Genomic DNA, 230686 nt, shown 5'->3' with positions numbered 1-230686 from the left:
ATTCCAGAATGGGCTGGAATAACTGCTTGTTGTAAATATTCATCAGAGGTTCCAGCGTCTCCCACTGTAAGGGGCTGAACAACAGGTTCCGGAAAGGGAACTTAGCCTTTTGCCTGGCAAAAGCAGCCCGCTGCCCTTCTGTATCATAGTCCACGATTGCTACTTTCAGAAGAGACCGGCCGGCATCAAAGGAAAGCAGCCGGGCTTTCCAAAAGATTTCAGACCGCTCATTAAAGTTAAAGGTATTCTTTGGTGGGAAGTTGGTGTGCGCCCATGGAATACAGGCTTCCTTATTGTAGAAAACACCCTCATTGGTAATGCGAAGGATAATATGTTTTTCCGGTTTGCCCATTATTCAAATGTACTCAATCTCAGAACAAAAGCAATATAGCAACCAGTGGATTAATCAAAACTGTTAAGTCCAAAAAATTAGTTCTCACCCCTTCATCACCTCCTGTAGCTTATACAGCAGCTCCACCCGGTTGTGCACATCGAATTTGCCATACATATTTTTTAGATGGAACTTCACGGTATTGATACTGATAAAAAGAGCATCTGCTGTGGCTTGCGCATTTTTGCCCTTGTAGATGCACGAAAGCACCTCCTGTTCCCGGCGGCTTAGGGGGGCAGTCAGGGTGTTGTTGATGCGCTCCAGGTCAAGCTCCGGTGCCAGGGTTTTGGTGCGTTGAGACCAGGCAATTTCAATAGTGGAGTACAATTGCTCCCCGGTGAAGGGCTTGACGATGTACCCCAAAGGAGCCGTTTCTTTGACTTTCGCCAGGGTGCCGGCATCTGCGTAGGAGGTCAGAAAGATAAACGGGATGGCATACTTTTCCCGCAGGTAGGCGGCGATGTCCAGACCGCTGATTTGATCTTCCAGGTTGATATCCAGCAAAACCAGCTGCGGGCGCTCCGACTCAATAAGCGTAAGGGCGGGCCCGCCCCGGTGAGCGATACCGCAGACTTCATAGCCATTGAGCTGGCAAAGGTCGGCAATGTCCTCTGCAATCAGAGGCTCGTCTTCCACAATCAATATCCGAAGTTGGTCTTGCATAGGCGATACAGGCTTGCGGTACGGCGTTTACAATATTGAAATGCCCGGTTCCAAATATACGGTTTAGGATGAAGTTGCCGGATAATGGCTGTGGAGGTTCTCGCCTGCTCCTGTTCACGGATCAGTGTGTCCACTTCCTGCCAGGTGTTCTCCAGCTCGGCCAGTAGCATTTGCTCAAGGGTGTCGGGTGATAGTTGCGGGTGTTGCATGTTTTAGGGTGTTATAAAGTTTAGCACCTGCCGCCGAACGGTATCACAGCGAAGGTTGTGCCCCAGCCCGCTCGTAATGATGGGCTTTACATGCGGCAGGGCGTTCAGGATCGCTTTGGTCTCCTGATGGGGTACGACAATATCTTTTTCATCGGCTACCAGTAGTGTATTAGGCGGGCCGAGCTGCTGCAGGTGCTCAATGAGGCAAAAATAGCTCAGCGGCTTGCCAGTATATTTGGGGATCCATGCCCGCGTGTCCGAGAGTACGGTCTCAGATACGCCCAGGCAGCGGGCGAATTTGCTCATCAGCGCATCGCAGTTGGAAAAGGTACTCATGAGCACAAACTTCCCGATACGGACTTCACGGGCTTGCTCACTCGCACTGATCACCCCGGCCAGGCTCCCCATAGAGTGGGCCAGAACGGCATGCCAATGCGCACGCGAACGGATGAGCTGCCCGGCACAGCGGATGTAGTCTGGTACTGACAGGAAACGACCGGGCGATTGTCCGTGGCTTGGCGCATCCATCACGACGGCCTGATAGCCGGCGCGGCATAGTTCCTGTACATAGGGTGCCCAGCGTGCGCCGTTGCTGCACCAGCCGTGGAGTAGCAATACAGCCGGTCCCTGCCCAAAGGTGTAGGTGTAAAACCGGTGCTTGCCACAGCGGTGCTCCTGCCGTTGTCCACTTTCGTAAAATGCCCGGTCGGCAGCCCTGACTGGCCGGCGGACCGCCACCGAAAGGGCACCCATTGTCAGCCGGCAGCCGGCCTTGGAGTGCACCTGATGCACCGTATTAATGACCTGCCCCACCCGGTGGATGTAGGGAGGGAAAAAGCGGGCCGCCATAAGTTGGGTTTCATTGATAACTGGCGCCGAACCCGACTCCGTGGCCGGCAGCAGCTGATGGGTGGATAGGGATGTTGATGTTGTTTTCATAGGATGGGTCGAATTAGATGTAATGCAATTCTGCTGTTGGTCTTGAAATGCCCGAAAAAGCTCTGCCCGGATCCGCCGAGCCAGCCACCGCTAAGCTCCGCCCGCAGCGGTGCCCAGGCTTTGCAAATCAGCCGGGGCTCCAGGTAAAAGCCTTCGGCGCGGAATTCACCCACTGCCCGCAGGGCGGCTGACCAGTTATAGTTGATTTGCAATTCAGTATCTATCAGCAGAGCAGTTTGAAAAATGTGATCGATCTCGGTGGGCGCGTACGTTCCACTTTGGTGCGGAAAGACCTGCAGGAACTGCGCCACCAGCCTCAGGTGCCGTTCCGGATGCTCAAAGGCCCAGAAGCGGTCCGCTCCTAAGGAGCAGAAGGTGTACTGGTCGGGGGTGATTTCTCCGGTCTCGCCGATGCGTTTACTGTCCACAAAAGCCGCCTCCCCCCAGAGGTTCCACTCACCGGCCCAGGTGCCCAGATTCAGTGCACTGATCATCATGGGCTCGAAGTGGAGCTGCACTTCATAAGGTACCGGGCTCACCATCGGTTCCTGTAATTGTATTTGGCTCAGCGGAATATCGTTGTTGCCATACAGCCAGCTGCCGCGAACCTGCACCCGCCCCACTTCTGTGGAAAGGCTGCCGCTGAGCAGGGGCAGGCGTTTTTGGTAATGCGAAGTTGCGCCCTCATAGGCCATTGCCGCTTCACCACCCGGTACAGCCATGCGCTGTGGCAGATTTATCCAGCGGTTGTCTTCCAGGTAAAGGCGAGAGCGGTTATCGGGATGGAAAGCACGCAGCATTAGCTCCGTACGCCCTTTGCTGTAGCGTGCTTCCAGCCCCCAAAGCCCCAGCCGCTCTGCTTCCGTGTCCAGCACATCGTAGTAATCGTAGCGGTTGGCGAGATCCATTGCGCTGAATCCGGTCAGTGCGCCCCACTTGACCGTTTGCTTGCCGGCTTTGAGGAAGTAATGACCCTGACGGTAGTACACGTATGCCTCATTAGCCCACAGACGGTTGCGGCGGCGTTCGTCCGGGTTGACATTGGCGATCACCACTGCCCGCCCTTTCCAGTATTTGCCGTAGCTCACTTCGCCTTCCAGCTCTGCCCGTGCTTCCCCCTGCCAGCGGTACAGGCCAGCGGGGTTCTGACCGGGATAATACCGGCTTAGTACCCTGGCCTGCCCGTGGAGCGTGGTGGACCAGTTGTTGTCGGCTTCCTGGGCAACGGTGGTCGCCACAATTCCGAAAAGGTATAACCCCAGCAGGGTTTTAAGTATGTTTTTTAGGTGCCTCACGGATTAACGGGTTTCCATCCAGGTAGTCGAAAACATGGCCGCATCTACGCCAGCGTTGATCGCAAAGCCGCTGTACTGCACCTTTGTGGTATTGCCTGTCTGTACATTCTCCATTTTGATTTGATGTGCACGGTGGTGCCCGCCTGAGCCGACTGGCCGGATGTCTGTGGCGGTGTAGGTTTTCAGGTGTTCGCCTTTGTGGCCATAAAAGCGGGTCTGCACCATCAGGTGAGTAGCTTGGTCAATCCACAACAACCGTTTGCCGTATTGGGTACGCAGGCCCTCTCGGGGCAGCGCTTCGAGCTTGTAGGCTGATCGGCCGTTGATGGTTTCTTCCCCCAGCAGGGTATACTGATAGTCGTCGATGGGTTCTGAAAGGTGGCCGGAGAGGTCTTCGTAGGTGATCTCCGTGCCCATAAACCGGTCGGACTTTTTGCTGGGCGAAATGCGCTTACTCATGCGAAGGGCAGGCAGGTAAAGCCACTGCTCGTCATCTTTGCGCTCCTGCTGAATCGTTAGCGTTGCCGTGCCAGCCACGTCCTGCGGGTCTGTAAATTCCAGCAGCAGGTTGTAGGTGTAGTCGCCCTTGTCGGTGCGCAGGATGTACTGCTGCAGGGTGCGGGTCTGTTTTCTGCCCGACTTGCTAATATTGGTGTATGTCAGCTGCCCGGTGAGGTCCTGCACAGCAGTAGCCTGACGGTGGGCTTCCATGATAGCCGCAGCATCGGGCAGTAGAGGTGCGGAAAACAGGGTTACAATCAAAGTGAATGCCAAAATCATCGTATCGAATTTTTGGGGATTGAAAAATGAGGTTATGCTCGGAACGGAGAGGTTTGGGCGTTAGGCACAAACCCGACGCACGAGTGTATGCCGACCCGCCTGCCTTGGCATGTCGGGCAGGCACGAAGTCATGTTTGGTCCCAAACTACTTCGTCGTCGGTTTATGCAAATTCGGGGGTAGCCAGTTGCCGTTCTTTTTGCGTAAGCAGGGCAGGGTACAGCACCATGGTGTTCAGAAATATGAGCAGCATGGACAGGGCCAGCAGCCAGCCAAAGTGCTGTACCGGCAGGAAGCCTGAAAACGACAGCACGCTGAAGCCAGCGATATTGGAAGCGGCATCGTAAGCAATGGCCTGCCCGGTGTGGAGGCTGTTATGAGTGATAGCTTCATCTGCCGGCATTTCCTCCCGGTCACGGAAGTAGCCCACCAGGTAGTGCACAGCAAAATCCACGCCTATGCCCACAATCATGGCGGTAAGCAGGGCAGTGCTAATACCCAGCCGTATGCCGATTACGCCCATCAGCCCAAAGACCATCAGCAGAGAAACGGTAATGGGTAACAGCGCCATCAGGCTCTTGGGCAGGGACCGGAAAATGATCAGGCAGCTGAGAAAAACGATCAGCAGGGCAAGGATGATGTTCTGTACCTTCCCCTCCACGATGTAGGTGCCGAGGGCGATGCGGTGCATGACGTCTCCGCCAAATGTCAGAGGCGTATTCCCTTCCGGGAAAAAGCGGGCTGCATCACGCTGTATATCTTCGTAAAGCGCCTGATGCACTTCGGGGTCTGATGATTTCAGGAAGACCTGAATGCGGGCCTGATTATCGTCTTCGGAGCGGAGCGCAAAGACCTCGCCCGGGGTGGCTGACATCTCGTGGAGCATCAGGTACTGTGCAATTTCGGAGCTGCCGGGCAGGGCATCGGTTTCCCCGTTTAGGTTGGTACTTAAGTGATGTACTACATCCCGGTAGGAGTAGGTATGCCCGACTTCTTCGTAATCCATGAGGTAATCCTGAAAGCCGTTCAGGTTACGGAAAAAGGCTTCGTCTTTAATGCCGCCGTAGGCCGTGGCATCCACCACGATATCCATAGTGCGTACCCCGCTGAGTTTGTCGTTGAAGGTCTCCGCCGCAACACGCCCCTGATGGGATTTAGGGAAGAACTTCAGGTAGTCATCTCCGATTTTCACCTGCCCGATGAAGTAAACCGCACCGGCAATGAGCAGTAAATAGGCCACTGTAATAGCGCGCCGGTGCCCCTGTGCCATTTGCGTAAGCGAACGCAGGAAGCGCTGTAGCCCGGCTGATTGGTAAGCTTTGCCCGCAGGCGGCTTCAGCAGTGCGCATACTGCCGGCAGAAAAGTCAGGCAAATCACCGTGGCTAATAAAAAGCCAACGGAGCCGATAATACCAAACTCCCGCAGGGAGGTGATTTTGAAAATCAGAAGGCTTGCGGAGCCCAGAGCTGATGTCAGCCCGGTAATCAGGATAGGCAATCCGATTTTTTGCAGGGTGGCTTCCGCCAAAGCAGGGCCGGTACTGTGCTGATCCGCCAGCCGGTAGTAAGCATTCATGAAGTGGATGGCGTAGGAAGAGGCCACCGCTACCATAATCACCGGCAGGGCATTGGAGACCACGGTGACCGGCAGCCCGGCGTAGCCCATGAAACCCATCGTCCACAGTATGCTCATGATGACCATGCCCACCGGTAGCAGCACGCCCGGTAGCCTCCGGAAGGAGATGTAGAAGCCAATGAAGATCAGCACAATGGCAATGGGTATGAAGCGGCGGGAATCGCCACTGATTCCACGCTGCACATCTTCTACCAGGATCGGCGCTCCGGTAATGTGGATGCGTTCCGGGCCCGCATAGTGATCCGCGAGCTCCGAAACAGCATCATACACCGTACCTCCCTCGAAGCCCTCTTCAAGGGCAGCTGCAATAACCGTGAGGGATTCGTCGGCACTAACCAGCCGGTCAAGGACCATGGCATTGCCTGCCACATCTGCTTTGAGTTGCTGCCAGGCGGCTTCATCGGCCGGCAGCTCATCCAGAAATCCGCCGGTTTCCAGCCCCCAGTCCCGATGACTGACGTTGGAGAGGGTTGCCAGGCTTACGATTTCATCAGAAAGCACATGGGGAACCTTCGCCAACTCATTGGAAATATCGATGATCTTTTGGGCGGCCTCCGGAGAGTATACGGATCCGGTTTCGAGCCCGATCAGCACGATGCTTCGTTCTCCGAATGTTGCTTTGGCGGCTTCAATGCCCTGATTGATGGGATCATCGGCAGGAAGTTCACCGTCGAAGCTGTTGCGGGTTTCCAGTTGGTTCAGTCCCCCTGCCATTAACAAGGTGATGGCGAAAAGCGCCAGTAAAGTCGTCTTTGGACGGGTGTAACTCAATCGCAGGAGTGGTTGGAATATATGCATGGTTTTGGGTGTAAAAGGTTTGGTATCAGAATACGTCTGCAAGCTACAGGGATATCCCCGGCAGGAAGCTACCCGTTCGGATAGTTTTGAGAGAAGAGCGTGCAAGCTGAGGAGATATGCCCTATCTTCATGGGGTGATTTTGATTTCCAAACCCTCTATAAACTGGAAACCGACCTCCGATGAAAAAACAATTGTTTCTGATGCTTTGCCTCGTTGTTGTGGCTGTTCTGCATGCTCAGAAAAGCGAAGTGCAGCTTACCATTGACTCCTTATTAAACGAAGCCTGGGCACAGGCCCGGTCGCAGCCAGGAGAGAGCCTTCGTATCCTCGGGGATATCGAAAGTTTTTACACGGCAGACAGCAGCCGTTATAAAGAGGACGTGGTTTGGTATTACTATGGTATCTTCAACAAGAACCTGAACCGGTTTGAAGAGAGCAAGGCTTATTTCAATCGTTACGAGGCTTTTCATCGGGCTGCCAAACATCCCCGGCTGGTAGCTGCCGTCAATATGGCTAAGGCCAATTTGTATTCTGATATGGGGGATTTCTCGAAAAGCATGGAGGCCGTCCTTGAAGCTTACCGCGCCTACGAATCCATACAGGATACAGTTGGAATCCTGGATACAGGTAATAAGCTGGGACACCTGTACAGCGAGGCAGACCGTATGGAGGACGCCATCATTACCTTAAATGAGACTCTAGCCTTGGCTCAATTCTCTGGTAATCTGTTACAGGAACAGATTGCTTACACCAACCTGGGAGTTGCTTATGAAAACAAGGGTGATTTTACAGCAGCCTACACTCACTACGAACGGGCTTACCAAATCGGCGAGGCCACAGAGGGCGACTATGACAAAGTCCTCAACCGCTACAATATGGCGCACATTCTTACCCGAATGGACAAGTGGGAAGCTGCAGCTCCTTACGCTGAAGCCTGCGCCCGCCTCGCTGATTCCATCAATGTACCCGACCTGAGTGCGGCCAGCCGCCGGCTGCTGGCTGATTTCTTAATTGAGGAGGGGGAGTATGAACGCGGCATTAGTATGTTGTTGCCACAAACGGATTCCACATACTCCATGGGGCTCAAAGACCGGGCTGAAGCCTACGAACTGCTGATCAAAGCCTATCGGCAGACTGGGGATTACCGCCGTGGCTTTGAAGCGCTGGAGCAATTCAAAACGCTGAGCGACAGCGTTACGGGCATCGAGCGGCTCAACCGTATCAATGAGCTGTCTGCGCAGTACGAGACGGAAAAAAAGCAACAGCAAATTGCTATGCTGGACCTGGAGAACCAAACCGCCAGAGCCGTCATCAGCCAGAAAAACCGGACGATCACCATTGGGATTGTTGGCTTAGTGCTTATCACCGGGCTGAGTATCTTCCTCTATGGGCTGTACCGCAAGTACCGCCGTCAGCAGGAGCAACTGGCGGTTGCACTGGAAGAGAAAGAGTACCTTATTAAGGAAATTCACCACCGGGTAAAAAACAACCTTCAAATCATCTCCAGCCTTCTGCAGTTGCAGGCCCGCTATATCGAGGAGCCCTCCGCCCTGGAAGCTCTGAGCGACGGGGAAAACCGGGTACGCTCAATGTCGATTATCCATCATCACTTATATACTGGAGAAAACCTGAGCCAGGTCAACCTGCCAGAGTATGTTGCCAATCTCTGCAGCAACCTGGAGGCTTCCTACCGGCCTAGAGATAAGACCATTATGCTGCACCAGGAAGTGCCCAACCTACTGCTGGATGTCTCTGTGATGATTCCGCTCGGCCTGATTCTTAATGAACTCCTGACTAATGCTTACAAGTATGCCTTTGAGGGATTACAAAAGGGTAATATCTGGGTCAGCATTGAAGAAACGGGTGGGCGCCTGCTCGTTGAAGTGAAGGATGATGGTGTGGGCATGCACCCGGAAACGGTTCAGAAAGGCTTCGGTTCCCGCCTTATCCGGGCTTTTTTGCGGAAACTGGAAGCGGAAATGGAAAGCAGTCAGCCTGAGAAGGGCACAGAAATTCGGATTTTCATATCACAGTATCTTAAGAATAGTGTGCTGCAGCCCACAGGGTGAATCAGTACGGAAATGGTCATGCTCAAGGAATAAAATAGTGCAGATTAATAAACCAAATGCCTGGATAACAGGTCATTAATTCGGGCATGAGGTCTTCTTGTATGCCTTTATCTTTTTTACTGTATATTGCTGAGAGTTGATCTGAAAAGTGCACAGTGTTTTGCTGTAAATGTTTTGTAAAGGCAACCCAGTGCTGTTCAATGATTGGATAACCTGGGCTGGATATTTCCCATTTCAACGCTAAAAAGGTTAAATTATGGCTAAACCAAAACTAACGGATCTATCCAAAGAAGAGTTGACGAAGAAAGAAAAAGGCCTGAAAACGATGATCGGTATTTTTATCCCGATTATTGTTGCGCTATTTTATTCCGTCACCCGAGATTATATGAATGGAGAAGACTTAAATTGGCCCATCCTGACTATCGCTATTTGCTCGCTGGCCGGGCCCCTGACTTATTATTCCGAATTGAAAGCGGTCCGGGAAGAGTTATTGGCGAGGGGCTGAATCGGGAGCAAGGTAAGGCAGTTGGTCTCAGGCGGCGGCCGTGCCATCGCCGCCTGAGCGGTCAGTGTCTACGGGAATTCAACTCCGTAGTAGTCTTTGACGAAGTTACGAGCGTCTGTTCGGTTATCCAGGAACGTATTGCAAGCCTTAATCGCCAGGTCAATGGCAGCCTGATCTGCAAAATTGCCGTTTGGCATTGGTGCCCCGGTCAAAGTTTCGTATTGTTCTGCGAACCAGTTGGGTACGGGCTGATAGGGCAGATCCGGAGCAGAGGCATAGCCATTTTCGCGCATACGTTCTACTAATTCAAACATGGTATTGACGGTAGATTCGTCAAAATCGGAAGTATTGGGATTATCGCCCGGTTTTTTGGCGTCCGGGTGATTGAAGTACCGGCCACGAAGCTGGTCTTCCTGCGCCTCATCGGGATGGTGGAGGGTGAGGAACAGCCAGGCCAGATTGTCTCTGATACCCCGGTTGGCGATGGATCCGGAATTTTCAGCATCCAGAAAAGAGGCATAGTCATGCATGATGTACAGCGTTTGGAGTAATATTTGGAGGATTTGGGCATTTTTAGACGGAGGGGTGATTTCGGAAACCAGGTAACTGATTTCCGCCGCTTCATTGAACCATTCAGCGCGCATATCTTTTCCATCGCTGCCTTTGAAAAGGCTCGCCCAACTGTACACCCGGCGGTCGATGGTCGTCATGGAAGAACCACTGATCCCTCCGGCGGGGGGATTGTCTGTAATGATTAGCCGCCGGGCGTTTTGGGACAGCATGGCAAATACGGCTTCGGAAACTGATTTTACCACTTCATTAGAGTGGTTGACAGTGGTCAGCAGCAACCGGGCTGTATTGGGATCATTGCTGACTTTAAATTGAAAACCAGGGTCTTGCAATAAAGTGAGGCGTTCCTGTATCAGGTTTTCGGGGACCTGAGCAGCAGACAGCTCCTGAGTAATATTGTCCAATAATGCCGGGTCATCAAATCCTTCAAAGGTAGGATTCTCCAGAGAAGTTGAAACCGTCCACCCGCCATGGAGCATTGAGTTGCTGATTTTGTCGGTGAGGTCAGGGGCAGCAGGCTGATGAGGTGCCCATTTGCTCCAGATAGCGGGCCCGGTGGGGGACGCGGTTTCTTCATCTTTAGTACAGGAGGACAGGGTGGAAAGGCTTAGGATCAGCGCCATACAAGGGTAAAGCAAGTTTTTCATAGCTAATCGTTTTTGGTGTTAACAGGAAGGGCAGCGCCCTTTTTATATGAAAATAGACTCCTTTTAATTACTTTATGTTTCTGTCGGTCAGAAGCTTAACGCATTTTTAAAATTTTCCTTAGCATTTTCTTAAAGGAGGGATGGTCTGATGCTTTGAAAGCGGTATCTTCAAGGTAGAATACAAAAGCGTCTATGTCACGACTATTACTCCCTTTACTGGCCTTGAGCTGGCTTGGAGCTTGCACCCCAAGTGACCCTACAGACTTGTTGATGCCCACTGCAAGCACTATCGAAGTTGACTCCGATGATACGCCTGATTCCATCCTTCTGAAAGCTGCCCATGTGGTGCCTACGCCCAATCAGTGCGCTGCTCTGCGCAATGAGTTCATCGCCTTTATCCACTTTGGCCCCAATACCTTTACCCGGATGGAGTGGGGGACGGGAATGGAAGATCCACAGATTTTCGACCTCAAAAATCTGGATACCGACCAATGGTGCAGGGCTATGAAGGCAGCTGGTATGAAACGGGTCATTTTTACCGCGAAGCACCACGATGGATTTTGTCTTTGGCAAACGCGGTACACCTCGCACGGTATTATGTCCTCGCCTTTTGAAGAGGGGAAGGGAGATGTGATGCGGGCCCTTGCTGAGTCCTGCCGCAAATACGATCTGCAGCTTGGCGTTTATCTATCTCCAGCCGACCTTTACCAGATTGAACATCCGGAAGGTTTGTATGGCAACCTGAGTAAGGCAACCGAGCGGGTGATTCCCCGGCCAGTCCCGGGGCGGCCCTTTCAGGATACCACTACATTCAGGTTTAAAGTGGACGACTACAACGAATATTTTCTCAATCAGCTTTTTGAGCTACTGACCGAGTACGGTCCTATCCATGAGGTATGGCTGGATGGCGCCCACCCGAAGCGCAAAGGCGGGCAGCAGTACGATTACCTGGCGTGGAAGGAACTAATTCAACAACTGGCACCGGAAGCGGTGGTCTTTGGCCGGCAGGACGTGCGCTGGTGTGGGAATGAAGCCGGGAAAACCCGCAATACGGAGTGGAACATCATACCCTACGAAGAAGATCCCCGCCAAATGAACCACTTCAGCGACCTGACCGCAGAAGCCATTGGTGAACGGGAGCAATTGGCGAAAGGGCGGTACCTGCATTACCAAATGGCGGAGACGAACACCTCCATCCGCGAAGGCTGGTTTTTCCGGGATGATACGAAACAGCGGGTACGCAGCGCAGATGATGTGTACGATATGTACGAACGTTCTGTGGGCGGTAATTCTGTCTTCCTGCTGAATATCCCCCCTAACCGGGAAGGGCGGTTCTCTGATGAGGATGTGGCTGTGCTCGAAGAAGTTGGGAAGCGGATTCAGGAAACGTATGGAGCGGATCTCCTGGAGGGGGCTTCAGGTCCGGCAGAGGTGCTGGATAATGACCCTGCGACTTTCCACTTGCTTACCAAAGGCGATAGCGCCATCATCCTCGAAGCCCCCGAACCCATAACTGCCAACCGGTTCCGCATTCAGGAAGCGATTACCACGCATAGCGAAAGAGTGGAGGCTCATGCCCTGTATGCCTGGCAGAATGGACAATGGGAACACCTCGCAGCAGCCAGCAATATTGGTTATCAGCGAATCCTGCGGTTTCCGGAGGTGACTGCGCAGCGGTTTAAGCTTGTCGTATCGGCCTGGCGGCTACCACCAGCTATTGCGACGATTTCCGCTCATTACTACCGGCCTCGCCTGCCACAGCTGGTTATCAGCAGGGACAGCACGGGGCAAGTCCACATCCATCCAAAGCAGCACGATTTTGGGTGGAAGCCTCACGGGGAAGATGTAGTGGGCAACCTCAACCGGGGATATGCCATTCACTATACCACTGACGGATCCACGCCTGGTGAAGAAGCGCTTCGGTATTCCTCGCCTTTTATGCAACCTTCAGGGTTGGTGAAAGCGCGGGCAATCGCAGCCCGGGAGCAGGGGAGTGTAGCTGCCGCTGTGTTTGGACTGCTCAAAACGGATTGGACGGTCCTCCGCGCCGATAGTAAGGAAGTCGGCTATGAAGCCGCCCTGGCTTTTGATGGTGACCCAAAAACTTCCTGGTGCCCGGAGCCCTCCCCTGAGCCCCACTACCTGACGATTGATCTGGGTCGTGAGCATACCCTGACTGGTTTTGCCTACACTCCGCCAGCCGACAGAAGCCTTAGCAAGCTGGAAGGCGGGCAGGTGGAAACCAGCCTCGATGGCAGGTACTTCATGCCGGGAGAAACTTTCCGGTTTGGGAACCTGATGAATGATCCGACTCAGCGGATGCACTACTTCAAGGAACCTGTGAAAGCCCGGTACTTAACCCTCCGCGTGCATCAGGCAACTGATGGCGGGCGGGCGGCTTGTATGGCAGAAATTGATATCCTGGCGGATTAATTTGTGTACATAAAAAATTGCACTACTTGAATAGCCTGGCAGCATTCGTGGATAAGCTGGAGCAGAGCGGGAAGCTCTACCCCAGCAACTATCGCGCTTAAGCAGAGGGTTGCCCCCCTGGTATTGATAGCCGGTAGTCAATTTCTGTTTTGTGCAACTTGTTACACAGTTTCCAGGGGTGGTGCAAAGCGAAAATATTTTCCATTTGCCAAACTCTGGCAAAAGCAATACTTTACTCTTATGAAACCACCACTATCTTCATTGGCTGAAATACGCCAACTGGCCAAATCAGGCGATTTAACTGCTGCTTTTAAAATGTTGAGCCAGGCTGAGGTCCCCGAACGCCTGGAGGCCCACCGGGACACCATCGTCCATAACTTTTTTGCCAATGAGCAATCCTGGAAGACCGGTACGGTTTCCGTAGAGGACTATAACGTACAACAGGCCCGGTCTGCCCGTGCGCTTTTTGATCTGATCGACCAGATTGGAGAAGGGCCAGCGGTGCGCAGGCGTCGAGGTAAGTGGATGTGGGCTGCGGCTGGCCTGCTGATCCTCCTGTTCCTTGGAAGCCTTTGGGCTTATAACCTGAAGACAGACAAAGAAGAACCCGCCGTGAAAGCTGTTACGCACGGTAACCAAAGCCCGGTAGTGACGGGTGATAATGCCACGCTGAACTTCCAAAACACCACTGTTCAGGACTCTTCAAGCCATCAGGAATGAAACGAACCTTACTATCCACTTTTACCCTGCTCGTGGCCTTTTCTTTGTACGGTCAGGAAAACACGGCAACCTACGGTGATCAAAGCCCGGTTGTTTTTGCTACGCAAAGCGCCCTGCGCTATCACAATGAAGTAGCCGTAAATGAGCCCATCCCTGAGGATCTCATTCCGCTGCTTGCCGGCCTGCTGATAACCAATAAGGTAGACCAGAAAAAAAGCGATGAAGCGATCGCAGCCTGGATATCGAGGTACAATCAATTGGCCGGGACGATCAGCGAATTAGGAGATACCCAACGGGCTCAGCGGGCCAGGGCAGCACTTGAGCAAGGCGATTTCCTTGAGGTCGAGTCCTTGCTGGGGATATTTCCGGAACAAGGACAGGTCCGTTCCTATTTCCCAAATGCTTTCGGCAGTTCGGTCAGCACACAGGGGAATCAAAGCCCGGTGGTGTATGCGGAGGTAGCGGAAATATCCTACGTTATGAAAAAAGTGATCCACTACCATCTGCCGGAGCAGTTGTCGGTGGAATTGCTGCGTGAGCTTAAGTTTTCCAGGCAAAAGAACAAACAGCTAACCGGAGTCATCGAAATGCGCGATGAGGCGATTGCCCGGTGGGTCAACAAGTACCGGGAGGTGGAAAAACTACTGGCCAATAGCCCGGATACGCTTACCGCAAGAGCACAGCAGTACTTTGCACAGGGTAAACTGGATAGCACCTTATTGGTCCTTAGTGAACTGGAGGGCACCAAAAAACAAGTAGCTAAGGGCTGCTATCTGCAGGCCCGGATCATGATGCTGCGGTTCAGCCCGGCCCACTTTGACTCCCTGAATGCCGAAATAGGCAAATTGCTCCGGCAATCGGTTACCTTGCAGGAGGATGTGGAGGTGATGCTGCATTATGGGCGTTTTCTGGCAGAGAGTGTCAACGATTATTACAACGCCAACCTTGTGCTGACTCGAACGAAGCGTATTGCTTCGGATACATTAACGCTGTTGCAAATTGAGAGTGAACTGGGTTTTGTGCAGGGTGGCCTGCAAAATACAAGTGCTATGGAAGCTCATGCCCTGGAAGCTCTCAGGCTGTGTGATGCCTATCAGGATCAGCGAGACACGATTTTGTTGAGTATAAGGAACCAGGCTTACGGTTTTTTGGCAAACGCCTATTTCCAAAAAGGAGTGAATACCCAAGGCAATCTTCAGGATAAGGCTGGCTTCAGCCAGGCCCAGGAAAAAATCCGGCAGGCCATCCATTATGACTCCTTGTGCCTTGCCGTTCAGGATACTCTGGACAGGCTCATGCAATCCCCTGCACTATGGCGACTGCCTAACCGGTTTATACTGCTGTCCAATCTGGCCTTAAGGGTCCCCACCGTAGCACCTTTCGCAGAAGCCGATATCGTCTATCAAGAGGTGTTAGGTTACATGCGTGAACATTATGGTCAAAGTCCGCTTAATCTGGTATGGTACTACGCCCAAACATTGCTTAGGTACGGTGGCTTTCTGTTTACGGCGGGACATACTGAACGGGCTGCCCGGGCCTATGAGGAAGCTGCGGAACTGACATCTTACTTTCAGCCTGATCAAAATATATCTTCTTACGGTGCACTTCGCATGGTTTATTCCAGCCTTGTTGGCATACGGCTTTTCAATCATCAGCCTGGGCATGCGCTTTCGGAAACAAATGGTCTTATCGCACGCCTTGATGATTATATTGAAACTGGTATTTACGATGGAGGCAACCTTAGAGCTGAACTTCAACAATTCGCATCGTATCTTGCTTTTCGGACCGGGCAATACACTGAAGGTATAGCCCATGCAGAAGGAGCCTTAAAATTGTTGGAGGCACAACCGGCCCCCAGTGTGCAATTGTTGCAGGGGTACCTTTCCGGGCTCAACCTGATCGCTTTCTTCGGGGCCATGAATGCGATAGGGAGCAAGGACTTAGAAGCTGCTTATCGAATTTTAGATCGTAGCAGCGCTCTGGTAGATCGCACCAATGGTTTGCACCCTCAGGTTCAGCAGCTGGTAAAAGGACAGTTGCTGACCATTGATATTTTCAGGGCAAGAGTGGCCCTGGAACTCGGAGAACTGTCGCGCGCCAAAGGTTACCTCAATTTGGTCCGTGCAGAAGTGGAAGGTTTGTTTTTCCAAAATCCTGCAAATTTCCAGCCTTTGAGCTATCAAATGCATTTAACAGATGCAGAGTTAAAAAAGAAAATGGGGTATCCGGATGCCGCAATGGAGGTACTGGTTGCGGCTATTAGGAATCATTACCAAAATTCACCTCAGGCTTACCGCTCTTCCGTAATACATTATTACCTCCTTTCCCTGACCGGCTTGCTGAAGCTGCAAGAAGGCAGCAAAGAAGACCGGGCAGAGTGGGCAGAAGCACTCAATGAGGTGGTCAAATCTTTCCATCTGACTTCTTCGGAAATTCAGCTTTTCAACCAAATGGGAAGTATGGCGCTGGACATTAACCGCTTGTACCGGTGTGAAGGCATGATTGAACTGGCTGAATACTACCTTGGGCTTCCCAGAAAAAAACGCCCGGACGTGACGGATATTCGTTTTCTTATCAGGGAAACGGAAGCTTTGTTGGCAGAGGACTATAAGGATTACCGGTCTCAAAAAATAAGACAACAATTACGGGAACTGAAAGCTTCCTGCAATTGCGGACTTTAGAAATACTATAAAATCAGCTTGATGAAAACCTATATTTTATCCTGTATTGTCCTGTTGACGGTGCTGTCCTCCTGCACGTCCACAAAACTTCCCCGCCCCATTTCGGGCGACTTTGCCCATATCGTCCTGTTCTGGATGGAAGGGCAGAGTGAAGCGGCCAAAGCCACCTTCCGCAAGGATATGGAGGATTTTATCAGATCTTCTGCTTACGCTCAGAGCATGCATATCGGTACGCCTGCCGGCACAGACCGGGCAGTAGTGGACAATTCCTATGACTTTTGCCTGATTGTTACGTTTGCATCTAAGATTGAGCATGACCAATATCAAAAGGAACAGGTACACCTTGACTTTATTGAAAAGACGAAGGGGTTGTGGAGCAAACTGCAGATTTATGATTCGGTGAGATAACAACTGGCTTTTTTGATTAAGCCGTCAATCAGAATTTCACAGAATTGGTCAAGTCCTTTATCTGGCTATCAATAATTTACCTGTCTCGACGGATTGATGCTTAACCATTATTTTCCAGAAATAGATGCCTTCAGGTAAGTTATCCAGTCTTGCAATGGATGCTGTAGATCCGGAGCGCAACTGTTCACGCTGGACTTCTTTACCAACGGCATCCACTAATATCCATTCTGCGGTTTCATTGAAATGATTAGGATAGCTGCTCACTATGTTGATTTGAGCAGAGGCCGGGTTCGGGAAAATCCGGTAAGCCACTTCCTTAGGTTTTGAGTCATGGGTAGAAGTTGGCATGCATCCCGTTGAGCTTCCATATAACAAGCCTTCAACTGGGTCTGAATAGCAGGTCAGCTCGTCCCATACGAAAGGATCACTAACGTAAAAAAAGGATGGGCTGATAAACATTCTGCAGTTGGGGTTTACGCCACCGAAGCCCTCATAGAGTAGTATATTGTCCACCCACTCGTTGATATTTACCCGTCTGAGTGGTCCATCTTTTTCCGTCACTGTTACAGTTAAAGTGTCGATATCGTTACCTGTCCAGTACTTAGGCACTTCAATTTGCCATGATTCGCCCACATTCTTTTCAAAGTCCATTACAAGCTTGAAATCTGCTGAATCTCTGTCGTATCGGTAAATCTGATGCCCATCCTGGTGCACAATTAAGTTAGGGAGCGGGCTTGAGGTAGCCCACCAGTCCTGTTCAGGAATAATGGTGCAGTACTTACCCTGTATGATGGTATCTTCAGTCACTTTAGCTGTGTAGGAAAATGGGTATCCCGGTGCACAGGGGAACCAGGCGGGCGAACATTGAACATAGCCTCCCCACTCAGCACCTAATGCACAAAAGGGGACTTGTCCAAGCACAGCCGATGAGATGAAGAAACTGAAGATTAGCAGGAGCGGTTTCATTTCACATGGGGTTGGAGCGAAAACAGGGCGTTGGCGTTTTCACTTGAATCCTATAATGCTAAACAATATACCAATAATTTCCATCGTTTGCCAGCAACTCTACGTCTTACAAATTGCAAAAGGCTATTTCTGAGAAATAAGCACTAATTTATACCCTACGCCCCGCACATTGGCAATCTTAACAGCGGGGTCGCCTTCCAGCTTCTTGCGCAGGCGGGAGACAAATACATCAAGGGTACGGCCCACATAGCTGTCTTCGTTGCCCCAAATGGTTTTGAGTAGGAGATCCCGTTCCAGCGTTTCATTAGCATGGTCATGTAGCAGCGCGAGCAGTTCGGCTTCTTTGGCGGTGAGGGAGGTGACTTGCCCGTCTATAGAGAGTTCCATAGCGGTTGGCGAAAAGCGGAAACTGCCGAGCGTACGGTGACCTGCTGTCCCGACAGGCGCTTTTGATCGCCTTTTGCTAAAGTAGAAAACAGTACCAGCCAATAGAAAGAAGAGAAAAGCCAGGGCAGCGTATTTATAATAGTTAGCGATAGGTTCAGCACCCTCTGCAGCCATTTCTATCCTGTCCTCCGGAAAGGTGAAGACCAGGTTGTAGCAATCCGTAGGCAACGCCCGTCCCTGACAGGGAATGAGGTTGCTGTTCGCTTCGTCTCTGATCTCGTAGGCGTAAACGATTTCCAGGGCATCGCAAGCTTCCACTTCCACAATATAATCATTGGGGAAAGCCCGGCCTGTAGTGACCTGTTCCACCAAAGTGGTAAGATGAGTAGGGTCGAGCGGAAATGCCGTTTCAAACGGCACTTTATACCGGTTGCCGACCTGCTGTACGGGCAACACCCTTGAAGTACTATCTCCAACACTAAGCAGTAGCTCATGCCCAATGGCCCGCAGCGTTACGGCTACGTGGCTGTCTTCCTGCAGGAAGGCGGCGTCCGTTCCGCTGGCCCGGCAAAACAGGGCAGGAGCCAGCCCCAAAATTAGAATCCAGTACTTCGCGCTCATAGTTCAAAGCTATTGGTAAATCCCCACATTCGCACTGTTTTACAAGGGGTTTTACACTAATTTACAATTCAAACTGGCAACCAAGCCTCCTTTCCCGGTAGCTTTATGAAAAATAATCGACCAATGATGAAGCAACTGAAAATTGATTTCCCAGCCTTGATTTTGACGGGGCTTGTATTCCTTGGCGCGGCTTGCAGCCCGTCTTCTCCCCCCGCTGAAACGGAAACCGGCAGAGCGGTATTTACCCGTGCAGGCCAGAGTGCCGTTGCAAGTGGCAAGGGCTGTTCGGCCAGCTACGGTCTGGAGGATGCCTATTATGCAGCGCTTGGACAACAGAAACCCGAAGAAATGCAAGTCGGCGAGTATGTGCGCCGTATTTTCCAAGACAAAAATGGCGACCTCTGGTTTGGCACCAATCAGTTTGGGGTGTGCCGCTATGACGGGCAACAGCTCAGGTACTTTTCCACAGCAGAGGGGCTCGGTGGCTCGCAGGTGACAGGTATGGCAGAAGACCAACAGGGGCGTCTCTGGCTGACGACCAATGGTGGCGTTTCGGTCTACGATGGCAAGGCTTTCACCACTTATACCACAGCAGATGGGCTGCCCAGCAATTGGGCCTGGAGTATTCTGGAAGACCGGAACGGGCAAATCTGGGTAGGCACGCTGAAGGAGCTTTGCCGGTTCGAAAACGGTCGGTTTGTCCAGGTTGCTTTACCACCCTCTGCTGCGCCCGAGCCTTTGGAAACGCTGGACGCCAACCGGGTCATGTGCATTGCCGAAGATGCGGCCGGGCAGCTCTGGTTGGGCACGGATGGCAGCGGGCTATACCACTATGACGGTAATACATTCACTAATTATACTACAGCAGACGGACTGGCGGGGAATTCTATTTCCAGCATTGTGCCGGATGAGAAAGGCGGGCTTTGGCTGGGTACGATGTTCAATGGCGTCAGCTATTATGCAGAAGGCAAGACCCAACTGCACTTCAAAGCAAATGACACCATTGGAGACGATGAAGCCTGGAAAGTTTACCGGGACTATCAGGGCGAAATCTGGTTCAGCTCAGAGGGTTTTGGGCTGTACCGTTACGATGGTATTCGACTACGCAATTACAACGAATTGGACGGGCTTGGTGTACAGGCTGTTCAAGATGTATTTGAGGACCGCATAGGCCGCCTGTGGGTCGGTGGGGGCGGCGGGCTCTTCCGGTTGGATGGCGCCCGGTTTACCAATGTAAAAAAAGGCGGCCCCTGGGACAACTGTTAGGCTACAATTTATGCATGAACAGGTCTCCCTCCGGAAGGAAGGAGCCTGTTCTGTTTTACTGAAAGTCCTCAAACCGCCACTGCTTCCCCTGGTAGTCCGTAAAGGAAACGATGCCATACTCAAAATTAAAGTAGACCTGGGATATGGGATTGGTATAATCATTCCAGATTACTTCTGTGAACGTCCGGTCAAATATTTCAATTTCCGGAATAGGTTCATTGTTGAAGGAGGTAGGGTAGGACCGGGTGTCCACCTCATGCCGAAAAACAATTTGGCTGGAGAAGCTGGGTGAATTAAGGAAGGGCAGTGAGATTTCCATAACGTCCGCAACCGCCTCACTTTCGGGGTCTGCGTAGTAAGGCATAGCCCTTAGCCGGAGCCTGAACTGCATGCCGAGTGCGGTGGATTCCAGATTGAAGGTCTTTATCTCTGTATTGAACTCATAAACCACCGTATCTCCTTCTTCAAAGACATCGTAGCGGTAGTAGTTCGAACCATTGGACTCGAAAATATCCTCTTCTTCAATGCTAAAAAAGACTTCTGTTCCGAATGTATCCACAAAAATAATCCCGGATTGGTTAACATAGGGGATTTGGGCAATGCTCTCCGGCAACAAGCTGTAGGAACCGATATCGATGGTAGGAAGGCCTTCTTCCGGGGCTACATCAGTGCCATCGTCCAGATTGCAGCTGCTTAGGAAAGGCAGGGTGAACAGGGCTAATAGTAAGGTGATGGATATTGGAAATTTCATGTGGGTCAGATTTTTTACAAAGTGAAGCGGTTTTGAAGGCCTGGATTCATCAAGAACTAAACAAACAAAGTTAGATTGAAGAAGCTCTAATTTATTACTTTTTTTCTTTCTGGTCTCCTTTTAGTGAAATCCCCTAAACACAATCCGGTTTTTAACCTTTTAAGCTTGCACCAACCTTCTGGAGACCGAAGATTCCCGCCATCCCAAAGGCTGGGGCAATGGGTACGTGATTCAGATTGCCGGTAAGCACGTCTACATTTCAGGCGATACGGAAGACATTGACGAAATGCGAAAGCTGGAAAATATCGATATCGCATTTGTTTGCATGAACCTGCCCTACACCATGGGCATTGAGCAGGCAGCCTCTGCGGTAACTGACTTTAAGCCAAAGGTGGTTTATCCCTACCACTACCGCAATGGAGACGGTACTTTTAGTGATGTGGAGCAGTTCAAAGCAATGGTTAATGAAAAGACTACAGCAACTGAAGTTCGACTGGTGAATTGGTACCCGGAGAAGGGGTAGTGCCTGTGAAGTTTGTTAATCGCTTGAAAAAGCCGGGCTATCCAAATGGAACTGGCTTAATAACTCCTGTTTTTGGGGTTCATGAACTTGACTCTTTTAGTAATAAAACGGTGTATGCCCCTATTCCCGCTGCATTTGAAGTAGAAGTCTTAACGGAAATTCGCCAATACATTGCAATGGGAGGTATCCGAACAAAGACTTTTCAGGTTCCCCCAGGAGATACAGCGGTATGGGATATTGGATTTTGACAACCGCTAATACAAATGCTTAATCTTCATCTTTGGTCCAGGGCAAAGCGCGGTATGGCAGCCCATGCAGCTGTCTACCATATCCTTGAATAATACCTGGGCTTCCGCTACATCAGCTTTTTCCAGTGCTTTTAGGGTTTGAAGGTAAGACTGAGCGTGGACTTTGTACGTGTCAGAGGCGGCTTTCTCTGGTTCAGTAGCGGAGGCGGTTAGGATTTTTTCATGATCCAGCTGGGAAACCGGCTGTTCTCCATTTTCAATGGCTTTCTTCATCTGTGCGGCATCGTCGTACATGGCGCGCATCAGCAGCGCGAGCTCGCTATCGCCATTGGGATTGATAGAGGAGGCGGTCAGTTTGGGCTCGGTGGTTTCGGGGGCGGTTTCGCTGCTGCAGGAAAGGGCATAGAGTGCGATTGCCAAAAGGGAAGCGGATGCGATAAACCGGAAAGGAGATTGTTGCATAACTGATGTGGTATTGTTGTGCGCCAAAAATAACACCTTCCTGCAAAGAAACCGCCCCTTTCCGGAGTTTTCGGAAAGGGGCGGTGGTTGATTTTCGTCAAGGCGTCAGCATTCAATGCTAATCATGCCAGCAGTTGAAGTGGAAATCGCTTTCCTGCAGGCTGCTTGAACGGCCACTTTTGCCAGCGGGCATTTTGCCTTCCTGTATCAGGTCGATACGGGCCAGCAGGTCTTCATAGTGAGCGGTGGTGGCTGCATCTTTGGCCTTACCGCCCTGAGCTTCCAGCAGTTTTTCAATCCTGGACAAGCTGGCACGAGCCATCGCTTTTTGGTCACTGTAGTCGGCGTCCTCGCCGGACTCCATGAGCAATTCGCCCATTTGGTCAACGTAGAGGCGCTGCAGGTTGCGGCGGTAAGGGCCTACGGCATCGCCCTGCCGGACTTCCCGGAAGATGGCATCGCGGGTATCTTTGAAAAGGCTCCCCATGGTGTAAGCGTCCGTACCATTGAGCGCTTCGCTCTCCATCATCCGGTTCAGGCGCTTGCTGCCGAACAGGAGGTTGATGCCATAAGACTGTAAGCCCCGGATAAGGTCCACAATCACCGTAGCGCCTACCCGGGAGATAATGTCCTTATCGATCATCCAGGATGGAGTAGTGAACAGTTGCCGGTCGAGGAAATCCACAGCGGCTTTCTGACGGTCCTTCGGTACGTGGGTGTACACGGGGCCTTCCTGATCGTAGGTTTTGTCGTATTCGTAAACACCGCCTACGTTATTGCCTACATGGCCCACGTAGCGGCGGAATTGCCCGGCGACCTGCTTGTACAGCTCTTCCAGGTCATCGTAGTCTTCTCCTTCGCGCTTGGTCCAGTCGATGAGTTGGGGCAGTATCCGCTGCAGATTTTTGATGCCCAGGTCGCTTGCTTTGACCGGCTCACCACTGAGGTCTTCCGTCTGCGCACTGGGGTCCACTACGCGCCACTGTTGCTGACCGAAACGGTAAACCGGGTCGTCTGCCCGCTCTTTGATCCACTCATTCAGCGTAGCGCGTTCGCCTTCGGCACTGTCGCTATCCGGAATGAGCTTGTAGCCATAAATGATCGACCAGGTGTCGTAAGGGCCAATCGTCGGGAAAAGGCCTGCACCTTCATCTTCGGGCTGGGCCACATAGTTGAAACGGGCGTAATCCATAATAGATGGTGCCACGCCCATGCGCTGCACAAAACCGGCTTTGCGCAGAGAGTCTACCGGGTAGGCTACGCTTGAGCCCATATTGTGGGGCAGTCCCAGAGTATGCCCAACCTCGTGCGCCGCCACAAAGCGGATCAGCTCGCCCATTAACTCATCTTCAAATTTCACGCTGCGGGCAGCCGGGTTAACGGCAGCCGTTTGGATGAGAAACCAGTTGCGGAGGAGGTTCATCACATTGTGGTACCAGATGATATCGCTTTCCAGGATTTCGCCAGTGCGCGGGTCATGCACGTGCGGGCCCATAGCATTCTGAATCTCCGTAGAAACGTAACGGATAACCGAATAGCGGACATCCTCCGGGCTCCATTCCGGGTCTTCCTCCTTGCTCGGTGGGTCTTTGGCAATGATGGCATCCTTAAAACCAGCGGCTTCAAAAGCGCTCTGCCAGTCTTCCACGCCCTGCTTGAGGTAGGGGCGCCATTTTTCCGGTGTGGCTGGATCGATGTAGTAAACGATGGGCTTTTTAGGCTCCACCAGTTCGCCCCGCTTGTAGGCTTCCATATCGGAAGGGTCGAGCCGCCAACGAGTGATGTACCGCTTTCTGGCTGCCTTCTGCTCATCGGCGCTGTAGTCAATCTGGCTCAGGCTGAAATAGCTCACCCGGTCATCGTAGTAGCGGGGCTGCCAGGGCTCTTCGGGTAGTTCGATAAAGGACTGGTTCATTTCAATGGAAAGCGTGCCGGTCAGCTGATTGTCTGGCAGGTCACTGCCTTTGAAGGTCAGTACATGGCGCACCTCTACATTGGACGGGTAGGCTTTCATATGTTTGATAAAGCTGCGGCCGCCATCCAGCCCTTTAATGCCAAAGTTTTTCCGCTGACTGTCTGAAAGTGGGCCCAGCATAGGCACATCTTCTACAAAGAACTTCCCAACCTCCAGGACCACTGCCGTGGAATCCGGGTTGTACGTTTCAATTTTGAAGCGTTCGATAATGGGCTCAAAGTTGTTGTTCTTCACCGACTCGTAGATCGGGTCTTCAAAACTGGCCACGCTGTTGTAGGAAACCGAGCGCAACAGGATGTGATCGTCCTGCTGCTCCCAGCGGATGACCTGCTGCGGGCGGGACTTCATGCCTGCCCCGCCAAAATTGAGCCCTTTCACATGCCCGGAAATCCGGCTGACCACCAGAATTTCCTTGCTGAGCAGCTCCGTCGGGATTTCAAAGTAGTACTTGTCTTCCACTTTGTGCGTGGTGAAAAGCCCCTCATCCGTGATGGCTTCGTCCGTGATAATGTCGTCGTAGCCTTTGTCCTTGTCTTTGTCTTTTTTCTTGTCCTCTTCCTTGCTTTCGGTGCTGGCAGTGGCTTCAGCCGAAGCTTCTGATGTTTTTTGCGAAGTCGCGCAGGCATTGAGGAAAAAAAGCAGCATCAGGCTAAAAGCGAGAATGTTTAATTGCTTCATACGTCTTTAATGGTTACACAATTTGATTAGCGCTTGGCTTGGGGATTGTGCCTAAAGATAGGAATGAAAATGGAAATGAGTGGTGGATTGGATCAATCAGTAGTGGAATTGCTTCTTAAGTGCAATTTAGATTGCCTTTATACAATGTTTTTTCAAAAAACCTTTAGAGATATTTGGAAATATCGCGGGGGGGGTATCTTGCATCTAATTGAATAAGCATTGCGATACAAAATTTCAGAATAGGGTCAGATCGATAAGTTTTATTGCCTGGCTTTGTTGTTCTTTTTTCTTTCTAATAAATGCACGCGCTGGCGCTTAATAAAATTGTATGAAGAGTATTTATTGGGACTTATTAGGCTTCAGTCAGGTTGGCTAAACCCTTGGTTGACTCACTTTTGATATCCTGATAATTTTGTCCGGGAACCGGTCACTAATACGTAGTTCCTTTTAATTAGGAAAGCTGAGCTTAGTGCCCTGAGTTGCCAATGACAAGAATGGCAAAATGCTTTTGTTTTGCCTTAAATCTAAATTTTAAACGTTCTCTAAATACCTATTTATTATGGAATTAATTATTTCTACTAAAAGGACAATAATCCTTTTAGCCTTAGCTCTCTGTTTGCCTGGTATTTCTTACGCAGGTAGAATTGAACAATGCCCATTTGAAGTTGGCATAAAACATCTAGGCAACTCTACTCTTATTGATTGCTCAGAACTATTATTGGAGATTCAAGTTAGAGGTAGCAACGAAGACCCTCTCTTAGGCGTCACTATTGAGATTGCCTTAGAGGAGGAATTTGAAGTGGTGGATAATATGGGGTTTTCTGCTAATGGAACCAACTCATTCGGTGAAAACTTATGGATACTTACAACTGATCTGCCATCTTATCTAGACACTGAAGTATCTTTTTTTTACATGAGGGTTAAGGTAAATGACTTAGTAGGAGGGGTTGGGCTTGCCAGGTTTTCTGCAACAGTATCAGCCTCGGGTTGCGCTTCCGTCGATTCTGATAGCTTCTTTGATCCGGATTACCCAGAAACTACCATCGCCTCAGGCACTTCTGTTGATGTTTCAACCTTAACATTTACTCCTCAAATTGGAGGGATACAGCTTCAAGTAAATGGAACACTCGTTATCGACCAAAATCAATCCCTACCCACAGGAATTGATATTGGACTCGGACCAAACGCAAAAATACTTGTTGAGTCAGGAAACACCTTGAAGGCAGAGGATGCAACCTTTTTTGGGTGTAGTGAACTTTGGGAAACCATAGAACTAGAATCAGGAAGCTCTCTTGTTCTTTCTGAATCCATAATAGAAGATGCCCTGAGAGGAATCACGGCCAATGGCGGCAGTGTAGTTTCACTTAGGTATAATGACTTCATCAACAACCGTGTAGGCCTATACTTCCCTACGTCAAGCACCGGACCAGAAGCCGAGCTTTCCAGTTTTTTTGGCAACAACTTTACTGCACCAGAATTGAAAAGCTCACAGTATAGTATGGGATATGCAGGGGTTGAGGCCCATGATATGAGTGCAGTTGATTTATCTGGTGCCCAAGCTCCCGGTGTAGCTGCTTGGAATACTTACAGTGAACTTGAGAATGGAATTGTACTAATTAACTCAAGTGCTTCAGTCGAAAATTCTCGTTTCTTAAACATGCCTGATGGGCTTGGAATTTTCACAAACTCCGCTTCTCCATATGATTTACTTTTTCAACGAGGGTTTGGCAAAAATGGTACAACCACCTTTGAGAATTGCGACATTGGAATAAAGGGGCAAAAGTCAGTAGTCTTTGCTCAAGAAAACAATATGGAGAATAACCGTATTGGCTTTAACGTCGAGCAGTCTAACCGAATCGTTATCCGAAACAACAGCCTATCTGGAGATCAGCGTCAGTTTATGACGGGTGTATCGCTATCTCAAAACACTCCTGCATTAGTTTTAGTAGGTAATAACGATTTCTCGTTCTCTCCTCAGCAATTCACCTCGTTTATCTTTCCTCCCGAAGCTAGAGGTATAATTGCAAATGAAAATCCATTTGGGGTAGTCCTTGGAGCTTATCGATTAGAAAATAACCTTTTCTCTTCTATTAGTGCAGAGCTCTCAAAAGGCATTACTCTACAAAATGGCAGGTTTATTTCTATCCGCAACAATAGTATTCTTTCTGATGGAAGCAACTTTTCTTCCTCTACGGGCTACGGTATGAAGGTGAATACGTCTCGTGGGTTTATTGGCTGTAATGAAATTGCAGAGTTAGAAGTGGGCACTGTAAATGATACGGAGTTTGGCATTGAAATCAACAGTGATGCCTCTTCTACTTTTATATGTAACGACATGGACCAAACGGATACCGGATTGAAAATCATGTTTTCTGATGCCAATACCGATCTTATTGCTAATACGTTTAATGAGCATCAGGTTGGGCTATTGGTTAGCGATGCCATTGGTGATCAGGTTCATAACGGAAACTTGTGGTTGGAACCTGCTCCATCAGGAGGCTGGCAGGCGTTTCATGAAAGTTCAGATCCGGCTGTGATAATTGATTCTGAATTCATTACAGATGGTTTTGAGAATTCTTTCTTTTTACCAACTCAGGTGAATACCGGCCAGTGGTTTTCAACAGTTGCTGATCCAGCTGCCACCATTACTTGCCCTACATCGGGACAATGCCCGGACGGAATTGGTGCCATTACGGAGAAGATGCTGGAAATTGACTCCACCGACCAATTTGTAGCGAATGGGACCATAGATTTTGACCTGTACCCAAGTGAACAACTATGGAGGGCACAGCGGCATCTGTATGCCAGGATCAAGGATTTCAATGTCCCTTTGACCTATGGCACACCAGAATACAGTTTCGTTCAAACAGCTGAAACTTCCAATATAGGTGCCTTTTATTTGGCAGAGAAGAAAATTGAAGAGACACTTCGCCCAGACGCTGTCCTGGATAGCGTGATTCAGGACTTAAATACAGAAAGACAAGAAACCATGTCTTCTCTTTCACAAACCAACCAATTATTGTTGGAGGCCAGCAACAGTACTGATAGTCTAAATGCGGTGCAACTAAAAGTCAACCAATTAGATACCATCAGAACACTAAAGACAACAGTAGACTCTTTAGGGCTAATAATTGAGGAAAAAAGAGTCTTGTCGTTAGCAAGTGCACACTCGCTTTTGAATAGTATTTCTACCTCTAATTCTATGGAGAGCGACTGGAAGTTTATGTTGAATCTATTTGTAAGCCGCTTGATAGAGGGCAATGAAATGTCAAAAGAAGAGTCAACCTTACTCCTTAGAATAGCTAATATGTGTATCGCCAAGGGTGGTGACGCGACCAGCCTTGCCAGAAGTATGTATGCTGCTATCAACCCTGACATCCAATTTGATGATGCTCTGTTATGTAGCCCTCCACCTGCTTTAGCTGCCCCAACACCTACAGGTAATGCTTTGGTATACCCTAACCCAACATCCGGAGAAGAAGTTAATCTTAAAACCGGCTGGACGGAAGCCAATACGGCAGAAGCCATACTGTTTAATGGCCTTGGGCAGCCGGTTTGGCAACGTACCCTGGAGCTCTTCGGCGGCAATGCCAACTTCCAACTGGGCAACTTGCCGGAAGGCTGGTATCAGTTGAGCCTCCGGGCGGAAGGGGAGCAAAACGTTATTCCGCTTATGATACAGCGATAGAAAATAAAATTTATTGACTTTTTGGGGCTGTCTTAAAAGCCCCTACTGCGCAGGATTTTAATACCAGCCAATGATTTGTATCTTGAGGGAAAGATAATACACCTTCAGATGAGTAACAAGCCATCGGGCCGTGGCGTAGTATTCAAGCCATATGTCCAGGATCAAGGGTGGTTGTTTCCGCCTACTATAGGGGAGCTGATACCTGCACAGCATAAAGTGCGGTTGATTAACGAGGCTATAGACGGTATGGACTTGGACAAGGTACTGTCTACCTACAAGGGAGGGGGTACGAGTTCGTACCCCCCCAAGATGTTGTTAAAGATATTGGTTTATGGTTATGTAGAAAAGGTCTATTCTTCCCGCATGCTTGAAAAAGCCTGCCACGAGAATATCTGCTTCATGTGGTTAAGCGGGAACCAGCACCCAGGCCACAACACGATCAACAGTTTCCGCAAGCACCGTTTGAGCAATACGGTCAAGGACGTATTTGCCCAGGTGCTGCTGTTGCTGGTAGAGCAGGGCTACGTCCAGCTCAAGGACTATTATGTCGACGGCACGAAAATGGAATCGGTGGCCAACCGCTATAGTTTTGTCTGGGCTAAGAACGTAGCCCGTTACAAAGCCTCTGTTTTGGAGAAGGTGGCCCAGATACTGGCGCACATAGATGAGCTGTCCAGCCAAGAGGACAGCCCCCCGCCTGACCCTGGCGGGCCAGGCACAAAGACGGATGTGCTGGCAGAAGGGGAGCAGCCACTTAGCGACAGCAAGGCAGTCCGCGAGGCCATCAGCCGTATCAACAGCCGCTTGGACAGTGAAATGCCCGGGGGTGAAGACACCAAGCCGTCCAAGTCGCAAGCCAAGCAAAAGCGCCTGGCCGGCAAACTGCCAAAAGACCATCTGCCCAAGCTGGAAGGTTACGAAGAGCAAGAGCGGCTGTTGGGCGGGCGTTCCTCGTATTCAAAGACGGATGTCGATGCTACTTTCATGAGGACAAAGGACGACCACTTGGGCAATGGGCAACTGCGGCCTTGTTACAATCTTCAGGTCGGTACCGAACAGCAGTTTATCGTCAACTATACGGTGCACCAGACGGCTTCTGACATAAGCTGTTTTGTAGCCCATATGGATGACACCCTGGGGGTACTAGACAATGCCGGGTTGAAATTGCCGGATAATGTTTGTGCTGACGCAGGCTATGGCAGCGAGCAAAACTACGAGTATCTGGAAGAGAAAGGTATAGAAGCCTATGTCAAATACCCAGGTTACCATAAAGAGCAAAAGGGCAAGCATAAGCATGCGTTCCCCCAGCAGGCGCTGCACTATAATGAAGAGGGGGACTACTTTGTTTGCCCTATGGGCCAGCACATGCATCAAGTGGGCCAGACGAAAGAAAAAACAAAAACGGGATATATAAGAACCATCCATATATATGAGGCCCAAAATTGTGAGGGCTGCCCCTTACGTGGCCAATGCTTCAAAGCCAAAGCTCAGAACCGGGCCATAAAGATAAGCCACAAGGCCCGCCAGTACCGGCAAAAGGCTAAGGAGCGCCTGCAGTCGCTAAAAGGGCAACGAAAGAAGATCCAGCGCAACATCGATGTAGAAGCTGTTTTTGGCCACATCAAGCAAGACCGGGGCTTCAGACGGTTCATGCTACAGGGGCTTAAAGGCGTAAATGTCGAGATGGGGCTGCTTGCTATCGCCAATAATTTCACCAAATGGCACAATTTAAGGAGAGCCAAGAGGATACCTATGCCCGGCCCTCATCAACCAGGCCCAAATAACGCCCAAATTGCATTAGAATACCCCCAAAATGCACTCAAAATGGCCGCTTAGCCAACATCAGGCCCTCTGAGGCCTCACAGGACCGTCAAATAGCCAGCTTAGATCAGACATCCCGAAGCCAGTGTCTGACTTCAGGGTGAATCCTGTCCTCGGGCTTCAGGGCTTTTAAGACGGCCTCACATTAATTTTTGAACATGCGAACTTTTTTGACTTTACTCTGCTGTATGGCCGGATTTACCTCCAACCTATCCGCCCAAAAACACGACTACACCTGGCTGTTCAGTGAACAGTACATCATAAATAATGACTGGGGGGAAGCGTCTATCCTCGACTTTAATTCCAGTCCCCCTGCCATCAGTGCTCCGGACAGTGTACAGATGATTTTCGGGGGCACCAATTTTACCATGAGCAATGCGGAAGGGGAATTGATTTTCTATACCAATGGGTGCGAAATACATAATGCCCGGCATCAGCTTATGGAAAATGGGGATGGGATTAATCCGGGTGAGGTTCACGATTTACATTGTGATGAAAGCCAACACTCTCCAGGTTATACGGTTCCTACTCAAGGGGCACTTAGCTTACCTAAACCAGGAGATAATAGTACATATTTCCTTTTTCACATAAAAAAGACCTATCTACCAGCTCCTAATTCAAATATTTCAAGCCTAATCCAACTTCTGTATACCACAATTGACTCGAGAGCAAATACAGAAATGGGTGCCGTTATTGAAAAAAACTCAATACTTGTTGACAATACAGATAACCTTATACCCTTGGGCGAAATAACAGCGGTAAAACATGCCAATGGACAAGACTGGTGGATAATCTGCCCTGAAAACCAAGGGAACTATTACCACAAGTTTTTGCTAACAAATGAAGGTGTTGTGGAGCAAAGTGGGCAGAATATCGGCACATCTATTTTTCGGTTTACCCAGGGACAATCTGTTTTTTCTCCCGATGGTTCCAAGTTTGCATATATCCTCAATGATGAAAACGAAGGCATTAGGCTCTTCGATTTCGACCGTGAAACTGGATTATTTAGCAATCCTCATTTTTTCCCTATCCCTGATGATCCAGGGTTCCAGGCAGGTGCTGCTTTTTCCCCCAGCGGGCAGTACTTATATGCCAGCTACAATTTTGAGCTATACCAATACGACCTATGGGCAACTGATATTGAAGCCAGCCGCATTCTCATAGATACTTTTGATGGGTATGCAGATCCCATCCCAACCCATTTTGCAAATATGCAATTAGGGCCGGACTGTAGGATTTATGTTTTCTGTTCAAGTTGCACTACGATCCACGTCATCCATAATCCGGATGAAGGGGGCACAGACTGCAATTTTGAGCAAAATGCTATTCAGCTGCCCTTTGGCATGCGGCAGTTTTCAAACTCTATTTACCCCAACTACCGCCTCGGGCCCATCGATAATCCAGGTGAGCCCTGTGACCCTGGTATTGTTAATAGCTCCAATACACTGCTTCCTGCGAAGGGCATTTCCCTTTTCCCCAACCCTTCGTCAGGGGAGGCTATTCATCTTCAAACCGGCTGGACGGAAGCCAATACGGCAGAGGCCATACTGTTTAATGCCCTTGGGCAGCCGGTTTGGCAACGTACCCTGGAGCTCTTCGGCGGCAATGCCAACTTCCAACTGGGCAACTTGCCGGAAGGCTGGTATCAGCTGAGCCTCCGGGCGGAAGGGGAGCAAAACGTCATTCCGCTTATGATACAGCGATAAGGAAATGTCTATCAATAAAGAAACCTTCTGTGAGTCATAAAACTCACAGAAGGTTTCTTCTCTTACATCAAACAATAGTATCTGGTTTGAGCATTAGCCCTTATTATGGCTGCCGTTGGCAATCGTTTTTTGCTTCATTTCTTCACCCATTTGCTGAGCAGTAACGAAAGAAGCGGTCATTTGCGAAAGCATATCGGCACCGGCGCTGGGCGCATTCGGCATCATAATCAAGTTACTGTTGGAGTTCTCGCCCATAGCTTGCAACGTATCGTAGTGCTGTGTCACAACAATCAACGCAGAAGCTTCCTGGGAATTGATCCCCACTTTGTTCAGCACCTCAACCGACTCTTCCAGACCGCGGGCAATTTCCCGGCGCTGATCGGCAATACCCTGTCCCTGCAGGCGCTTGCTTTCGGCTTCGGCACGGGCTTTGGCTACGATGCGGATGCGCTCGGCCTCACCTTCATACTCGGCTGCCAGCTTGATCCGCTCGGCAGCGTTGATGCGGTTCATGGCATTTTTAACCTCGATGTCCGGGTCAATGTCGGTCACCAGGGCTTTCACGATGCCGTAGCCATACTCATTCATGGATTCCTCCAGCTCGCGGCGGATCGCCAGGGCGATGTCATCCTTGCGCTCAAAAACGTCGTCCAGCTTCATCTTAGGCACCTCCGCACGGACGGTATCAAATACGTATGCCGTAATCTGCTCGTGTGAGTTCTCGAGGCGGTAGAAGGCATCGTAAATTTTTTCCGGAAGGATGTAGTACTGCACGGACACCCGGAGTTTGACGAAAACGTTATCGCGGGTCTTGGTTTCGACATTGACATCCAGCTGCTGCACCTTCAGGCTTACCCGGCCGGCGATCCGGTCAATAATCGGAATTTTGAACTGAAGGCCAGACCGGCGGGTACCGTAGTAGCGGCCCAGGCGTTCTACCAGCGCAGCAGATTGCTGACGCACGGTGAAGATGCCGGAAAAGAGAATGATGATGCCAAAGAAAATCAGGGCAATCAAAACAGGTGAAAATCCCATAGTCTATCAGTTTTATTGCGCGTGGTTTCGGGGCTGCGCGGTTTTAAAATACATCATCAAAGTACGAATTTCTCCGGGGAATTGCGTGAAAATGCGATGAATCTGGATGGAAATTCGAGGAACGGTCACCAAGACCAGTTGGTCCGCAGTACCCAGCGTTGTCCGTAGCGCCCGTTGGAGGCTTCTCGTGGGAAACGGGCTTCTATCCCAATCTCCAGCCGGCTACCGGTGGGCAGAAGGGTGCCGGTACCGGTGTAGAGGCGGTGCTCGCGCCCTGTCCAGGCATCGGCCTCGAAGGGTTCTGACAACAATTCGGTCTGATGGTTGAGGTACCATTCGCCGGGGTCCAGTTTATCGCCATTGAGCGGATAGTCCAGTGCCACTCTGAAGCGCCAGCGGTGGCGTGTGGCTTGCCGGAAGACCCGCTGCTCCAATAACAGGCGTTCCCGGAGGCGGTATTTGCGCAAGCGCTGACTGGTGGTAATTTGCTGGGCGAACCGGTTCTCGATATTGGGCACTTCGTCCAATCCGCCCCGTCGCGCCAACCGATAAGTGGCACCGATTTTCCAGTTACTCGCCAGGTCATACGCCAGACCGCCCTGAACATAAAGCTGGGACCAGGCAGGCTGAAATCCATCATCGTCCTCCCAATGCGTCAGGCGCAGCTCCGTCCGCACATCCGCTGACCAGCGCTCTGAAATCTCGATGCCTTTGGCAAACTGGAAGAAAGACTCCACTGTATTCGATTGGGCGTAGGATAGTTGGGCTATGCTAAGGCACAGCAGTCCGGTTAAAAGTCGCTTCATGTGTTGATTTTAAAAGAAAAAGAACGGATTGGGGTCGGATTCGATAGGCTCCAGCGATTGGCGTTTACCATCAGGCGAATATTGTAGCTCAAACTGACCAACCGTATTGTCCCGCTTGCCTCGGATTTCTATTTCGTAGCCCATCAATTGTCCGGAAGGAGCATAGCGCTCCTGTATTTTTTCGATGCGGAAATGCCTGAAGGCATGCCCCAGGTCTTCTTGTACAGCCTGCCGGGCGGGGGAGGGGAGCTGTTCGAATGCTACGATCCGTTCTACATCATACAAGGCCCCCAGGCTGTCGAATTTAACGCTGTAGCGGTGCCCGTCCATTCTGAACTTAGACTCATAGAACAACTGCAGGCTTTCTTCTTTTCCCTGTCGGCTATGTTCCTCGTAGTGTCGGGTACGGCTGCGCTCAGGGTAGGTCTTTGCCAGGTACGTTAATGCCATAGCAGGCATTTCAGAGGCTCTGATGCGGGCTTCGCGCTCGTACTTTTGGGCCTGGGCGGAGACTGCAAAGCCGATGCAGGCAAATAGTGCTATCCATTTGTTTTTTGTCATAAGTTACTGGGTATGTTCTCTTTTATAACGAGGCAGGGTGGTGTTTGGGTCGCGAACACCTACCTTTTTGAATAAGGTTTTCCTACGGGAGGCCAGGTGTGCGTGTAGCTTGAGGCGTTGGTTGTCATGGTCTCACATTCCGCACCTACAGCGCGGGGCTGTTCCAGTGCTTTGAGGGTTACCGACCTGTTGCTCCTAACGGAGCAGCCTGTTAAGTTGCCATTGCCGTTTAGTGAAGTTTGTATGGAGATTAAGCCGGGGCAAGTCTAATGGTGCTGGGGGCTTCGGATTTTACCTTCCGCACCTACGGCGCGGGGCTGTGGCGTTGTTTCTGGGTTACCGACATTATGCCCCTGGCGGGGCAGGCAAGCGAAGTGGCTATTTCTGTGTTGCGGCATCCTGTTTAGGGGTTAAACGAAGGGTACTCTTGTGATGCCAGTTGTTGAAGGTTTACGTTCCGCACCTAGGGCGCGGAGGTTGATCCAGAGCTTTGAGGGTTACCAACATATTGCTCCTAACGGAGCAGGAAAACGGAGTGGTCGTTTTTGTTTTCTGGGTAAGAGATTGAACGATTGTGACTCTTGTAGTGACAGAGTAGAGCTGTTGGTATTGGTTCATGGTATAGTTATTTAGCTTAAAGATGGCAGCCCCGTGAGGGGCTAAATGTGGGTAACTTGGATCCTAAGTACTGCTCCTCCGCGCCGTAGGTGCGGAATGTGTACTTTTATATTTAACTTTTACTCATCCAGGATTTTCTGAAAATTTAAACACTAAAAATACCTGCCAAAAAAGCAAAATACAGACCTTATAAACCTCAGAAGGTTTAGGAAAAAACGCTTCAAAAAAGAAGAATAATAGGGGCGCAGCAACCGGACAGCCACATAATTCTTTACCCTTCTGGCTACAGTCATTGGGGAGTCTAAACTGAACCCGGCATTCAGTTTTGGATCGGCTCCGTTTGCTAGAAGGTATGCCGTGACCTCATGCTGATGGTGCTCAATACTCTCGATAAGGGGCGTGGTTAACAGCTCAGGGTGCTGATAATTAGGGTTGACACCATTGTCAAGGTGGTACCTAAGGAGGCTGAGATTCCCGTCCCGGGCAGCCTGTAAAGTGTCTTTCCAGTCGCCTGCAGCCATGCAAGAGCAGTTTTAAATGAGAATAGAGGAAAGCGCAGGCTGCACCTATAATGAAATGAAAGCAGCCTGCGGTTTTTCGATTTACAAACTTTTTATCTCAGAAGCCAGGTTGCTCAGGGTGTCTTTAGCATCCCCGAACAGCATACGTGTCTTTTCGTGGAAGAACAGCGGGTTCTCAATACCTGCATAGCCCGGGCGCATACTGCGCTTTAGGACAATGACATTCTTCGCCTCCCATACCTTGAGTACAGGCATACCGTAGATTGGGCTGCCAGGGTCGTCCTCTGCAGCAGGGTTGACTACATCGTTGGCGCCCACGATGACGACCATATCTGTGTTTTTCAGAGCATCATTAGCCTCCTCCAAGTCAAGCAGTTTGGGGTAGGGGACATCGGCTTCGGCCAAAAGGACATTCATGTGCCCGGGCATTCGGCCCGCTACGGGATGAATGGCGTAGCGGACTTCCACGCCGTTCTTCTCCAGCAGTTCATCTACTTCCTTACAGACTTTTTGGGCCTGGGCTACTGCCAGCCCATAGCCAGGTACAATAATCGCGCTTTGGGAGTAAAACAGCTGAATGGCGGCATCATTGAGGGTGACTTCCTTTGCCACCTGTTCGCCATCGGCTCCTTTTGCGGAAGCACCACCGCCACCAAAACCGCCGACAAGAACGTTTATCAGGGAGCGGTTCATGGCCTCACACATGAGTACAGTGAGGATCGTGCCGGAAGCGCCAACCAGGATGCCGCCCACAAGCATAAACTGAGAGCCGTAAATCAGGCCGGTCACTGCCGCGGAAAGCCCGGTGAAAGAGTTCAGCAGAGAAATGACCACCGGCATATCCGCACCACCAATGGGCGCTACGAAGGAAAAGCCATAAACCAAGGCCAGCACCATAAAGACAGAGCCCATCAAGAGCCCGCCTTCCACACCGCTCGCCACGAGGTAGCCACCCATACCCAGCGTGATCAGGAGCAGTACCATATTGACGATGTCGTGCCGGGGCAAGGTGATGGTGCTGTCCCAGACCAGCCCCTGCAATTTGGCGAAAGCCAGCATGCTACCGGTAAAGGAAATACCACCGATCAGCAAAGCCAGCAAAATAATGATGAGCCCGGCCATGTCCAGTTCCTTGATGCCACTGTAGTAAGGCACCAACTCGGCGTAAGCCAGCACCACGGCACAGGCACCACCCAGCCCATTAAAGATGGAGACCATTTGGGGCATAGCGGTCATCTGCACTTTTTTGGCAGAAACCAGCCCCACGATAGCGCCAATAACGATGGCACCGATGATCCACAGGTAATTATTGGAAGCCCCTTCAATCGGCTGACCGATAGCGGCAACGATAGCGATAACCATGCCTACACCGGCAACGATGTTCCCTTTGCGGGCGGTATCCGGTGAGCTGAGCAGGCGCAGGCCCCATACAAATGCCAAAGCGCCGATCAGGTAGGCTATATTGATGATGAAGTCGATAATCATGATGGGTTACTTTTTCTTTTTGAACATTTCCAGCATACGGTCGGTAACGGCAAAACCGCCGGCTACATTAACCATTCCAAGAATAACGCCCAGGAAGCCAAGCCCAAGGGTCAGATAGTCATCAGGATCTGCCTGACGGATGAGCAAAATGGCACCAATGATGACCACTCCGGAAATGGCATTCGCACCTGACATCAGGGGCGTATGGAGTACAGTGGGTACTTTGGAAATGACTTCAAAGCCCAGAATAATGGTAAAGAGTAGCAGGTAGATGAGCAGCAAATTGCTCTCATCGTTGAAGAACTGAATGAAGGTATCCATGATTATTCATTTTCGTTGGCCTCCGGTGCAGGCGTGATGTAAGCGCCCCGGATGATCTCATTGCTGAGGTCGAGGTTGAGCGCACCGTCTTTGACCAGAATTTTCAGGAAATTGACCACGTTGTTGGAGTACAGTTGACTGGCATTCTGCGGCATTAAGGCTGCCAGGTTGGAGTTGCCCAGAATGCTGACTTTGTTGTGCACGATGGTCTGATTGTCTTGCGTAAGCTCGCAGTTGCCACCGGTGGAGGAAGCCAGGTCTACGATGACCGAGCCGGGCTTCATTTGCTCCACCGTGCTTTTAGGCACAAGCAGCGGCGCCTTGCGCCCGCGCACCTGAGCGGTGGTGATAATGACATCTGCCTTCATGGCCCGGTTTTGGACTTCCTCCCGTTGCCGCTTCAGGAATTCTTCGGACTGCTCCACGGCGTAGCCGCCGGCACCGGTATCCTCCTTCGCGCCTTCGATCTCGATGAACTTCGCACCGAGGCTTTTAACCTCTTCCTTAGCGGCAGAACGGGTATCAAAAGCTTCTACCTGAGCACCCAGCCTCCGGGCGGTGGCAATAGCCTGCAAGCCTGCTACCCCGGCACCAAGCACCAGTACCGTAGCCGGGCGTATACTGCCCGCAGCGGTGATCATCATCGGGAAATAGCGGGGAAGGAGGCGGCTGGCTTCGAGCACCGCCTTGTAGCCTGCGATGGAGGCCATGGAGGAAAGGACGTCCATGGATTGCGCAAGGGTGGTCCGCGGGATCATATCGAGGCTGAAAGCTTTGAGTTTGTACCCTCTGAGCCTGTCTGTGATTTCCGCGTCTGCAAAAGGCTTGAATTCGGCAATGACGACAGTTTCGGGGGAAAGCTTGGCCAGGTCTTCATCTGGTAGCGGGTGGATGCTCAGCACCATATCGGCGCTTTTGAGCAATGCCTCCCGGTCCAGGACCGTTCCGCCATCGTAATCGTCGTCCGCGTAGAAGGCACCCTGGCCGGCACCTTTTTCCACGCACACTTCAATGCCCAATTCTGACAGCTTAGCCACTGCATCGGGCGTAAGTGCTACGCGAGGGTCGTTGACCTCTCTGGGGATCGCTAGTTTCATAAGTTAAAAGTCGGTTTCTACGGAAAGGTAACACCAAATCTGACAACTGCCAAAGTTTGGGGTTCATGAAAAAACTACACCTTTACGATGGGCGAAAAGTAAAAATGTAATTTATTTTAAAATCAAGCAGGGTGCTAAGCTATGGTTTCCAACAACTTAGGTGACTAGTTACTGCTTTCGAAGCTCAGCAAAACGCTCCCGGAATTTTTTCACCTTAGGCGTAATGATAAAGGTGCAGTACGGGTTTCGGTTACCGACTTTCCGGTAGTAATCATGATGGCTGACTTCGGCAGGGTAGAAGGCTTCGAGCGGTGCAAGTTGCGTAACAACCGGATCGTCCCAAAGCTGAGGAGCGGTTTCTGCTATTGACTTTTCTGCTTCGGCTTTCTGTGCCTCATCGTGGTAGAAGATGACAGAGCGGTACTGCGGGCCCCGGTCATTGCCCTGCCGGTTGGGGGTTGTCGGGTCGTGGATGGTCCAGAAAATATCCAGGATTTGGTCAAAGGAAACCGCCTGCGGGTCAAATTGTACCTGCACGACCTCAGCATGCTGTGTTGTACCGGAGCAAACGGCGCTGTAGTTCGCATTCTCCTTTGTCCCTCCAGCGTACCCGGAGGTGACTTTATGGACACCTTTAACTTCCTGATAAACGGCTTCGAGGCACCAGAAACAGCCTCCGCCGAGGGTTGCATATTCAAAATCAGAGCTCATAAGGTTGGGTTTTGTATTTTACAATCCCGCTACACTGATGGCGGGTGTTTTATCGGCAATCGCCGCCAGGAAATGTTTTAAAGCCTGACGCTTAGCGGCATCAAATTCGTAACTGATATATTTAGTGAAGTATTCCTCCACGCTGAAATCAGGATGTGGGGAAGGCAGCAAATACTTTAGCTTCTCTATCTGCGCCACCCCGGAAGCCAGGGCCTTGTTGAACCGCCTGACAAAAGCAGCAGGCAGCGGCCGGTTACTAATCCATGCTGCGAAAACGAAAGGTAGGCCCGTATGCTTCATCCAGATAGCGCCCAGGTCGTACACGTATTTGAATTGTTGTTCCAGCCCGATAGTGCGGTCACCAATAACCAGCCCTGCAGTGCGTCCGCCAATTTTTTTAATGTAGCCTTCCTTTGCCGGTAAGAGGGCGGGTGAGAGGCTCCAATAATCCCTCAGCAGCACTTTGGTGAGCTGAACAGAAGTACGGGAGTGATGGTCCAGATAAACCGTTTCCACCTGTTGGATGGGTACATCGCTGTAGATGCATACCGTTTTGACTGCACCCACGGTACCGATGCAATAGTCCGAAATCACATGTGGGTTGTCAAGCTCGGGCAATACGGCTACCGGAACAAGCGCCAGGTCTGCTTCACCCCGTGTCAGCTTTTCTGCGCAAACAGAAGGGATATTCAGTTCCAGGTCCAGCTGAGGGGCCAGCGTGCTATTGAGCAGTCCATACAGCAATGGCTTCGTGTTGAGGTAAGAAACCGCGGTAAGGCGTATTTTATCCATCAATGTTGATTGATATTCAGGTGCTGCAGATGAGCGATGTCATTTTCGAGCAGGAAAGTATACTGCTGCGACTCATAAGCGGCTTTGTACAAACCGGTGTTATGGTGCTTGAAACTGTCCATTTCCCGCAGGGATTTCCCACTCAGGATACACATCAGGGCGCGCATTGCCCGGCCGTGGCTGCAAACGAGAATCCGCTCTTCCGGGCGCTGACTGAGCATGTCCACAAACTGAGCCAGCCGGTCGCCCATTTCCCGGGCGCTTTCGGCTTCTTCCAGGCGGGCATCGAAATCTCCGGATGCCCAGGCTTCCGTAACTTCTTTGTACTGCAAGTGCATGTCCGGTGTGCTGATCTGCCCCTCATGCGTGCCCCAGCAAATTTCGTTGATTTCTGAGTGCTGCTCCCATGTTAGCCCTCTTTCAATAAAAGGCGCCATTGTTTCATGTGTGCGCTTCAGGGTAGACGTCAGGACGGTATCGAATCCGGCAGTATAGTAGCTTTTGTAAAAGGCTTGTGCCTGCAGTTTCCCCACCTCATTGAGTGAAGAATCCACACCGGAGCCCTGCACAATACCTAGCCGGTTGTATTCGGTTTGACCGTGGCGGACGATATAAACGTGTTTGTCCATGTTATCGGTTTACAACGGGTAAAGCAGTGTACCCTTTGAATTGTTCATCTTCTTCAAAAACGTGGTCGGTATAGTCCTGGATCACATTGTAAAGCGTATCCCTTTCTATGGGTTCTCTGCCTACACGGCGGATGAGGTTGACCAGGTCCCGAGTGCTCATAGCCGGTGTCTGTTCCTCTGAGCCAGCCATGCTGTAGATTTTAGTCGTGTCGTCAATGGTGCCATCGATATCGTCAACGCCAAAGCTGAGCAGCATTTGGGCAACGTTCCGGCCGATCATCGGCCAGTAAGCCTTAATGTGGTCGAAATTATCGAGGTATAAGCGGCTGATGGCGTAGTTGCGCATATCCTCCACAACCGTAGATTCCGGTACATGGCTCATTTGGTTGTCCTGATTGCGGAACTTCAGCGGAATAAAGGTTTGGAACCCTCCGGTTTTGTCCTGTAACTGGCGGAGTTTCTCGAGGTGGTCGATGCGGTGCTCAAACCTTTCGATATGCCCGTACAGCATCGTTGCGTTGGAGCGCATGCCCAGTTCATGCCAGATCTCATGAATGCGAAGCCATTGCTCGCCCGAGCATTTACCGCCGGCAATCTGATCCCGGATTTCAGGGTGAAAAATCTCTGCGCCTCCGCCCGGCATACTGTCCAGCCCTGCTTCTTTCATGATGCGCATGCCTTCCTCGTAAGTCACCTTGTCTTTTTTGAAAATGTAATGGTATTCTACCGGCGTGAGCGCTTTGACGTGCAGGTCAGGGCGGTGCTTCTTAATGGCTTTGAAAAGCTCGGTGTAGAACTTCACATCGTACTGTGGCAATACGCCTCCCACGATATGCACTTCAGTTACCGGTTCGCCATCATACTTTTTGACGATATCCAGGATGTCCTCCAGACTGTATTCCCAGCCCTCTTCCCGCTTTTTGATCAGGCGTGAATAAGAACAAAAGGTGCAGGTGTACAGGCAAACATTTGTTGGCTCCACATGAAAGTTGCGGTTGAAATAGGTGCGGTTGCCATGCCGCTTCTCCCGCTGATAGTTGGCCAGTGCACCGAGATAGCCCAGTTCACCTTTTTCAAATAACAGCTGCCCTTCTTCGGGCGTGATGCGCTCGTCGTTGAGGATTTTTTCAGCGATGGCTTGCAGGGGGGCGGACAGTGTTTTGTCCTGTAGGATGTGGTCGATTCTTCTTGCAGTGAGGGTCATATCGTTCAGTTCTTAATCAAGGGAACAGTCTTTCTAAACTTTCAGTTTTAATTGAAAGTGTTAAAATTTAGTGTCAAAGGTAAAGGATTATGCCTTATTCCACCCTACCCATTACCGGGAATCTGCTGCGCGGCGGTAGCCTGTCCTGGGGTGGCCCGCTATCCCAAGAGGTAGGCTTGGGAAGAAACAAGAAACACGGCGCAGTGTTTTTTGTGCGGTTATTACAGCGTTGATTTTTCGTCATATCAAATAAAATTGGCATTTTTGGAATGAGAAACCCCTTAAAACCCTAAATGAAATGGCAAACACTACAAAGCTGTGGGCGTTACTGATCGGTATTAATGATTATCCGACCAGCCCATTATCCGGCTGTGTTCCGGACGCCCGGGCCCTTCAATCCTACCTGGAGAGCGACCCCCGACTCGATACCAACGGAAGCCTTAAAGTACTATTCGATAAAGCCGCCACCAAAGCTGCTATAGCTGATGGTATTCTAAACCATTTAAGCCAGGCTGGGCCCGACGATGTTGCCCTGCTCTACTTTTCCGGGCATGGCGCCCAGGAAAAAGCCGATACCAGTATTTGGACGGAAGAGCGGGATGGCTGCCTGGAATCGATTGCCTGCTATGCGCCTCCCGGGGCACCTTTGTCACTGATGGCGGACAAGGAACTGCGCTACCTGCTTAACCAGGCTTTTTACCGGTCCGGATCGGACTCGCCTCACCTGCTAACCATTTTTGACTGTTGCCATTCGGGAGATAATGTCCGGTCTTTGGGGTTGGACGAGGAGGACGTTCGGGAGCGGCGCTTTACACACGTATTCCCACAGCGGGATTGGAGCGATTTCCTCTTTGCGAATGCTTTTCAGCCGGATCAGCTATCTGGTCCCGGATTGGGTGCACTGCTGCCCAGCCCGCCGATGGTACAACTAGCTGCTGCGAGGGACGATCAGGCGGCTCTAGAAGTTGGAGGGCGTGGCGTTTTCACTTCTTACCTGATTCAGGTGCTGGAGCAGACGGGCGGTGCTATCGATTACACCACCCTGCATCAGCTCTTATCCAACTACATCCGATTTAAACATGCGCAAAACCCACAGATACTAACCCTGGGCGCCGGCATGGATCTTGTCTACCGGGGCTTTCTTAACCAAAAAGTAGATCCGGAAGGGAAACGCTATGGCCGGGCTAACTACAGCACGACCGAAGGCTGGCTCCTAAATATGGGTATGATGCATGGTTTGACAGACGGAGCAGATGCCCGGCTACATTTAAAAGATGGCACGTCGTTAGATTGTAAGATCGGTGAAGCTATGGATGTAAGTAGCACCCTGGATATCGATTTTGAGCAGCGCAGTGTGTTGGATAAAAAGAAAAGCTATCAGGTGTCGGTGGCGTCGATGCAAAACTATCCCATCCATATATTCATAGAGGATACGATGGGAGAAGAACAGCTGCGAAAGCGAGCCATCACTGCACTTAAAGCCCTGCCTGACCCGGTCCTGGTTACTTCATCCGAGGTAAATGCGGACTTTGTGGTGCACTTCAGGGATGGTTTGGCTTACATCACCCGCAAGTTTGACCCCTACCGGCCGGTATTTGGGGAGGTTTTCTCTTTTGATTCGCTGGAAGAAGATGTTATCCTGGAGAGGCTGATCGGGCAGGTACAAATGGCGGCCCGCTGGACTTTTGCGTACAGCCTTCACAACCCAAAGCTCAAAGTACTGGACCGGCCGCCAATCGGAGTGGAGGTTCTTCAGGAAAAAGCCGGCGGTTGGTCCGTCATACAGGCTAAGGGAGAGGACTTTACCATCGATGCATTTGAAGAAAATAAAAGCAACGGGAAGCTACAGGCCCGGATTAAAGTCAAGCTAACGAATCAATTCGACCGTCCCCTATACTTTTGCCTGCTCATCCTAAGCGATCAGTGCAAGAGTAACCTTTCGGTAGACCGCAAATACACCCCCGGGCTCGTGGAACAACCGGTCACCCGTCTGGAGCCCGGCCAAAGCATGTGGCTGTTCGGACACAGGAGCGGTATCATCCCTTACACGATAGGGGAGGAAGAACAGTTTCAGAACCGCCCTTACGGACAAGGCTGGTTTAAGCTAATCGTGAGTACAGAATCAGAGATTGCCTATGATCACCTAATCGTGCCCCGCAGCCGGATGATGCCAGACCTCGGTGGTGAGCCCGTGAAGGACTGGACGACTCAACGCATCGGGATCCGCTTGCAGAATCCCAATTACAATACCGTAAGAGAGGAAGCCCTGAAATCCTGGCTGGCAGACCCGGAGCGCGCGCCTCTGGCAGCCGGGCTCTACCTGGATACTGATGCCCTGGAATCCAAGCTGGTGCTAAAACCTGAAATACAGCTCATCACAGCCGGTCAGGAACGTACGCGCAGCAAAAGCCTGTTTTGGAATACCCTGTTGGGCGCTGCCAATTCCTGGGCCCGGTATCAGCGCAGCCGCAATTTCAAGCGCCGGCTCCGTAAGTACTACCACCGCCCGCTTATCGTCTCAGAAGGGGATTCCTGGTTTCAGCACCCGACCATTATGGAAATTATCGACCATCTGAGCCTGAGCTATAATATATTTAGCCGGGGCGCTGCCGGTGACGAAATGCGTAATTATTTAATGTCAGGCGAATATCTCGATGCCTTCAAAGACCTGCAGGATATTGTGGAAGAAGTGGCAAATATATTGGGAGAAAAACCAAAAGCACCCACTTTTTTCCTCATCAGCGGCGGCGGCAATGATATTCTGGGCGATCAGTTTAAAGACTTTTTGCTACCTTTCGCAGAAGTAGCCACAGCGCCTCCGGGTGAACAGCCGGAACGCTTCCTGAACCAACGCCTTCAGGATGAGCTTGATGCCATCATGGCGCTCTACCGGCAGGTGTTTCAACGGTTGAAAGTCGAACAGCCGGAGGTCAGAATCATAACCCACGGGTACGATTATGTCATTCCTAAGGGGGTAAATGAAGAAGGCATGAGCTGGCTCGGCAAGCCGATGACGGCACAAGGTATTATTATACCGGAAGACCGACAGGCCATCGTTCGCTACCTTATCGACACCTTCAATAAACGGCTGATGGAGGTTGGAAGTGCTTTTGAGCAGGTCACGCACGTAGACCTTCGCGGTGCGGTCAAACCTTATCAATGGGCCGATGAGATCCACCCGGACCAGGAAGGCTATCAGAATGTAGCATTGCGCTTTAGCGCGGTAATCGATCAACTTTTGTAAAAAACTAAATCATGGGCTTTTTCAGAATTTGCAAAAACGATATCACCGACCTCCTGCGGGATACTTTTAATGCTTTTCCCCTTAGAATTCCCGAAACCCGCATGCAGCCACTGGTTGTGATGGGGCAGAAAGGCAGCAAGATGGACTACCGGGGAGAATTGCAGTATCTTTTATCCGATGGTCAGCCCATTGAAATTGACATCCGGGAATCCGCTATGGCCAATGCAGCTTTGGACCGTTCGAAGTCCATCAGCCTAAACTTCGGGCTGAAAATCCTGGAAGGGTTCCTTTCCGGGTTTGGCATGTCGCCCGCACCTATTGGTGCCAGCCTGAAAGGGGTTAAAGAGATTAGTTTTAGTTTTACCAATTGCAAGCGGCGGTTTATTGATCCCGCACAACTAGGCAGTGTACTTCGGGGGCGAAATATTGACCTTGGGCATGGCTCACTAGGGGTTTTCAAAGGCGAGGACCCTTACCGCATGTTGCTGGTTTCCGATGCCATTGTCAGCAAAAGCTTCACCATTAATATAGAGAAGACCAACGACAGCGAATTTGATGCTTCGCTGCCCGAGCTGCAGCCCTATCTGGCTGATGTCGACGCTAAGGTCAAAGTCAATACCCAAAGCGGCAAGTCCATCACTTTTGAAGGGGAAGACTATCTGACTTTTGCTTTTTCCTGCCTGCTTTTGGAAATGGATCAGCAAAGCGGTGCACTGGCAATCGGAGAGACTGTTCGCAGTAAAGGCGCCGGCGGACAGGAAGAAGCGACGCCCTACGCCACAATTGATGAGGATGTGTTTGAGCCTGGGATGGTGGAGATTGAATAAGAGTTTTATGTCAGATTCACAACTTATACTTTTTTGCACTGCAAATGATGGGCATTTACCTGCTATTAGCAAGGAGCGTGAGTATATTTATGATGCTACTTTCCGAGCTCAACAGCGCAATATCGTTGAAATAGAGCCCCTTGCCCAGTTTACATTTAAGGTTTTATTTGATCGTTTTCATCACTTGGACAAAGCTGCCCGTATCCGTGTGCTGCACTACTCCGGGCACTCCGGTCGGCACGGGCTGATTTTGCAAGACGCCAGCGGCCAGCCCCAACTGCTGCATAAAGACCGGTTGTCGGCATTTTTGGAAGGGCCCGCTCGTGAGCTGCGCTTGGTATTCCTCAACAGCTGCTACAGCCAGCCGGTTGCCGATCAATTGCTGGATGCCGGAGTGCCTGCTGTACTGGGCACGGGGGAAGAAGTTTCGGATGCGGATGCCGCTAAAATTGCTGGCAAGTTCTACCAGGCATTGGGCAACGGGGCGAGGCTTCGGGAGGCATTTCAAAGCACCCAGGATTTTTTCCAGTCAGAAAAGGATAACGCCAATAGCCTATTTGGGGGGATAGACCTGGGAGGGGCCGCTTTTCCCTGGGCGCTAAAGTCTCAGTCAGTTTCGGATAAGGAATGGCAGTTAGTCCCTGTCAATGTGCAGAATCGCCTGGAAGCAGCCGGGGCGGGCAGCCGGAAGTTACTTTTCGTCCATGCCGATGAAGACCAAGCCGTTTGCTACCGGGAGCGCCTGCTGAATTACCTCGCTGGTCAGAATATCACGGCTTATAACGTTTGGGAAATTGACGAGCTGCGGCTCGATGAGCGGCAGGCTGCGGTAGATGCCGCTGATGCCATCATTTACATCATTACCAGTGCCTTGCGGCGGCATATTGAGGAACGCCTTAGTTGGCTGCCAGATTTCGTGAATCCACAGAAGGGTAAAATTGTCGTAGTCGGAGATGAGAGCTTGGACGCGGGCATACAATTTCTGAAAGAACGGCAGATGCTCAGGGAAGGGGTTTTTGAGAAGCTTGGTGAGACCTACATGACTTTTTCTTTTTTGGAAGCAAACAATAAGCTCATACCGCATATCGAACAAGCATTCGGGCCAGCCTTAACGGAGCAGCTCGGATTATCCGTAAAGAATCTACAACAGATTTTTGAATCTTTTAACTTCGAGGTGCAGTGGGAACAGCTTCGGAACTGGGATGTAAAGACCAATAAATTGTTTTTTATACTGCAGGGCACACCACGCTGCGGACAAGAGTTATTCCTCAAACACCTCATTCGCACCTACACCGGGAAAGACCTGGACCTGCAAAGAGATTTGTTTGAAGTCAAATTGGGCCCGCAGTACTCAGAATATTTCAGCTCCTCCTTTGCCTGGCAGAACATTTACCCGTTTCTGGATCCAGCTGTTCTGAATGGTATACCAGTAGACGCTGCAAAAGCTACGGCTGCCCTGCGGGAGCGCTTGGAAGCGAACCCGGTAGTTATTGTGCTTAACGACCTAATGGACAGCCTGCCGATCAATGCTTTGCAGGATGCTGCTCAGTCGCTTTGGCAGGATTTGTTGGCTATGCCACTGGAGCCGGCTACGGCAAACCCATTGATATTTTGTTTGGTTAGCAAAAGCCTGGACCCCGGACAGGCCAGCAATAGCCCTTTGCCCATTCATCTGCCACCGCCGCCCGCTGGAGCACAGTTCGCTCACCTAGTCTTCCCACCCGTTGAGCCTGTGAAGCCAAGCATTTTGAGGGAGTGGCATCTGAAGCACCGAGGGCAATTTGCCTCAGACCATCCCTTCCGACGCCTGCTTACGGAGCATCAGCAAGCCATCGTCAACCGCCGAGTGCAAGATGCCATCGACCAAAGCTGTTGTTTCCTGCAAGCCCAGGAATTGATCGACGAATTATTTGAACTTAAGCAAAATCAGCTATGACCGGAGAAACCAGCTACAAAAAATACACAGGGGAGGGTTTAAAGTCGGGATCCAAAGCCTGGAGGGCCCGCATGGGAGAGTTACCTGAATCAGAGGCAGCTGAATTCGCCAGCCGGCGCGCCTTGGCTCCGTACCGGCCTAGCCCCAAACTGGTCGCTGCGGTGGAATATGCCCGCATACTGCGCCGGCCGCTGCTGCTGCGGGGTGCCCCGGGTTCCGGAAAGACTCGCCTGGCGGAGGCTGTGGCCTACGAACTGTACGCGGAAGACTGGGAAAGCCACTTTTTCTCCTGGTACATCAAGTCGACTACCAAAGCCCGGGAGGGCCTTTATGAATACGACCACCTGGGGCGGTTGCGCGATATCGAAGCGCGGCGGGGTGGGGGAGATTCCGCTCCTATGCCTCCCAAAACGAAGTACCGCACCTTTGGGCCGATGGGCGAAGCCTTTCAAAGCAGCACGCCTGGCCAACCGGCTGTTCTCCTGATCGACGAAATCGACAAGGCGGATATTGATTTTCCCAACGACCTGCTCCGGGAGCTGGAAGAGCAGCGCTTTGAGATACCAGACACCAAGGAGTCCATCAAGGCTGCCCATCCGCCGATAACGATTGTGACCAGTAATGATGAAAAGGAGCTGCCTAATGCCTTCCTGCGGCGTTGTGTGTTTTTCTACATCGATTTTCCCGGCCCGGAGCTGCTTTTGGAGATTGCCCAGGTGAACGCCCGCCGGCTTGAACTAGAGCACCAAAAGCCCCTGCCAGACGGCTGGCTCGAAAAGGTAGTCGAGCAATTCCAGGGACTCTACCAGCGCATGCAGGCCAATCCCAATACCGAAAAACTGCCATCCACCAGCGAGTTGCTGGATTGGCTGCGGGTACTCTACTATTATTTCCTCACCGGGCAGTCGGCTGCACCGCCGCTGACGGATGGAGAGCTGCCTCATGCTGAGGTCCTGCTCAAGAGCCTTTCCGATTTGCAGTCTAACCGTCAACCCGATGCCTAATGGAAGTTGCTGCTCCTTTTTTGCATACCTTTTTTACCCGGCTCCGAAGCGAGCTGCAACTGCCCCTGGACGGTGCTCAGTACGCCGATTTTCTAATGCTATATGCCGCCGGGCATGGCCAGAGCAGGGAAGGATTACTGGATCTTTGCAAGGCCCTTTGGTTGAGCCGCCCCGCCCTGGCGCCACGGTTTGAGCAGCTTTTCCACGAGTGCTTCCAGCTATCAACGCCGTTACCCGAACCAGGGGTGGTCCCCAAGCCTACCCCTAAACCTGAGCCAATACCCAGCCCCGGGCCCCTGCCCCCTATGCCTCCGCCCGGAGCGGAGCAAAATACTGACCGCCCAGCGCCAAATCTGTCCAGAGCACCCGCCCTTGCCGACATCGAATTGGAATTTGGAGCAGGAGAGGGCAACGGTACGGGTAGTGCTCCGCCCGCTGCCGCTTCTATTCTGGAGACCCCCTTTGTATTTGGAGACCACCTTAGTTTGCCCTTCCGCCCCCGCTACGCCCGGCAACTGTGGCGAAAACTGCGGCAACAACGCTACCGTATGCCTTCCCGTCAGGTCGATGTCGGAGGCACGGTGCGCAAGCTGGCTCAGCAGGGTTTTTTAGCAGACCTGGTTTGGGAGGAGTCGTGGCGCTTCGCGCAGCGGTGGGTCGTGCTATTGGATGTTTGCCCAGGCATGGTACCTTTCCGGCAAATGCGCGAAGCCTGGGTGGATTTGCTTGAACAGCCTGATGCCAACAGCCAGGTTGAGCTGCTGTATTTCTCCAGTGCGCCCGGCCAGCGCGGCGAGCGTTTCCGGCTTTTCCGGCAGGAGGGGCTCACGCAGGGCGTTTACCTTGACACCTTGGCTAAAGCCTGGCCGTTCGGTCAGCAGGTACTGGTATTTAGTGACGGCGGTGGGGCCTCAGCTGGCTACGATAGCCGAAAAACAGCGGCAATGCTGGCTTTTTTGAACGCATTAAAAGCGCTGCAAACCCGGTTGGCCTGGTTTAATCCCCTGCCGGCCGCCCAATGGGAGGGGACAACTGCCGCCCTCTTCGCCCAGGCTGCCCCAATGTTTGAAATTACCGAAACCGGCATGGCTCAGGCTGTGCGCAAAGCGCTGCGCTGATGGCTGCACCTCAATTCCAATCCCCTTCAGCCCAACGCCGCTGGCAGCGCTTTACCCAGCAGCACACTGCCCCGGCCTGGCACTTTTTTGCCGCTCATCTGGCTTTTCCGGTGGCACTGACGCCCCATCTGGCCCAAAAGTTATGGCTTAACTGCCGGCAAGACGAAACGGGGAAACCCCTCGGGTTGCCCCCCTCCGCTGCTGGGCTGCTGCTGAATAGCCCGCTGTTCCAACGCATGAGCTACAGTCAGTACGAGTTATACGAGGGGCTGCGTGACCCCTTACTGTCCTGGCTGGGGCAATCGCCCTACTTCGGCCCGGACCGGTTGATGCGGCTGGCCCGGTTTATGAAAGCTTATTTGCAGCATTGCCCCGCTCAGGTCCCCTCTGCCATTTTTCGCGAAGCTCAGGATTGGAATGCTGATGCCTGGCTGTCGCCCCACCGCGCTGCTGCCCGCATCCTGGATGCCCTTAGCGATACGGTGCTGACCGGTAAGGGGCAGAACCGGGTAGGGCTGATGCTCAGTTGGGCAAAAACCCAGGAAGCGCTGGCGGAAGAGAGTAGGGGACCGGCCCCTACCCTTGCTGTAGTGCGGCAGCTGGCTGAAGGCATCAACCGCCTGCAAGCAGCAGACAAGGCCGGGGCCCGGGCCGCCCTGGAACAAATCCGCCCCTACATCCGGGAAGGTAGGAGTAACCAGGCTGATGCACTAAGGGCGCGGGTGCCGAAGGCTGTGCTTGAACTCCTGCGCCCGGCCGATCCCGAACCCCGGGAAGTAGCAGTTACTCTGGAGCAAGTAGCAATTTACCTAAACTACCTGCCCTGGCACGAGGCACAGGCAGCTGAGCTGCGGGTCGACCGGCAGTTGCAGGAAGCGGGCGTGGTGTGGGCAGAACAGGAAGTGGAAGCCGACTATACCCTGCACTTTACGCAGGCGCATTTCTACTTGAGCCCAAGCCTGAACCCCAATCAGCCCTTAACCGCGGTTTGGCCCATAGCCACCAATCGGCTGAGCGCCAGGGCAGTACTTTGGCAGGTCGCCCGGGTAGAGGAACTACGGCAGCTGCTGGTCGAATCAGAATCGCTCCTCGAATTACGCTTTTTCTACCAAAAACAGGTCCTGCGCATCGAAGAAGGAGTGATTAGGGTGGCTGATTACCAGGAGGAAGAGCCGGAGATTTTTCTCGAAGTGGAAAACTTAGGCCCAACCCAACTCTACTTTATAGTTTGGGTTATTGATCAACGCTTCGGGGTCACAGGCTATACGGCACCGGCTGAAGAAAGCGGCAGGGGCAGCCTCCAGCCCGGGCAGTCCGTGGTGCTCCGGCTCCCCATTGAATTTGAAGCGTATAAAAAGGCATTCAACTGGGGGAATTCAGAAATGCATCTTAAGGTGATGACCGCTGCGGAACCTTTCGATCAGGTTCACCGCCTTGAGGAGCCAATGCCCGCACCCGCTCAGCCAGAGGAAACAGGCAGCGGGACCTGGACTGCTAAAGTAGCTGGAAGTAGTGCTGACAGTAATTCTGCTGTCTGCGCTGCCGACTTCCGGGTGTTGATTGGAAATTTGGATGAGAACCGGCTTTCGGCTAAGCAACTAGTAGCACTATTGCAGGCGCCCTCATTGGAGCCGTTTGGCCGGGCTTTATTTTTTGAAGCCCGTGGGCTGGAGCCTAACTACCGGCTGCGGGAGGCATTTGAAGTCCTGCGGGACATGCCCCCACGAAAAGGGAAGGACTGGATAGACCAGTTGACAGAAGAGGGTAAGTACGACCCGCCATCTTTTCACTGGTTGCGCTTACTCCGTGGTCAGCTTGAAGCTTATGCGGATAAGGGAGCTTTTTTGTCAAATTCTGTCGTCATCGCCTTGGGTGAGACCTGGCTAAATCCGACTGAAGCATCGGAGGGCTTATTGTCAGCGCTGCGACACCAAAGGTCCGTTTTTTGTGCACCTTTGGACGATTGGACAGATGTGCCTGAAACCGCCAAAATACTGCCTGAGGGATTTCCGCTGAATCAAGTCACATTTGTGATCAGTCCTATGGCTCACATCCTCTTTGACCATTTCCCTAATTTCATTAGCAATGCAGTTGATAATCCTATGGTGCGGGTCGAAGAAATGCTGGACACCAGTTTTTTTGACACCCTAAATGCATTGGAACAGCAGTGGCTGATGGGCATTGTCTCTATCCTTGAGCTAGACGAGCGGATACAGGTTTTGATTATCGGGTATGACTACTTACCCTTCACCTCAATAGCTCAGTCTTACTTTCAACAGACTCCCCTAACTAATGAGATAATTGAAGTGGGACAGAAACTGCTGGATTATACCGTCGACGAGGTAAACTTTCGCTTGCATACATTACTACTGGGGCTGGAAGATATTGCCCGTTTTGTGGATATTCGGACTGAGCCTCGAAACCGCTCTGAGATTTACCCCTTGTTAACCCCTGAACAAATTACTGAGTTTAGCCATAGGATTGGGGAGGCAATTGATCGACCCTCCCGTACCGTGAATTACCAAGCTTCCCCATTTTTCTATTGGCAGCAAGTCCTGAAATCCAACAAGTCAGTTTTGTACAGGGAGTTTGCACTACGATTCAAAGGTCACTCCCTTGCAGAAGTTGCACTTCAACAAGTGGAGCAGTTGGAATCACGTGGTACATTTTTAGGAGGTATAGATTTGAGCAATTATCAGCCAAGGGGCAAGAACTACCTTTACATAGTGGCAATTGATCAGTATCTTAATATGCCTCGGCTTTATAATTCTCGCATGGATGCTGAAAAAATCAAAAGGGTTTTGGAGGAAAAGTACCAGTTTGATGCTGATTTTACTCATTGTCATTTCGACGAGGAAGCGACTATAGCCAATATCACTCAGCATCTCCGGAGCTTGGTAGATGTGATCGGTGAGGACGATAACTTCCTGATGTACTTTGCTGGGCACGGCGAGTACGACCGGACTTTGGACGTTGGGTACTGGATTCCCTATGATGCTAAGATCAATCAAGCTGCTTCCTACATATCCTTTGATGTGATCACTAGACTGATCCGTGCCATAAAAAGTAAGCACACTTTTATTATCGCTGATTCTTGTTATTCGGGTAGCATTTTTACCCAAAAACGTTAATGAAATATCTCATCTTATTTATACTTTAGAGGCATTATTACCCTTAATCTTGAAAAGTTGTTAGTCTACTCGTCATAATATTAATCAATGCATATCCTTTTCGAGGAAATCCTAGTAAAAGATCAAGTTATTACAGTAGAAGTTTAATGAATTTCAATTTTTCACAATTGGTATGTCGAATTCTTATAAAGATCGCTTGGAAAGTATGCCATCACGGTGGTTACTCACGGCTGGGCGCAACGAGCCCATTTCTGCTGATGGACGTCCAGGTCAGCATAGCCATTTTGCGCAAGCAGTATTAGCAGTGTTAAAAAACAACCAAGACAAACGCCTGCGGGTGTCCGAATTTTGCAATAGGGTCCTTTATGCAGTAGGGCAAAATGCAAAAGACCAGCTGCCACGTGGCGCAGCTTTGTACGATGTGGGCGACATGGGCGGCGAGTTCATGTTCCGTCTCAAGGACTTCGCTTATGAACCGGTGGAGGAGAAGCGTGGCACAGCGCCGGATGGTGCTACGTCAAGCCGTGGAAGTAGCTTCGATACTCGCAGAGGTTCTGATGATAAACCCGCTCCAAAAAAAGCGAAACCCACCACCCTTAAGGGATTGAAAAAACAACTCAAAGGCTTCCTGGCTGCCGGAGAATTCGAGCGGGTGTTCGATACGCTCAATGACCTGATTTCCGATGATTCTTACCGGGGGACCGATATCATCATGCAGCAGGCCCGCTACAATCGGACTAAACGGGAACAAAATCAGGGCACGATCCGCAGTGAGTCTGCTCAGTTGACCTTCAATCAAATCCAATATGCTATGATTGATTTGGTGGATAGTCTGGAGGAAGAAGACCTGATTCTCGGCAAAGTGCAGGAAGAGCAACCTGTCAATTCAGGTAGTGATGGACAAGTTAATTCCTTGAGTGACTTGGAAAGACAAGGGCTGGAATATCAGGCGGCACTACTACAACGCAAGCTAAACTCCTTTAATGAGGCTTTAATTAAGGTTTTTGATCCATCTATGAAGTTCAACCTCGAAGAGCAAATTAAAGAAACCAGACACCAACTTGAGGAGGTCAGGAGGAAGTTGGGAGAAGCCAGATCTACTACGGAAAGCAGTGAAAGACTTCAAAGCACTGGCGTAGACAACATAGACACCCTCACCTCAAAAGACCAGTTAGACATGCTGGAGCGCCAACTTGTCTATTTTGAAAAATCCCTTTCTGAGCGTGCCGGTGAGGTTCAACTTGCCCGCCTTGAGACCTTGGTGAAGCGTACACGGGAGCGGATTTCTATGATTCAGTCTCGGATTAAAGCTTAAGGACGAGTTTAAGTGTATGTTTGGAAGCAAACATACACTAAGTGGATAAAGGAAAGCTGATGAACTGGGCCTGTCCACTCAAACCGCAGTAAAACAAGGCACTCCCGCTTGGAAAACCGTCCAAAAAGTGTTAAATTAGCAATGAATTAATTAAGCCAAAGGCTGAATTAGTCTGTCTTTTCCTTTCTATTTTATCCTTCCTTAGTTATTTCTATTTTTTTTTGACTTTTCCGCATATGCGGAGGACTAATTTTTTGTTATGAATATTTTTGTTGCGAGACTGAACTACGACACCCGCGAATCTGATTTGCAGTATGCATTTGAAGAATTCGGCGCCGTTGATTCAGCAAAGATCATCATGGACCGCGATACCGGCCGTTCCAAAGGCTTTGGTTTTGTCGAAATGCCAGATGATGAAGAGGCTCGTGCAGCCATTAATGCACTAAACGAACAAGACCTCGACGGTCGCTCTATTGTAGTCAAAGAAGCCGAACCACGAGGCAACCGTGGTGGTGGAAGGTACTAATCATTTGAGGGATTGCCTCAGTGCGCGATATATTCTGTTTTGGAAAGCCCGGGAACTTGCTCAGGACTTTTCTCATTCCTGAAAAGAGCTTCCTAAAGCAGGTTAAAGGGTTTTTTAAAAAAAATTGTGCTGTTTTGTCAACTTTTTTTTGGAAAAACGAGCATCATAACAAAATATATTGCACCTTTGTGACGGAATTAATTAAGTAAACAGATCTAGTGTTCAGGTATTCTTCCGCTCTACTTTATCCTTTCCTTAGTTTTTTTCATTTTTCACCTTATTTTTAGTTTGCTGTGCCAGTCACAGTACCAATTTTGTTTTATGAATATTTTTGTTGCTAAGCTCAACTACGACACGCAGGAGTCTGACCTGCAGTACGCATTCGAAGAATTCGGCGCTGTCGATTCTGCCAAGATCATCATGGACCGCGACACAGGCCGTTCTAAAGGCTTTGGTTTTGTAGAAATGCCAAATGACGATGAAGCCCGTGAAGCAATCCGCCAACTGAACGATCAGGAGCTGGATGGTCGTACCATTGTTGTTAAAGAAGCTGAACCACGCGAAAACCGTCGCGGCGGTGGCGGTGGTGGTTATAACCGCGGCGGTGGCGGCGGCTACAACCGTGGAGGAAGATATTAATCGATTGAGGCTTTGCCTCACCGTATGATATATTCTGCTTTGAAAAGCCCTGAGTAACCACCCTCAGGGCTTTTCTTATGCCCGGTAGTGACTTTCCTGCCTCAATAGAATACATTCTCTAGATATCCTGCTGCTTTTATTATTCTTTAAAGCACTAAAACACTGAAGTTTTCTTAGTTGCAAAAGCATGGTTAGGGCGTTGTCTGCCCCAGTATCAGCCTAGCCAATAAGGAGCCTGACTACGCTTGAACAGTAAGTAAACAGTGCATGGCATGCGCGGATGGGATGGCTGTTTAGGAAATAACTCCTTCTCTGCAATGAATACTGGCAAGAGATCAAAATACGACACGACTGCTAAAGTAGTCCCTCTATATCGATGGACCGTCCCCCCGCCCGGCGGTTAAGCTTATTGCAATTGGTAAGGGACTTAGGGGCAGAAAACTCTGGCGAGTAGTAATTCGATCTAATCACAATTGGTAACTAAGTTTCAATTCTGTACAGAGACGTAAGAGCGTAGAATAAAACCAGAAAGGCCGGGCGCCCTTTCGGATGCCCGGCCTCCCGGTCTGCCCACTGCGGGCGCCGCCTAAGCAGCGCCCGCCGGGCTATATCTCAAAGAGATGGTTACTTGACGATGACCATCTTCTTCGTTGCTGTGTAGTCACCAGTCTCAACAGTGTAAGACACTACGCCGGTCGCCGCAAGCTCAGAAGACTTAACCGTGATGTGGTTGTAGCCCTTAGAGCCGTCCTGGCGGTACAGCTTCAGTACCTTGCCTGTTACGTCGCTGATGGTGATTGTTACCTGTGCTGCCTCTTGCAGGTTGAAGCCGATCACAGTCTCGCCCTTGAATGGGTTTGGCTGGTTCTGGTACAGCTCGAACCTGTCCGCCGAAGCTGTAGCGGAGGCGGAGCCAAACTCGATCGCTACGTCCTGGAAGCTGCCGTCTTTGCCGTAAGCTTCTGCCTTCGTAACTGCTGAGCTTACGCCCAGTACTTCGCTCAGCATCACGTCGCTGTTTGCGCGCAATACCAGGGTGAACAGCTCTGCATCAGATGCTTCGCCGTTCCAGCTTGTCGTGATCATGCCTTCGCCCAGGTAAGTCAGGCCGAAGTTGTCTTCAGTCGCTACACCGCTCACGATGTCTACCAGCTCTACGCCGTTGCTCAGCGTCAGCGTCGCCTGGTAGCCCTCGATGCGTGCAAGGTCAGCAGCTGTGAAGCTTACGCGGTACTCATTGCCCGCCTTCAGCTCCTGCTCTGCTGTCTGCAGCGCGAATGTGCCTTCGTAGCTGCGCTCGTCAACCACTGCAAAGCTGTTCGCCGTAGCATCGCCGTTCACATCACCGATCTTAACTGCTACGAAGTCCGCGCCGTTAATGCCTGTGGATGGAAGGTCGTTGATGTTGATCACTTCCGGGAACTGCTCTGCCCATGGGTTAGATGGGTCTGGGAAGACGTAAGCCGTCTCCACAAAGCGCCAGCTCGTGTTGTTAGCAAACTCTGTATCGATAGACAGGATCAGCTTGCGCAGCTGGATCAGGTCCAGAGTAGTGATAGAGCCAGAGTTGTTAACGTCCGCTGCGATACGCTGGTATGGCGTGCTCAGCGGGCCAACGCCCAGGATGTGCTTGCTGATCAGTACCAGGTCGAACGTAGACACACCGTTGAGGTAGTCGCCGTCGCGCTGTGGCGTGATCGTGTAGTCAAGGCCTGATGTCAGGTTCGTGAATACGTAAGCGCCGTCGTTCTGAGTCGTCATCGCTGTAGAAGCCTGGCCGGAAAGGCTGACCTGTACATCTTCTACCGGCTCGTTGTCCTCGGTATTGACTGCACCGGCTGCCATTGGTGCTGCTGCACCGCATACGCCCATGTTGTCCTGTACCAGGATGTAAGTCTCGCAGAAGTCGCTGTTGCCAGCTGCGTCGTACGCCCAGATCTCGATCACCAGCGTGCCTTCGTCGTCGCAAGTCAGCACAAGGCCGGCCTGGTCAGGGTCGTTAGGCTCGCCTACACGGTTGATAGAGTACTTGATCGGCTCAGAGCAGTCAGTGATCGGAGAAGCGATGAAGTCGCTCGCCCAGATCTCAGCCATGCCTGCACCCGGGTCCGGCAGGTTGTCGCCGTCCTCGTCTACTGGCATCAGCTCGATCGCAATGCCGTTGATGCAAATTGGCGCTGGCGCCTTGCAGTCGATGATGTCGAATGGCAGGATCGCAAGGTCTGAGTTGCCACAGCCGTCCAGTACATGCACTTCGAACGCGTGGCTGCCGATTGGCAGGTCGTTCACTGTGATCGTGTAGTCTGGGTAAGAACCAGATACCACGCCTGTCAGCTCCACAAGGTCGCCGCTCAGGAATGGGTCAAGGAACACCTTGATCGTCAGGCCGTCTGGCGTACAGTCCTCATCGATGCTGAACGGATAAGTCACGTTCGCATCACAGTTCACGTTGTCCAGTGAGCAGAATGCGTCTGCCTGCGTGAAGCTGATCTCAGGAGCCGTGTCGTCGTATACCTTGATGATCTGAGTGTACTGGTAGTAGCCAGTCTCATCGTAGTCAAAGTCGTAGTAGTCGTTTGACGTACCACAGAAGTTGATGCCTGGAACGTTGTTGTCAGGCGACTCGTCTGTGTCCTCATCGAAGTAGATTTTGCCGTTCGGGCGCGCAAGCAGCCAAATGCATTCATCACCTGGCGTGCCGTTACAGTCTTCGTCGCGGCCCACGATGTAGGGGTCGCTCTCGCCGTCATACTGGCACCAGTTGATCACCTTCCACGTACGGAAGATCTTGTAGCACTCGTCGCCGGATGCAGAGAACTGCTCGTCGTTGCTTGTCACTGCAAGCAGGTCGCAGCCAAGCTCGTTGTAGATTACACTATCTGGTTCTGCTACTCCACAGTCCGCCTCAGCGTCTTTCGGGAACTTGATCTCGTAGTTGTGCACCTCATTGATCGTGATCACCTGCACACAGCTGTTCGTGCTGCTCAGGCCGTTCACGTCAGTGACGCGGAAGATACGAGTGATGGAGCCGTAGCCGCACTCCAGGTCAGCGTTCGATGCTACCTGCTGTACAGATGCTACGCCGCAGTTGTCTGCGCCCGTCGCCATGCCGAACAGGTCTTCCAGCTGGCCTGCGTCAGATGCGTCGAAGCCGTATGGCAGGTCGTCGCAATCCACAACTACGTTGTCTGGCGCGTCACAGAATGGGTTGATCTTGTCCTCTGGCGTAACGCTCAGCCAGCAGGAGTTCTGGTTGCCGTACTGGTCGGTCACAACCAGTGTGATATCAGATGTAACGCCTACGTCACAGCAGAAGAAGTCGACGAAATCGCCGGTTACGCTGTTCTGCGTGCCGCAAGTGTAAGTGACCGGGTTGAAGTTGTTGCGGAAGATCGCGATAGATACATCACCGCAGTTGTCCCATGAGCCTTCGTCCACGTCAGATGCGAACACCCGTGCAAGCGCTGGCTGGCCTGGCACGATGTTGCCGCCGCCGATGCTTACGTTCAGCTGGTCGTCGCATACTGCCACTGGCTCGATCTGGTCGATCACGGAGAATGGGCAGTACAGCTCCGTCTCATTGCCACAGTCGTCTTCTGCCACATAGCGGAAGAAGTGGTCGCCGAATGGGATAGAGGATACGAAACGGTTCGCGCCAGGCTGGATTGTGCGCACCACTACGGTGTCGATCACAAACTGTCCGGTTGGCAGGCCGTACTGGTTGATCACCTCTTCCTCTGTTGTCGTCACGATCTCAGTGTATACCGTTACGTTGGAGCAGTTGTCGCTCACGCCTGGCATTGGCACCTCGAAAGATGCACCACAAGAGAATGGGCTTGTAGAGTAAGCAATTGGTGTGTCTGAAGGGCAGGTTACCGTAGGAGCAGTGTAGTCGCCAACTTTGATCAGCTGGTCGATGATCACTGTGCTGCCTGGGTCGCACCAGTCAAATACGGTCCACTCACGGCGGAACTTGAAGCGGCCTTCGCACTCGTCTACTGTTGGCAGGTCTTCGTAAGAAGCGCCGATGTTGCAGTAATTCGGAGCAATGTCAAAGATGCCGAACGCTGTGAAGATGAACGGATAGCCCGTCAGCTCTGGAGCCGGGTTGCCGTTCGCCAGCGTTGGGAAGTCCTCGTCGCACTCTACCACTACCGTGATCGGCGGGTTCGTCACGTCAGCAAGCGTTGGCTTGCGGAAAGTGATCTGCTGCTGGCACTCGTCTGTCAGGCCCTGGTCGTCAGTAGCCGTGAAGGAGCGCGTGATTACTACGTCGCCGCAGTCGCCGGAAGCTGTGAAGCTGTCCGTCGCTGTGATGCCTACGTTGTTGTCGCAGTTGTCCGTCGCACTTGGCGCGCCTACCCACTGGTAAGTACCGCTGATGAATGCAGTCTCCTGTGCTACAGAACCTGCGTCGCCGCCGTAGATCTGGCCGAAGTCATTGCAGAACAATGGCAGTACCAGCTGCTCGGTAGTCGATGGCAGGGCAGAGAACGTCGTGTCAAACTGGGTCGTCCAGTCTGGCAGTGTCGTCTGCGTGAAGTTCCACGAGCCTACAAGGCCGTTGCCGTCGCTGAAGATCGTGTGCGTGTAAGGGCCTACCTGCTCCGCATCTACTGAAGATACCAGTACAGTGTAAGTCTCGTATGGGCGCAGTGGCAGCGTCATACGGATTGTCGGGTTGATACCGCCGCCCACAGGGCCGAGGTTCGCGCTGTTCAGGTCCGCTGTTGACGCCGTGAGGATATTCTCACATGGGCTGTCAGGGTTGAAGCCGCCCTGGAATACCGCTGTCGCTGCTCCGCCGTTCCAGCCGGCTGGCGCAGTCAGGTAAATTGTATATACATCCTCTTCACTAACCTGGAATTCGATCAGGTCGTAGTACTGTGGGCCCGCCAGTGGCGTGGTTATAGGGCCGAAGATGTTAAACAGGTAGTCGAGGAAGCAAGAGTAGTCCGCCAGCTCGATCTGTGGGTCAGACGCTGTCAGCTCGCCGTCGATCGTTTGTACAGGCACACTGACAGTCGCTACGTCTGTGTCGTCCGGGCACTCGATAACTGGTGCCGTCTTGTCTTCGCCGGTAACATAGCCCCAGCATGGCTCGAAGCCTGCTGCGTCTGGTGTCAATGGAGAGAAGACGAAGTTGTCGACTGTTGCAACGCCTGGGCCTAAGGTACAATCTACAGATGCAACTCCAATAGCCAGTACGTCACCAGCTGCAACGTCTACGTTTACAGTACCCGCTGCATTAACACTGTTGATCGTATTTACTAAGACTGTTACATTGCCATTAGCATCAACGAGTGCGATGAACGCATCCCAGCCAGAACCGAATATATCGAGGCTAGTGTAATCGTAGTCAAAAGTGACATTTCCATCATTAGGCATTGCAATGGCAATAGATGCCTCGGCACCCGTTCCGAAACAGCCAATTCCATCAGGGCCGTCAAAGTCAACAGAAGCGCCATTAGCAGCAAAGGATACAGAACCATTATTCTGCTGAAGGATGCTCCAGTTACCCGGTGCAAAATCACCAGTAAAGCCAACCACAGGCTGAGCAGTTGTTGCAAAGTCAATTTCATAGATGAACTGGCCGTGGCCGTCCAGGATATTGCCGTTCGCAGGGTTGTCGTCGTTTACGATGTTGACCGCAAAGTCAGACTCCTCGAAGCAGCCGAAGTTGCCTTCCAGTACCATATCCGCAGTGATTACGCGTGAGCAGTTGTCGTCAAGCGTAACGTTGATGTTATCGTTGCAAGCCAGATTCTCCTGTGGTGCAGGCGCCTGAGTTACGTTGATAGCGAAGGACTCCGTGCGGCTGTTGCCAGCTGCATCAGTCGCTGTAATTGTGATCGTGTGCACGCCAAGGCCGCCCATGAATACATAGCCGCCTGGTACTGCAGTAACAGAACCTGTACCTGCAGAAACAGATACAGTTGGGTCAAGGTCGCCATCGCAGTTGTCAATCGCTGTGATCTGGAAAACCTGAGAAGCTACTGCGTTCTCAGCACATGGGTCCAGTGCAATATTGATGTTCTGTGATGGGTAGATGATGATCGGAGCAGAGTTGTCAGGCTGGTCTGTTACCGTGAAGGTAGCAGTGCCTTCTGATAGTGCACCGTTGCTATCTTCAAATGTAGCAACCAGTGTGTAAGAGCCCGCTGGGATACCAGCAAGGTTCCATACGTAAAGGCCATTTGCCTCATCAGAAGCGGCTGCGTCAACTGCAGGTGCAGCACCGCCGTTCAGTGTGAAGGTAGCACCGCTAAGGTCTGCATCACAGTCGTCTGTGATCTGTACCTGGAAGCTCAGGTCTGCTCCATCAGCACACAGTGGCTCAAGGAATGCAAGGTTGCCGGGCATCGTGACCGTTGCAGGCTGGTTCGCATCCTGGATAACAGAAACCGCGTGGTCTACAGTTACGCCCTGGTAGCTTACTGAGATGAGGTAATCACCTGGCTCAAGGTTGCCGGTAGCCTCGAAGTATACATAGTCTTCCTGTGGCAGGAAGTAGCTGATCGCTACATCTGCACCACTAACGGTCAGGTCCGCAGGATTGAAGTTGAATACTGTCAGGTCACAGTCATATACGTTGCCAGAGAACACAACCTCTGCGTTGTCCTCACAAGCTGGTACGTTGAACTGGCCATTGCCTGATACGTCTACAATTGGAGCCGGGCTTGCTGCCTGCGTCACTTCGATATCGAAGCTGTAGGAAGCAGTATTGCCAGAATCGTCAGTAGAAGTGTAAGATACCGTGTAAGTACCTGCTGTCAGCGTGCTGCCGGAAGATGGGCCAGCTGTCTGTACCAGATCTGGTGTAATATCACAGTCATCAACTGTAGATACTGTCCAGTTTACAGGCACGCCTTCATCCTGGCAAGCCGGGATTTGAACCTGCATGTCGCCAGGGCCGTAAATCTCAGGGATACGCACATCCAGTACTTCGATAGTGTAAGTCAGGGTCGTGTTGTTGCCATTCTCATCGGTTGCGCTAAGCGTAACAACGTTCGTGCCCACTGCAGCGAAGATATTCACAGCGTAAGCCGCGTCTACTGCATCCTGAGTTACTGAAGCTGTTGGGAATACGCCAAGGTTGTTATTGGTCACACTCGCTGTGAAGTCAATATCAGATGGCCCACCGCAGTTGTCGAATGGGAACACAGACCAAAGCAGCTGTACGCCACACTCGCCCTCTGGCGGAGTGTAAGTAAGTACCGCGCCTGAGCCCAGGTCAACACCACCGGCTGCAGTCACGTCCATACCTGGTGCCTGGCTGTCGGATGGCGTCAGCGTCTGAGTTGCTGAAACAGAAGAAACACAGCCCGTCTGGTCTGTGTTAAACTGGCAGCCGCCTGCTGAAGACAAGGAGAGGTTCACCGTGTAAGTCGTACCGCCCACTGCTGCGTTGAGGCCACCGAAAACAATTCCAAAGCCTGCTGGCACGTTGAAGAAAGTGGTCCCGCCTACAGAGATATTGTAGGAAGCGCCACAATCATCATTCACCGTAACAGTGAAGCTGCCGGAGAACTCGTCGCCCGGGCAAACTGGGTTGTTCACGTTGGTGATAGAAATCGTTGGCTGGCGGTCCTGAATGTCCGCGCCATCGATTTGGCCAGTTGCAGATGAAACATTGGAAGCTGCACAGTTCGCAGTAATTGCGTAGTTGTAAGTCGTGCCTGGTGTCAGGGTACCTGCAACAATAGTCAGCTCAGTAGAAGTCATGTTGACAAAGTCGACAACCGGCTGATTGCCATTCTCGATGTCAACGGTGTAAGATTGTACCAGGCCGCTTGGGTCCGTAATGTCCCAGTCCAGTACAACGACTCCATCACAGTTGTAGCTCACGTCTACGTTCGATGGTGTTGGACAATCCTGTGCAAAAGCCTGTGGAAGGCCCAGGAAAGTCAACAGCGCGAACGCAAATGCGCCTGCCAGCCGCGACGGAGAAACGAAAGTAAACTTCGTTTTTTCCATAAGATCACGATTTGTTTGAAAAAAATTAGGTCGTTAATAATTACATGCCAAGCTGTCTGAAATAGAAAAGGATCAAGAACAGGTCGTTATAAAGCAAAAGTAGGATGAAACACCCTTAGAATGATCACAATCTGAAACACCAGATAAAAAAAAGCATGTACACAATTAGGACTAAAAGTACAGAATAAAGTGCAGAAACGGCTTTTTATTCAAAAGCTTAAATTTGTGGAAAAACAAAATCCCTCAGTTATGAACGCTTCACTAGCCTCCTTTGGGCAGCGACTGCTGGCCTACTTGATTGATGCATTGCCAATTACACTCATTGTAGCTGCTATTTTTTACTTTTTCTTCGGATTCGATGCCTTGCTGCACAACTATTTAGAGCGTGCACCCAATGACCTCGAAGCCCGGAAGGCCTTCATGTCTCAGCGGACCTTGATTAGGAATATTAGTTTTCTGCTCTATGTGGTCTACGCCGCTTTTATGGAGTCTTCACCTAGTCAAGGGACCCTTGGGAAACGGGCATTGGGCTTAAGCGTTGGCGGCTACACCGGGCAGCGGCTTAGCCTTAAAGCATCTTTTATCCGCAACTTTGGTAAGCTTATCTCCATCTCGGTTTTTGCCCTTGGCTTCCTTTGGGTGCTGTTTGATAAGAACCGGCAGGGGTGGCATGATAAGATGGCGAAAACGCTGGTTGTCAAAAAATAAAACACCGGGCTGCCAACCACAGCAGCCCGGCGTACAACCATCAATACTTTTTCTTAAAAATTATACTTCAGCAGCAGCGCGAAATTGCGGCCCGGCTCGTACAGGATACCCTGTTCCGGCATATTGCGGTAGGCCCAGCTCAGGTGCTCGTAGTAGTTGGCATCCAGAATATTGAGAACGGAGAAGCCGAGATTCAGGCCCGGCAGCACTTCCGCGCCCATCCGCAGGTCATACGTCTGGAAACCAGGCGTTGTAGTTTCGCCGAAGGTGGGGGAGACCCGGTTCTGCTCCGCTACAAAGCGGCTGCGCAGGTCGGCCCACCAGCGGCCGCGCTGATATTTGATGCCCAGGCTCCCTTCCAGGGGCGTGACTTGCGCCAGCGGCTCGTCCCAGTCCTGATTGTGGGCGTGGGTGTAGGCACCGAGGGTGTAGACGCTTAGCTGATCATTGAAGCGGTAAGCTGCATCCCATTCAAAGCCAGCCTGCATCGCCCGGTCGATATTCGTGAAGCGGCGGGCGAAGCGGGGCTCGCTCATTGGCATATACTTCCGGGGCAGGGTGCTGTCTACGGCTGCCGTGATGTAGTCGGTCAGCAGGGAGTAGAAGACGTTCCCTCCGGCCTGCCAGCGCTCGCCCTCACAGCGGACGGAAAGCTCTGCCTGATGATTCGCTTCGGGCTTCAGGTTGGGGTTACCGAGGTACTCGAAGGGGTCGACACCTACATTGAAATGGTAGATGTACCGCTCAATCATATTGGCGGAGCGGGTGCCCCTGCCTATTGCCAGCTGCAGGCTCCACTCGTCCGACAATTGGGCATGCAGGGAGCTGTTCAGGCTGAGGTTGAGGTCGTTTTGCGCATCAAGAAGGCCGTACTGTTCCGTGAATCCGGGGGCGGGGGCATTACTATTAGCGTTTACCCAATCCAGCCTCAGGCCGCTGTTCCAGCTCAGCCGGTCGCTGATAAGTAAGCGATATTCGGCATAGGCCCCCACGTCATTGATGTAAGCATCCTGCCAAATGGGGTCAGTAGAAACCATAGGCTGGGGGAGAGGCTCACCGGTCATCATGTGGCGTTTGATGGTCCGTACGCGCTCCCCGCTGCGGCTGATGCGGCGGTAGTCGAGCCCGGTGTAGAGGATGCTCTTTGCGCCGGGCAGCCAGTTAGCTTCCACTTTGCCGCCAAGCGTTTGGGACTGTACGGTAGCCACTGCTTCCACCATCATGAAGTTGGGGCGGCGCGCATTGCTCATCACATGGTCTACCTGCGATCCGTAGGCTTTTGCAGTCAGTCCGTACAGCTTTGGGCTCAGGTTTTGCACTTTGTAGTCGAGGGAGAATACGCTGGCATCGTCGGAGTCGGTGTCCATCATCAGGCCCGCGTGCAGGATGTCGCGGCCAAAACTCTGCCGCCAGCTCGCCTGTAGCCGCTGATTGGCATTTGGCGAAAGCCCTGCGCTCAGGCTGTAGTCGTAGGCCCGGAATGCCGAGGGTATTGTGGTGCCATCCCCGCTTTGGTAGTTGCCAAAATCCTTCCATCCGCCGCTCACGGAGAAGTCGGCTATGCCAGTGCTGTACTCAAGGCCGGCTTGCGTCAGGCGGGAATCGCCATTGCTTTCGTAGCCCACTTCCGCAAAGCCACCCCAACCGGGTGCCGGTGCCTGATCGTCGGTTACGATATTGACCACACCGCCCATCGTCTGTCCATGCCGTACGCTGAAAGGGCCCTTTACGATCTCCAGCGCCTTGATTTCGCTGGGGTTGACGTGGGTGGAAATGGGGTCCATACGGCCGGGGCAGGCATGCACGACCTGTACGCCCCCATCATAGATGATATTCAGCTGCTCGGCTTTGAAGCTGCGGAATACCGGGTCCAGCGCATAGCCACCCCGCTTGATGAGCCCGAAACCTGGCTGCTCCCGCAGGAGGTCGCCGATGTCTACGGGCTGGCTGACCAATTGGGCGTTATCCTGCACTACGGTTGAGAGTGGCGTGCTTGCCCCTCTGTCGCCTTCCACGGTGATGGTCGACAGCTCCAGCGGCTTGGGCGGGAGCGCAAGGAAGACCATGGTTTGGCTGCAGCTCGTCATTTCTTTGTGCGCTTTGCCGTAGCCCATTTGGGAGGCGCAAAGCTGCATGGGCATTTCGTGCCCGCTTAGTTCAAACTGTCCTTTTTCGTCGGTGTATTGATAGGTGCCGTTCACTTCTACCACGGCGTAGGGAATGGGTTGCTGTGTGTTTTGGTCGATGACCTGCCCGCGGCAGTTGCATTGGTGATTTTGGGCAGACAGGCTGCTCAGGGCAAGGCATAGCATTGCCAGGGTACTGATGATGGTGCGTTTCATTGCAGTAAGTTTTAAGTATGTGAGTACGTGAGTATGTAAGGGGTGAGGGATGGCTTACTGCGGTGGTTTGAGTGGCCTCTGGTGGTAGGAATGGCTGTAGAGAAAGGCGTAGTCAAACAAACCATCAATTGTTTCTTCAAATCCGGGCTTGTCGATGCCATGGATTTCTGTCATGGGGAATGCACTGTAAAGTTGTAGCAATTGTATCCACTGTAGCAGGTTGTTATTTTGTGGGTTGGGCTGTAAAGGGTCCGATTCCACCATTTCCTCCAGCTGGCACTTTGCATGGCACTCCAGCTGTGGTTCGTCAATGTTTTCACAAAAGCGCTGTTCAAAACCGGACAGGTTGTAGTGGTACCAGGCAAAAAGTAAAGCCTCCCTGCCGGTCTGCAGGACCAGGGCCAGTAACATCAGCGGCAGGAAGACTTTTTTGATCATGGCACAAAATTATGCGGTCAGTTGCGCTTCCATTTTCAGGGCGCGGGGGAATAATACGTTATTTTCCAGATGGACATGCTGATGTAAGTCACGCTCGAACTCTTCCAGCATTTTGTACAGCACACGCACGGTATTGCAGGCAAAGTCCGGTGGTGTGAAATCATCTGTGGCGGCGCGGATTTTGCTCATCATTTCCCCGGCGAATTCGTGCTCCAGCTCCATCTGCCCGATGGGGCCACTCACGCCTTTGAACGCGCTTCGGTCCGCAGTGGGTTGTTGGATAGCAGCTTCCAGCCGTTTGATATACGGGAAGAGTACACGTTCTTCTTTTTGTAAATGATCCAGCAACTCTTCGCTGAGCGCATCCAGGTAAGTTTTGACCTCCTTCGAAGCCGGAATACTGTCTTTATGTACCTTGGCTACCTTGGCTGCGTACTGTTTGAGCAGTGGAACCTTCTCCGTCACGTATGTATGGTGGACATTAACGATGTAATCAATTAAAAAGGACGGCTGCCAGGATTTGAAATTATGTGCCGGCGCATCGCTGCGTTGCTTATCCAATTCCAGGAACTGCCGCTCAAGGGCGGTATAGTCCACGCCCTTTGCCTGGCATACCTCTGCTACTGTTTTACCTCCACCGCAGCAGAAGTCGATACCGAAGGACTTAAAGACTTCGGCAGCCCGGTAGTTGTCCGCGACGATTTCGCCCACGGTTTTTGCTTTGTCAAAATTCATAGTTCTAATGGCTTTTGATATTAATCAATACTGCTTAACGGCGCGCCGGCGCTTCCTTCCATCTGAAGGATGTAACTGGCGACCTGTTGAATATTTTTTGCGCTGAGCTGACTCTCCCAGGCGATCATCCCTTTTTCCGGCACTCCATCGCGGATGGTCGTAAATACATCGGTGATCGTGCCACCGTGTATCCACTCCTCATCAGTTAGCATCGGGCCAACTCCGCCTTCCCCTTTCGGGCCATGGCAGGAAGCACAGGAGCTGTCAAAAATGGACTGCCCAATGGCGAGGGACTGCTCATCGGTCAGCATAGTGACAGTGGTTTCATCGATAATTGGCGCGGTAGGGGGCACCTCGGTTTCAGCTTCCGCATTTACATTAGAGATATCTTCTGCTGTACCGGCCCCGGTTGGTATATTCATCAGCCCAACGATGGCGAGCAAGGTTGCACCAATAAAGCCCGCATAGCGCAACGCCATGCGCCTTGTACGTTTTTGCTGAAAGCGCTTGTAAGCCTCCGCCCCCTCTGATTCGAGCTTGATGAGGCCAGCGGTACTGTCGTAAAGCGCTATTGTCTGTACCATTAGTACCAGCGCTACCAAAGCTCCTATGCCTGCCAGGAAGATTTCAAGGCTGCTCCAGCTGCTTAGTATGCTGCCGTTCGGCTGCGCCTGCGCTAAAGCCGGTAAAAAGATGATCGCTATTGAAAAAATACGTTGCATGATTTGTGTTTTTTAATATTTCCTAATTCCCACGCCCTAAAAGTCTTTCTGCTTCGCGGCCCGCTGTATGGTCCAAACCGGCAGACCGGTCCAGAGCGCCAAAGTGAGGAGCGACAGGCCCATGCCAAGCGCGGTACCCAGAAACTTCTGGAATACGGCTCCGGTATAGCCCATCAGGGCAGAGATATCGAGTTTTAACAGGATCATGATCCGGCTCAGGTCGATGGGGTTGAGAACGGTAGCGGCCAGCGAGAAGCCCTCCAGTGGATACTCTTTGAAAAGGATGAGCGACAGCAAAAAGAGCCCATCGTACACTACCGCAAAGAAGAGCCAGAGTACGATAGCCAGGCCGAAGCCGCGGATTTTATTCTCGTTTTTCAAACCGATCAGAAAGGCCAGGCCCGAGAAGATAAAGGTGAGCAGAACGCCGTTGCTGATCAGTGTGAAGAAGTTCCAGGTTTCCGGCCCGTGCAGTATGCCATACGCGACAAAGGGGATGCCAATGCCGATGACCAGGCTTACTGAAAGCGAGATTGCCAGCCCGAGGTATTGCCCCCAGAAGATGGTACGCCTCCGGATAGGCTGCGCCAGCAGCAGCTCGGTGAACTCCCGGGAGTTGTAGTAGTACATCACGCCGAACATGGTAGCGATAAGCGGGCAAAGGATAAGGATGACATTCATCAGACTGATGACGACTTTGGAAACATCACCGCTTAGGTAGAGCAGCCCGCCGCTGAAGAGCAGGAAGAATGCCAGGTAAAGGTATGCCCAGCGGCTTCTGAGCAGGTCGTAGGTACTGTATTTGAGTATTTTAAGCATGATGGGTGGCTTTATGCGGTTTGTAAATGGCTCATGATGGACTGCAGAGCGGATTTTGGTGCTACCGAGCGATTAGCAGTGGCCAGCTGGCCTTTCAGGATGCCGGCAATCGCTTCTTCCAGGCCCTCTGCCTGATGCTGCGTTTTGATTTCTGCCACGGAGCCACGGAAGTAGATTTTGCCATCGAGCAGGAATACGATTTCATCCGCCATCTCCTCCACAAAACTCATGATGTGGGTGGTGATGAGCACCATCTTGCCGTGCGCCTTCTCCTGCCGGATCAGCTCCTTAAGCTGTATCATCGCCACCGGGTCAAGCCCGGAGGTCGGCTCATCGAGTATGACGATGGGGCTGTCGTACATCAGCGCCAGGGTAAGGTTTACTTTCTGTTTGGTGCCGCCGGAAAGCGTGCCGAGCCGCTTGTCGAGAAAGGGCTGTAGCCCGAAACGTTCAATCAGTTCTTCATCCCGGGAAGCCCCCCCGCGGATATCCTTGATCATGCGCAGCAACTCCGCCACGCGCAGGTTTTCCGGGAAGCGGGCAATCTGCGGCAGGTAGTCAATTTGATTGCGGTAAGCCCATTCTCTGCGGATAGGCTGACCGTTCACTTCGATGCTGCCTTCATCGGGGAGCACCATGCCGAGCAATGACTTAATGAGGGTTGTCTTCCCGGAGCCATTCGGGCCGAGGACAGCTGATATGCGGCCCGTTTGCGTAAAGCGGAGGTCGATGCCCTGCAGTACCTCGTTTTTGCCGAAAGCTTTTTCGATATTTTTGAATTCAATCATAGTGATAGCGGTTGCATTGATGGTTGATGGTCGAGTACGTCAGCCGGGGTGAAGACCGGGCTGACCTTTTCTGAGAAGTTCATCAGGCTGACGAAGAAGCTCCGCAGCAGCACGATGGCTTCCGGCGTCTGGTCCAGGATGTAGGAGAAGAGTTTGACCGGGCGGTAGGGCACATCTCCTGTGCCGTCGCGGTCCAGGTCATAGCCGTTGTATTCGCTCCAGTAGTTGCCGGTGAAAGTATTGTTGTTGACGTTACTATTGACGACTAAATCCAGGGTATTGGACCGGAAGTTATTGGCTGTAATGTCATTATCGAGGCAGCCACCCGCCATTTTGATGGCCCAGCCATTGCGGCGAAACTCATTGCGCTGATAGACGATGCGGGTAGAGCCTTCGATGTTGATGCCGATGGTATTCTGGATGAAGTGGTTGTCTTCTATCCGGGTGTCGTAGATTTCTTTGAGCAGCAGCCCGTACGCTGCACGGCCCCAGTTGTGCTCAAAGGTGTTTTCCCACATGTTGATGAACTTGGAGAACATCACCGCTACGCCTGCGCCGTTGTCGGCAAACCGGTTGTGGTGGTATTCATCATGGTTGGAAAACATGAAGTGCAGCCCGTAGCGCTGATTGCCCACGCTCTCGTTACCCACAATCTTACTGTTGTCCACAAACTCGAAGTATATGCCATCGCGGTGGCCGGTCACCCAGTTGTCACGGATGTCCAGCTTCTCGCAGTGCCAGGCGTGGATGCCGTTGCCGGAAGAGGCTTCGTCCCGCAGGACGCCGCTCAGCTCATTGTTTTCGATCACGGCCTCGTGCACCCGTTCCAGGTAGATGCCGAAGAAGGTATTCACCAGCCGGTTATTGCGAATGACCGCCCGGCTGCGCTGCCGCACCCGTATGCCGGCGTGGTCTTTGAGGTAACTCACGCCCACATTCTGCAGCTGCAAGCCCTCCACCGTCACATCGTGTGCAATGATGGTCAGTATCTCGCCCTGCTCCTGTGCGTCGAGTACCGGGTAGCCAATGCCCCGTATGTACAGCGGCTTATCGACTACCAGGCCATGCTCGTAGTAGGTGCCGGCATGGATTTCCACTACATCTCCGCTATCAGCCGCCGACAGGGCAGCAGCGATGCTGGGGTAGTCTTCTTCCGGGCCAACGCGCAGCGTTTGTGGTTGAGCCGCTGCTGTGGTGGCCAGGAGAAGGGTAGTGGCCAGTAATGAAAAGTATTGAAGTATTGCTCGCATGATGGTTGTGGTTGGCGGAAGCTTTAGTCCGCAATTAAGCCAGATAACTCTGCGTGATGCTGCAGGGCTTTCCAGTGATAAACATGGCCTCCTTTTTCCGCTTGCATCTGATCTGCTGCCTCAGCACTCTCAAAGGCGGAGAGGTAAGCCCCCATCGGGCTGGGTACGGCTTTGCTGATCAGGTAGTGGCTTTCCTGTGCCGGCATGAGCACGCCCGGTTGCTGGTAATCATTGACCAGCAGGTGGGCAAATTGCGCTTCGCCACCCTCGTCCTCCACATAATTGAGCAGGCATTCGATGGCATCGAATTTGTACGCCCGGCCCTTATTCGTGACGGCTTGTGCTGCGTGCTGCCGGTCAACGATGGTCATTTTACAGTAACTGCACATGTCTTCACCGTAGTGGATGTCCTGCGGCTGTGGGGAGCAGGCGCTTAGCGCGAAAAAGCTGGCTATTGCAATCAGGTATTTCATTTGGATAGTTGTTTTTTACGAGACCACCAGGCCGCACTACCGAAGAACATGGACAGGCCAAAGCCAATCCCGCCGATGTGGGGCCAGGAGTCCGCGATAAAATTGATAATTTGCTTACGGCCAATGAGCGGTGGCTGGAAACTCGCCCCCGGTATTTTGATGGGGGCGGTATCGCTCAGGTTGTGGCCGTAGTCGTATTCCCAGAGATAAAAGTCGTACATGCCCAATATGCCCAGGACGACAAGGACAATGGTCCAGGACAGGTAGCCCCACTTTTTGTTGATCGCCAGCGCTATCAGGCCCAGCAGCCCCATGGCGCCGATGATATAGGGGAAGTATTGGAGCTCAGGGATATCATCGGGTTCAATGTATTGCATGCCAACGTAGTGGTTAAGGATGTTGACATTCTGTAGGGTGCCCGGGCTGCTGCCGCCGATTTTGTCAATGTAGATGTGCATCTCCACGCCATCTGGGTACTGAGGCGCGTACAAAATGATCTGCCACATCGGGAAAACGAACAAAGACATCAGGCAAACAATACCCAGCAGCATAAGACGCCTCGGAAGCTGTTTCATATCAATTTTGGATTAGGGTGCGGGAGCCATGCCCCCGCACCTTGTGGTTGAATGCTTATTGTACAGGCTCGTCGTAGCCAAGCCTCCAGTCCAGCGCAACCTGTGAGTTGGCCGGAGAAACGCGAAGGTAGCCTTGCATCTCCTGGTGGAGGGCAGAACAGAAGTCCGTGCAGTAGAACGGATAAACGCCTTCTGCTTTCGGCTCCCAGACCAGCGTCTCTGTCTGTCCGGGCATCACTAGCAACTCCGCATTTTGAGCGCCTAAAACAGCGAGTCCGTGCGGTACATCCCAGTCCTGTTCGAGGTTGGTCAGGTGGAAGTAGACGCGATCGCCTACCTTGATCCCTTCGATATTGTCGGGGGCAAAGTGGCTGCGGATGCTTGTCATGTAAATGTGAACGTCCTTGCCTTCCCGCTCTACCCGGGCATCCTTCTCGCGTACCGTGCGGTAGGGGTGCTCGTTTTCTTCGATGGGGTAAAACTTCTTGGAGTTCGGCATTACCTTGTCGGCGGCAATCGCCTGTGCATAGTGCGGCTCGCCGATGGTTGGAAAGTCGAGCAGCAGCTTCATTTTGTCTCCGGAAATATCGTACAGTTGTGCAGAGTGGTTCAGCTCCGGGCCGGTAGGAAGGTAACGGTCTTTAGTGATTTTGTTCAGCGCAACCATGTATTTACCATCCGGTTTGCGGGAGTCGCCGCCGGGGATCATCAGGTGGCCTACGGAATAGTAGGTTGGGATGCGGTCGAGGACCTGTTGCGTCTCGATGTCCCACTTCACAATTTCAGAAGAGATGAAGTAAGTGGTGTAGGCGTTGCCCTTGCCATCAAACTCGGTGTGCAATGGGCCCAGGCCGGGCTTTTCTACGATACCCGCCAGGATTTCTTCGTACTTCAGGACAGGTACGCCGTCAATCGTGGTTTCGAAAGATTCATTGGCGATAGCCTCCTGTATTTTGGTAAAGGAGTGGACCGCCATGTCAGCAGACAGCTTGCCGTTCCCAACGATGTACTCGCCACTTGGGTCTACGTCTACTCCATGAGGGGACTTCGGTGTCGGCAGGAAGTACACGAGGCCCGGGCATTCTTCCGGTATCAGCACCTTCACTTTGTCCTTCATTTCAGAAGTAGCAGTGTGGGTCTTTTCGTTATAAATATTGTGGGCGTACTTAGCCGGCATTTCCCTGTACTTGCCTTGTTTGATGTACTCCTCCGCTTTCTTCCAGTTGATAGCCGCGATAAAGTCCTTGTCATTCTGGGAAGCGTTGACTTCCAGGAGGGTGCTCTTTTCTTCCGTATTGTAAGTGGTGAAGAAGGTCCATCCGTGGGATTTGCCCTTTCCAGAGTGGGCCAGGTCGTAGTTGAAGGCAGGCAGCAGGACCTGAAAGGCAACGTCCATATGCCCTTCTTCCGGGTCTACGCTGATGAAAGACAGGGTACCCTTAAACTTTTCGGCATAAGAATCGATGGAGACATCCTGCTGTGGATAAGGCACGCCAAAGCGAGTGCCCGCCACAACGTACTCGGTGTTCTCGGTGGTGAAAGGCGAGCTGTGGTTGCCGCCGGAGTTGGGGATTTCGATGATCTCCGCAGTTTCGAAAGTCGTCAGGTCAATCCGGGCGATGCGCGGCGTGTTGTTGCCGTTAATGAATAGCCAGCGGCCGTCGGTTTCGCCATCGGTTTGAGAAAGCTCCGGGTGGTGGGCATCATCCCAGGGGATAAAGCCGTGAGAGGTTTCCAGCAGTGGTTTGGTCTCCTCGTTGAAGCCATAGCCTTTTTCTGCATCCAGCGAGAACACCGGGATGACCTTCAGCATGCGGCCGGAAGGCAGGCCATAAACGCTTACCTGCCCGCTAAAGCCACCGGACATAAAGGCGTAGAACTCATCGTATTCCCCTGGCGGGACGTAGACCTGCGAGGCAACGTCATCAGCCAGTGCGGCAGAACTGTTTCCCATATCAGGCGGCCCTTCACAGCCAGTGAAAATCGTCGAGCCGGCACCCAAAAGTGCCAATGCGATAATTGATTTAATTAATTGATGGTACTTCATGACAAAGTGTTTTAAAAGATGGTTTGTGATTGGGCAACCGCCCGGTTTTATAGAGATTAAAAGATGTTTTTATCTTTTATTGCAAAGGAAAGGGCAATCCCGGCTTTCATAGATGACTTTTGTCAGCTTGGTTGGATGAGGTTTGTCAGTTTTTGAAACCGCATTTGCCCGTTTGCCTTTGAAATAAAGATTTTAAGATGCTTTTGTCTCTTATTGGAGCCTCGTCCTTTTAAGGAACTTTTTTTCCTGCGCAGGATAGCTCCCAATCGCAAAGCAAAGATAAAAATAATCAAGATTAAAAGATGTTTTTATCTTTTAAAATATATAGATTTGTACCAGCGGTTTAGCAATAATGACCTGAAGCTATTCTCAAGCATATATATGCTGCATACTTGAAAAGCTCAGGCAAAAACCTTATACTATGTTTAGCAAATCCTGCAAATACGCGATCCGGGCCGTCCTCCACCTGGCTGCATTTACAGCGGAAGACCGGAAAATTGGCGTACAAGCTCTAGCAGATTCTTTGGAAGTGCCCAAACATTTCCTCGGAAAAATCCTTCAAGAGCTGTCCCGGCAAGGAATAGTTTCTTCTGCCAAGGGTCCTACGGGCGGCTTTTTCCTTTCTGATGCTGACCGGCAGGCGCCACTATCAAGAGTAGTGGAAGCCATTGACGGCCCCGAGGTTTTCTCCTCCTGTATATTAGGCTTACCAGTTTGCGGGGCAGACAATCCCTGCCCGCTTCATTTTCAGGCGCTTGAATACCGGGAAGCGCTTCAGGAAATTATTGAAGACCGCAGTATCGCGCAGGTAGTGGAAGGCGCGCTGGAAAAGGACCTCAAGCTTTAATTGCTAAGCCCCGGGTAGAATTGGCTGGCCGAACCAGCCAGGCCAAAATTGAAATTACTCATCACCATCTATAAACGAATAAAAAATGAAAAATCTATTAATTCTATCGGTATTAATTGCTTTTTTTGCCTGGTCCTGTAGCGGTGGAGGCGAGCCCTCAGGCACAGCTACCAGCCCTGCTGCAGAGCAGGAAGCTCCTAAAGCGGATGCGTCTGCTGATGAAGGCTCCAATAAAGGCATAGGCGAGGTGAAAACCGTTGACCTCAACGACCCGCTTGCCAAAAGCATGGTCGAAGCAGGCGAAAGTATTTATGAAATGAAGTGTGCGGCCTGCCACAAACTAACCGATCAGCGGGTAGTAGGACCTGGCTGGGCGGGCATTACAGAAAAACGGGAGCCGGAGTGGATCATGAATATGATTACGAATGTCGAGATCATGCTGGCTGAGGACCCTACGGCTCAGGCCCTTTTGGAAGAATGCCTGGTACGCATGCCTAACCAAAACCTTTCTATTGGTGATGCACGCGATGTGCTGGAGTTTATGTATGCCAATGACGGAGGCACGGTAGGAGAGTAGTCTCTTGCTCCAAACTCTTGCTTTGCAAAACCTATGGATATCTGTAGCAGGCGGAGCTGGCTCTTCCTGCTCAGATACCTTTGTTTATCCATCCCAAAAGAGTACAATGTATGAAAATCCGCTGGCTACGTGTAGCCCTGCTCAACTTGTTTCTGGCAGCGGTCCTCGGCGCCACCCTGCGTTTGGCATTTGTGGTAGAGCTTGAATGGATGAATTTCCGCTATGTGCTGCATGCCCACTCACATGTAGCCATGCTGGGCTGGGCATACCTGGGGTTGTTCGCGTTGCTGGCACACTACTTTTTACCCATAGAGGCGCAACAATCGCGATGGCTGAGCGTGCTTTTTTGGATGACCCAGGTTAGCGTAGCGGGCATGCTGCTTACCTTTCCGGTAATGGGGTATGCTGGTCCTTCCATTACTTTTTCTACCCTGCATGTTTTGTTTTCCTATGCGTTTGTCTGGTATTTCTGGCGTAAACTGCCGGTCTCAACTGCTTTTTCGCATCGCTTCGTTCGGGCGGCGATTCTTTTCATGGTCGTATCTACCCTGGCGCTATGGGCAACAGCTCCGATTATCCTTTTCCAACTGAAGGGGTCTGCGCTTTACTATGCCTCTATCCAGTTTTTCCTGCATTTTCAATTCAATGGCTGGTTCCTCTTTGCGATACTCGGCCTGTTTTTCAAATACGCCGAACGCAGGGGCGTTGCTTTGCCTTCAAAGATCGGTGGTAGGTTCTTCAGTTTGCTGGTAGTCTCCTGCGTATTGACCTATGCTCTTGCCGTTGCCTGGTCTAATCCGTTACCTGTTGTTTATTGGATCAATAGTGCGGGCGTACTCCTGCAGCTTGCTGCCGCTTTGCTATTTATAAAACTGGTCTGGCCCATACGGAAGCAACTAAGCTTGCCGGGGTGGGGCGGCTTCCTGATCAAACTGGCTTTTGTCTGTTTTGTTGGCAAAATTGCAATGCAGTCTGTTGTAGCCGTGCCGGTCATTGCGGAGGCTGCCTACACCATCCGGAACTATGTGATAGGGTTCATTCACCTGATTCTGCTGGGCGCGGTCACGCCTTTCCTGATTGGCTTTGCTGCCCGGCAGCAGCTCCTGGCATCCGGAATACTGCCACGTATCGGAATCACTCTCTTCCTGATTGGTTTTGCCGGCAGCAAATTGATTTTATTCCTCCAGGGGACGCTGTTTTGGGCTTCCATCGGTTTTATGCCTTATTATTATGAGGGGTTATTCGCCATATCTCTTTTGCTGCCCATAGGCATAGGGCTGTTGCTGCTTGGACAAATCTGGTTGAAAGATGGGCGCAAACTCGAAAATCATCAGCGCTAAAATTCTGGAAATCGCCCGTCAGCGTGGGCCCTCCAAGACTTTCTGTCCTTCTGAAGTAGCCCGGGCACTCTTCCCGTCGAACTGGAGATCGAAAATGGAAGCGGTAAGGAATAGCGCTTTTCAGCTCGCCGCGAAAGGAAAAGTCCGCATCCTGCAGGGTGGGGCAGAGGTGCCGGAACCAGAGCAGGTAAAGGGGGCTATCCGGATTCAAATTGTGCTGTAAAAAATAAAAAGCCTGCCTCAACAAAGGACAGGCTTTCCAAGCTAAAAGTAGCCAATCTGAATCACGCTATTGGATATCGATAGACTTAATTGTTCCGGCATCATCAGCATTGGTCTTTACCGGCACAACAATCTCCAGCATGCCATTTTGATAGCGTGCATCAATTTTATCTTCTATAGCTGTTTCCGGCAGGGTAAAACTGCGGCTGAGCCGGGAGTAATTATGTTCACGGCGGGTGTAGGTGTCATTGTGGCTCGTGTGGTGATGAGCTGCCTCCACATACAGATTCCCTTTATTCACGGTGATATCGAAGTCAGACTTTTCAAAGCCTGGTGCAGCCATTTCGATCAGGTATTCTTTTTCATCGTTATTCCGGATATTGACGGAGGGCACGGTAAAGCCTTCGTCATCGATTGGGCGCCCCATGCGCCTTCTTGCCTGACGGTTTAGGAATTGGTCGGAGTAGCGCGTGTCATCGTCGTTTGGCAATAGTCCTCTGAAGTTTCCAAAGGTTCTCATAAGTATCGGTTTTCTTTTGAAAATCTCTATTTATAAAACTGGAAACCAAGGGGTTGTGTTCGAAAAAGGTACGCTGGCTGCTTAAAGAGGACTGCCCTAACGATTACACCGGAAAAATCATTTTTAATTCCTTGCTCTCTCATCGGAACAGGAGAATAAGTCACTTTAAAAGGCAAAAGAGACTTCCGAGCCGAGAAAGTCAGCCTAATAGAGCGGTTATTGCAAATTGAAAACGAAGCCCTATTGCTAGCTATCAAAAATATGCTCAACTTTGGGTTCCTGCGGCAGGACAATCCATCTTTAGATTTTTGGGATGAACTAAGTGACGAACAAAAAAATCAGATAAAAAAGTCCATTCAATTTCTGGAAGCGGGGGAGGCGGTGCCTCATAATACAGCCATGTAATAATTTAGAAAAAAGTATGGTTAATGAGCTTATCGGTAGTATGATCTCCTTTATCTGAAACTGACATAAGCTAATTTCAAGGTTTTTGTCTTTTTATAATTTCAGTCTGCTGTTATGATTTGAACCCGAACTCTTCTGTTTTTTAGCTATTTACCTTGCTTCAAACATTTTTGACACAGCTGATTGCTGGTATTTTTTCTTTACTGGCAAACTCAAATTTTTTGCTATGAAAGGTCCTCTGTCTTACCTTCTAATTCTTAAGATTAAGCAAATAGATCTATTAGTATTTTTACTATCCATTGTCTCCTTACCTACATTCGCGCAGGCTCAGTCACCATGCGATGTTGGCGACTGCTCTTGTATTCTTGAGAAAGCCTACATAAAGGCGCAAGCGCCTAACACCTATCGTGAATCGATAAGATTATTCTTTGCCGCCGCTAAATGTGATGCGAGCCTTAGCCATGAGGCGGAAAAAGAGGTGCAAGCTTTGTTTGAAAAACTTAATAGACTGAGAGTTGCCTCCAAAAAAAAGCTTCAGACCGTGAGAGACAGTTTGATTGAAGCATTACAGGCACAATATTTTGTTGATAGTCTTTACGGAGTCATCGAGCAAGAACGGCAAAAAGCGGAGCAGATCCTAGACCAAATTTACTTTTATAAAGGTCGCTATGGTTTAGCCCTTAAAGGAAATAGATATGGCTTTACAGATCGGGCCTTAAATACTAAAATAAAATTCGAGTATGATGAAGCGCTACCCTTTGATGAATCTGGCTTTGCTAGGGTAAAAAAGACTAGTTCTGGTCGGTTTGAACACTATTTAATTGATACTACAGGAAGGGAGTATCCAGTAGCTTATGACATTTCTCAACTTGAAAAAGGAATCGTTGCGCTAGACCTGCGAAACAGGGGACTGAAAAGCCTGCCGAATGCTGTTTACGAGCACTCACCTCTACAAGTTTTATTGGCCTCTGACAATAATATTGATAGTCTGCCTTCAGAGATCAAAAACTTAAAAAGTTTAACAACGCTTGATCTACGGGATAATAAGCTCCGCCGCTTGCCAAGCGAGATCGGCAGCTTAAAGAATCTTTCAATAATTGATCTTTCTAGCAATAATATCCATTACTTACCTGCCGAAATAGGTCAGTTGCAAAACCTGATAGGACTCAACCTTTTGGGCAATAATCTTCGCACTTTACCTCCGGAATTCGATAAATTGAAGAGCCTTACTTGGCTTAATCTTTCTAGCAATTCGTTTAGCACAATTCCGCCAATAATCTATCATCTTGAGAATCTGACTGAGCTTGATTTAGCCAGTAATTTTTTTTACGAATTACCCTTGGGGATTGGTCGGTTGCAGAGCTTGGAAAACCTTAGCCTTAACAGTAATAAAATTGCGGTTTTACCTAGTGAAATAGGCCGATTGAAAAATCTTAAAGTGCTCTATATTGGGAACAATGAACTTACTGAACTGCCCATTGAAATTGGTGAATTGCAAAAACTTTTTCATCTTTCCCTCTTTGATAACAACCTTCTCTCATTACCTCCCGAAATAGGACAATTGCAAAACCTTGCAAAGCTTAATATTTCTAAGAACGACCTAAAGAAATTGCCTGTAGAATTAAGTGAACTCAAGAAACTAACCCGGCTTGAAGTGGCTGAAAATAATTTGCAGGTACTTCCAAGCGAAATAGGTCGATTGCGAGAGCTTAAAATGCTTGACCTTTCCAAGAATGACCTGAGTATTCTCCCAGATGAAATATGTGAGTTGCAAAATCTTGCCTATTTATTTATTTGGGATAACAATCTGCACTTCCTTCCTAATAATATAGGAAAACTGAAGGACCTTGAAGTACTTGGAGTTCCCAGGAATAATCTTAAAGAGTTACCGGCTAGTATCGGTCGTTTATCTAAGCTAAATTCACTCAGGCTAGAGGGCAATGACCTCCGTGCTTTGCCGAAGGAAATCGAAAAATTGGAGAAGTTAACTGAGTTAGATTTACAGGGAAGCTCCCGACTACCATTTAAAGAGATTTGCCTTGCTTTTTCAGGCTACCCCAAAGAAATAATCATTTCTTCTAATAGCGGCTTCTATAATCTTAATGATAGTCTATTGTTAATAAAAATAGATAAGCAAGAAAGTCTTCCTGCTGAAATTGGGCAGTTGAAAAACTTGTTTCAGTTAGATTTCACGTTTAATTCTATACTAGAGAAAATCCCTAATGAATTTTGGCAACTACAAAACCTCACCAAACTGAATCTTTCTGGGAATCAAATGCATGAATTACCTCGTGAAATTGGCAATTTAGGAAACCTTACCTCCTTAAGCTTCGGCATGAATGATTTGGAGAAGCTGCCGGCTGAGATAGGTCAGCTGAAGAAGCTCGAAATGCTCTTTCTTGGACGGACTAAACTTAAAAAACTCCACCCAGCCATTTGGGAGTTAAGCAATCTAAAGGCACTAGACCTTGAGGGCGCAGCCTTAATTGAGCTGCCTGATAAAATCAGTCGATTACAAAACCTCAATTGGCTTAACATCGCTGATAACGAATTGTCTGATTTGCCAGTTGAAATTGGACAATTGCATAAGCTTACTGATCTTGACGTTTCGAGAAACAAGCTACGTAGTTTGCCTGTAACGATTGGTGAGGTACAAGACCTAAATTTGCTAAACCTTGCGGATAATGAACTGTCTGACTTGCCAGCTGAAATCGGACAATTGCAAAACCTAATGGAGCTTAGTCTTGGGAGCAATAAATTTGAGGATTTGCCACCTGAGATATTTAGCCTGAAAAACCTTTCTAGGTTAGATGTTGGCGGAAATGAACTGAGCGAACTGCCTCCGGAACTAGGTCAATTGAAAAGATTGACAACATTAGATTTGAGGAATTCTACCCATCTAAAACTGAAAGATGTTCTTCTTGCTGCGGCAGGTTTGCCCAAACCAATAAAAATTAGTACCAATAAGAATTCTAGCAATCAAGATACTACGTCGCTGTTGATAAGAATAGATAAAGTATCTAAACTGCCTGCTGAGATAGGTCAGGTTCAGAACCTCACGGAACTCTACTTATATGGAAACGACCTCACTGAGTTACCTGTTGAAATATGCCAATTGCTGAATTTGACCAGACTCGATCTCACTAAAAATCAACTTCAAAAATTACCCGCTGAAATAGCTAATCTAAAAAAGCTAGAAAGTCTATATATTGGCAGAAATGATTTTTCAGAAGACTACAGGCAAGAACTGAAAAAGTCAATGCCTTGGTGTAGAATATGGTAGGAATAAAACCGAGTGATGCAGCCTGATTTTGAGTGAAGTAAGACTTAAGGCATAGGAAATGAAAGACAGGGACAAAATACAAAAAGACCACCTCAAACGAGATGGTCTTTTAAAGTCGGGGCGGCAGGATTCGAACCTGCGGCCCCCTGCTCCCAAAGCAGGTGCGCTAACCGGACTGCGCTACGCCCCGATCTATTTTAATCCAGCGGTGACGGGGGGATTCGAACCCCCGATACCCGTGAAGGTATGCCAGTTTAGCAAACTGGTGGTTTCAGCCACTCACCCACGTCACCGGGTAATCCTGAATTGACCCAGCTGCCAGAGCTGGTAAGTTAGAAATGGGTTAATGGCGTCTGCCATTTTCTGAGCCCCAAATCACTTGACTTTTTTTGAAATATCCAAGCGCTTTTGCCCGAATTTTTTTGGCTCTTTCGAACAACGTTTCTGTGTGTTTTTCTGAGCGATTGCAAAGGTAAGAACGCCAGTCAAAAAATCAAATCTTACAGAGAGTTTTTTCTAACTTTTTTGACTAGCATCCTCTATTTTGCTGATTTACAATGGGAACAACGCTAAAACTTTTTTCAACGTTCCCGCCTATCGTTTTTTATTGGTCGTGCAGGCTTAGTTTGATCTTCTTTTCAAGTTCCGACACCGTGTCCTTGAAGATCATGTCGGTCTCCATGAGGTCAGATACAGTCTTGCAGGAATAAATGACGGTGCTGTGGTCCCGGCCCCCGAAGTTCTCTCCAATGGCCTTGAGCGACTTGTCCGTCAGGTTCTTGGCCAGGTACATCGACAACTGCCGGGCGATGACAACCTGCCGCTTGCGGGTCTTGCCCTGCAGCTTCTCTACCGGCAGGCTGAAGTGCTCCGCCACTAGGTTTTGGATGTAGTCAACCGTAATCTCTTTATTGATCTGCCGGACGAAGTTGCGGATCACCCGCTTGGCCAGCTCAATATCTACTTCCTGACGGTTGAGGGAAGACTGGGCGATCAGAGAAACCAATACGCCTTCCAGCTCGCGGATGTTGTTTTGGATGTTGTAGCAGATGAATTCTGTTACATCAGCCGGGAGCTCAACGCCTTCCTGATTCATCTTGGCCTCCAGGATGGCAATGCGCGTCTCCAGGTCAGGTGCCTGCAAGTCTGCCGACAAGCCCCATTTGAAGCGGGAGATCAGCCTTTCCTCCATCCCGTCCAGGTCCTTAGGGGCCCGGTCGGAAGTCAGAATGATCTGTTTGCCATTTTGGTGCAGCTGGTTGAAGATGTGGAAAAAGATTTCCTGGGTCTTCTGCTTATTGGCCAGGAATTGGATATCGTCCACGATCAGTACGTCAATCAACTGATAGAAGTTGACGAAGTCATTCACCGCATTATTCTTGATAGACTGAATAATCTGATTGGTAAACTTTTCGCTGGACACATATAATACCGTCTTTGCCGGAAAGCTTTGTCGGACCTCATTGCCTATGGCATGGGCGAGGTGTGTTTTTCCCAGCCCCACGTCCCCGAAAATCACCAGCGGGTTGAAGGAAGTCGCCCCAGGTTTTTTCGCTATAGCTACACCTGCTGAACGGGCAAGGCGGTTACAGTCCCCTTCAATATAGTTATCAAAAAGGTAGTTGGGGTTAAGCTGGGGGTCCACCTTAATTTTGCGAATCCCCGGGATCACGAAGGGGTTTTTTATGGTTTGGCTGTCCAGCATGCCAGGAGCGAATGCGCCAGACTTGCCTCCGTTTTTCTTTCCTGGAGTTCCGTTTGTTGTACTGTAGTTTGGTTTTCCGTTTGGAGCAGCTGCCACTGCACTCTTCGTAAGAATTTGGTATTCCAGCCGGCCATTTTGCCCAAGTTCACGGCGGATGGTCGTCTTCAGCAGCTTCACGTAGTGCTCTTCGAGCCACTCGTAAAAAAACTTGTTCGGTACCTGAATCGTCAACGCATTATCCTCAAGCCGCACCGGCTTGATTGGGTCGAACCAGGTCCTAAAGCTCTGCTGATTCACATTCTTGCGAATCGTTTGCAGACAGTTACCCCAGACTGTAGCATGATCCTTTGTCATTCTGCAGGTTTAAAAGCATTAATAAAAGTGGGCTGTTAAGCCTAGAGTATCAGCAAGTTAGGTTTTGAAAATGCAGGGTGGCGGCTTTTACAAAAAGTAAAAAGCCAAGTCGCATTTAACCGATGTTTTGATCTGTGCCCTTAACTATCGGAGGACTACAAAGTTGGCAAAAAAATGCCGGTTTTAAAACTGATGTTGAAAAGTTTTGATGGGGCTGATCCTGCATAAATCGCCTAGCGGCTTAACTGGCAAGGGCTTGCGCGGAACAAAAAAATATCTGCCTCTCTCAAAAGCCTTTCCACATAGGGGGTGAAAAATGTGGATAACAAGGTGTTTGTTGTTGAAAGTCTTATAAAATTCTGTTTTTCAAATGATTAAACTATTTGGTTACGCTCCGTAAATGTTAAGCTAATGTAAAACAGCATGCTTTGCAGCGTTTTTTTCTTAATTTTAATGCAATCAAAGAAATCACCTTATGCAGCGCTCAGGCATCATTATTCTGGTAGCCTTTCTTGGGCTTTCCGGACTGGCAGGCTGGTACTTCCTCTCCGGGCCTACTTCCACCGAGCAGGACAAGGAACTCCGTTACGAACTCAAAAGGCAATCTTTTTCCATACAGGTTACAGCAACCGGCGAACTGGCTGCCAAGCGATCGGTCAAAATCAGAGCCCCGCAGGGCATGCGCGCTGCCGGTATCTACGAGACCACGCTTTCTGACCTCATCCCGGAAGGAAGTGTAGTGGAAGCAGGCGATTATGTGGCTTCCCTCGATCGTACCGAGCTGGCAGGCAAGATGAGCGATGTACAGACGGAACTCGAAAAGATACAAACGCAGCTCGAACAAGCCCGCATCGACACAGCCATAGAAATGCGCGGGCTCCGTGATGAACTCGCTAACCTGGAGTTTACCAAACAGGAAAAACTGCTCGCTGTGGAGCAGAGCAAATTTGAACCCCGCTCCGTGATCCAACAGGCGGAGCTGGACCTCGAAAAGACGGAACGGGATTACAAGCAGCTGCTCAAAAAATACGAGCTCAAACAACAGCAGGCCGTCGCCAAAATCCAGGAAATCGATGCCCTCCTCCGCCAAAATCAACGGCAGCTCAAGGTCTACGCTGACCTGTCGGAGGAATTCCGCATCAATGCTCCCGAACCCGGCATGATGATCTACGCCCGCTCCTGGCGGGGCAAAAAAGAACCGGGATCGCGCATCAGCGCCTGGGACCCCATTGTGGCAGAGCTGCCTGACCTCAGCGATATGATTTCCCAAACCTATGTCAATGAGGTCGACATCAGCAAGGTGCAGGAAGGGCAGGATGTAGCCATTCAGGTGGATGCCTTCCCGGAACGGAAGTACACAGGCAAGGTGATTAAGGTGGCGAATATTGGCGAACAGCTTAGCGGGTATGACGCCAAAGTATTCGAAGTCATCGTGCAGGTCAATGAATCGGATTCTATCCTCCGACCGGCCATGACCACAAGCAATGAAATCCTCACCGGCACTTACGATGATATGCTCTCTATTCCTCTTGAAGGGCTGCAGTCCGACAGCCTCTCCTTTGTATATAAGGATAGCGGTTCCGGAGTCGTCAGGCAGGAAGTCATCACCGGCTTGTCTAACGCAGATGAAATCATTGTGGAATTCGGCCTGTCGGAGGGGGACCAAATCTATTTGGTACCGCCCCCCGGTGCAGAAGACGCTAACTTTGTGCCGCTTGACCCAGCCATAAAAGAAGACATCCGCAAAAAGCAAAAAGAAGCAGAAGCCAAACGGCAGGCAGAAGCCCTGCGCCGGAAGGAATCTGTAAAAGACATTGAGCCGCCCAGCAACAGCAGAAACAGCGGAGGCAACGTCATCATCTTTGACTAAACCAGACAGCGGGCAAAACCTGATTCTATGCAGCGTGTACTATTCAATTTCCTGCTGGCGGTGGAGGGCGTCAATGCCAACAAGCTTCGCTCTTTTCTTACGGCTCTGGGCATCATCTTTGGCGTGGGTGCCGTAATTGCTATGCTTGCCATCGGTACGGGGGCCAAACAGGCGATACTCGACCAGATGAAACTCATTGGCACCAATAACATCGTCATAGAGGCAGTGGTGCCGGAAACGGGGGACGAAATCAGCACAGAAAATGAAGAGGAAGAAGAGAAGAAGCCTTATTCCCCGGGGCTTAGCCTGGCAGACCTGGCATCCATTCAAAAAACAGTCCCCACCGTAGACCGCCTCAGCCCTGAAATCATCCTCCCGGTGAGCGTAGTCCGGGCGGGGCGGCAGGAGAAAGGGCGCTGTATCGGGGTGGAAAATGCCTTTTTCGAACTCAACGGTCTGGAAATCGGCCAGGGCATCGCCTTTCAGCCCGTGCATATGGAAAAAGGAGAAGCCGTCTGTATTATTGGCACGGAAGTGAAAAAACGCTTTTTCAGCGAGGAGGAACCGGTCGGGAAGCTTATCAAATGCGGTAAAACGTGGCTGCGGGTCATTGGCGTACTGAAAAAACGCAACGCTTCCGAGGAAAGCCTGGCTCGTCTCGGAATCCGGGACTATAATTCGGATGTCTACATCCCGGTAAGTACCGCACTGCTGCGGTTCCGTAACCGGGCGCTCATCACCTCGGATGACCTGGGGAATAACGACGAAAATAAAGCCAAAAACTACCACCAACTCGACCGCCTCGTGGTGCGGGTGGACGACAGCAAGAAGCTCCGTGCCAGCGCAGATGTGATTGCCCGGATTTTGCAGCGCCGCCATCTGCAGGTACCGGATGTGGAAATTGAAGTACCGGAACTGCTCCTCGAGCAGGAACAGCAAACCCAGGATACCTTCAACCTCGTACTGGCGGTCATTGCCGGCATCTCCCTCCTTGTGGGCGGTATCGGCATTATGAACATTATGCTGGCTTCTGTTCTGGAGCGGATCAAGGAAATAGGCGTGCGCCGCTCCCTGGGCGCCACGCAGCTCGATATCATTTTACAGTTTTTATTTGAAGCCGTATTCATTAGCCTGATTGGTGGGCTGATCGGCGTGCTGCTGGGCGTAGGCGCAGCAAAAACCATCGCCTCTTACGCGGAAATCCCGACCATCGTCTCTGCCTGGAGCATACTGCTGTCCTTTGGGGTTGCAGCGAGCATAGGCCTGGTGTTTGGGCTCTTCCCGGCCCAAAAAGCCGCCAAACAAGACCCGATTAAAGCTTTGCGCTCTGACTAAAACAAATCCCGATGAAGAAGTACTTTTTTGTTGTACTGCTGGCCCTGTCCGGCAACCTTGCCCAAGCTCAGCCCGATACCCTGCGGATGGGGCTTGAAGAAGTGGTCCGGATGGCGCAGACCGGTGCGCCGGATGTGCAGATTGCGGAGACGGCCGTCAGGAATGGCTTTTGGCGTTATCAGTCTTTCCTGGCAGATTATCGCCCGCAGATCAGCTTTGGGGCCACCCTGCCCAATCTGAACCGATCCATTCAGACCATTACGCTGCCCAATGGCTCCGATGCCTTTATCGACCGGGCCCTGATGAGCAACCTGGCTAATCTGAGCCTGGAGCAGGATGTCGCTCTTACCGGTGGTTCCATCTTCGCACAGACCGCTTTGGAGCGGATTGATATTTTTGAAACTGATAACAACCCGGGCTCCACTTCCTACCTGAGCACGCCTTTTGCAATTGGGTTTCAGCAACCGCTCTTCCAGTTTAATGCCCTAAAGTGGGCGAAGGAGATACAGCCTTTGGTGTACGAAGAAGCCCAGCGGGCCTTTTCGGAAGATCTGGAAGATGTCGCCTATAATGCTGCACTGTTGTTCTTCGATGTCCTGGTGGCTCAGCTCAATCTCGAAGCCGCCCAGCGCGACAAAAGGGATGCCGATACCCTCCTGGTCATTTCCCGCGGCAGGTTTGATGTGGGGCGTATCGCGGAAACGGAGCTGTTGCAGATTGAGCTGAGTGCCATGAATGCGGACGCTTCCCTCGCCGCCAGCCGGCTCGATTTGCAAACCAGTACCGAAGCCCTGCGTAATTTTCTAGGCATTCAGGAAGCGGTTTACTTTGAGCCTGCCACGCCCGGTGAAATTCCGGTTTTCGATATTGATGCGGACCAGGCCCTCAGCCTTGCCCGGCAGAACCGCAGTGAGTCGGTTGGTTTTGAACGGAAATTGCGGGAAGCCGACCGGGAAGTCGCCCGAGCCAAAGGCACTACCGGGCCTTCTGCGGATATCAATGGCTACTTTGCCCTTTCTCAAACGGCCAATATGTTTGGCGATGCTTATGTCGACCCGCTGGACCAGGAGCGGCTAAACATCCGCCTCAATGTACCCATCGCGGATTGGGGCAAAGCCCGGTCCCGAATAGAAATCGCCCGCTCCAATCAGGAACTCACGCAGCTGCAGGTACAGCAGAACCGTGTCAATTTTGAGCAGGAAATTCTGATCAAAGTGCAACAGTTTAGCCTCTTGCGCAATCAGGTGGATCTTGCCCTGCGCGCCTACGATGTGGCCCGCCGGCAACTGGAGATCACGCGGCAACGGTACCGTATTGGCAAGATAGCAATTGCAGACCTGAATATTTCCATCGGTCAGGAAGCAAGCGCCCGGGCAGCTTATGTAAGTGCGCTCCGCAATTTTTGGTTGGCCTACTACGACTTACGCCGCCTGACACTTTATGATTTTGATAATCAACAAAGCCTGAAGCGGACCCGGGAGTAGGGATGTCTTAGCTAAGCTTGGCCAGCAGCCAGTCCCGGTTGTTGAGTGGTTGGGTGGCTTCCACCTTTGCCCGCAGTTTGGGATAAGAGGCTGGCAACTGCCGCAGCAATGCAGCAGTCAGCTGTATGAAGTTTGCGTAAGGGGTTTTGACCTTGGTGGAGATTGACCGGTTCCGTCTCAGGAATACCTGAAAAGCCTTGAGTGCTGCTTCGAGGGCATCCCAGGCGCCCTGTTCGTAGTAGATTTTGGCCAGCAGCGTCCGGCTGCCCAGGTTGTAGTGGATATCCGTAAACTCCACCTGCCGGAGTTGATCAAGAGCAGCCTCGTAGTCTGCCCTGAAAAAGTAGAGCTCGGCCAGATTGTAATGCAGCGCATCTTTTTGCTGATCAGCAGGCAGATAGTCGGAGTAAACTTTGACAAAATCCTCCACCCAGTCGTATCTTTTCAGGTTCAGCCCCAGCTTGACCATGTTTTTATAAGTCCAGGGTGACAATTGCTTTTCCTCAATCAGAATTTTCTCGTCGATTCCCTGCTGATATAAACCTAGCAAATGTGGTGCAAAAGACCGTTCGCCCTCACGTATCCTGCCGATGCAATAATTAATGGCGTAGTAGAGTAGGGGGCGGGCGGTTTCCTGGCTCAGCCGGTTACTCCACCCTCGGAATAAGTCAACATAACTGAAAAAAGTCTCCTGATGCCGGTCGGGTGCCTGCAGCATCTGATAAAGGTACAGGTAAAGTTGGTGCAGCGGTTTTGAGCTCAGGTCTTGTCCGGACAAATGGTTGATCACGGACTCCACCAATGTGGGATCAAAAGCCTGATCAATCAGGCGCTGCCGGTTGAGCATCTCGCAGGTGTACTGTAGCTTCTGTAGCATAAAGAAATCATCCAAGGCGCTGTTGGCTGCCTGTAGAAAGGGCGTGGGCTGCCGCGTATTTTGCCGGAAAAACTGCTGTTCGGCCAGGTCGAGCAATTGCCAGCTTTGCAAATGATGCGTAGGGCCTAGGGGTGCCTTTTCCAGCGCATCTTTGGCTTTTCGGTTAGCTTGCCGGTAGTGCTTGCCCAATTGGAGCCGGACCAGTTCCTCCGCCTTGATTTGTTCGGCAAGGGCGGTGTCCTCCTGCAGGCGCTTCCAAACCAGCCAGACTTCTGCCAGTTTCAGCAGGTCGCTCATCAGCTGATTGAGCATTTGGTAGCGGTAAGGCTGCTTCGGGAACAGGGCTTTAAATACCACTTCCCGCTCCAATGCCTCGGGTTTCCACCCCTTTGTCCAAAGAGCGTGCAAATGATGCAGTAAGCGGTGGGCATCCGGATTGGGGTTGTGGAAGGGGCGCTCCACAAAAGAAAGCAGGCTACGCCAGTCGTAGCCGTCAAGGGTTTGGAGGAATTGGAGGAGCTTAGTGTTTTTCATAGATCGGATATGCCTTGTTTTTTAGAGAATCCTCAGTTGTTTTTACCGAAGGAGTAGAACATGGCCTTGCCGGGCTACCGTATGCCCGCTTGCCAGCTCCCGAAATTGGGTTACATAGGTATATAGGCCAGAAGTTGCCGACTGTCCGTTCATTTGCCCATCCCAGATTGAATGATTCCTGTTTCCCTCAAAGACCATACCTCCCCAACGATCAAATACCCTCATAATAATGAGCTCGAACCCGTCCCCCTGTGGGAAAAAGTAGTCGTTGATACCATCGCCATTTGGGCTAAATGCCGTTGGGAAATAAATTTTAGCGGCGCAATCTTCCACTACAATATTAATAGTATCCGATACTAAGCAATCCTGAACCTGAGCAGAGACAATATAGGTGCCTGCTGTCTGTACACTTCTAACAGGTTCCGTTGCTCCATCCTGCCACAACCATTGAGCAGCCTCCAGGTGGAGGGCATTCAAGGTCAGGGGAGATTGCAGGCAGATTGTAGTGTCTTCTCCAAGATAAAGGGGAGGTTCAGCGTGAATTTCATCAAAGAAGCTAACCTCAATATCAATCGCCTGCTCGCCGCAAAAGCGGTCCGTAATGGAAAGGCGGTAGTTGCCACCGCTAAGGATTTCCCGCCCGGCTGAGGTGCTTCCGTTTTCCCAAAGGTAATTGACTGCACGAGGATGCGAAACATCTAACACGAATGGCGGAGGATCGCAAAGGGTGGTGTCTTTCGGCACTCCATAATTTGGGGTATCAATCACAACAATAGTTCTGGAAAAAGTGTCCGGACATGTATTGGTGTTGATGATACGGCTTATGGTGTAGGTACCTGTCGATTCATAACATAAATCATCAAGAACAGGAAAAAAAGAGGAATCAGGCGAAGTGCCGCTCATAAACCATGCATAGCCCGAGGCTCCGGCATTGCAGGGGATTTCCGGCTGAAAACAATTGCCTACGCAAAGGGTATCAGGTGCTTCGAAGAAAGAACTTGGGAATGGGCACTCCGGGCAGAAGTCGACCAATGTTGCAGTATCCTCAACAAATGAGATAGGAGAAAAAGGAGGAAAAGTGATGATGGTATCAACCAGCTCAATTGCAGCGTCCTCAAAAGTAATAGGGCACTCCTGAGTCGAATAGCAAAGAGATTCAAACCTGCATTCTTCAAGCTCTCCGAATGCATTGGTACGAATAATTGGCGAGACTGGCGTAAATAGCTGGTTTTGGAGCAAGAATATGGACTGATCGTCTGTCTTGGCAAGGTGATTGAAGTGCCGGGTAGAAAAATCAAAAAACATTTTTATCCACGCTGCATTTCCGAGCGCGTCGATTTTTAAAAGGCCGCCTTTGAAGTTCTCCGTATTTTCAATGCTGACCAAAACTGAACCGTCTTCAAGAAGAATGGGATTGGCCAGATAGCCGAGATCGTAAGGGGCATCAATTATTCGGGACCAAACAATGGTACCATCGGGTTTGCTCCTGACAAAGCAAGTGGCAGCAGTTTGACTGTCCATTGAGCCCCCCCCGTACAAAAGGTCTCCATCGGCATATTCCAGGTAAGGAGCCAAACTGGCCGAAGGGGCATTTCTCACCCATTGCAGAACGCCGTCTCCATTGATCTTAATAATCACATCCTTACCGCCAAGGGCAAAATACTGAAATACCATGCCTCCATCGTCAGTGCGTACTAAATTACTCCCCCGGGTAGCCAAATCATTTTTAATGCATTTTGACCAAACGGTCTGCCCGGATGAATCTAACCTTACCAGGTATTGATCGAATGCATTCGTTGAAGCATGCAATAGTATTACATCGTCATCAATTGCAATGATATCCGGAGGGGCAACCGTGTACTCCATTATTCTGATGGACCACTGAGGCGTACCATCACTACTAAGCCTCATAAGGTGATAATCCGAATAGCTATTGGCTAAATTGTCATAAATGCTGTACAATGCAGCCAGGTCTCCGTTGTCCAGTTCGGTTACTTCCCAAATATGCCCCTTAATATCCGGCACTTTTGTCCAGAGGTGCTGTCCCTGAGGATTAATGCAGGTGATAAAGGGCTGAGGGTCATCGTTGCTCCATCGACTGCCTGCAACCAGGATGTTGTTATTTTTATTTGCAATCAGAGTGTTAAGATGATGCTGCTTTCCTTCAGAGCCCAAAACCTTGATCCAGTTTTCCTGCCCACCCATTATTGCCGGGAGTAAAGAGCAAAAAAACAATATCAGCGTAAGCCTAACCGGTGAGGTGTTCATACTATAGTCATTTTATCTAGTGCCCCAAGCCATACATCCTTGAAGAAAGCAAAAGGACAAAAAGCCGACAAATCAGGGCAGGAAAACTCAGGTCTTAATATTTTTCAAAATCTAAATATATGATAAAACACTGATAACCAGTATTTTTATTTTGATTGGCTTTGGATTTATGCACGTACAAATATAAAAAAATGTAGTTGTACCCCCATCACCTTCCCCTTACTTTTGTAATGTGAGAAAAAGCAATCACCCATGCGGAAGATATTTTGGATAGCAACTTTCTGGATTTTCGTTTCGGGCCTGCAGGCGCAGGTTTACCCGGGCGATGCCAACAACAGCGGCAAAGTCGATCAGGCGGATGTGCTGTACACCGGTTATGCCTATGGCAGTGCGGGTCCGGCGCGTATCGAAACGGGGACTATTTTTGAGGAAATGCCCATCTCCATCAACTGGATGCAAAGCTTCCCCAACGGTGTGGGCTATGCACATGCGGATGCCAATGGCAACGGGCAGGTCAACCTCTCGGATATGCTGGCGGTGGTGACCAATTTCGGGCAAAGCCACTCCACACCGGTCCCGGTTGTTTTCCCTGCCGCTGTACCGGGCATGGATGCTGCGCTTGCCTTTACGCCTGATTTGCTGAACCCTCCGCTAACTGCGGGATCCATCGTCAATATCGCCCTGGATTTGGACTACCCCAACCTGCCCACCGAGGTGAACGGGCTGGCATTTGAGATCGCTTTCAACAAGAACTACATCCAAAGCATCTCGCTCAGCTACGATGAGGAATGGCTGGGCGGCACCTCGGAATCCTTCCGCTTCCAAACCATCAGCACGAGTCAGACGGACCGGCTGAAGACAGCTTCTACGCGCTACGGGGTCAACCCCACCGCAGCAGAAGGAAGGGTAGGGGTTTTGTCCATCGTCATAGAGGATGATCTCATCACCTTTATGCAGGCCGATAGTGCCAAGATACTCCTGGAAATCAAGGAAGTCATGCTCGTCAACGACAGCCTGGAACTGCAACCGGTCGTGACTGACAGCCTGATGCTGACCGTATACAACCCCAACTACTTGGTCACCCAAACCCTGACGGAGGAAACAGCCGATATGCGCCTCCTCCCCAATCCTGTGCGCAACGGACGGGTATTGGTGGAAGCCCCCAAAGGCATAGCGCGCGTTGGTGTCTTCAATATGCTGGGGCAACCGCTCTACGAGCAGGAACCCCTGACGCCCACCTTTGAAATGGCTGTGCCCGGCAGCTGGCCAACCGGTTACTACCTGGTGCGCGTGCAGCAAAGCGATGGGCTGCTAAGCGAAAAACTATTGTACATCATTCAATAAAATCACCCGACTTTATGAAAAACCTGACTGTTTTATTATTAGCGTTCTGTAGCTTCTTCAATAGCTATGCTACGGAGCTCAGCGTTTCCGGCAGCCTGCTATTTGGGACCGATCAGGACCCGGTGCCTGGATTTGAGGTGGAATTGCTGCTGCCCTCCCTTGATGAGTACCTGTTTGCCATTACTGAAGCGGATGGAAGCTACACGTTTACCTTCGACCACGATTTCAGTAGTATGCCCACGCTAACGGCCACTGTGAGTACCATCGATTTCTGTACGGGCGTATTCCTTACGGAAACGGTAACGCTGCAGGAGAGTGCCCCTTCGGCAACGGGAGTAAACCTGATCGTCTGTGGCGATATTAACCCACCTCCACCACCGGAGCACTGCGAAGCCTTCTTCTTCATGGAGCAGATCAATGCTGACCCCTACGAAGTGCAGTTTTATGACCTATCGAGCACCGCCACGCCTGTGGAATCCTGGTTTTGGGATTTTGGGGATGGCAACACGAGCAACGAAGCTTCCCCCCTGCACACTTATGCTGCTACGGGAGTGTATGATGTTTCATTGACCATCACTGCTGATACCTGTACCGCTATCTTCACCAACCCGGTCTATGTTGAAGATTTCGTGCCCTGTGACTGCGACTGGAATGAGTACGACCCGGTGTGCATTGAGGTGGCGCCTGGTATTGTGGAGCTTTTTGAAACCCTCTGCTATGCCGAATGCGCAGGGTATAGCGCCGATGATATCGTGGATTGCAGCGACAACGGCTTTGACCTTTGCGAAGCCTTCTTTACCTACGAACAAGGCGCGGATAGCCTGACCCTGGATTTTACGAGTTTTTCTTTCACTTTTGGGGACAGTATCATGGGCTACAACTGGACGTTCCCGGATGGCGGCACCTCAACGGAAGCCAATCCCAGCTACACTTTTTCAGAGACAGGGTCGTTTGATGTCAATCTCACCATCGTCACAGAAAGCGGCTGTGTCAGCTCCTATTCCCAACCCGTATATGTGGGGGACAACGGTGGCCCTTGCAACTGTGATGATGTCTTCGACCCGGTTTGCGTGATCAACGAAGCTGGCGTGATCATCACGATGCCAAGTGCCTGCGTGGCCATTTGCTCCGGCTATGGGCCGGATGAAATTTACGACGATTGCAACTTTGACGATTGCGACTGCCCGCTGGTTTTTGAGCCGGTTTGTGTGGAGCTTTTCCCGGGGCTGATCTTCGAATTCCCCAATGCCTGTGTGGCAGAGTGCGAAGGCTTTACTGCAGCTGACTTTGTCGACTGCGAAGGGGATGACAATTGCTATTGCCCGGCTATTTTCGATCCGGTCTGTGTGGTTGAGAATGGCGACACCCTGACCTTCCAGAACCCTTGCTACGCGGAATGCGAGGGCTTCGGCCCCGATCAGTTTGTGGACTGCGATATCGACGCGCCCTGTGGCTGCGATGATGTCTTCGACCCGGTTTGTGTGGCGACGCCTTCCGGGCAGATTCTCACCTTCCCTAATGCCTGCTTTGCGGAATGCGAAGGCTATGATTCATCTGTGTTCTTTGAGTGCGACGACCCCAGCGACTGCAACTGTTATCAGGTCTACGATCCGGTATGTGTAACCCTTCCAAATGGCGTTGAAATTATCTTCCAAAACGACTGTTATGCCGAATGCGAAGGCTTTGGCCCGGATGAGTATGCGCCCTGTGACGGTGGAGGCGCCTACTGTGAAGCCTATTTTGAGGTATCCGAGACAGATGTGCCCGGACAGGTGCAGTTTTCAGATTTTTCCTTTGTATTCAATGATACTGTAACCGAATGGTTCTGGGACTTTGGTGATGGCAACAGCAGCACGGCGCAAAACCCGGTACATACTTATGCGGAAACAGGTATGGTGGAAGTTTCCCTGACCATCACAACTAGCGAAGGCTGCACCAGCACTATTGTGCACCCGATATTCCTTGGTAGTGGCGGTGGCGCAGGCAATGGCCCGGAATGCCAGGCGATGTTCTCCTTCGAGCAGGATGCAGACGACCTGTTGTCCTTTACCTTCATGGATATGTCCATGGGCAATGACACAGATTCCTGGTTCTGGAGCTTTGGGGATGGCAATAGCAGCACGGAGCAGGATCCGACCCACACTTATGCTGCACCCGGGCTTTACCTGGTCACGCTGACCATTACCAGCGGCGATTGCATGAGCAGCATGAGCATGATTATCCTGACCGACTTCGATATCCTCTATGATGAAGACTGCCTCGCACTTTTCCTGCCATTCAAGACCGATAGCCTGACCTACGCCTTTCTGAACCTGTCTTCCGATTTCGGGGCAGACTATCAGTGGGATTTTGGCGATGGCAATACAAGTACGGAAGCCATGCCCGTGCACACCTATACCGCACCAGGCAACTACGAAATCTCGCTGACGATGACGACACCGGATGGCTGTGTTTCTACCTTTACCGTGACCATCAATCCGGTCATCAATGGCTTTACCGGGCAGCCTTCCTTCCTGATGGCAGTCGACACGGACGACAACTATGAACAACCACTGGGCCAGATCAAGGCCTATCCGAACCCCGCCCGCGAACAAGCCACGCTTGACCTCGACCTTCAGCAGGGAGGCGCCTATGAACTGCGCCTGCTCAACCTGAACGGGCAGGCCCTCTGGCAGCAGCAATACAACTGGAACGCCGGCCGGCAGCAGATCGATCTCGACCTGTCGGACGTGCCCGCCGGGATGCTGATGCTGCAGGTGCGTGGCGAGCAGGGCACCGAAACCCTTCGCCTGATTAAGCAATAAACCGACTGTTGTAAGAATTTCACCCGTACTCCAATCATTTAAAACCCGCCTGCACGGTTCAGTCCGTGCAGGCTTTTTTGTATCTTTGCCCCCCGAAAATCCTAACATAGTCTAAAACCAAATCCATGAAAAATATCGCAGTAATCGGCGCCGGCACTATGGGCAACGGCATCGCCCACGTTTTCGCCATGAATGGCTATTCCGTCAACCTGATCGACATATCTGAGGAAGCGCTCGACAAAGCCCTCGCCACTGTCACGAAGAACCTCGACCGCATGCTCAAAAAAGAGCGGATCACCGAGGAGGTGAAGCAGAAAACGCTTGGCAACCTGACCAAACAAACGGACCTGAAAGCCGGTGTGGCCGAAGCTGATCTGGTCGTTGAAGCCGCCACCGAGCGGGTAGACCTCAAGCTGAAAATCTTCAAGGATCTGGACGAGGCTGCACCGAAGTCTGCCATCCTGGCCACGAATACTTCTTCCATCTCCATCACCAAAATCGCGGCAGCAACCACACGCCCGGCGCAAGTCATCGGCATGCACTTCATGAACCCCGTGCCGGTCATGAAACTGGTAGAGGTCATTCGCGGCTACGCCACTTCAGATGAGACCACTAAGACCGTCATGGACTTGTCCCGCAAGCTTGGGAAAGTACCCGTAGAGGTTAATGATTACCCAGGCTTTGTCGCCAACCGGATTTTGATGCCAATGATCAATGAAGCGATTATCTCCCTGCACGAAGGCGTGGCCGGCGTGGAGGAAATCGATACGGTCATGAAGCTCGGCATGGCGCATCCTATGGGGCCGCTGCAACTGGCGGACTTTATCGGGTTGGACGTGTGTTTGTCCATCCTGAATGTCCTGTTTGAAGGCTTCGGTAATCCGAAATACGCTCCCTGCCCGTTGCTGGTCAATATGGTGACGGCCGGCAAGCTGGGCGCGAAGTCGGGTGAAGGCTTTTACACCTATGGTCACGGTACCAAAGAACTGATCGTGGCGGACGCATTCAAAAAATAGCAATCAATTTGTTTTGTAGTCTTGTTTTTAAATATTTTTTGTTTTACATTTGTGTTTGTACACATTTTTGAAACAAAAAGGGGCAAGACATGGAAAGCAAAAGTACCCACCAAAACACCCTGTCCCTTCAAGCTCTGGCGGACGCCCTTCACCGCAACTGGTTCAACGGCGTCCTCTTGGGCCTGGGGATATACATTCTGTTTTTTAAAAACATTAGCATTCAGTTTAACCTGAACAGCATCGAGCAGCCGGTTGCGGTTGCGGAACAGGGCCTCGTGCCATCGTTTGGGCAGGCGCTGCCCGCCAATTATAAAGCTGAAAAGCGCACCAATACCCAACAAAATGTCTCACAAATCAAGTGGGATACCCGTCAACCGGAGGATTTCCCAAACCTCACCTTCGTGCTGAATGACAACTACGCCGAGCGCCACCACGTGCGTCCGGAGGTCAAGGAAGCCGTCAATGCTAAAGTAGAGGCTTATCTGGAGCAGTACAAAATGCTGGCGATCAGTGAAATGGAAGACTATGGAGTCCCGGCAAGCATTACCCTCGCGCAGGGGCTGCTGGAATCCAACGCCGGAGAAAGCCTGCTGGCCAGGGAGTCCAACAATCACTTTGGCATCAAGTGCAAAAGTAAATGCCGGGGCTGTACCTGCCGCAATTACTCAGATGATGACATCTACGATATGTTCCGAGTGTTTGGGGATGCTAAAGAGAGCTTCCGGGCACATTCTGAACTGCTCAACGGCGAACGGTACCAACACCTCCACCGGCTGCGCATTTCCGATTATAAAGGCTGGGCGCGAGGGCTTAAAAAGGCAGGCTACGCCACTGACAAGGCTTATGCCGATAAGCTCATCCGCATTATTGAGAAGTTGGACTTGACTCGGTTTGACCGGCTGGGGGCGTAGCAGTCTTCTCAGTGCCAGATGCATTAAGCCACAGATGTTAGATTGTTAAGCACATAATAAGCAACCAAATAATTCGGTTATTCATATAGACCGAAACGGCTATTGACACCAACAAACGCATTCGGATATGAATGGCCGAATAGTAAAATCGTTTGAGCATTTAGGGTCATCAGGCTTTGATGTCTCAGACCTTACTAATGGGCTTTATATAGTAAGCATCTGGGAGGACGGAAAGAGGTTGCTAACAACCAAACTTTCAGTAGTAAAATAGTTTTTTTCATTGGTGGATATATCTGTTTATTCAGGTATATCCGCTATATTTTATTGCTATGAATAAAATTGTTTTATTTGGAGATGTGTTCAGTGATTTTCTTAGGGATATGTGTGCACCAGTAAATCCATACAGTCTATTACTATTACTATTCATATTCTTTTCTACTGAGAATTTATCATATGGAAGTTGTCTAAAAAAGAATCGTGGTGAAATCGAGATGGTTTGCACAAAAAGTTGCAAAAGGAGATATTTGGAAATCTCTAAACTTTTCCAAACTCCTTTCGCAACTATGTACGTAAAATTAACCAAGAAATTCATCACACACAATTTGATGCCCTATTTGAGCACAACAAATCTAGGGCGCAAGCCAAAAGTTAAGCTTTGGAAAATGGTCAAAGCAATAATATACCGCCTAAAAACAGGTACACAATGGCGAGAGTTACCCCTGCGCCAGTTTTTTGGATTTGCCATAAAATCCTATAAAACAGTGTTTTATCATTACAATAAATGGGCTAAAGATGGTTCTTGGCATCGCTTATGGACGGCATTATTGAAAGCAAATAAAGCTGCCTTGGATATGTCCACCGTAGCTTTAGACGGTAGCCAGACCCGAGCTAGAATGGGTGGTGAGGCAGTGGGGTATCAAAGCCGGAAATCTGCAAAAACAACAAACATGCTGTTTTTGACTGACTCCAACGGAATCCCGTTAGCGATGTCAAAACCCGTATCAGGTAATCATCATGACCTCTATGAAATTAACAAGGCATTCAAAAATATCTGCGAAATTTTAGAGCAGGCCGATATCGACCCAAGAGGTTTGGTAATGAATGCAGATGCTGGTTTTGACAGCAGGAGCTTTAGAGAGTACTGTGATGGGCTGGAAATCCTTGCCAACATAGACATCAACAAAAGGAATGCAAAAAACACTGATTATGAATACCTTGTAGACCCTGAGTTGTATAAGGAAAGGTTTGCTGTTGAGCGGACCAACGCTTGGATTGATGGCTTCAAATCTCTTTTAGTCCGGTACGAGACATCTGCTAGAAATTGGATGAGTGCTCATTTCCTAGCCTTTTCAATCATTTTGTTGAGAAAAACTAAACTCCATACAAATCATTTTTAGACAACTTCATGGTCAAATTAATCGAATCACTAATCCAAGTTTTGAGAATTTAACGAGTTGCCCCTTACCGATTATTGATGGTCAATTAATTCTATGTCCAGGATGGATTAACGCAATGTCAAGTCCCGATATATATAATAATTGTGCAGGTAGTAATGCTGGAGTTTTTGGTGTCCCGCTTAATTCTTTCAATTGTTATCAATACCCCCGAACAGGAAGTGGATATGCAGGCTTTGTAAATTTTCTAACTGTACCTCGTACTACTGAATATTTAGGAGTAAAATTGAAAGGAAAATTGACAAAAGGAGAAAAATACTTTATAAGGTTTTTTGTGTCTTCTCGTAACTGTACCAGTTCTCAACCCTGCCATTCCGATGCAATGGGGTTAGCGTTTTCGGACACCCTGTACCGTGAAGCGGTAATAGGAGGAGCTGAGCAAGTACCGCCCTTTACTCCAGCTGTTCAAAATCCGGCAGGGAAAATATTAAACGATACCCTCAACTGGATGGAAATCAGTGGCTGCTATACGGCTACCGGAACGGAGCAATACGCGATTATCGGCAGTTTCAAAACCAGTGCTAATACGCAAAGTGAGGGATGCTTTGGTGTAACCGGCTCCTATTACTATGTAGATGATGTAGGCGTGTATGATTTTGACCCGTTGCCAGATACACTGGTTTTATGCAAGGGCGAATCGCGAACCATCGGGAAATCATTTTTGGACGCAACGTACTCATGGAATACAGGTGCGGCCGATAGCATTTTGACCATCAATCAGGAAGGCCGGTACATTGTGAATGCGACCCTGGGCAATTGTGTATTTAGCGATACGGTTGTGGTTTTAGAAAATGACAAGCAGTTAAGCTTGCTGCCAGCTGACACCTTGCTTTGCGAAGGCGAAGAACTTGACTTGAGCATACCGCTGCCAGGCACTTATTTATGGTCAGATGGCTCAGGCAGCAATCAGATTTCAATCGTTGAGGATGGGACATATACGGTTGAGATTCAAAATAATTGTGGCGTTTTTAATCATTCATTCGAAGTAACCACTGAAATCTGTGGCTGCAATGTATATGTACCGACTGCTTTCTCGCCAAATGGCGATGGCAATAATGATGTTCTGCAATGCTATGTTAGTTGTGATTTTCCATATCAAGCTATTCGCTTTGAGGTTTTTGACCGTTGGGGAGGCCTTGTCTATTCCAATAAATCGTCAGACATACAAAGCATCATTTGGGACGGCACTTTCAAAGGCAAAGCGCTTGATCCGGGTGTGTATGCTTGGTTTTTTGAATACGAATACATCCGGAATGGCACGGTTAACCATAAAACCATCAGTGGTGAAGTACACATTTTTAGATAGTGTTTACTTACCAACAAATCTGACTATTCCTAACCAGCCAAACCTGGATTTCTGACCTGCTGTCAATTTTTTTTGGCAAACCTTACGGGTAGCGTTCGGCATTGATTATCTTTCGTCAGCAATCAAAGCAAGAAAAATCAACAAAACCCTGGCTGATGATATCTACGCTCCGGAAAGTTGCCCAGGCTATCCACACCCTGAATGAGCAGGTGGGCAGAGCGGCAGCATGGCTGACTACGCTGCTTATGCTGCTGGTCTGTTTCGATGTAGTCGTCCGTTATTTATTTAATGAAACCCAAGCCTGGATTATGGAACTGGAATGGCACCTGTTCGGGCTTATCTTTTTGCTGGGGGCCGGGTATGCTTTCCGGCACGACCGGCATGTCAGGGTGGATCTGTTCTACGCTAAGTTTTCGGCTAAAGACAAAGCGCTGGTCAATCTCATCGGAGGCCTAATATTCCTGATTCCCTGGACAGCTATCTTGATTTACGTTTCCTTTGAGTATGCCACCATTGCCTACAAAATAGGAGAGGGGTCGCCCGATCCCGGAGGGCTGCCAGCCCGGTACATCATCAAATATGCGATAACAGCGGGCATGGTATTGCTCTTCCTGCAGGGGCTCGCGAGTATCATCGACAACTGGTTGATCTTTAAAGGTAAAGCCCCTTCCCATTCCAGCACCTCTGAAACCGAATAGCCATGGCCATCCTTGCGATATTACTGTTCATCAGCATCTTTCTGCTCATTTTGTACGGATATCCTGTAGCCTTTACGCTCGGGGGGATTTCCATCCTGTACGCTATCTGCTTCCTGGATCCGGGCAGCTTCATTGCACTGTCTCCCCGCATGATGGGCGTCGTGAGCAATTATGTGCTGATGGCGGTGCCTCTTTTCATCTATATGGGCATCATGCTGGAGAAATCCGGGCTGGCGGAAAGTCTTTTGGAAACCATGGCGATGCTGTTTGGGAAAGTCCGGGGCGGGCTGGCGATTAGCGTAGTGATCGTGGGCGCTTTACTGGCCGCTTCCACCGGAATTGTGGGCGCAACCGTAATCACCATGGGCCTGATCAGCCTGCCGACCATGCTGAAGCGCGGTTACCGCACCGAACTGGCGACGGGCACGATTGCCGCATCCGGAACCCTCGGGCAGATCATTCCGCCTTCGGTTGTGTTGGTGCTCCTGGGCAGCGTGCTGAATGTTTCTGTGGGGCAGCTGTTTGCCGCGGCGCTGATCCCGGGGCTGCTGCTTGTACTCGTTTATATTGTGTACATCGCCATCACCGCCTGGGTGCGCCCGGGGTATGCGCCAAGTATGCCGAAAGAAGAACTGGAGGCTTTCTGGGCTTCAGGGGCTACCCGTAAGGTGCTGCAGGCTTTTGTCCTGCCTATGCTCCTAATCGTGGCCGTGCTGGGGTCCATTTTTGCAGGCATTGCTTCGCCTACGGAAGCTGCTGCCGTAGGGGCAATGGGCGCTACTCTGCTCACCATTAGTCAGGGCAAATTCAATCTGGAAGTCCTAAAGTCCGTCATGCGGGAAACGACCCACCTGACAAGCATGGTCTTTGTGATTTTGCTGGGCGCTACTGTCTTTTCCTTCGTCTTTCGGGAAATGGGCGGGGACACCTACCTCGTCAGCCTGATCGAAGAAGCCAATCTGTCGCCCATGGCGTTTCTGGCCCTGGTTATGATCGTGGTCTTCGTCGCCGGCTTTTTCATCGACTTTATTGAAATCATCTTCATCATCGTGCCGGTAGTGGCTCCTATTTTCGTGCAGATGGATATTGATTTGATCTGGATTGGCGTATTGCTGGGGCTGAACCTGCAAACCTCCTTCCTGTCGCCCCCGTTTGGGTTTTCCCTGTTTTACCTAAAAGGAGTAGCTCCTCCGGGTGTGACAACCCAGCATCTGTACCGGGGTATCCTGCCGTTTGTGATTATACAGCTGGTCTTTCTCAGTACGGTCATTCTTTTCCCGGAGGTGGTGTACTTTTTGATTGATTAAGCAGAGATGAAAAGACTGGTACTGATTTTCTTTGTTTTGCCCATCTGCCTTTTCGCCCAAACCGACGAGAGTGACACCCTGAAACTGCAGGCCCGTCTATCGTTAAGCGGGATTTTCCAGGGCGGGAATGTGCAAACGGTCATTTTCAGGGCCAATTCCGACCTGAGCTATAAGCTGTGGGAAAAGTGGGTGTTCAAAACCCAAAATTCCTTTGTTTATCAGGAATTTGGGAAGCAAAAAGCCGATGAAGATATCCTTAGCCTGAACTTCCTCTATTTCAATCCCAGGAAAAAAATATACCCACTTCTTTTGGGCTTTGTAAGCACCAATTTCAGAAGACAGATTGATGTACGCACCCTTTTGGGCGGAGGCGTTACTTTTCAGTTGCTGAAAAACGATGGGAACTGGCTGAAAATAGCGCTCTCCAGCGAATACGAGCAGACTGAATTCAATAACGACACCTTCAATCGCGCAGCTTACAACGGCACCCAATCTATCGACACTTTTCGGGGTACAATTTGGATCAAGGGCAAATATCATCTCTTCAAAAGGAAGCTGATCGTCGGCCATGAGAGTTACTATCAGCCTTCTCTGGAAAGGGGCGATAACTATCGCTGGAGGGTAGATTTGGGGTTAGAGATTCCTCTTACCAAGTACCTAAACTTTAGGACCAACTTTCTGCACACCTTCGAGAGTATAGTGATCGAGGGGCAACGGCAGGAGGATAGCCTGCTGACTTTTGGGTTTACGGTGAAGAATTTTTGATAGAAAACCTACCCCAACCGAATCCCCGCATCCACCTGAATCCGGTTATAATAAGCCTTCTCCGTGATCGCCGCATAATCTGCCGCCTTTTGCTGGAAGCTGCGGTAGGACGCGTACACTTTTTTGCTCTTGGGGTCCCGGGCGGTGATTTCGTCAATCGCTTCCGCGGTGTAGGTGCGCATCTGACTAATGACTTCATCGGGGAAGCGCCGGATGTTGATGCCTTTTTCCAGGAGCTTGGCGAGGGCAGCGGCATTATTGGCTTCCATCTGGCTGAGAATCCAGCCGGAAAGCTCGCCCGCTACGGTCTTGATGATGCCCTGCAGGTCAGAGGGCAGTTGCTCCATTTGCTCCTTGTTGACGAAGAACTCCAGCATGGTGCCAGGTTCGTGCCAGCCAGGGCTGTAGTAGTATTCGGCGATCTCGTGAAAGCCCATTAGGGTATCGTGGAAGGGGCCCAGCCATTCCGTGGCATCGATGACGCCCCGCTCCAGCCCTGTATAGATTTCACCGCCTGCCATGAGCACCGGTGCGCCGCCCGCCCGTTGCAGTACCTTACCACCCAGGCCGGGGATACGCATTTTGAGCCCTTTAAGGTCTTCAACGCTGTTGATCTCTTTATTGAACCAACCGCCCATCTGCACACCGGTATTGCCGCCTGGCATAGGGATGAGGTTGAAATCCGCGTACAGCTCCTCCCATAGCTCCAGCCCTCCGCTGACCATCCACGCATTGAGCTGCTGTGCGTTCATACCAAATGGGACGGAGGCAAAAAACTGCGCGGCTTCTGTTTTGCCCGCCCAATAGTAGGCAGCTCCACAGCCCAACTCGGCTCCGCCTTCCCGCACCGTGTCAAAGGCTTCCAGTGCCGGCACCAGCTCATTGCCACCGTAGACTCTGATGTCCATACGCCCACCGGATAACTGCCGTACGCGGTCGGCAAAAAGCTCACAGGCTTCGCCCAGTATCGGGAACTTAGGCGGCCAGGTGGTCACCATCTTCCAGCGGTATTTTTTGGCGGTGATGATGTTGGGGCTGCCATCGCTTTCTTCCTGCGCATGGCTGACGCCGCCCAGCCCTTTAATCACAAAAGGGAGGGAAATGGTGCCAAGGGCTAAGCCTTTGAAAAAGGTTTTACGGTTGAGCTTCATAGCGTGCCAGGGTTAAAATGTGATTCGGTGATAAATCTGTCGAAGTGGAATGCGGTGGTCAAGCCTGGGGATAATTAGCTCGTCAGATGCTGTTGCAAGAGGCGTCATCAGCCACTGCCCGTTGGGGGCTCGTTCGAAAGATTCTACGGCCAGCTGATGTTGGGCAATGAATACACACTGCTCCACACTTGGAATACGCTGATATTGGAAAAACTTTTCGGTCCGGTCGTACTGTGCGGTACCCTGGGAAAGGATTTCAATGATCACGCAAGGGAATTCAATAATCAGAGGATCCTGATCTTCAGGATTGCAGGTGAGTACGATATCCGGATAAACATACCGCTTTTTAGACTGGATTTGAGTCATGACGTTTTCGTCAAACAATTCACAGCCTTTGCTTTCCAATATTTGCTGAGGGATTTGAGCGATAAGGTTCCGCTTGATGCGGTTATGGTTCTTGGTAGTAGCTTCTAGTTCAATGAGCGTCCCATCCCAAAAGTCAAAACGCTGCCCTTCACCTCGCTGTGAAGCCAGGTACTCCTCGAAACTGACGGGCTGTAATCGTCTTGCCAGGCTCATGACCAAAATTTTAAACAAGATAGTGGAAATTTCAGAACGGAGGAAACCTGATTTTGTATATTTTGTTTTAATTTTACAAAACACAAAACAAATCAATGTCAAGTCAACCCGCAAAATACAATCAGGGCAGGGGCGCCCAAATCAATCCGGCCAACCGCTTTCATGAGCACGACTACGGGCTGGAGCCTTTGCAGCCGGATGCCAGGACGCAGTACATCCCGGTTTACCCCAAAACCATCCTCAACCGGGTGGAAAGCCCGGACATCGGCATGGCCTGGTCGATGAACCCCTATCAGGGCTGCGAGCATGGCTGCATTTACTGCTACGCCCGCAACACCCACAATTACTGGGGTTACAGTGCCGGGCTGGACTTCGAACAAAAGGTGCTGTATAAAAAAGACGCGCCCCAACTGCTGGAACAACAGCTGAAAAAGAAAAACTGGAAGCCCGAACCCATTATGCTGGCAGGCAATACGGATTGCTATCAACCAGCAGAGCAAACCCTTGGCATCACCCGGGAAATCCTCAAAGTACTGTGGAAGTACCGCCATCCGGTAGGCATTATCACCAAAAACAGTATGGTGCTGCGCGACCTTGACCTGCTGCAGCCCATGGCAGAAAACCGCTTGCTGCGGGTATCCATTTCCCTGACCACGCTAAACGAAAAGCTGCGGCGCCTGCTCGAGCCCCGGACCGCATCCGTGAAGGCCCGCCTGAAAACCATCGAAGTGCTGGCCGAGAAAGGCATCCCGGTGAATGTCATGATGGCGCCCATTATTCCCGGGTTGAATGACCACGAGATTCTGGAGATGGGGCAAAGGGTTAGTAGCCTGGGCGCGGTTTCTATGACCTACACAATGGTGCGCCTCAACGGAGATGTCGCTGCCATTTTTGAGGACTGGATCCGCAAGACGATGCCTGACCGTGCAGACCGGGTGCTTAATCGCATCCGGGATGTGCACGGGGGCGAACTGAACGACAGCCGTTTTGGTACTCGTATGAGAGGTGAAGGGCAGTTCGCGGAGGTCGTGAAACAACAATTTCAATTGGCGCGTCAGCGGTACTTTGCCGATAAGGTTAAGCCAGACTACAACCTGGATTTGTTTGAGCAGGGTCGCAACCCTCAAATGTCCCTGTTCTGAACTTGCATGAGTGGCAAGCGTTCCAGAAATTAGCCGCTCATTGGCTTTTTTGCAAACACAAAACCACTATGCCCGAAACCTCATTGCTTGCTGCTGCTGAAACGGCCGTTTACCAACATTTAGCGGAACATCTGCCGCCCCGCTATGTCTTTCACGATTTCAACCACGCAAAAGCTACCGCAGCTATCGCCACTGAGCTTACCGCTGAGGCAAATTTGCCAGAAGCAACGCGCAATGCCCTGATTATTGCAGCCTGGTTTCACGATGTGGGCTACACAGAGGGCGAAGAAGGGCATGAACAACGCAGCGCCGAACAGGCGAAGCAATTCCTTAAGGCATTCCCCGATGCAGTCATCGACCACGCGTTGGTGGAGCAGTTGATCCTGAGCACCATGCCCGGCCAAAAGCCCTGTACCAAACTGGAACAATGGCTGCACGATGCCCACTATTCCTTCCTGGGCCGGAAACGCTTTGAACGGCGCGGGCAACTACTCCGTCTGGAAGAAGAAGCCATCTCCGGTAAGAACTACACCACCCACGAGTGGGAAAGGCGCTTGCTGGAGCTTCAGTTGGATACGAAATTCCTGACCCCGGAAGCCCACGAAGCTTTTGCCAGTCGAAAAAACAAAAATATAGCCGAGCAAAGGGATAAAATCCGTAAAGCCCGGAAAACAACCGTCCGGAAAAAGACCGGAAAAGACTTTGGCCGGGGCGTTGACACCGTCTACCGGGTCACCCTCCGCAACCACATCAACCTGAGCTCTATTGCTGACGGGAAGGCCAATATGATCATCAGTATTAACACCTTGGTACTGTCTATCCTTATCACCGCAGGATCAGCGGGTTTCTCTATCAGCCCTGCTAATTTTGAGGAAAACCTGGAGTATATCCTTCCCGTGCTCCTGCTTATGGTCACCTCACTGATGGTCATTACCTTCGCCGTATTCTCAGCCATACCAAAGGTGTCCGGACAGGATTTTACCGATGAGGACGTCAAAAAACATAATGTGAGCCTGTTGTATTTCGGCAACTTTCTGAGCCTGCCCAAGGAGCAATTTGTAGGCTACCTGCGCGACCTGAAAGAAGATCAGGAGGTTCTGTACGATGACCTTTCCCGGGACTTGTACAATCTGGGCCTCGTACTAAAGAAAAAATACCGCCTGCTCACTTACGCCTACCGGACTTTTGTAGGAGGGCTGGTACTGAGCTTCCTCGTCTTCGTATTTACTTTGCTGCTCAAATAACCTGATACTGCAAGCCTTTTTTGCCTTCTGTTCAAATTGTTGTAACGGAGTCAGTTCGCAGCCGTCCGGTTTTGGCTTTCTGACCCCCTTCGGATGTATTGAAATAATACACCACGCCAACACTTAGCAGAAAATAGGCGGCAAGGGCATAAGTCGCTATTGGGGAAAGGCTGTTGAGCCCAAACCAGTCTCCGGTAGTCCAGATCAGGACGAGTCCAATACCCGACTTCACCAGCTCTACCGCCCAGGCATAGCGGCTTTGGTCCATCAGCATGCTGTAACTGAAAATGCAGAGGACCAGAAACAAACCATACAAAATAGCCTGCTGCGCACCGATTTCCGCCAGGTTATTAAAGAGGTACATCATCAGTAAGAACACGGCGGTGAACTGCACCCAGGACCACCACTGCATCGCTTTGGAGAGCTTGGGGTCGTACTTTTCGTAAGCATAAGGGTCTTCAATTCCGGAAAGCGGATACTTTTCCTTTACATCAGCCGGGCGCCATCCGGTAGGTTTGAACCAAATGGTGAACTTGGCTTTCCAGTCCCGGGTGCGCCAGGCATCCTTGATGAGCTGCCAAAGGTGCACAAAGTTGATAATGATGGGGTTCCAGGTGCGTACCGGGCGGGTGACACCGTACACAGGCGGCACATCCTCCAGCTCTTCCTGGAAAGTGCCAAATATTTTGTCCCAGACGATGAAAATCTGAGAGAGGTTCTTATCCAGATATTCCTTGTTGATGGCGTGGTGGACGCGGTGATGAGAGGGTGTGACAATAAGGTGCTCCAACACGCCCATTTTGCCGATCAGGCGAGTGTGGTACCAATACTGTGCAAACAAGTGGAGTGGGGCGACCACCGCTACCACTTCTCCCGGCACGCCCAAAATGGCGATCGGCAGCAGGAAAAAGACCGTGATGGCTACAAACCCGGAGATCGACTGCCGCAAAGCACAGCCCAGGTTGAACTCCTCGCTGCTGTGGTGGATGATATGCCTGTTCCAAAAGTAGTTGACACTATGCGAAAGGCGGTGCACCCAGTAGCCGGCAAAATCGAGCCCAATGAAAGCCAGGGCGTAAACGAGCCAAGTGGATTTGATTTCAAACAGCCCGATTTCTCCTGCGAGCCAGTCGTAGGACACCACCACAACGGTGAGCCCAAGCACATCTTTAATCACATTGGTCAGGCCGGAGCTCAGGCTGGATAAGGTGTCCATACTTCGGATCACCTTTTCGCCTTTCCACCAGGCGATACCAGCTTCCAAAAGGAGAAGAGCCATAAAAAACGGGATGGCATAATTCAGTACGGCGGCGTAGGATTCCATGTTAATTTAGTTTGGCGAAATTTCGCTATAATTTGCAAATATATGGAATCCGCTACAAAAAAAGTACCGGCAAACGACTGTATGCCGTCTGCCAGGTACCACTTTTTGGGGTTATAATTTGTTAAACTTCACGATTTCCGGGCCTGCCACAGAGTGCAAATGGCAGAAGTAAGTACCCGGTGGCAGAGCGCTCACATCAATTTCGGTTTGGTGGTGCGCTTTTGCCTGATTTTCCCAAACCAACTGACCGGTAGCCGCAAAGACCTGCACCGTAAAATCTTGATCAGCCCACCTTAGGGTCAGGGCCGCAGCAGTAGGATTGGGGAAAAGGGTAGGGGGGCTGACTGCTTCATTCCAGCTGCTGCTCAGGTGGTGGTGTGCCCAGTTTGTACCCCCTGATGCGAGGCTGCTGACCGGTACTCCGGCCGGGAAATCACCATCGCAGAAGCGGTTGATACGGGCCCGGAACTGCCCAAAATTGCCCGGAGTAGCAGAGAAACCCGGCTTTAGCATTACGGCATCCTCGGCTACGAATTGAACCTGAGCAAAACCGGTTGCTTCATAATCGGCAGCGGTGATAGTTGACAGCGCCGCTTCATGCACAAAGCCGGAAAGCACGGTTGCGCAGCACAGATTCAGGTTGGCATTGGTAACCAGAATGTTGTTGGCCACGGCGAAGGGGCTGGACAAAATACTATGCATCCGCTTCTCCTGCATGGGCGTGAAAGCCCCCCGGCATTGGAATGGGGCGTAACTCATCGTATTGGTCACATCGGGGCTGTAAATGTCCCCGTTCCCATCGGTTTCTGTGCCGATAAAGGTACAAGTCACATCGTCTACATTGCTTCCCAGGCTGGGATCGGCGGGGGTGTCACAAAGTTTATCGCCTGCGCCTCCGCAATTGCTGCCGTCCACCAGTTCGGCTCCGAACGCAGTTTCATGGGTGTGGTACAGCCCCAGGCAATGCCCCATTTCGTGCGCCAGGTGCGGAGTGTTGAACCGGCCGGCGTAAATGGTGGTATAGGTGTTGGGAATGGCGTAGGCGGTGCCCCGGAAGAAGGTGTAGTCAGGCAAAATATTAATGGTGATGACGTCATTTAATGGCGGATAGGCGGCAATGAGGTCATCGGCAGTATCGCCATCAAATCCATCAGTGGGGCTGGCGAAGTTGGAATCATTGATACTGTAGATGCCCATCAGCGCAAAGCAGATGTCGTGGGGCGCATAGTAGGCTTCCAGGCGGTCAATTTCATCCAGGACTTCCTGCCGGGTGGGGCCTCCGGTGCCATTATCCTCGTTGATGACCCGCACGGCTATTTTTACCGTGTAGGATAAATTGGCGGGCGCTCGCTGTGCTGCCGGATACCGTTCCAGGTAGTCGGGCGAAGCGGGTGTCAGGCAGTCAGGATTCTGCCCAAACAGTGCTACGCCCAGCAGCAATAGGGTAGTGGTAAGGATTAAATGTTTCATGTCGTTGGTCTTTTGGGCTTATTGTTGTTCTAATTGTGCAATGCGGGCCTCCAGGGCTTCGAGCTGCGCTTTTAGTGCTTTGTTCTCCTGATCCGCGGCGATAGCGTAGAGGGTCAGTTCCTCGACTTTTTCCACCAGCAGCCGCTGTGTGCTGCCAATCTCAAAGCCGCCTTTGGCTTCTATCGCCCGAGCGGGCTGAAAGCCGGGGAGGTGGCGATGGCGGTCGATGAAGTCGGCGACCTCCTTTAGCTCAGGCAGGTGGTAGCTGTTGCTAAATACATAATCCGGCCAGTTGGCTTCCAGCTTGACGGTCACTTCCTCCGCTAGTATGGATCCACCAACGTACAGGCGATGGCTGCCCGGGGTTGCGGTGGTGCCCACGGTCAGGGTTTGGTCGACCGTAGCGGTATTGCTGCCCAGGTGGCCCGTGACGGTTGCATTATCGGTTACGGTAAGTGCGCCCCCAATTTGAGTAACGCCACCTACCTTGAGCTGATCGCCAATGACTCCATTACTGGCTACGCTAAGGTCTTCGCCAACGAAAGCATCGGTGCCCACTTGCAGGTCCTGCTGTATGATGGCATTCTTGGCGACATCAAGTGCTTCGTTGACCAATGTTCGGCCAGCGATTTCCAAAAAGAAACCCGCAGCAGGGGCATCTGTACCCAGCCCAACCTGTGTGCCATCATCCCAGAGCTGACTGTCGCCAAGGCTGCTTTCTCCCGTGAACTTCGCCAGACGATTAGGCGTGCCGCTGATGTCTTCGCTGGTCAGCATTTTGAACCAGCTTGCCGTACCCCAGTCCGGCGCATCGCCCTGCCAGCTGCGGTGGAAAATGCCCTCTTCGGCGAAAAACAGCTGATGGTCGAGACTGCTACCTCCGGGGGCCAGTGTCAGCAGGCCGCCATCGGCTGCCGTCGTGACCGGAAGCACACTAAATGCGGTGCTGGCATGGCGCTCCAGGTAAAGTTCATCTACGTAAGTGTCTGGTGCACTGTCCATTGAGCCATTGTCATCCACGTGCAATCGCCCAAAGAAGTCGCCCGTAGTATGAGTATGACCGACCGTGTGCAGGTCGAACGATGGGGTAGTGGTGCCAATGCCCACCTTTCCATTGGCAGTGACCGACATACGCGGCATCAGTTGCGGGTAGCCCGTCTGAAAGCGGAGGTCAGCCGCAAAGCCATCGGGCTGTACGGGGCCGGAAACGTAAGCGCGCATTTCAGCACCGGTGTAATAATCGCCGCCCGTCACCCAGCCTTGTAGCTGTACAGCGCCCAGGCTGTCGTCGTCTACAACGGGGAGTTTGCCAACGCCAAGCTGAAAGCCATTGTTTTTGGCGGCAAAAAGTGCAGGGTCATCGCCAATGATCTGTGCATTCAAAAGGGTAGTAGTGCTTCCTGCTGCAAACAGGATAGCCAGGATGATTAGTTTTCTCATGGTTTTTTAGTGTTTTTGGTATATATTTAGTCCTTTATCAACGCTCTAAAACAAGTGTTACGAAATCAGTTGAATTTTTTGTCCAAATTACCTTTACATTCAAAGAACTTGTGACGATCACCGAAGGTCATGTTATAATGCGCGATCTTAACCCGGGACGATCCCGGCAAAACAAGTCCTTTTTAAATTCCGCCCCATGTTAAAGAAATACATAACCCTTTTGCTTATAGCTTTTGCTGGCTTTGGTTTGAATGCGCAATGCCCGCCGGGGGATGTCACCCTCAGCTCACAGGCGGAGGTAGATGCCTTTGTGGCTGACTATCCTGACTGTACGGAAATAGCGGGAAGTATGCTAATTGGCAGCTTGTCTGACCCTATCGACATAACCGACATTTCTGGTCTTAGCAATCTTGCTTCCATCGGCGGAAACCTTGATATCTTAAACAACGATAGCATAACGAGCCTGGCTGGATTGGAACACCTCATCTCAATCGGTGGAGACCTATCAATTAAATATCACTCTGGCTTAACGAGTTTGACCGGATTGGAACAGCTCACCTCCATCGGCGGAAGCCTCTTTATTGAATCCAACGCTGGCTTACCGAGTTTTGCAGGGTTGGGTCAGCTCACCTCAATCGGTGGAGACCTATCAATTAAATATAACTCTGGCTTAACGAGTTTGACCGGATTGGAACAGCTCACCTCCATCGGCGAAGAACTTCATATTCGCTTCAACGCTGGCTTAACGAGTTTTGCAGGACTGGAACAACTCACCTCCATCGGCGGAAATCTCAGGGTATTCAACAACCATAGTATTTCGAGTTTGGAAGGGTTGAACCAGCTTGCCTCTATCGGCGGAAACCTTTCTATTGGCTTCAATCAAGGCATAACCAGTTTGATGGGATTGGACCAACTCACCTCAATCGGCGGAGACATTGTTATTGAATACAATAATAGTTTAACGAGTTTGATGGGATTGGACCAACTCACTTCCACTAACAGCAGACTTAGCATTTACAAGAACCATAACTTAATAAGTTTGGCAGGATTGGAACAGCTCAACGCTGTTGGTGGAAGACTCGTTATTTTCGATAACCCTGCCTTAACCAATTTAGCAGGATTGGAACAGCTCACATCCATCGATGGAGGTTTTACCATAGGACACAACGATAGCTTAATGAATTTGACAGGATTAGACCAACTAAATTTCATCGGTGGATATCTTGATATTGAATTCAACCACGGCCTAACCAACCTAACAGGATTAGAACAGCTCACCTCAATCGGTGGAGAACTGTCTATTTGGTACAACCATGGTCTAATCAGTTTAAAAGGATTAGAGAATCTAAATGCGGCAACAATCGCCGATCTCAGAATTGAAGAAAACCTGGAGCTATCTATTTGCGCTATAGAGAGTATTTGTGATTACCTGGGCGTAGAGACGAATACAGCTAATATAAGTGGCAATGCAACGGGCTGTGCCACACAAGAGGAAGTAGAAACGGCATGTATGGTCTCTGCCACGGATATATCCCAAGCCAATATCAAGCTATTCCCAAACCCGACCAACGGGATGCTACAGCTGCGCAATATTACTGCCAAAGAAGTGGTGGTCTACACTGCTCAGGGGCAGCGCATCGCTCGCTACGACAACCCTGGGCAGGAACTGGACCTGAGTACTATGCCAGCTGGCGTGTATCATCTTCACCTGATTACGGCGGATGCTGTTCATGCAGCGAGGGTGGTGAAGCGGTAAAGAAATAGAAACTGAGAAGATGAAATTTTCATTTTGACAATTATCCACGAAACCTCCAGAAAACGGGTCGCATGCTAAAATACTGTTTTACATTTTTACTTTCCGCTTTTGCTTGTTGTGGCCTAAATGCACAATGCCCGCCGGGCGATGTCATCCTCAGCTCCCAGGCGGAGGTAGATGCCTTTGTGGCTGACTATCCGGACTGTACGGAAATAGCGGGAAGTATGCTAATTGGCAGCTTGTCTGACCCTACCGACATTACCGACATTTCCGGTCTTAGCAACCTTACTTCCATCGGCGGAAATCTTGATTTGTTAGACAACGATAGCATATCAAGCCTGGCTGGGTTGGAGCTACTTGTTTCCATTGATGGAGATCTTAACATTAAATCTAACGCTATCTTAACCAGTCTATCTGGGTTTAACCAGCTTACCTCGATTAATGGAGTCTTTTCGATTATCGGCAACACTCATTTAATGAGTTTGTCAGGGTTGGAACAGCTCACTTTCATCGGTGGAGACCTTTTGATTAGCGGCAACCCTGACTTAACGAATTTAACTGGGTTTGACCAGCTAAACTCCATTCACGGAGATCTTGAGATTTCTGGTAACCCTAATTTAACGAGTTTGACAGGGTTGATCCAGCTAACTCTCATCGGTGGAGACCTTTATATCCGTTTCAACAGTGTTCTAACGAGTTTGACGGAATTGGAACAGCTTACCTCCATCGGCGGATTCCTTGTAATTAGCGGCAACACTGAATTAATGAGTTTGGCGGGATTGAAAAACCTTGATGCGACAACGATTGACAACCTTTTCATGTCATCAAATTACCAGCTATCTTCCTGCGCTATAGAGAGCATTTGTAATTATCTGAGCTTGGAGACGAATTCGGCCAATATAAGTGGCAATGCAACGGGCTGCGCCACACGAGAGGAAGTGGAAACGGCATGCATGGTCTCTGCCACCGAAATATCCCAAGCCAATATCAAGCTATTCCCAAACCCCACTAATGGGATGCTGCAGCTGCGCAACATTACAGCCAAAGAAGTGGTGGTCTACACTGCTCAGGGGCAGCGCATCGCTCGCTACGACAACCCCGGGCAGGAACTGGATTTGAGTGCATTGCCCGCCGGGGTATATCATCTTCACCTGATTACGGCGGATGCTGTTCATGCAGCGAGGGTGGTGAAGCAATAGCGCAGGAATCACTCTTTTTCCCTGAAGTCTAGATAAATAGTGCCGTTCAAAAAGAAATGAGGCCGATCCCGGTTGGCAAAAAACTCATTGGCATAGCTTTGCGGCCCCAGATTTTCCGGTTGCTTGAATTTGGTGCCGATGGGGCTTATCGCGTGAAGTATGGAGATGTTTTTGCCGGGGAATTTGCCATCTGTGTTGGTGTTGTAAGCGCCCTCAGGCTCATCTGGGGTGAAAAGGTGGAGGAATAAATTGTTCGAGGCGATCATCAAAGTAAAGGGTTGGTCTTTAGTTTGAATTTCCGCCCAATAGACTTCATCGTGGTAGCCTTTGAATTCCGGATAGTTCCAGCTTTCCCCGGTTACCGTATTGTTGTAGGCTTTCTCCCAGACCCCGAACTGCAGACCTTTCCTGCGGTTTTTCCAAACGCGGTAGGGGCCTCTGCCCAAATACTTCACTCCGGTTACCTGATCTTCGGGGTAATCAAAGCTTACCCCAAGGAAATCGTAGGTGCCATTTCCTGGAAGATAGGCGTAGCCGATTTGGAGGAGACCGCTGCCCAGCATCCTGTAAACCACCTTTCTTAAAACGCCTTCAAATTCAGCCTCAATGACATAGTCGTTGCCATCGGAATAGTGCTTGATGGATTTGAAGGTGGAGGCACCGATGAGGGTATCGGGTAAGGGGCCTCCTGAGAAGGGAAAATTGCCTTTTTCGTTGGTCACGGTCTCGATCAGACCGCTTGCCAGCCCAATGCCAATTTCCACTCCAGCAGCAGAGGTAAGAATGTTGCCATTGTCTTCTTTTGCGATTGCTTTATTGGTGGCAGTAGGGGGGAGGAGGGTTTCGACGATTTGCGCTTCCGTTTGCAAGGCCCAGGACCAGGTGAAGATTTCCCTGTCGTGCGGGTCCGTTGCGGTGAGCAGCAATCCTTGGTATTGCCGCCAGTTATCAGGAAGGCCTAATTCCAATTTATCCCATTCCCACGGTTCGATGTTTCCTGCTGTGATTTCCTTCTCCTGCCGGATAATCGGGGCTATCTCCGTTGCACCTGCTGCCGGGAAATCCACCAACTGCCACTTAAATTGGCATTGGCTGAGATTGGTATAATGGAAGCGGTTGTGGACAGGAATGACGCCATCAAACGAGGCCGGTATGTGCTGAATATCCAGGTACACCGGCGACCAAATCTCCTTAATCGTAAAGAAACTCGCTTCCTTTTCCCGATAGGGCCCTACGATGCCGTCCGGTGCGTTACTGCGTTGACAGTCGAGTTCGCCATCCCGGTCGGAGCGTTGCACACATTCGTCCACCAAGGCCCAGAGAAAGCCACCTGCCGATAGGGGATGGTCTACCATCGCTTTCCAAAAATCATCAAGCCCGGCCCCGTGCCCGCCATCGTACAATCCGTGGAGGAACTCTGTAGGAAAGAAGACGTCGTCTCCATGGAATAAGCCATCGGCACAACAGCCAAAGCTTTTGTAATGCTGTGTATCGGTGTCCCGGAATTTCGCCCAGGGATGGATTACTGGCCTTTTTTGCGGGTCATAAAGATGGAAGTCATCATCGAGCGCAAAGTTATTGCCGCCTTCGTTGCCATTGTCCCAAATCACGACGGACGGATGGTTGACATCCCGTGTGACTAATTCCTTTACGAGCTGACGGCCCACTACGGTATCATAAGCTGTCTGCCAGCCGGCCAGCTCATGCAGCACAAATAAGCCGAGTGAATCGCATACTTCCAGAAAGTGCTTGTCTGGTGGGTAGTGCGCCATTCTTACGGCGTTCATATTCATGTCCTTGATGAGGTTGACATCGTCCACGCTGATCTGAAAGCTTGTTGTCCTGCCAGACTCGGGCCAGAAACTATGGCGGTTCACACCTTTAAACCTGATTTTTTGCCCATTTACATAGAATCCATCGTGGGGGCGGAGTTCTACCGTTCTGAAGCCGAAGGTCTCCGTAACCGTGTGCAGAGGTATCCCTTTAGCCATCAGGCTGAACTTCACTTGATAGCGATTGGGGAATTCCGGCGACCAGGTTTTTACGCCACTAAGCTTTTGGGAAACCACGACCATATCCATGCTTTTCTCAGTAGGAGAGGAGAAGGCGTTTCCTACCGGGTTGCCGTCCATATCTGTCACCTGTGCTTCCACGGCATCTGCTTTAGGTGTATTGCTTAGGTAAACATTAGCCCTGAATGAGCCGTCCGCTTTGGCATCAATCGCTGTCCACTCAATGTGCGCCTGAGGTTTAGCCTCCAGGTAGACGGGCCGGTAAATACCCCCAAAAACCCAGTAATCGGCTTCCCGTTCTGCAGTATTGACAGAGGGGTTGTCCGACCAGTTTTTCACCACAACTTCCAGTTCGTTTTCAGCCCCATACTTCAGCAGGTTGGAGATATCATATTTGAACCGGTAGAAACTGCCCTGATGCGTAGGGCCAGCAGATTTGCCATTAATGAACACCTTGGTATCCGTCATAACCCCCTCAAAAACAATATGTACAGATTTATCTTTCCAGGAGGCAGGCACGGTAAATTTATGCCGGTAAGTTCCGGTTTCGTTAGACTCCGGCTGCTTACCACGGCCATAATTGTACACCCCGAACCCTTCAGTTTCCCAGTTAGAGGGCACAGGAATTGTAGTCCATTTCCCGCTGTTCATACCGCGGTCAATATGGAAGTCCCATTCAATCGTACGGTCTTTATCTACACCCGAAAGATACTGTATTTCAGTGGATTGTGCTATAGATTCAAATGTGCATCCCAGGATAAAACAGGTGAAAAAGAGAAGTGGCAGGAGGGTGGTATTGGATCTCATACTCAGTCGATATTGGTGTAATTTGAGAGGGAAATCTGATAATTATAGTTTGTAAGCGACCTGCGGAAAGCAGATTCGCACTAAATAGATAACACTGACGGATGTATTATGTAACCTACAATGTCATTCCACAATGTTTTATTGTAGTCAAAATAAAGCAAATCAGGGTAGGAGTAAACAAATTGTTTATGCTGAATAAGAAAAAACGGGTTGCATTTTAAGCGCGTTTTTTAATTCAGGCAAGTCATGTTAATTGAGCCTGGAATTTACGCGAAATCACTTAGTTTGATTTTTTGGCGCAAATTGACATCTCAGCCGATGGACAAGCTGGAGACATGCAGAGAGGTCTGTACAGTAAATTTAAGCAAAGCTCTATGGACAACTTATCTAATGCAGAAGACAGTAAGCTCTGATGTTCAGGGGCATCATACTTCCACAGCTTGGTTTCAAAGCACTGTAGACGGCTTTAAGCCACTATTTTTCGCTTATATTTTACCCTATAATTTATATTATGTTAAATAAGGTTTTGAAAAAGCGGAATCCCTGTTCTATTTCTTCCTCAGCTCCACAATCTACTCTGCCACATATTTTTTATCTTTTCGCATTATTTCAAAACAAAAACCATCACCTATGCAAGACCGGCGTAAATTTTTGAAGCAATCTACCAAGGCAGCTGTAGCAGCAGCGCTACTCCCCTACTATGGCTGTAGCAGCGAATCGGCAAATGGGGCAACAGGAAACGAGGATGCTGCAGCAGCGGCGGAGAAAATGGCAGAAACAGGCCATAAGCTCGATAAATTCGGCATACAGCTTTGGACCCTTCGTGATATCATTGCCGAAGACCCTAAAGGCGTACTGAAAGCGCTCTCTGAATTCGGCTACAAACAAATTGAAAGCTACGAAGGCAAAGACGGCATCTTCTGGGGCATGACTAATACGGAGTACAAAGCCTATCTGGATGAACTGGGCATGGACGCCATTTCCTCTCACTGCGACATCAACAAAGATTTTGAGCAAAAAGCACAGCAGGCCGGAGAAATCGGAATGCCTTATCTGATTTGCCCTTACATCGGGATGAAAGAGTCACTCGATGATTACAAGCGCGTAGTAGACCAATTCAATGAATGTGGCGCTATTGCCAAGAAATATGGCCTCCGGTTTGGCTACCACAACCATGATTATTCCTTTCAGGAGCTGGAAGGACAGATCATACAGGATTACATGATGGAAAATACGGATCCTGATACTGTAGACTTTGAAATGGATATTTACTGGGTAGTAACCGGTGGTGCGGATCCAATAGAATATTTGGAGAAATACCCCGGCCGCTTTAAGCTGTCTCACGTCAAAGACCGGATGAAGGATGTGCCTGCTGAAGAGCGCGCGGCTTCCTGCGTCCTTGGCAACGGCACTATCGATTATCCAAAAATTTTGGATGTCGCTGAGAAGCAAGGCATGGCTTATTACATCGTAGAACAGGAACGCTACGATGAGTGTGCACCGATAGATTGCGCCAAAGCGGATGCAGACTACCTGAAGGAGATAAAAATCTAAACACTGGATGAAGCTATTGAGCAGAACTGCGGTGGGCCGGGAAACGGCCCACCCTATTCGTGTCCTTCAGTTTGGAGGCGGTAATTTTTTGCGTGCTTTCGCAGACTACCTGATTCAAATCCTGAACGAGGAGACGGCTTTTGATGGTGGTGTAGCTTTGGTGAAACCTACGGCTCGTGGTGACTACGCAAGCCTTCGTCAGCAAGGCGGGCTCTTTCATGTACTGACGCAAGGCATACAAAATGGGCAACCGGTCCGAGAGATCAAACGGGTGGAATGCATACAGCAAATCATACACCCGTACCAAAACTGGGCAGCTTATATGTCTTCTGCTACCCTGCCTGAAGTTCGCTTCGTGCTTTCCAACACTACTGAAGCCGGCATTACCTTCCGCGAAGAACCTATGCCCACAGATGCTCCTGCAAAAGAATTCCCCGGCAAGCTCACGCAATGGCTGTTCCATCGCTTTCAGCACTTTGAAGGTTCGAAGGACAAAGGGCTGATCTTTTTACCCTGTGAATTAATCGAGCAAAACGGGCAGGAACTGAAGCATTGCATCCTGAAGTACAGTAAGCATTGGAACCTTGACGCGTCTTTCGAGTCCTGGATTGAAGACCACAATACTTTCTGTAACACCCTCGTGGACCGGATCGTCCCGGGCGCACCGGCTAATGCAGCAGGTATTTGGTCGGAAACCGGATGGGAAGACCGCGAATTGGTCACCGCCGAGCCCTACCTCCTTTGGGCTATAGAAGCTGCTGAGCAGGTGAAGCGGGAACTCCCCTTTGACCAAACCCGGCAAAATGTTGTCTTCACGGATGATTTGGACCGCTTCCGCACGCTCAAAGTCAGGTTGCTGAACGGCGCGCATACCGCTATGGTGCCTATCGGCCTGACAAACGGTGTACAGACTGTGCGTGAATTTGTAGAGCATCCACAATGGGGCGCCTGGCTTACCGATTTGCTTCAAAAGGAAATCGCCCCTACCCTGCCGTTTGGCATTCAGGAAACAAAGAATTACATTGTGGCCATCCTTGACCGCTTCCGAAACCCCTATATTCATCACAAATTATCAGACATCGCGCTGAACAGCACTTCCAAATTCAGGGTCAGATTACTGCCAACTGCCATAGCCTATCATCAAAAAATGAATACATTGCCTGAGCATATTGCCCAGTCCCTGGCAGCGCTTATCCTGTTGTACAAAGGCGATATTGCGGGTTTGCCCAGAGACAGCGAAGAGACCGTCAACTTCTTTGAGGCGTGCTGGGCATTGGAAACACCGGATTTTATAGTGAATAAAGTATTGTCTAACAAAGGTTTATGGGGAGAGGATATCCGGTTCTTATCAGCAAGCGTACACCAATATTTACGGTCGATGCAGGACTAATTTTTCCGGTAAACGCCGTAGATAAAGTCGCTTTTATGGTCTTCCAGATAGGCATCTTCCGCAGCAAAAATTCGTTGCAGTACCCGTTCTGATTCCGGATGAGTATCAACAAAATGGTGCGCAATATCCTTAAGCACAAGCATCAGCAGGTTGCCCCCGTAAGGGCGTTCTTCCACCACCTCAAAATGCCGGTGCAGAGTCGGGATAATTGATTCTGAATCAACGCACTCTGAAGGGTCTGCCAGGATCATCCGCCAAAGCCCCGGTCCGGAAACCCACCGCTTAAGTATATCAGTTTTGAAGCGGCGGCGGTAAGCCTCCGGGATGAGCTGCAGCGCTTCATTGATCGCCCGGATTTGAGCCTTAGGATACTGCAACCGGTTAGGGCCTGCGTACTCGTTTATCAAAACGAGCCCGCCCTGCTTTAAGGTGGTTTGCACTTTGGTCTGTAAGAGGTCTTCTACTGCTTCAAAGTGATGAAGTGAGGCGTGAAAGAACACCACATCGTAGGTTTCCTCAGGCCAATCCATTTTATACAGGTCCACTTCCCGGAATTCCATATTGGCAAGCCCAAGCTCCCGGGCTTTGGCTGCTGCCGCCTTTAGCAAATTGCCGGCAATGTCCACACAAACCACCTGACTGAAGTGCGGGCTTTGAGCAAATACCATTTCGTGGCTGCAAATCCCTGATCCTATAGAAAGCATGCGCAGCCCTGTCTTTCCGTTTAGGTGCTGCTGCATAAAATAAGGCTCATAGGGCAATTCCGGCTGCCCTGTAATAAGGCTATTCCAGCGTTGCCGGACGGCAGGGACAATCCACCAATTGGCCGCCTGCAGCCCTAAATCATCAAAGGCACTGCGCGTACGGTCCCGGGCTGCCCAGGAAAACTTGGAAGCTAAAAAGGCTAGCCCCCGCTGATGTAGCTTGGAGTAGGCTTCTGAAAAATCGTCGGTAGTGATATACGGCATTTAATCGATAACTAAAAGATTTACAACCAGCAATAGTCCGTGGGGAAAATGACGCATAGCCATAAAAAAGGGGAAAGTTGTAATTTGGGAGTTCCTACACACTCAAACCAACTTTGCCCCTATGAGCGTCAAAGCACTCACAGAACAAATATTACGAAAAATTTCTACAAATAACCGTTGGCAATACCGATTTATGCTGCACTTGTTTCCATTATGGCTAGCCGTGCGAGGCCGGTACAACTTCACCAACCTTTCGCGCTGGGGCGAATACGGGGAAGATACCTACCGTCAGAACTTCGCCCGCCCCTTCGGTTGGCTGGAGTTCAATGCTGAGCTGGCTTCGCAGCAGCTTGGGCAGCACTTGGCTATTGCTTTTGACCCTTGCTTTGTACCAAAGAGCGGCAAGCATGCAGCGGGCATAGGCTACTTCTGCTCTGGCTGCGCTGGCCGCGAGCTGCGCGGCCTGGAGTTTTCGGGTATAGCTGCTGTGGACCTGGCGGACAAAGCAGCCCTCCATCTCGAAGCCGTCCAGACAGTAGGCCTGAAAGAGGGGGAATCGCAGCTTGCTTTCTATGCCCGTATCCTTTGTGAGCGCAAAGAAGCCCTGCTGAGGCTCTCCAGGTATGTCGCTGCGGATGCCTATTTCGCCAGGGAGCCTTTCGTGAATACGCTGCTTGGCGAAGGGTTCCATCTGATCACCCGCCTGCGAAAGGATGCAAGGCTGCGCTACCTTTATAATGGGCCAAGGCTGAAAAGAAGAAGGGGGCGCCCTAAAACATATGACGGGCGGATCAATCCTTACGCCCTGCGCGAAGACCATTTCACGCCATGCTAAAGTTGTCATCGTACATCACTTGGACAATCAGGGGCAAGTAAAATCCGCGAAGATTTATGCCTGCACCGATATGGGCATGGATGCCGCAGAGGTACTGCACGCTTATCAGTGCCGCTTTCAGATTGAGTTCCTGTACAGAGATGGCAAGCAACATGCAGGGCTGGCCCACTGCCAGGCACGCAGTCCGCAAAAGCTGTACTTCCATCTCAACACGGCCCTCACAGCCGTATCGCTTGCTAAAGCAGCATACTGCCTCAGCACCCCGCCGCAGGAACGCAAAGCGTTTTCTATGGCAGACGTTAAAACCCAGTATGCCAACGATTTATTGCTGGACCGATTTATTGCCACGTTCGGCATCGGCGCACAGCTTTCAAAAATTAATTCCATCCGCGAGCGCTTCAGGGCTATAGGCAAAATTGCCGCCTGATTTGCCACGGACTATTGAACCAGGGCAAACGCATTAAAATGAGAACATGCCACGGAACACGTAGCGGAACACGTTAAATTGGGTGGCGGCTGCCGAAATTGCATGTTCGAGGGACGAGTTTGCAATTTCTAGCGTTTTTGCTTCCTTTTTTGGCGATGAAAAAAAGAAGAGCCCAGCCGGCTTGAGGCGAGGAACAAGCTAAATCTTCCCTTCTAAAGGCTTGTATCGCCCATTTTAGTGGAAACTACGTTTGGTGCGTTTGCCCTATCCCCCGTGAGTAGGGGTATAAAAAGTAGTGAGGATTTGGCATCTTTAAGGTGCTTAATCAAAAAAAATGACAGACCTCACTACTGGATCAAAAATACAGAAGTTCTTTGAGCAAACCGTAATCAGCCGGATAGAAAATTGGCAAAAGCAGCTGTGTGACGGCGACCTTCATGGTTTTGAGTCGGAGCTGTCGGCCCAGCTTAGCGCACTCCACGACCAAGTCTGCGAAGTGGTTTTGCCGGCGGCGGCAGAGCAAGTATACGAAGGACTGGCATCTGTTGCCAAAGCAGCTGGCTGCCGTAAAATCACGAAACGCCTAATGCAGGTGCGGCTGTCGACCGGGAGTCATGCTGAAGTGTGCAGCCCATATGTCAAAGTACCTGCACCAGGTTATAATCAAAAGCGCCATTTGCTCTCGGGGCACTGGAATTTAATCGGCAGTGCCAGCCCTGCGCTGTATGACAAGGTAGGATTCTGCGCTGCACTATGCCCTTCTTACGACACTGGCCATGAGTTACTTACGAAGTTTGGTGTACAGCTTGGGCTTAGCTCCGTAAGAGAAATCAGCAACCGCTTGGCTCAAGCCTGCCATGCAGCAGGCGAAGCGGAATTGTCCATTCAAAGTGACGAATCCTTAGCGGGAAAGCGGGTGGTCATAGCGCTTGACGGCGGCCGCACGAGAACCCGTGAATACAACGGTAAGTATACGGAAGAAGGCTATGGGCAGTACGACACCGCTTGGCGCGAGCCGAAACTGTTTGTCATTGATACCCTGGACGAAGAAGGTAGGCTGGACCGCAGGACGCTGCCCATATACGGCTGCCGTTTCGACCAAAGGCACTTATTCAGTTTGCTAGGGAGCTATTTGTCAAGGCTGGCAATAAAGGAAGCCAAATCCGTCCAGCTATTGGGCGACGGAGCACCTTGGATATGGAACAACGTGCCAGCCTTGTTAAAGAGCTTGGGGGTCAGCGAGGATAAAATTATTGAAACCCTGGATGCCTATCATGGTACCGAATATGTCCACAAAATCGTAGAAATGATGAATAGCAGGGTAAGCGAAAAAGAAAAAACAAGCCTGCTAAAAAGGTTTTTGAATTGGTTTTGGGATGGGCAGGCGGGAAAGATTGCGCAATATTGCCGGAAAATATTCAAGTATTCAAATGAGCTGGCCGACCGGTATATGGCATATTTGGAAAAGCACGAAAACAGAATGCAATATGCTGACTGTAAGGAACATAACCTGATGTGCGGAAGTGGGATAGTAGAGTCCGGTGTCCGGCGTATTATTAACCTGCGATTCAAAAATACTTCGGCATTCTGGGATGCCCAGACAGTCGAAAAACTTTACTTCCTCAGGGCTGCAGTGCTCTCCAAAAGGTGGGATATTGTCATTCAAAACTTGGCTCGGTAGGGGGACAAATTACAACTGCGCCCTCCGTCATCCTGGGTACGCCATAGAATGGTGTGCGCTGATATTGCTGGTCTATGAGCTTCATCAAATAGAGGTTAAAGGCATCTTCCTCTTTAGGCTCATAATACTTTTTTGTTGCGGCTGACCTGGAGTAGCGCCGACTGTTTTACGCAGGCTAAGAGCGTGGTCTCTATCCAGTAGCTCCTGCCGTCTGCCCCTGGGCATCATGAGAGCTTTTTTTTAAGAAAATCCAGCTCTACTTGTAACTGCCCTATCTTAGCAAAAAGCCGGTCGGTATCAACACTGTCTTCCGTTTTGCCCTGCTTGTTAGCAGACTGCATGTAATGGGCGGCGTTATCTAAAAAGCCTGTCTTCCATCTAGAAATCTGATTCGGGTGAAGATCATATTCCTGAGATAATTCTGATATTGTCTGCCATTCCTTAAGAGCCGATAAGATGACTCTTAGTTTGAATTCTGCGCTAAATATTCTACGTTTCTTTTTCATAATCAGTGGCTAATTTACGGTTTTTACCAACTAACCCGGATTATTCACGGCATGGAGTTGAAATTAAATTTTAACTCCATGCCGCGCTGATTTTATCAAAACTACTCCTTGGCTCCCGGTTGGAATAGAATTAAATTTTCCTTCGCCAAGAATTTTTTCTCATTTTGCCGGAAAAAAGCCGAAAATGATGAGCCAAGGGCATAGCCTTCCCTCCAGGGCTTGCCCCCTGTAGAAAAAACCCCCTCCTTGTTGACACCTGGCTGGCGAGCCACTAACACTGCATCATCACTTCTCGGAACAGGTTCTGTTGGGAAAAGGCTCGCGAAAAACGAATGTGTATCCTGCGAACCGTTTCATGAACCTGGGCAGCTACTTTTAGCAGATATAGCCGGATAGACTGTACCGACCAGGCCCAGGCTTTGGCATGAGCCGTTTTTCGGATCAGTCCCCGTAAATTGCGCAACAACTCATAAGCCAGGCACGACAGCATAAGCCGGAAGAAGTTGGCACTGAAACGATGGCAACTGAGCCGGTCTGAAAAACACATGTTCTTCACTTCCTTGATCCGGTTTTCAGAGGCCTCTCCGCGTTGCACATAAAAATCTTTGTATAGCTCTTCGGCATCGTCGTCGGCAAAGTTGCTAACGATAAAACGCAGATTCATGCCTTTGCCCGTCGATTCAATTTTGGCATATACTTGCTGAGGGTTATCCCAGGAATCAGCCTGGTAACTGAAGGGCCCTACAAACTTTTGATGCCGGGCCCCCTTTTGCCCATAGTGCTTATTGACCCAGTCATAAGATTTCCGGACCGCCGCTTTCAGGCGGGGGTTAGATGTAAGGCCAATGCAAAAATCAAGGTCTTGCTCCTCCACTACCTCATAAAAACCAGGGCAGGAAAAGCCGCCATCAGCCCGGACGATGATTTGAATATCCCCAAAGCGCTGGCGGATTTTCCTGGCGATTACCCGCAAAAACCTGTCATTCCATTTATTGGAGTGTACGTTGCCGGGGCGCAATACCGGCAGGATGATTTGCCCCGTTTCCCCATCTATATAAAACAGCTCATTGAGCATCCACTGCCAGTAGTAGCCGTGAAACAAACTGCCCTGCTGATCTCCATGGGTAGGGTCGTCGGTACAATCCACATCAATGATCACATACTCTTTATCAGTGGGCAAACTAGCCACATACCGGTCAACCCACCACTCAGCCAGCCGGTACACGGCGCCCATGTTCAGGCTGTTTTCCAGGCGGCTCAGCGTTGGTTGAGAACACAAGCCGTTATCCATTAGAGCTTTCAGCAAGGGGTCTTCCTTGAGGTAATCTACATCATTACAATCTTCGTAACCGCAAGCCAGCAGCATTACCCGTTGCATTATCAGCTCTTCAACACTGTAAGTGATCAGCTCAGGGTCGCGCCGGTCGGGGACCTGCTCACTGAACGCTTTGATCAATTTTGATCTTCTCGCCAGTTTGTACAGAAGGCTAAAGCCTCCATCTGAGCTGGTTTCCTGGCCCGAAAAATCGAAGGTGTATTGTTTTTTATTCTGATAAAAAGCCGTATTTTTATTACTCATTTTTGGGTATGGAGTTTTTATATTTTTTGAAGCCTAAGCAACTCTAATATAAGAACTTATACCCTTTTTTTATGCCTTGCCGTGAATAATCCGGGCTAAGCCACTGGCTCGATTTTTGGGGGGTAAGCATAGAATTACAGTCACTGCTCATCCTCAATTTTCAACTTTTGAGTCAATAAAGCTGTGTAGTAAACCAATTTGTTTTCTACATATTTTAAGGTGCGCTACTTTTACAACAGGCTACGTTAAGGTTGTCATCGTACACTACCTGTACGAACAGAGGCAGGTTAAATCCGCAAAGATCAATGCTTGTACCGACACTACCATGGATCTAAAGCAGCATACCGCCGCCGGAACGCAAAGCGTTTTCTATGGCATACGTTAAAACCTAATATGCCAAAGATTTATTGCCACGTTTGGCATCTGCGTACAGCTTTCAAAAATTAATTCCATCCGCGAGCGCTTCAGGACTGTCTGCAAAATTGCCGCCTAATCCGCCTCGGAGTATTGTAAAGGAAAAATGACAATGTATATTTATTTTCCGTATCTTTAACATTTAAAAATGTCAATAGGAGATGCATTGAATCCATTATGTCTTCCAAAAAAGTTACATGTCGATTATGGCACTGGATCTAAACCCTGAAATAAATAAACGTACAAATCATTTTCTCGGAATAGGCATCGACGAGTATATACACTGTGAAAACCTTCATTGTGCTGTTAAAGACATCAAAGACTTCAGAGCCATTCTGGAAGAAAACTTTTATTTCGATGCGGTCAATATTTGTTTGCTCCTGGACGAAGAGGCCACGAGGCTAAATATCATCAAGGCTCTGGAGGGTTATGCAAAAAAGTTGACGAATGATGACAATCTGATCATTTATTTTGCGGGGCATGGCACAGTTTCCAGCAAACGAAATGGAAAAGGTTACTGGATTCCGGTAGATGGAGGAAAAGACTCTACGGGTATGTATTTGTCGAATTCCAGGATTAAAGAATTACTGGAGGAGATCAGTGCACATCATATTCTACTCATTTCAGACGCTTGTTTTTCTGCTTCTATTGCTTTTCGGAATTTGGACCATGGGAAAGATACTTTTGAGTCGCTTGACAGGAGGCCTTCACGCTGGGTAATTGCCTCGGGTCAACACGATGAGCCTGTAGTCGACAAAATAGGTGCCAACAGCCCTTTCGCGCGCGGACTACAAACATCATTATTAGATGCTGATGTGGTTAAAATAAATACTCAGCAGCTCGCTGATAAAATTTTCCATCACACGAATTCCCAAACTACCCAAACTCCAATTGCAAAAAGATTAAATGGGGATAAAGGCGGGCAATTCATTTTTGAGAAACGGATAAGCCCGAAAGACTACTGGCAACAAACAATTGCGGAAAATACATTAGATGCATATCGGAAATACCTGTCTCTTTTCCCGGAAACATCTTTTGCTGTAGAAGCTAGAGAGCAGATAAATAAAATGGAGGAAGCGATTGAATGGAAACAGGTTTTAGCCCTTAACAGCATAAATGCTTATAATGAATATCTTGTCAATTACCCTAATGGCAGATTTTATTCAGAAGCATTAAAGAGATTGCGCAGTAAAGAAGATGATGCAGCCTGGGCTTTGATACAGCGGACCGGGAAATTTTTCCTATTGCATCAGTATCGGGCTGATTTTCCGGATGGCAAATATACAGAGCAGGTGAACGAGATGCTTAAAGCCCAGTTAAGTGAATCAGACGAAGCTACCGCCACAAAGCCTAAAGAGTTGATCAAGATAGAAGGCGGTAGTTATTGGCGGGGCGGTGGTACGCATTTTAAGCGGTCACGACCTAAGCATCTGGTGCAAATAGACAGTTTTTTATGCGCACCATTTCTGGTCACTTTTGAGGAATATGACCGTTTTTGTCAAGAGCAGCAGCAGCCATTACCGGATGATAAAGGATGGGGGCGCGGGAACCGCCCGGCGATTCAGGTAAGCTGGTATCAGGCAATTCGTTACTGCAACTGGTTGAGCCAAAAGAGCGGTTTTGTACCTGTTTATACTTTAAACTCCAGAAAAGAGGTCATTTGGTCAACAAGCGCCAACGGTTATCGGCTGCTCACGGAAGCTGAGTGGGAATACGCTGCCCGGGGAGGGTTGAAAAGCAAAGGATACCCTTTCGCAGGAGGGAATCAGCTTAATGAGCTAGCTTGGTACGAGCATAATTCCAGTGGACAAACACAGCCTGTAGGCTTAAAGCAGCCTAATGAACTGGGGCTGTATGATATGAGCGGGAACTGCTACGAATGGGTGTACGATCGCTGGGAATATAGGCACTACAAGAATTTTGCTGATAAAGTAGCAATCAACCCAACCGGGCCTGAGGAAGGACCCCACAGAGTGGTCCGCGGCGGAGCATTCAATAGCGACGATGACTTCTGCCGCTCAATATATCGGGAGGACTACCATCCTGGACGAGGAAAAAAGAATATTGGCTTCCGGCTAGCCCGCACGGAATAAAGCAGGCATGCTAATGGACAAAGGAGTTGTTAATAGCCATGACTAGCAACTGACGAATTATCCCAGAAGCAAGTGCTACCAAAAACATGAAGCCTATGTACTTCCCCCACCCAACTCCCCAAAACCGGCGGTTGGATCTCAAGAAGACTAAACTAAAGTAAAGAAGCAAGAAGGAGAAAATCAGGAACAGTATCCCTGCAATTGTTGCTCCATCAGACCCAATTTGTGAATTAGCCGTCTTTTTTATAAACACCATTAGCATTAGAAACCACAATCCGGTGTAAATGATTATAAACCCTTGAGTCAGCGAGGCAAGCTTAAAAAACTTGGTAAAGGACCTTTTATTTTTTTCAGAACGGTTGAATATTTGGTAGGTCAGCCAGATGGTAACAAAAAACGGTACGACCAAAAGTAGCGTAGTCAGTATCGGGAAATCAACATATACCCCATTTTGGTACAAGCTGTCCACTAACTCCTGCCGCATATAGTTGTCTTCTTCAAAAATATTGGAAGCGAAAATGATAAGCCCCAGGTAAATCACTATGCTATAGCCAAAAAATCCGAAAGGGCTGACTTCTTCCTCCCCATCGGGCTGTTCAATCAAACGAAGTATTTTGGTAATAGGCTGGAAGTGAAGGTTAAAAAATGCCCTTGTATTGCGGGTAATCCCCGGAATAGGTATAGCCTTATCAAAGAAGTCTCCTACTACTGTATAAGTCAGTACAGTTGGTTTATGCGCTGGCTCACCGGGAAGTGGCGGAGACGGAAACGGTGGCTTTTTACGCTCGTCGCTTTCCTGTTGCTTTTTGTCAGTCCATGAGGTATCAGGGCGCGGTTTGGGAGGAGGCTGTGCCGGCTCGCGGTTCATTTTTTCAGTTCCCCTACCAGTTGGATTGCCTCTTAAGGAGGCAGCCTCCCCTCGCATTTGAGCAGTCTGCCTGTCTTCCTTTTTTAAAAGGCCTAGAACATGAGCCTCCCATTCCAGCTTTAATTTCCGGGCCAGCATTACCTCATCACCTTGCTGAAGGTGGAATTCAAGGTTTGGCGGTAGCAGCCTGCCATTCACAGCAGTTCCATTGCGGCTTCCTTTATCCATGATAGTACAAGAACCATCGGGGTAAATTCGGAGTACTGCATGATTCCGGCTTATAAGCTTCTTATCATTATTAAAGACTATTTGGGAGGCTTTAGACCGGCCTATGGTCAATTCATGCATGGCAGCGTTTTTATAACTTAGGGTTGAAGCTATTTCGAGTAATAAATGGCAGGGCAAATAGTTCTTCGCTTTCCTATCCGGTCACCAAATTAATCCCTATCACTCAAATTTCCAACTAAAAATGGGAGCTTTGTACTTAAACAGTGTCAAAACTTTCCCCTTTAGTGAAATATTTCTATATTGTGCGAGTGGACAGGTATAGTCTGACAACTTAGGATTTGTGAAAATCATGACGCCGCTATTTTTTTGGCTATCGAGTCAAAAAACGCAGGCATAGCCTAAGCTACGGCGAGGCTTTTTGGCGAAGAGAGGCAGAAAAAGAGCAAGTCAGGATTCGCAAATCTTGGGTTGTCAGACTATAAAAAGCTTTATTGGTCCTTTATAGGATTCCGTTTAAGATTGTCAAACCAGAACCCCTGTTAATCATGCGTTGTAATAATTGTGGCTGGCAGAACAAGTCTGAAAAAGTACGTTGCGAAAAATGCAACTATCCCCTGGATGGGTCTTTAAACGCCGGAGATGACAATAGTTCTCTTTCCCCTCCGGTTTCCAAGCCTTCTAATGACCCGGCAGCTAACCTTTCCTCAACGATTGCCGGCAGCCAGCCGAATATTGATCCCTGGGATGCTCCAAATAATGGTCCGATGGGTCAGCCCGAGCCTCGGCCGAATTCAAATGAACATCGCTCAGGGAGTAATGATTTCAGCCCTGAGGACAAAGGTGACTTTCAGCGTGTAAGTTTTCAGCGTGTAATTGAATCATTTGGTTCCAGGGTCGGCGATGGCGATGAAAACCTCTCTCCAAAGCCTATAAAAAGCCCCTCTCCCCCACCATTGGCCAACAATCTCTCCAAAACCTTTGACCCCAGCCGCATAGCAACTAATAACGGAGGGTTTCGTCTTAAACTGATAAACAAGGAAGGAGAAACCGTTGAACGGGAACTTGACTTCTCCGGAGAAACAGTAGAGCTCAACCGTGATAATGTAGACCCTGAAAACTTTAGCATTACAGGTAAAGTACAAGCGGTAATTGAGTTCATAGATGGCGACTGGTACTTGGTTGATAAAAGTAGTCTAAAGACGACTTATATACAAGCAAATTCACCTTTTAAGCTCAGCCACGGAGACATAATTTTATTAGGAGACCGAAAAATCATCTTCGAAGAGTAACAAAAGCATACCCCCCTCGTATTCAGTGAAAACCCTAGTTATACTACTGCAGAGTTGAACTTATGCATAAGGGGTCTCTGCGTTTAAAAACCCCTAACATTATGAGCCCTATGTTAGCTGATAGATTCGAGTTAAACAATGGTAGCCCACTCGGGCCTAACTATACCGTTCTTAACAAACTTGGAGAAGGTACCTACGGAATAGTCTATCGTGTGCGGTCGAACGACCAGCATGGTGCAGAGCGTGCCGCCAAAGTACTTAAGCTGTATAATAATCCGTCGAACGTCCGGGAGGACATTGCGCGCCGTTTTGAAAGAGAGTTTGAATGCGCACGGATCAAGTCCCCCCACCTCGTGGCCGCTACCGAGAAAGGAATGATTAAAGGGAACCCTTTCTTTGTAATGGAGTACTGCCCTAACGGTAGCGCCAAAAATTGGGTGGGCCGCAACAAGCCTTTTTCAGACATAGATCGTTTTGCCCAAGAGACCCTTTTAGGGCTCAAAGCCTTACATGAGAACGGCGTAATCCATCGGGATTTAAAACCGGATAATATTTTGTTGGACGCATTGGGCAATGCAAAGCTTACAGACTTCGGCATAGCAGGTTACCAAAACTCCCGCATGACCCGGGTAAATCTCTTTGGGCAGGCTAAAGACATCTTCGGTACTTACGCATACATCGCTCCGGAACAAGCTAATTCAAGAGTCGCTTACAAAGCACTCGGCCCAGCAGCCGACATGTGGTCTTTCGGAGTTACAATGTATGAGATTATTACCGGTTACCTTCCTTTCGGTGCTCTGGAAAAAGATGCGGACCTCGGCGAATATATGAAGCGGGCTTCGCAGGGTACTTACCCGCCCCTTAGCCGATATCGGGGGGATGTTCCTCCGAAATGGGAGGAGCTTATCCGGCAGTGCCTTGACCACGTTTACCGAAAACGGATCAGCAATGCGGAAGATGCGTTGAATATTCTTGGCTTTTCTGGCGTTGAAACTCCAGATAACACATTCGACTTTTACCGGGACATGTTTGGGCTGCAGGTTATGCATGGTGAAGAACCGGGGCGCATATATAATCTTTCCAGAGCAGTACCTGGTGGAGGCGGTGAAGCTACTCTTGGCTGGTTCGATGACGGTAATCCTTACACTAACACTTTGACAATTGTAGAGCGGCAAACAAAGTTTGTTTCCCGCTATCACGCAACTATTGTAAAAGACCCCATCAAGCAATGCTGGCTCATTAAAGATGGGCAGTTTAGAGAGAAAAATGGGATCCAAGCATGGCATCCCTCCACTAACGGTACCTTAGTGAACAGTGAATTTGCTGATCATAATGGTTTGCCAATTCTTCCGGGAGATATAATCACAGTGGGGGATACTACACTTAAGGTAGTGACGAGAAGCAGATACTAAAACCAGTGAAAAGGCGAGATCTAAATATTTTTAGCGTAAGCTTCCTTGATTTGCTCAGCGGTGCCCTTGCTGCGGTAATTATACTATTTATAGTAGTCCCCAAAATGACCGTAGAGGAGAAGGCTGCTGTTGAAACCATGGAAGAGCTGGAACTGGAAGCTGAAAAACTCGAGGAAATGGTAGAACAATTAGAAAACAGTGTAGATTCCTCTGTTTTTCAGCAAATACTACAACAGGTAGCCGTAATGCAAAATGCACTTGCTCAGTCCAGGGCTGAAGTGGCAGAAATGTCAGTACAGCTCGAGCGCTCACAGCGTCAGGTGGAAAACCTGGAACAAGATGTAGAGCGCTTAGAAAGCAGTTTGGAGGCCTACCGCAGAAGCGCAGAGGAGGCTAACCAGCGTGCAGAAGAGTATAGCAAGCTCTTTGGTATCGAAGCTGCTCTGGCAATTGTTTTCCAGTGGGAGGAGAATATGGACATCGACCTTTTTCTCTACAGTTATGAGTACGACGATTGGTGCTCTTACCATGCAGATGACCAGCCATTTGCAAGCCTTCTTAAAGATATACAAGAGGCTACGGACGAGAGCTATGAAATGATCTATCAAAAGGAAATTGTTCCTGGAAAATATGACTTATACATCAACATTTATGATAACAAGACCGCTGGCACCATTGCTAATCCGAGCGGTTATATCATCATGTTTCCGGGAACGGACGAGGAGGCGCGATTGGACCTTGGACAACTACGCCTGACTTATCAGTCAGGAAGCAATAGCGAGTATAGCAACGCAACCCTGGTACGAACCTTTACCATAACGGAAAACAGCATTAATTAGTCCATGAATAAACATTGGGAAAACCTGCTCATTGCTTTGGTACTAGCTTTAATTACAGCTTTCATCGTAGTAGCTGCAGGAAAAATAAGTGCCCCGGGCACTACCATGAACAGGATACTGCAAATTATGGGAAGTGGACTCCCCTCGGGTGTAGTGCAGTTTTTTACTTTCTTGCTCTTTTATTTCGGTCTGGCCGAAATATACAGTGCATCTAAAAAGATTGGAGACGAGGAGTTTGCCTATAGTCTTCATCTGCTACCCGAACGCGAACAGTATGTACTTAGCCCTAGAGATGTAAATGACATTAAGCTTGATGTAATGAAAAAAGAGGATGGTTACCGGAAATATGTGCTGACTGAGCTCATCAAAAAGGCGTGCACCAAGTATCGGGCCAATAAATCGACTTCCGAAGCCCTGGAAATCGTCACTGCTACAGTCCGGATCAATATGGCTAATTCCGAGAGTGAACAGTCAATGATCCGATACGTTGCCTGGGCCATACCCTCAGTAGGATTTATCGGTACCATAATCGGAATCGCCGGTTCTCTGGGCACTGTAAAGGCTAATATGGGTGAAGATGATATCGCTTTGGTCACTCAGGCTCTTTATGTAGCATTTGACACTACCCTGCTGTCGCTGGTACTCAGTATCGTACTGATGTTTGTGTTTCACGTAACTCAGGAGAAAATAGAAAAGTTTCATGCGAACATGGAATCCTATGTAATTGAAAACCTTATTAACCGTATTTACAAAAACTGATTTATGGAAGGCGGACGGGAAACCATAGTCAAGAATAAATTTAGCAAGTCCATTGGTTCCGGGATCAAATCACTGACCTCCGGAGGTAGGGACTTCTTTATTCTTGAGCACAAAACAAACTCTACCAATTTCAGGGCAGGGAGCCAAAAAGAGATTATAGTTGGCTATATCGAACTTGGGCGCGACCCAAACTGTGCCATCCGCTTTTCCGAACAGGAAAAAACAGTAAGCCGGCGACATGCTGCCATCAATAAAGAAGGGGACAATTATGTGCTGCTCAATTTATCCAATATCAACCCTACCCTACTTAACGGCCGCCCGGTAGCCAAAAAGTATTATTTGAATAGCGGCGATGAAATACAATTGTCTGTAGAAGGTCCCCGGCTGGGATTCATTGTACCTAGCAATAACAAGACCGGTTCCCTATCTATAGGCAAGCGTATGAGCCTTTTCCGCGAGCAGGCGCTACGTCCTTATAAACGGGCAATTGCCGGACTGGGGGTCGCACTGGCACTGGTGATGCTGGTAGGTGGTTACTTCCTTTTCCAGCTAAACCAGGAGAACAGAGGCCTGGAAACCGATTTAGAAGAAGCTAAAACATTGCTCGAAGATACCGTAGCTATCACTACCGAACGTGCCGACTCGCTGCAGCAAGTAAATGAGCAACTGGCAACCGAAAAAGAGGAAGCGCAACGCCGAGCCAACCGCCTTACCCGTCGATTACGCAATGCAGAAAGCGCTGCTCCTGCTGCTGGCTCTGCGGCGCCAGCCAGGCCGGGCAGCCAAACCGCTCAGCCTAACGATGTTAATAGTCTTTACAAAGATGTTTATTATGTGAAAGTCACTCAAGTGACAGTCAGGATGTCGGATGGCGAAGAACGAAGTACCAATGAGCTAAGCTGGACGGGTACCGGTTTTCTCACCAACGACAACCGCTTCGTGACCGCCCGGCATGTTATTGAGCCTTGGTTTTACCCAATCAACTCCGGCAGCGAAGGCGGTGCAGACGAAAACTTGCTGCTGATCAATATCCTGCTCCATAACTACGGAGCAACCATAGAAATGAAGATTGAAGCAATCTCTTCCTCCGGAGAAAAGTTGGTCTTCAGTTCTTCTGACTTCACCATCGACCGCACACAGGATAAACCGGAAGAAATCGAAATCGAAGACCAGCCTCACGTAGTGCGCCTGGCTATTGAAAGCCCGAATGATATTGCTTTCGCAAGGATCAATAAAGAAGGAGGGCTGTCGACTTCTCCGCAAATTGCCGCTAACTTGCAGGCTACTGAAAAGCTCTACCTTTTGGGCTATCCGCTGGGGTTTGGTGCTACGGACCTGAATGACATCTCCCCTATCTACAGCACGGCTACGGTGGCACGGTCCGGCTTGGAAGCGGGCAGCATTATCACCACAGATGGTAGTATTGAAAGCGGTAATTCAGGTGGGCCCGTATTTGTCAAGCGCAATGAATCCTATCAGGTTATTGGGGTAGTTTCCGGAGGATGGGGCGAAAATATTGGCAAAATTGTCCCAATTTCTCTAATTTACTGAACAAACAATTAACTATGAGAAAGTTAGTGATTTCCGGTCTGTTTTTTTTAACTTGTACATTGCTGAGCGGTCAGGACTGGGGGCTTTCTATTGGAAAAGAATGGTCCTCTCACGCCGAAGAAGCCATCTCAGGCTGTTTCTATGTGGTCCGGGTAGACTATGTGCTGGAAGAAATAGCGACAGGGGACAAATATGGCAGAGATGGAAAAGAGTACTTTAGCAGGCTATACACTACAGGTGTAGCCGTGGATGGTAAAATCTGGGTAGATGGAGAGTGGGCCCTGCAGCCCGATAAGTCGGATGAAGCATATAGTGTTGCAGAATATGGTCAGGGATACATTCCCCGCGTTTCAAAGTATGGATTTCGTTCTGTCAAAGAATTCCGCTTTTCGGAACTTTATCCAACAGACATAACCGACACCCTGACAGTTGATGGCCAGACACTTGTAGCTTTTTCATTGCCCGATGGCAGCCCCAGCTTTGAAGCTACACAGAAATTGAGTGGCAAAGGGCTATTTGTGCATCTGGAAGCAGCACCGGCATTTGCTAATAACGAATTAGCACCTATTGAAACGGAACTAACCTGGCAGGAAATTATAAAGCCTACCCCTTCTGCCCCAAATGGCAGGGTGCGCCTGACGGATTCGAAGAAAAACGCCGCTTCTTTTAAAAGTGGTGTTGTCCTGGAAGTAGCAGCAGACTCAACGCAGCGGATCGTATTTAAGGCTTATGGCTTTTCTCTCCCCTCAGCGCGAGCCGAGCATTGGGAGGTAGTGCTTTTCCCTCAGCTGAGCAATACTTCTGCAAGGCTCACTCCTTTGGCCAACGAGCCGGAAGAGGCAGAAGCGGATAGGCAATCCGAAATAAAGGAGGAAGAAGAAGCAGTGGAACAACCGGATGGTGAAGAAAAGGAAAAAAAGTTCCTGGGTATTTTCAAAAAAGGCAATTGATCAAAGCAATATGAAACTACAAATCGCTGTACAGACCCACGAGGGTATGATCCGGGAACACAATGAAGATAACTTCGCTGTATGTCCTGATCTCAATCAACCCGAGAAGTGGGGGCTTACCCCTGAAGAGCCGAACAAAATCTACACACCCGGCCAAATGGGTACCCTGTTGGTAGTCGCCGACGGAATGGGAGGTATGAATGCCGGAGAAGTGGCCTCGCAGATTGCCGTTGAGTCTGTAAAAGAATACTTTGGGCGATCTCAGGGAGTTAGCGTCGAGCAGGTCCCGGACTTCATGAGTCAGGCCTGTTTGTATGCCAATGAGCGGATCGTAAAATATGGCAGGCAAAATCCTGAATCTGCTGGAATGGGTACCACGCTTATTCTGGCCTGGTTGCGGGAAGATATGGTGCATGTCTGCTGGGTGGGCGACAGCCGGGCCTACATTCTAAGATCTGGAGAAGAGGCAATGCTTAAACCCATCTCTAAGGACCATTCCCTGGTACAGCAGTGGATCGACAAAGGAGAACTCGACGAAGAACAGGCTTTTTACCATCCCAAAAACAACATCGTCACTCAGAGCCTTGGAGACTCCAGTAATGTGCCCAGCCCGGATTATCAACGGCATAAGCTAAAGACCGGCGACCGGGTACTCCTTTGCAGCGATGGGCTGAATGGCATGCTTCAGGATTACGAGATTAAAGACCTAATGCTGCAATTGGGCGGCGACAACCTCAGAAGTATGTCGGAGCAACTTGTAAAAGCTGCAAACGACAAGGGAGGGCATGACAATATCACCGTTGTGCTGGCGTATATGAGTGCTGCCGATGGGAAGCTGCAATCGATCACCCCGAATACCGCCTCTGCGCCCAGAGGTTTGGGAAGGCGAACTAATTTGCTATTGGGGGTAGCTTTGGGAATTGTAATTGTATCTGTTTTTTTTGCAGGAAAATACTTTATTATTGATTCTTTTTCTGGAAATGATGTAGAAGAGCAGCAGTTTCCTACTTTATATAAAGATGAAAAATCCAATTTGTATGGTTACGAGGATGAGAACGGAAATGAAATTATAGAAGCAAAATATAAGATGGCTTTCCCATATAGCGAAGAAGGTGAAGCCAAAGTTATAACGCGTAGTGGAGACACTCTGGTTATAAATACAAAAGGAGAAAAGATAAAAGAAAGTAAAAAATCGTCTTCCGTTGCCCCTGAAGAAGAGACTGATACAGAAGAGGAAGTCCCGGTAGAAAAAAGAAGAGATGAAACCCCATCTACTCCTGGCCCTGAACCAGCTGAAAAAGATACAAGTAATACAGACCCCCCTTCTTCCAAAAAGAACCTTAATCTTCTTGGAAGTGGCGAGGAAGAAAGTGAAAGAAATGAAGTAAGAAACATGCTAGCTGAAGAAATGAGACGACCGTATCGTCCTCATCTAGACCCCAACACAGGAAAGTATGGATATAAAAATAATGAAGGGGATTGGGTCATAGAACCGCAGTATGAAAAAGCCAGTGCTTTTAACGAAGATGGACATGCAACGGTAACAACTACCAATGGCCAGCAAATCACAATAGACCATAATGGTCGAAAAGTTAAGACAATTCCTTCTAGCTTGAATAATTAAAATTTGAATTAAATGCTACACCTAAGACCTCAGACCATATTCGCCCACCGCTACCGCCTATTGCAGCAGCTAGGTCAAGGAGGATTCTCTGAGGTCTGGTTGGTCTATAATGAGCGCGCCCGTTTTCAGCAAGCTGTCAAAATCTACACCGGCCTGGATCAGCAAGGGGGCGAGGTGTTCCGACAAGAGTTCACCAAAGTCTACCATTTGACCCATCACAATTTGCTGCGAGCCACAGAGTTTGATATTTTCGAAGGCCATCCCTATCTGGTCATGCCTTATTGTAGCCAAGGCTCAGTCCTCAATCAAGCAGGAAATGCCAGCGAACGGCTTATCGCCAAAGTGATGAGCGATATCGGTGCTGCGCTCCACTACATACATGCCCCTGCCCGCCGATTGATCCACCGGGATATTAAACCCGATAATATTATGATCGGAGAGGATGGCGACTACCTACTGGGCGACTTCGGTATTAGTTCCAATCTGCGCAATGAGCTGCGCTCACAGCTGGCCCGGCATGGCTCCATTGCCAACTCTGATGCTGGCATCACCCCTATGGCCTACCGGGCACCGGAATATTTTAATGAAGAAATGGGGAAAGAGGCCGTCATTGCCTCCGACATCTGGGCGCTCGGTGCCACCCTTTTTGAATTAGCTGAGGGCGAGCCTCCCTTTGGTTCTATGGGTGGCAGCTTGCAATATGCCAATTCGCAGCCTCCTTCTCTTTCCGGGCGGTACTCCCGTGCCCTTAGCCGCATCATTGAGCAATGCCTCGCACAGCAACCCTGGGACCGCCCAAAGGCAGAAAAATTACACCAGTACGCTCAGCACTACCTTAAATCAGGGCATTGGCCAGAAGTGTTTGGGCGGATAGACCCTAACCCTGCTGTTCGCCCTCCCGGAAATACCGTTCCCGGAAAGGACAAAGTAAGGATAACGCCTAATATATTTAATTATGCCAGGAAAAAAGCTGCTTACTTGGGTGTGGCTGCCAGCCTTATAGTCGCTTTAGCAGTTTACGGTATAGCCACCTATCCAGGTTGGAATAGGGAAGCGGATACAAATTCTACTTCTGGTACAGGTAGTGTAGTTGAATTAGATACTGTTGGCGAGGGAGATTCTAGTGCTTATGAAGAGATTACTTTGAGCCCTACGACACCTCCAGCCAGAACTACTATAAAACCTGTAAAATCGGAGCAACCAAAGGAAGCGGAGAAGAAACCACCTCCTCGTGAGGAGCCCGTAAAGACTAGCCAAAATGGCTTCTACTCAGGAAGTAATATTTTTATTCAGAATCCCCCCAGAAGATCTGAGCATTGTAAGCCTGCCCTCAAGAGCATTGAGCTAACCGAAAGCGCTACAATTGTAAAAATGCAAGTCAGTGATTGTCAGGGGGGTAATGTTTACGGTCCTGATCACGTAGGGGCATTTCACTTAACTGCGAACGGCCGGGACTATGACTTAGTCGATCTTAAAGGCGTAGTCGGAGGGCAAAGGTTCAGTACTGCCGGTACTGTTTCATTTACGCTGATTTTTGAACCATTACCGCTTTCGGCCCGAAATTTCGACCTGGTAGAGGGGAAAGACCAATTTGCAGCAGAGGTTCAACATTTTTGGAATTATAAAGGAATAGTTTTAAATGACTAAGTTATGAGCATCAAACCCTTCGGCCTGATAACGGCACTGCTGTTTTTACTGAGCAGCCCTGTACAATCTCAAACTAATAGTATTTCTGCAAAAGCCTTGATTGGGGATTTGCAGCAAGCCATTGATGATGCAGCTGATAAAGGTGAACGGGTCATTCAGGCGAGTATTGGGAATATACACCAGGACAGTGTTCGCAACATATTCCGTTTTCTCACCTTGGGTAAACGGTACCGCATTCTGGCTTTTGCTGAGGGCAATGAAATTGAAGACATTGATCTGAGAGTCTACCGCAGTATTGACGACAAATGGATGATGGAAATACAGGATCGGGGAGATAGTTCAAAGGGGCAAGTGTATTTTGAGCCTCCTGCTACTGCTATGTATCGTATAGTAATTGATGCCTATGGCTACCAGGAAAGTATAGAGTATGGAAAGTTTGCCATGCTAATCTCCCTTACTGATTAACTTTAACTCTAGCACCATGAGATGGTATACCATTATAACTACAGCAACCATAATACTCAGCCTACTCAGCGGTGCAGTATCCGCACAACAGCCCATTAGGCAAAGAGTCAGTGAAGCATCCTCCTTTATACAGCAGGCGGAGAATCGGGGGGAGCGCTTATTGCATATGCAGTGCGATATCCTGCCTAAAGGAGGAGAGGATCCAAGGCTTTCCCTTTTTAACCTTCGTGCCGATCAGTCTTACCGGGTATGGGTCTCAATTACCCGGGATATTCAAGAGTTGACAGTTCATGTTGTGAGAATTGGCGACAACGAAACAGTCCGCACGAAAACGGTTCGAAATGGCGGAGAAGGCAGCATCCTGATCAATGGCCTCAGTGGCGATTACGCTATCGGGCTTGAACCGCTGGAATACAGTGCGCAGGTGATGTCTGGCTTTTTCTCGCTTGTAGTTACGCACCGCCCCAACCAGGATAGGCAATCTGATAATCAAACAACTTCCGAAACTGACAATCCACAAAACGCTTCAACTTCTGCTAATAATCAATTAAGCCCCGTTTCCGGGAACACTTCTCCAGTTAGTACCGACTGCGCTTTTAGCAATATCGAAGGTATGAAATTCAAGACTTCCACTGCCACCACAGTAAGGTCAGATAACAGAAAAAGCCAGCGAAGGGTAAAGTCGAAAGTAGAGTTTGACAGCCGCCTTCGGAAAATCGAACAGAAAATCAAAGGCGGCAATAACGTGGTCTACAGCATCCGTTCCAAAGGCTGCGAACCAGGCGGCGTATTCCGCTTTGAAGCCGAAGATGGAAGAATGAACGCTGTCACCGTATTCCTTAACCTGAACACCCGGACTTTCACCATCCTCCCAAAGGGAAGCCAAAACAGAATTAACTACAATATCGAAAACGAGAAATACCAAAACTAACTTGAACATGCCAAAGCAAAAAACTATAAAACTGCTGAGCATCCTGTTACTCACTGTGGCAACTACCCTCAGTTCTTGCGTCTCCGAGACACCCCAGGAGGATGATACTATAGGGTTGGATAGCAGATCCAAGGTGCCAGTAGACGGAGTCCCCTTACCAGAGGTTGACGAAAATTCACCTGGTGAAGGCCAAGGGGGAACGGATACCGATGTAGAAGAAGCTGAAGAAGTGACAGTAGATGAACCGCAAACAGGGAATTCCACCTCTTCTGGATCAGAAAACGGATCTGGGCAAACCCCAAGAGGAGGCCCACAAGAACCTGACGACATTTCTGAAACGGAGCCAGTTAACTCTGGCCCTTCCGCTGCGGACCGGGACAGGCTGATGAATAGTGTAAGCGTCAGCCCTTCTGTAGCCTATCTGGATGAATCTACTCAATTTTCTATGGGTGCTGGCAGCAACGTGTTGAACCAATGGCAATGGAAGTATAAGTTTTCCAGCGGTAGCTGGCGCAGTGCGCCCAACGGGCAGATTAGCACCACCTTCAATCAGCTGGGAAAACAAAGACTATATCTACAGGCAAGCTGGGATAATGTGGAAATACCCTTCGAGCATAGTGTGTTGGTGACGGTAAGCGAACAATGGCTCAACAAAAAACTTACTGCATTGATCAATGCAGTGAAAAGCGCAGATGCCAGCGGGAACTGGAGTGAACCTGACCGGCTGGTCGACGAGCTGAAACCCTATTTTACCAATAATCCTTCTTTTTCTATTCCAGAGGAAGGAGGCGGTAACAACTGGCAGACATTTATAGACATCCTATACGCTGATATCCCCTTTGAGGACCGCTTTAGCAAGGTAGCAGACTACCAATACGACAATGCTACCGGACTGGTGTCTTTCATGAAAGTCCGGTGAGAGGAATACAAAACCCTATGAGAAAACTTCTAAAACTGTGGAGCCTGATATTGCCAGGCTTGTTGATCCAAATACAGCTACCTGCGAAAGCCACTACTTTGGCCCCTATACCTGATACACTTATTACAGATATCACAAAAGCAGCAAGCCATGCAGGTCAGCCCTTCTATCCATCCATCCCAACCGAATCATTCTGTCTTGATGAAAAAAAAGGCGAATTACTGCCCTACAAAAAGCAAGCGGCCAGTCAGCTGAAAAGGATCAAGGAGTACTTTGAAGTGCTGGTTGCTCCAGATTCTGCAGTAGGCAGTAGGCGCAAACGGGCAGTAGAAAGACGGATTAGGAAGTATCTTGGAAGCCTGGAAAATGATGACTTCATTCCTTATGAAGGCTTTTTTCTGGATGAAAACCTGGAAATCAAAAGTAAAACTACCTCAGTTGGAGAGTATATCCGGCAACTCCAGCGCTATCGAGAAGAGCAGGCTGGTTTGGTAAACGTTTGTTGGTCATTGAATGATACAGATACCATTCAGCTGGAGGCTACAGGCTTCAAAGACAAAATTGGGCGCATAAATGGACGTGTACCGCCATGGGCAGAGTTCACTAAAGAAAATAAGCCCCGTGACTATTATTGCGTATACTACGGTGAAGGATATATCAGAGAGGAAGTTACTTTTTTTAAAAACAACCTGATGCGCCGGCACATCGTCTGTAAGAAAATGTCTTTCTACCTCCGGTATTTAGAAACAAAGGCTGATGATGGCAGCAAAACCTATGGCTGGAGGGTTTATATTGCCCGAATCACCGATTCAAAAAAAGGGGAGTGTAAGGATATTAAGTCCGGCGAATGCCCACCACCGCTAGGCGTATGCGACAGCTCCATTGTATACACGCCGGTGCCCGCCTGGACCTATCTGGTGCCTGGCAAAGGTTGGGACCATTTTGCTGCCAAGGAGCGAAAAGTTAAACCCTGGCATTTCATTACTGGTATTACAGCGGCAGGGTTTGGATACGGAGTTTTCAAAAAGATCAGAAGTAACCGCTCCTACAATAAGCACCTCGATGCAACCACCCTCAGAGAGCTTGATATTGAGTATAAAGCGGCAAATAATGACCACCATGATTTTTTGATCGCTACCGGAGCAGCGGCTCTGGTATGGCTGACCAATGACTTGCTTATATTTAAGAAAGACCGAAAACAAAAGCGGCTCTTTGATGAACGCTTTGGCTGTGAAGACAGGACGGCATCCCTCATTCCGGAAAAACTGAGAAATCCTTCACTTGCAGACCGAACACAACTGACGTTATCTCCAGTTGTACCAGCATCATTTCCAGCGCTTGGATTGCATGCTACAATAGATTTTTAACAATATGGGAAAAACAATTGCCTGCACGTTAATCGTTTTACTTCTCGCGGCCTGCATACAGATCAACCTGGATCGCAGAGAGTTGATTACCTTCAACCGGGGGTTGAACTCAGCTTTTCCGGACCCGACTCCACTTCGCAACCTATTTTATGCTACCCAAAATAATAAGGAGTATCTGTTGGGCGGCAGCGCAGTAGAAGGCGATATGATGGTCTTATCTACGGATGAATTAGGTGATCTCCAATCCACTTTTTCGATTCTTTCAGCTGGCATTGCCCAGTCTATTATCCCTCTACAAGAGGAACAGTTTTGGTTGGTTGCTGGCTATGATGCAAGAAACCCTCTTTTAGTGTGGCTGAACGCTCAGGGAGAAGCAGAAAGAATTGACTCGTCCTTGTTCGCAGATTTTGAAGAGCAAGTTGGTGCAGTAAAATATGTTAGGTTTCATGACATCGTCCAAGCTCCTGATTCAAGCCTCTTTGTCTGTGGCAGCCTTCGGCAAAGCCTGGGTGGAGATTGGGTGCTATTGTCCCATCTTGACCCGGCTGGCAACCTTTTGTGGCAACAAAGATACGAGTACCGCGCAGCTGCTTACGACCTGATGCTTTATGACGAAAACACCATACTGATGGCGGGTCTGGTCAATAATGGGCAAGTCATCCTCTATAATGTAGATTCGAATGGAAAATTCAAATGGCGCGAAGCATTGCCTAACGCCTACTCTACAAGAGCCCCAAATATTTCTCTCACTAAAGAGGGGGAGATTGCCATCGCTGCTACCAGAATGGTGCAAGGCCAGGAAGATATAGTTTGCTTTATCTATGACGCAGCAAGTGGTGATGTGTTAGACAGCCGGGAGATAGGTTCTCCTTTTCTGAATGAAAAAGGACAATTTGTCACTACAACCAGAGACTCAGCACTCATTGTAGTCGGAGGCGTGGATGGGGGTACTGACGCGGAACGGTATGCTGCTTTTAAATACCGGGCTCCTAGTCTGAGTACAGAATGGGAACGTTACTACCAAGGGTCCGAGAAGGCTAACACGGCTGTTTTTTCCTGTCGCCAAGTGAGTAGTGACAAAGGGTTTATTATAGCTGGAATTGAATCTTCTGAAAATGGAGAATCCCAGTTTCGGCTAATAAAAACTGACGAAGAAGGGGCCGTAGAGTGAGGTTGTTGTGCTCTACCTTCATCGTTTGATGACCTTTCCTATACTCGTCCTGTTTAATTGTAAAGTGTACACCCCAGCAGGCCAATGCCCGGTATGAATACCCTTCATTCGGCTTGAGCCAGGCAGAAAACGCTGCCGATGTATAACTCTTCCCAATAGATCCACTATAATTAAATTCAGCTCTTGCTTTGGTAAGGAGTTAAACTTAAAATCAAGGTTTAAAAAGTCAGCTACAGGATTAGGCCACACATGCACCTCCTGCAAGGCTAATGCTAAATCAGATGTAGAATTAGCAAAATCTACGTAGATCGTATCACTAGAGCTACAGCCGCTGGCATCATCGATCACTGTGAGGAGATAAAACCCAGGGCCATCTATTTCCTTTTCTGCACCACTTCCTCCCCCACTCCACTCGTAGGTGTAATTTGCATTATCTACAGCGTTTTGAAGTGTAATTGATTGACCAGATAATATTGATGTGTCCGGACCAAGATTGGCTACAGGCAAGCTATCCACCCTTACTTCGAGTGAGAAGGTATCACTACATGAGTTACCATCTTCGTATCGGTAAGTTACTGTACTCACCCCGATTGTATTGGGTATGAAAATCGCTATAGAATCGCTCTCCACTTCATCAATGAGATATGGGTTGTTGCCTAGGTAAGCGCCACCAGCAGGAAGATTAAGGATAGTATCCACCAAATCGCCTTCACAATACTGCATATCCAGGCCCTGTAATGTAACTTCCGGGGCTGCAAATACATTATCTATTGACTGAGAGCTGCTTTGGGTACACTGAAATTCATTCGTTATTTCGTAGCTTATCGTGAGGTTCTCACCAGGTATGTCCGGAGTAAACACCCCCGTTCCATCGCCTTGCATCTCGACACCGGGCCCGGTAAAGGTTCCGCCTGTCTGCTCTGGAATTAGTGGGAAGGGAGGATCATTACTACAGTAAGCTGATGAAACATCATTGAAAGAGGGGTTGGGCAGTGGGTTGACCTCCTGGTTAAAACTAAGGGTGTCAGCACACCCTTCCGTAGTCTCTGCAATGAATACAAACGGATAAGAGCCAACTGCATCGTAATAATGCCGAAAATTGGAAATATCGGAAGAAAGGTTATCAATGATTGTTCCGTCTCCGAAGTCTATACTCCATTCGCACGGTACCAAGTCGCAAATGGTTGCAACTACAAAACTACTCGTATCTTGAAAACATGTCGCATTGGCAACAATATTTGCCACAGGTGTGAAGAATACATTTTCTATTAAGTGTGTGCTTTCATCCGAGCACCCAAATTCATTTTCAATTTGATAAGCGATGATTATATCTTCTCCAAAGTCTTGTGGGCTGAAAAAAATCTGCGAGCTATCTGCTGAGTAGCTAATGTTCGGCCCGGTAAAAACTCCTCCCGTTTGCTCCGGCATCAGCTCTACAGGTGGATCATTCTGGCAATAACTATCTTCGAGGCCTGTGAATACGGCACTGGGTACAGGAAACACCTGGTGCTGCATTGTGGCAGTGCTAGTACAGAAATTGCTGGTTATGACCTCCAAGGACACATTAAAACTGTCAGGGTTACCTGTATAGGTATACTCATAATTAAAATCACCTTCCGGACCTATAAATTCCACTTCACCTCCGTCTCCCAAATTAAGATAAAGTGTACATTCACCTTCTGCACAATCACTCCCGATCTCAAATACGCTTTCTTCCATAAAACAAGCATCGTCGCCTTGCAGGCTTACAGATGGAGTAAAATAAACGTTATCCACTGTCTGCTCTACTCGTGAAGAACAGCTAAAAGCATTAGTCACTGTATATGAGATCGACAGATCACTGTCTTCTTCCGTTGGGCTAAAAAAAATAGAGGTATCATTAACGGTCTCCAGGTAAGGCCCCTCGAAAACTCCACCCGGCTCTACAGGGATTAACTCGGTGGCTGGATCGCCTTGACAGTACTCAGGCAACAATCCAAAAAAGTCAGCATCAGGTATCGGAAAAACAATTTGCTCCAAAATTTCCGCATTAAAACAGCCGCCTGCACTTTCCACATAAAGCTCTACCTGAAAGGTATCAGGGGTACCGTAAACAAATCTATACTGCGCTGTGTCCAAATTGAGCGCAATGTTTGAGCCATCTCCTGGGAAAAGGATGGTTGTACAGTCTGATCCTGTAGGACAATTAATTGCGTAACTGAAAAAGGTGGTGTCCTGGAAACAGTTGTCCTCTACATTCAATGCAACTTCAGGCACGCCTAATACTACAGCAGATACAGAATCTACGCTCCGGCATCCTGCACTATTCATGGCTGTAAGTGTTACATCATATGTCCCTGCCTCATCGTAGAAGTGTGAAATCTCAGCGGTTAGCCCGTGCTGTTCCGCTTCGTCGCCATCTCCAAAGTCCCACGTAATGATGGCAGAAGTGTCCGCCTGAAGGACAGCAGTAAAGAAGGTGGAGTCGCCTTCACAGCTGGTTGAGCTACTTAAATCTAAGATTTCCGGTATTGGGGAAAAAGTTACATGGACAGTATCGCTAATAGAGCAGGTGTCGGTATTCAAAGTCACAATATAGGTACCATCAGTGCTTACGTTAATCACCGAATCCATGCTCCCGGTAGACCAGATAAGCATACCCCCTGGTTCAGCAACAGCGGTTAATTGAAGCGTATCGCCCGAACATAAAGTAGTATCCGGGGTGCCTGGCAATATTTGAACATTGCAGTCTTGGCTGAAAGCCGGAACAATGCTGACCAAAGTACACAGGGCAACAACAATTAATTTCAAGATTAGGTGCTTATCCATTGAAATAGGTGTTTCTGATCTTAATGCGCTTTCAAATCTTCTAGTGCCTTTCGGACCTCGGGGTCTTCCACAAACTTCAACGATTCTTTAAAATTGCTTTCAGCACTTGCATAATCTCTGTTTTTTACATCGCGGTTAGCAAGGTGTTTATACATATCCGCTTTAATGACTCGCTCCTGCCGGTCAAGATCTTCTGGTTTAAATAAAGCAGGGGCGAAGAACTTCATAGTGTCTAACTTTGTCAAAGCTAACTCAAACTTATCGCTGTCGTGGAGTAATTCCTTTTCTTGTTTAAGCTGTAGTGCCTTTTGAAACAAACGTTCCTTTAATTCTTCACCCCTTATATCAGATCGCCATGGGGGTACCGACGTAGCGGCTTTCTTCGCTATAGTGTAAGCAGTAGAATACATATTTGCTTCCTTTGCCTGATAGGCCTGCTCAAGCAATGACTCATGAGTGCTTTCCTGATGGGTTTTAAAGGCATACCCACCAGACGACAGAAGTGCAATGAAGAAGATCCCTATCATATAGCTTCTCATCCGCACCACCGATGCTTTGCGTTTGCCTCGAACAGTTTTTCCGGGAGGTTCGGCTCCAGGCGGTTCCTTTTCTTCCTGTTGCCACCTTGGTGGCTGCGGCGAGGGACTAGGCGCCGGTTCCGGCTGTGGTTCCGTTTTAGGTATCGTGTAACGGCTGTTGCCAATAGCTGGCCAGTGCCCGGATTGGCCCCAAAAGTTGCCATATTCGACCAGATTTGTTGCAGTAATCCGCTTGTTCGGATCAGCATCCCAGCAATAGTCAATAATTTGTTGAAGCCGGTTGGTGTAACGATTGGAGTCTATCTTTGGCATCTCAAGTCCCAACTTTACCAACTGGTGGGCAGGGATAGAACGTTCTTCCCAAAAACCTTGGCACATTTCATATAAAATGACTCCGATAGAAAAAATATCGGATGCTGGGCTTAGCTCCTTTCCATCTTTATGCTCCGGAGACTGATGCACAGGCGACTCTGCCAAAAGCTGAGCCCTTGAATCGCTTTTATCATAAACTCCCAAATCGCACAAATAAAAAGAGTGTCTTTCATCTAAGAGAATGTTCTCAGGCTTCAAATCCCCGTGTATGTTTCCATTCTTGTGCAGGGCTTGGAGCGCGCTTCCGATTTGTTGCAGGAATCGGGCAATCTCAGCTTCTCCCAAGCTGTGCTGCCCTCTGAGCATTTCTGACAAGCTGCCATTGCGGATGTACTGCAATACAACATAGCGTGGTTTGTGAGAAAGGTTCATATCCAGAGCACTTACCAGATGAGGGTGGTTAATCTGGGAAAGTATCCTGTATTCGTTACGGAGAACCTTGTTATACAGATCTGAAAATTCGGGGGTTGGCTGATAAAACTTAATAGCGACTTCTCTATTATGCCCACCATTTGACCGGGTATCATCTGCCAGCCACACCTCTGAGAAACCACCGCGGCCCAGCTGTCTGCGAAGGACATATCTGCCAGCTACAATTCTTTTATGATTAAGAGGTTCCATTTTTTAGCTTATCTCTATAGTGTTTTTTTTAAGATCTGGGCTGAAAAGAAATAAAGGCAAAAAAATATAGTACAGAAGTATAGATGCCATGAGGGGTAGGTCTCAAAGTTTCTAAACCGTAAGGTAGTGTTTTTATTGCCACTGCGCAAAAAGTCCGTATGAAAAATTCTGTTGTTATATTTCAATCGCCTATCAATTAGTTGGTCACTATCTACTTGTCCTGAGTGAAACTAGAAAGGGGTATCCTTTACCAAGTCGGTTTACAAACCCTTCACTTTAAACGCCTCGACAAACTCCTCAAAATTTTTGTAATACTTATCGTCGTTCAGTATCTGAGACAAATGTGTTACCTTTTCAAAGGAATCCCGGATCAGGTCATTGGCCCCAGTAATGTAAACAGTAATCCCCCGCTTTTGCCAATCGGTGATGACATCTTCCAGTGTGACCATCCCGCTTTGATCCATAAATGGCACCCTTTCCATCCGGATGATGACCGCATCCACGCCTTTGATGTCGTGGCAGTGCTCGCGGTACCGGTTCGCAAATCCAAAAAACATTGGGCCGTCAAAGGATTGAACGTAGACCCGCTCTGCAAGTTCTCCCGGAATAGCCTGGCTCTCCCCCATGAAATCCTGAAGGGTCTTTGACTCCTGCGAGGACGTCAGGGACCTGCTCATTTTATTCATGAAAAATATAGAGGATGCCACAAATCCGATTGCAACGGCATTGAGCAGGTTATCGAAGAGGGTCACGAGAAGGACAATGGCCCAGGTCGCTGCATCCGATTTTGGGATCCGGAAGAACATTTTGATTCCCTTGGTGTCAATGATACTCGCTCCAACGGTGACTAAAATGCCCCCCAGCACACTCATTGGGATGTACTGCACATAATCCGCGGTCGTCAGCACAATCAACAGCAAGATGACACCCTTCAGCAGGCCCGATCGCTTGGTTTGGGCACCGGCATTAATATTGGTGACTGTGCCCATTGTGGCGCCAGCCCCAGGCAGTCCTCCGAATGCAGCAGACAGGAAATTGCCTGCCCCCTGCCCGATTATTGTCCAGCGGCTGTTGTGCTTGGTTTTGGTCAGGTTGTCCGCGACCACTGAAGTCAGCAGGGAGTCAATGACGCCCAGCCCACCCAGCATGACCGCCGGCGTGATGATGTACTGCAGGTCTCCAACTTCCAGTTCCAGCAGCCGGTTGAGTTGAAGAGCGGGCAGTTGCGTTGGAATTTCGCCAATCACCGGCACATCCAGGTTGAAACTCAATGCCAAAGCCGTACAGGCAATAAGCGACACCAGTATGGAAGGTACCCGCCGGGTAAGCTTGGGAAAAAGGTAAACGATAGCGATGGAAAGCAGGCCCAGCCCAATGGCCTGTGTATTCACCATCTCTACCCCACCCAGACTGGTCATAATAGTTAAAAATCCGCCCGGGTTGTCCAGGCCAAGGATGGGGAAGATCTGCGCCGCAATGATGATCAACCCGATACCCGCCATAAACCCCGATAAGACCGGATAAGGCATGAACTTCACAAAGCGGCCAAAATCGAAAATACCAAACAGCAACTCCAGCAGGGCAGCAAGGAGAAAAGTCGCAATAATGAGCGGTACAGCGTTGCTCAAATCGCCACCGGATTGCACCAGGCCGGTAGTAACCACTGTGGCAGCCACCACAGTCATAGGACCGGTCGGATCGGAGATCAGCGTGTTCGTGCCTCCAAAAATACCGGCAACAATAGCCAGGATAATGGCGGTGTACAAGCCTGCTTCCGGACCAAGCCCGGACTGCACACCGAAGGCCAGTGCCATAGGCAATGCGATGATGGCAGCCAGGAATGCTCCCGATAGGTCACCTTTAAGAGAAGGGGCAGGCGGCCGTTTTCTAAACAAAGGTCTGAATGGCATGCTGGTCTGAAGTGTTTTTATTGATGGCAGTTCCTGCACTTCAATATGCAACGGTAAAAGTAGACCATTGCACCAGAAAGACCAAATGCCACGAAAAAATCGCTGCCTAATTGCTTTTCTAAGCTTAAAAGCGGGGCATCTTGCCTCTGCTCCTTTTTTAGAATCGTTTTCCTACGCCTAAGCCAAACGTGAAGGTGGTAAAAGCGTCAGCTCGCATATCGTAGAATATAGTAGGATACAGGTCCCAGTGGTGCTCGAGCTCCAGTTCGTATTCCACACCGATCCGGAATAACATAAACTGTTCGGTAATGTCAAACTCCAATCCCGGGCCGATAACAAAAACAATCCCGGAATTAAGGTGATACAACAAATCTAAAGTTGTCACAATTGGAAAACGGCGCTCTGTGAACTCATTGTTTTCCCGTTCCACGATGAAAGTCTCCAGTTCAATATCGTTGTGTAAGCCTACTCCCCAACGGTTATTGAACCAATACTCCAAATCCACACCGTAGGAAGGAATGGCAATCCTGCCGCCATCTGAAAGGCCCGGAATAAAAGTATGGCTGATAAATGAGGCAAACCGGAAATGGGGCTCATCAGAATAGGCCCTGGGCTCGGTATGGAGCGCCGTATTGGCTTCATGGTGCTGTGCCTGAACGTTTTGGGCAAGCAGAACAGCTACTGCTACTGCAAGCATAATTCGTGTTACCGTCATGTCTAATTGCTTTTTGACAAAGCAAAGGAAAACAGCCTTAAGGTTAAGTGAAATGAATCACATGGAGCGCAAAAGGCGACTAAGACTATGTTTGGAGCTTGATACTATTGCAAACCAAGGAATTATGAACCTGGCGTCATCTTTTTTAGCTTATTTGGCCCGCCAAACGCGCCAAAAAAGATTTAGCCAGAACCACAATTCCTTGATTTTCATGACGAATCCGCTCCAAACATAGTCTAAAGGATGGCGTGATTTTGGGCAAAAAGGTAAAAAACTCAATAATCGAATTGTTTTTTGTCACAAATTGATCTAGCTTTGTCGCGTTAAAACATTTCAAATGAATCTGTTTCATTTTTGTTTCCTGGTCTTGCTTAGCCTGTCCCAGTCTCTTGGGGCAGACACCAAGCCTGTTGCCACAGTTGCAGGAATACAGATTGCCGCCTCGGCAGACGATGAATATGCAGCTACAGCTTCTGCCTCCGATTGGCTCGCTGTAGTTCCCTTCTTTTCGGAGTCTGTAGAGGAAAAAGACGAAGAAACGCATACCGGCGATGTCGCTGATTGCGCTATCTTCTCTCTGAGCAAACGTGAACCTTCATCAGCGTTCACCAATTTATTGCTCTCCGAAAGCACCTTAGCTTTTTCCCTCTCCACTCCCCTTTTCATTCTATTTCAGGTATTTCGAAATTAGGCCGATCAACGGCTATGGCCCACATTGTGCAGGTGCTCCCAAGGCTCCGGTATGGTTTGATGCGTGCATTGGCCCATTAAGCCAGGATCTTTTATGGTCTATTTCAAACATTGTTTGAAATGGAAACAGACAGGCGTACCTGCTATCGATCTGTCGCTGTAGTCAACATACCCGCTTTTGCTTAGAAAATTGAGCCGCCCTCCGGATGGAAGATGCGGGTGGCGATGTATTTCCACAATTATAAGTTTGAAAATCATGAATACAAAGATTGTTTTCCTGTGCCTGCTTGTTACGGTAATAGCCCTAAGCAGCTGTGAACATGAAACGCATAAGAAACACGAGATAGGGACACTCGAAGTGACTAACCCTATGATAAAGGACACCCTCTACTACAAAAACTACGTCAGCCAGATTCATGCTTATCAGCATATAGAACTCCGGGCCCTGGAGAAGGGGTACCTTCAGAAAATCCTAGTTGATGAAGGACAGTACGTGCAAAAGGGACAACTGCTCTTTCAGATTCAGCCCACCATTTATCAGGCCGAGATGCAAAAGGCGCAGGCAGAAGTTGGAAGGGCAGCCATTGAGTTTCAAAATACAAAGGTGCTGGCCGATAGCAATATCGTTTCTAAAAATGAATTGGCGCTGGCAAACGCCAATCTTCAAAGAGCCCGGGCTGACTCCGCTCTTATGCAGGCTCACCTCAACTTTACCGAGGTTCGTGCGCCCTTTAGCGGCATTATCGGGCAGTTTGAAGATGTGCGCCTGGGCAGTTTGCTGGATGAAGGTGAATTGCTGACTACACTTTCTGACAACAGCAAAATGTGGGTCTACTTCAACGTTCCCGAAGCAACCTACCTCGATTATATGAAGCAGGTCAAATCCTCCACTCCCACTTCACTAAAACTGAAACTGGCCAACAACGAACTGTTCGAACACGAAGGCATGGTTACCGCGATTGAATCTGACTTCAATAATGCAACCGGCACTATCCCATTCCGGGCGACCTTCCAAAATCCGGACAGATTGCTGCGGCACGGGCAAACCGGAAATATCCTGTGGCCGGTGGAGCTCAGTGAAGTCGTTATTATCCCGCAGAAAGCCGCCTTTGAAATTCTGGATAAAAAGTATGTCTTCCTGGTCAGTCAGGATGGTCATGTCAGCTCACAGGAAATCAAGGTCGGTGCGGAATTAAATCACCTTTATGTCGTGAAAGATGGCCTGAGCCTGGACGATCAGATCCTTATTGAAGGGTTGCGGAAAGTGCAGAACGGTGACCATATCGAGTACGAAAAGAAAGCTGCTGCAAAGGTATTTGCTGAACTGGAGCTGCACGCGGAGTAAATAAACTGAGGTCAAAAGTATACAACCATGTTTCAAAATATATTGAAGAGGCCCGTATTGGCCATTGTATTATCGGTAACGATAGTTTTTGTGGGGCTGCTCTCGATTTTCCAGCTCCCCATTTCACAATTCCCATCTATTGCGCCTACAACAGTCAATATCTTTGTCGCCTATCCGGGGTCAAGTGCGGATGTGCTGACCAAGTCCACGCTTATCCCACTGGAGACGGCAATTAATGGTGTACAAGGCATGCGGTACATCGCCTCGGATGCGACGAGCGCTGGTGAGGGGACCATCCGCATCGTATTTGAGCCCGGCACCGACCCCAATCAGGCGGTAGTCCGTGTCAAAACACGGGTAGACCAGGTGATGCCTAACCTGCCGCCCCTGGTACAGCGGGAAGGGGTTATCATCACTCCTATTCAGCCCAGTATGTTGCTGTATGTCAACCTCTACAGCGACAAAGGCAGCAACATTGACGAAAAATTCCTGTACAATTATGCCTATACCAAGGTCATCCCGGAACTTCAGCGGATAAAAGGGATTGCCCGGGCCAATATTCTGGGCTCCCGGAAATACGCCATGCGGGTGTGGCTCAAACCCGACCGGATGCGCGCCTACAAAATATCAGCAGAGGAAGTCCTGAAAGCCATGGAGGAACAAAGCCTGATTGCCCGGCCTGGCCGGCTGGGACGCAGTTCGGGCAAAGCAGCGCAATCGCTGGAATATGTGCTCACTTACCCTGGCCGCTACAACACCCCTGAACAGTACGAAGAGATCATCGTCAAAAGTACGGAAGAGGGTGAGCAGATAAAACTTAAAAACATTGCTGAGGTAGAACTGGGCAGTGAGTTTTTTGATATCTACTCCAACCTGGACGGCAAGCCCTCTTCTTCCATCGTACTTAAGCAGACACTGGGGAGCAACGGTAGCGATGTAATTGAAGAGGTCAAAGCCAAAATAGCTGAACTGGAAAAGGAGTTCCCTGCCGGTATCAAATACCAGTATAGCTATGATGTATCCAGGTTTTTGGATGCCTCTATCGAGCAGGTCATACATACCATACGCGATGCTTTCTTCTTGGTAGCACTTGTGGTATTTATTTTCCTGGGCGACTGGCGCTCCACCCTCATTCCTATTCTTGCTGTGCCGGTCTCCCTCATTGGGGCCTTCTTCTTTATCAACCTTGCGGGCATGTCCGTTAACCTCATTACACTTTTTGCCCTTGTCCTGGCCATTGGGGTGGTCGTGGATGATGCCATCGTGGTAGTGGAGGCCGTGCATGCTAAAATGGAGGAAGACCCTTCGCTCTCTCCTTACAAGGCTACACAAAAAGCAATGGGGGAACTAACCGGCGCCATTATTGCTATCACCCTCGTTATGGCATCGGTATTCCTGCCGATTGTTTTTATGACGGGGCCGGTAGGGGTCTTCTACCGGCAATTCGCCATCACGATGGCAAGCTCTATCGTAATCTCTGGTCTTGTGGCCCTTACCTTAACGCCCGTCCTCTGTGCCATTATCCTCAAAAACAACCATGGCAAGCGAAAGAATTCACTGTTTGACCGCTTTATCAATGGCTTCAACCGTTTGTTTGACAAAGGTACAGGCTTCTACGTTCGCGTGCTCAACAAGGTAGTCGCCAGGCGGGTGGTCACCTTTGGCGTGCTGGCCCTGTTCATTGCCGGTATTGTTTATGAAAACAAAATCCTCCCTGCCGGCTTTGTCCCCAATGAGGATCAGGGGACTATCTATGCGATTATACAAACCCCTCCGGGCTCCACACTGGAAATAACCAATGAGGTGGCCCGTAAACTTCAGGCTATTGCTGAAGAAGTTGACGGAATTGAATCCGTAACCTCACTGGCTGGGTACGAAATCATGACGGAAGGCCGGGGCTCCAACGCCGGCACCTGCCTTATCAACCTAGAACCCTGGTCAAAGCGGGACAAGAACGTCCATGAAATTATGGAGGAACTCGAAGAGGAGACAAAGGACCTCGGCGCTATTATCGAGTACTTTGAGCCACCGGCAGTACCTGGATTTGGCTCCTCCGGGGGTTTTTCCTTCCGCTTGCTGGACAAAACCAACTCCACTGATTATCAGGAGTTTGATGAGATCAATCAAAACTTCCTTAAAGCGTTGAAAGAGCGGGAGGAACTCTCTGGTTTATTCACCTTTTATGCGGCCAATTATCCGCAGTATGAACTGGAGATCGACAATCAGGCAGCTATGCAGAAGGGCGTGTCTATTGGCGCTGCTATGGAAAACCTTAATATTCTGATTGGCAGTACCTACGAGCAGGGGTTTATCCGTTTTGGGCGTTTCTTCAAAGTCTACACGCAGGCTGCACCGGAATACCGCCGCTACCCCTCCGATATGGAGGAATGGTTTGTGAAAAATGAAGCCGGAGAAATGGTCCCCTACTCTGCTTTCATGAAGCTCAAAAAAACCCAGGGTCCCAACGAGATCACACGCTACAACCTGTACAACTCTGCTGCAATCAGGGGGCTGCCCTCTGCCGGATTTACCACAGGTGACGCCATTAAAGCCATCTCAGAAGTGGCTGAGCAAACCCTGCCCCGGGGTTATGATATTGCATGGGAAGGATTATCCTATGATGAAGCCAGCCGGGGGAATGAAGCTTTGTATATCTTTCTGGTGGTCATTTTCTTCGTCTACCTGGTCCTTGCAGCGCAGTACGAGAGCTTTGTGCTTCCGCTTGCCGTCCTGCTTTCCCTGCCTGTTGGAATCTTTGGCACCTTTTTTATGCTCAAAGCGATGGGGCTGGCCAATGACGTCTACGCACAGATCGGTATGATCATGCTCGTAGGCCTGTTGGGCAAAAACGCCGTACTGATTGTAGAATTTGCAGTACAGAAGCACAACGAAGGCGCTTCCATTTTTGATGCTGCTGTGGAAGGAGCTAAAGCTCGCTTCCGCCCCATTCTCATGACCTCTTTTGCCTTTATCGCCGGATTGATACCACTCGTGCTTGCGCATGGTGCTGGCGCGGTAGGCAACCGCACTATTGGTGCTGCCTCCCTGGGAGGAATGTTCTTCGGTACCATCTTTGGGGTCCTAATAATCCCGGGGCTTTACTTCGCTTTTGCCAAACTGATGGAAGGAAGAGATCTGATCCGCGACGAGGCGCACTCTTCTCTTTCAGAGGAGTACATGGAGGCGCATTCTCAGGCTTCGCTTTTGAAGAAGCTGACCAAACTGGATGTCTTGCTGAAGGCACGGAACCGAAAAAACAATAAAAATGACAACTAATAATATCTTTTACAGAATCGCCATATTTTTGGTGCTGGCCAGCATTGCATGGAGTTGCAATGTACCAGAAAAGGTACTTCTGCCAGTGAGCCAAACGCTTCCTGATCAATACGAGCCGTTGCTTGCTACAGATAGCACGAATATTGCCACCATAAGTTGGCGGGCTTACTTTGACGACCCCAATCTGATTGCTCTTATTGACTCGGCATTGCAAAACAATCAGGAACTGAATATCCTGCTACAGGAAATTCAGGTCAGTCAGAATGAGGTACTGGAAAGAGAGGGGGAATACCTTCCTTTTGTCCGCCTGGGAGCCGGTATAGGCGCGGAAAAGCCCGGGCGTTATACCAGAGCCGGCGCGGTGGAAGAGCAATTGGATATTGAGCCTGAAAAAGCATTCCCGGAACCGCTCGGTGACTTTCAGCTGGGCGCTGTGGCTACATGGGAAGTGGATATTTGGCGAAAGCTGCGCAACGCAAAGGATGCAGCTCAATTGCGCTACCTTGCTGCTACTGAAGGTCGTAATTTCCTGGTTACCAATCTCGTCGCAGAGATATCGGAGACCTATTATGAGCTGCTAGCCCTGGATAATCTGCTCAAAATCATTAACGACAACCTGTTACTACAGCAGGATGCACTTAGTAAGGTGAAGCTCCAAAAGGAAAACGCCCGCGCCACCCAGCTTGCTGTAAACCGTTTCGAAGCACAGCTACTCAATACCCGGAACTTGCAGTACGCTATTAAGCAGCAGATTACGGAAGCTGAAAACCGGATTAACTTTCTGGCAGGGCGTTACCCTTCTGAGGTGGCCAGGAACCCCCAGTCCTTTATGGATATGCCGCTCGACAGTATTCAGGCAGGTGTCCCCGCTGAGTTACTGGCAAACCGGCCGGATATCCGTCAGGCAGAATATGAGCTGGCGGCAGCAAATCTGGATATTGATGTAGCCCGGGCCGACTTCTACCCCAGATTGGACATTACTGCCGGGCTCGGTTTTCAGGCATTCAATCCCAAGTTTCTGGCCAGCCCGGAGTCTGTCGTTTTTAACCTGGCTGGAGACCTCATGGCGCCTCTGATTAACAAGAAAGCCATTCAGGCGAGGTACAATATGGCAACGGCGAAACAGATTCAGGCCGTTTATGCCTATGAACAAACCGTCCTGTCTGCCTACACCGACTTGCTGAATCAGCTTAACAAGCTTAACAATTACTCCAAAAGCTTCGATACCAAAACGGCTGAAGTGGACATTCTGAACAAATCAGTAAACATTGCGAACAGCTTGTACCGCAATGCCCGTGCTGACTATGTGGAAGTACTCCTTACTCAGGAGGAAGTATTGGATGCTAAAATGGAATTGATGGAGACAAGACTGGAACAGCTGCAGGCTAAAGTGGCTATTTACCGCACTTTGGGCGGTGGCTGGCGTTAAATGAACTGCTTGTCTTAAAGAACAGCCTTAACCAAATCACGGAGTGCGTCATTCCCGGTAAAGGGAGCGATGCCTCTTTTTTTAGGCGTTAGCAGTCAATACCGGGAAGTCTAAAATGATTTTAAATCTTAACGCGTTCCTTAAGGTAAGCATGGACACGCGGCAAGTTTAACTTTACAAACTGCTGTACTTTCTTGGAGCGGGTCAGCAGGACCGCAAGGATGATACTTGTAATCATGGGATTATTCAAAGGATGTTCATGGAAACAACTATAGAACGCCGACGACACCCGAAATGTTGCTACTACCACCCCAGCAAAAGCTTTAAGGAAATTATAAAAGTCATCACGATTACAAAGTAGCGAAAGGCCAGCTCCGGGATTCGCTTGACAATTAAGATGCCAACAAACACGCCCAGCACAATGGCAGGCAGCGCCAAAAGGTTGGCCCGAAAACTGTGCCAGGTGATGGTGCCCCACACGAAAACATGAAAGGGGAACTTGAAAAGATTGATGATCATAAAGAACCAGGCCGTAGTGCCGATGTAGTTGTTCTTAGGTATCCGGGTGGACAGCAGGTAAACAGCCATCACCGGCCCGGCGGCATTCCCAATCATGGTGGTGAACCCGCCCAGCCCGCCGAATACACCCGCAACGTATTTATTGCTGGCCATGAAAGAGGAAAAACTCGTACGTTCCTGCAAAATCAGCAGCACCAGGCTCCCGATGATAATAACGGCGATCATATCTGTAAATACCGCATCATTTACGTAGTAGCCTACCCCGATTGCAATAAGGACGCCCACTACGGCCATGGGCAACAACCGTTTGATATAGTGCCACTCGGCATGCCGGTTGTAGTAGCTGACCGCAAATACATCGGCCATGGAAAGCATGGGGAGGACGAGACCCACAGAGGCTTTACCTCCGAAAGCAGCCGCCATCATAGGCACAATAAACATGCCCAGCCCTTTAATGCCTGCTTTGGCCATGCCAATCAGCAACGCGGCAATAAATAGCACCATCCACTGATCGGAATCGAATTGCTGCCAGATCTCACTCATCATTTTCACTTTGGAATATACCTTAAACAACAAGCCGGTCGCTTCCCGTCAGGGAAAACAACCGGCTTGGTTTTTTCGTGCCGCGAGGGCTTATGCGTTGATGTAAAGGACTTCTTTGGCGGCCTTTACGATCTTATCGGCATTAGGCAGATAGGCCTCTACCAGTGTGGGCGCGTAAGGCAGAGAGGTGTCTGCCGCGTTTACCCGGGTCACCGGTGCATCGAGGTAGTCGAAGGCATACTTTTGGATTTCGTAGGCGATTTCTGCTGAAACACCGGCAAATGGCCAGCTTTCGTCAATCACGACCAGGCGGTTGGTCTTTTTAACGGACTCCACAATCGTAGCGTGATCAAGCGGGCGGATGGTCCGCAGGTCAATCACTTCCGCAGAAATGCCTTCCCCTTCCAGTGCTTTGGCGGCTTCGAGTGTGGGCAGCAGCATTTTGTTGAAAGTCACCAGCGTAATATCGGAACCTTCACGGTGCACTCTGGCCTTGCCGATCGGGATGAGATACTCTTCCTCCGGCACTTCGCCTTCGTAACCATATAGCATCTCAGATTCCATCATACATACCGGATCGTTATCACGGATAGCAGACTTCAACAGCCCCTTGGCATCAGCAGGGTCAACACAGGAAATGACTTTCAGCCCTGGGACATTGGCCATCCAGCTCTCGAAAGTTTGGGAGTGCTGCTGCGCCAACTGACCGGCACTGCCTGATGGGCCACGGAAAACGATGGGGCATTTGAACTGACCGGCAGACTGAGAAAGAGTCTTGGCGGCGTTATTCACAATCTGATCGAAAGCCAGGACTGCAAAGTTCCAGGTCATGAATTCAACGATGGGGCGCAGCCCGTTCATAGCTGCACCAACGCCAATACCTGCAAAACCCAGTTCGGCAATCGGCGTATCAATAACCCGCTTAGGGCCAAACTCGTCCAACATGCCCTTACTGACTTTATAGGCACCATTATATTCGGCTACCTCCTCTCCCATCAGGAAGACAGTCTCGTCTCTGCGCATCTCTTCAGACATCGCTTCGTTGAGTGCGTCACGTAATGCCAGTGTTTTTGCCATTTTTATGTTTTAATTGAGTGATTTTGTGTGTTGTTAATCCGGGCTAATGTTCAGGCATCATCCCATCGGTCCGGCAAAAATAAGCAATCTGACGAAACTGCAAAAAACAGCTGCAACATCTCAGAATTACCCCACTTTAACAATTATACCGCAGGCTTGTTCTCTTAAAGAATCGGATAACCTGACACAGGTAAGGCTAATAAGCTAAGAAATTCTTAATTTTGCGGGCGTTGGAATAATAGCAATCTTTGCTTTTCCGTTCCATCCCATGAATATTAAAAATCAATCGGAAAACAAGAAGCCATGAAAAAAATCGTCAAAAACACCGCCTTTGCAATTGTTGCCATTTCGGCTCTATCTTCCTGTAACCGCGGATACGGATGCCCAAATAATTTTTCCTTGAACGATGCCCTCTCTACGGTTGTTGATACGGTTATTACCGTTATCAACTACATAGGATAAATGAGCAAAATCAATTGGTTGCAATTGCAATCCCGCAGCCAGATCGAGGAAATTATTGAGCATTCAAAGTCTGTCCCCTGCCTGATCTTTAAGCACAGCACGCGCTGTTCGATAAGTTCGCTTGCGCAAAACCGCCTGAGCAAAGGCTGGTCTTTGGCTGATAATGATGTTCTGCCCTATCATCTCGATCTGATCGCCCACCGAGATTTGTCCAATGCCGTAGCGGAGCAATTCGGCGTCAGGCATGAGTCCCCACAGGTCCTTTTAATAAAGGATGGCAGGTGTGTCTATGATGCCTCCCATCTGGGCATTAGCGCTACCGATATTGCATCACAGGTTGGAGCCTGATTCGACTTTGAGTATTAAAATTGCGTTGCAAGGCTATGGAAGAGTTATCAATTATTAAGACACAGGACGGCTCCGACTCTATCTTTTCCGAACGGTTCGGCGTTTCTTACCACTCCAGGTACGGGGCTATACAGGAATCCCGCCACGTTTTTTTGCAATCCGGGTTATATCCCAGGCTGCAGGCGCTGAAACAGGTCGCCGTACTGGAAGCCGGGCTGGGAACCGGGCTGAATGCCCTGCTAACCTGCCTTGAGGCGGAAAAAGTGCAAAAGCATATTCGTTACGTAGCGCTGGAAGCCTTTCCACTCAGCACAGCTCAGGCAGACACCCTAAACTACGCAGGCCATCTCGGAGAAGCCGCCGCCACTATACTCCACCAAATCCATCATTCTCAATGGGGCCAACCAGTGGACATCAGTCCTTGGTTTACATTCGAAAAGCGCCGGATTGCTTTTGAGGATTTTGAAGAAGCCGCCGCCTTTGACGTTGTCTACTTCGACGCCTTTGCACCCAATGCCCAACCGGAGCTCTGGGAAGCAGAAGTGCTGGGGCGCATGTACCGCGCACTTAGGGAAGATGGCGTTTTTGTGACATATTGCGCTAAGGGAGCCGTCAAACGCTGCCTGAAAAGCCTTGGGTTCACTATCGAAGCACTGCCCGGCCCTCCGGGTAAGCGGGAAATGACAAGAGGGCTAAAAGTTACTCCGGCGTAGCATCATCGGTACGTTCCCGGTTACGTTTGGGCTTTATGATATTTATCTTGCCCTCTTCGCCGTATAATTCCTTTGATTTTTTGTTGTAAGCCAGTGCAGCTTCTTCGGCCGTATCGAACATGCCAATATGTACCGATTTCCGGTTGATGGAAATGACCGCCCGGAACCGGTTATTCTCCTGATAGACGCCAGTGTAGCCGGCTTTGCTGCTTGTCTTGCGCTTACGGCTGGCCACACTCCTGGAACGGTATTGAATATTGGCCAGCCTGCAATCGAGCTTATTGCCATTTTTGGTGCCTACCAGATTAGATGTGGAGGTTTTTTCGTGAACCAGAAATCGCTCCGCGATGAGTTTATGGAGGTAAATGGTTTCCGTTTTATACTTCCCGTCTGCCTTTTTCCAGGTTTTCTGGAAGACCGCGCAACCACTTGAGTGCTTTCTCAGGTTATTGATGAAGTTGACCTTAACCAGGTAAGTGTCCGTGGTCAGGTATTCATAGACTTGAGCATCAACTAACACCGAGTCATCTGAGTTTTTCAGTTTGACTTTGTACAGCAAAACAGATGGTTTTTTGGTCTACAAGTGCACGTCATTTTGGGGAAAATGCGAGCGTGCAAATATAGTTTTAGTAATCAGGGAGTTTCCAAAAGGTTTGAGACTAATCTTTACATCCTCTAAAATAAAGCAATTCTCCAAAAACTAAAAAGCCAAAGCCGGATTAATTCCTCTAAATACAGGATATCCTTACTTTTGGCGAAAAATCAGCCTTCATGGACCACCGCGATGAGCATTTTATGCAGCGTTGCTTTGATTTGGCCTGGCTTGGAGCGGGCTCCACCTCCCCTAATCCAATGGTTGGGGCGGTAATCGTGCATGAGGGGCGGATTATCGGAGAAGGCTATCACCGGGCATACGGCGAAGCTCATGCCGAAGTCAATGCCGTTAAAAGCGTCGCACCGGCTGACCGGTCTTTACTCCGGGAATCGACCCTCTATGTTTCTCTCGAACCCTGCAATATCCACCGCAATACCCCCCCCTGTACCCTGCTGATCCTACAGGAAGGTATCCCAAGGGTGGTCGTGTCAAGTGTAGACCAAACCCCCGGCGTCAATGGCAGCGGGCTGGACCGGTTGCGCAAAGCAGGCGTAGAAGTGAAGACCGGTGTGCTTCAGGAACAGGGAGAGCGCCTCAGTCAGGCGCGGAACACGTTCGTCACAGCGCACCGCCCTTACATCCAACTCAAGTATGCCCAATCCGCCAATGGCATCTTTGCACCGGAAGACAATCAGCAGCTTTGGCTGACCCACCCCTACACCAAACGCCTCGTGCACAAATGGCGCAGTGAGGCTTCCGCTATCCTTGTAGGTGCCAATACGGCATTAGCGGACAACCCGCAGCTCAGTAACCGGTTGTACTACGGGCGCTCGCCTGTACGGGTGCTAATCGATCGGAAAGGTAATCTCCCTTCCAACCTCCGGATTTTTACCGATGGCGCCCCTACCCTGCTCTTCCGGGCGCAGGGCCTGCCTGAAATAGCGAATTTGCCAGAAACGGTGCAATGTATTGAGATACCGGGAACAGCAGCCTCCATCCCCTTTCTGTTGCGTCAACTCCATGATCTGAAACTGAGTACACTTATGGTGGAAGGAGGTATTCAGACCCTGCAAGCCTTTATTGATCAGGGGCTGTGGGATGAAGCCCTCGTTCTGACAGCAGTATCCTATTTGTCATCAGGGCGGCGGGCACCGAACCTGCCCGTCGGACCCGTTTCCACTTATCAGCTGGGAAGTGATAAGGTAAGCCTGTTTTATCGCCCGCCAATTCGTTAAACTTCCTTTAAAGGCCCGGGCTGTCGACAGAAGAACCGGGCAATTTTTGTTTGTTTGTTGTGAAGTTTGTCACGGGTAAACGCCAAATTATTGACATCTATGAGTAAGTATCGGAGCATTATTGTCTTCTTCCTGGCCTTCGCTGCCATGAGTTTTGCACCGCAGCAGGCTGCTGCACCGGGCGATAAGGTCAGGTGGATGCGCTGGGAGGAGGCTGTTTCGCATTTTGAACAGCAAGACAAAAAGGTCCTGCTGCATATTTATACCGATTGGTGCACCTGGTGCAAAAGAATGGATACCATCACATTCAATGCTGCTCCGATTGCGTCTTATATCAACGACCAATTCTATCCGGTGCGCCTCAATGCGGAGCGCAAAGCGAGTATTGAGTATAAAGACAAAACCTATGAGTTCGTGGAAAATGGCAAACGCGGCTACCATCAATTTGCGGCGGAGCTGTTGCGTGGCCGAATGAGCTTTCCCTCTGTGGTATTCATGGATGAGCAGGGGGAAGTCATTCAATCTATTGTTGGCTACAAATCCCCGGAAGAATTCGAGCGTATCCTCACCTACTTTGCAGAGGACTACTACAAGGAAACCCCATGGTCGGCCTTTAAACGCGACTACGCGCCTAAGCTGATCAAAAAGGAGGATTAACTACGATATTCTAATCCTGCGCTACCGGCGCTTTTTAACCCCCAATACGCCAAGTATCCCTCGTGTTAGCTCCCTTGCAACCGTCCGCCCAATCTGCCGCGTAGTCGGGCTGTTCAGGATTTTCTCAAACATGCTTTTCTGCGCCCGGCGCGTGGAAGTGCCAGCGGCTTTCTTTTGCTGCGATTTCAGCTCTTCCTGCCGCTCTTCTGTCTGGGCGGCTTTGATTTTCGCGGTCAGGATTTCATGGGCAGACTCCCGGTCTATTTCCTCGTTATACTTATCAGCAATTCGTGATTTCCGGATGATGCTGTCGATTTCTTTTTCGGTCAGTACATCCATCCGGGACTGTGGTGCACGCAGCAGGGTGTGTGCCAATGGCGTAGGGATGCCCTTTTCGTTCAGAGCAGTGACCAGGGCTTCTCCGATTCCTAACTGGGTCACCACCTCTGCCACGTCGTAGTAATCCGACTCCGGATAGTTCTGAGCGGCAAGCTTGATGGCTTTGCGGTCCTTGGCGGTGAAGGCGCGCAAGGCGTGCTGTACTTTCAGTCCCAGCTGTCCCAGTACATCGTCTGGAATATCGGCAGGGTTCTGCGTGACAAAGAACAATCCTACTCCTTTGGAACGGATCAGCTTGACCATGACCTCGATTTGGTCCAGGAGCGCATCCGAGGCTTCCTCAAAAACCAGGTGAGCTTCATCAATGAAAAGCACGAGTTTTGGGCGGTCCATATCTCCCTCTTCCGGGAAAGTGGCATAGATTTCAGCCAGGATTTGTAGCATAAAAGTGGAGAACAGCTTCGGACGGTCCTGTATGTCAGTCAGGCGGAGTACAGAGACCATGCCTTTGCCTTCTTCATTGATACGGCAAAGGTCTTCCACATCAAAGGAGCGCTCTCCGAAGAACCGGTCTGCCCCCTGCTGTTCCAATTCTACAATACGCCGCATGATCGCACCAACGGAAGCTGTGGAAATGAGCCCGTAGAGGGATTCCATTTCGTCCTTGCCCTCATTGGTGGAATACTGGAGCAGCTTCTTGAAATCCTCCAGGTCAACCAGCGGCATTTGGTTGTCATCGCAGTATTTGAAGAGGACAGCGGTGATGCCACTTTGGGTGTCGTTCAGCCCCAGGATTTTAGAAAAAAGAACAGGGCCAAACTCATGTACGGTAGCCCGAAGGCGCAAGCCTTTTTCTTCTGAAAGCGAGAGGAATTCCACCGGGCTCTGACCGGGCTCAAATGGGAATCCGATCTGCGCATGGCGCTCGTCAATTTTGGGGTGCCCACCGCTGGGTACTGCAATGCCCGATAAGTCGCCCTTGATATCCATGAGCAAAGACGGTACACCTTCAGCCGATAACTGTTCCGCAATAATCTGCAGGGTTTTGGTCTTGCCTGAGCCCGTAGCGCCCGCAATCAGGCCGTGCCGGTTGAGGGTTTCCAGAGGTACGCGGACCAGAGCGTTGGTCAGGCATTCCCCATCCAGCATGGCACCGCCCAGGGTGATGCTCGCCCCCTCAAAAGTGTAGCCTTCTTCTATAACTTGTCGGAATTGATCTTGCTTTGACATATTGCTTATCGGTTGTTCCAGTTTTCGATTCGTTTTCTGAATTTGTCTTTGTCCAGCGGCCACAGGTCAATGTCCGCTTTGGCTTCCAGTTCTGTTTCCACCTCCTCCGGCAGAAAACCGGCAAAGAAGTCCAGCCCGGTCATCGCCTCCACTTCATCTACCGTTGCCACAAATTTATACAAAGGCTCGTAGGAAATGGTATTCGGGAGCACAAATCCGATAGCTTTAAGCTGTGGCTCCTCAAGATCAAGCAGCACTTTGAAGTATCCGCCAGGGATGGTGACCTCGTTGTTGCCAATAACGCCCTTCGGCTCCATGTCCAGCAACGGGCCCGTTACGACGTACAATTCGCCAGCATCTTTGGCCCACTCCCGGGTCAGTTCCTCGAGCTCCCGCCATATACCGCCATTGAACTGACGGGCCTGAGGAGAAATATTGCTCATCAGAAAGGTTTCAGACATAGCCAGCTTGCTGTAAGCCCGGTCCGCTGCCGGTATCAAGTGTCCGCGGTCATAACCGGAATGCCGGTAGTCATTGGGGTGAGCAGAGCCGGTAGCGATGGCAGGGTCAGGCCGGAAGTCGTCTGTGCGTTCCACGTAGGGTTCGCGAAGGGTAGCGCCGGAAAGCTTGTAGGCCACCCACTCCGCCTGTTCGTGCGCCTCATTGTAAGATAAGGCATAAGTGGTTTGCTCCACCACGACTCCCCTACCGCCTTTTGGCAAAAAGTAGGATAGCTCAGGGTCCGCAGAGTTGGTTTCAAAATGCTCTCCGGTGAATAAGTTGAAGATAAAGAACAGCCCGGCAATCAGCGCACTGAAAATCCCTACCTTAGCCACCATGCCGGTGCTACCCTTGCCACGGCGCTGATGATTGCTCCTGAACTTTGCCATGTTTTGTTTTTTATTCCAAAAGTAGTAGTTTCAGGAATTATTATGTCCTGGTTCCCTGAAAAATGTCCTAATGCCGCTGATTAACATTTTAAAACGCTCAAGCGATCTTGTCGCGAGCTTTGACAAACGCTACCGGATTATTCATTGGAACAACAGCATTGAAGAGCATACCGGTATTTCCAGAGCAGAGGCTTTAGGAAAGTCGATTTACGATATCCTGCCGGGGCTGAAGGAACATTTGGGCTCCATAATAGAAAAGCAGGTTTTCGAAGAAAAAACAGAGGTAGAATACCTGCATGATTTAAAACTTCAGCTGATTAATGGGGTCATGCTTCATGCTTCCGCAGCCGTTTTCCCCTATCATTACATTGGTCAGACCTCTGCCTCGGAAATAACAGGTGGTGTCCTGCTTCTTTATCCTTTTGAAAAAAGTGCGCCTTACCCACCGAAACTTTCTAAGCTGCTCCTGTCGATCCCCTACTATTCCAGTGAAGCCATAATCATCACTGAAGCCAGCCCTTTGGATGTACCCAAGGGCCCCTCTATTGTTTATGTCAACCGGGCCTTTACAGAAATGACGGGTTATGAAGAGTACGAAGTACTGGGCAAGACTCCAAGAATGCTGCAGGGGCCCAAAACAGACCGTACCGAGCTCGATCGTATCAAAAAAGCGCTTAAGGAAAAAGTAGCCGTACAGGCAGAACTCCAAAATTACCATAAAGACGGCTCTTGCTATTGGGTTGGGATCAATATCGTGCCCGTAAAAAATGAGGCAGGCTGGACCACTCATTTCATTGGGGTGCAGCGGGATATTACCGATAAAATTGAATCCCGCCGAAACCTGGAAAAAACCGTCGAGGAGCGGACCCACCGCTTGCGTCAGGCAGTGGAGGACCTCGAAGCCTTTGCCTACAGTGCTTCCCACGATTTAAAACAGCCGCTGCGCTCTGTGACTTCCCACCTTGGCCTGCTGAAACGGAAAGCCAAAGGAAAAATTGATGCCGAACTGCTGACCTATATTGATGAAGCAGTAGACGGCGCCCGACGGATGTACGGGCTGCTGGAAGGCGTACTGCAATATTCACGGATTACTGCTGTAGAGGATGAGTACGAAATGGTGGATCTTCAACAGCTGTTTGCCCGAAAGATCAAAGAGCTGCAACAGGCCTACCCTCAGCAGCGCGTCGAGGTGGAATTGCCGGAACAGCCCTTACCGGTTGTGGAAGGCTATGAGGTCCATTTGGAACAGGTCGTGCAAAACCTGCTTAGCAATGCGGTAAAATACTGTGATGCGGCTGTCGCCAAAATTCAGATAGCAGCAGGTACGGCAGAGGGAAAGTACTGCATTTCCATTACCGACAACGGCCCCGGTATCCCCGAAGAGGACCGGCGGAAAATATTCAACCTGTTCAGCCGCAACCACGAGCTTGTGGAAGGCACGGGCATCGGGCTCGCCATCTGCAAAAGAATCCTTCAACGGCACGGCGGCACCATTGCTATCGCACCCTACGAAAAAGGGAAAGGCGCCACATTCACCTTCACCCTCCCGAAGCCGAAAGCACCTGTTCCACAGCCTTCGCAGGCTGAATAAGCTTACCGGTCTGATCAGTCTGCTGAGTGGATTTTCCCGTTTTGTTTAGGATTTGATACGCCTGATCTGTGGTCAGCCCGGGCTTGAAGCTTTTCATTAACCCGATAAGCCCTGCAACGTAAGGCGTTGCCATAGAAGTCCCGTTATACGTGTCGTACTGATTGCCGGGAATGGTGGAGTAAATACCTACACCGGGCGCAGCAATACCGCGTTTCAGGTCGGTTACGTAGTTGGAAAATACCGCTTTGCGGAGCTCATTGTCCACTGCGCTTACGCTAATCACGCCGTCTACAGCAGCGGGCACATAGTTTTTGGCATTCCGGTTGGCATTGCCGGCCGCCGCCACAACGATGGCCCCCTTGTCATTGGCATACTTCACGGCTTTGCGGTAAGCCCGTTCCTTGCTTTGATTGGACAAGCCCCCCAAAGACATGGAAATAACGTCCGCTCCGGCATCTGCAGCCTTGATCATGCCATTGATGATGCTTTTTTGTGTCCCCATCCCGGAGGCATTCAGCACCTTAATGCTCGTCACCTGTACGTAGGAAGCGCCCGGCGAAAAGGAAGCAATGCCGATGCCGTTGTTGGTAACAGCCGCTGCAATGCCTGCACAGTGGGTGCCGTGCCCTCTTGGGTCATTATCGTCCGTTGAATTCAGTGATTTGTAATTCGCGGATAAGTCTTCATGATTGGCATCAACCCCCGTATCCAAAATGGCAATGAGCGCGGTTTTTGCAGGTTTGCCAGATTGCTGCCGCAAAAGCCGGTACAAGTCATTGACCGCCATCGCCTCAAAACCCCACAATTCCGAAATACCAGGGTCGTTGACGCCGAATTTTTTATTCACCCCCGGCAGCTTCTCACCCGTTACCGGGCTGATGCTGATGCGCTCGTTAGGTTCCACCCAGTCTACTTCAGGCACCGCGCGTAAGTCATTCAGGATGTCCTCCAAGTCGGCCAGATGGCTTTCCGGTATATTAACGACGAGGTAGTCATCCAGCTCTGTGAGATCAGCTTCGCCAACCTCAAAAGCAGTGGAAAAAGTCAAATCGTACTTATAAGCCGGCGTGCTCAGCACATCCTGATCTGCCCCTTCCGCCAGTTCCAGCAGCAACTCTCCATCCGGGTCATAGCTTACCGGCGCGGCTTCCAGTGTGCGCAGGCTGCCGCTCATCTGAGCCGGCACAAACCATGCCAGGAAGACCGTAGAAGCCAGTGCTGCCCCCATGAACCAAAGCCGCTTGTGGGTAGCCAATTGAAAAACAGTACCCAACAGCCCCAGAACCAGCAAGTCCCGGAACAACACCCACAGCTTTACCCCGAACTTCACATCAGCGGTAAAAACCACCAGCGCATAACTAAGGAAAAGGCCAAAGAAAATCCGCTGCAGCCAGCGCTCCCGCTCTTCGTCCGAGCGGTATAAAAACCAGAGGGCAAGGCTTGCAGTCGTAGCAATATATAAGGTTGGGTACAACATCTTTTTGGCTTTGAGTCAAATTATGAACGAACAACCTAAGCTACCTATTTTCTGTGTGGTGCACAAAAGAATCCGACGAAAGGGGGTGATGGGCAGGTGGAAGGCCCAATCTTGGCTGAGGGTGGCACGGAGGATGCGGAGCTGAGGTTGAGGTTGAGCGCCCAAGCGCCGTGGTTCAGCCCCCTAAGAATCGGACAAAATTCTATTAGTGAATAATAATCCTTCGTGATGGTATTATCTTTGCTGTGCGAGAACACCAACGGTGACGATTGTACCGAAGGTAGTAATGCGTAGGCCTACCATTACGTTTTTAATAATGAGGCCCCATCGAGGGAACCTCATTATTGCGAGGAACACCTGCTGGTTCTGATTACCCGAAGGAACAGTCATAGCGGTGTATCTCTTTCCAAGATAAAACATCCTGAAGACTTAGCCTCAATTTGAACCGAAGCTTTCTTTTTATCGAAGGTTTCCATTTCGATTTGGTTATCCTCCCAAAGTGCCCAAAACATACTCGGACTGAGCATCGCTATAGAGCTATGCTGGCGATGGTTGTTGTAAGTCTGGTAGAACTTATTCAACCGGTTTTCCAAGTCTTTGAGCGTATGGAAACAGGCTCCTTTCAAAGAGCTGCCTAAGGTCTTGTGAAAGCTCTCTACGTGGGCATTTTCCTCGGGCGTGTAAGGATGAGTAAAAACCTGATTAAGGTGATTGTCCCGAAAGTATTGTTGGACCATTTTACTGCAAAATTGCTTGCCATTATCATTGCGTATTTCGACGTTGATCTGAGCTTTGAGCAAGTCCGCTGGCTGCAGATATTTCACGATGACCTGATCCCAGGCATCCTTGATCTGTTCCTGCTTCATGACGTAGCCTACAGCCCAATGTAAGGCAAAGCGGGTAAAAGTGTCTATAATCGTCAGAACGTAGGCGTAGCAGGACTTTCCAGCTACCCAGACGTACTTGATATCCATCTCAATGATCCTTAATGGGCCTTGCGGGCATACTCTGCGGTACTGGACAAAATTACGCCCTTTACGTTTTCTGGCCTTACACAACAGGCCATTTTCCTGTTCCAGCCGGTACACTTTTTTATGGTTGATATACCAACCTCGGACTTGTAAAGTAGCACTCACCAAACGATACCAATTTGGCAAATCTTTATCAGCCAAAATAGAGATAATACCGGTGACTACTTCCTCGTTACTACGACGCGTTAAGAGTTGAGTTGCCGGGTCTTTGAACAGTGTCCAATGGGTGGCTTGCTTGCCTACTTTTCGGCCCGTTGGCTGATAGTATAAAGCATGGCGGGTCAGCCCCGTTATTGCTAACACTTCCTCCCGCATCAAACCCAGCGACATGTATTGTTTTGCTAACATTACTTTCTCAACTCTGGGTACTTTTTTTTCAATAGCTCATCCTTTAACCGGCTTCTCAGCTGCTCTTCTGCAAGCATGAGCTTTTAATGGACCAGTTCGTTTTCCAGCTCTCGTATCCGGCTCCGGTTGGCCTTAGCTACGCTATGGTCTAAGCCATCAGCACCATCAGCTTGATACTGATTTTTCCAGTAATAGTACGTCGCAGGGTACACATCATACTTCGCCAAAGTTACTTTGACCCCATAAGCTTTAGCTTCATCCAGAATCTCCAGCTTCTCCTTTTTGCTGAATTTCCGGTTCCCGTTTGCTTGTTTTTCCATATCTAAATCTCTAAAAAAGTTTTTAGACTTTTGTCAGAGTATTTAGGGGGCTGTTACATTCGGTTTGAGGGTCTTTACTACAATACAGAAAGTAGTAAGCCACCTCACCTGTTTGAGGGTTTCTATGAACAATAACTTCTGAAGGAGAATAAAATTGACCTAAAGATAGCTGAGGAGGACAATTTATATAATATTCACTTACGAAGGTTTGCTCATCTTCCAATACATCTGTGGCTACCCAAGCATCAAAGAAAGGTACATCAAGCAGGGTTCCTTCACCTGTTTCATTGTTGGGGTTTACCAAAGGGGACAATCTAACTTGCCTAACCATAACCCGTTGACAACTAGCTAGCTCCTCATCTGATGTACTCGGATATAGTGAACTAATAATCCCCAATAGTACCTCGTGATTTGTTTGTGGAAGAATCACTTCAGCAGTATAGGCAGGTCGACGACTATCTGAATAATAGCCAAGGAAATAATCTTCTGCTGTTGGGTCAAAGTAATCCCTAACCATTCCGGTGTAGTAATAAAAATTGTTATCTAAAAAACCGGTGAGTGATCCTATGGGCAACTTATACTTGAAGTTCGTAGAAGGATTAAATCGGGGAATACTTCCTTGGTCTAACTGTAGGATCACTCCAGAAGGTGTAACGTAATTAGCAATTGCCGAAGGATTTCCGCAGGGATTTGATTCCTCCGGCTCCTCTCCTTCAATTGATGTGTGACTATTCAACAAATGGAACATAGCTCCATACAGCGATTGAGTCGCATTCGAATTAAAATCACTGGTAGATGGGTCTGAAATATTTCTAATTATACTTTGATCAAGTCGTTGTCGGTGTGCTGTAGAAGAAGGCAGGTTACCACTTGCACCCGGCATGTTGGACATTAGATAAAATTTATCCTGGTCTGAGCTTTCGACATCCACAATATGGATCCAAAATGCTGCTTCCGAACTACTGAAGGCTGAGAAAACTTGATCTAAGTATCCTCCGGGGCAAAGGCAAATGTCATCATTTCGAGTGATAAATGCTTTGATATTGCTGTAGCCAAACTCGCTTGCGAAATAATTTAAGTGATCCGTTACTTCGCTTTCCAAGTCAGGCATTAATTCGCCCGCAATCCTTATGGCATAATTTGCATGATCCTTAACACAAACTCCAGTAGAAGAACCACATTCTATGTCATCACAAACATTAACAGGGTTTCTTGATTGGACATCTTCATCAGACAACTGTTCTTCTCCCATTACCGTCACCTGTATAGAAGACGGATATTGATAAAAACCTATCGATTCGAGGTAGTTCGCTATTCCCTCACCATCGCTCCCTGCATCGAGTACTTCGGCTGTTGAAATAGTTTGGCACTGATTACTGTTTGTAGCAGTTACAGTGTAGTCCCCCGGGCTGTTTACTTCAATTGAAACAGTTTCTTCACCAGTTGACCATTCATATGAATAACCAGCTGTAGGAGCCACTTCAAGAGTTGTAATCTGACCGGAACATAGAACGGATTTAGCCGGGGTTACATTGATATTAGGTGCTGGCTTTATTGTCACCGTCACTTCCTCCTCCACAATCAACTCCCCCTCCGAAGTAGTCACATAAACGGTGTAGGTAGTCGTTTCAGAAGGCGTTGCAATAGGCATAGCAGATGCAGGGTCATCCAGCCCATCTGTAGACAGCCAAGCATAACAATAATCCACGCCATCCACCGGGTGAGGCGCTGGCAGGCAGCCCGTACCCAATTGTACGCTTACTCCTTCACATACATTCCAATCCGGCCCAGCTACACTAGTACACGGCGGCTCCACCCCCACCCCAAAGCTCATCACTTCCTCACCATTTCCATCCGTGAGTTGGAACGTGTACGTGCCGGCAGTGGTGTCCGAGGCCGGCGAAAGCTCGAAGCACACCTCGTCAGTACTGCCTGCCTGGAAGGTCAGCGGCATAGTGGTGAAACCACTAAAGTGCGGGGAGCCGTCCCCATCAATACTAAGCGCTAACGCCATATCCTCAGCAGGCGCGCTGTCTGGCGACAGGCATAGCGTGAACGAGGTGCCGGGCTCGGCCTCTATGCTACTTGTTATTGGGTTGCCATCATTATCTGTCAGAGACAAACTGGGCATTGGAGCTTCTTGCAGGGCTTCGACCATGAAATTGTCCAGTCGTGCAAATACATCGGAGAGATTCGCACCTCCATGCTCCGCAGCCACCCAGTAGTTGCCATCAGCCGTGACCGAAAATGTATCGCTTTCTACTGCCGCGCCGGGGTCTTCATAATGGATATCGGCAAGCGGTACACCCTGCGATATGAAGGTAACTTGTTGGGGGTTCGACGTTGGCACATACCCAAAGTTAACCGCCTGCCCGGTTCTGTTCACCTTCCCATTAATGGATACCCGATAGGTTACACCTGCCGGTCTGCATAAACGCAGGTGGGGCGCTTAGCCCCACTTGCCGTTTTATGCCGTGTTATGTCCAGTTCATTCCATGCTTCACCAGGTGTATCCTACGGTCAAGTCAAAACGTAATGGATTATACCACTCCCATGTTTGATCCGTTCTGGGGTCTTTGATAAGAGAATTGAAAATGATCTTATCGATTTTTTGAAAATTGAATGCTCTCATATTAAAACCAATCAAGATATTATTTAATTTGTAAAAAATACCTAGAGTGCCATTTATATCACAAAATCCAAAAGTACCTTCTCTGTAGGGTGTAGGCTCAGAATAACTATCTCTGCCGATACTTCTAAAGAATAAAAAATTAGCGCTAAAAGCTCCATTAACAGACCACCGTTCATTAATTTCAAAAAACAACCCATAAGATATAGGAACTTTATATTTTTTGTAATCATTCTGATGTCTTAAAATTAAGAAATTATCTACGTCAAAATGCAAATGATTAAAGGGCCTGTCAAATGTGGCTTTTTCAAATGTAAACCCAACACCTAACATTCCAGCTAAGCGCCCTTTGTTAAATAACTTTCTTTGAATGTGAAAACCCAAATGGTAAGTACCCCAAAACTCTGGCTGCATTCTCAATAAGGCTTCCCTTTCTGGCCTTGCATAGTCGAACAGTCTTTTGTCATGTGCTTCTATTCCGACATTTGCACTTAATATCCAATTGCTAATGGACGCTGTTTGGCCAAATGCCGATTGGATAAGGAATAAGACGCCGAGCGATAGCATTATCTTTTTCATAGCTTCACTATTTTTTCGTGATAAATCACTCCATCTGTATTCAATTGCAGAACGTAAAGTCCGGATGGCAAATCAGCCATATCTACTTTGAAGTTTTGGGAGAATTCTTCAAGCTCTCTTACCACTTTTCCATCCGTAGAAATCAGGCTGGCGGCTATTCTTGTGCCAGGTACATAGCCCGAACATGCTACCTCAATAATCTCATTGGCTGGGTTAGGAAAAACATCCGCTTTAAATTCCGCTGCACCTGACTTTGAGCTGGAATTTCTAAAGCCAAACCCACCACCACAATCTTTAACAAGAATTCGGTCACATACCTCCTTTGAGCCACAATCATTGGTCACCGTAACACAGACATAGCCATATCCTGTTGTTATGCCTGCATATCTTCCCTTGTTATCGTACCCATAACCTGAAATCGCTCCATAAAAATCCCATTCAATAGATGAATAATTACCCAGGCAATCCTCAAAAAGGTTTAAAAATGTCTCCCCTTGTTCGCCCACACATATTTCAGTTGGAAATGAGTGTAATTCAAAAGTGCACGGCCTTCCAACAAATAGATCGTACCCTACTTCGGCATCGTTACATCCCTCGGCTGATAGTGTATAAATAAGAGTTGCAGGCCCTGAAGAAGTATTATTTCCCCAAAGTGAAGCTGTGACTCCGTTTCCACTACTCGGTGACGCAAATAAATTCGCTGGTTCGACTCGCCAAGTGACTGTTTTGGCACAAGGCATGTTGTTCATCAAGGTAAAAGTTTGAGGATCAGTGCATAAAACTTCTGGGCCTTCGATAAAAGGATGCTCCATGCAATCTATGGTATTCGGATTTGTTGATGCCCCTAACCAGTCTATCAGTCTTGAATTTGCTGCTCCACCTCCATTCCAAGAGATGCTTAACTGCCCATATGTATTATTATCTACTAAACCATGATCTCCATCACATCCTAAATTCCTGTCACCGCCCGACAGATCACCAATAATTAATTGATTTTCATCAAACAAAGGACTACCTGAAGAACCCGGTTCTACTAAACCTGCATCAAATTGTTGAATATTCCAAAAGTTTCCTTGTATACCAACGCCATCAGAATTTACCGCAATCTTCTTCACATCTCCAGATGGATGATGGATGCACGTCACTTCGTTTGTCGGAGGGTTAACTTCTCTATTCCAACCCGAATATGATAACCCTTCAATTCCATCTTCAAATAATTCTAGTAGCCCAAAATCAGTATCATCCCAACTTGATCTAAATTGGCTACCATTAAATACAATCCATTGCGATGGGTTCGGTTCTTGGCTTGGGTTACATTGAGGACTTTGATAATTAAACCTAAAAGAATAACTTCCCAAATCGTTTAAGTTTTCAAATACATCTCTTAAACAATGATCAGCGGTTAAAACATATGGAGTAAGGTCACAACAATCATTGTTAACTAATGATCCAGTACAAGCTCCATCTCCAGTAATTATCTTACATACAGAACTTATTTGATAATCCCAGCCAATGCCCTCGTCGCATGCTACATTGATGTTGCAAGGTAATGATGTCCCAAAAGCGGAATCGAAAGCATAAGTTGTTTCAAGACCTATGTAAATGTCATCTACTCTAATGTCATCTTCCTTGACCTCAATTTGCTCGTGTGGCAAAAATAAAATTATTGACACTTGATTCCCAGGGATATAGTCACTAACGTAACTATTATTTCTAAAATTCTTCGACTTTATAGGACCTGCTAAAAAATTGTACTCATCATTAAAATAGAACAGAACAAAATCACTAGGAATGTCTTTTATACATAATTTAAATCTTAACGACTTGGCATTATCATTAGCTAAATTCCATTTCCAAATTGTGTAGTTACCTGCGTGAATTAATTTCCCATCTGTGGTATTGTATTGAACCTCTTGCTTTATTCCTATTCTAGGTAATTGTCTATTAGTTTGGACATCTTCTTGCAATACTGCTTCCAAATCTACAACGGGTGTTTTGGAAACTGGAGTCTCTTCATCCGGACTATACCAAGGAATATAGTTCTCGATTTTGTCCTCTGGAGATAACACTCTGGTGATCACTTGACCAAAAGATTCCGAAATGCTTGTCAAAGCAATCAATCCAATTAGGATCAAATGCTTGAAGTCTTGATTTACAATTTTCATAATATGACCGTTTTTGATTAAAAATTAGTTTCAATCTTGTCCGTAATTGGACATAACAGCAGGGATACGCGCATTCGCATACGGTCCTGAGCACTAAAGCTGCTTGTAAACGCGCAAAGGTCATTGTAACTTCCGGAAGCACCATTGTTTCCCTTTTCAAAGCCTTGTTGAGCAAACCCCTGAACCCCGGTAAGACTATCTGTAAAGGAAGGGTTTGAAAAATCAACCATCCGCACCGTATCCCAGCTTTGAGCGGAGGTGAGGAAGGGCACTATAAACAGGGCAGCCAACAGGACCAGTTGCCCCAGCCGCTTACTGAAAAACGTACCGGGAAATACCGTAGTTAATGTACAGGAAGGAGTAGCACGATGTTTTTGCATTTTAATCTAAGTTTTAATGCCCGAATCAGCATGAAATTGACACCCGGGCAAAGGGATTTAACCCTTCCAGCGGTACGCTTTGCCGGAAGCTGTGAAAACGAATATTATGTCAGGTATGCACCAACTTGTGCATACAGGGACGCATTAACAGTTCAGTCCTTAAGGAAGACCGTTTCTGAACCTTATACTTAATTTTTGTGCCGGGATTGCCGCACAAATAATGCTAATCTAATTCACCATTTGACAACCAAAACATTGGTGCATGTCTATACATGCAAGAACCCAATTGTTAAGGTTCCAGGCATAGAACTCCTAATCTTAGACTTGAACGGCCAAGCCCTGGCAGAAAGGTTCGAAGTAGGGCATCAACGGATCAAACAAATATCGTACCCAGAGGCACGCTATTGATGCTTTATTCCAAACCAATCTAACCATCAAGACAGCTTCTAAATGCATCAGCCAAAAGGATAAGCTTTATACCTGCGAACAGGTAATCCTATCTCTTATTGAACGAGCAGACATTTATCAGACATAGTAAACCATGCTGACGACAGAAGCCATACCCTTTACCGATTTTGTTCCCCAGATAAAAATGTGCAATAGATGATTAAGCGCTTGCGCGAATATGCGTTGTGCATACAGGAGACAGAAGCTTCTGTAACTCTATATAGTTTACTAACAATGGTAAATTTACCCCCCCCCCCGCGAGATTCCAAAATTTTTGAGTGTTTTTTTCAAAAAAACATTGTGCCATAATAATTATTCCAATACTAGTCTGCGCTCAACTTGAATAGTTTAAAGTTTACTGCCCACACTGCTCTGCTCCGAAAGGCAAAAAAACCAAATAAAAGAAACCCAGCGCAATTTCCCGGCCCACACTCCATTATTAAACCTCGCTTGACTACCTTTGCCGCCAACGCAAACCTGACCTGTTTATGACGCACACCCGGTATCACGACGTTGTTCTATTGCTCCTCCGCCTTATGTTTGGGCTCAGCATGGCCTATGCGCACGGCTGGCCTAAGCTGCAAAGGCTTACAGGGGGCGAAGAAGTGAAGTTCCTCGATTTCCTGGGCCTGGGGCCCGAAATTTCACTTGGGCTGGCGGTTTTTGCCGAACTGTTCTGCGCACTGTTGCTTGCCGTGGGGCTATTCACCCGGCTGGCGGCCCTACCGCTGATCATTACCATGTTTGTGGCGGTCTTTGTGGCGCATTGGGGCGACCCCTATTCTGATATGGAAGGCGGGCTGTTGTTTTTGGTGCCCTATGTTTGTATTTTACTGGCAGGCCCCGGTTGGTATTCGATTGATGCTCAAATCAGAAAGTCAGCTTAACCAAGTTACCATGAAAACGCTTCTGCATTTTGTCACCCTGGCGCTTTTGACCGGACTCCTCAGCGGTTGCGGCAGCCCCTCCGGCAATGCCATTTCCAGCGATTACCAAATCCTGGAAGGGGAAACGATGGGGACCTACTACCGGGTTACTTTTGATAATCCCGGCATTGAGGAGGTGCAACCGAAAATAGACTCCATACTGCGGCAGCTCAACCTGGAGGTTTCCACCTACATACCGCAGTCTACGATTTCGCGGTTCAACCGGGCGGATAGCTTGTTCAATCTGAACACCAATCCGGTGGACGGTGCCGCAGATACCTACCCGAATGACCACTTTATCCGGAATTTCAAGGCAGCTCTTGAAGTATACCACGAAACGGAAGGTTACTTCGATGCCACTGTTATGCCCCTGGTCAATTATTGGGGCTTCGGCTACACGGAAAAACGGAAGGTGGCCCGGGTCGACAGCCTTGTGATCGATTCTCTGCTGCAGTATGTAGGCATGGATAAGGTGGAACTGCAGCGCTTTGACGATACCGATCTCCTGATCAAAGCACTGCCTGGTGTTAAGCTGGACTTTAGCGCGGTAGCCAAAGGCTATGGTGTGGACCTGGTGGGGCAGCTGCTTTCCAGCCTGGGGGTGCAACATTTTCTGGTGGACATCGGGGGGGAAGCCCTGGCTAAAGGGAAAAGCCCCAGAGGGGACATTTGGAACCTCGGCATCAACGTGCCCAAAGAAGGCGCTGCAGTGGATGAAATACAGACCACCGTGCCTCTGAAGGACCGGGCGCTGGCCACTTCCGGCAATTACCGGAATTACTACGAGGTGGAAGGGCAAAAATACAGCCACACCATCAACGCCAAAACCGGCTACCCGGAGCGCAATACCCTGCTAAGCGCTTCCGTTTTTGCAGACGACTGTATGACCGCCGATGCCTACGCCACCGCTTTCATGACCATGGGCATTGAAAAAGCAAAGCCAATGGCAGAATCCCTGGCGGGCATTGAAGCCTATTTTATTTATGGCTTACCGGACGGCGGCATGGCCGTGACCTATACGCAGGGGCTTAAAGAACTTTTTCAATCAAACGACGAATAACCATTACTATGGACTTCAATCTGGACCGGGACTTGATTTTTTTTGATTTAGAAGCCACTGGGCTTAGCGTGGTCAGAGACCGGATTATACAAATCGCAATGGTCAAATACCCCAAAAAGGGAGGGGAGCCTCAGGAACTGAGCATGCTCATCAACCCGGGCATCCCGATCAGTGAAGAAGCGATGGAAGTCCACGGGATCACCCCAAAGGATGTCGCCAACAAGCCTACCTTTCAGCAGGTGGCGGAGGAGATTTACAACTTCATCGGCAATGCCGACCTGGCGGGCTACAACTCCAACCGCTTCGACATTCCCATGCTGATGGAGGAGTTCGACCGTGTAGGGATCGAATTCAATATCGACAACCGCCGGTCCATCGATGTGCAGCGCATCTTCTACAAAATGGAGCCCCGTAACCTTAAGGCTGCGGTGCGCTTTTACTGCAACAAGGAGATGGAAAATGCCCACGACGCCCTCGCCGATGTCTACGCGACTATCGATGTCTTCAAAGGACAGCTGGAAAAATACAGAGGCGTGGACTACGAAGACGACGATGGCAACATCACCCCTACCCCGGTGACCAACGATATGCAGGTGGTGCACGATTTTACCAATGATTTGCGTTATGTGGACGCGACGCAGAAAATGAAGTATGATGTTGACGGCTCTATTGTGTTCAGTTTCGGTAAATACAATGGCAAGCCGGTCGGCGAGACACTGTCCAAAGACAAACAATACTTCAATTGGATCCTCAATAAGGAATTCAGCTCGCAGGTGAAGCAAATTGTGAAGAGATTGGTACGCGAATATGAGAATCAGTAGAATTATTGCGGGTATAATATTGCTCCTGACGCTATGGAGCGGATGCTACGAGCCTCAGGACGGGTGCCTTGACCTGGAGGCCGTTAACTACAATTTTGCGGCTGACAACAATGCGCCGGAGGATTGCGAATATCCGGAGATCAGAGTGCAGTTCACCCACGTCTACAGCACGCCGGATACGGTTTATACTTTCCGGTTGCGCGACAGCGTCTATCTGGATGAAGCCGGCAACCCCTTCTCGGTGAATGCGTTCGAATTTTTTATATCCGATTTCGAACTGCAGCGTACGGATGGGGCCTACCTTAAAATAGAAGAAGAGCTCGATCTATACCTGTTCGACAACAATGGCAACGTCGTGCTGCAAATGGTGCCTGACAATTTCGGCTTCGTCCGGGCAGGCAACAGCAGCAGCATTAGTCTGGGCACCCTGCGGGAAGCCGCTGATCTGCAAAGCCTTCGGTTTTTTGTGGGGGTGAACGGGCAGGCCAACGTCGCCATTGCCGATTCCATCCCGCTTAGCCACCCCCTTGGGCTGACCGATAGCCTGCTCTACTTCAACCAGGACTCGGGTTATGTGTACCAATTCATAGAGCTCTTCCGGGATACCACTGCGGCCGATACCATCCCTGAGCAGCTCCGCATCGGCACTTTTGCCAATCTTCAGCAGGTGCAGTTGCCCGTAGGTGGGGAGAAAATTCCCGGCTTCAACCTCAAAGTTGTGATACAGATCGATTACAGCAAGTGGCTGGCGGGCATCAATGTAGCGACAGATTCCAATGCCGAATTGCAGCAAATAATTGTCGGCAATACAGCAGAGGCCTTTTCTTTGCAGGAAATCGTACTGGAATAGCGTTGAAAAGGACAACAGCTTTTGTGGTAAACCTGTTATGTTTACAGCTAAAATCAATTAGAAGCTGAATTTATGAAGCAAATACTATCCCTTTTTGCGCTTGCCGTTGCCGTCTTTGTGGCTGGCTGTGGCAACTCTGATGACAACGGTGGACCCGCCACCACAGAGCTTACCCTCCTGGCTACGGGCACCTACGGAGACGACCCGCTCGTGATGTTTGAGCGGACCTATGAGTACGAAGACAATATGGCGCTGCAGATGCAACTGCTGCAGACTTACCTTTCTGACATCGCGCTGGTCTACGAAGAAGACGGTGTCGAAAAAGAAGAATTGCTGACCGATGTTGCGTTGGTCAGCTTTGGCAATGTCTTCACGGACGAAGATGCCGCCGAAGGCGTGGAAGTTGTTAAGATGGAAGTGCCCGTCCGCAACTACACGGGGTTAAAAATCGGGCTCGGTGTTTCTCCCGTGCTTAATGCTACTATTCCACCTGACTACGACCTGACGCACCCGCTGTCTCAGAACTACTGGGAAGATGCCTCCAGCTATATCTTTTTCAAAGTAGAAGGCAATGCAGATTTGGATGCCGATGGGCAGTTCCAGGATAAGCTCACCTACCATGTCGGGGGTGACAACAACTACAGCACGGTCCAATTTACCGGAGCAATTGACCTGGAAAAAGGAACGCCGAAGACCCTCGCTCTAAATATCGACCTTCAGAAAATTCTCATCAAAGGAGACGGGACGTACTGGGATTTCCGGGAAGGGCAGTTTGCGCATTCCACCACTTCTCCGGCTGCTGTTTTCATGGGTGAGAATTTCCCGAATGCAGTCCGCCTCGAAACCCGGTAAATGACAAAACGCCCCTGGCATATGATCGGGGCAGCTTTACTGTTGTTCAGTCTGCCTCAATGTACCACTGATCCGGCTCCTTCAGTGAGGGAGGCTCCTTTGCAGGGGCCAGCCCACTTTGTACAGTTGGTGGAGGATGCAGCGAACCCGTACAGCCCGGAAAAAGCGGCGCTGGGGCAAATGCTGTTTTTCGATCCTGTCCTTTCCAAAGATTTCAGCCTTTCCTGTAGCAGCTGCCACCTGCCGGAGCGAGCCTTCACCGATGGCAAAGCGATCGCAGTGGGCGTTGACAACCGCGAAGGCATCCGCAATGCACCGTCCCTGGTCAATCTGGCCTGGATAACCGAAGGGTTGTTCTGGGATGGCCGCTCCCCCACCCTTGAGGAACAAGCCGTGCATCCGGTCATTAATCCCAATGAACTGGGCAGCGACTGGGCTACGGTGTTGTCCCGTTTGGAAGCGCATCCGGACTATCCGGGCTACTTTGAGAAGGCGTTTGGAACAGGCATCGCACAGCAGACAGTTGTCCATGCCCTGGCCCATTTTCAGCGAAGCCTTATGAGCAGCGAAAGCAAGTACGACAGCGTGATGCGGGGGGAAGCAGCTTACACGGATTTGGAGTTGCATGGCAAGCATATCTTTTTTGATTCTTCAGAAGACCTGCCGGATGGCGAATGCGGCCATTGCCATACGCCACCTCTGTTCACCGATCAGACCTATATGAATAATGGTGTGCAACAGGAGCTGGCTCCTTATCATTATCCGGATGCCGGGCGGGGTGCCGTAACGGGCGTAAAATATGACAACGGCCGCTTCAGAGTACCCAGCCTGCGTAACATTACCCTTACGGCGCCCTACATGCACGATGGGGGCTTTGCCACCCTTGAGGAAGTCATTGAGCACTACAACAGCGGAGGGCACCCTGGGCTTAATGTAGACCCAAAAATCAGAAAATTACATTTCAGTGACGAGGACAAGCGGGCTTTAATCGCTTTTCTGGGAACCCTTACCGATACTTCGTTTGTTCGTAAATTGTCCGATCAAAAAGTTTTGCTACAATGAAAATACCTGCGCTACCCCTTTTTCTTGCTCTGCTCACCCTGACCCTTTTCAGTGCCTGTCAGGAAGATAACACCGGTGATCCTACCGTATGCGATAACTGCCCGCAGGAAGAACCGATACTGGCGGATTACAACCCGACGGACTATTCCTTTGACTATCTGCCCGATCATTTCCCCAATCCTATCCTTCCGCCGGACAACCCGATGACAGAAGAGGGCATTGCACTGGGCCGCATGCTGTTTTATGATCCCATCCTTTCACGAGACAGCACGATTTCCTGTGGCAGCTGTCACTTTCAGGAGTTGAGCTTTACGGATGGCGTAGCGGTGAGCACGGGTATTGACGGTCAGTTGGGCGTACGGTCTTCTATGCCTTTGGTGAACCTCGCCTTCAACCCACGGGGCTTTTTCTGGGATGGCCGTTCCGCCACGCTGGAAGAACAGGCCCTGGTACCTATCGAAGACCACCGGGAGATGGACGAGTCCTGGGACGTAGTGGAAGAGAAACTTCGGAACCACCCGGATTATCCGGCAAAATTCCGGGAAGCCTTTGGTATTGAATATGCGAGTGAAATTGACCGGAATTTGGCCGTAAAAGCCATTGCTCAGTTTGAGCGGACGATGGTCAGCTATCAGTCCCGTTTTGATCAGGTGGTATGGGCACAGCAGGGCTGGCCTACCGAGGAAGAGCAAATGGGGCGTGACCTGTTCTTTGTAGAGCAAGCGTTACCTACTCAGGAGCACCCGGGCTGCTCGCACTGCCACGGTAGTTCCCTCTTTACAGAAAACAACTTCTTCAACAATGGTATCTCTAATGTGGAGGACCTCGAAAGCTTCCCGGACAAAGGCTTCGGAGAAGTGACTGGAAATATCTACGACAATGGTAAGTTCCGGGCGCCTACCCTACGTAATATCGCCCTCACCGCACCCTACATGCACGATGGGCGCTTTGCCACACTTGAGGAGGTACTGGACTCTTACGCAGCTGGCGGGCACGGTATCGCCAATGAAGACCCAAACATCCAACCCTTCGCCCTGAGCGACGAACAGAAGCAAGCCATGATCGCCTTTCTAAATATGCTGACAGATACAAGCTTTGTAAATAATCCGGCGTTTAGTAATCCGTTTGGGGAGTGAGTGACGGTAACATGAGGTGGATGCTTAGGTGATCCACGAGGCACATTCCGCACCTACAGCGCGGGAAAGCGATAGCAGATTGGGGTTACCCACATACAGTCCCTAACGGGACTACAAGGGGTTGCCTACACGTTCGCCTGAGCAAAAAAACGCACTAACCGTAGCCCCCGCTACCCTTCGGCATGACGAAACTCCACCAGCGCAATGCCCCGCTAGGGGCAAAATATGGGTAACTCCAAGGGAACCGCAATGGCTCCGCGCCGTTAGGTGCGGAATGTGATTTGCTCAAGGCGTCTACACGATAAACAAGGCTCTGTTGATAGCAGGCCTTTGTGGGAGGCACATGCCGCACCTACGGCGCGGGGAAAGCGATAGGCAGATTAGGGTTACCCACATACAGTCCCTAAAGGGACTTCAATGGAGTGCCTACACGTTCGCCTGAGCAAAAAGGCGCACTGGCCATAACCCCCACTACCCTTCGGTATGACAAAACGCTAACAGCGCGATGCCCCGTTAGGGGCAAAATGTGGGTAACCCCAAGACATCGCAATAGCTCCGCGCCATTAGGTGCGGAATGTGATTTGCTCAACGCACTATGCCATATGGCTCTGTTGATTAATCCTTCATAGATCTGAACTCCAACGAAGGCACATGCCGCACCTACGGCGCGGGGAAGCGGCAGCAGATTGGTGGTTACCCACATACAGCTCCTAGCGGAGCTTTGGGGCTTTGCCTTCATGTCTCATCAGAAAGTAAAAGAGTATTACTGGACAAAAAGCCGGCAGCACGGGAAAGCGGCAATAGGATTAGGGGGGCTACGGACGGTCCTTGGCGGGACATCAAGGCCTTCAATACTTGTTCCCTGAGTTCCAAAAGAGGGCTTAGACTAGAGCCGCTATGGTTTAGCTGTGGCCGAGCGCTGCCCGCCCCAATGCCCCTTTAGGGGCAAAATGTCGGTAACTATAAAGTGTCGCACGGCCTCGCGCCGTAGGTGCGAAATGTGAGCTGCTGGACGCTGCTGCAGGCGATTACGGTAAGAACTCCACCACCTTACTCATGCTTAGCACCAGACCTTTCGACAAAGGCACATTCCGCACCTACGGCGCGGGGAAAGCGGTTGCAGATTGGAGGTTACCAACATACAGTCCCTAACGGGACTTGAAAAGTTTCCCTTGAGTTTAAAAAGCGAATTGAAAATAAGCACTGCTTGGTGTTCAACTCAGCTATGCCATTTCAATGCCCCATTAGGGGCACAATGTGGGTAAACCTAAGGCATAGCACTAGCTCCGCGCCATAGGTGCGGAATGTGCGTCAGGACAAGTATAAAATCAAAAAGAAAACAGCACAATCCCAGCCCAAGCCTACTTATAATCCTCCCGCACCGGGTGAAAAACATCAATCAGGTAACAATCCGTAAGCGCCTCCGCTGAATGTGGGGTGTTACCGGGAATCACCACAGCATCTCCGGCTTCACAGATCTTTGTTTTACCGTCCACGGTCATCGACAACTTCCCGGAGATCACGTTGGTAACCTGCTGATGCGGGTGCTGATGCTCAGGCAGGACACTCCCCTTTTGAGCTTGTACATGACCGATGGTCACCTCATCCGTATGAATCAGGCGCGCATTGAAACCGGGCACCAGCTCCTTTTCAAGGATATCTTCCTTCAGGCGTAGGAAACTATTGCTGCTCATCTTCAGTAACCGGGTTGGCAGGTGGTTTTTCAAAGAAATACAGCAGGTCGGAAATCACCTCTTTCAAATCCTTGCGGTCCACGATGAAATCCAGGAAGCCATGCTCTAAAAGGAACTCCGAAGTTTGGAAGCCTTCCGGCAACTCCTTTTTGATGGTCTCTTTAATGACCCTGGGGCCCGCAAAACCAATCAGTGCTTCCGGCTCCGCAAAATTGATATCGCCAAGCATGGCAAAAGAAGCTGTTACACCACCCGTGGTCGGATCCGTCATCAAAGAGAAATAAGGCACTTTAGCCCTCGCCAGTTGGGTAAGCTTAGCCGAAGTCTTCGCCATTTGCATCAGCGAAAATGCCGACTCCATCATACGGGCACCACCTGACTTGGAAATCATCAAAAAAGGAATGCGGTGCTCGATACAGTGGTCAATCGCAAGCGCGATCTTTTCCCCCACTACGGAGCCCATAGACCCGCCGATAAACTTGAAATCCATCGCCGCAATCACCAGAGAACGGCGGTTGACTTTTCCTTTCGCTACAGCTACCGCATCCGTGAGGCCAGTTTTGTCTTTAGCATCCTCCAACCGCTCGGTATAGGGCTTGAGGTCAGTAAAGTTCAGAAAGTCCTTAGAGCGCAAATCTTCATACAGCTCCTCGTACTGCCCATCGAAAATCAGGCCGAAGTAATCGTAGGAACGCAGACGGACATGGAAGTTGCAATGCGGGCATTTGAAGAAGTTGTCCTTCAATTCCTTAACGGTAGACGTTTCCTTGCAGCGCCGGCATTTGTACCACAGTCCTTCAGGGGTGTCCTTTTTATTTCGTGTGGCGGTTTGAATGCCATCTTTGAGTCGTTTAAACCAGCCCATTCAGTTGCTTTTTGGATGATGATTATTTTTCGCTGTAACAGCAACACAAAAGGTTTTCGGGGGTCGCACCACTGTTGAGCAACGGTAAAAGCACCATGCCGCAAACAGGCAGTGTATTGATTCTCAGCGGTATACGATCATAAAAAGCCTGTTTATCCGGCTTTGCCTGTCGTAAAAACGCATCCAAAATAATGCGCACGGGGGCAAATCTAATAAAAAACCAGATACTTATTTGTACTGATAGGCCCGGACAGCGTTGACAAATGCCTTAACACCTTCAAGAGGCGTATCCGGATAAACGCCATGCCCCAGGTTAGCAATATGCCCCCTGCCATAGCGGTCCAGCATGGCTACAGCTGCCTTCGCCACTTCCTCGGGCGGCGCGTACAACTGACAAGGGTCCAGGTTGCCCTGCAATACTTTGTCAGGGCCTACCCATTCACGGGCAAGCTCAGGGGGCGTGTTCCAGTCCAGCCCAACTACCTGACAATCCACCTGCCCAAGGTCTTCGTAGACAAACCAGGCGCCCTTCGAAAATACAGTAACGGGAACATCGGTAATGGATTCTGCGATCACCTTTATATAAGGCAACGCAAACTCCCGGTACTGCGCCGGGCTAAGAATACCCGCCCAGGAGTCGAATACCTGCACGAGCTGCGCGCCGCTTTCGACCTTCAGTTTGAGGTAAGCAATGACGGTTTCCGAAATCTTCTCCAGCAATTGATGGGCGAGCTTTGGGTCTGTATAGAGTAGCTTCTTGGCTTTTGAAAACGTCTTGCTGCCACTGCCTTCCACCATATAAGCCAGCAGTGTCCAGGGCGCGCCCGAGAATCCGATGAGGGGCACCCGGCCGTCCAGTTGCTGCCGTGTGAGCGCCACGGCATCGTAAACGTACTGCAGTTCAGCCGCTGCGTCGGCACCGCTTGTCAGCTTTTGAACGTCCGCCTCGCTTTTGATCACTTCCGGAAAAAGCGGCCCGCGTTTCTCTACCATTTCATAGGTCAGCCCCATCGCCTCGGGGATAACCAGAATATCAGAAAAGATGATCGCAGCGTCCACATTGAGCTCATCTACCGGCTGAATGGTCACTTCGGCGGCAAGCTCCGGTGTTTCCACCAATTCTTTAAAGCCGGAAAGCCGGTTGCGGATGGCGCGGTACTGTGGCAGGATGCGCCCTGCCTGCCGCATTAGCCATACCGGCGGGCGTTCCACCGCCTCTCCACGGGCGGTTCTTAGAAAGAGGTCATTCTTTGTGCTCATGCGGCAAACTTAGCCAAATTTTTATTTTGCTTGCTATAAAATGTCTAATTTGGGGGCTTCAACTACCTGACCTTACACGATTATGATAAAAAATTTACCGCTGCACTGGAAAATCATCATCGGTCTTATTGCCGGTATCATTTACTCTCTCGTTTCCAGTTCACTGGGATGGAATAGTTTTACACAAAACTGGATTGACCCCTTTGGCACCATATTTATCCGCTTGTTGAAATTTATCGCTGTACCACTGGTATTGTTTTCCATCATTGGCGGCGTCGCAGGGCTTCCTGATCCTGCAAAGCTGGGCAGAATGGGGGCAAAGACCCTGGTGGCCTATGTTGTTACCACGGTAGCAGCGGTTACCGTAGGTCTGGTGGTCGTCAACCTGTTCCAGCCAGGTGACTACATCGATGAAGGGCAGCGGGTCAAGAACCGGCTCAAGTACGAATTATGGGCAGAAAGCACCCCCGGTGGACGTATACTGGACGGAGAGCGCTACCTTTCCAAGCCAGAGTATGCGGATCTCGTTGCTGAGGCAGAAGCTGCCATGAAAACTGAAATGAGCGACGAAGGCGTAGAAGCCCGGATGAAAGCCGCTGAGCAATTTAAAGAAGCCGGCCCGCTGCAGTTTTTGGTGGACTTTGTGCCCGATAACATCTTCGCAGCACTGACCGATTCAGGCCGAATGCTGCAAGTTATCTTCTTTGGGATTTTCTTTGGCATTATGTTGTTGCTCATCCCTCAGGAAAAGGCACAACCGGTACGACAGCTAATAGATGGAGTCAATGAAGTCTTCCTCAAAATGGTGGAAGTGGTGATGGAGGCCGCCCCATTTTTCGTTTTTGCTCTTATGGCAGGGGTGATTTCCAAAATGGCCAGTACGCCGGCAGAGGTTATCGAAATCTTTAAAGGCCTGCTCAGTTATTCCATAGCCGTACTGATCGGTCTTCTGTTTATGATCTTTATCTTTTACCCTCTGGTTGCTTCCTTCTTTGTGAAGAAATTATCCTACAGCGGTTTCTTCCGGCGAATTAGCCCGGCGCAGTTTCTGGCTTTTTCAACGAGCTCCAGTGCGGCAACGCTACCCGTGACGATGGAATGTGTCCGGGACAACATCGGAGTCTCCCAAAATGTCACCAACTTCGTACTGCCCATTGGCGCAACCGTTAATATGGATGGCACGAGCCTTTACCAGGCTATTGCGGTGGTCTTTTTGGCGCAGATGCACCTGGTAGACCTTACCCTGGGGCAGCAACTGACGATCGTGCTCACCGCCACGCTGGCTTCCATAGGCTCAGCCGCAGTACCGAGTGCAGGGCTGGTTATGATGATCGTGGTGCTGCAGTCCGTAGGGCTTAATCCCGCATGGATTGCAATCATCTTTCCGGTGGACCGCATCCTGGATATGTGCCGGACGGTGGTAAATGTGACCGGAGATGCAACAGTTTCCACCCTGATTGCCCAAACGGAAGGCGAACTGGATGTGAAACGGCTGGAAGAACTTGAAACTGTATAATTCTAAATACCCATGGCTGAACAACAATTGCTTGGAATTGGCTCCCGGGTCAAGCACCCGGCTTACGGTGATGGCGTCGTCATCCGATTGCACAAAGTGGCCTACGATGTATGCTTCATGGTTTATGGCATCAAACAGGTCGGTAAGGAATACGATAAATGGGAAATCATTGATGCGGTCCCGGCTGAGGAAGGGGTCTCCTTCAATGAAATCGAAAAGTCCCTGATCAAAGTCCTGCGCAATTTTTCAGATTTACAGGAAATCACAGAGCTGGGCAACCGCTGGGAAGGCGGGAAACTCATACTGGAGCCGGGCGATCCGGCAAAAGCCAAGGAGATGCCCATCGAGAGTTTCTTCCATAAAATCGTGATGGTCCGCGACCGCTTGCGCGTAATGGAACAACGCATTAACAGCAGCAATCTGAACGATGAAGAAAAAGTCAATCTGCAGCAGTACATCACCCGTATCTACGGCAGCCTGACCAGCTTCAATGTGCTGTTCAAGTACAAGGAAGACCATTTTAAAGGAACAAAATCCTAAATCGGAGGAAACTTAAGGCAACAAAATGGAAAAATTCACATTTGAGCCTTAAAAATGCATCTTTTGACCGATTATGGAGTATAGTATTAGAACCCGCAAATCTGAATATTGCATGAACAACGCTTTCCGGCTCATCGCTGTGCTTTTGCTTGCCGCTTCGCTATTCCAGCAGACTGGCTGTATCGTTGTCGAAAACGAATTTTCGGCATTGCCTCCCGGCCCATGGCGTGGTGTACTGGAGTTGGAGCCCAACCTGGTAACCCCTAATCCCGATGGAGAGCCACTGCCGGAAAAGCTCAACCTGGAATTCGAAGAAGTGACCAATGGCGAACTGCCCTTCAATTTTGAAGTCGTGTATACCAATGACACCGACTTCTACATCGAGCTGATCAACGGAGCGGAGCGGTTCCGGGTAGATGATATTACAATTGGGCTGGACCGGTCTACTGCAAAAGATACCATCGTGATCAATTTCCCGGTCTATGATTCCCGCATCGAAGCCATCTATGAAGAAGATGTCATGGAGGGCGAATGGATCGTCAACAACCGGGGCGAGGACTATCGTATCCCCTTCAAGGGCTATCACGGCAAAGGGCATCGTTTCACCACGCTGCGCAAAACGCCCAAAACGGACCTGAGCGGCAAGTGGGCAGTTACCTTTGGCGTGGAGGGAGGTGAAAGCGAGCAGTACCCCGCTGTTGCTGAGCTAAAGCAGGATGGGAATGCTTTGACCGGCACTTTTATGACCGAAACGGGCGATTACCGCTTTTTGGAAGGTAGTGTACAGGCTGACAAAGTCTACCTCAGCTGTTTTGACGGGGCTCATGCCTTTATGTTTGAAGCCCGGATCCGGGAAGATGGCAGTTTGTTGGGCTCTTTCCGTTCCGGTAAGCACTTTCAGACCCTTTGGACGGCAAAAAAAGATTCAGAGGCGACCTTGGCCGACCCCGACAGCCTGACCGGGCTCAAAGCAGGCTACTCCACTCTTGAATTTGCCTTCCCTACCCCTTCCGGCGACACCCTACGGTTCCCGGATGCCCGGTATGAGGGCAAGGTGGTCATTGTACAATTGCTTGGGACCTGGTGCCCCAACTGCCGGGACGAAACGGAATTCCTGAAAGCATACCTGGAAAACCATCCGCAGGCTGACCTGGAGGTTATCGGCCTTGCTTTTGAACGCTACGAAGACCCGGAAAAGGCTATGGCGGCCATCCGGCGTTTTAAAGACCATCTCAATCCGGGGTACGAGATCGCACTCGCCGGGCCTGCTGACAAATTAGCAGCGGCAGCAGCACTACCGATGCTCTCCGAGGTCATTGCCTATCCCACGATGATTATCATCAACAAAAACGGAGAAGTAGAGCGTATACATACCGGTTTCAATGGCCCTGCTACCTCTGCCTATGTGGATTTCAGAAAAGAATTTAATACATTTATAGCTAGCCTGCTGGAGTGAGTAACAGAGAAAAATTGTATCATTTATTCCTGTCTGCCCGTGAAGCCACGGCCAGGCAGGCAGGTCCGTCAAACTGCTAAGCATAACACCCAAAAATCATCAACAATCATGAGTACGAATAGTATTGCACTGGCCTACTGCGCTGATAATGAGTCTACTGTTGCAGAAGTTCAGGAACATTTGTCTGCCTCTGCTTACACCTTTCACCATTATTCCTGCAACCGGTCAACGGATAACAACTTCCTAACTGATCAGTTGCTTGGGCAGTCAGACCCTATTTTGCTTTTCATTAGCGACAATTACCTCAAATCAGCTCAATGCATGAGCCGTGGGCTGAAGCTGCTGCAGGAAAAGCGGCATGATATTCTGCCGATCATCATTGACGGCATAACCGAAGATCCGGCTACAGGGCAGAAAAAAGCTGTACATACCGATTTTGAACGGGTGAGCGATATTATTCAGTATATCAACTACTGGCAGGACCAGTACCTGGACCTGCGGCGACAAAAGCGGCAGATGAACGAGCTGGATGAAGACCATTTCAATACGCACCTCAAGGTAATGCGGGAAGTGTCGAGTGAAGTGGGTGAATTCCTCCGCTTGCTCCGCAGTATGAACTACCTGATCTTGCCTCAGTTCAAGGCTAATGCCTACCAGCAATTTTTCATTTTCACAGAAGACGAAGCCAGCTGGACTTCCTTCAAAACGGGCTTCAATCCTCCTGTTCCGCAGCCGGAACCCACCGCACCGGAGCCGGAAGCCCTTGAAGTGGAAACCGAAGCAGAGCCGGATCCCGACCCTGAAATCATCGCCAACATCCCGGGCATTGACAAACTCTACCCGGAACAAAGCGAAAGCAACGTCAGTCCGGAAATGGACGAACCTGTGGAGGATGTGCCTGCAGAGGCCCCTGAATCCAATGAGCAGGAAGACGAAGATATTGTCGCTGATACTCCTACTCCTGAACCGGAAACCGGGTTTAGCCCGGAAGATGAAGAGACAGAAACTCAATCCAAGGCTGCTGATATGGAAGATGGCTCGGAGTACTGGCAACAATCTGGTGAGCAGGATCATGAAGAAATCTTCGAGCCTGTGGCTGAAGAAACCAGTCCTGAGGAGGAAGTTTCAACCGAAATACAGGATCAGGACCGCATTGAGCGTGCCCTAAGCCTGCTCAACAACGGGCAGGTGGAGGATGGGCTGCAAACTATGGCTGATGCCATTGAAGCACAACCTGATAATGCCACCCTGCGCTACCATTATGCGTTGATGCTCGCCCGGTCCCGCAAGGATTACCATTCCGCCCGTGAAGAGCTGTTGCCGGTTATTGAGCTGGACCCGGAAAACACCGATGCCCTGTTTTTGCTTGGAGAACTGGAAGAGCTGGAGGGCGACTTTGAATCGGCCCGCAGCCATTATCTGATGCTGCTTGATGTGGATGAAGATTACCCAAATGTGTACTACCGTCTGGGCATGATTACTGCCGCTCACTTTGAAGAGGAGCGTGCCGAAGCGGCCAAATACTTCAGGAAAGCGGCGAAGCAGGACAGAAGCAACTACGATGCGCTGTACCAGTATGCACTACTCCTGAATGAAGCGCTTGGCAAGCCCGAAAAAGCAGTGAAGTATTTCAAGAAAACCCTGAAAGTCAATGCTTTCCACCCTTTTGCGTACTACGATATGGCACTGGTATACCATCAGCTGGGCGAATACCGGAAAGCAGCAGATGCTTATCAGAAAGCTATTCAGATCAATCCGGAACTAAAGACGGCTGAAAATGACGAAGCCTTTGCTATTGCCGCCGCTCAGGCAGAAGGGAATACACACGAAAAGCAAACCTCCACATCGGCTTCAGGTACCGTCAATATGAGCGCAATTGAAGCACTTAAGGACAGTATTGTACAACTCGAACAGTTGCTCCGGGAAAAAGAAGAAACGGTCAATGACCTAGAGGGGCAGCTCGCTGCCCGCCCGGCTACCCCCCCGCCCCCACCCCGCCCAAAGGTCGATCAGACCGTCTTGATAACCGGGGCGACTTCCGGTATCGGCAAGGCAACAGCTTCTCTGTTTGCAGAAAAAGGCTATCGCGTAATTATCACCGGACGGCGCAGGGAACGCCTGGACCTCTTCCGCTCACAGCTTACGGAGCAATTTGAAGCAGAAGTAATGCCCCTGACTTTTGATGTACGCAGCGAGCAGGAATGTGAAGCCGCACTCCATCAACTGAGCGGGCAATGGGCAGAGATTGATATCCTTATCAATAATGCCGGGAAAGCTAAAGGGCTGGCTCCTGTGCATGAAGGGGAGCTCCGCCACTGGGAAGAGATGATCGATACGAACCTAAAGGGGCTGCTGTATATGACGCGCCTCGTGGCTCCGGGTATGGTCGCACGCGGCACAGGGCACATCATAAATGTCTGCTCAACGGCAGGTAAGGAAGCCTACCCCAACGGAAATGTCTACAACGCTACTAAGTTTGGTGTGGATGGCCTGACAAAAGCTATGCGTATGGATTTGCACAAGCACGGTGTGCGTGTAGGTATGGTGAGCCCTGCTCATGTGGAAGAAACGGAGTTTGCTCTCGTTCGCTTCGATGGGGACGAAAGCCGTGCTCGTATCTATGAGGACTTTAAGCCTCTGGCCAGCCATGATGTGGCAGAATCCATCTATTTCATCGTTAACCAGCCGGCACATGTCAATATTCTTGATGTGGTCCTGCAGGGTACGCAGCAAGCCAGCAGTACGATCATCGATCGTTCCGGCAGAGACCGGTATGAAGAAGAGGAGTAAACGCCTAAATAATTGGAAATGAGTTACAGGGCTTCGATGATGACCATCGAAGCCCTGTCTGCTTCATACTATTGCTTCAGAAATTTGACCTGATGGATCTGTTGGTGCATTTTCACTTTTGCGACGTACCAGCCGGCAGGCCAGCTTTGAATGTCAATCTGATGAACAGCCCTACCCTGCTGCTGCCCTTTCATCAACTCTACCAGCTGCCCGCTAGCATTCAGAATAGCAATTTCATAGGCCCGCCCGGGATAAATATTTGAGAAAGAAAGGTTGACAAATGCCGTGGCCGGATTCGGATGAGCTTCCAGTGCAGATTGAAGTTCCAGTTCATTAACCTGAACCACCGTGGTGTCTTCCATTTCCTGTTCAATAATCAGGGAGTCAAGCGGATAGGAAAGAATAGAGCGGGCAAATGTCCCCACCAGCAAGCGGTTGTTGATGCTGTCGTATTCCAAGTCGTATACCGGAACGAATGGAAGATCGGCCCCAAGCCTCTCCCACTGCATACCGGCATTCATAGTGCCATACACCCCTCCGTCAGTACCTGCGAAAAGGATAGAATCCTGATGACCCGGCAAAATGTATACGTCATTGACGGCCAAAGGCGGCAGGTCTCCGGAAATATCTTCCCAGGTTTGCCCGGCATCCGTGCTCCGGTGCAGGTGAGGGATGAAATCATTGTCCTTGTAGCCGGAATGAGCCGCATAAACGTAGTCTTCGAAATCAGGGGAGGGCTTCACACTCGTTACATAACGCTCCGGAAGCCCGGCGCTGATGTTGGCCCACTGCCCACCGGCATCATCAGAACGCCAGACGTTGGCGTCTACTGTGCCCACATACAATCGCCCTTCAACCACCGCCGACTCCTGAATGCTCGTGATAGCATGATAGCGGGGATGGAGCATCAATCCATCTGTCAGGTCTTCACTTATGGGGGCCCACTGCGGAACAACGCCAGCCGTACTTTGGTAAACCCTGAAGGTGCCGGTGTACATCACATCCGGATCATGAGGACTGATGATGTAAGGCATATCCCAGTCCCGGCGGTCAGTAGGGATAATCCCTTCAGTGGCACTAAACCAGGACTGCCCTTCGTCAGAAGAGCCCACGATGTTCCCTCTTTGAGTCTCTGCGTAAATCACCTGCGGCAAATCCGGACGGAAAGCCGTCTGAAAGCCATCACCACCGTAAATGCGGGGCCATTCGAATTCGAGATTGGGCCCACCAGACGTTCCATTGTCCTGAGCCCCGCCGTACACCCAATCGGGCCGGTGAGGGTTCCAGGCTATCCGGTAGTACTGACTGGTGGGTATACGTTCCATATCTTCCCAGTTAAGGGCGCTGTAATCCGAACGGTACAGCCCACCATCGGTAGCCAGCAGGATATTTTCCTGACTGTCAAACACCAGGTCGTGCTTATCGGCATGGACTTCGTAGATAAACCAGGGAGGGGACGCCATCGCCCAGTTTGCGCCACCATCCGGCGACCGCCACAGGTCTACGCCAAGCAGAAAGATATCGTCTTCGGAAACCGGGCTTACCCGGAGCTTGCCAAAGTACCAGCCAAAGCCTCCCAGAGCGTCTGTAGGCAAGCCATTGATGCCCAAATTTTCGGTAATCAGGCTCCACGTATCCCCTTCGTCTTCCGATTTATAAATGCCTTGCAACTGGCTATTCAGTCCTACGTACATGGCATAGATATTTTCGGGCGCGGCAGGGGTAACGGCCAGCCCCACTCGTCCGGTAGGTTCCATAGGGAGCCCTCCGGAGAGCATTTCCCAGGTCAGTCCGCCATCGGTAGACCGGAACACTTTTGCGCCAGGCCCGGTAACCAGGCTCTCGGTATTGCTCCGGATCCTGTCCCAGCCACTGGCATAGAGCACCTCCGGATTGGTAGGATGGCGCACCAAATCAATGGCGCCCGCCTGATCACTGATGAACAGGGTTTGAGTCCACGTCGCCCCACCATCTATAGACTGATAAATGCCACGCTGGGTATTGCGTTCAAAAGGAAGCCCCATCGCCGCTACCGTTAGGATATCGGGTTGATCAGGGTGGACGAGGATGCGCGGCAGGATGCGTTGTGCCTGTAGCCCGAGCTTTTCCCAGGTTTGCCCGCCGTCTTCGCTTCGGTACAAGCCATCCCCTATCCCGGGGTGCGAGCTGATATTCGGATCGCCGGTAGCTACGTATACGCGCTCAGGATCGGTGGGGTCTATTTCGATATCGCCAATAGCCAGGAAGGGCTGATCGTCAAAAATGGGAGCCCAGGAGGCTCCGTCATCGGTGGTCTTCCAAACGCCTCCTCTGGAAAAGCCAATATAAATGGTCCCATCATCCTGAGGGTGTACAGCAATAGTATTGATGCGGGCACCAAGATTCCCCGGGCCTCTGACTGTCCAGGGCTGATCGAAGCCGGGAAAAGCCCCCGACCGCAATTGCAGCGCTGCCCTGGCTTTGGAAAGGGCTTTTTCATACCCTTTAAGGTTGAAATGGTCATCCGGATAAGAGCGTTTAAGGAAGAAGTCCTCTGAGGGCTGATGCCTGGCGTCAAAGGAGGAAGGACCGGAGTCATTATCCTGCCCGCATCCCCACAAGCATAGGGATAACGCGGCAAGAAAGAGCATGTTTTTCATACGGCAGATTGTTGTTACTGGAAAGGTACAGCATCTGCCGGTTAAAGTTGGTTGCGATGAGCTGAAAAAAAACGTGTTTGGCACCATTCAGACAGAATGCAGGCCTACTGATGCCGTGGCATATCGTCAAAGAAAGAGCGGATTTCCGTGGATTGCTCTGGCTTCATCCGGCCACTTAGGATCAGGCGCACTTCCCGGCGGCGGGGCGCGCTGTCGTAGCGCTGCTGCTCAATCTCTGTAAGTGCCAGTACAGGCGGGACGGGTATGGGCTCGTGATCGTCATCAAGGCCGACAAAGGTATAATAGGCATGATTGCACCGCCGGGCGTCTCCACCCTTAATATTGTTCGCGAAAACCTCCACGTAGACTTCCACAGAGGTACGGAACGCACGGGTGACAGAAGCCTCCAGTGTAACCACATCCCCAACCATAATGGGCTTTTGAAAAGACACATGGTCAACAGATGCCGTCACCACATGCGCTTCGCAATGCTTGCCCGAACAAATACCGGATACAATATCCATCCAGCGCAGGAGGTTCCCGCCCATAAGGTTGCCCATCGGATTGGTATCGTTAGGCATGACCATTTCCGTCATTACGGTACGGGATTCGCTTACCCGTTTGGCTTTGCGTTCGCTCATGCTATTATCGGATCATTACCCCTTTGAGGTTGATAAAGGGGATGGTGGTGAAGTTGTTCTCCTGAATGCTGCCTTTGACGAAGACGTACTTCTTGTCGTACATATGCCCTTTGTAGGTAAAGCTGATCCAGTATTCGTTAGTCAGGTCAAAGAGTTTGACCTGAATAGGCTCAATCTTTACGATCTGCAGTGGGCCGATTTCTTCAAAGAAATGGCGCAGCACGGTGGTTTTCATCTTCTCGCCGTCAAGCTCGCCGTAGCCACGGCTGTTGATCAGCACATTGGAGATCGGCTCCTCTTTTAGATTAATCAGATAGCTGTCCCAAAGTTCTTCTTCTGTGGTTTGGGCTGCCCGAGGTGCCACAGCGATGGCTACGTCCTCCACTTTCAGGTTAGGAATATCTTTTATCATAGTTGGGTCGGTCATACCGTTATAGGATTTCATAGGATTCAGCAACTGGGGTTTTTAATGGGTTTTCGTTGTGGGCTGTTTCATAGCCCTGGCATCCGCATATTCGTATTCAAAGAGCTGTGCAAAGGTGGTTCTTAATTTTGTCTTGACTTCTTCAATATCCACCGTGTACCCCAACTCTGCTTCCATGGAAGTGACCGCTTTGTCATCATCGGCTATACCGCAGGGTATGATGTGCTCAAAGTGGCTAAGGTTGGTATTGACATTGAATGCGAAGCCATGCATCGTCACCCACCGCTTAAGATGGACACCGATCGCACAAATCTTTCGCTTAGGCTTTTGCGCTGTTGCCTCAAGCCAAACGCCGGTATACCCTTCCTCCCGCATACCGGTAATACCGTAAGATGCAAGGGTAAGGATTACGGTTTCCTCCAGATAGCGGACATATTTGTGGATATCGGTAAAGAATTCATCCAGATCAAAAATAGGATAGCCAACAATCTGGCCTGGACCGTGGTAGGTGATATCCCCACCCCGGTTGATCTTAAAAAACTCAAAGCCCTGCGCTTTCAGATCAGCTTCCGAAAGTAAAAGATGCTCCAGAGAACCGCTTTTGCCCAGGGTGTAGACCGGGGGATGCTCACAAAACAGCAGATAGTGTGACTGTGGAATCTCAGGCTTATCAGCTTTGCGCTGAGACCGGTTGTGGAGTTTGCGCCCGACAACTTCCTGCAAGCGCGCTTCCTGTAGGTCCCACGCTTCCTGATAGCGGATGCGCCCCAAGTCTTGAAATACAACTTTCTGCATGCTTTTCAAAATGTGCCGCAAAGGTAACGGGATTAGGGCATAAATCAAGTTTTTCCGGGCATTATTCTGATATTTAGTCCTTTAGCTGCCTATCTTTGAGCCTGAATTATCCATTGACCGGTCAGTCATCCGGTTGCACGCCTTTGAAGGCAAACTGTTTCTGAACGACGAACTGCTGGCCGAAAAAGAAGGCACCCTGATGCTAACTTATACGAACGAGCTTCGTATACATTTTGAAGGCTCCAAAATGATCATCAACATCAATGGAAATATCATGGAGAGCCAAAAACTGCAAAAATGATTTATCCAGCCTTGAATATAGCAACAGCATCATCTGATAAAAACCACTGATAATATGCGAACCTATCTGCTTGCCACCTGCCTTTTTCTTTTCAGCTATCCGGTCCTTCTTGCGCAGCCTGCTCCTGATTTTAACATTACTGATAGTCAGGGCAACAGCCATCAGCTCTACGCGGATTACCTCGATCATGGGAAAACGGTAGTGCTCAAGTTGTTCTTTACTTCCTGCCCGCCCTGTAATGCCATCGCCAGTGCCACAGAGCAACTCAATCAGGAGTGGGGCGGCGGCAGTAACGATGTTGTTTTTATCAGCCTGAGCATACTGGGCAATGACACAGACAACCAAGTCAATAATTACAAAGCCAACCATGGCATTACTTATCCCGGCGCAAGCCCGGCTGGCGGCAGCCTCGCCGCCACCGCTCCCTACCAAAATGGCACCTACGGCTTTTTTCTGGGCACCCCCACATTCGTGGTCATCGCTCCCGACGGCACCGTCGATTATGATCCAAGAGGGCCTAATCAGTCCGCCACCCTTATGGAAGTGGATGCTGCCATTGAGGCAACAGGTGCTCAGCGCCCCTTGGTTAGTCTGGCGAATAACGGAAGCGCTGTGGACCCCCAAAATGACGGGGTAGCTGGCATGTCGCTGGAGATTACAGAGTTGGACTCTATAGTAGCGCAGACCAACAGCACCGGCTCTTACAGCTTTAACCTGCAGGTCATGCCGGGACAATCCTACACCCTCCGGGCTACCAAAGATATTAACCCTACCAATGGGGTAAGCACCCTAGACCTGATCTTGCTGAGCCAGCATATCCTTGGTGTTCAGCCCATTACCGATCCCGAGCGCCTCCTCGCCGCAGATGCTAACCGTAGCGGAGGAGTCAGCCTCCTGGATCAAATCCGGATTCGCAAATTGATTTTGAGCATTGATAGTGACTTTGGAGAACAACCCTCCTGGATTGTTATTCCTGCAGATTATGACTTTCAAAATCCGGAAGACCCGTTTGATGAAGTGTATAACGGCAACCTCAACCAGGCCATACTTACTCCAGGCAGCCTGCAGTCCCTGCAATGGAAAGCCATCAAAGTTGGCGATCTCAACCTGGACGCTAACCCCCGGGATTAAGTATAGGGATACTATGACCATTTGATGACGCATTGGCGATGAGGCTACATTTTGAGAATTCAGTCTGGCGAGTATCTTTGCAGGAAAAATTGAGCATGAAAATCCAACTCTTTGGACTCCTCGCTGTCTTGTTGCTGCTTTCCGCATGCGGAGGCGCCGGGTCCACTGATCAAACCACTCAGGACGAGGCGGGTACTTCCGAAAACGCTTCAGTTGCTGACACCCTGCGCTATGAGCAGGAAGCCAACCTGAAAAACCTCCGCCAACTCACCTTTGGCGGCGATAACGCTGAGGCTTACTTTAGCTTCGACAATTCCAAGCTTGTCTTTCAGGCAGCCAATGAGGCATGGGACGCCCCCTGCGACCAGATCTTCTACATGCCCCTAAGCGGCTATACCGGCGAGCGCCCTCCTATGCTCAGCACAGGCAAGGGCCGGACCACCTGTTCTTACTTCATGCCGGGCGATACCACCATTCTCTACGCCTCCACTCACCTTGGAGGAGACGAATGCCCGGAATCCCCTCCCGTTGTCAATGGCAAGTACGTTTGGCCGATTTACGAAAGCTATGACATCTTTGTGGCAGACCTTGAGGGCAATATCAAGCAGCAGCTCACGGATCATCCCGGCTACGACGCTGAAGCGACCCTGAGCCCGGATGGCTCCAAAATTGTCTTCACTTCTACCCGCTCGGGCGACCTGGAACTCTGGACAATAAACACAGATGGTTCTGAGCTGACACAGGTAACAGATGAGCTAGGCTACGATGGTGGTGCATTCTTCTCTCCGGATGGGACCAAGCTCATCTTCCGGGCCTCCCGTCCAAAAACGGAAGAAGAGCAGGCCACTTACAAGGCTTTGCTGGCACAAGGTGTGGTACAGCCTACCGAGATGGAAATTTTCGTGTGCAACGTTGATGGCTCAGACATGCAGCAGATTACCGACCTTGGCGGTGCAAACTGGGCTCCTTATTTCCACCCTTCCGGTGAAAAACTGTTGTTCTCGACTAATCACCATGTAGAAGGTGGGCGGCAGTTCAACATCTTTTCCATCAATCTCGATGGTACCGGGCTGAAGCAGGTGACTTTCGATAAGACCTTCGATGCCTTCCCGATGTTTTCCTACGACGGCAAATACCTGGTTTTCTCTTCTAACCGCAATAACGGGGGCACGCGCGATACCAATGTGTTCCTTGCGGAGTGGCAGGATTAATAAAGACAGCCTTTCTGCAGTTATGGAAAGCCGGTATATCCTTTTGGGGTTATACCGGCTTTCCCGTATTAAATCTTAATTTTAGGGCCTGAAAAGCACCCTATGAAGTACCTACTGACCCTGTTCGCTGCATTATTAGCCATTTCTTCTCTTTTGGGGCAGAATGGTACACCTCCACCGGGGGGCGCCCGGGGCATTGGAATGGGCTTTACCGGCCTGACCTTCCATGATGTCCACGCGGTATTTAGTAACGCAGCCGGTATCGCCAATCTTGACCGCACTTCGGTAGCTGCTTTTGGAGAACAGCGGTTTCTCCTTGAAGAGTTGGGCGCCTATTCCTTTGCAGTGGCTTTGCCTACCAATGCGGGCAATTTCGGGTTGGGCGTGCAGCACTTTGGGTTTGAAGGCTATAACGAGCAGCGTATAGGGCTTGCCTATGCACGCCCGTTGGCTGAAAACCTTTCCATTGGCGGGCAATTTCTGGCGCTGAACACCCAAATTGAAGAGTATGGCAGCCGGCTGGCTTTGACCTTCGCCCTTGGACTGCAATATCAGGCATTGCCACAACTGGAATTTGCAGCCCATATCAACAGCCCGGCGCGGGTGGAGGAAGCCAATGGAGCCTTTCTGCCTACCGTTCTCAGTGTTGGCGCACGGTATACGCCTTCCGGGCAGGTATCCATTTTGGTGGAAGCAGAAAAAGATATTGACTATCCGGTACGCACTAAAATCGGTATCGAATACCAGGTTGCCGATCCTTTTTACCTGCGGTTTGGCGCTGCTACGCACCCGGCAACGGTGACAATGGGTATTGGCTACCAAATTGCAGACCGGCTCTGGTTTGATGTAGCTTCCGGTTATCACGAAATCCTCGGCTTCTCACCCGCCGGGGGCATTCACTATCAGTTCTAAAAACGCTATTGCTTTGAATATACTTATCGTCGCTGCCACGCCATTCGAAATCGCGGCTCTCCGCGCTCACTTACAATCTGCATTTGTACAGACGGCTGAGCATCAATTTCAAAAAGGGGATGTCAAAGTAGCTCTTTTAATTACCGGTGTGGGCCTGCCGCTTACCGGTTATGCCCTGGGGCGGGTGCTGGCACTGGAGGAATGGAACCTCGTGATCAATGCCGGTATTGCAGGCTCTCTGTCTGCTAAGTTCAGTCCGGGCAGTGTGGTACAGGTGGTAACAGAACGTTTTGCGGACCTGGGAGTGGAAGAAGCGGACGGGCGCTTTACCTCCGTCCATGAAATGGGGCTCATCGAAAAGGGGCAGCCTCCCTTTGACGAGCAGGGGCGTATGCCTAATCAGCACGCGCAGGAGTTTGACTTTCTGCCTCAGGCACATGGCATTAGCGTCAACCGGGTGCATGGATCAGCGGCTTCCATTGAGCAATTGAGGCAACAATATCCGGATGCGGAGATCGAGTCTATGGAAGGCGCCGCTTTCTTCTACGCCTGCCTGATGGAGAAAGTACCATTTCTGGAAATCCGTTCCGTTTCCAACTTTGTGGAGCCGCGCAACCGGGACAACTGGAAAGTGGAAGAAGCACTCTCGGTACTGAATAAAACACTTATTGAACTGCTGCAATCGCTTTTTACCAGCTATTAGCTTTTCACAGCGCTTAGCATCCGGATTTTGCCACTCATGTCCTTCTTGAGCCCGGCCTCTGCAAAGCGCTGGCCTTCAATAATTTTAAGCACCTCAGCTCCATTGAATTCATTAAGCTCATAGTAAAGCATACCACCCGAGGAAAGATGGATTTTCGCAAAGCGGGCAATGGCTTCGTAAAAGACCAGCGAGTCTTCGGTAGCGGTGAATAGCGCCAGATGAGGTTCGTGCTCAAGTACGTATTGGGGCATCAGCTTTGCTTCCGAGGGCGGGATGTAGGGCGGGTTGCTGACGATGATATCATAAACAGGGAATTGGGGCCAGTTTCCTTCGTCCAGAATATCGGCCTGCAGAAAATTGACAGCGGTTCCCAGCTGAGCTGCATTTTGGCGTGCGACCTTCAGTGCGCTCTGACTAACATCCAGCCCTTCGACTGACCAATTTGGGCGGTGGTGCTTAAGGGTAAGCGGAATACAGCCAGTGCCGGTGCCTATATCCAAAGCGGAGCGTACCGGTCCTGCGGGATGGTCCTGCAATATTTCGTAGACCAGTTCTTCCGTTTCTGCTCTCGGGATAAGTGTATCCCGTGTAACCCTGAATTTCAGCCCGTAAAAATCAGCCTGCCCGAGGACGTACTGCAAGGGCTCACCATCGGTTAGCCTTTGTGTAATCTCCTGCAGCTTGAACACTTGCTCTGGTGGAAGGCCATCATCCCGGTTCAGGTTACGGACTCCGAAAGCATCCTCGAAAACCAAACGGGCGATGTTGCGGGCCTCCCGTTCATCGTATACGGCGGTAATCTGACGGACAAGCCCCCGGTAAGCATTGGCAATTTTCATTGCACAAAGGTAAGGATAAATGTAGAGCCCAGGCCCGGCTCGCTTTGTACTTCAATAGAGCCGCCGAGGGCTTCCACCTGCTGTTTGGTCATAAACAGCCCCAGGCCTTCACCCCGGCTATCCTGATGCAGGCGCCCGCCCAGTTTGAAAATTTTATCCCCGTAGCGGTCCAGGTCAATACCGATGCCATAATCCCGGACCCGTACCACGATCTGACTCCCTTCCTGCACGCCGATGATATCTACGGTTTTCTTGCGTTTAGTGGTGCCATATTTAATGGCATTGGTGACCAGATTGTGAAATATGCTATCCAGGTAAGCCGGTACAGATTGAACGTACAGGTCATCGGGCACGCCCACCAGAAATTGAATGCCTTCCCGGAAGATACTTTCGTTATTGAGCTCAATGACACGAGTAATGGTCTCCAGCAGATTGCACGGCACCCAGGTTGTCATATCAAGGCTCTGTTCAAAGTTCAGCAGCTCATTGACGTTGGAGATGGTATTGTTGAGCCGGTTGACTGTCAATTCCATCATATTGAGGTACTCCTCATTAGAGGGTTCTGAGCGGACCATTTCCAGTAGCCCCATAATATTGGCTACAGACGACCGGATGTTATGGGAAACCATGAAGGAAAAATCTTTGAGCCGTTTGTTTTGGTTGGTCGCAGTGCGGAGTAAATTCTGGTGCGCTACAGCAGCCGATTTCTGCTCGGTCACATCCTCGAAAATCCCGTACCATACCAATCCGCCATCAGCTTTGAGCTCAGGGCGTGCCCGCAGCCTGTTCCACCGGTGCTGCCCAGGCTGCTCTGATTTAACCCGGTATTCTATATTCAGCTCACTCAGGTCTCCGTTGGCGGCATTGGCAATTGCAGCCCTCAGCTGCTGTACATCATCTTTATGAATAGCTTCGAAGCCCGGTTCTGCAGACTCCCTGAGGAGTTCCGGCGTCAGTGTGTGCTGCAGGCGGTTGATTTCCCGGCTGATGTATGGAAAATACAATCTGCCGTCCGGTGTCAGTTCCATTTGGAATACCGCTCCCGGTACATTTTGCATCAGCTTACCCAACTGCTCTTGATGCCATTTTATGCTTTCCTGATGTGCTTTCTCTTCCGATATATCCTGCACAGTCGCAATAACGCCTACGGTTTGCCCAACGTCATTGACAATAGGGCTGTCGATGACTTTAACCGGGAAAATACGCCCTGATTTGTCTTTATGGATTTGTTCACCGCCCCATGTTTTGCCCGCCATTAGTGCCGACCGGGCAGCTTCTGTATCATCCGGCTTTTCTTCATGCACTGTAATATTGATCTGCCGTCCGAGCATCTCCTCCCGGCTGTAGCCATAGATTCTTTCGGCGGCTTTGTTCCAGTAGGTCACGACACCTTGCAAATCAAATGCCATCGCTGCCTGCCCTATAGTATCCAGCAGCCGGCTTTTAAACTCGACCTCTCTTTCCAGTTTTTTGTGAGGGCTCAGGTCGTAGCCAATGCACAGGACCTGTACAGGCATCCCGGCTTCATCTACCACAGCCTGAAACTCCCAGAGCGAAACCATTGTACCCGTATCTGTTTCTAATGGTTTGCGTAATTGGCCAATCACACTTTCGCCCGGGTTTGCCAGACACTCCTGCACCATAGCAATACAGGCAATCCGGTCTTCGCCAACTATCGAAAGCATGGAATCTTTGCCAATAGCTTTTTCCGGATCTACGTTAAATTTTTCGCAAAAGTGATGATTGAGATAAGTGTACTTTCCCTGCAGGTCTGTAGCAATAATGTAGATATTGTCGCTTTCTAGTACTTTTGCCGCGATAGCGTCAACTAAAATCTGCTCTTCTAACATTTTCGTGCATATTTGCGGGAGAAAGAAGGACAACGGAGGCTATATTCATCCGTCTGAATCCGAATGCAATATAATTGATTTTTTCTAATTTCTGACAACTTCGGATAATGCGAAAGGTAGCTGTTTACGCTCTTTGGGGGCTGGTCCTGATCACTGCCCTGCTCTTGTATTCAGGCCACCCGGTACTGAATTGGCCTGGCCCTTTTGGTCTGCCATTGGGCAACGGTATAGCATGGGCGGGTCTTGTTGCGCTGCCAACCGCGCAATTGCTCGGCCTGTTTCACAAGCACAATCGGGAAAAAGACCCCCGGATAGGTGTTTTCTACATAGCGTCTCTGGGCGCCCTCACGCTCAGCTTACTCTGGGGGGTGCTGAGTTATGGATTAGCTGGCAATTGGTCTTTTGTGTTCAATCAGCAGGAGGCCTCATTTGTCGGTGGCGCAGAGGCAGCAAGCTATTTCCTTTATCTCTCAGCAGCTACGGCAGGCATACCGCTGTTGATCTTATTGCTCTATCTCATTTACCGTTCTTTGTAACCTTGCGCAGGTACCGGGATTGCCTGTTGGCGAAAACGCTGCGTGAGTACGCCGGTGGACGGAGAAAACAATACTGCCAAAAGCAGAAAAACACCAGAGCTGACTGCCATGGCCCCTGCTACAGACCCATCAATCCATACGGCAAGGTAGTATCCGCTGACTGCGGTGAGAATACCGAGCCCAACGGTAAGCAGGAGCATATTGTGTAGTTTTTCAGTAAGTAAATAAGCAGTTGCCGGAGGCACAATCAGAAAAGCAACCACAAGAATAGCACCCACTGATTCGAAAGCAACTACTGTAGTAACGGAGACTGCGCTCATCAGGAGATAGTGCCAAAATACCGTGGAAATCCCAACAGCCGCAGCGTACTCGGGGTCGAAAGTCGTAATCTTTAGCCCGCGGTAGCCGAGTATGATGATGAGTAGAATCAGAGCCAGCACCCCACTTAAGATCCAGACCGGCCGTGGCCCAAGTAAACGGCCGCTTTCCGTAATCCACAAGTCAAGTGGCACGTAGGCAATTTCCCCGTACAGAACACAGTCCTGATCAAGGTCAACCTGCCCGGCATAGAGCGAAATCAAAATAATGCCGATGGCAAATAGCCAGGTGAAAGTAATGCCAATAGAAGCATCAATCTGCAAACGGGCTTTCTGATAAAGAAATTCAATCATGAAAGTCGTGAGCACGCCAAGTGCAGCTGCACCAATGAGCATAGGCAAGACATCCCGGGATTCTGATAAAAGATAGGCAATCACAATCCCGGGCAGCACCGCATGGGAAATCGCATCTCCTACCATGGCCATTTTTCGGAGAATGAGGAAAGTGCCAAGGAGTCCGCAACTTGTTGCCACGAGCGCACCGGTCAAAATGATCCAAAAGGCATTCATGAAGCAGAAGGTTTTGAAGGGTTCTGATATGGAATGACTGCATCGTGCGGGTCCAGGATGGGATGGTCCAGCTCTCTGAGCAGCGCGGCTTCCACCTCAGGTGTAATCACATGCTCAATAGCCTCTGCGGTATTGTGTACGTGGTCGGCAGCGTAGTTCATCCGTTCGGTAAGGTATAATTCCCACAGCCGGTGGAGGCGGACGACCCGGCGGCTCTCCTGTAGCCCTGTGGGCGTGAGAGCGTAGGAACCGGGCTTGTGTTTATGGAGGAGCCCTTTTTTTACCAATTCCCGAAGCCCCAGCTGCAGAGCGATGTCTTCAAAGGGACGCTGTTGCCGAAGCATATCCACGGCTACAGTAGCAACAGGTGCATCCGCGGCTTCGCCAATACCGTAGAAGGCTTTCAGGATATTCTCCTGCCGGATTTTTCGGGCGTTGCTTCGCTGAAGCCGAAGCCTGGCCCAGATCCCACGCTTTGGGGCGACCACCACCGAAACCACGGCAATCATGGAAAGCAGCACTACAATCCAGGGCCCGGTAGGCATAGAAGGCGCTGTGTAAGAAATCCAGGAGCCAAACAGGCCCGAAAGCAATCCAAATGCTGCAGCCAGCAATATCATCACCTGAATCCGGTCGGTCCAGAAGCGGGCAGCTGCAGCTGGCGTAATCAGCAGTGCTGCCATCAGCACTACGCCCACTGCCTGTATACCGGTAGCCACAGCCAGCACGGTAATTGTAGACAGCAAAAACTCCAGCCTGCGTACGGGCAGCCCGATACTTTTGGCGAAAGCCGGATCAAAGGAGATGAGCTTGAAGGAACGAAAAAAAGCCAGGACCAACCCCAGCAGCACCACCGCTACCCCACTGAAAACCCAAATGTCCCTTTGGGTCATGGCGGCAGCCTTTCCAAAAAGAAACTGGTCCAGCCCAGCCTGATTGGCACTGCCGGAATGCTGTATGGACGTAAGCAGGAGAATGCCTGCTCCGAAAAACACACTCAGGACCGCCCCTATCGCAGTGTCCGTACTCAGCTTCGTTCGGGAAGACAAGTAGTCCATCACAAGCAGAGATAGCCAGCCTGCAAGAACTGCTCCGACCAGAAGGTAGGCCGGATGTTTTTCTCCTGTGATCATAAACGACAGGCATACGCCCGGCAAAATAGCGTGGGCTATGGCATCGCCCACCAGCGCCCGCTTGCGCAAAAAGGTGAAAGTGCCTACAATAGCCGCACTAATACCCAGCAGGATGGTGCCGGCAGTGACCAGGCGTACATTCGGATCAGAAAAGGTGAAAAAGTCACTCATAGCTACTTGGGCTGGTCTTTAAAGGAGCGCTCCCTGATCGGGAAATCCCGGGCTTTGACTAAATCGCTAACCTGAGAAAGGATGGTCAACTGCCCTCCATAGGCTTGCTTCAGATAGTCGGCTGTGAAAACAGAGCTGGTTGGGCCACATTTGATAAGCCGGGTGTTCAGCAACACCATCCAGTCAAAAAACTGATGGGCGGTATGCAGGTCATGGTGAACAATCAACACTGTTTTCCCTGCCTGTTTCATCTCTTTGAGCAGGGAGAGGATCGCTTCTTCTGAGGCGGCATCCACTCCGGCAAAGGGCTCGTCCATCAGGTAAAGGTCAGCTTGCTGTGCCAGTGCGCGGGCCACGAAGACCCGCTGTTGCTGTCCGCCGGAAAGCTGGGCAATCTGCCGGTCAGCAAAGGACAGCATGCCTACTTTTTCGAGCGCTTCGTCTGCCAGCCGGTGGTCTTCCTTGTTAAGCCGGCCCAAAAGCTTATGTTTCCGGTAACGCCCCATAACAGCCACTTCCCGGACGCTGATGGGGAAATCCCAGTCCACACTTTCCCGCTGCGGCACATAGCTTATCCGGGAGCGCACCTCATCCAGGCTTTGCCCAAACAGGCGGACATAACCACTGCTGGGCTGTACGAGCCCCATCAGGCTTTTTAGCAAAGTGGTTTTGCCGGACCCGTTCGGCCCGAGTACACCGATCAGCTGCCCTTCCGGTATTTGAAAGTCAATATCCCAAAGCACCGGCCGACGGTTGTAGGCTACCGTTAAGTTGTGTGTTTCAATTGCAGTTTTCATGATTCCCGATTTACCTGAGCGCTTCTACAATGGTACGGACGTTTGCCTCTACCATGCCCGGATAAGTGCCCGCTGCTGTTCCTTCAGCGCCCATCGCATCAGAATAGAGCGTACCCCCAATTTTGGTAGTGTGCCCACGCTGTTTAACGCCCTCCACAACTGCCTGCAGCGACTTTTCCGGTACCGAACTTTCCACAAACACGGCTTTGATGCCCCGACCGGTGATAAAATCCACCAGCTCTGAGACGTCACGCAGCCCGAATTCTGATACGGTCGAAATGCCCTGTAGCCCTCGCACTTCGATATCATAGGCTTGCCCAAAGTATTCAAAGGCATCATGGGCCGTGATCAAAACACGCTGCGTTTCCGGTATCTTCCGGATTTCAGCAGCTACCCACAGGTGTAGTTCACTGAGTTTTTCCTGATAAGCTTTAGCATTGGCCTGATAGAGCTTCGCATGGGGTGGGTCAATTCGTCCCATCTCCGCTCCTATTATACCTGCTGCTTCTGACCAAAGGCTTACATCAAACCATACATGCGGGTCATGGGCACTTGCATAATCGGTGGAGTTGATCAGTCTGGCTTCCGGGAGCTGGTCCGCAACAGCGACTACAGGCTTCAGGCGCGCCAGCTTTTCAAGTACTTCTCCCATTTTACCCTCCAAATGCAGCCCGTTGTAAAAAACAGCGTCCGCATCGGTTAGCCGTTTCAGGTCGCCCTGCGTGGCTTTGTATAAATGAGGGTCAACACCTGGCCCCATCAGCGCAGTGACCTCCGCCTGATCGCCAACGATTTCCTCCAGCGCATCGGCAATCATGCCGGTAGTGGCAATGATCTGAAGCTTGCTGTCATCCGTATTAGCCGTGGTGCCGGGGGGCTCACACCCACAGAGAGCAAGGAGGCAGAGTAAGAACATTATGGATTTGACAAAGCTCATAGATTTATCGCTTTTTACAGTTTGATGCTATGTTTACATTGCCGCCGACCCTTTTGTTTTAGACAAATCTAAAAATATTTTTCGATCAGCCAGGTGCGACAATTAGGGAGATTTGTGAAGAAAATTTTGCTATTCGTTTCGTATCTTTCTGACAAGGGAAAGCCGTCATTAAAAAAACAATCCTCAATCATGCAGCAGCGGGAAGGACAACTGGTCGACCTACACCTCCGGAAAATATATCCTGCCCGAATCACCTAGGCATCAGGCAGAATTTTGGACATCGAGCCGACGAAGCTTACCTGATCAATTTGAATGATTTTAGCGTCGCAGCAGTCATCCCCACCGGTGCTCAGCCCACCAAGGCACGCATCAGCCGGGACGGCAGCACAGCAGCCGTAGCCTGTGATGAAGCAGACGTGCTGGAGGTGATCGACCTGGCGACCCTTACCAAGCAAATGACCATCCCTGGATTCAATAATTACCTGTACAGGTTCTCCCTTATTACCTCCAATCCACGGAACACGCTTTTCTGGAATGGGTTTGAGCTAAGCCCGGATGGCAGCCTTGCTGTTGTTGGTGGCGAAGATGCCCTGCAGTTTTTTGATACCCAAACCGGGGATTTGGTGGAGTCCATCCCTGATGTCCCAAACGCTGGTCAGATCAGCCTGAGCGGCGATGGCACGCACCTCGTAGCGGTCAGTACAGGCAATGAGGGGCAACTCTCAAGAATAGCACTGGAGACCCTAAGCCTCGTGGGGCAATTGTCGCCCCCGGGCAGCATTAGCAGCAGCTACAGCTCTGTGGCGGTCAATATGGACGGTACTCGTGCCGCTGTGACTGGTCTCTCCGGCACTATTTACCTGGCCCGTTTTGATGAGGGGGATGTGGTTGATATCAGTGTCACGTCTTCTCCCAACTGGATCTTTTCTTCTGCCGATTATCAGTATGCGATTGAGGGGCAGTTTTACCTCAGTGTCATTGATTTTGAGACGGCAGAAATCGTTGGCTCCAGTCAGGGAATCCCTATCCAAAACGGTGCTGTTTCTCCGGCTAACAACCGGATGGTGGCGACTGACCCTCTGCGGTACGAGGGGCTGGATTATTATGAATTTGAAGACCCCACCAGCCTGAATTATCTGATGCGGAAGCCTACAGGTTCGCCAATCGAGGCAGATGCCTCCTACTCGGCTACGCTTACCCCTGATTTAGACCGTGTCCTGGTTGCCAACCCGCTTTCGGGCTCTCTTTCGGTCATCAATCTTGAGGAGGAGGCACTGGAAGCCCTGGTACCCTTCAGCAGTGAAGAGACCTACTTTGCTGCTACAGATGGTGCCTATGCCTACGTGGCTAAGCGTGGGGAAGACCAGGTGGAAGTGATTGACCTGGAGACTTTCGAAATTGTCAAAACCGTCAGCAGCGGTGGCGACCGGCCCGACCAAATTTACGTACTGCCGGGCGGAGACCGAGCTTACGTGCTGAATGCCGGGGGCGTGGACAGGATAGGTGTATTGCAGCAGGCAGGTGCAGGTACGTCACTGGAAGGCAGCTTCGCCTCAGGCAATACTGGTATCAGCTGGATCAACTATGGACTGAGGAGTAATCTGGCTATTGCAAAGGAAGGCGATTATGGTGTACTGGCCACTCCTTTCGACGATGCAGTGCAGATTATCGACTTGGGAGCTAATGAAATTGTAGCCTCTGTGGAGCTGGAGAACTTTCCGTTGCGGAGCGCTATCTCCGATGAAGTTCCAGGTATTGGGCGCTTTGCAGCCGTAACCCTGCGTAATGGTGAAGGCATTGCCATCATCACACCAATTGGCCCAAATGCAGGGCTGCTTGACACCTATGATATTGGGGGTATTCCAACCTGGATTACCTATGACGCCACCCGCCGGGCTTTCCTGATCTGCGACCAAACCAACAAGGTCGTTCGGGTTTTTAGTATTGACAACCTGAGTTTTGAAGCCCCGATGAGCTTCAGTGGTGGGCGTATCCCCATCTCGGTAGCCGTGGACACCTTTGGGGTACAGCATACGCTGCTGCGGGGCGATAATCCGGATCAAAGTAATCAGTTGCAGATTGGCGAAGAGGTCTTTGAGCTGCCCGGAATACCTATTCACAATATGGCGGTGGCACCGGATGGCAGCGTTGTTGCCGTGCCCCTGATTGCCAATGACGCGGTTTTTGTCGTTAAGCGCACCGTGGTGGGGACCAAAGCTTTCTCCCTGCCGCTAGCCGCGCCTTCCGGGTACAGTGTTTATCCAAATCCCGTCACTTCTATCGCTACCTTTGAGTGGAGAGACGGAGCCAAAGTGCCCAACGGGACGGTAACGCTCCGGTTGTTTGATGCCACCGGCAAGCTGGTGCTGCAACAGGATAAGCTACCGGCCGGACAGTTTACAGTCAGGAAGGGAGGATTGCCTGCCGGCACTTATAGTTATTAGGTGATGAGCACTAACCGCCTGCAGGGTTACGGAAAACTGGTGATTCGTTAATTAGGGCTTACAAGTTGCAGAAAGCTAAATGGGCAGGGTGTTGAATAGTACCCTGCCCATTCTGTTTACCAGAAGATCGCATACAATGCCGTCAGAATAATCATGATGGCAACAGCACTGATATTGAAGACCGGACCGGTAGCAAAATAGCCCGGTGCCAGCTTCAGCCCTTTCTCATCTGCTGCGCCTTTATTTTCGATCTGGCTTACAATCATAATGATGCCGATAGTGAGCAGGCAGGTATACAGCATCTGCTGCAGGAAAGGCAGGGATATGAACAAAACCTCCATAGCTGAGCCCTCTGCCCAGCCTTTGGGCCCCACCTTGAAGTACATCGCAATGGGAATCGATAGCAATACGCCCCAGATGGCAGCATTATTGGTAGCCTTACGCCAGAAGAGCCCCATAAGGAATACCGCAAGGATGCCAGGCGAGACAATACCCGTGTATTCCTGAATATATTGAAAGACCTGGCCCAGGTTCGCCAGCTGAGGGGCTACCAGGACTGCGATGACGAGCGCCACGGCTACCGTAATCCGGCCCACACGCACCATAGCGCTTTGACTGGCGCCCGGGTTGATGTAGGGTTTGTAAATATCCATCGTGAAAATAGTAGAGGTGGAATTGACCATAGAAGCCAGAGAAGAAACAATTGCGGCGGCCAGTGCGGCCAGCACCAGCCCTTTAAGCCCGGCGGGAATGAAGTTGCTGATCAGCCAGGGAGCAGCATTATCATTGACAACTGTTCCTTCTGAATTAATGAAGCTCGGATCTAATGAAGCTGCCGTTACCGCTCCGTCCGGCCCCATATTGAGCACATAAGCAATGATGCCGGGAATGACCACGATAAGCGGGATAATCAGTTTGAGGAAAGCTGCAAAGGCAATGCCCCGCTGTGATTCTTTCAAGCTCTTCGCAGCCAGCGTACGCTGTATGATGTATTGATTGAAGCCCCAGTAATAGAGGTTGGCCACCCAGAGGCCGCCAATGATTACGGCTAGCCCGGGCAGGTCGAGCCAGGCGTCTCTTCCGTTGGGCGTAATAATCTCTCCTTTGGAAACGATCATAGAGAATTTTTCCGGAACCACTTCGTAAATGTAAGCCAGCCCACGGAAAAAACCACCTTCGGGCGTCACCTGATCCAGCGCCAGGTAGGTCATCACCAACCCGCCAATGATCAGCAGTGCCACCTGCACCACATCGGTCCAGGCAACGGCGGCCAGCCCGCCCCAAAGGGAGTAGGACGCTGCAAAAAGCGAAAGCCCCAGAATGCTGTACATGACGAGGCTGCCATCACCAGTGCCAATGATAGTATCCAGTGCCGTGGCGCCCAGGTAAAGAACGGAGGTCAGGTTGACGAAGATGTATAGCCCGATCCAGAAAACGGCGAGTATAGTTTTAAGGTTGGTGCTGTAGCGTTGTTCTACAAATTCGGGAATGGTGTAAAGCCCTTTTTTGATAAAAACAGGCAGAAAGTACTTTCCAACGATGAGCAGCGTAAGAGCCGCCATCCACTCGTAAGAAGCGATCGCCAGCCCGATCGCGAAACCGGACCCGGACATGCCAATAAACTGCTCTGCCGAAATATTGGCTGCGATCAGCGACGCTCCAATTGCCCACCACGGCAGGGATTTACCCGCCAGGAAGTAATCTTCAGCGGTTTTAGTTTCTCCTTTTTTGGTACGGGACACCCAAAGCCCAATGGACAGAATCAGCGCGCCGTAGGCGACGAAAATGACGTAGTCGATGTACGCGAATCCCATAGTTTGGTTTTTCGTTATTTGTTGGTTCCGAAACCTCTGTAGCTTGCTCAAAAGGCTCCTCTTCTATCTTGATCGTAAATTAGGAATCTTTTGCTGCTTTGCGACAAGGTCTCAAAATATAATTTGTCAGCTGTTCTATAGTATCCTGCCTAGACGCCCGAAAAAGCACTAAACCCTCCGTCAACGGGGACGACAATACCTGTGACAAACCGGGAAGCATCGCTGCACAGCCACTGCACAGCACCGATCAGCTCCTCCGCTTCCCCAAAGCGTTTCATCGGCGTTTGAGAGACAATCGTTTGTGCCCGGGCGGTATAGGAGCCATCCTCATTGAGCAGGAGGCTGCGGTTTTGCTCGCCGATAAAGAAGCCGGGAGCGAGGGCGTTAACCCGGATGTGCTCTCCGTATTTTTGAGCCATTTCCACAGCAAGCCAGCGGGTGAAGTTATCGATCGCCGCTTTGGCAGCGCTGTACCCCATGACCCGGGTCAGAGGCAACTGCGCGGCCATAGACGAAATATTCAGGATGACACCGCTCTTTTGCTGATGTGCCATGACTTCTCCAAAAACCATGGAAGGCAAAAGCGTACCCTGCAAATTGAGCTGCACCACCTGATTGAAATCGGGGATGGAAAGATCAAAAATCTCCTGATCGGGCTGTACCACTGCCCCGGGCTTGTTGCCTCCTGCTGCGTTGATGAGAATATCAATACGCCCCCATTCGCTAAGGACGCGCTGCTTGCTCTCCAGCAGATTTTCCCGGTCCAGGACATCAGCAGTTAGTGGTAAGGCCTCAAACCCTTCCTCCTTCAGTTCTTTGACCCTGCTATCCACTGTGGACGCGGTTCGCCCCAAAACAGCCAGCTTGCATCCCAGTTCTCCCAACCCCTTTGCCATGGCTCCGCCCAATGCTCCGCTGCCTCCTGTGATGAGCGCAACCCGACCGGAAAGATTAAATCGATTCATAACTAGGTTTTTTGGTTCCCAATAAGAAAGAGGACGGGGCTGCTGTGTTGTAATCCCCGCTTGTCTCAAGAAAGCAATGGCCAAGGCCTCATTACAGGCTTCGGGCGCAGCGAAATCCGGTATGATTAAGCCCCGTATCCGGGCTGGAGCTCATCCGCCGGGCATTACGGTAGCCGGAGCAATAGCTATCGTTGCACAGAAAAGACCCGCCCCGAAGTACTTTTTCTGCCTGGTAGGGCTGCATAGGGTTCCAGGCTCTCTGCGACTCTGCGTTTGCCTGTTTAGCTTCCGGTTTTTTGTAAAAGTCATAATCATACCAGTCGCTGCACCATTCCCAAACGTTGCCGGCCATATCGTAGAGGCCGTATCCGTTTGGCTCGTAACTTCCTGCCGGCGCCGTCAGGAAGTAGCCATCTGCTTTGGTGTTTTCGTAGGGGAAAAAGCCTTCCCAGTAATTGGCCTTAGGCCCACCCTCTCCTACTGGTTCATCACCCCAGGGATAGATTGCGCCTTCCTTTCCGCCCCGGGCAGCCCATTCCCACTCTGCTTCCGTTGGCAACCGCTTGCCTGCCCATTTGGCATAAGCCTCGGCATCTTCCCATGCAATTTGTACAACGGGATGATCCATGCGGTCTGCTATTGAACTTTGAGGCCCTTCCGGATGCCTCCAGTTGGCACCGATGGTCCATTGCCACCATTGCCCGACGTTATCGAGAGGCACCGGGCCATCTGTAGCCTGGAAAACCAAAGCACCGGGCTGCAGCAGGCTGTCGGGTGGCTTTGGCGTGCCTGGGGGTACCGTAGATTTCAATTCCTCCCAGTCAATAGCCCTTTCAGCAACCGTTACATACCCGGTTGCTTCCACGAAAGCCTTAAATTCCCGATTGGTAACTTCTTTTTTGTCGATGTAAAAGGAATCGATATGTACAGGGTGCTTGGGATATTCGTTAGGGTCTGCCTGCTCGTTGTCGCCGCCCATTTGCAGGGTTCCGCCCGGAATGAGGGCCATACCTTCTGTGCCTGAATTATGATTGGTAAGGGTGGTAAAACCCGTTGAAGCAGAGGGGGCTGAATCCGCCTCCTTCGGTGAATCCGGGCTGCAAGCTTGAAAAAGAAGGGCTAAAGTCAGCCAAACGAGCAAACGATTATTCATATACAGTGGTTATTTTTTCAGTATTGTCCTTTTCGCACATAATAACTGGCGCGAGCGTTTCATTCAAGGTGAAATCAAAATTAGCAAACAAAAATAAAACCAGCGATGCAGCGGCACCTATACCTATTTGCCCTTCTGTGGATGACCACAAGCTTGTCTGCTCAAATGCCTGACCTCCGTTTTTTTAAAGAAGTCGAAATGCGGATTGATACTTCTGTTTTCCGCTGGACGGAGCATCAGTTGCAATGGCAGGGCGAATCCTACCTCGGGTTTAATTACCGGGAGGAAACTCCCGTAGTGGAGTTTCGGTTCTTTCCTATTGGGCGCAGCGTGATCGAAAATGTAACCTTGTTGCCTTCAGGTGATTTCGAGTTGGTAGACAGTATCCGGCTGGTTAATGATGATCACTACAGATTTAAGGTACACTTTAAGTCTATTACTAATTTAGACTTCTTACAGCTCCCCCTGGAAGTTACCTCCATTTACGCCAGGCAACCCTACTTGCTGGAGTTCCGGCTTTTTCCGTGGACACGCACGCAGGTCAGCTTTCAGTCTCCGGTAGAGGAACTGTTTATCGGTGAGGAGCGGGTATTCGAGCTACAGACCAATAACCTGGATAATATCAGGGAGCAGCTCAACTGGTCTAAAAAAGGTGAAATTCCATACCGGATCACTAAAAAGGATGGCAGGTTGCTGCTGCACCTGCTTCCGGATGCCGTTGGGATGCGGTTGCTAAGCGCTACTTTCGAAACCCGGAAGCCTTACCTGGATTCACTGCGAATGCCTCATTATGCCCTACCGCCTTTGGAGCGGGACTTTACGGTCAAGCCGGCTAAACTGGGCTTCCTGAAGGTCCGTCCCGGCCAGTTTGTGCTGAATGATGATATTCGGGGCAAGGGCATCGAAGTAGAGCTGGATTATGACGCCGGGCTGGAGCTGGAAAAAACCTACCGTATGGAAGCTCAGGAACGGCCCGGCGGAGCATTGGTCGCTGAGCTCTTTACCCGTAGTATTCTCGGCAACGGCAAACTGCTTTGCTGGCTACGCCTTTATGACTATCACCGCCGCAACAAGGGGTACCTGTACATCAAGGATGGGGATTTTGCCCGGTTTATAACGAATATGGATATCATGCCAGAAATGAAGATCGATCAGATCAGCCTGCAACGGGAAGGCCAAAGCTGGAAGCCCGGCAATCAGGTCTATCCGGGAGAGCGCGTTGGCATCCGCATAGAGGGACAGGAGCTCAATCGCGGCAGCTTCAGGTTTGAAGGGCTAAAGCAGGTAGAGCAGGATACCATCGCGAGTACTGCAGAGGCACAGGTTTTTTGGGCAAGAATACCACAGGATATTATTCAGCAGCAGGTACAAATTTTCAACCATGATCAGCCCACCGGTCGGGCACTTCAAATCAGGGAATATGACCGGCCCCGGGCATTGGACTTCATTACACTACAGTATGGCGATGAAGAGGTAGGGCTCAACGCTGCCGACAGGCTCCTGTTTGTGGAGGAAAACATGGATGATATTTTGCTGTCCTTCCACCCCGGGCGTATCGATAGTGGCATGCTGCATGGGCCACAACACCTCAAAGTGGAAGTGGAAATAAGAGATCAGCGCAATCAGCTGGTAGACCAGCGGGAACTACCAGGCTTTGTTGTCTGCCCCTCACCCAAATCGCCCCGGGCCAGCTTTTACAAGGAGCAGCAGTGCCAGACCTTCGATATGAGCCTCAACAAATTTCTGCGGAAAAAAATCTATACACTTGACCTTTGGTCTACGATACGGGTGACGATCCGACACGATGAAGACCATTACGGGCGGGGTAAGGGCTATAGTCATACTTCTGAGTTTGTACTCTACCGGAGCAGTAGTTTTGATATTGATGTCTCTTTCCCGGCAGGCTTGGTCATAAAGCGTCTGAATGAGCCAGGCTTTGGCAACCTTGGTGGTATCAGCATGGCTATGATTGCCCAGTTCAGCTTTTACAAAGACAAAAAGATTAATACCCCTAAGCCCTACAAATTTGGTGCGGGCTTCCTGGCGTTCAACGCCTTTAATTTTAGTGAGAACAATACCAACCGGGATGTGGGGCTCGTTGCACTGGCCAGCCTCTACCCCATCAAGACCAAGTACTCCAGCCGTTTGTCCTTCCCGCTGTTTGCCGGTGGGGGGTATTTTTTGTCCGAACAGAAGTGGTTTTTACTGTTCGGTCCGGGTATAAGGGTACGATTGTAAAGAAATGATTTTCTTTGTACCATGAAACGTCAAACCTGCTACCGGCTCCTCTGGCCGCTGCTGCTGCTTTCGGTGCTTTCAAGTTGCAATAAGCTGCGCAACTGGAAGTACAATCCGCCCAATGTGCTGCTGATCTCAGTGGAAGGACTGAGCCGCGCCCTGCCCTGCTACGGTGATACGGTTTTCCAGGCACCTAACATCGACCGGCTGGCGATGCGGGCCATAGTTTTTGAGGATGCGCTGGCGCAGCACCCTTTAGCAGAGGAAGCCATGACGAGCATTTTTACCGGGTGGTATCCCAATCTTTTTGGGACCATTCCCGGAGAGGGACCTTATCTGAATTCCCTGTTCCCGGGATTAGAATCGGGCGACTACCGTATTGCTTTTCCAGGGCTGAAGTCTCCGGGTAAATCTGCCTACGATCCGATCAGGGTAGCCCACTTTGCGAATAAGGCCGCATTGGAAGCACCAAGTGCAGACGGGAACGCTGGTGTTACAGAGCAGGTATTCAGTCTATGGTCAAAATACGGGGGCGACCCGTTTTTTATCAACGCCCACTACCAAATGACTGCCTTTTTGCGAGACAGCAATCAGGTGGCTTATCAGGACGCCCTAACGGAAGCAGACGTGGAAGTAGGCCGCCTGCTGGACCAGCTGATGGACATTCAGGAGGCCAGCAACACCATCGTCATCCTGTTGGGCGTAAACCCTATGGGTCTCCCAGCTGGAGACCTCGAACGGGAATACTTCAAACCACAATACATCAAAGTACCTTTCCTTTACTATGATTTCAAGCAGGATAGTAGCCACCGCGTACCCCAACTGACGGAGTTGCGCAGCCTCTTCCCCACCCTGGTGGAACGCTGCTTTGTGGATGGACAGCAAACGCATGCCTGTAATGCGCCTACGGTACAACAGATTTTGGATGGTGACTTTGGAGGAATAAAATATGCTGATTACGGGCGTAGCAGTAGCCTCAAGTATCATTCTTTATACACCCCAAACCTGCTTTACCTTTCTGATTATGAAGGCAATAGAGAACTGTTCCGCCTGAATGGTTTACAGACAGAACAGCTCCCCTCAGATTCCGTTTTGATGGATAGCCTTCGGTACATTTCCCATAGGAAGTACACCCTGTCTACGGTCGATTAACGATTAACCAAAATCCGGGTGTAAGCCACGTTTTCCTTCCCTTCTGCCCGGAGCAGATAAACGCCCGGCTGCCAGTCCGCAACGGATAGCCTTTGTACGCCTGTCCGCAATGGGGCACTCCAAATCAACTGCCCGCTGGTATTAAATACGGTAGCCATAGCCGGTTCATTGGTTTCCACAAAAATCTCCCCCTGAGCGGGTACCGGATAAGCCCTTAGTGCGAGCGCATTGGAAAGACTGGTCTGATGTGTGCCTGTAATGGCTGTTGGTGCCACGTCGCCTGGCAAAGCAAAGACATCCCCATCTGACTGCAGGAGAATCCAATCGGAAATCGTGAAATTGGGGTTATTGGCCAATAAATCACCGATATAGCCAGTGAGTTCGACGCCCTCCTGATTGGTCCGGACAATAGAGACAATCGCTTTATCAGTTTCCACTCTGACCAGGTTCAGCAAGGGGCTATGTGCCGAGTGGAAGGCGCCTTCCTGCGCTTCAAAATGTAAATGGGTAAGCGTGCCCGGCTCAAAGCGGAGGGTAAAGGACAAGCCATAGGCATCCTGTACAGGCTGGCTGATTTCACCCAGGTAGACCGGAATACGATACTGCCCGCCTGATTCGGCTACCGGGCCAAGTGATTTTGGCTGCTCTTTTTCCGGGAAGCTGAAGGGGACAATTGGCGCTAATGGATGCGTAAGCCCCCAATTTTGCTCAATGGCCTCCATATCATCTGCCGTGATGAAGCCATCCCCGTTACAATCGCCATATTTGGCATTAAATTCATAGGCAAAGGTGATGGTGCTCGGCCAGTTGAGCGCATATTGCCCCACCCAGTCAATACTGGCGTTCGCCCGCACAATACCTTCCCGGCCATATGCCAGCCCGATCGCCCATTGGTCCATCTGATTAACGATACCATCGTTGCCTACATCGCCCGGCCAAACAAGATCGCACTGCCCTTCGGTTTCGTCGAGGAAGAGGAAAACAGTGGCCGTATCACAGCCAATGTCATTGCAAATTGCATAGCTGAAGGATTCTTCCTGAAGACAGGTGCTGAGATCGGGCTCGTAGAGAATGCTTCCATCCGGGTTCAGCGTAGCTATGCCAGTCTCAGGGAGGCTGACAAGGTACTGATCGGTAAGCGTAGTGCTGCTGATCCAGTCGTTACTGAGCACATCAATGATTTTGCTTTCATCATAAGCAGTGGTATCGTAGTCGTCTACTGCGTCCAGCAAATTCGTGAAGACACTCAGCACTAAGTAAGTGGTGTCGCAAAGCCCTGTATTGCCACAGGCGAGGAAGCAAAGGGTATCCTGCCCGGTTTGCAGGCCAGTATAAGTTGCGCATGCCGTGGTGGGATCAGTCAAAAGGGTGGCGGTTTGGATATTGCCGCAGGCTTCCGTGAAACTATCAACACTCTGGAACAAATCCGTATTCACACAGAGGGTGCCTTCCTGTCCTATGGCAATGGAATCGGTCAGCACTTCAGCTATCGGTTTTACCAGCAAGGTTAGCTGCACAAGGCTGTCGCATCCGTTAGCGGCGGTAAAGGCTTCTTCATAAGTGCCAGCGGCGGTCAGGTTTTGATTGGCGAAGAGATAGGACTGCCCTTCGTTGATGCTGACCGTAATTTCAGATTCCAGTGGCGTCACGAATACCGTATAATCCTGCGTACAAGTGCCCACAGCATTGCCGTAAGTAAGCGTGTAGGTGGTGGTGGTAGGAGGATTCACTTCGATGGAGGCTCCAGTCATGCCATTGCTCCAGGAGAAATCGAAATCGGCCAATAGGGTGGAATCATGGGTTGCCGTAAGAGTCACAGGGTCCCCGGCACAAGCCGCTGCATCAGAGGGCCCTTCGATCAGGAGAGGGTCCAGAATCGTGAGTTCAAAGACTTTCTCGCGGCAGGTCGCTCCTTTAATTTCGATGCTCAGGGTATCGGCTCCCAGAGCCAGGCTGTCTGCTGTGATTTCAACAGGCAGAAGCCAGGTGTCCGCAATTTCATCAATGGTGCCAGTGAGTGGGATTCCAGCTAAGCCGACCCCGGCTGTTGCACCACCGGTGATGGTATAAGTCAGCGGATATTCCTCTTCCGGGAAAAGGCTGAGGCCGACCTCCAGCTCCTGAGGTGCACAGTCTTCGGTGATAGTCAAACGCTCTGTAGTGCCATGGCTGCCGGAAAAGGAACAAAAGCTATTCGCCTCAAAGTAGATACCCGAATCCCACCAGGCATCCCCCACATCAGCAATAACAAGGGTCATTTGGTACTCCTGACAAGGCACTACATCAGCTTTGGCCAGGAGTACATCTGTAAAGCCATTATAGCTGGGCGCGACAAAGGGCGGCACCTGATTGAACAGGTTGGCGTAGTCGAGTGAACCGTTGAATTCTTCAGAGCACCATGCCGGATGGCTTCCGGGATACCCGCCCGGCACACCATTATTGATGCTGTTAATAGATACCGGAAGTTCCGTGCCCGGAATCTGGGCGAGGTTGCGAATCGTGGAAGATCCTGTCTCCGGGTCTGTGCCTTCCAGGAAGAAACCAAACACGTCGTTAAAATTGCTGCATACAAAGTTGGGGTACTCATCAGAAGCAAAGACATAGCGGAACATGAGGGTATCGCCGGTGGGGACGAAGTTAATCCGAAATATAGCGACATCTCTGATCGTACTATTGTTGGAAATTGTAGCTATCTCCTCCGTGTAGGCATTGCTGTTGTTGATGAAGGAAGCGTCTCCAAAACTAGCCATATCTGCCCCACCAAAGTTGCCGGAAGACTGTGCCAGTCCGGTTGTCATGAGGAAGCCCTGCTCCAGCCCAATAATATCACTGCCGCCGAGAAACCGGCCCACAGCCGGGCTTACCCCTTCAAATTGGATATTCGTGACTTCAATGCCTTCACCAAGGCATACATCTTCGATCAGCTCTACGGGCGTGAAGGTGGAATCAAGTGACCCAATCACGGTATAAGGTGCTTGTGCATACAGAGCACCGGTCAGAAAAAGCAAGCTCAAAATCGTAAAAAACCTCATCTTCATTGGTTATGGTTTGATATCAGGATTATACACTACTACGCCACCCGGGCCTCTCGATGAGTGGGTGTGAAGTGATGCCAATAGATTCAAAAAAGGGGGTGCTTACGATAAGATATCAGTGCATGATGCGCCAGACCATTTCTTTCATCAGTTCGCCTTCGGGCTTACCGGTGTTATTGTAGCCAACGCCTTTAGATTTCAGATCGAATTCTTTCAGGAGGGTAATGACTTGTTCAGTCTTGGAGTGGGAATAGTTGCGTGCTGCTGCCCGATATTCTTTCAGGAAGAAGCTCGAACGCAGCTGCAAAGTACTCAATAATTCGTTTTCCGGCAAATTTTTCGCGGCGTGGAATAAGTAGATTTTGCTGAAGTAGTTGTACAATGAGCCAATAAGCATAGGCATTGGGCCTTTTTTTGGATTGGCAGAAAAGTAGTTGACAATACGCTGCGCCTTGAGGGGGTCACGAAGCCCGATGGCCCGTTGCAGCTCGAATACGTTGAAGTCTTTGCTAATGCCGATGTGTTGTTCCACCGCAGCGTCGTCTACCTGTGTGCCGGGAGGGAGATTTAATGCCAGTTTGTCCAGCTCGTTGGCGATTTTTGATAAATCTGTCCCCAGGTTCTCCGCAATCAGCTCACCGGCTTTCGGGGTAATGGTCAGTTTATGGCTTTTAAGGTAGTTGCTGATCCAACCCGGTACCTGATTATCGTACAGGGGCTTGGACTCGAAAATCAGCGCGTTTTTCTTTAACGCTTTACCAAACTTTGAATTGAGGTTGAGCTTTTTGTGCTTGTGGCAAATTACCAGAATGGTAGACTCCATGGGCTTCTCGATGTAAGAAAGCAGGTCAGACAGCGTGCGCATATCCTGAGCTTCCTTTAACAACACCACCTGATGGGAAGCCATCATCGGGAAACGGCGGGCCGTATCCACGATAGCCATGTGGTCTACATCTTTTCCATAGAAAACTGTTTGGTTGAACGACTGCTCGGCCTCCGAAAGAGCGTTTTTCTCAATGTAGTGAGAAATAGAATCAATAAAGTAGGGCTCCTTTCCATGCAGAAAGTAGATGGGGCGGAATTTTTTTTCCCGCAGTTCGTGTAGAATTTGCTGAAAGTCCAAAATGTAGCCGGTTACAGGTTCGGGGCAATAATACGTAAGGTACAAAGCAGTTTCTGTTTTTTCTGGCTGTTTTTTTTGCCTTGTACGTTAGGAAGGCTGAAACCGAAAAAACCAACTGCATCATTACACTGCATCCCATCATGTTTCAATGGGCTGAGTGATACTTGCACCTAAAATAATAAAAGCCTGTAAACCAGCCGTAATGACTTTTGGGTATTTGCTGTTTTCGTTTTTTATTTTTAAATTTTAAAATGCAAGAAATTTCTAAATGAGTAACAGAAAAAATTAAATGCAAAAACCGGAAATATCCAGTCAAAGCCAGTCAGCCCGACAAGCAAGGGTGCTCCGGCAGTTAAAATAAACCTTAAATGCTGCTGAAGGAGAAGAGAAGAGAGAAGCTTTTTAAGAACGGCGGGCGCCTACCCGGTACTTGCTAAAGAAGCCCCGCATCCGCATTTGCAGGACCCCAAAGACAGCTTCCTTGATGATACCTGAAGACATCTTTGAAGTTCCTTCCACCCGATCGGTAAAGGTAATAGGCACCTCGATAATTTTATACCCCATCTGATAAGTTGCGAACTTCATTTCGATCTGGAAGGCATAACCCACGAAGCGGATTTTATCGAGGTCCATGGCTTTCAGGACCTCCCGCCGGTAGCAGACGAAACCTGCGGTCGGGTCATTGACCGGCATGAAGGTGATAATCCTGACGTAGAGAGAGGCACCATAGGACAGCGCAATGCGGTCGATGGGCCAGTTCTCAAGCTTTCCGCCCTTTACGTAGCGGGAACCAACGCTCATGCCAGCTCCGGGTTGGGCACACGCCTCGTATAACCGGATCAGATCATTGGGGTTGTGGGAAAAGTCAGCATCCATCTCAAAAATAAACTCATAGCCATGCTCCAGCCCCCACTTAAAACCAGCGATATAAGCCGTACCTAAACCCAGCTTGCCCTGCCGCTCCTTGAGGAAGACACGCCCGGGGTAAGCTTCCTGTTTCTCCCGGACCAAATCTGCTGTGCCGTCCGGGGAGCCATCGTCAACGATAAGCAGGTGAAAATCCTTTTCCAGGTTCATCACTGTATCGATCATGCGAGGGATGTTCTCGCACTCATTGTAGGTTGGAATTATGACTAAACTATCAGACAAAGTCGGCAATTCTGAGATGAGTGTTGTAATAATATGGGCGACAAAGATAGACGCTTTGCCCTTTATTTTGAGCAGCGGAACGAAAAAGTTTGTCTACTGGCAGCTGCCTGTAAAAATTTATAGTTTTCGGCAGGAGCTGTCGTTGCTGCAACGTTAATTATGCCATCATAGCCCTACCTTTGTTCAAAACGACCGTATGCAGCCCGGAAAGCTAAAATTATTGACCGCTCTGACGCTCTTCCCGCTCCTCCTGCCGGCACAGGGGATGATTAGCGGATTTATGAACCCCAGGGGCACGCTTGATATCGCTCCCGGTTATGGTTACGAGCATTTTGATGAGTATCGCTTTGGAGATGAGCCCCGAGCAGAGGAACTAACCACCATTAGCTATAACCTTTTTGCAGAATACAGCATGAGTGATCATGGTTCGGTGGTCATCAATCTACCCTACCTTTATATAAACGAAAACATCAGGGGCGTTCAGGATGGCTCCATATTTATTAAAATCCGGAATGGTTTACGGGAGTTTTCATCCGGAAGGCTCAATACCATTACAGCCGTAGGGCTTACCATGCCTCTTTCCGCTTATCCGACTACTATAGATACGCCAATAGGCTATGGGGCAGTGCAGTTCCAGGGGCGCCTGGCAGTGCAATACAACGCCGGTTACGGTTTCTTTTTTCACTTGCAGAGTGGTGCTGATTTCCGGTTTTTATCCCCGCTTCAAACTTCCATCCCTATTTTGATCCGTACGGGTTTTGGCAGCGCCTATTACTTTGTCGAAGGGTGGGTGGAATGGTACAATACCCTCAATAATGCTGTTGACCAGCAAGTGACCGGAGGGGCAGGCTCAGATTGGACGCGGCTTGGCGGCACACTCTATGTTCCGGTCTACAGAGGGCTGGGCCTGGCAGGCAACCTGGCCTTTATTGTAGGCGGCCGTAACATCGGGCTTTCCAGCCGGTATGGTTTTTCACTTGTATATCGGCACCAATCGCGTTAACTTTGCGCGATGCATTCCAGAATCCGTCATCCTGAACGCGTATCTCCAGCTGAGCTCGACGATTACCTCCGGGCCGGTTGGCGCTGTACTGGCCAGGCTATCTATACCTCTCATTTCATGCGTTTCCCTCCGGAAACACATGGACGAATTTACTCCACTATTCCCACCCGGCTCAGCCTGCGGGGGTACAGTTTCCGCAAAAGCCTCAGGAAGCTTTACCGTAAGGTGCAGGAGCAGTTTGAGGTGCGCTCAGGTATGCCCCTTGCCTGGGATGAAGCGATGGAGGAAGTCCATGAAAAGTATCAGTTAGCATTCCCTGACCGCCCACTGGCTGACCTTGAGGCCTATCAGAAAAAGCCCACAGGCCCGTTTACTTTTGATACCCGCTGCGTCAAGGTATATCATGAGGGCCAACTTATCGCCTTCAGCCTGTTCAACCTTGGCGAAAAAAGCCTTTACAGCAGTCAGGGGATTTACGACCCGGAATGGAGCCGGTACAGCCTGGGCTTTTTTACTATGCTTGAAGAAATCCGGTACGCGCAGCAAACAGGCCGGTCGTACTTTTATCCCGGTTATGTGGTGCCCGGTTATCCGGAATTTGACTATAAAAAGCGAGTGGGGCCGCTGGAGATGTTTTTGTTGCATTCGCGTAAATGGGTACCAGAATCCGAAGTCAGGCCTGAACAAATCCCCGTAAATCGAATGCGGGCTGCATTGGAAAGGCTAAAAACAAAGCTTCAAGACACAGGTATCGACAGCCACCTGCTGGAGTATGCCCTGTTTGACATCCGCTTTTTTGACAACCGCCCCCTACCCTTTTTGGAATTTCCTCTCCTGTTGCTGCTGTCGAGCCCGGAGCCTGCCCGTTACTGCCCGGCGGTCGTTTTTATACCTGAGTTGCAGCAGTACGCTGTACTGGACATCAAGTTCTTCGGTATCGGTGTGCACCATGTCCCTACTTATCAGGAAGTTATGGAGCGCAAGCCCACCGTTGTCCGTTACCCGATTGCTATTATGGAAATCATCGGGGAAAAGCTCGAACTGGAACCCACGGTAACCTTGTTGGAAAGAGAAATACGGAATACCAGTTTTTTATAACCTGATCAGCCACTTTTTTCGAGTATTTATTGTTAATATCGCCTCTACAAGAGCCTAACATGTTTGCAGAGAAGCATTATCCTGAATTACTGTTGCCGGAAGAATTGGATGCCTACCTGTCCCGAGGCTGGTACCGCATGGGGCAAACTGTATTCACGACCCACTTTCTCTGCTTCGGCCGGTCTTACTATTCGGCCATTTGGGTCCGGCTTCCCCTGACAGGTTACCGGTTCCGGAAAAGCCTCAGGAAAGTTTACCGAAAAGTAGGCCGCTACTTCGAATCCGAAATAGGACAGGCTGCGATTACCCCTGAAAAAGAAAGACTATACCGCCGCTACAAAGCCTCCTTCTCCGGTATGCTGGCCCCTACCCTGCGCGATGCATTAATGGATGGGGAAGATTTCAATATTTTCAGGACGTATGAAGTCAGGGTTTACGATAAAGACAAGCTCATTGCACTGAGCTACTTCGACCTTGGGCATCACAGCTCGGCAAGTATTATGGGGATTTATGACCCGGACTACAAAAAGTATAGCCTGGGTCTCTTCACTATGCTTAGGGAGATTGAATACTCGATGGAGCGGAAACTACTTTATTACTATCCTGGTTATGTTGTGCCCGGATATCCCCGATTTGATTACAAATTAAGGATTGGAGAGGTGGAATACTTCGACCTGAGCCTTCATGCCTGGCGCCCGCACACCGGCCTGGCCGAGACAGAGACCCCTTTGGGTGCAATGAATACACGCCTTCAGGAAATGCAGCAGTTTCTTAGCCATAAAGGGTACAAGAGCCAGTTGCTGAACTATCCGCTTTTTGAAGCTAATTTATTCGGTTTTTGGAGTGCCCCTTATTTTGACTATCCTGTTTTCCTGCTTTGCTCTCCAAGAGAGCACAACCGTCGTTTCCTCATCATCGTTTACGATCCGGCCGTGTCTTCCTACAAACTAATGGTTGCAGCGCTCTTTGATGACCTTCAACTGTATTTCAACCATTCCTATACCGAGTCCTTCGACAAGCGGACTAACTTTGTAGAATTACTGGTCATAGAGCGGATGCTGGAGGAAAGCCGCACGCCCGGACACCTGCTTCAGGCCTTACTACAGGGAGCAAAGCTACAGTAACCGCTTACTCCGGCGACAGGCTTTCCTTAAATTGGTCGCGGTATTTAGGCCCTACCGGCAGCTTTTTCAAACCTTCCTCCGGCGCAGACCGCAATTCTAGATAGGTGTAATTGCTGGCGTAGCTTCGGATATGGTTTAGATTGACAACAAAGCTATCGTGTATACGCATAAAGTGGTCACGCGGGAGTTTTTGTTGCAAATTCTTGATACGGTTGCGGGTCACGTAAGTTCCGCCAGTCGTTACAATTCGTACGTCTACGTTAGCGCCTTCCAGATAGAGGATTTCCTCATGCGCCAATTTGACCCATTTGCTTTTGCTCTTGATGAGCAGATGCGCCTCTTGTTTAGTTACGGGCTTGCTATCATCTTTTTGTTCCAGGCTCCGCAGCGCCTTTTGAATGGCTTTATTAAGTTGCTCTTCCTCGATGGGCTTAAGCAGGTAACCTGACAAATCATAATCGTACCCTTTGACAGCATACTCTGCGAAGGCCGTTGTAATGATCACCCTGGGGCTTGAAGGGAGTTTTTGAATGGCTTCCAGAAAATTGAACCCACTGGCCTCAGGCATTTCAATGTCCAGAAAAATGAGATCCGGGACAAGGGTTGCGCTATCGGAAAGATAAAGGTAGGCGTCCTCCGCATTGTCAAATGCCCGAAGCAGCCGTAAGTCCAACCGGCTGTGCAACAAGTCAATAAGGTGTTCTCTCTGCAGCGCTACATCCTCAACAATGATAAAGCTGTAAACTGCACTCATAGCACAGGGATTTTCAGGTTAATGGTGTAGTAAGGCGGAGACTTATCCACTTCCAGCCGGTAACGCCCGCCATAGACCAGCTCGAGGTTTTCTATGGCTGCAGAAAGCCCGATTCCACTCTTTGCCTTTTGTCCATCTACCGTGCCTTCGTTGCGGGCGTGAGGTTTGAAGCTGTTTCGGATACAGGCTTCCAGCCATCCTTCAGTTATTTCAAAGTGGATTTGTATGAGTTTTTCTCCCGCTCCTCGGCTGTTGTAGTGTTTGAAGCAGTTTTCTACAAAGAGTAGCAAAATCATTGGTGCAATTCTTGCGTTATCGGGTGCCTGCCCTTCTTCCCGGTAGTCCAGTACGGTATGTGCGCCCAGTTGGAGCCGCTGTAGCTCAACGTAACTGCGGATAAAACGCAGCTCGTCCTGAAGCGGTACCAGCCGCTCGTTTGTTTGATAAACCAGGTGCCGCAGCAGTCGCGACAGCTCACCGATCAGGTCCGGCAAGCCCTCAGACTTTCGTCGTGCGAGGATTTGGAGATTCGCCAGGGTATTGAACAAAAAATGGGGCCGGATTTGCCGCTTG

General features: G+C 50.0%; 183 protein-coding genes and 2 tRNA genes (2 of these 185 only partly in view). 97 read left to right on the top strand and 88 right to left on the bottom strand.

The genetic code is table 11. The features are described 5' to 3' along the window. The 7 genes from IX84_RS24050 to IX84_RS24020 all read right to left on the bottom strand — a co-directional run. Positions 1-352, bottom strand: partial view of a hypothetical protein gene (locus IX84_RS24050; RefSeq protein WP_044226870.1) — the start only. The gene continues 917 nt to the left of window position 1, outside the view; the window shows 352 of its 1269 coding nt (coding positions 1-352); the start codon lies at positions 350-352; the stop codon falls past the left edge of the window. Positions 353-436: 84 nt separating this feature from the next. Next, positions 437-1054 (bottom strand): response regulator, encoded by a 618-nt coding sequence (locus IX84_RS24045; protein WP_044226867.1) that lies wholly within the window; start codon positions 1052-1054, stop codon positions 437-439. Further along, positions 1030-1263, bottom strand: coding sequence for a hypothetical protein (locus tag IX84_RS24040; protein WP_044226863.1), 234 nt, complete (start codon positions 1261-1263; stop codon positions 1030-1032). Before IX84_RS24040 ends, IX84_RS24045 begins: the two co-directional genes overlap by 25 nt. Before the next feature lie 3 nt (positions 1264-1266). Then, positions 1267-2202: an alpha/beta hydrolase gene (locus IX84_RS24035; RefSeq protein ID WP_044226860.1), complete on the bottom strand. Its 936-nt coding sequence runs from the start codon at positions 2200-2202 to the stop codon at positions 1267-1269. Continuing rightward, on the bottom strand, positions 2199-3497 hold the full coding sequence (locus tag IX84_RS24030) for a hypothetical protein (protein WP_044226857.1): 1299 nt from the start codon (positions 3495-3497) through the stop codon (positions 2199-2201). The genes IX84_RS24035 and IX84_RS24030 overlap by 4 nt, the downstream gene beginning before the upstream one ends. A gap of 3 nt (positions 3498-3500) precedes the next feature. Next, positions 3501-4277: an outer membrane lipoprotein-sorting protein gene (locus IX84_RS24025; RefSeq protein ID WP_044226854.1), complete on the bottom strand. Its 777-nt coding sequence runs from the start codon at positions 4275-4277 to the stop codon at positions 3501-3503. A 161-nt stretch (positions 4278-4438) separates the two neighbouring features. Continuing rightward, positions 4439-6709: an efflux RND transporter permease subunit gene (locus tag IX84_RS24020; RefSeq protein WP_081968920.1), complete on the bottom strand. Its 2271-nt coding sequence runs from the start codon at positions 6707-6709 to the stop codon at positions 4439-4441. Between the two features lie 180 nt (positions 6710-6889). On the opposite strand from IX84_RS24020, the gene IX84_RS24015 reads away from it, so the two are divergent. Further along, positions 6890-8779, top strand: coding sequence for a sensor histidine kinase (locus tag IX84_RS24015; protein WP_044226848.1), 1890 nt, complete (start codon positions 6890-6892; stop codon positions 8777-8779). A gap of 256 nt (positions 8780-9035) precedes the next feature. Continuing rightward, complete coding sequence (locus IX84_RS24005) at positions 9036-9284, top strand: hypothetical protein (protein WP_044226842.1); 249 nt, start codon at positions 9036-9038, stop codon at positions 9282-9284. Positions 9285-9352: 68 nt separating this feature from the next. On the opposite strand, the gene IX84_RS24000 is transcribed toward IX84_RS24005, so the two are convergent. Further along, the gene (locus IX84_RS24000) at positions 9353-10501 is read right to left on the bottom strand and encodes a hypothetical protein (protein ID WP_044226840.1); all 1149 of its coding nucleotides are present in this window, start codon (positions 10499-10501) and stop codon (positions 9353-9355) included. Positions 10502-10693: 192 nt separating this feature from the next. On the opposite strand from IX84_RS24000, the gene IX84_RS23995 reads away from it, so the two are divergent. From IX84_RS23995 to IX84_RS23980, 4 genes are all read left to right on the top strand, one after another. Beyond that, positions 10694-12934, top strand: coding sequence for an alpha-L-fucosidase (locus IX84_RS23995; protein ID WP_044226837.1), 2241 nt, complete (start codon positions 10694-10696; stop codon positions 12932-12934). 240 nt (positions 12935-13174) lie between these two features. Further along, positions 13175-13654 carry a hypothetical protein gene (locus tag IX84_RS23990; RefSeq protein WP_044226834.1) on the top strand — a complete coding sequence of 160 codons (480 nt, stop codon included), beginning with the start codon at positions 13175-13177 and terminating at the stop codon, positions 13652-13654. Next, positions 13651-16335: a hypothetical protein gene (locus IX84_RS23985; RefSeq protein WP_044226831.1), complete on the top strand. Its 2685-nt coding sequence runs from the start codon at positions 13651-13653 to the stop codon at positions 16333-16335. The genes IX84_RS23990 and IX84_RS23985 overlap by 4 nt, the downstream gene beginning before the upstream one ends. A gap of 21 nt (positions 16336-16356) precedes the next feature. Next, entirely contained in the window at positions 16357-16743 is a 387-nt protein-coding gene (locus tag IX84_RS23980; protein ID WP_044226828.1) for a Dabb family protein, read from the top strand. Positions 16744-16800: 57 nt separating this feature from the next. On the opposite strand, the gene IX84_RS23975 is transcribed toward IX84_RS23980, so the two are convergent. Next, positions 16801-17709: a T9SS type A sorting domain-containing protein gene (locus tag IX84_RS23975; RefSeq protein WP_044226825.1), complete on the bottom strand. Its 909-nt coding sequence runs from the start codon at positions 17707-17709 to the stop codon at positions 16801-16803. A gap of 123 nt (positions 17710-17832) precedes the next feature. Beyond that, positions 17833-18717 (bottom strand): winged helix-turn-helix domain-containing protein, encoded by an 885-nt coding sequence (locus IX84_RS23970; protein WP_052516353.1) that lies wholly within the window; start codon positions 18715-18717, stop codon positions 17833-17835. A 123-nt stretch (positions 18718-18840) separates the two neighbouring features. Between IX84_RS23970 and IX84_RS23965 the strand changes: the two genes are divergently transcribed. After that, positions 18841-19983, top strand: a complete 1143-nt coding sequence (locus tag IX84_RS23965) for a ligand-binding sensor domain-containing protein (protein WP_044226823.1) — start codon at positions 18841-18843, stop codon at positions 19981-19983. A 55-nt stretch (positions 19984-20038) separates the two neighbouring features. Here IX84_RS23965 and IX84_RS23960 read toward each other — a convergent pair whose 3' ends face one another. Next, entirely contained in the window at positions 20039-20734 is a 696-nt protein-coding gene (locus tag IX84_RS23960) for a hypothetical protein (RefSeq protein ID WP_044226820.1), read from the bottom strand. 178 nt (positions 20735-20912) lie between these two features. Between IX84_RS23960 and IX84_RS23955 the strand changes: the two genes are divergently transcribed. Beyond that, positions 20913-21257 (top strand): MBL fold metallo-hydrolase, encoded by a 345-nt coding sequence (locus IX84_RS23955; RefSeq protein WP_081968918.1) that lies wholly within the window; start codon positions 20913-20915, stop codon positions 21255-21257. 5 nt (positions 21258-21262) lie between these two features. After that, positions 21263-21505 carry a hypothetical protein gene (locus IX84_RS33110; protein WP_152605213.1) on the top strand — a complete coding sequence of 81 codons (243 nt, stop codon included), beginning with the start codon at positions 21263-21265 and terminating at the stop codon, positions 21503-21505. Positions 21506-21511: 6 nt separating this feature from the next. On the opposite strand, the gene IX84_RS23950 is transcribed toward IX84_RS33110, so the two are convergent. Both IX84_RS23950 and IX84_RS23945 read right to left on the bottom strand, forming a co-directional pair. Beyond that, the gene (locus IX84_RS23950; RefSeq protein ID WP_044226816.1) at positions 21512-21967 is read right to left on the bottom strand and encodes a hypothetical protein; all 456 of its coding nucleotides are present in this window, start codon (positions 21965-21967) and stop codon (positions 21512-21514) included. A gap of 118 nt (positions 21968-22085) precedes the next feature. Further along, the gene (locus tag IX84_RS23945; protein ID WP_063978297.1) at positions 22086-24620 is read right to left on the bottom strand and encodes a zinc-dependent metalloprotease; all 2535 of its coding nucleotides are present in this window, start codon (positions 24618-24620) and stop codon (positions 22086-22088) included. Positions 24621-25179: 559 nt separating this feature from the next. Here IX84_RS23945 and IX84_RS23940 point away from each other — a divergent pair. From IX84_RS23940 to IX84_RS23930, 3 genes are all read left to right on the top strand, one after another. Beyond that, positions 25180-28308 (top strand): T9SS type A sorting domain-containing protein, encoded by a 3129-nt coding sequence (locus tag IX84_RS23940; RefSeq protein ID WP_044226813.1) that lies wholly within the window; start codon positions 25180-25182, stop codon positions 28306-28308. 108 nt (positions 28309-28416) lie between these two features. Next, positions 28417-30144, top strand: coding sequence for an IS1182 family transposase (locus IX84_RS23935; RefSeq protein ID WP_052516352.1), 1728 nt, complete (start codon positions 28417-28419; stop codon positions 30142-30144). 143 nt (positions 30145-30287) lie between these two features. Then, a complete protein-coding gene (locus IX84_RS23930) occupies positions 30288-31835 on the top strand; it encodes a T9SS type A sorting domain-containing protein (RefSeq protein ID WP_152605212.1) in 1548 nt (515 codons plus the stop codon). 93 nt (positions 31836-31928) lie between these two features. Here IX84_RS23930 and IX84_RS23925 read toward each other — a convergent pair whose 3' ends face one another. From IX84_RS23925 to mqnE, 11 genes are all read right to left on the bottom strand, one after another. Beyond that, entirely contained in the window at positions 31929-32870 is a 942-nt protein-coding gene (locus IX84_RS23925; protein WP_044226807.1) for an SPFH domain-containing protein, read from the bottom strand. Between the two features lie 125 nt (positions 32871-32995). Then, a complete protein-coding gene (locus IX84_RS31475) occupies positions 32996-33676 on the bottom strand; it encodes a DUF2490 domain-containing protein (RefSeq protein WP_052516351.1) in 681 nt (226 codons plus the stop codon). A 9-nt stretch (positions 33677-33685) separates the two neighbouring features. Next, positions 33686-34237: a hypothetical protein gene (locus IX84_RS23915; RefSeq protein WP_044226805.1), complete on the bottom strand. Its 552-nt coding sequence runs from the start codon at positions 34235-34237 to the stop codon at positions 33686-33688. Between the two features lie 770 nt (positions 34238-35007). Beyond that, entirely contained in the window at positions 35008-35376 is a 369-nt protein-coding gene (locus IX84_RS23910; protein WP_052516350.1) for an ankyrin repeat domain-containing protein, read from the bottom strand. An 81-nt stretch (positions 35377-35457) separates the two neighbouring features. Next, positions 35458-36861, bottom strand: coding sequence for an NAD(P)(+) transhydrogenase (Re/Si-specific) subunit beta (locus IX84_RS23905; protein ID WP_044226800.1), 1404 nt, complete (start codon positions 36859-36861; stop codon positions 35458-35460). A gap of 6 nt (positions 36862-36867) precedes the next feature. Further along, entirely contained in the window at positions 36868-37182 is a 315-nt protein-coding gene (locus tag IX84_RS23900) for an NAD(P) transhydrogenase subunit alpha (protein ID WP_044226798.1), read from the bottom strand. A gap of 2 nt (positions 37183-37184) precedes the next feature. Beyond that, positions 37185-38279, bottom strand: coding sequence for a Re/Si-specific NAD(P)(+) transhydrogenase subunit alpha (locus tag IX84_RS23895; RefSeq protein WP_044226795.1), 1095 nt, complete (start codon positions 38277-38279; stop codon positions 37185-37187). Between the two features lie 168 nt (positions 38280-38447). Next, positions 38448-38990, bottom strand: a complete 543-nt coding sequence (gene msrA, locus IX84_RS23890) for a peptide-methionine (S)-S-oxide reductase MsrA (protein WP_044226792.1) — start codon at positions 38988-38990, stop codon at positions 38448-38450. Between the two features lie 18 nt (positions 38991-39008). Then, the gene (locus tag IX84_RS23885; protein WP_044226788.1) at positions 39009-39782 is read right to left on the bottom strand and encodes a menaquinone biosynthetic enzyme MqnA/MqnD family protein; all 774 of its coding nucleotides are present in this window, start codon (positions 39780-39782) and stop codon (positions 39009-39011) included. Continuing rightward, the gene (locus IX84_RS23880) at positions 39782-40411 is read right to left on the bottom strand and encodes a histidine phosphatase family protein (protein WP_044226786.1); all 630 of its coding nucleotides are present in this window, start codon (positions 40409-40411) and stop codon (positions 39782-39784) included. Before IX84_RS23880 ends, IX84_RS23885 begins: the two co-directional genes overlap by 1 nt. 1 nt (position 40412) lies before the next feature. After that, positions 40413-41615: an aminofutalosine synthase MqnE gene (gene mqnE / locus IX84_RS23875; RefSeq protein ID WP_044226783.1), complete on the bottom strand. Its 1203-nt coding sequence runs from the start codon at positions 41613-41615 to the stop codon at positions 40413-40415. Between the two features lie 298 nt (positions 41616-41913). Here mqnE and IX84_RS23870 point away from each other — a divergent pair, with 298 nt between their 5' ends. From IX84_RS23870 to IX84_RS23830, 9 genes are all read left to right on the top strand, one after another. After that, positions 41914-44859, top strand: a complete 2946-nt coding sequence (locus tag IX84_RS23870) for a caspase family protein (RefSeq protein WP_044226780.1) — start codon at positions 41914-41916, stop codon at positions 44857-44859. Between the two features lie 11 nt (positions 44860-44870). Next, on the top strand, positions 44871-45686 hold the full coding sequence (locus IX84_RS33610) for a gasdermin (protein WP_044226777.1): 816 nt from the start codon (positions 44871-44873) through the stop codon (positions 45684-45686). A gap of 7 nt (positions 45687-45693) precedes the next feature. Further along, on the top strand, positions 45694-47622 hold the full coding sequence (locus IX84_RS23860) for a CHAT domain-containing protein (RefSeq protein ID WP_044226774.1): 1929 nt from the start codon (positions 45694-45696) through the stop codon (positions 47620-47622). A gap of 71 nt (positions 47623-47693) precedes the next feature. Further along, complete coding sequence (locus tag IX84_RS23855) at positions 47694-48626, top strand: AAA family ATPase (RefSeq protein ID WP_044227264.1); 933 nt, start codon at positions 47694-47696, stop codon at positions 48624-48626. Further along, the gene (locus tag IX84_RS23850; protein WP_044226771.1) at positions 48626-49744 is read left to right on the top strand and encodes a hypothetical protein; all 1119 of its coding nucleotides are present in this window, start codon (positions 48626-48628) and stop codon (positions 49742-49744) included. Before IX84_RS23855 ends, IX84_RS23850 begins: the two co-directional genes overlap by 1 nt. Further along, positions 49744-52875, top strand: a complete 3132-nt coding sequence (locus tag IX84_RS23845) for a caspase family protein (protein ID WP_044226768.1) — start codon at positions 49744-49746, stop codon at positions 52873-52875. The genes IX84_RS23850 and IX84_RS23845 overlap by 1 nt, the downstream gene beginning before the upstream one ends. A gap of 172 nt (positions 52876-53047) precedes the next feature. Continuing rightward, the gene (locus tag IX84_RS23840; protein ID WP_044226764.1) at positions 53048-54190 is read left to right on the top strand and encodes a hypothetical protein; all 1143 of its coding nucleotides are present in this window, start codon (positions 53048-53050) and stop codon (positions 54188-54190) included. 259 nt (positions 54191-54449) lie between these two features. Then, positions 54450-54716 carry an RNA recognition motif domain-containing protein gene (locus IX84_RS23835; protein WP_044226761.1) on the top strand — a complete coding sequence of 89 codons (267 nt, stop codon included), beginning with the start codon at positions 54450-54452 and terminating at the stop codon, positions 54714-54716. Between the two features lie 321 nt (positions 54717-55037). Beyond that, positions 55038-55355, top strand: coding sequence for an RNA recognition motif domain-containing protein (locus IX84_RS23830; RefSeq protein WP_044226758.1), 318 nt, complete (start codon positions 55038-55040; stop codon positions 55353-55355). Between the two features lie 624 nt (positions 55356-55979). On the opposite strand, the gene IX84_RS32640 is transcribed toward IX84_RS23830, so the two are convergent. Further along, positions 55980-63332 carry an HYR domain-containing protein gene (locus IX84_RS32640; protein WP_044226754.1) on the bottom strand — a complete coding sequence of 2451 codons (7353 nt, stop codon included), beginning with the start codon at positions 63330-63332 and terminating at the stop codon, positions 55980-55982. A gap of 249 nt (positions 63333-63581) precedes the next feature. Between IX84_RS32640 and IX84_RS31470 the strand changes: the two genes are divergently transcribed. Continuing rightward, positions 63582-64040 carry an RDD family protein gene (locus IX84_RS31470; RefSeq protein WP_152605211.1) on the top strand — a complete coding sequence of 153 codons (459 nt, stop codon included), beginning with the start codon at positions 63582-63584 and terminating at the stop codon, positions 64038-64040. 53 nt (positions 64041-64093) lie between these two features. On the opposite strand, the gene IX84_RS23815 is transcribed toward IX84_RS31470, so the two are convergent. From IX84_RS23815 to nosZ, 10 genes are read right to left on the bottom strand one after another with little or no spacing between them, the layout of a single operon-like run. Then, positions 64094-66382, bottom strand: a complete 2289-nt coding sequence (locus tag IX84_RS23815) for a TonB-dependent receptor domain-containing protein (protein ID WP_052516347.1) — start codon at positions 66380-66382, stop codon at positions 64094-64096. A 54-nt stretch (positions 66383-66436) separates the two neighbouring features. Continuing rightward, positions 66437-66820, bottom strand: a complete 384-nt coding sequence (locus IX84_RS23810; RefSeq protein WP_044226751.1) for a hypothetical protein — start codon at positions 66818-66820, stop codon at positions 66437-66439. A gap of 9 nt (positions 66821-66829) precedes the next feature. Continuing rightward, on the bottom strand, positions 66830-67555 hold the full coding sequence (gene ric / locus IX84_RS23805) for an iron-sulfur cluster repair di-iron protein (RefSeq protein ID WP_044226746.1): 726 nt from the start codon (positions 67553-67555) through the stop codon (positions 66830-66832). Between the two features lie 20 nt (positions 67556-67575). Further along, the gene (locus tag IX84_RS31465; protein WP_052516346.1) at positions 67576-68277 is read right to left on the bottom strand and encodes a c-type cytochrome; all 702 of its coding nucleotides are present in this window, start codon (positions 68275-68277) and stop codon (positions 67576-67578) included. Positions 68278-68313: 36 nt separating this feature from the next. Further along, the gene (locus tag IX84_RS23795) at positions 68314-69096 is read right to left on the bottom strand and encodes an ABC transporter permease (protein WP_044226743.1); all 783 of its coding nucleotides are present in this window, start codon (positions 69094-69096) and stop codon (positions 68314-68316) included. An 11-nt stretch (positions 69097-69107) separates the two neighbouring features. Beyond that, positions 69108-69884, bottom strand: a complete 777-nt coding sequence (locus IX84_RS23790; protein WP_044226740.1) for an ABC transporter ATP-binding protein — start codon at positions 69882-69884, stop codon at positions 69108-69110. After that, the gene (locus tag IX84_RS23785; protein WP_081968916.1) at positions 69881-71134 is read right to left on the bottom strand and encodes a nitrous oxide reductase family maturation protein NosD; all 1254 of its coding nucleotides are present in this window, start codon (positions 71132-71134) and stop codon (positions 69881-69883) included. The genes IX84_RS23790 and IX84_RS23785 overlap by 4 nt, the downstream gene beginning before the upstream one ends. Before the next feature lie 23 nt (positions 71135-71157). Continuing rightward, a complete protein-coding gene (locus IX84_RS23780; protein ID WP_044226737.1) occupies positions 71158-71607 on the bottom strand; it encodes a nitrous oxide reductase accessory protein NosL in 450 nt (149 codons plus the stop codon). Beyond that, positions 71604-72182 (bottom strand): hypothetical protein, encoded by a 579-nt coding sequence (locus IX84_RS23775; RefSeq protein ID WP_044226735.1) that lies wholly within the window; start codon positions 72180-72182, stop codon positions 71604-71606. The genes IX84_RS23780 and IX84_RS23775 overlap by 4 nt, the downstream gene beginning before the upstream one ends. Positions 72183-72237: 55 nt before the next feature. Continuing rightward, entirely contained in the window at positions 72238-74229 is a 1992-nt protein-coding gene (gene nosZ, locus IX84_RS23770) for a Sec-dependent nitrous-oxide reductase (RefSeq protein ID WP_081968915.1), read from the bottom strand. Positions 74230-74650: 421 nt separating this feature from the next. On the opposite strand from nosZ, the gene IX84_RS23765 reads away from it, so the two are divergent. The 4 genes from IX84_RS23765 (at position 74651) to IX84_RS23750 (ending at position 77216) form a co-directional block, all read left to right on the top strand. Then, complete coding sequence (locus IX84_RS23765; protein WP_044226733.1) at positions 74651-75076, top strand: RrF2 family transcriptional regulator; 426 nt, start codon at positions 74651-74653, stop codon at positions 75074-75076. Between the two features lie 85 nt (positions 75077-75161). Continuing rightward, entirely contained in the window at positions 75162-75653 is a 492-nt protein-coding gene (locus IX84_RS23760; RefSeq protein WP_044226730.1) for a c-type cytochrome, read from the top strand. Between the two features lie 110 nt (positions 75654-75763). After that, positions 75764-76993 carry a hypothetical protein gene (locus tag IX84_RS23755; RefSeq protein ID WP_044226729.1) on the top strand — a complete coding sequence of 410 codons (1230 nt, stop codon included), beginning with the start codon at positions 75764-75766 and terminating at the stop codon, positions 76991-76993. After that, positions 76962-77216: a DUF3253 domain-containing protein gene (locus tag IX84_RS23750; RefSeq protein WP_044226727.1), complete on the top strand. Its 255-nt coding sequence runs from the start codon at positions 76962-76964 to the stop codon at positions 77214-77216. The genes IX84_RS23755 and IX84_RS23750 overlap by 32 nt, the downstream gene beginning before the upstream one ends. 66 nt (positions 77217-77282) lie before the next feature. Here IX84_RS23750 and IX84_RS23745 read toward each other — a convergent pair whose 3' ends face one another. Further along, positions 77283-77735 (bottom strand): Hsp20/alpha crystallin family protein, encoded by a 453-nt coding sequence (locus tag IX84_RS23745; RefSeq protein ID WP_081968914.1) that lies wholly within the window; start codon positions 77733-77735, stop codon positions 77283-77285. Positions 77736-77978: 243 nt separating this feature from the next. Here IX84_RS23745 and IX84_RS33605 point away from each other — a divergent pair, with 243 nt between their 5' ends. Both IX84_RS33605 and IX84_RS31460 read left to right on the top strand, forming a co-directional pair. Then, complete coding sequence (locus IX84_RS33605) at positions 77979-78140, top strand: hypothetical protein (protein ID WP_160213908.1); 162 nt, start codon at positions 77979-77981, stop codon at positions 78138-78140. 226 nt (positions 78141-78366) lie between these two features. Continuing rightward, positions 78367-81423: a leucine-rich repeat domain-containing protein gene (locus IX84_RS31460; RefSeq protein ID WP_052516344.1), complete on the top strand. Its 3057-nt coding sequence runs from the start codon at positions 78367-78369 to the stop codon at positions 81421-81423. Positions 81424-81538: 115 nt separating this feature from the next. Here IX84_RS31460 and IX84_RS23730 read toward each other — a convergent pair. The 3 genes from IX84_RS23730 to dnaA form a co-directional block, all read right to left on the bottom strand. Continuing rightward, positions 81539-81613, bottom strand: a tRNA-Pro gene (locus IX84_RS23730). 16 nt (positions 81614-81629) lie between these two features. Further along, a tRNA-Ser gene (locus tag IX84_RS23725) sits at positions 81630-81716 on the bottom strand. A gap of 311 nt (positions 81717-82027) precedes the next feature. Then, positions 82028-83482, bottom strand: coding sequence for a chromosomal replication initiator protein DnaA (gene dnaA, locus IX84_RS23720; protein WP_044226721.1), 1455 nt, complete (start codon positions 83480-83482; stop codon positions 82028-82030). Between the two features lie 475 nt (positions 83483-83957). Here dnaA and IX84_RS23715 point away from each other — a divergent pair, with 475 nt between their 5' ends. Genes IX84_RS23715 through IX84_RS23705 form a run of 3 tightly spaced genes read left to right on the top strand, consistent with a single transcriptional unit; the run spans position 83958 to position 88171 of the window. Then, positions 83958-85352, top strand: a complete 1395-nt coding sequence (locus IX84_RS23715; protein ID WP_052516343.1) for an efflux RND transporter periplasmic adaptor subunit — start codon at positions 83958-83960, stop codon at positions 85350-85352. A 27-nt stretch (positions 85353-85379) separates the two neighbouring features. Then, on the top strand, positions 85380-86687 hold the full coding sequence (locus IX84_RS23710) for an ABC transporter permease (RefSeq protein WP_044226719.1): 1308 nt from the start codon (positions 85380-85382) through the stop codon (positions 86685-86687). A gap of 11 nt (positions 86688-86698) precedes the next feature. Beyond that, positions 86699-88171: a TolC family protein gene (locus IX84_RS23705; RefSeq protein WP_044226716.1), complete on the top strand. Its 1473-nt coding sequence runs from the start codon at positions 86699-86701 to the stop codon at positions 88169-88171. A 7-nt stretch (positions 88172-88178) separates the two neighbouring features. On the opposite strand, the gene IX84_RS23700 is transcribed toward IX84_RS23705, so the two are convergent. Beyond that, the gene (locus tag IX84_RS23700) at positions 88179-89582 is read right to left on the bottom strand and encodes a tetratricopeptide repeat protein (protein ID WP_044226711.1); all 1404 of its coding nucleotides are present in this window, start codon (positions 89580-89582) and stop codon (positions 88179-88181) included. Between the two features lie 42 nt (positions 89583-89624). After that, positions 89625-91850 carry a gliding motility-associated C-terminal domain-containing protein gene (locus IX84_RS23695; protein WP_081968913.1) on the bottom strand — a complete coding sequence of 742 codons (2226 nt, stop codon included), beginning with the start codon at positions 91848-91850 and terminating at the stop codon, positions 89625-89627. Positions 91851-92102: 252 nt separating this feature from the next. Between IX84_RS23695 and IX84_RS23690 the strand changes: the two genes are divergently transcribed. The 10 genes from IX84_RS23690 to IX84_RS23650 all read left to right on the top strand — a co-directional run bounded on the left by IX84_RS23690 (position 92103) and on the right by IX84_RS23650 (position 103455). After that, positions 92103-93194 carry a T9SS type A sorting domain-containing protein gene (locus IX84_RS23690; protein ID WP_044226705.1) on the top strand — a complete coding sequence of 364 codons (1092 nt, stop codon included), beginning with the start codon at positions 92103-92105 and terminating at the stop codon, positions 93192-93194. A 14-nt stretch (positions 93195-93208) separates the two neighbouring features. Then, complete coding sequence (locus tag IX84_RS33875; protein ID WP_044226702.1) at positions 93209-95998, top strand: PKD domain-containing protein; 2790 nt, start codon at positions 93209-93211, stop codon at positions 95996-95998. Between the two features lie 125 nt (positions 95999-96123). After that, the gene (locus IX84_RS23680) at positions 96124-97014 is read left to right on the top strand and encodes a 3-hydroxybutyryl-CoA dehydrogenase (protein WP_044226696.1); all 891 of its coding nucleotides are present in this window, start codon (positions 96124-96126) and stop codon (positions 97012-97014) included. An 89-nt stretch (positions 97015-97103) separates the two neighbouring features. After that, positions 97104-97925 (top strand): glycoside hydrolase family 73 protein, encoded by an 822-nt coding sequence (locus tag IX84_RS33105; RefSeq protein ID WP_052516342.1) that lies wholly within the window; start codon positions 97104-97106, stop codon positions 97923-97925. A gap of 127 nt (positions 97926-98052) precedes the next feature. Next, entirely contained in the window at positions 98053-98196 is a 144-nt protein-coding gene (locus IX84_RS34710; protein WP_081968912.1) for a T9SS type A sorting domain-containing protein, read from the top strand. 253 nt (positions 98197-98449) lie between these two features. Next, positions 98450-99322 carry an IS5 family transposase gene (locus tag IX84_RS23670; RefSeq protein ID WP_238578221.1) on the top strand — a complete coding sequence of 291 codons (873 nt, stop codon included), beginning with the start codon at positions 98450-98452 and terminating at the stop codon, positions 99320-99322. Between the two features lie 295 nt (positions 99323-99617). Next, positions 99618-100685 (top strand): T9SS type B sorting domain-containing protein, encoded by a 1068-nt coding sequence (locus IX84_RS23665; RefSeq protein ID WP_160213906.1) that lies wholly within the window; start codon positions 99618-99620, stop codon positions 100683-100685. A 155-nt stretch (positions 100686-100840) separates the two neighbouring features. Next, positions 100841-101383: a TRAP transporter small permease subunit gene (locus IX84_RS23660; protein ID WP_044226689.1), complete on the top strand. Its 543-nt coding sequence runs from the start codon at positions 100841-100843 to the stop codon at positions 101381-101383. Between the two features lie 2 nt (positions 101384-101385). Then, on the top strand, positions 101386-102690 hold the full coding sequence (locus tag IX84_RS23655; RefSeq protein ID WP_044226686.1) for a TRAP transporter large permease: 1305 nt from the start codon (positions 101386-101388) through the stop codon (positions 102688-102690). Positions 102691-102696: 6 nt separating this feature from the next. Next, entirely contained in the window at positions 102697-103455 is a 759-nt protein-coding gene (locus tag IX84_RS23650) for a DUF481 domain-containing protein (protein ID WP_044226683.1), read from the top strand. Positions 103456-103463: 8 nt separating this feature from the next. On the opposite strand, the gene IX84_RS23645 is transcribed toward IX84_RS23650, so the two are convergent. After that, the gene (locus tag IX84_RS23645) at positions 103464-104606 is read right to left on the bottom strand and encodes a TRAP transporter substrate-binding protein (protein WP_044226680.1); all 1143 of its coding nucleotides are present in this window, start codon (positions 104604-104606) and stop codon (positions 103464-103466) included. Between the two features lie 12 nt (positions 104607-104618). After that, positions 104619-105185, bottom strand: a complete 567-nt coding sequence (locus IX84_RS23640) for a Uma2 family endonuclease (protein ID WP_044226678.1) — start codon at positions 105183-105185, stop codon at positions 104619-104621. A gap of 95 nt (positions 105186-105280) precedes the next feature. On the opposite strand from IX84_RS23640, the gene IX84_RS23635 reads away from it, so the two are divergent. Beyond that, on the top strand, positions 105281-106327 hold the full coding sequence (locus IX84_RS23635; protein WP_044226673.1) for a PA0069 family radical SAM protein: 1047 nt from the start codon (positions 105281-105283) through the stop codon (positions 106325-106327). A gap of 68 nt (positions 106328-106395) precedes the next feature. Then, on the top strand, positions 106396-107571 hold the full coding sequence (locus IX84_RS23630) for a Pycsar system effector family protein (RefSeq protein WP_052516341.1): 1176 nt from the start codon (positions 106396-106398) through the stop codon (positions 107569-107571). 31 nt (positions 107572-107602) lie between these two features. Here IX84_RS23630 and IX84_RS23625 read toward each other — a convergent pair whose 3' ends face one another. The 3 genes from IX84_RS23625 to IX84_RS31450 form a co-directional block, all read right to left on the bottom strand. Next, complete coding sequence (locus tag IX84_RS23625; protein WP_044226670.1) at positions 107603-108895, bottom strand: sterol desaturase family protein; 1293 nt, start codon at positions 108893-108895, stop codon at positions 107603-107605. 111 nt (positions 108896-109006) lie between these two features. Continuing rightward, complete coding sequence (locus IX84_RS23620) at positions 109007-110365, bottom strand: T9SS type A sorting domain-containing protein (protein WP_044226667.1); 1359 nt, start codon at positions 110363-110365, stop codon at positions 109007-109009. Positions 110366-110383: 18 nt separating this feature from the next. Beyond that, entirely contained in the window at positions 110384-111805 is a 1422-nt protein-coding gene (locus IX84_RS31450) for a hypothetical protein (RefSeq protein ID WP_052516340.1), read from the bottom strand. Between the two features lie 196 nt (positions 111806-112001). On the opposite strand from IX84_RS31450, the gene IX84_RS23610 reads away from it, so the two are divergent. Further along, positions 112002-113561 carry a T9SS type A sorting domain-containing protein gene (locus IX84_RS23610; RefSeq protein WP_044226665.1) on the top strand — a complete coding sequence of 520 codons (1560 nt, stop codon included), beginning with the start codon at positions 112002-112004 and terminating at the stop codon, positions 113559-113561. 71 nt (positions 113562-113632) lie between these two features. Continuing rightward, positions 113633-114760, top strand: coding sequence for a T9SS type A sorting domain-containing protein (locus IX84_RS23605; RefSeq protein ID WP_044226662.1), 1128 nt, complete (start codon positions 113633-113635; stop codon positions 114758-114760). An 8-nt stretch (positions 114761-114768) separates the two neighbouring features. On the opposite strand, the gene IX84_RS23600 is transcribed toward IX84_RS23605, so the two are convergent. Beyond that, entirely contained in the window at positions 114769-117579 is a 2811-nt protein-coding gene (locus tag IX84_RS23600) for a glycoside hydrolase family 2 (protein ID WP_044226659.1), read from the bottom strand. Between the two features lie 630 nt (positions 117580-118209). On the opposite strand from IX84_RS23600, the gene IX84_RS23595 reads away from it, so the two are divergent. Together IX84_RS23595 and IX84_RS23590 are read left to right on the top strand one after the other, a co-directional pair. After that, positions 118210-119133 carry a sugar phosphate isomerase/epimerase family protein gene (locus tag IX84_RS23595; RefSeq protein WP_044226655.1) on the top strand — a complete coding sequence of 308 codons (924 nt, stop codon included), beginning with the start codon at positions 118210-118212 and terminating at the stop codon, positions 119131-119133. A 7-nt stretch (positions 119134-119140) separates the two neighbouring features. Next, positions 119141-120523, top strand: a complete 1383-nt coding sequence (locus IX84_RS23590) for a tagaturonate reductase (RefSeq protein ID WP_044226653.1) — start codon at positions 119141-119143, stop codon at positions 120521-120523. On the opposite strand, the gene IX84_RS23585 is transcribed toward IX84_RS23590, so the two are convergent. Further along, positions 120520-121491 (bottom strand): class I SAM-dependent methyltransferase, encoded by a 972-nt coding sequence (locus IX84_RS23585; protein ID WP_044226650.1) that lies wholly within the window; start codon positions 121489-121491, stop codon positions 120520-120522. The two genes, IX84_RS23590 and IX84_RS23585, sit on opposite strands and share 4 nt — an antisense overlap. Positions 121492-121684: 193 nt before the next feature. Between IX84_RS23585 and IX84_RS23580 the strand changes: the two genes are divergently transcribed. The 3 genes from IX84_RS23580 to IX84_RS23570 all read left to right on the top strand — a co-directional run bounded on the left by IX84_RS23580 (position 121685) and on the right by IX84_RS23570 (position 124434). Next, positions 121685-122326, top strand: a complete 642-nt coding sequence (locus tag IX84_RS23580) for a transposase (protein WP_160213904.1) — start codon at positions 121685-121687, stop codon at positions 122324-122326. Beyond that, entirely contained in the window at positions 122271-122753 is a 483-nt protein-coding gene (locus IX84_RS23575) for a transposase (RefSeq protein ID WP_152605210.1), read from the top strand. The genes IX84_RS23580 and IX84_RS23575 overlap by 56 nt, the downstream gene beginning before the upstream one ends. 586 nt (positions 122754-123339) lie before the next feature. Then, positions 123340-124434: a hypothetical protein gene (locus IX84_RS23570; protein WP_152605209.1), complete on the top strand. Its 1095-nt coding sequence runs from the start codon at positions 123340-123342 to the stop codon at positions 124432-124434. Positions 124435-124658: 224 nt separating this feature from the next. On the opposite strand, the gene IX84_RS23565 is transcribed toward IX84_RS23570, so the two are convergent. Together IX84_RS23565 and IX84_RS23560 are read right to left on the bottom strand one after the other, a co-directional pair. Continuing rightward, positions 124659-124940 carry a transposase gene (locus IX84_RS23565; RefSeq protein WP_044226641.1) on the bottom strand — a complete coding sequence of 94 codons (282 nt, stop codon included), beginning with the start codon at positions 124938-124940 and terminating at the stop codon, positions 124659-124661. 271 nt (positions 124941-125211) lie between these two features. After that, positions 125212-126519, bottom strand: a complete 1308-nt coding sequence (locus IX84_RS23560; protein ID WP_044223612.1) for an IS1380 family transposase — start codon at positions 126517-126519, stop codon at positions 125212-125214. A 620-nt stretch (positions 126520-127139) separates the two neighbouring features. On the opposite strand from IX84_RS23560, the gene IX84_RS31445 reads away from it, so the two are divergent. Then, complete coding sequence (locus tag IX84_RS31445) at positions 127140-129026, top strand: SUMF1/EgtB/PvdO family nonheme iron enzyme (RefSeq protein ID WP_052516339.1); 1887 nt, start codon at positions 127140-127142, stop codon at positions 129024-129026. A 10-nt stretch (positions 129027-129036) separates the two neighbouring features. Here IX84_RS31445 and IX84_RS23550 read toward each other — a convergent pair whose 3' ends face one another. Next, complete coding sequence (locus IX84_RS23550; protein WP_044226638.1) at positions 129037-130242, bottom strand: FHA domain-containing protein; 1206 nt, start codon at positions 130240-130242, stop codon at positions 129037-129039. Between the two features lie 425 nt (positions 130243-130667). On the opposite strand from IX84_RS23550, the gene IX84_RS31440 reads away from it, so the two are divergent. From IX84_RS31440 to IX84_RS23485, 13 genes are all read left to right on the top strand, one after another. Then, positions 130668-131411 carry an FHA domain-containing protein gene (locus IX84_RS31440; protein ID WP_052516338.1) on the top strand — a complete coding sequence of 248 codons (744 nt, stop codon included), beginning with the start codon at positions 130668-130670 and terminating at the stop codon, positions 131409-131411. A gap of 101 nt (positions 131412-131512) precedes the next feature. Next, on the top strand, positions 131513-132823 hold the full coding sequence (locus tag IX84_RS23540; RefSeq protein ID WP_052516337.1) for a serine/threonine-protein kinase: 1311 nt from the start codon (positions 131513-131515) through the stop codon (positions 132821-132823). Between the two features lie 5 nt (positions 132824-132828). Further along, positions 132829-133662 (top strand): hypothetical protein, encoded by an 834-nt coding sequence (locus tag IX84_RS23535; RefSeq protein ID WP_044226635.1) that lies wholly within the window; start codon positions 132829-132831, stop codon positions 133660-133662. Positions 133663-133665: 3 nt separating this feature from the next. Then, a complete protein-coding gene (locus IX84_RS23530; RefSeq protein ID WP_044226632.1) occupies positions 133666-134421 on the top strand; it encodes a MotA/TolQ/ExbB proton channel family protein in 756 nt (251 codons plus the stop codon). Positions 134422-134424: 3 nt separating this feature from the next. Continuing rightward, a complete protein-coding gene (locus IX84_RS23525; RefSeq protein ID WP_044226630.1) occupies positions 134425-135972 on the top strand; it encodes an FHA domain-containing protein in 1548 nt (515 codons plus the stop codon). A 14-nt stretch (positions 135973-135986) separates the two neighbouring features. Further along, positions 135987-136922 carry a hypothetical protein gene (locus IX84_RS23520; protein ID WP_044226627.1) on the top strand — a complete coding sequence of 312 codons (936 nt, stop codon included), beginning with the start codon at positions 135987-135989 and terminating at the stop codon, positions 136920-136922. A gap of 10 nt (positions 136923-136932) precedes the next feature. Continuing rightward, positions 136933-138546: a protein phosphatase 2C domain-containing protein gene (locus IX84_RS31435; RefSeq protein ID WP_052516336.1), complete on the top strand. Its 1614-nt coding sequence runs from the start codon at positions 136933-136935 to the stop codon at positions 138544-138546. A 12-nt stretch (positions 138547-138558) separates the two neighbouring features. Next, entirely contained in the window at positions 138559-140193 is a 1635-nt protein-coding gene (locus tag IX84_RS31430) for a serine/threonine protein kinase (protein ID WP_052516335.1), read from the top strand. Positions 140194-140196: 3 nt separating this feature from the next. Then, positions 140197-140658, top strand: coding sequence for a hypothetical protein (locus tag IX84_RS23505; RefSeq protein WP_044226623.1), 462 nt, complete (start codon positions 140197-140199; stop codon positions 140656-140658). Positions 140659-140674: 16 nt separating this feature from the next. Continuing rightward, positions 140675-141589, top strand: a complete 915-nt coding sequence (locus tag IX84_RS23500; protein ID WP_044226621.1) for a hypothetical protein — start codon at positions 140675-140677, stop codon at positions 141587-141589. Positions 141590-141596: 7 nt separating this feature from the next. Continuing rightward, a complete protein-coding gene (locus IX84_RS23495; RefSeq protein ID WP_044226618.1) occupies positions 141597-142508 on the top strand; it encodes a hypothetical protein in 912 nt (303 codons plus the stop codon). A 17-nt stretch (positions 142509-142525) separates the two neighbouring features. Next, the gene (locus IX84_RS23490) at positions 142526-143875 is read left to right on the top strand and encodes a hypothetical protein (RefSeq protein ID WP_044226615.1); all 1350 of its coding nucleotides are present in this window, start codon (positions 142526-142528) and stop codon (positions 143873-143875) included. 4 nt (positions 143876-143879) lie between these two features. Further along, the gene (locus tag IX84_RS23485; protein ID WP_044226612.1) at positions 143880-145046 is read left to right on the top strand and encodes a hypothetical protein; all 1167 of its coding nucleotides are present in this window, start codon (positions 143880-143882) and stop codon (positions 145044-145046) included. Between the two features lie 18 nt (positions 145047-145064). Here the strand turns inward: IX84_RS23485 and IX84_RS23480 are convergent, their stop codons facing one another. From IX84_RS23480 to IX84_RS23465, 4 genes are all read right to left on the bottom strand, one after another. Then, positions 145065-147854 carry a PKD domain-containing protein gene (locus tag IX84_RS23480; RefSeq protein ID WP_044226608.1) on the bottom strand — a complete coding sequence of 930 codons (2790 nt, stop codon included), beginning with the start codon at positions 147852-147854 and terminating at the stop codon, positions 145065-145067. 20 nt (positions 147855-147874) lie between these two features. Continuing rightward, positions 147875-149386 carry a serine/threonine-protein kinase gene (locus IX84_RS23475; protein ID WP_044226606.1) on the bottom strand — a complete coding sequence of 504 codons (1512 nt, stop codon included), beginning with the start codon at positions 149384-149386 and terminating at the stop codon, positions 147875-147877. A 260-nt stretch (positions 149387-149646) separates the two neighbouring features. Further along, positions 149647-151296 carry a SulP family inorganic anion transporter gene (locus IX84_RS23470; RefSeq protein ID WP_044226603.1) on the bottom strand — a complete coding sequence of 550 codons (1650 nt, stop codon included), beginning with the start codon at positions 151294-151296 and terminating at the stop codon, positions 149647-149649. A gap of 157 nt (positions 151297-151453) precedes the next feature. Then, positions 151454-152011 (bottom strand): hypothetical protein, encoded by a 558-nt coding sequence (locus tag IX84_RS23465; RefSeq protein WP_152605208.1) that lies wholly within the window; start codon positions 152009-152011, stop codon positions 151454-151456. A 337-nt stretch (positions 152012-152348) separates the two neighbouring features. Here IX84_RS23465 and IX84_RS23455 point away from each other — a divergent pair, with 337 nt between their 5' ends. The 4 genes from IX84_RS23455 to IX84_RS23440 all read left to right on the top strand — a co-directional run bounded on the left by IX84_RS23455 (position 152349) and on the right by IX84_RS23440 (position 158751). Then, on the top strand, positions 152349-152702 hold the full coding sequence (locus IX84_RS23455; RefSeq protein ID WP_044226595.1) for a hypothetical protein: 354 nt from the start codon (positions 152349-152351) through the stop codon (positions 152700-152702). A 255-nt stretch (positions 152703-152957) separates the two neighbouring features. Further along, on the top strand, positions 152958-154046 hold the full coding sequence (locus IX84_RS23450) for an efflux RND transporter periplasmic adaptor subunit (protein WP_044226592.1): 1089 nt from the start codon (positions 152958-152960) through the stop codon (positions 154044-154046). Between the two features lie 27 nt (positions 154047-154073). Continuing rightward, positions 154074-157322, top strand: coding sequence for an efflux RND transporter permease subunit (locus IX84_RS23445; protein WP_044226588.1), 3249 nt, complete (start codon positions 154074-154076; stop codon positions 157320-157322). Continuing rightward, positions 157312-158751, top strand: coding sequence for a TolC family protein (locus tag IX84_RS23440; RefSeq protein WP_044226586.1), 1440 nt, complete (start codon positions 157312-157314; stop codon positions 158749-158751). Before IX84_RS23445 ends, IX84_RS23440 begins: the two co-directional genes overlap by 11 nt. A 303-nt stretch (positions 158752-159054) precedes the next feature. Here the strand turns inward: IX84_RS23440 and IX84_RS23435 are convergent, their stop codons facing one another. Together IX84_RS23435 and IX84_RS23430 are read right to left on the bottom strand one after the other, a co-directional pair. Further along, a complete protein-coding gene (locus tag IX84_RS23435; protein ID WP_152605207.1) occupies positions 159055-159816 on the bottom strand; it encodes a sulfite exporter TauE/SafE family protein in 762 nt (253 codons plus the stop codon). 87 nt (positions 159817-159903) lie between these two features. After that, complete coding sequence (locus IX84_RS23430) at positions 159904-160890, bottom strand: pyruvate dehydrogenase complex E1 component subunit beta (RefSeq protein WP_044226578.1); 987 nt, start codon at positions 160888-160890, stop codon at positions 159904-159906. A 303-nt stretch (positions 160891-161193) separates the two neighbouring features. Between IX84_RS23430 and IX84_RS33600 the strand changes: the two genes are divergently transcribed. The 3 genes from IX84_RS33600 to mnmD are packed head-to-tail and all read left to right on the top strand — an operon-like array spanning position 161194 to position 162413. Next, positions 161194-161352 carry a hypothetical protein gene (locus IX84_RS33600; RefSeq protein WP_160213902.1) on the top strand — a complete coding sequence of 53 codons (159 nt, stop codon included), beginning with the start codon at positions 161194-161196 and terminating at the stop codon, positions 161350-161352. Further along, entirely contained in the window at positions 161353-161700 is a 348-nt protein-coding gene (ytxJ, locus tag IX84_RS23425) for a bacillithiol system redox-active protein YtxJ (RefSeq protein WP_202965287.1), read from the top strand. Between the two features lie 35 nt (positions 161701-161735). Then, complete coding sequence (mnmD, locus tag IX84_RS23420) at positions 161736-162413, top strand: tRNA (5-methylaminomethyl-2-thiouridine)(34)-methyltransferase MnmD (RefSeq protein WP_044226576.1); 678 nt, start codon at positions 161736-161738, stop codon at positions 162411-162413. On the opposite strand, the gene IX84_RS23415 is transcribed toward mnmD, so the two are convergent. Next, positions 162400-162972, bottom strand: a complete 573-nt coding sequence (locus IX84_RS23415; RefSeq protein WP_044226573.1) for an AP2/ERF family transcription factor — start codon at positions 162970-162972, stop codon at positions 162400-162402. The genes mnmD and IX84_RS23415 overlap by 14 nt on opposite strands. 212 nt (positions 162973-163184) lie before the next feature. Between IX84_RS23415 and ribD the strand changes: the two genes are divergently transcribed. Next, positions 163185-164243 carry a bifunctional diaminohydroxyphosphoribosylaminopyrimidine deaminase/5-amino-6-(5-phosphoribosylamino)uracil reductase RibD gene (ribD, locus tag IX84_RS23410; protein ID WP_044226570.1) on the top strand — a complete coding sequence of 353 codons (1059 nt, stop codon included), beginning with the start codon at positions 163185-163187 and terminating at the stop codon, positions 164241-164243. Between the two features lie 99 nt (positions 164244-164342). After that, a complete protein-coding gene (locus IX84_RS23405) occupies positions 164343-164900 on the top strand; it encodes a thioredoxin family protein (RefSeq protein ID WP_044226567.1) in 558 nt (185 codons plus the stop codon). 21 nt (positions 164901-164921) lie between these two features. Here the strand turns inward: IX84_RS23405 and IX84_RS23400 are convergent, their stop codons facing one another. Together IX84_RS23400 and IX84_RS23395 are read right to left on the bottom strand one after the other, a co-directional pair. Further along, positions 164922-166469, bottom strand: coding sequence for a helicase HerA-like domain-containing protein (locus tag IX84_RS23400; protein ID WP_044226564.1), 1548 nt, complete (start codon positions 166467-166469; stop codon positions 164922-164924). A gap of 5 nt (positions 166470-166474) precedes the next feature. Further along, on the bottom strand, positions 166475-167359 hold the full coding sequence (locus IX84_RS23395) for a DNA/RNA non-specific endonuclease (protein WP_044226560.1): 885 nt from the start codon (positions 167357-167359) through the stop codon (positions 166475-166477). Positions 167360-167429: 70 nt separating this feature from the next. Between IX84_RS23395 and IX84_RS23390 the strand changes: the two genes are divergently transcribed. Next, entirely contained in the window at positions 167430-168950 is a 1521-nt protein-coding gene (locus tag IX84_RS23390) for a PAS domain-containing sensor histidine kinase (RefSeq protein ID WP_044226559.1), read from the top strand. On the opposite strand, the gene IX84_RS23385 is transcribed toward IX84_RS23390, so the two are convergent. The 7 genes from IX84_RS23385 to IX84_RS23355 form a co-directional block, all read right to left on the bottom strand. After that, positions 168898-170427, bottom strand: coding sequence for a S8 family serine peptidase (locus IX84_RS23385; protein ID WP_044226556.1), 1530 nt, complete (start codon positions 170425-170427; stop codon positions 168898-168900). The genes IX84_RS23390 and IX84_RS23385 overlap by 53 nt on opposite strands. Before the next feature lie 386 nt (positions 170428-170813). Continuing rightward, complete coding sequence (locus IX84_RS23380) at positions 170814-171788, bottom strand: DDE-type integrase/transposase/recombinase (RefSeq protein ID WP_052516334.1); 975 nt, start codon at positions 171786-171788, stop codon at positions 170814-170816. Positions 171789-171889: 101 nt separating this feature from the next. After that, the gene (locus tag IX84_RS23375) at positions 171890-172126 is read right to left on the bottom strand and encodes a transposase (protein ID WP_202965286.1); all 237 of its coding nucleotides are present in this window, start codon (positions 172124-172126) and stop codon (positions 171890-171892) included. Between the two features lie 22 nt (positions 172127-172148). Further along, a complete protein-coding gene (locus IX84_RS23370) occupies positions 172149-174476 on the bottom strand; it encodes a uroporphyrinogen decarboxylase/cobalamine-independent methonine synthase family protein (protein WP_044226554.1) in 2328 nt (775 codons plus the stop codon). Between the two features lie 150 nt (positions 174477-174626). Further along, a complete protein-coding gene (locus IX84_RS23365) occupies positions 174627-175334 on the bottom strand; it encodes a hypothetical protein (protein WP_044226551.1) in 708 nt (235 codons plus the stop codon). Continuing rightward, positions 175331-177499, bottom strand: a complete 2169-nt coding sequence (locus tag IX84_RS23360) for a T9SS type A sorting domain-containing protein (RefSeq protein ID WP_044226548.1) — start codon at positions 177497-177499, stop codon at positions 175331-175333. The genes IX84_RS23365 and IX84_RS23360 overlap by 4 nt, the downstream gene beginning before the upstream one ends. Positions 177500-177516: 17 nt before the next feature. Then, positions 177517-177879 carry a hypothetical protein gene (locus IX84_RS23355; protein ID WP_044226545.1) on the bottom strand — a complete coding sequence of 121 codons (363 nt, stop codon included), beginning with the start codon at positions 177877-177879 and terminating at the stop codon, positions 177517-177519. Between the two features lie 935 nt (positions 177880-178814). Here IX84_RS23355 and IX84_RS23350 point away from each other — a divergent pair. The 7 genes from IX84_RS23350 (at position 178815) to IX84_RS23320 (ending at position 185033) form a co-directional block, all read left to right on the top strand. Continuing rightward, positions 178815-179213, top strand: coding sequence for a DoxX family protein (locus IX84_RS23350; protein WP_044226543.1), 399 nt, complete (start codon positions 178815-178817; stop codon positions 179211-179213). A 10-nt stretch (positions 179214-179223) separates the two neighbouring features. Then, the gene (locus tag IX84_RS23345) at positions 179224-180312 is read left to right on the top strand and encodes an FAD:protein FMN transferase (RefSeq protein ID WP_044226540.1); all 1089 of its coding nucleotides are present in this window, start codon (positions 179224-179226) and stop codon (positions 180310-180312) included. Between the two features lie 8 nt (positions 180313-180320). Next, positions 180321-181133, top strand: coding sequence for a 3'-5' exonuclease (locus tag IX84_RS23340; protein WP_044226538.1), 813 nt, complete (start codon positions 180321-180323; stop codon positions 181131-181133). Further along, a complete protein-coding gene (locus IX84_RS23335) occupies positions 181120-181983 on the top strand; it encodes an MbnP family protein (protein ID WP_044226533.1) in 864 nt (287 codons plus the stop codon). The genes IX84_RS23340 and IX84_RS23335 overlap by 14 nt, the downstream gene beginning before the upstream one ends. 72 nt (positions 181984-182055) lie before the next feature. Continuing rightward, positions 182056-182835 carry an MbnP family protein gene (locus IX84_RS23330; protein WP_044226529.1) on the top strand — a complete coding sequence of 260 codons (780 nt, stop codon included), beginning with the start codon at positions 182056-182058 and terminating at the stop codon, positions 182833-182835. After that, positions 182836-183897, top strand: a complete 1062-nt coding sequence (locus tag IX84_RS23325) for a cytochrome-c peroxidase (RefSeq protein WP_063978296.1) — start codon at positions 182836-182838, stop codon at positions 183895-183897. After that, on the top strand, positions 183894-185033 hold the full coding sequence (locus tag IX84_RS23320) for a cytochrome-c peroxidase (protein ID WP_044226527.1): 1140 nt from the start codon (positions 183894-183896) through the stop codon (positions 185031-185033). The genes IX84_RS23325 and IX84_RS23320 overlap by 4 nt, the downstream gene beginning before the upstream one ends. Before the next feature lie 1361 nt (positions 185034-186394). Here IX84_RS23320 and IX84_RS23315 read toward each other — a convergent pair. From IX84_RS23315 to hemE, 3 genes are all read right to left on the bottom strand, one after another. After that, positions 186395-186727: a cupin domain-containing protein gene (locus IX84_RS23315; RefSeq protein WP_044226524.1), complete on the bottom strand. Its 333-nt coding sequence runs from the start codon at positions 186725-186727 to the stop codon at positions 186395-186397. Then, complete coding sequence (gene accD / locus IX84_RS23310) at positions 186714-187592, bottom strand: acetyl-CoA carboxylase, carboxyltransferase subunit beta (protein WP_044226521.1); 879 nt, start codon at positions 187590-187592, stop codon at positions 186714-186716. The genes IX84_RS23315 and accD overlap by 14 nt, the downstream gene beginning before the upstream one ends. 228 nt (positions 187593-187820) lie before the next feature. Next, the gene (hemE, locus tag IX84_RS23305) at positions 187821-188852 is read right to left on the bottom strand and encodes a uroporphyrinogen decarboxylase (RefSeq protein WP_044226518.1); all 1032 of its coding nucleotides are present in this window, start codon (positions 188850-188852) and stop codon (positions 187821-187823) included. Positions 188853-188937: 85 nt separating this feature from the next. Here hemE and IX84_RS23300 point away from each other — a divergent pair, with 85 nt between their 5' ends. The 4 genes from IX84_RS23300 (at position 188938) to IX84_RS32630 (ending at position 195154) form a co-directional block, all read left to right on the top strand. Beyond that, the gene (locus IX84_RS23300) at positions 188938-190368 is read left to right on the top strand and encodes a dicarboxylate/amino acid:cation symporter (protein ID WP_044227204.1); all 1431 of its coding nucleotides are present in this window, start codon (positions 188938-188940) and stop codon (positions 190366-190368) included. Between the two features lie 12 nt (positions 190369-190380). Continuing rightward, positions 190381-190908 (top strand): hypothetical protein, encoded by a 528-nt coding sequence (locus tag IX84_RS23295; RefSeq protein WP_044226515.1) that lies wholly within the window; start codon positions 190381-190383, stop codon positions 190906-190908. A 112-nt stretch (positions 190909-191020) separates the two neighbouring features. Next, complete coding sequence (locus IX84_RS23290; protein ID WP_044226512.1) at positions 191021-192364, top strand: TlpA disulfide reductase family protein; 1344 nt, start codon at positions 191021-191023, stop codon at positions 192362-192364. A 108-nt stretch (positions 192365-192472) separates the two neighbouring features. Then, complete coding sequence (locus IX84_RS32630; protein WP_081968904.1) at positions 192473-195154, top strand: SDR family NAD(P)-dependent oxidoreductase; 2682 nt, start codon at positions 192473-192475, stop codon at positions 195152-195154. Between the two features lie 68 nt (positions 195155-195222). On the opposite strand, the gene IX84_RS23280 is transcribed toward IX84_RS32630, so the two are convergent. From IX84_RS23280 to lipB, 4 genes are all read right to left on the bottom strand, one after another. Continuing rightward, entirely contained in the window at positions 195223-197784 is a 2562-nt protein-coding gene (locus IX84_RS23280) for a VPS10 domain-containing protein (RefSeq protein WP_160213900.1), read from the bottom strand. A gap of 113 nt (positions 197785-197897) precedes the next feature. Continuing rightward, entirely contained in the window at positions 197898-198434 is a 537-nt protein-coding gene (locus IX84_RS23275; protein ID WP_044226507.1) for an acyl-CoA thioesterase, read from the bottom strand. 4 nt (positions 198435-198438) lie between these two features. Next, positions 198439-198861 carry a hypothetical protein gene (locus tag IX84_RS23270; RefSeq protein ID WP_238578331.1) on the bottom strand — a complete coding sequence of 141 codons (423 nt, stop codon included), beginning with the start codon at positions 198859-198861 and terminating at the stop codon, positions 198439-198441. A gap of 39 nt (positions 198862-198900) precedes the next feature. Beyond that, a complete protein-coding gene (gene lipB, locus IX84_RS23265; RefSeq protein ID WP_044226505.1) occupies positions 198901-199653 on the bottom strand; it encodes a lipoyl(octanoyl) transferase LipB in 753 nt (250 codons plus the stop codon). Between the two features lie 133 nt (positions 199654-199786). Between lipB and IX84_RS33595 the strand changes: the two genes are divergently transcribed. From IX84_RS33595 to mqnB, 5 genes are all read left to right on the top strand, one after another. After that, entirely contained in the window at positions 199787-199954 is a 168-nt protein-coding gene (locus IX84_RS33595; protein WP_160213898.1) for a hypothetical protein, read from the top strand. A gap of 54 nt (positions 199955-200008) precedes the next feature. Then, the gene (locus IX84_RS23260) at positions 200009-201085 is read left to right on the top strand and encodes a redoxin family protein (RefSeq protein WP_044226503.1); all 1077 of its coding nucleotides are present in this window, start codon (positions 200009-200011) and stop codon (positions 201083-201085) included. A 95-nt stretch (positions 201086-201180) separates the two neighbouring features. Then, the gene (locus IX84_RS23255) at positions 201181-202296 is read left to right on the top strand and encodes a TolB-like translocation protein (protein ID WP_044226501.1); all 1116 of its coding nucleotides are present in this window, start codon (positions 201181-201183) and stop codon (positions 202294-202296) included. 102 nt (positions 202297-202398) lie between these two features. Next, the gene (locus IX84_RS23250) at positions 202399-203208 is read left to right on the top strand and encodes a hypothetical protein (RefSeq protein WP_044226500.1); all 810 of its coding nucleotides are present in this window, start codon (positions 202399-202401) and stop codon (positions 203206-203208) included. Between the two features lie 13 nt (positions 203209-203221). Further along, the gene (gene mqnB / locus IX84_RS23245; RefSeq protein ID WP_044226497.1) at positions 203222-203911 is read left to right on the top strand and encodes a futalosine hydrolase; all 690 of its coding nucleotides are present in this window, start codon (positions 203222-203224) and stop codon (positions 203909-203911) included. Here mqnB and prmC read toward each other — a convergent pair. Further along, positions 203908-204750, bottom strand: a complete 843-nt coding sequence (gene prmC / locus IX84_RS23240; RefSeq protein WP_044226496.1) for a peptide chain release factor N(5)-glutamine methyltransferase — start codon at positions 204748-204750, stop codon at positions 203908-203910. The genes mqnB and prmC overlap by 4 nt on opposite strands. Next, positions 204747-206600 (bottom strand): PAS domain-containing sensor histidine kinase, encoded by a 1854-nt coding sequence (locus IX84_RS23235; RefSeq protein WP_044226493.1) that lies wholly within the window; start codon positions 206598-206600, stop codon positions 204747-204749. Before IX84_RS23235 ends, prmC begins: the two co-directional genes overlap by 4 nt. A gap of 107 nt (positions 206601-206707) precedes the next feature. On the opposite strand from IX84_RS23235, the gene IX84_RS23230 reads away from it, so the two are divergent. Beyond that, positions 206708-207136, top strand: coding sequence for a hypothetical protein (locus IX84_RS23230; protein WP_044226491.1), 429 nt, complete (start codon positions 206708-206710; stop codon positions 207134-207136). On the opposite strand, the gene IX84_RS23225 is transcribed toward IX84_RS23230, so the two are convergent. The 4 genes from IX84_RS23225 to IX84_RS23210 are packed head-to-tail and all read right to left on the bottom strand — an operon-like array spanning position 207121 to position 211061. Next, the gene (locus tag IX84_RS23225; protein WP_044226490.1) at positions 207121-208023 is read right to left on the bottom strand and encodes a metal ABC transporter permease; all 903 of its coding nucleotides are present in this window, start codon (positions 208021-208023) and stop codon (positions 207121-207123) included. The genes IX84_RS23230 and IX84_RS23225 overlap by 16 nt on opposite strands. After that, complete coding sequence (locus IX84_RS23220; RefSeq protein WP_044226488.1) at positions 208020-209327, bottom strand: metal ABC transporter permease; 1308 nt, start codon at positions 209325-209327, stop codon at positions 208020-208022. Before IX84_RS23220 ends, IX84_RS23225 begins: the two co-directional genes overlap by 4 nt. A gap of 2 nt (positions 209328-209329) precedes the next feature. Further along, positions 209330-210124 (bottom strand): metal ABC transporter ATP-binding protein, encoded by a 795-nt coding sequence (locus IX84_RS23215; RefSeq protein ID WP_044226486.1) that lies wholly within the window; start codon positions 210122-210124, stop codon positions 209330-209332. A gap of 10 nt (positions 210125-210134) precedes the next feature. Beyond that, the gene (locus IX84_RS23210) at positions 210135-211061 is read right to left on the bottom strand and encodes a metal ABC transporter solute-binding protein, Zn/Mn family (protein ID WP_052516333.1); all 927 of its coding nucleotides are present in this window, start codon (positions 211059-211061) and stop codon (positions 210135-210137) included. Positions 211062-211369: 308 nt separating this feature from the next. Between IX84_RS23210 and IX84_RS23205 the strand changes: the two genes are divergently transcribed. Continuing rightward, positions 211370-213505, top strand: a complete 2136-nt coding sequence (locus IX84_RS23205) for a hypothetical protein (protein WP_044226485.1) — start codon at positions 211370-211372, stop codon at positions 213503-213505. 116 nt (positions 213506-213621) lie between these two features. On the opposite strand, the gene IX84_RS23200 is transcribed toward IX84_RS23205, so the two are convergent. The 3 genes from IX84_RS23200 to IX84_RS23190 form a co-directional block, all read right to left on the bottom strand. Continuing rightward, the gene (locus IX84_RS23200) at positions 213622-215319 is read right to left on the bottom strand and encodes a sodium/sugar symporter (RefSeq protein ID WP_044226483.1); all 1698 of its coding nucleotides are present in this window, start codon (positions 215317-215319) and stop codon (positions 213622-213624) included. A 149-nt stretch (positions 215320-215468) separates the two neighbouring features. After that, a complete protein-coding gene (locus IX84_RS23195; protein ID WP_044226481.1) occupies positions 215469-216284 on the bottom strand; it encodes an SDR family oxidoreductase in 816 nt (271 codons plus the stop codon). 91 nt (positions 216285-216375) lie between these two features. Continuing rightward, positions 216376-217437, bottom strand: a complete 1062-nt coding sequence (locus tag IX84_RS23190; protein ID WP_044226480.1) for a formylglycine-generating enzyme family protein — start codon at positions 217435-217437, stop codon at positions 216376-216378. Between the two features lie 105 nt (positions 217438-217542). On the opposite strand from IX84_RS23190, the gene IX84_RS23185 reads away from it, so the two are divergent. Beyond that, positions 217543-219675, top strand: a complete 2133-nt coding sequence (locus tag IX84_RS23185; protein ID WP_044226478.1) for a hypothetical protein — start codon at positions 217543-217545, stop codon at positions 219673-219675. Positions 219676-219696: 21 nt separating this feature from the next. Further along, complete coding sequence (locus IX84_RS23180; protein WP_044226477.1) at positions 219697-220827, top strand: alkaline phosphatase family protein; 1131 nt, start codon at positions 219697-219699, stop codon at positions 220825-220827. Here IX84_RS23180 and IX84_RS23175 read toward each other — a convergent pair. The 3 genes from IX84_RS23175 to IX84_RS23165 all read right to left on the bottom strand — a co-directional run bounded on the left by IX84_RS23175 (position 220824) and on the right by IX84_RS23165 (position 226134). Beyond that, a complete protein-coding gene (locus IX84_RS23175; protein WP_044226474.1) occupies positions 220824-223865 on the bottom strand; it encodes a choice-of-anchor L domain-containing protein in 3042 nt (1013 codons plus the stop codon). The two genes, IX84_RS23180 and IX84_RS23175, sit on opposite strands and share 4 nt — an antisense overlap. A 112-nt stretch (positions 223866-223977) precedes the next feature. Continuing rightward, positions 223978-225030 (bottom strand): DNA polymerase III subunit delta, encoded by a 1053-nt coding sequence (holA, locus tag IX84_RS23170; RefSeq protein ID WP_238578330.1) that lies wholly within the window; start codon positions 225028-225030, stop codon positions 223978-223980. Between the two features lie 357 nt (positions 225031-225387). Next, on the bottom strand, positions 225388-226134 hold the full coding sequence (locus IX84_RS23165) for a polyprenol monophosphomannose synthase (protein ID WP_072013679.1): 747 nt from the start codon (positions 226132-226134) through the stop codon (positions 225388-225390). 196 nt (positions 226135-226330) lie between these two features. Between IX84_RS23165 and IX84_RS23160 the strand changes: the two genes are divergently transcribed. The 3 genes from IX84_RS23160 to IX84_RS23150 are packed head-to-tail and all read left to right on the top strand — an operon-like array spanning position 226331 to position 229359. Next, positions 226331-227137, top strand: coding sequence for a hypothetical protein (locus IX84_RS23160; RefSeq protein ID WP_044226466.1), 807 nt, complete (start codon positions 226331-226333; stop codon positions 227135-227137). A 9-nt stretch (positions 227138-227146) separates the two neighbouring features. Next, a complete protein-coding gene (locus IX84_RS31425) occupies positions 227147-228235 on the top strand; it encodes a GNAT family N-acetyltransferase (protein ID WP_052516332.1) in 1089 nt (362 codons plus the stop codon). Positions 228236-228294: 59 nt separating this feature from the next. Next, complete coding sequence (locus IX84_RS23150; protein WP_044226463.1) at positions 228295-229359, top strand: GNAT family N-acetyltransferase; 1065 nt, start codon at positions 228295-228297, stop codon at positions 229357-229359. A gap of 4 nt (positions 229360-229363) precedes the next feature. Here IX84_RS23150 and IX84_RS23145 read toward each other — a convergent pair whose 3' ends face one another. Continuing rightward, the gene (locus IX84_RS23145) at positions 229364-230113 is read right to left on the bottom strand and encodes a LytR/AlgR family response regulator transcription factor (protein ID WP_044226460.1); all 750 of its coding nucleotides are present in this window, start codon (positions 230111-230113) and stop codon (positions 229364-229366) included. Further along, a protein-coding gene (locus IX84_RS23140) for a sensor histidine kinase (RefSeq protein ID WP_044226457.1) crosses the window boundary here: on the bottom strand, positions 230110-230686 show its final stretch. 578 nt of this gene lie beyond the right edge of the window; 577 of the gene's 1155 nt are visible here — the last part of the coding sequence; the start codon falls outside the window, past its right edge; its stop codon occupies positions 230110-230112. The genes IX84_RS23145 and IX84_RS23140 overlap by 4 nt, the downstream gene beginning before the upstream one ends.

It is taken from the genome of Phaeodactylibacter xiamenensis, from assembly GCF_000759025.1.
Classification (GTDB): domain Bacteria; phylum Bacteroidota; class Bacteroidia; order Chitinophagales; family Saprospiraceae; genus Phaeodactylibacter; species Phaeodactylibacter xiamenensis.
The sequence above is the reverse complement of the archived record's forward strand: the minus strand, read 5'-3'. Positions and strand labels throughout refer to the sequence as shown.

Excerpts from the sequence above, each read along its gene's own strand:
- IX84_RS23990 (WP_044226834.1), top strand. The coding sequence starts at position 13,175 with ATGAAACCACCACTATCTTCATTGGCTGAAATACGCCAACTGGCCAAA.
- dnaA (WP_044226721.1), bottom strand. The coding sequence starts at position 83,482 with ATGACAAAGGATCATGCTACAGTCTGGGGTAACTGTCTGCAAACGATT.
- IX84_RS23395 (WP_044226560.1), bottom strand. The coding sequence starts at position 167,359 with ATGGCAAAGTTCAGGAGCAATCATCAGCGCCGTGGCAAGGGTAGCACC.
- IX84_RS23950 (WP_044226816.1), bottom strand. The coding sequence starts at position 21,967 with ATGCAACAATCTCCTTTCCGGTTTATCGCATCCGCTTCCCTTTTGGCA.
- IX84_RS23405 (WP_044226567.1), top strand. The coding sequence starts at position 164,343 with ATGAGTAAGTATCGGAGCATTATTGTCTTCTTCCTGGCCTTCGCTGCC.
- IX84_RS23925 (WP_044226807.1), bottom strand. The coding sequence starts at position 32,870 with ATGGGATTTTCACCTGTTTTGATTGCCCTGATTTTCTTTGGCATCATC.
- IX84_RS23845 (WP_044226768.1), top strand. The coding sequence starts at position 49,744 with ATGGCTGCACCTCAATTCCAATCCCCTTCAGCCCAACGCCGCTGGCAG.
- IX84_RS23250 (WP_044226500.1), top strand. The coding sequence starts at position 202,399 with ATGAAGTACCTACTGACCCTGTTCGCTGCATTATTAGCCATTTCTTCT.
- IX84_RS23455 (WP_044226595.1), top strand. The coding sequence starts at position 152,349 with ATGAATCTGTTTCATTTTTGTTTCCTGGTCTTGCTTAGCCTGTCCCAG.
- IX84_RS23435 (WP_152605207.1), bottom strand. The coding sequence starts at position 159,816 with ATGATGAGTGAGATCTGGCAGCAATTCGATTCCGATCAGTGGATGGTG.
- IX84_RS23145 (WP_044226460.1), bottom strand. The coding sequence starts at position 230,113 with ATGAGTGCAGTTTACAGCTTTATCATTGTTGAGGATGTAGCGCTGCAG.
- IX84_RS24005 (WP_044226842.1), top strand. The coding sequence starts at position 9,036 with ATGGCTAAACCAAAACTAACGGATCTATCCAAAGAAGAGTTGACGAAG.
- IX84_RS23375 (WP_202965286.1), bottom strand. The coding sequence starts at position 172,126 with ATGGAAAAACAAGCAAACGGGAACCGGAAATTCAGCAAAAAGGAGAAG.
- IX84_RS31470 (WP_152605211.1), top strand. The coding sequence starts at position 63,582 with ATGAACGCTTCACTAGCCTCCTTTGGGCAGCGACTGCTGGCCTACTTG.
- hemE (WP_044226518.1), bottom strand. The coding sequence starts at position 188,852 with ATGAGCACAAAGAATGACCTCTTTCTAAGAACCGCCCGTGGAGAGGCG.
- IX84_RS23550 (WP_044226638.1), bottom strand. The coding sequence starts at position 130,242 with ATGCATGAATTGACCATAGGCCGGTCTAAAGCCTCCCAAATAGTCTTT.
- IX84_RS23575 (WP_152605210.1), top strand. The coding sequence starts at position 122,271 with ATGACGGGCGGATCAATCCTTACGCCCTGCGCGAAGACCATTTCACGC.
- IX84_RS23280 (WP_160213900.1), bottom strand. The coding sequence starts at position 197,784 with ATGCTCTTTCTTGCCGCGTTATCCCTATGCTTGTGGGGATGCGGGCAG.
- IX84_RS23500 (WP_044226621.1), top strand. The coding sequence starts at position 140,675 with ATGAGATGGTATACCATTATAACTACAGCAACCATAATACTCAGCCTA.
- IX84_RS23185 (WP_044226478.1), top strand. The coding sequence starts at position 217,543 with ATGCAGCGGCACCTATACCTATTTGCCCTTCTGTGGATGACCACAAGC.
- IX84_RS23190 (WP_044226480.1), bottom strand. The coding sequence starts at position 217,437 with ATGAATAATCGTTTGCTCGTTTGGCTGACTTTAGCCCTTCTTTTTCAA.
- IX84_RS23715 (WP_052516343.1), top strand. The coding sequence starts at position 83,958 with ATGCAGCGCTCAGGCATCATTATTCTGGTAGCCTTTCTTGGGCTTTCC.
- IX84_RS23180 (WP_044226477.1), top strand. The coding sequence starts at position 219,697 with ATGAAACGTCAAACCTGCTACCGGCTCCTCTGGCCGCTGCTGCTGCTT.
- IX84_RS23700 (WP_044226711.1), bottom strand. The coding sequence starts at position 89,582 with ATGAAAAACACTAAGCTCCTCCAATTCCTCCAAACCCTTGACGGCTAC.
- IX84_RS23345 (WP_044226540.1), top strand. The coding sequence starts at position 179,224 with ATGAAAACGCTTCTGCATTTTGTCACCCTGGCGCTTTTGACCGGACTC.
- IX84_RS23255 (WP_044226501.1), top strand. The coding sequence starts at position 201,181 with ATGAAAATCCAACTCTTTGGACTCCTCGCTGTCTTGTTGCTGCTTTCC.
- IX84_RS33600 (WP_160213902.1), top strand. The coding sequence starts at position 161,194 with ATGAAAAAAATCGTCAAAAACACCGCCTTTGCAATTGTTGCCATTTCG.
- IX84_RS23470 (WP_044226603.1), bottom strand. The coding sequence starts at position 151,296 with ATGCCATTCAGACCTTTGTTTAGAAAACGGCCGCCTGCCCCTTCTCTT.
- IX84_RS23790 (WP_044226740.1), bottom strand. The coding sequence starts at position 69,884 with ATGATTGAATTCAAAAATATCGAAAAAGCTTTCGGCAAAAACGAGGTA.
- IX84_RS23505 (WP_044226623.1), top strand. The coding sequence starts at position 140,197 with ATGAGCATCAAACCCTTCGGCCTGATAACGGCACTGCTGTTTTTACTG.
- IX84_RS23325 (WP_063978296.1), top strand. The coding sequence starts at position 182,836 with ATGACAAAACGCCCCTGGCATATGATCGGGGCAGCTTTACTGTTGTTC.
- IX84_RS23765 (WP_044226733.1), top strand. The coding sequence starts at position 74,651 with ATGTTTAGCAAATCCTGCAAATACGCGATCCGGGCCGTCCTCCACCTG.
- IX84_RS31435 (WP_052516336.1), top strand. The coding sequence starts at position 136,933 with ATGAAACTACAAATCGCTGTACAGACCCACGAGGGTATGATCCGGGAA.
- IX84_RS23585 (WP_044226650.1), bottom strand. The coding sequence starts at position 121,491 with ATGCCGTATATCACTACCGACGATTTTTCAGAAGCCTACTCCAAGCTA.
- IX84_RS23635 (WP_044226673.1), top strand. The coding sequence starts at position 105,281 with ATGTCAAGTCAACCCGCAAAATACAATCAGGGCAGGGGCGCCCAAATC.
- IX84_RS23330 (WP_044226529.1), top strand. The coding sequence starts at position 182,056 with ATGAAGCAAATACTATCCCTTTTTGCGCTTGCCGTTGCCGTCTTTGTG.
- IX84_RS24020 (WP_081968920.1), bottom strand. The coding sequence starts at position 6,709 with ATGCATATATTCCAACCACTCCTGCGATTGAGTTACACCCGTCCAAAG.
- IX84_RS23350 (WP_044226543.1), top strand. The coding sequence starts at position 178,815 with ATGACGCACACCCGGTATCACGACGTTGTTCTATTGCTCCTCCGCCTT.
- IX84_RS31465 (WP_052516346.1), bottom strand. The coding sequence starts at position 68,277 with ATGCAACGTATTTTTTCAATAGCGATCATCTTTTTACCGGCTTTAGCG.
- IX84_RS23610 (WP_044226665.1), top strand. The coding sequence starts at position 112,002 with ATGTTAAAGAAATACATAACCCTTTTGCTTATAGCTTTTGCTGGCTTT.
- ric (WP_044226746.1), bottom strand. The coding sequence starts at position 67,555 with ATGAATTTTGACAAAGCAAAAACCGTGGGCGAAATCGTCGCGGACAAC.
- IX84_RS23815 (WP_052516347.1), bottom strand. The coding sequence starts at position 66,382 with ATGAAACGCACCATCATCAGTACCCTGGCAATGCTATGCCTTGCCCTG.
- IX84_RS23335 (WP_044226533.1), top strand. The coding sequence starts at position 181,120 with ATGAGAATCAGTAGAATTATTGCGGGTATAATATTGCTCCTGACGCTA.
- IX84_RS23830 (WP_044226758.1), top strand. The coding sequence starts at position 55,038 with ATGAATATTTTTGTTGCTAAGCTCAACTACGACACGCAGGAGTCTGAC.
- IX84_RS23340 (WP_044226538.1), top strand. The coding sequence starts at position 180,321 with ATGGACTTCAATCTGGACCGGGACTTGATTTTTTTTGATTTAGAAGCC.
- IX84_RS31440 (WP_052516338.1), top strand. The coding sequence starts at position 130,668 with ATGCGTTGTAATAATTGTGGCTGGCAGAACAAGTCTGAAAAAGTACGT.
- ytxJ (WP_202965287.1), top strand. The coding sequence starts at position 161,353 with ATGAGCAAAATCAATTGGTTGCAATTGCAATCCCGCAGCCAGATCGAG.
- IX84_RS23225 (WP_044226490.1), bottom strand. The coding sequence starts at position 208,023 with ATGAATGCCTTTTGGATCATTTTGACCGGTGCGCTCGTGGCAACAAGT.
- IX84_RS23620 (WP_044226667.1), bottom strand. The coding sequence starts at position 110,365 with ATGAAACATTTAATCCTTACCACTACCCTATTGCTGCTGGGCGTAGCA.
- IX84_RS23775 (WP_044226735.1), bottom strand. The coding sequence starts at position 72,182 with ATGAAACAGCTTCCGAGGCGTCTTATGCTGCTGGGTATTGTTTGCCTG.
- IX84_RS23695 (WP_081968913.1), bottom strand. The coding sequence starts at position 91,850 with ATGAACACCTCACCGGTTAGGCTTACGCTGATATTGTTTTTTTGCTCT.
- IX84_RS23970 (WP_052516353.1), bottom strand. The coding sequence starts at position 18,717 with ATGAGCGCGAAGTACTGGATTCTAATTTTGGGGCTGGCTCCTGCCCTG.
- IX84_RS23760 (WP_044226730.1), top strand. The coding sequence starts at position 75,162 with ATGAAAAATCTATTAATTCTATCGGTATTAATTGCTTTTTTTGCCTGG.
- IX84_RS23985 (WP_044226831.1), top strand. The coding sequence starts at position 13,651 with ATGAAACGAACCTTACTATCCACTTTTACCCTGCTCGTGGCCTTTTCT.
- IX84_RS23980 (WP_044226828.1), top strand. The coding sequence starts at position 16,357 with ATGAAAACCTATATTTTATCCTGTATTGTCCTGTTGACGGTGCTGTCC.
- msrA (WP_044226792.1), bottom strand. The coding sequence starts at position 38,990 with ATGAGCTCTGATTTTGAATATGCAACCCTCGGCGGAGGCTGTTTCTGG.
- IX84_RS23580 (WP_160213904.1), top strand. The coding sequence starts at position 121,685 with ATGCTGCACTTGTTTCCATTATGGCTAGCCGTGCGAGGCCGGTACAAC.
- IX84_RS23755 (WP_044226729.1), top strand. The coding sequence starts at position 75,764 with ATGAAAATCCGCTGGCTACGTGTAGCCCTGCTCAACTTGTTTCTGGCA.
- IX84_RS23270 (WP_238578331.1), bottom strand. The coding sequence starts at position 198,861 with ATGACCGACCCAACTATGATAAAAGATATTCCTAACCTGAAAGTGGAG.
- IX84_RS23965 (WP_044226823.1), top strand. The coding sequence starts at position 18,841 with ATGATGAAGCAACTGAAAATTGATTTCCCAGCCTTGATTTTGACGGGG.
- IX84_RS23230 (WP_044226491.1), top strand. The coding sequence starts at position 206,708 with ATGCGAAAGGTAGCTGTTTACGCTCTTTGGGGGCTGGTCCTGATCACT.
- IX84_RS23485 (WP_044226612.1), top strand. The coding sequence starts at position 143,880 with ATGGGAAAAACAATTGCCTGCACGTTAATCGTTTTACTTCTCGCGGCC.
- IX84_RS23945 (WP_063978297.1), bottom strand. The coding sequence starts at position 24,620 with ATGAAGCAATTAAACATTCTCGCTTTTAGCCTGATGCTGCTTTTTTTC.
- ribD (WP_044226570.1), top strand. The coding sequence starts at position 163,185 with ATGGACCACCGCGATGAGCATTTTATGCAGCGTTGCTTTGATTTGGCC.
- IX84_RS23870 (WP_044226780.1), top strand. The coding sequence starts at position 41,914 with ATGGCAAACACTACAAAGCTGTGGGCGTTACTGATCGGTATTAATGAT.
- IX84_RS23150 (WP_044226463.1), top strand. The coding sequence starts at position 228,295 with ATGTTTGCAGAGAAGCATTATCCTGAATTACTGTTGCCGGAAGAATTG.
- IX84_RS23660 (WP_044226689.1), top strand. The coding sequence starts at position 100,841 with ATGATATCTACGCTCCGGAAAGTTGCCCAGGCTATCCACACCCTGAAT.
- IX84_RS23690 (WP_044226705.1), top strand. The coding sequence starts at position 92,103 with ATGCGGAAGATATTTTGGATAGCAACTTTCTGGATTTTCGTTTCGGGC.
- IX84_RS24025 (WP_044226854.1), bottom strand. The coding sequence starts at position 4,277 with ATGATTTTGGCATTCACTTTGATTGTAACCCTGTTTTCCGCACCTCTA.
- IX84_RS23975 (WP_044226825.1), bottom strand. The coding sequence starts at position 17,709 with ATGAAACCGCTCCTGCTAATCTTCAGTTTCTTCATCTCATCGGCTGTG.
- IX84_RS23840 (WP_044226764.1), top strand. The coding sequence starts at position 53,048 with ATGTCGAATTCTTATAAAGATCGCTTGGAAAGTATGCCATCACGGTGG.
- IX84_RS23705 (WP_044226716.1), top strand. The coding sequence starts at position 86,699 with ATGAAGAAGTACTTTTTTGTTGTACTGCTGGCCCTGTCCGGCAACCTT.
- IX84_RS23295 (WP_044226515.1), top strand. The coding sequence starts at position 190,381 with ATGGCTGAACAACAATTGCTTGGAATTGGCTCCCGGGTCAAGCACCCG.
- IX84_RS23590 (WP_044226653.1), top strand. The coding sequence starts at position 119,141 with ATGAAGCTATTGAGCAGAACTGCGGTGGGCCGGGAAACGGCCCACCCT.
- IX84_RS23750 (WP_044226727.1), top strand. The coding sequence starts at position 76,962 with ATGGGCGCAAACTCGAAAATCATCAGCGCTAAAATTCTGGAAATCGCC.
- IX84_RS23385 (WP_044226556.1), bottom strand. The coding sequence starts at position 170,427 with ATGTTGTACCCAACCTTATATATTGCTACGACTGCAAGCCTTGCCCTC.
- IX84_RS23895 (WP_044226795.1), bottom strand. The coding sequence starts at position 38,279 with ATGAAACTAGCGATCCCCAGAGAGGTCAACGACCCTCGCGTAGCACTT.
- IX84_RS23275 (WP_044226507.1), bottom strand. The coding sequence starts at position 198,434 with ATGAGCGAACGCAAAGCCAAACGGGTAAGCGAATCCCGTACCGTAATG.
- IX84_RS23880 (WP_044226786.1), bottom strand. The coding sequence starts at position 40,411 with ATGGACAAACACGTTTATATCGTCCGCCACGGTCAAACCGAATACAAC.
- IX84_RS32630 (WP_081968904.1), top strand. The coding sequence starts at position 192,473 with ATGAGTACGAATAGTATTGCACTGGCCTACTGCGCTGATAATGAGTCT.
- IX84_RS24015 (WP_044226848.1), top strand. The coding sequence starts at position 6,890 with ATGAAAAAACAATTGTTTCTGATGCTTTGCCTCGTTGTTGTGGCTGTT.
- IX84_RS33610 (WP_044226777.1), top strand. The coding sequence starts at position 44,871 with ATGGGCTTTTTCAGAATTTGCAAAAACGATATCACCGACCTCCTGCGG.
- IX84_RS23315 (WP_044226524.1), bottom strand. The coding sequence starts at position 186,727 with ATGAGCAGCAATAGTTTCCTACGCCTGAAGGAAGATATCCTTGAAAAG.
- IX84_RS23380 (WP_052516334.1), bottom strand. The coding sequence starts at position 171,788 with ATGTCGCTGGGTTTGATGCGGGAGGAAGTGTTAGCAATAACGGGGCTG.
- IX84_RS31450 (WP_052516340.1), bottom strand. The coding sequence starts at position 111,805 with ATGAGAAAACTAATCATCCTGGCTATCCTGTTTGCAGCAGGAAGCACT.
- IX84_RS32640 (WP_044226754.1), bottom strand. The coding sequence starts at position 63,332 with ATGGAAAAAACGAAGTTTACTTTCGTTTCTCCGTCGCGGCTGGCAGGC.
- IX84_RS23850 (WP_044226771.1), top strand. The coding sequence starts at position 48,626 with ATGGAAGTTGCTGCTCCTTTTTTGCATACCTTTTTTACCCGGCTCCGA.
- IX84_RS23860 (WP_044226774.1), top strand. The coding sequence starts at position 45,694 with ATGTCAGATTCACAACTTATACTTTTTTGCACTGCAAATGATGGGCAT.
- IX84_RS33105 (WP_052516342.1), top strand. The coding sequence starts at position 97,104 with ATGGAAAGCAAAAGTACCCACCAAAACACCCTGTCCCTTCAAGCTCTG.
- IX84_RS23910 (WP_052516350.1), bottom strand. The coding sequence starts at position 35,376 with ATGGCTGCAGGCGACTGGAAAGACACTTTACAGGCTGCCCGGGACGGG.
- IX84_RS24000 (WP_044226840.1), bottom strand. The coding sequence starts at position 10,501 with ATGAAAAACTTGCTTTACCCTTGTATGGCGCTGATCCTAAGCCTTTCC.
- IX84_RS23625 (WP_044226670.1), bottom strand. The coding sequence starts at position 108,895 with ATGGAATCCTACGCCGCCGTACTGAATTATGCCATCCCGTTTTTTATG.
- IX84_RS23525 (WP_044226630.1), top strand. The coding sequence starts at position 134,425 with ATGGAAGGCGGACGGGAAACCATAGTCAAGAATAAATTTAGCAAGTCC.
- IX84_RS23565 (WP_044226641.1), bottom strand. The coding sequence starts at position 124,940 with ATGAAAAAGAAACGTAGAATATTTAGCGCAGAATTCAAACTAAGAGTC.
- IX84_RS23175 (WP_044226474.1), bottom strand. The coding sequence starts at position 223,865 with ATGAAGATGAGGTTTTTTACGATTTTGAGCTTGCTTTTTCTGACCGGT.
- IX84_RS23630 (WP_052516341.1), top strand. The coding sequence starts at position 106,396 with ATGCCCGAAACCTCATTGCTTGCTGCTGCTGAAACGGCCGTTTACCAA.
- IX84_RS23355 (WP_044226545.1), bottom strand. The coding sequence starts at position 177,879 with ATGCAAAAACATCGTGCTACTCCTTCCTGTACATTAACTACGGTATTT.
- IX84_RS23915 (WP_044226805.1), bottom strand. The coding sequence starts at position 34,237 with ATGACAAAAAACAAATGGATAGCACTATTTGCCTGCATCGGCTTTGCA.
- IX84_RS23475 (WP_044226606.1), bottom strand. The coding sequence starts at position 149,386 with ATGGAACCTCTTAATCATAAAAGAATTGTAGCTGGCAGATATGTCCTT.
- IX84_RS23645 (WP_044226680.1), bottom strand. The coding sequence starts at position 104,606 with ATGAAGCTCAACCGTAAAACCTTTTTCAAAGGCTTAGCCCTTGGCACC.
- accD (WP_044226521.1), bottom strand. The coding sequence starts at position 187,592 with ATGGGCTGGTTTAAACGACTCAAAGATGGCATTCAAACCGCCACACGA.
- IX84_RS23195 (WP_044226481.1), bottom strand. The coding sequence starts at position 216,284 with ATGAATCGATTTAATCTTTCCGGTCGGGTTGCGCTCATCACAGGAGGC.
- IX84_RS23540 (WP_052516337.1), top strand. The coding sequence starts at position 131,513 with ATGAGCCCTATGTTAGCTGATAGATTCGAGTTAAACAATGGTAGCCCA.
- IX84_RS23710 (WP_044226719.1), top strand. The coding sequence starts at position 85,380 with ATGCAGCGTGTACTATTCAATTTCCTGCTGGCGGTGGAGGGCGTCAAT.
- IX84_RS24040 (WP_044226863.1), bottom strand. The coding sequence starts at position 1,263 with ATGCAACACCCGCAACTATCACCCGACACCCTTGAGCAAATGCTACTG.
- IX84_RS23320 (WP_044226527.1), top strand. The coding sequence starts at position 183,894 with ATGAAAATACCTGCGCTACCCCTTTTTCTTGCTCTGCTCACCCTGACC.
- IX84_RS23200 (WP_044226483.1), bottom strand. The coding sequence starts at position 215,319 with ATGGGATTCGCGTACATCGACTACGTCATTTTCGTCGCCTACGGCGCG.
- IX84_RS23365 (WP_044226551.1), bottom strand. The coding sequence starts at position 175,334 with ATGAAAAAGATAATGCTATCGCTCGGCGTCTTATTCCTTATCCAATCG.
- IX84_RS23160 (WP_044226466.1), top strand. The coding sequence starts at position 226,331 with ATGCAGCCCGGAAAGCTAAAATTATTGACCGCTCTGACGCTCTTCCCG.
- IX84_RS23935 (WP_052516352.1), top strand. The coding sequence starts at position 28,417 with ATGAGTAACAAGCCATCGGGCCGTGGCGTAGTATTCAAGCCATATGTC.
- IX84_RS23490 (WP_044226615.1), top strand. The coding sequence starts at position 142,526 with ATGAGAAAACTTCTAAAACTGTGGAGCCTGATATTGCCAGGCTTGTTG.
- IX84_RS23465 (WP_152605208.1), bottom strand. The coding sequence starts at position 152,011 with ATGACGGTAACACGAATTATGCTTGCAGTAGCAGTAGCTGTTCTGCTT.
- IX84_RS31425 (WP_052516332.1), top strand. The coding sequence starts at position 227,147 with ATGCATTCCAGAATCCGTCATCCTGAACGCGTATCTCCAGCTGAGCTC.
- IX84_RS23260 (WP_044226503.1), top strand. The coding sequence starts at position 200,009 with ATGCGAACCTATCTGCTTGCCACCTGCCTTTTTCTTTTCAGCTATCCG.
- IX84_RS23570 (WP_152605209.1), top strand. The coding sequence starts at position 123,340 with ATGCAGGTGCGGCTGTCGACCGGGAGTCATGCTGAAGTGTGCAGCCCA.
- IX84_RS23905 (WP_044226800.1), bottom strand. The coding sequence starts at position 36,861 with ATGATTATCGACTTCATCATCAATATAGCCTACCTGATCGGCGCTTTG.
- IX84_RS24045 (WP_044226867.1), bottom strand. The coding sequence starts at position 1,054 with ATGCAAGACCAACTTCGGATATTGATTGTGGAAGACGAGCCTCTGATT.
- IX84_RS23530 (WP_044226632.1), top strand. The coding sequence starts at position 133,666 with ATGAATAAACATTGGGAAAACCTGCTCATTGCTTTGGTACTAGCTTTA.
- mqnE (WP_044226783.1), bottom strand. The coding sequence starts at position 41,615 with ATGACCCTCACTGCAAGAAGAATCGACCACATCCTACAGGACAAAACA.
- mnmD (WP_044226576.1), top strand. The coding sequence starts at position 161,736 with ATGGAAGAGTTATCAATTATTAAGACACAGGACGGCTCCGACTCTATC.
- IX84_RS23600 (WP_044226659.1), bottom strand. The coding sequence starts at position 117,579 with ATGAGATCCAATACCACCCTCCTGCCACTTCTCTTTTTCACCTGTTTT.
- IX84_RS31445 (WP_052516339.1), top strand. The coding sequence starts at position 127,140 with ATGGCACTGGATCTAAACCCTGAAATAAATAAACGTACAAATCATTTT.
- IX84_RS23995 (WP_044226837.1), top strand. The coding sequence starts at position 10,694 with ATGTCACGACTATTACTCCCTTTACTGGCCTTGAGCTGGCTTGGAGCT.
- IX84_RS23650 (WP_044226683.1), top strand. The coding sequence starts at position 102,697 with ATGAAAAGACTGGTACTGATTTTCTTTGTTTTGCCCATCTGCCTTTTC.
- IX84_RS23210 (WP_052516333.1), bottom strand. The coding sequence starts at position 211,061 with ATGAGCTTTGTCAAATCCATAATGTTCTTACTCTGCCTCCTTGCTCTC.
- IX84_RS23795 (WP_044226743.1), bottom strand. The coding sequence starts at position 69,096 with ATGCTTAAAATACTCAAATACAGTACCTACGACCTGCTCAGAAGCCGC.
- IX84_RS23215 (WP_044226486.1), bottom strand. The coding sequence starts at position 210,124 with ATGAAAACTGCAATTGAAACACACAACTTAACGGTAGCCTACAACCGT.
- IX84_RS23390 (WP_044226559.1), top strand. The coding sequence starts at position 167,430 with ATGCCGCTGATTAACATTTTAAAACGCTCAAGCGATCTTGTCGCGAGC.
- IX84_RS23560 (WP_044223612.1), bottom strand. The coding sequence starts at position 126,519 with ATGAGTAATAAAAATACGGCTTTTTATCAGAATAAAAAACAATACACC.
- IX84_RS23400 (WP_044226564.1), bottom strand. The coding sequence starts at position 166,469 with ATGTCAAAGCAAGATCAATTCCGACAAGTTATAGAAGAAGGCTACACT.
- prmC (WP_044226496.1), bottom strand. The coding sequence starts at position 204,750 with ATGAAAATTGCCAATGCTTACCGGGGGCTTGTCCGTCAGATTACCGCC.
- IX84_RS23450 (WP_044226592.1), top strand. The coding sequence starts at position 152,958 with ATGAATACAAAGATTGTTTTCCTGTGCCTGCTTGTTACGGTAATAGCC.
- IX84_RS23640 (WP_044226678.1), bottom strand. The coding sequence starts at position 105,185 with ATGAGCCTGGCAAGACGATTACAGCCCGTCAGTTTCGAGGAGTACCTG.
- IX84_RS31430 (WP_052516335.1), top strand. The coding sequence starts at position 138,559 with ATGCTACACCTAAGACCTCAGACCATATTCGCCCACCGCTACCGCCTA.
- IX84_RS31475 (WP_052516351.1), bottom strand. The coding sequence starts at position 33,676 with ATGAAGCGACTTTTAACCGGACTGCTGTGCCTTAGCATAGCCCAACTA.
- IX84_RS23445 (WP_044226588.1), top strand. The coding sequence starts at position 154,074 with ATGTTTCAAAATATATTGAAGAGGCCCGTATTGGCCATTGTATTATCG.
- IX84_RS23855 (WP_044227264.1), top strand. The coding sequence starts at position 47,694 with ATGGGAGAGTTACCTGAATCAGAGGCAGCTGAATTCGCCAGCCGGCGC.
- IX84_RS23430 (WP_044226578.1), bottom strand. The coding sequence starts at position 160,890 with ATGGCAAAAACACTGGCATTACGTGACGCACTCAACGAAGCGATGTCT.
- IX84_RS23520 (WP_044226627.1), top strand. The coding sequence starts at position 135,987 with ATGAGAAAGTTAGTGATTTCCGGTCTGTTTTTTTTAACTTGTACATTG.
- IX84_RS23605 (WP_044226662.1), top strand. The coding sequence starts at position 113,633 with ATGCTAAAATACTGTTTTACATTTTTACTTTCCGCTTTTGCTTGTTGT.
- IX84_RS23360 (WP_044226548.1), bottom strand. The coding sequence starts at position 177,499 with ATGAAAATTGTAAATCAAGACTTCAAGCATTTGATCCTAATTGGATTG.
- nosZ (WP_081968915.1), bottom strand. The coding sequence starts at position 74,229 with ATGAAGTACCATCAATTAATTAAATCAATTATCGCATTGGCACTTTTG.
- IX84_RS23655 (WP_044226686.1), top strand. The coding sequence starts at position 101,386 with ATGGCCATCCTTGCGATATTACTGTTCATCAGCATCTTTCTGCTCATT.
- IX84_RS23495 (WP_044226618.1), top strand. The coding sequence starts at position 141,597 with ATGCCAAAGCAAAAAACTATAAAACTGCTGAGCATCCTGTTACTCACT.
- IX84_RS23745 (WP_081968914.1), bottom strand. The coding sequence starts at position 77,735 with ATGAGAACCTTTGGAAACTTCAGAGGACTATTGCCAAACGACGATGAC.
- IX84_RS23835 (WP_044226761.1), top strand. The coding sequence starts at position 54,450 with ATGAATATTTTTGTTGCGAGACTGAACTACGACACCCGCGAATCTGAT.
- IX84_RS23780 (WP_044226737.1), bottom strand. The coding sequence starts at position 71,607 with ATGAAATACCTGATTGCAATAGCCAGCTTTTTCGCGCTAAGCGCCTGC.
- IX84_RS23220 (WP_044226488.1), bottom strand. The coding sequence starts at position 209,327 with ATGAGTGACTTTTTCACCTTTTCTGATCCGAATGTACGCCTGGTCACT.
- IX84_RS23290 (WP_044226512.1), top strand. The coding sequence starts at position 191,021 with ATGAACAACGCTTTCCGGCTCATCGCTGTGCTTTTGCTTGCCGCTTCG.
- IX84_RS23595 (WP_044226655.1), top strand. The coding sequence starts at position 118,210 with ATGCAAGACCGGCGTAAATTTTTGAAGCAATCTACCAAGGCAGCTGTA.
- IX84_RS24035 (WP_044226860.1), bottom strand. The coding sequence starts at position 2,202 with ATGAAAACAACATCAACATCCCTATCCACCCATCAGCTGCTGCCGGCC.
- lipB (WP_044226505.1), bottom strand. The coding sequence starts at position 199,653 with ATGCAGAAAGTTGTATTTCAAGACTTGGGGCGCATCCGCTATCAGGAA.
- IX84_RS23810 (WP_044226751.1), bottom strand. The coding sequence starts at position 66,820 with ATGATCAAAAAAGTCTTCCTGCCGCTGATGTTACTGGCCCTGGTCCTG.
- IX84_RS23885 (WP_044226788.1), bottom strand. The coding sequence starts at position 39,782 with ATGGATAAAATACGCCTTACCGCGGTTTCTTACCTCAACACGAAGCCA.
- IX84_RS34710 (WP_081968912.1), top strand. The coding sequence starts at position 98,053 with ATGAATGGCCGAATAGTAAAATCGTTTGAGCATTTAGGGTCATCAGGC.
- IX84_RS23785 (WP_081968916.1), bottom strand. The coding sequence starts at position 71,134 with ATGCGAGCAATACTTCAATACTTTTCATTACTGGCCACTACCCTTCTC.
- IX84_RS23480 (WP_044226608.1), bottom strand. The coding sequence starts at position 147,854 with ATGGATAAGCACCTAATCTTGAAATTAATTGTTGTTGCCCTGTGTACT.
- IX84_RS23930 (WP_152605212.1), top strand. The coding sequence starts at position 30,288 with ATGCGAACTTTTTTGACTTTACTCTGCTGTATGGCCGGATTTACCTCC.
- IX84_RS33875 (WP_044226702.1), top strand. The coding sequence starts at position 93,209 with ATGAAAAACCTGACTGTTTTATTATTAGCGTTCTGTAGCTTCTTCAAT.
- IX84_RS23960 (WP_044226820.1), bottom strand. The coding sequence starts at position 20,734 with ATGAAATTTCCAATATCCATCACCTTACTATTAGCCCTGTTCACCCTG.
- IX84_RS23940 (WP_044226813.1), top strand. The coding sequence starts at position 25,180 with ATGGAATTAATTATTTCTACTAAAAGGACAATAATCCTTTTAGCCTTA.
- IX84_RS23680 (WP_044226696.1), top strand. The coding sequence starts at position 96,124 with ATGAAAAATATCGCAGTAATCGGCGCCGGCACTATGGGCAACGGCATC.
- IX84_RS31460 (WP_052516344.1), top strand. The coding sequence starts at position 78,367 with ATGAAAGGTCCTCTGTCTTACCTTCTAATTCTTAAGATTAAGCAAATA.
- IX84_RS23900 (WP_044226798.1), bottom strand. The coding sequence starts at position 37,182 with ATGGATACCTTCATTCAGTTCTTCAACGATGAGAGCAATTTGCTGCTC.
- IX84_RS23440 (WP_044226586.1), top strand. The coding sequence starts at position 157,312 with ATGACAACTAATAATATCTTTTACAGAATCGCCATATTTTTGGTGCTG.
- IX84_RS23235 (WP_044226493.1), bottom strand. The coding sequence starts at position 206,600 with ATGTTAGAAGAGCAGATTTTAGTTGACGCTATCGCGGCAAAAGTACTA.